Consider the following 230686-nt stretch of genomic DNA (forward strand, 5'->3'; position numbering starts at 1 on the left):
TTTTCATGATGAGTATTACCGTAAATTTGGTAAACCCACCAGGTACTTTTCCCTCTTCAAGCACATTCGTCTGAACTGGAAATATGTTAACGACCCGCTGGGGATGGATTACTACTCCCCTCCCACCGAAAGTATGGGCTTGCTTGCCGGAGATTGCGATGACTATGCTATCCTGATGGCTTCGTCTGTGATGGCCATTGGAGGAGAAGCACGCATTGTTATTTCTCCTAACCATATGTACACTGAGGTAAAAGTTGGAACTGTAGATGATATAGATAAGATAAGTTTTGCGCTCCGAACCTTGTTTCCGGATGAGTTGAACGGGGGTAAGATCCATTTTCATGAAACAGGCGGTGATCTCTGGATAAACTTTGATTATACGGCGCATTATCCTGGCGGCCCTTTCCTGGAGCCTGAGCTGTACAGCGTGATTACGTTTGACAGATAAGCCTAAGCCACACCTGCTTGTGCGGTCTTTTATTTACGAATAAGAACCTTTACTCCATATTCTGGTTTAGATTTAGTAATCTTGCACTTGCTTTTTGCAGGTGTTTTTTGTTTACCGGAAGCACCATATCCCTTTTGACCATTGATATGAAAAACTGGATAATACGTTACAGTTTCTTTTTTATGGGACTCCTGCTGTTTGGTCTCGGAAATGCACTGGCTGTAAAAGTAAAGTACCTGGGCCTGCATCCATGGGAAGTACTCAATGTAGCGTTCTTTCAGAAATTCGGTTTTTCAATCGGCACCTGGAGTGTCATTACCGGTCTCTTCCTGGTGGGGATTTCCTGGTTCATCAGCAAGAAGTATATCAACGTTGGCACCTTCCTGAACGCACTCCTGATCGGCCCATTTATGGATTTCTTTCTCTGGATAGATATTCTTCCGGACCAGACAGGAACCTGGATCGATTACGCTTATTTGCTTGCAGCCATCATTATTGGAGGTACAGCTGGCGGCTTGTATGTGGCTGGCGGTATCGGTGCTGGTCCCCGCGATGGCTTTATGCTAACGATCTCTGACAGAACAGGCTTCTCCATCAGTAAAGCCCGTATTTTGGTGGAGTCGATCGTGCTGGTAATTGGTTGGCTGATGGGAGGCCCTGTAGCGCTGGTCACCTTTTTCTATACCTTACTGTTCAGCCCCATCTTCCAGTTCACACTTAAGCATTTTGTAAAGCTCCGAGACAGGATCTCAACACCTGTATTGCACGAAGAAGTAAAGGTGTGAAGGCTCTCCTTTTACAAGGAGCTTATAATATCCTGCTAAACTTAGTAACTTTAGAAAAATAAAATCAGTTTCTGCAGCTACGGTTTCCACACCACTGCAGACATAATTACAGACACAAACTATGAACACAGAAGTAAGAAACCTGGAGCCTAAAGCGCTTTGGAACAACTTTGCAGACCTCAATGCGGTACCTCGTCCTTCAAAGAAAGAAGAGCGGGTGATCAGCTTCATCAAAGAATTCGGTGAGAGTTTAGGGCTTGAGACTTATGTGGATGAGACCGGCAACGTGATCATTAAAAAACCTGCTACCAAAGGTATGGAGAACCGTCAGACAGTGGCTATCCAAAGCCACCTGGACATGGTGCACCAGAAAAACGCTGACACCAATTTTGATTTCGATACGCAGGGTATTGAAATGTATGTGGACGGTGACTGGGTAAAAGCAAATGGCACTACGCTGGGTGCTGACAACGGTATGGGCGTAGCTTCTATCATGACCTTGCTGGCTTCTAAAGACATTGCGCATCCTGCCATCGAAGCTTTATTTACCATTGATGAAGAAACAGGCATGACTGGCGCCATGGGACTGAAAGGCGGTTTACTGGACGCAAGCATTATGCTGAACCTGGATACGGAAGATGACCGTGAACTGACCATTGGCTGTGCAGGCGGTGTAGATATAACAGCCACAGGCAGATACGAGCAGGAAAGTACTTCTTTTGATGGCACCAAAGGCTACAAATTAGTTGTAAAAGGACTGACTGGCGGCCATTCAGGTATGGATATTTATCTGGGACGTGGTAATGCCAATAAACTAATGAACCGTTTGCTGTTGCAGGCCGTTCAGCAGTTTGGCCTGCAAATCGCTGTAATTGATGGTGGCGGACTTCGTAACGCTATTCCACGTGAATCTTTTGCAGTTGTTGCTGTTCCTCAAGCCGAAGAAGCCAACTTTAAAGCTTTTGTGGAAGATCAGAAGACAATACTGAAGAAGGAATACGCCACTACTGACCCCAACCTGCAGGTAACTCTGGAGGAAACTGCAGCGCCAGCGCAGGTAGCCACAAGGGAGTTTACCGGTCAGTTGTTGCGTGCCATTTATGCATGCCCGAATGGTATTTACCGCATGAGCCCTGAGATTAAGCACCTGGTGCAAACCTCTAACAACCTGGCACGTGTACTGGTAAAAGATGGAGAGTATAGCTTGCTTTGCTTAACAAGAAGTTCTGTAGATACAGAGAAAAAGGATCTTGCTATTGCTATAAAATCAGCACTGGAATTAGCAGGTGCATCTGTTGAGCTCAGCGGGTCCTATCCAGGCTGGATGCCAAAACCGGATGCGACCATCGTTAAGCTGATGAGTGACATTTACCGCTCTAAGTTTAACGAGGAGCCGGATGTAAATGCATGTCATGCAGGCTTGGAATGTGGTATTCTAGGAGCCAATTACCCTGAAATGGAAATGATCTCTTTTGGCCCGAACATTCGCGGAGCTCACTCCCCTGACGAGAAAGTGCAGGTAAGCTCCGTTCAAAAATACTGGGACTTCCTGTTGGAAACGCTACAGCGTGTACCGGAAAAAGTATAGCTTTTATTTTTATCCTAAAAAGCAGCGGCCGCTCAGAAAGTTTCTGAGCGGCCGCTGCTTTTAAAAAGGGTCATTCCTAATAATTATACATCTTCTCATAGTACTCATGCGCCATCCTGTCAGCGTCAAAAGCTGGAATCACATCGTGCATACTTTGTTTCATGATTTCTAACCACCTGTCAGGGTTGTTATAATACGTTGGTACGATTTCCTGCTCCAGAATGCGCATCATGTTCTCGTAGTCGGCATCATCCTGTACGTGATCCGGAAGTGTTACATCCGCTATTGGAATGATAAAGCTATTTTGCCCATGTTTTGAAAATTCCGGAATCCAACCATCCTGTACCGAGAAATTAACGGATCCGTTCATGGCTGCCGTCATGCCACTGGTACCGGAAGCTTCACGTGGCCTGCGCGGTGTATTCAGCCAGATGTCTGATCCTTGTTTTAACTCTCTCGAAAGTTCCAATTCGTAACCGGTAAGAACCGCAACATTATCTCGTTTGTAGGACACCCTTACCAGCTTATTAAAAGTTTGTACTGCCCCTTGGTCAAACGGATAAGGCTTGCCTGCCCAGATAACCTGCACCGGAAAATCAGGGTTGTTAACCAGCCTGAAGAAGCGGTCCATATCCCGAAGCAAAAGGTCAGCGCGTTTATAGGCAGCAAAACGCCTTGCCCACACAATGGTTAATACATCAGACCTGAACAACTTTCCGGTTTGGTTTGCAACCAACTTGAAAAGCTGCTTTTTCATTTCCATTTTGCGCCGCGCCAGTTCTTTATTATCATCCTTCTCAAGAGCATCTTGCATGGTTTTATCCATCCAGTATGGCACGTTCTGCGCATTAGTAATAGATTTTATTTCGCAAACCCCTTCGTTATCATACCACATAGAGCGAGCTACCTCCCCATGCAGCTGCGACACACCATTCGATACTTTTGAAAGCCTGAGTGCAGCCAGGGTATGATTAAACATCAGGGCGTGCATGCCTGTAATGTCACGAGCCTCTTCTAATGGAATAGAATTGAAAAAGCCCATTCTGTCGAGCAGGTGAATATCATGTTCTTCATTACCTGCCTTTTCAGGTGTGTGCGTGGTAAACACCATGTGCTGCCTTACCTGTTCTACATTCCCGAATTTGTTGTACAGGTGAAATGCCAGCGGCAAAGCGTGCCCTTCGTTCATGTGGTAAATATCTGCTCCACCCAGGGCATCCACTACTTTAGCACCCCCAATACCCAGCACGATACTTTGCGCGATGCGGGCCATAGGTTCGGGATCATATAATCTTTGTGTTATTGTCTGTGCCAGATGGTCGTTCTCAGGCACTTCTGTGGTCAGGAAATACATGGGCACGGTACCAAATACCTCAGGCTTCAATACCATTGCCTTTACCATCACGGGGTGGTTATTAATGTCAACCCGCACAGTGATGCCACTATACTCAAGATAGTTATAATATTTTTTCTGGAACAGCACACGCATCGTCTGGTCCTCATTCCGTTCCTGATCATAGTAGCCATACTTCCAAAGCATACCTATTCCGATCATATTCTGGCGCAGGTCAAAGCCACTGCGCATATGAGAACCCGCCAAAAAACCCAGACCACCGGAATATGTTTTTAAAGCCTGGTGGATGGCAAATTCCATACTAAAGTAGGCGACTCTTTTGGTGTACCTTTTATCTATATCGTGAGGGTGTGACCACCTGTTATACTGTGTCATAGGTTATGTTTTTCTTAATCTGCCAATTTGCAGCTTTTATTTTATCACGTCTCTATAAAAAGAGGTATTTATGGTGAACAACAAAAACTATACTACTTAACCGTACTCCTGAGTGCACCTGGTTATTAAGTATAATATAAGAGCTACGCATAGCGTATAAAACTGATACAAATATTGCGCCGATCGATCATTAAAAGGCAAATAGAACGAATATCATACCTGCATAGCTTAAATGTAATACCCTGAAGTTTGATGAAACTCACAGAGCGAAAAGCAAAAAAGGCAACAAAAAAACCTGGCGGTTGCCAGGTTTCAGATAGGTAGGAATGCTTGTAGTAAGGCTTATGAAGCTTTTACGTTAGCTCATGTAAAAGTCTTTTAGTCTTAACTCGTAATGAAAACCAGTCGTAATTGTTGCGGAGCATTTGTAAGTTGCTACCTTCTACAATGCCATTCAGCCCCTTCTCGCTCAGAGCCTGAGCCAGCACATTATCTTCTATCACGAAAGAGTCAACCACCATCCCTTCCTTTACAAAAGAACACTTTAAACCGAGATCCTCATTCTTGTAAACTAACACATTGCTTTTTGTCAAGCCTTCTTTTATTCTATCTAATTCCTTCATAAATGCTATAATTTTACATATATCACGCAAAAATCACGTTTAAAGTTCATATTGTTTTAATATAAAGTGAAAAAAGTAGTAGATGTTGGTGAATGGTAAAAAAATGAGGGTAAATGGTTAACAAAGGTTGATATAACATATAACAACCTTCTTTTAAAAATTTTTAAGCAGCTGCCCGTACTCACGTGCGAGAGCTTCGGGAGGGTAATGCGCATTTAGCCCGCTGGGATTTGGAAGCACCCAAAGCCTTGTTTTGCCAATAAGCTCTGGTTGCGGCCCAATGCTGGCGTTTTTCCGGCCGAAGGCTGTCCGGTATGCCGTAATACCTAACATTGCCAGCACCTTTGGCTCAAATTCAAGCACCTTCTGTACCAGTATTTCACCACCCTCAATAAGTTCTTTTGTACTTACTTCAGCAGCAGTAGCCGTCGCTCTCTCTACAAAATTAGTGATACCACAACCATAGTCCAGTAGCTCTTCCTGTTCGTATGGTTTCAGCAACCTGGGGGTAAAGCCAGCCGCATACAAGGTGGGCCAGAACCTGTTACCAGGCCGCGCAAAGTTGAAACCTGTTGCAGCTGTATAAAGGCTCGGATTGATGCCACAGAACAATACCTGCAGGTTTTCAGCAATCAGATCATTTACCTTCCCGCCTGCAGCTGCGGCTATTTCTTCTTTGGTTGGTTTGTAGAATTTGTTCATTACATCAACAGCAACTATACTTTAAAATGCATTTACGGCTGCTACAAAAAGAGTTAAAAATAAGTGCAAATTTTCTTCTAACCTTCTGCCACTACTAACGTAAAACAAACTTCAGGAATTTTACTATCACTATATAGCGCTCACGCTTGGCTCACTTTCATACATTAAGCTTCACTCAGAATAAGTACCTGGTGCTCTTTAGAAGCAAATTTATTGCAGCAGCCCCGGAACTTTCGGAAAGTACTGCCAGTGTGCGCAAACCTCTTTTCTAAAACGTTAACTAAAGCTATTAGACAGTGTATCAGGCAGACATCTACGCAACCCGCACTTTTCTGAAAGAACTCCTAGAACGCAGCACCAACTTCAAAGCCATGGAATGGCTTGAGAAGAAGCTGGACCTTGCTGCTGCCGGAAACGATAAAGATTTTTACCTGGCGTTCAGCGCAGCGCCACGGTTTGTCGGGAAAGACAAGCTGCAGTACACAGCAGCTGACGCTGAGAAAGCACAACTGATACGGAAAGGCTTTGACCCCAGCCGCTGGACAACAGCACAAACAGCTCGCACCTTACTTGTACTCTCACTTCCGCATGATGATGCAGAGGCGTTTTTGAATAAAATAGAGACCTTATTTAGCACAGCTGATATGGGTGAACTGGTAGCGCTGTATGCTGCACTCCCATTACTCCCCCATCCGGAACTGTTCATAAAGAGGGCCGCAGAAGGGTTCCGTACGAACATGGGAGATGTATTCGAGGCTGTAGCCCTGGATAACCCCTATCCTGCTGATTACATGGAAGATGACGCCTGGAACAACATGGTGCTGAAAACACTGTTCGTGGGCAAACCGATCTTCCGAATCTACGGCATTGAAAAACGCCGCAACGCAAAGTTAGCCCGCATCCTTTCTGACTATGCCCATGAACGCTGGGCTGCTGGCCGCCCTGTTTCCCCGGAACTATGGAGACCAATCGGGCCATTTATAGATGATAACATCCTGAAAGATATTGAAAAGCTGTTCTCGCAGCCAAACGAACTTGAACAGGAGGCTGCCGCTTTGGCCTGTGCCCAGAGCGAATCCACGCCGGCCAAAGAACTGCTGAACGCACACCCACAGCTTAAAGCCCGTGTAGAGAACGGTGAAATTACCTGGAGCCTTATTGGTGAAAAGAATCTATCCCTGAACTAACATCTCAAACATAATCTTACCTATCCTTTTAATCTGAGCTTATGAATACGCATAACCTGATGCTGATCGACCCGCACATCCACATGACTTCCCGTACTACCGATGATTACGAGCGCATGCGCAAAGCAGGCATCGTAGCCATTATTGAACCTGCTTTCTGGCTGGGCCAGCCACGTACAGAAGTCGGTTCGTTTAAGGATTATTTTAGCAGCCTGGTAGGCTGGGAACGTTTCAGAGCAAGCCAGTTCGGTATTAAACACTATTGTACCATCGGATTGAACTCTAAGGAGGCTAACAACGAAGCACTCGCCGAGCAGGTGATGGAATTGCTGCCGCTTTTCGTTTGCAAAGAGGGTGTAGTAGGTGTTGGAGAGATCGGGTATGATGACCAGACAGCTGCAGAAGATAAGTTTTTCCGGGCACAGCTCGACCTGGCAAAAGAAGTAGGCCTTCCGGTGCAGGTGCACACCCCGCACCGCGATAAGAAAGCCGGCACCATTAAAAGTATGGAAGTTTGTCTGGAGCATGGAATAGCCCCGGACATGGTGATCATAGATCACAACAACGAAGAAACAGTAAAAGATGTGCTGGACAGAGGTTTCTGGGCCGCCTTCACGATCTACCCTAATTCGAAGATGGGCAATGAGCGTATGGTAGAAGTTGTGAAGAAGTATGGCTCTGAGCGCATCATCGTAAACAGCTCCGCCGACTGGGGTGTTTCTGATCCGCTTTCTGTTCCAAAAACTGCGTCTCTGATGTTGGAACGCGGCATTGCTATAGAAGATGTACGAAAAACCTGCTATCAGAATGCTTTGGATTCTTTCGGAAAGAGCGGCCAGATGCACGAATCCGACTGGCTGATACCGGCAACTGTAGACCAGCGCGAGAAGTTTTCCGATAACTCTGTTTTAAGAGGAGGCCAGACACCTGTTGTAGGGGAGATCTCTACAGACAGTAAGTTAGAGTCAAACATTGTTCGCTAGGCATGTCTAAACTTGTAGCTTACCTGCAGCTAATGCGCCCTGCAAACATCGTTACCGCTATAGCTGATATCATGCTCGGCTATGCAGCTTCCGGTGCGCTGCTGTCGCTTTCGTTGTGGGACAATGGTTTCAATTCAAATAGTTTATACTTATTGGGCTGGCTGGTGCTGTCTACGATTGGTTTGTATGGCGGGGGCGTCGTGTTTAACGATGTTTTTGATGCCGACCTGGACCGTGTGGAACGCCCTGAACGCCCCATACCAAGTGGTAGAGCCACAGAAACAGGCGCAGCCACACTGGGGAGCTTGCTTTTAGCAGGCGGAATTCTGGCAGCCTGGCAGGTTTCCGGTATCAGTGCCGTAATTGCTTTAACTGTAGCCCTGCTCGCCCTGTTATACGACTGGAAAGGCAAACATCACCCTGTATTTGGCCCAATCAACATGGGTGCATGCCGCGGTGGAAACCTGCTGCTTGGCGTCAGTGCCATTCCAGCTGCACTTTCCAGCCTTTGGTTCATTGCATTTATACCTATCATTTATATTGCAGCCATCACCATGGTGAGTCGTGGTGAAGTACATGGTGGCAACACAACGGCACTGAAGGGTGCTGCCTTGATGTATGCCATTGTGTTTGCCGGGATCATCAGCCTGGCTTTGCTGCCACAGTTCAACCTGCTATACAGCCTGCCGTTCCTGTTGCTTTTTGCTTTTATTATTTTCCCGCCGCTTTTCAGGGCAATGCCTGCCAGAGAGCCCAAGATGATCATAAAAGCAGTAAAAGCCGGCATCCTGGCCCTGATCGTGATGAACGCAAGTATAGCAGCCGGTTTTGCCGGTTGGCAGTACGGACTGATCGTACTGCTTCTTTTGCCAATATCCGTATACATAGCCCGAAATTTTGCAGTTACATGAAATACGCTTTCCGTGTATCGTGCTTTATCTTCCGTAAGATAAACGCATACCTACACTCCTGACCATGATTTACGTACTTACCCATATACACTGTATTACCCACAACCCCTTAAGATGAAGACAATAGAACAGACGTTTCAGGTGCAGTTCAGGTATGGGGTTTACTTTACCGAAAATCTCTTTGCATCAGATAACAACCTGTTAACTGATGTACTGGCTCATAACAACACCGGGGAGCCTCGTAAGGCACTGTTTGTAGTAGACAGTGGCGTAGCGCAGGCACACCCCTCGTTGTTCAGGCTAATTGACTCCTACGCTGCTGCACATGCTGATAAGATAAAACTGGTAACAACGCCTATCCTCATCCCTGGAGGCGAAGAGGCCAAGAATGATCCGGATCTGCTGCAGCAACTATTATCTGCTGTGAATGAGTATGGCATCTGCCGCCATTCCTACCTTATCGCCATTGGTGGCGGTGCTGTGCTGGACCTGGCAGGTTTTGCTGCTGCCATTGCGCATAGGGGCATACGCCTGGTGCGTGTACCCACTACAGTGCTTTCGCAGAATGATTCTGGTGTTGGCGTTAAGAACGGAATAAACGCATTCGGCAAGAAAAACTTCATCGGCACCTTCGCTCCTCCCGTAGCCGTGATCAATGACAGTAACTTCCTGCTTACACTCGAAGACCGCGACTGGCGCTCCGGTATCTCTGAGGCTATAAAAGTTGCTCTGATCAAGGATGCAGTCTTTTATCAGCGCATCAAACAGGATGCGCAAAAGCTGGCAAACCGCGACATAGAGGCCATGCAGGAGCTTATTCATCGTTGTGCCGAACTTCATGTAGAACATATAGGAGGCGCAGACCCCTTCGAATTCGGATCGTCGCGGCCACTGGACTTCGGCCACTGGTCTGCCCATAAACTGGAGCAGATCACTAACTACAGGCTTCGCCATGGCGAGGCTGTATCCATCGGTATTGCGCTGGATGTAGTTTACGCACAACTGGCTGGCATGCTATCCAAAGCAGAATGTAACGATGTGTTGGAACTGCTGCAGGAGCTTGGATTTGATCTTTTCACACCTGAGCTGGCGAAGCAGGAACAATCAGGCCAACTTTCCATACTTAAGGGACTTACTGAGTTCCGGGAGCACCTGGGCGGGCAGTTAACGATCATGCTACTAAACAGGATAGGCACAGGAGTTGAAGTACATGATATTGACTCTTCGTTGATGCAGCAGGCCGTAAATACACTGCAACAAAAACACCAACCCCAGAAGCTTACACAAGTATAACCATTGGTAGGGACCGCTGAAAAATTCAGCCGTTGATTTTTCATCAAATTTGCAAACCATGTACCTGGATAAAGGCTACCATCTTACCTATTGCACCAATATCCATCCCGGCGAAACCTGGGACGAAGTATACCAGAACCTTAAAGAATATCTCCCACCACTTAAAAAAGAACTCTCACCAGATAAACCATTTGGTGTCGGTCTGCGGCTGTCGCATTTGGCTAGCAAGGAGCTATTGAGCCATGATGTGCTGGAAGAATTTAAGCAGTGGCTGAAAGTACAGGAACTCTACGTTTTTACCATGAACGGCTTTCCGTACGGCGGTTTCCATCACCAGGAAGTAAAGGATAATGTACATAAACCCGACTGGACAACAGAAGCACGGTTAGGGTATACTGTCCGGCTGGCTAAAATCCTGGCTGAACTCTTACCCGATGGCATGGAAGGAAGTATCTCCACTTCTCCTCTCTCCTATAAACCATGGTTACTGGAAGCAGATGCCGCAAAGGTAAAATCTGTTTATACCACCAGTACAGAACATCTTATAGAACTGGTGGAGGCGCTACTGGAAATCAAGCAAAAGACGGGCAAAACTATCCACGTTGACCTGGAACCTGAACCTGACGGCTTGCTTGAAAACTCTAAAGAGATAATCAACTATTACCAGGAGTGGCTTTTGCCCATCGGTGTAAAAAAACTACAGGACTCAAAGGACTTTACCAAAGAGGAGGCACAGAAGGCAATCTACAAGCATTTGCAGATATGCTATGATGTCTGCCATTTTGCGCTGGCCTATGAGAAACCTGCCGAGGCTTTTTCCAAGTTACGACATGCAGGAATAAATATCGGAAAGATTCAGCTCAGTGCCGCCCTCAAAACCGAGCTGCCAGAAGATGTGGAAACACGGGCTGAGATTGCTGAAACCATGTCAACGCTTGCTGAGTCTACGTACCTGCACCAGGTGGTAGAACGAAGTGAAGACGGTGAACTGACACATTACCCTGACCTGACATTTGCCTTGCAACATATCCGTAAACCAAACGCGGTAGAATGGCGCACGCACTTCCATGTACCGCTATTTACAAAACAGTACAACGGACTACAATCCACACAGGAGGATGTGGCAGAAGTGCTACGCTTGCTGCAACAGGAGCAGGTAACAAAGCACCTGGAAGTGGAAACTTATACCTGGGAAGTGCTGCCGGAAGAAATAAAAAAAGACCTGTCAACATCCATACAGCGAGAGCTGGAATGGGTTTTAAAAACAATAAACACACAACATGATGCAGAAGACGGTAGTTCTGGACGTAGTAGGCCTCACCCGGTCACTCATCGGTAAAAACACCCCTTTTCTGGCCAAGTGGGCCCCAGAAGCACAGCAAACAAGTATAAAACCCGTACTTCCGGCCGTTACCTGTACCGCACAATCTACTTATATCACCGGCAAATGGCCTTATGAGCATGGCATTGTTGCAAACGGCTGGTATTTCCGTGAAGAGGACGAAGTAAAGCTGTGGCGTCAGTCAAACAAACTGGTGCAGGCACCTAAAGTATGGGACGTAGCCCGTACTGCTGATACGAATTTTACGGTGGCTAATATGGGCTGGTGGTACAACATGAATACCACCGCCGATTATACTTTAACGCCACGCCCTCAGTACCTGGCAGATGGCCGTAAGCTACCCGACTGTTATACCCAACCCGCTGACCTGCGCGATAAGCTACAGGCGAAGCTTGGCACGTTCCCCTTGTTCAACTACTGGGGCCCGAAAACCTCCATCAAATCGAGCAAGTGGATCGCAGATGCAAGCAAGATCACAGATGACCTTTATGATCCTACCCTCACACTCATCTATTTGCCGCATTTAGACTATAACTTGCAGCGTTTCGGCCCCTCGGACCCACGTATTGCCAAAGACCTGCAGGAAATCGATGCAGTAGTCGGTGACCTGATCACTTTCTATGAGGCTAAAGGAGCACAGGTGCTGGTACTATCTGAATACGGTATTTCTGATGTGAATCAGCCCATCCATATCAATCGTGTATTGCGTGAGAACGGCTACATTAACGTGCGCGTAGAGCGTGGAACAGAGCTGCTTGACACAGCTATTAGCGAAGCTTTTGCCGTGGCTGATCACCAGGTGGCGCATGTATACGTGAAAGACGAAGCCAAAATTGCCGATGTCAAAAAGCTGCTACAACAGGTTGATGGCATAGAAGAAGTATTGGCTGGTGATGAACGCCACAAGTATAACCTGCCCCATGAGCGTTGTGGCGAAATAGTAGTTGTTGCAAAGGCCAATGCTTGGTTCACCTACTATTTCTGGTTAGATGATGCCAAAGCTCCGGACTATGCCCGCATGGTAGATATTCATAAAAAGCCTGGCTACGACCCGGTAGAGATGTTCATTGATCCGAAGATAAAATTTCCGCTGCCCCTGGTGGCTGGCAAACTACTTCGTAAGAAACTCGGTTTCCGTACAGTATTGGATATTATTCCGCTGGATGCCTCGCTGATAAAGGGATCACATGGCCGGATACCTGAAGATAAGAATGAGTGGCCGCTGCTACTGACAAAGTATAAAACAGAATTACCCCAGGAAGTGCAGGCAGTGGATGTATTTGATATCATACTTCGGCATCTGCAGGTACCTAAGCCAGAGCCAGTGTTTATTGCTGAAGCATAGTAAATAGAAACGTATTGAAAAAGAGCGAGGCCACTGTCTTTACAGTGGCCTCGCTCTTTTTATACTTTATACTTTTACTCCGCCGGAATGGTAAAGCCGAGATCTGTACTAATCAGGAAGGCCTTTAATCCGTCACTTCTCCAGTATTGCGAAGCACGTAGCTCTATACTTTTCAATTTAGTATCGTGGCTGCTGAAAGGCAAACCGAACTTCGCCACGCCAAACAAAGGCGAATAACGTACCCCTAAACCAACTTTATTACTTGTCAGGTCAGAGAGGTCGTAATCAGAAGTATAGAACTCCTGGCTAAGCGAGTGCTCTTTGAATGGTGCGAAATAATCCGCTGCTGTTTGCGTATGGAACCGATAAAAAGGATAGATGGAGAAGAATGGCCCCAGCTTGAAAGGCAACTCTACCTCCGCTGTACTTCCTACAATGCCCCAGTCATCTACATAAAAACGATAGAACATTCTGGCCGTGAGCAGGTCACTCAGGTAGTAATTAGCACGCAGGCCAACCGGTAACTTCAGGCGGCTATCTGGTAGTTTCTCTACCAGCGGCTCTGCCTGCTCCTCTACATACACCCTGTGGAATGGCGTAGAAAGTAATCCGGTCTGGTACACTAGATCTGCAGAAAGGGAAACCTGCAAACGCCGGTTGATAACTTGTGCCACATTGGCAGAAAAGTTAAACGACTGTCGCTTGTCGGTATCTACCCAGTCTCTACCACGCAGCTCTATCGGGTAAATAATTTTCCATTTATCAAAAAACACCTGGCCGGCAAAGCTCACTTCACGGTTACCGTCAGCCGACTCCTTTGCCCAACTTGCCGCCAATGACACTGAATTGTAATCATACTCATTGGAGCCACCAACCGTAATGCTTTTAGTTACCCGGCTAAGGCTGTTACGCCTACTGAGGCCAACATTAATATGCGTGCGTGTGTCAGAACTAGAGGCAGAAGAAACATTAAAGTCAATGTTATCAGTGGAGGCAGACGAATAAAAGTCCATCCCGAAGTTCACCAGCAGGTTTGTCACCGTATCCATCGGCACATTAACAATGATGGTTGGGGTAACGTCTGTTAACTCTTCCGTACCTATACCACCGGTTACCGGTGAATGGTTACCGTCCTGGGTATAATAACTGGCAAGTATATTTACATCGGCAGGAGGCAGGTCCTGCACGCGCCGGCTATTTCTGGGTACCGAGTTTTGAGCAAATCCACTAAATGAGGCCATGGCAAAGGCAGCCACAAAACCAATACATCTGTATACTAATTGCATCCGCAACCTCCTCCCACTTTTCCTCCGTTAGCACCAGAGGTACCCTCACGGTACGATTCGAAGTTGGTCTCAAAACTCTCCAGTTTGCGGGCACTTAGTTTCATTTCTTCCTCGTTCAGATAAGCTTTCTGAAAAGGTTTTACTGCCTCACAACTGCTCATTATTGCCATTAATGAGCCAGCGGCAAGTAAAATTCTATACTTTTTCATAGTTCAGTAGTACGCTTAATTTTCTGTAGCAGTTCTAGTTGCTCCAGGCTTTTTCTTATTCTTATAAAAGTGCAGGTTCATTCCTTCTGATGTCACGAGTTCATCCTCATCCGTTATCAGCAGGCACTCCACTCCTTTTAGTTGGTTGATCAGGTACAGCCCCTCCTCCTTTCCTAATACAGACACGGCAGTAGCCAGTGCATCAGCCAGTTCCCCGTTCGGGCAGACAATGGTCACGCTTTTTAGGCCAGAGGCTGGTTTACCTGTACGAGGATCAATAATATGTGAATAGCGTTTGCCATCAATCTCGGCAAATTTCTCATAATTACCTGATGTCACCACAGCAGTATTATCAGCGGTAAGCCACGAGAAAACCTTATCCTTCTCCAGTGGGTCGGCAATGCCTACATACCACGACTCGCCATCAGCTTGTTTGCCCCAGGTAACCAGGTCGCCGGCTGCATTCACTACGCCACCTGCAATGCCCATTTCTCGCATTATATCGCGGGCACGGTTAGCGGCATAGCCTTTGCCTATGGCCCCAAATCCGATCTTCATACCGGTCTCCTTCAGAAAAACACTGTGATTGTCCGGGTTAAGGATAATGTTCCTGTAATTTATTTTGGAAACTGAGGCAGCAGTTTGCGCTGGTGTAGGCAGTACTTTCATACTTCCGTCAAACTTCCACACTTTATCAATGGAGGCAAAGGAGATATCGAAGTCTCCACCGGTCATCTTAGAAATACGGTTACTGCGGCTAATGAGATCGAAAAGCTCCTGGTCTACTACCACAGGCTTAATGCCGGCATTACGGTTTATCTCACTGGTCTGTGAAGTTGGTTGCCATTCCGAGATCAGTGCCTCAATTCGTTGAATTTCTTTGATCCCGGCATCTATGGCTTCCCAGGCTTTCTGCTCATCGCGGGTAACAGCGGCTAGTTCAAAACGTGTGCCCATAAGCAGTAGCACCTTCTTATACTGCTGCGGCTCTTTGGTGGGTAATCGCTGTGCCTGCACCTGTAGCAGGCTAACACAGCAAAAGAAAAGCGATAGTAACAGGCTGCGGTGCTTCATGTCCAAAAGTAATAAAAAAAAACCCACTCCGGTGGGAGTGGGTTTGGTATTAATTTTTCTGAAGCTCTTTCAGGTGCTCAACATATTTTTCAGGGCCTCCTGCTTTGTAACCTGTTTTGGCAATAATATTGCCGCTTTCATCGGTTAACACAACCAGCGGGAATAAGCCTTCTTTGTCATACTTTGCAGCTAATTCCTCATTTTGTTTTGTCAGATCTGCTGAAAGCTGGTTCTTTTTCATTCTCGGGAAATCAAGCTCCAGCAGTACCAGGTTATCTTTCGCGTACTGCTTAAACTCCTGCGACTCCCAAACCTCCTTGCGCAACATTATACATGGCTTACACCAGTCAGACCCTGCAAATACCATCAGAATAGGCTTATGTTCAGCCTTTGCCTGGGCAGCAGCGGCCTCATATTTCACTTTCCAGTCATTGCCTTCTGCACTTTGAGCAAAAGCGGCATTCAGGCTCAGTGCCATTCCAAGAACTAGGGTAAAAAGAATTCGCTTGATCATAATCTCATTGTTTAAGGTTCTGCTGCTGCAGCTGCAGCTACCTACCTAAATGCTAAAACGATGCCAGAAAGTTTCTGTGGTAAAAAAAAATCTGACATATCTGAAACAGGAACTTATAGCCCGGATTTACCCAGGAGGTTCCATCTGAACAAATAATGAACGCTAGATGTTGGCCATGGAGCAATACTTTGCACCTCAGATGAAGTAATTTTACAAAACTTTTTGTTAATTGTGTAAGTCTACTAGCTACAACTGCTGTATCTTTGTAGTATTAGTATAGATCAAAACATGAAATTGTACCGCCGTATCATTTTGCTGACCCTCACGCTGCTGGTGCTCGTCTCCTCGACGGGTATGGCCGTAGGCATGCATATTTGCGGTGGAAAGCTACGCGATGTTACTTTCTTTGGAGCAGAGGCAAATTGCCCGATGGCCCAAAAGCAGCAGCAAAAACTGCCGCCGTGTCATTCACCAAAAGAGAAAAAAGCTGACAGCAACACCTGCTGCGAAGATCATCAGCTACAGATAAAAGAGTTGGGTGATGCCTTCAGCCATAAGATCACCACCCTGAGCAAGCTTGAGCAACTTAAGCTTTTTGCAGTTGTGAAGGCTGTTGTGCTGCAGTTTTATACTTCCCATAATACAGAAGCCCCCCGCTACGCGCTATACGAGTCTCCCCCACTGGCCCAAGACATACCGGTGCTGGTACAGTCTTTCCTTCTATAACCTTACAGTATTAGGTGCCACTTTGGTACACTGAACAGCTGCGGCTATACTTTGCCCGCTGTACGTACTACCATACCTTTTTTACATCGGCACTACTCCGCTTAGCCTCACCCTATGTGGCTAATTACTTCTGTTTAGGTTTAGAACATCATTATCATGATCGAGAAATTAATCTCTTTTTCGCTACGAAACCGGGTATTCGTGCTCCTTATATCTGCCATACTTTTTGGCTGGGGGCTTTATTCGGTGCAGACAAATAAGGTAGACGCCATTCCTGACCTGTCGGAGAACCAGGTGATCGTTTTTACAGAGTGGATGGGTCGCAGTCCGCAGATCATAGAGGATCAGGTAACTTACCCGCTGGTAACCAACCTGCAGGGCCTGCCCGAGGTAAAGTATGTGCGCGGCAGCTCCATGTTCGGGATGAGCTTTATTTACATCATTTTTGAAGATGATACGGACATTTACTGGGCCAGGTCACGGGTGCTGGAGCGGCTGAACTCTGTAGGTAATGTGCTGCCCCAGGGCGTAACCCCTTCGTTGGGTCCAGACGGCACAGGTGTGGGCCATGTGCTATGGTATACCCTGGATGCACCGGGAATGGACCTGGGTGAGCAACGGGCCATTCAGGACTGGTATGTTAAGTTTGCGCTGCAGAACGTGGACGGGGTAAGCGAAGTAGCCTCTTTCGGAGGTTTCCAGAAACAGTACCAGGTAACGGTAGACCCAAACAAACTTACTTACTACAACATCACGGTGCCGCAGGTGATACAAGCGGTGCGGGCCAATAACAACGAAGCCGGCGGCCGCAAATTCGAACGCTCTGATATCGGTTATATTATCAAAACCACTGGCTACCTCAAGTCTGCAGAAGAGATCGAAACCATTGCTATTACCACCAACAACACCATTCCGGTGAGAGTACAGGACGTGGCCACCGTGCAAATGACCGGAGAAAGCCGCCTCGGTATTTTTGACCTGAACGGTGCCGGCGAAGCTGTGGGAGGCATAGTGGTGATGCGCTACGGTGAAAATGCAGAGGAAGTGATCTCCAACGTAAAGGAGAAGATGGCCGAAGTTTCGAAAGGCCTGCCGGAAGGTGTGAAATTCAACATCGTTTATGACCGCAGCGGCCTGATCCACGAAAGTATAAACTCAGTTAAAAACACCTTGATCGAGGAAATGATCGTGGCCTCTGTTGTGGTGTTCCTCTTTCTGTTCCACTGGCGCAGCGCCCTTGTTATCATCATTCAGCTGCCGCTTTCTGTTGCTATTGGATTCATCTTGCTGAATGCTTTCGGCATCTCTTCCAACATCATGTCACTCACAGGTATCGCCCTCTCAGTGGGTGTGATAGTGGATGATGCCATTGTGATGGTGGAAAACTCTTACCGGCATCTGGCAGAAGCTTCGAGAGGAAAGAAGTGGATGGAAGAGGAAGTAAACAGATAAGGAAGATTCAGTTATTCAAACTTGAATTCAATGAAATTAGATAAAGAAACCAGACTCCGAATCATCGAAAAGGCCAGTAAGCAGGTAGGCCCCAGCGTGTTCTGGAGTACGATCATTGTGATCACTTCTTTCCTTCCGGTGTTCCTGCTCACCGGTCAGGAAGGCAAACTGTTCAGCCCCCTGGCCTGGACGAAGACCTTTATACTTATAGTGGATGCCATTGTGGCCATCACCCTGACGCCGGTGCTCATCTCCTTCTTTCTGAAAGGGAAGTTTCGGGACGATAACGCCAACCCGATCAACCGAGGTTTGGAGCGGGTGTATGGGCCTGTGCTCAAATGGTGCCTGAAGTGGCGCAAAACAACCATTGGCATTAACGTTGTAGCCTTGCTGGTCGCTATTCCGATGCTTTTCAGTTTAGGTACCGAGTTCATGCCGCCACTGGATGAGGGTTCCATACTTTTCATGCCTGTAACGCTGCCCGATGTTTCTAACGCCGAAGCTAAGCGGATTCTGCAGGTACAGGATAAGATCATCAAGTCGGTCCCGGAAGTGGAGAGTGTACTGGGAAAGGCAGGCCGCGCCAGCACCGCAACAGACAACTCCCCTATCAGTATGATCGAGACCATCATTATGCTGAAACCGCGCTCAGAGTGGCGAGAGGGAATTACGAAACAAGACATCATCCAGGAGCTGGATTCTAAGCTGCAGATACCGGGGGTAGTAAATGGCTGGACGCAGCCTATCATCAACCGCATCAACATGCTGGCAACGGGTATTCGTACCGATGTGGGTGTGAAAGTTTACGGCCAGAACCTGGATTCAGTGTATGCCGTGTCGGAGCGGGTGAAGCAGCAACTAGAGTCTGTTCCGGGTGTGAAAGACCTGTATGTGGAGCCAATCACCGGGGGCAAATACCTGGAGATTGACATCAATCGGGAGGCGCTGGGCCGTTATGGTTTAACAGTGGACGATGTGAACATGACCATCGAATCAGCGCTGGGCGGGGCCAGTATAGGCAATACCATCGAGGGCCGCGAGCGTTTTTCGATCAATGTGCGCCTGGCGCAGGAGTACCGGAACAGCGTGGAACGCATCAAGCGCATTCCACTGCAAACGGCCGCTGCAGGCACCATTCCACTTTCATCTGTGGCAAGTATAAACTTCACTGACGGTCCTCCGATGATAAACTCGGAGAATGCGCAGCTGCGTGGTGCCGTGCTTTTTAACGTGCGTGACCGCGACCTGGGCGGTACGGTAAAGGAAGCCATGGAGAAGATCAATGCTGAGGTTACGGGTATACCCGAAGGTTACTACCTGGAGTGGAGCGGACAGTGGGAGAACCAGGTACGTGCCACGCAAACGCTGCAGGTCATCATTCCACTGGTGCTTGTCATCATCTTTCTGATCTTATACTTCTCTTTCAAATCGCTAAAGGAGGCGCTGCTGAATCTGATCACCATTCCGTTTGCCCTGGTAGGTGGCGTGTTTATCGTGTACTTCTATGGCGTGAATTTATCCGTGGCAGTGGCCGTAGGCTTCATTGCGCTGTTCGGTTTGGCCATAGAAACAGCCATGGTGATGGTGGTGTACCTGAACGAAGCAATGAAGCAACTGGTGGATACCAAAGGAAATTCTTCCGAAACGATCACCAAGCAAGACATCCGCGACTATGTGTTTATGGGTGCGGCCAAGCGCCTTCGTCCGAAGATCATGACCGTATCGGTGGCCCTATTTGGTCTGATACCAGTGTTATGGGCAACCGGCGTAGGTACCGATGTAATGCTGCCCATTGTGCTGCCGATGATCGGTGGTGTGTTTACCTCCTCCATCCACATTCTGCTGGTTACGCCGGTAGTGTTTGAAATGACGAAAGAGTATGAACTGAAGAAACACGGCAAACTGGAAATCTACGATGCAAAACATTAAGATATATATATCGCACTCGTTGATACAATTTATCATTTCCCGTCTCGGAGGGGTTAGGGGTGGATTCCTGACCACTGCAATTTGTCTGCTCTTTGCAACTCCAATTGTGGCGCAGCAACAACCAGTTGCCCTGGACAGTGTGCTGCAAAAAATCCGAAGTAATAACCCGATGCTGCAGCAGTACGACCTGCGTGCCAAAGCGCAGGATGCCTACGCCGAAGGTGCCACCGGTTGGATGGCTCCCATGGTGGGTGCCGGGGTGTTCATGCTGCCTTACCCGGGCCAGAACGTGGAGAGCGACGAGAAAGAGGGGTCATACATGATCTCAGCAGAACAGGCGATTCCGAATCCGGCCAAGCAACGGGCGAAGCAGGCGGTTTATGATTCCAGGGCAGCTATAGAGTTGGCGAAGGCAGAGGTGGCTTATAATGAGCTTCGCTCACAGGCTAAAGTGGCATACTATAACTGGGTAGTGCTGGAGAAGAAGCTGGATGTGCTAAAAGATAACGAGCGCATCATGCAATACATGCTTAAGCTGGCACGTATCCGCTACCCTTACAGCCAGGGCAAGCTAGGCAGTATTTATAAAGCCGAGGCGCGCCTGCACGAGGTGGAGAACATGCTGCTCATGACGCGAAACGAGATCCTGCAACAGAACGTGCAGTTGAACATCCTGATGAACCAGCCCAAAGAGCAGCAGTTCAAAATCGACACGCTGGTACGTATACCGGAGCCGGTACTTCTTGCCGCTGATACCACTTACCTGAACGATTCGCGCAGTGATATCCGCCAGCTCGACAGAACCATTGAAAGTATGCGCCTGGGGGTGGAGCAGGAAAAACTGGAGCGCAAACCGGACTTCCGCCTGCGCTTCGACCACATGACGCCCCGCAACAGCATGATGCCGAACCAGTACACGGCCATGGCCATGGTCTCCATCCCAATCGCCCCCTGGTCCAGCAAAATGTACAAGGCTAACACAAAAGCTATGAACCTGGAGATAGAGGCGATGCAGCGGGAGCGTGAGAATATCATAAATGAGGCGCAGGGAATGGTGCGTACTATGGCGCTGGAGCTAAATGCCAAGCGGGAGCAGGTAGAAAATTACCGCACAAAGATCCTCCCGGCCCTGAAAAAGAACTACGACGTTACGATGCTGGCTTATGAGCAGAACAGCGCCGAGTTACCAGAGGTGATCGATGCCTGGGAAGCACTGAACATGGCCCAGATGGAGTACCTGAACAACCTGCAGGCACTGTATCAGTTGACTGTGGCTTACGAAAAAGAGCTGGAAAGATAAATTTGAATAAATGGCTTCTGAATAACAGGATAAAGTCTTCTTGATGCAGCATTCAATTATTCAAAATTAAAAAGTTAAAAAAATGAAACGATACCTGAACATATTTCTTCTGCTGCTGGCCGTGGCCTTCAGCGCCTGCTCCGAGCAAGCGCATGAGCACGACGGAGAGGAAGCGGCGCAGGAGACCACCTATACCTGCCCCATGCACCCGCAGATCGTGCAGGACGAGCCCGGCACCTGCCCGATCTGTGGCATGGACCTGGTGCCCACCTCCGCACACGGCGAGGACATTGAAATCACGGATGACCTGGCGTTTCTCCTGCAGCCTACCAACGAGACGGTAGTGGCGAACATTAATACTGTTAAACCTGAAAGCAAAGCAGTACCGACCTCTGTTGAAATGGAGGGCCTGATCACCTACGATGAACGTCGCATCTATTCCATTCCCGCCCGCGTGGGGGGCCGCATCGAGAAGCTGTTTATAAAATATAATTACCAGCCGATCCATAAAGGGCAGAAACTGATGGAACTCTACAGTCCTGAACTGTTGACGGCGCAAAAAGAGCTATTATACCTGGTAAGATCTGCACCAGAGGACAAGGCACTGATCGAAGCGGCCAAGCAAAAGTTGCGTCTGTTAGGTGCTACCGATGCCCAGATCAGTCACCTGATCCGCACTGGTGAAGCCAGCTATACTTTCGCCATTTATAGCCCTTATGATGGTTACGCCATTGGCCTGAACACCACGGCTCCTTCGGCCACTCCGAGTTCTACTCCTGTTACAGCACCCAATGCAGGAGGTATGGGTACAGCTAATCCTGGCATGGACCGTTCCAGGGCAGCAACACCTCCGGCAGGCAGTGAGCTGCAACTGCGTGAGGGCATGTATGTCAGCACAGGTCAGCCGCTGCTGCGAGTGGTAAACCCGAACCAGTTGTGGGCAGAGTTTAACATCCCTGCCGGCGAAGTAACCTCCATTGCCAAAGGTGCTCCGGTGCAGATTACTTTTCCGCAGTTGCCAGGCGAAAAGCTGGAAGCACAGGTTGATTTCCTGCAGCCGTTCTACGAAGCCGGTGAGAATTTTGCCAAAGTTCGGGTAAATCTGCCGGGTAAGCAAAAACTGGCGCGTGTAGGGCAGCTGGTGTCAGGAACTGCCACCTATACCACTGCCCGGGCCTTATGGGTGCCCCGCAAAGCCGTGCTGGACATAGGTACTCGTTCAGTTGCTTTTAAGAAAGTAGGTGGCTCCTTTAAACCTGTAGCTATTACCGTCGGCACTATTGCCGGCGATCAGGTGCAGGTAGTAAGCGGACTGGAGCAGACAGATGTGATAGCTGCCAATGCCCAGTTTATGGTGGACAGTGAAAGTTTTGTAAAGATAAATGAGTGATTATGCCAATAAGTGATTGCGTGATTCTTGACTCAATCACTTATCTAAAAGTATAAAAAAATGAAACGATACCTGAACATACTCCTTCTGCTGCTGGTCGTGGCCTTCAGCTCCTGCTCTGAGCAGGCGCATGAGCACGAAGGAAAGGAAGCGGCGCAGAAAACGACCTATACCTGCCCCATGCACCCGCAGATCGTGCAGAATGAGCCCGGCACCTGCCCTATCTGTGGCATGGACCTGGTTCCAGTATCGCAGAGCGGAACCGACAAAGGAGAACTCATGCTGAGCGAAAGCCAGATAGCTTTGGGCAATATCAAAACGAAACGAGTGAAATTTGGCGATGTGAACAGCAACACCATCCTAACCGGCAAACTGGTTCTCGACGAAACACAGACAGATGTGATCAGCAGCCGTGCACAAGGTCGTGTAGAAAAGCTATACATAAAAGAAACAGGTCAAACTGTGCAGAAAGGGCAGCCACTGTATGAGCTGTACTCAGAAGAACTCCTGACCTTACAACGCGAGTACCTCCTGGCTTTGAAACAGAACCAGGAGCTGGGTAAGGAAAATCCACGCTTCGCCTCTTTTCTGGAGGCCGCCAAACAAAAGCTCCTGCTCTTCGGACTGACAGAAGGCCAGATCAGAAACCTGGCAAAGAACGGAGGACTTGATGCGCGTGTTACTTTTGTGGCACCCACTTCAGGGGTTATAACCGATGTGGCCGCTGCCGAAGGGCAGTACGTGGCCGAAGGTTCTGTATTGTACAGGATAGGTAAGCTTGGTAAGATATGGGTAGAGGCAGAACTGTACCCGCAGGAGCTGAACAATGTACAAGCCGGTGACGAGGTACTGGTTTCGGTGCAGGGCTTTACGGAAGATGCTGTCCCAGCCAAAGTCACCTTCATCAGCCCTGAGTACAGGCAGGGCAGCCAGGTAGCCATACTACGCGCAGAGCTTCCTAACAAAGATGACCAGTACCTGCCGGGCATGCAGGCTAATGTGACGCTACCCGGTAAGAATGGTTCGGAACTGGTGCTGCCTAACGATGCGGTGATCCGGGATGAAAGCGGAAGCCATGTGTGGGTGCAAACATGCAAAAATACATTTCAGGCACGCATGGTAAAGATTGGCGATGAAAGTACTGAAAATGTTGCTATTCTTTCCGGTATCAGGGAAAACGATCAGGTGGTTACTTCTGGAGCTTACCTGCTTTACAGCGAATTTGTACTAAAAAAAGGAGCTGATCCTATGGCAGGACATAACCATTGATCTTAAAACGGATCTTAAATGATGGGATAGCTTTTCCTTCATTCAAGATCCAGCTTATACTTTATAATCAAAAATAAAATTCATTCAATAATTCAAAATCAGTTAACATGAAAAAGACGCTTTTTACTGCAGCCGTTGTAGCTGCCTTCACATTTACTGCATGCTCCGGGAACACAACCGAAAACACAGATGCTACCACAGAGAATCATGAAGGGATGAATCATGAGAACATGGAAGGCATGGACCATGACCAGATGACAACTGCTGTAGTAGTTGAAACACCAACATTTGAATCGGTGTCGGAGCCAATGCAAACACAAATTGAGCAATTGGTAGACCAGTATATGAAACTGAAAGATGCTTTAGTAGCCTCTGACGCCAATGCTGCCAAAGCTGCAGCAAATGAAGTATTGACAATTGCCAAAGCAATGCCTGTTGCCACACTTACAACTGATGAGAAAGCCTTTGCCGAAGAGAAAACAGCTGAGGTTGTTAGCAGCGCTGAAAAAATTGCGGCTTCTAACGATATTGCGGCACAGCGTGAAAACCTGGAACCACTCTCTACGTCTGTGTTCTCTATGGCAAAAGCATTTGGTGCAGCAAAAGGTACATTATACTACCAGCACTGCCCTATGGCTCTGAACAACAAAGGTGGCTATTGGCTGAGCTCCAGCGAGGAAATTAAGAACCCATACTTTGGCGAAGCCATGATGGGCTGTGGAAGCACAGAAGAAGTGTATAAAAAGTAAAGTAAAAAAGAACAATAAGGAAAGCGGGCCGCGTATGGTCCGCTTTTTTTTTTGCCCATACCTCCGCTGTTACAATTTTTTTGAATCACCAGACAACCTTTCCTCCCTCCGCTCTATCTACTGGTAAATATTCAGCAATTACTATGGAACATAACCAGTCCCCTATCCCAAAACGCAAGATGTTAGCAGAGGAAATCTTACAGTTCGTCTAAAAAACCAAACAGTACCTTGTTATACAAAGTACTATAAATTACCTTTGTATCATTACCAATTACCACGACACTAAACAAAATAACACTATGAAAAAATTATACCTCTTACTCCCGCTTTTATTACTCTTGTGTAGCACATTGTCCTTCGGACAAGCGGAAGGCATGCTTACCGGCCTGGTTCAGGACGAGAAAAACCAGGCGGCTGGCTTTGTAAACGTTGCTGTATTAGATGCCGCCTCGGCTAAAGTTGTTACCGGAGCGATTGCCGACATGGATGGCCGCTTTATGATCAAAACGCCTGCTGCCGGAAAGTACCTGCTTAAGATTAGTGGCCTAGGTTACGTAGAAATGCAGACGCCGGCCTTTGAGGTAAGCGGACCTGGCATGTCAAAAAACTTCGGCACACTCCAGGTTAAAGCAGATGTAAAAACACTGAGCGAGGTTGAGATACAGACGCTGCGCCCTACTGTTACCACAGAACCGGATAAGATGGTGGTAAGTGTAGAGAACACAGCCATGGCAGAAGGCAATACCGCATACGATGTGCTTACCAGATCACCGGGTATTTGGGTGGATCAGGATGGCAATATCCAACTCAACGGCAAGGGTGGTGTGCAGGTAATGCTGAATGGCCGCCGTTCATACTTATCTGGTAAGGAGTTGCAGAACCTACTACAAAGCATGTCTGCTGAGAACCTTAAGAACCTCGAGCTTATCACAAATCCTTCCTCCCGATACGATGCGGAAGGAGCATCAGGTATCATCAACATCAACCTGAAAAAAGGACAAGATTCAGGTATGAACGGCAGTATATATGGTGGCTATCAGTTCAACAGCCTCAGCACTTATACTTCCGGTACTGAGATCAGCCATAAGAAAGGCAACTGGAACTCCTTCGGAAGCCTTAACCTGAACCGCCGCATGCGCTACCGTGATATGGACATGGACCGCTTGTTTTTGGCAGAGAATGGCTCAAAAACAAAATTCGACCAGATCGGCTACGAGCGAAATGAACGCCTGGAGCCGTCTCTTCGCATGGGCACCGATTATGATCTGAATGAGCGCCACAGCATTGGCGCCATGGCCAACATCATCACAAACTGGAGCAACATGTCCTTTAACACTGAATCCTACTTACGCAACGGAGAGAATAAGTTTATTGACGCCACCAACAAAAACAGTGGTACTTATGCCAACGGATCGTTTAACCTGCATTATTTGGGCAAACTAGATACTACAGGCACTACCCTGTCTGCCGACCTTGATTATGTACACATCAGCAGCGAAGATGAATCTACTTTTACGAATATTTTCTTCACGCTGCCCGCTACAACCCCAGACTCTACGCAGTTGCTCAGCAACAAGAACCCAACCAGTTACGATATTTACTCTGCCAAAATAGATTTTATCAAACAGCTAAGCAAGAAAACAAAGCTTGAACTAGGCGCAAAAGCGAGCCATGTGAAGTCTGATAACGAGTTGCGATTCTTCAAGATGCGTGACGAGACACAAACGTTCGATGACAAGCGCAGCAACCATTTTATCTACACCGAAAATATTTTCGCAGCCTATACCAGCGTCTCTGCCACGCTTAACAACAAATGGAGCTTGCAAGCAGGCCTGCGTGCCGAGCAAACTTTGTCAAATGGAAACTCTATCACCAAAAATCAGCAGACGGATCGCAGCTATCTGAACCTGTTCCCTACCTTGTTCGTGCAGCAGAAAGTGAGCGACAATTACCAGATTGGATATAAGTACAGCCGCCGAATAAGCAGACCCCAGTACAGCGCCTTGAATCCATTCATCTTCTACCTGGATCCTTATACATCTGCACAGGGCAACCCACAGCTAAAACCACAGTACATCAACTCTTTTGAGATGACCCACACGTTTAAGCAGACTTATAACCTAGTACTGGGCTACGCAGTAACGAAAGACTTTATAGGTGAAATGCCAGAGCAGAATCCGGAAACGAACACTACCGTTTTCCAGCAGCGTAATATCGAGGACCTGAAAAGCGCTACTGCCACACTTGTTGCTCCTATAAAAGTTTCGAATAAATGGGAGATCAACAACAACATAACCGGAATGTACCAGGAGTACACCAACATGACCAAAAGTGGCGTGGTAGTGAACGATCAGGTTTCAGTTATCGCTAGTACAAATCATACTGTGTTGCTGCCTCAGGGTTTCCGACTAGAGGCCAACGCGAACTACCAGGGTCCTGTAGTATTTGGTTTATACCACGTAAAGCCGCAATGGTGGATGGATGCTGGTCTGAAGCGTAGTTTTATGGATGATAAGTTAAGCCTTTCCCTGAATGCAAGCGACATCTTTAAGAGCCGTGTACTTAAAATAACAACAGAACTTAACGGAAACGAAAACAACATCGATCAGTACCAGGGCCTGCGAGGTGTACGGGTAAATCTGCGTTACCGCTTTAGCAAAGGCACCAAGTTCCAGTCTAAAACACGCAATACAAACCTTGACGAATTGAACCGAACAGGCGGCAAATAAGCCGGTGAAATATTCTAAAAAAGGGCAGTGGCTATAGTCACTGCCCTTTTTTATGCAAAATTATAGACACTTTACTTGAGGTGAATTACCTTTATGCTTTCAACATCTAAAGCTATGTCGCAATACAATTTAAACTGGATACTGTTTTTGCCTTTTTTGGCCGGAATTGCTGTCTCCACCCAAACAGCTTTGAACGGGCAACTAAGAGTAGCTGTCGGAAGTCCTTTAGTAGCCGCTTTTATTTCTTTTAGTGTAGGTACGCTCGTGCTCGGGTTACTGATACTGGCAACAAAACAGGAATTACCGGCACCCAATCAGCTGGGCGGAATAGAATGGTATAAGTTTATGGGAGGCTTACTGGGTGCTTTCTTTATCACCAGTGTAATTATATCTGTGCAGCGCTTAAGTGTTGCAAACCTGTTAGCAATGGTAGTAGCAGGTCAGCTAATAATTGCGCTTGTTTATGATCATTTCGGAGTACTTGGAATTAAGCAAAGCCCTATTACCCTGACGCGTTTTGCCGGTGCAGTTGCTTTGATCCTTGGGGCCTACCTGATCAACAAAAAGTAATTCAGTTATTATACACCTATTTTATGTGTTGTAATATCAGGGATTGTAAGTAGTCTTGTTATCGGGCCTAACAAGTAGCCAGACTAAAAGCCCTAAAGGCCATGCTAAAAAGGCTACCACTATGGCTACTAACCACCCCGGTTTTCCTCGCTTCACCGCATCGTTATAGGACCAGATTATACTCCAGATATAGATCACCAGCAGTATAAGCCCCAGTATCATTCCAATTATTCCAAGTCCAAGAAAAAAATCTCCAACAGGCTCTTCCATAGTTTTTGCATATCGGTTTATAAAGTACTTTTAACGGCACTTAGCGCAAAGAGGTTGATTATCAAACAAGTGCCGTCACCAGCGGCAAGCATTCCCAAACCTAGAACCTTATAAGTCAGAATCCAGACTTATTCAACTTCATTCGGCGTGTTCCCCACTATCATATCCAGCACCAGCCCGGACCAGGTAAAGTCGTTCGCACCATGTCCCTGGCCGGTAAACGGATCATAGTATTCCCGAAAGCCACTCTGGGTAATAAGCTTTTTTACACTTGTCAATAGTAAATTGGCTTCCTCCTTATACCCCTTGCGAAGCAGGAACCGGTGAATGAACCAATTAAACACCACCCAGGTTGGACCACGCCAAATGTACACCGATTCATCCGGGTTAAAGGCAGCTTCCTGAACAGAAAGCGAAGGTATAGGATAAGGTACATGAAACCCGTTTTTGTGTAGCAAATGGCGTTGCAGAACAGCTTCACTGACTTTGATGGGTATATTGGGCAGAACTACCGGAAAGAAAATGGTTGCCGCGGCAATTCGTAACTGTTCCATTCTATGCCCCGCCAGATCGTAGAAAGCTTCATCCTCGGAGTTGTACATATATTTGAGAATGCTCTCGCAACACTGATCAGATCTCACTTTAAATTCTTCAGCATCCGGATCACCTGTAAGGGAACACAGCTCCGAAAGGGCCTGCAGGTTTTGGGCATATATGGTGTTAAAAGCCACGTCCTTCACAATAAAATTGTCCTGCCGATAGATGCTTTCAAGGTCATAGCCGCACCGGAAGTTGCCCATTTCCAACCACAACACTTTAAGGAACAGACGCCAGTCTCCCTTGCCCCTCTTAAAGCCCAGCACAGGGTCAAAACTAGCTTTCCAATCCATGCCAGATTCATAAGGCGAAATAATAGAAAGCAGCCCCTCTCCTTCAAAATTACGGTTTTGGTGTAGCCAGTTGTAGTATGCCTTTAGTTTCGGCAGCATTTCCCTGACAAAGTCAATATCTTTTGTATGCTGGTAGATCCGTTGAACCGCCTCGGCCACCAGCGGCGGCTGCACCAGTGCCGTCATGTGTGGTTTAGTGAGTCTTAATACTGATGTTGGCTTTAGCTGGAAAAAGTCGGTCAGGCGCGCCGGGAAGGGGTGTTTCCAGTAAATAATGTGCCCAATGAAACCATCTTGTTCCTGTAGCAGGAAAAGGCTGCGGATATGTTTCTTGGCCATGTCATGCTCCCCAAGCGCAGTAAGGACGTGTACATGAAAGCAGGTATCCCAGAAGTACTGAAAAGGATAAGTGCCGGGAGAGGGTTTTGTATAATGGAAGGTATAACGTCCATTATGCCCCTCAACCATGTTATCATAAAGTATCCGGCGTACCTGCTCAGTTATCTGTTCATCTGTGAGTAATGGCTCTGTAATTTTATTTTTACTTGATGTATTCATCCCAGGTGCCATAGTCTTGTGTTTTAGGCCCTAATGGTATGGCAAGTGCTGCAATAGCCAATCCAACCACTACGCCGGTAATACTAAGACCTGTAGGAACGTTCGTTAAAAACCAGGGACCAACTGCCACGGCAAGTCCAAGTAGAATGTTGAGAAAACGGCCAATGCGCATTGGTTCTCCCATACAGATCACAGACACCACTACAACCAGCGAACCTGACAAATGGAAAATATCAGCCACTGTTTCCTGGATACCTACTCCAAAAATTCCCGGGGCACATACCAGGCCTACTCCTAATAACATGGATACAGCTAATGTCCAGGGAAAGCTCATACCCCAGACAGAGGCTGCGAATACTTTGCCCGGTTGCTCTGGCAGGTTGATCAGGTCAGTGGCATACTCCTCTTTTTCACCGCCTCCTATAGTGCCTCCTTTCCAGAACAGTTTCCAGAAACTTTCCCCCTTCTTCATTTTCTTTTTAACGAACTGCAGCATCGCGATCACTTCATCCACTTCCAGCGGAATCATGGGCAGCATAATGGCTGCGGCTAACAGGCAGAAGGTACACCAGGCGCCCACTACCACTGGCTGAGAGATCACCAGGAAGATATGGACCAACCCCAGCGGAATCACCAGAATACCGAAAATTGCTACCATCCAGGGCATGGTGCGCCAGCGGGAAGGACTACCCATCCAACCCATCAGAAATTCAAATGTATACGCTAAGGCTCCCAGTCCCGCATCAGATATCGGTAATGAATGCGACATGCTGGAGTTTAACACCTGTTCCGTCTGGCCGCCAAAAAACGGGTCCCACACCGAATCTATATACCCTAGCTGAAACGCAGCCAAATAACGCGACACTACCCAACCCGCAAAACCGAGTACCATCATGATCCAGCGTTGTGGCCAGCTCGATGGGTTGTACGTCCATCCTGGGGGAACTTTCGGGCCCATTTCCATATACATGATCATGTTAGGCATGCCCGGTATAAGTATGGTTAAGGCTATTATTAAAGCACCTACCATGGTATCATTCAGGTAAGCCACCGCTGTCGGAGACCAGAAAAGCAGTGGAGCCATGGTAAGCCAGATTCCGAGAAAGCAACAGATCCAGAGGCTGATGGGCCTGTTAGGGGTAAGGCCGCGCCAGCCAAAGAAAACCAGAAGTGCACCGGAGATGATATCACTCCACTTCATGAACGAAATGCGCTGTTCCAGCGAAAGCCATACTTCCCTTCCGCCCGAAGGTGCCACAATGCCGATATCGTAATTAAAAGTAAGCGGCGAAAGCATTACCCAGGCACCAAGCAGTATAATGAGCCAGTAGATCCAGAGCGTTTGCATGTGGTGCATGTGCAGCATTTTCTTGCGCTGCTCCGGGTCCATTTTCATTTTACTTTGCCCGTCATCATTTTTCATTTTTTCATGATGTTGCCGTATTTGTTTCTCTGCCATAGGCCTGGTAACGCCACGCATTCCCATACCACCCTCCTGTTTCCCATCATTCATATGCTCTTTATGCTGATCATCTTTCATAGCTGTGTCAGGTATTTTTTGGTTGTTTGGATATACGCAGCTATGAACTGAAGGATAATTTAGTGCTGAATCGCCCCCTGTATCTGTTTTCTGTTTACGCGCACTAACAACAGCCTGCCGGGTACGTATTCTTTCAGAAGTGATAGGTACAGCTAAACCGAAAGAGGAAAACAAACTATGTCGTTAAAAGATACATTCCGAAAAGTCAAAGAAGAAGTTAAGAAGGAAGTGAAGGTGCTTAAGGGAGAGGAAACTAAGAACAAGATTCACTCGCAGGAACATGAATACCCGAATGAAGCCACTGCTATAAAAGAATACGAAAAATCGAAACAGAAACTGTTCGACATTAACCTTTGGTCGCACCTGGAAGGGATCAACTCCACTTTTGAGTTATACGATCAACGTGGCCGCAAAACCGATGCAATAAAACCAGAAGTAGGCTATTTTATCAAGATCATTCTTCCGGGAAGTGGCATAGAAAATTGGGTACAGCTCACGGACATTCATGTGGAGGAAAACCTGGCCGAGTTTACCGTGCACCCCAGCGAGAAACCAGATGAACGCAACGACGGAGAAAAGGTGATCAAGCATTTCTTTATCAAAGAAGCCAGCAGCACATTCAGGGTAGAACGTCGTGGTAAAAAGCTTATCGGGTATGAGATTGGCTTGAACGAAGGCATTAACAACCAGGGAGAGGAAGCCGGTGACCGTGCCCTACTCAATACCCTAACGGCAGAGGGCGGCTGGGCCGGTGTACAGGCTCTACAATGGAATAAATTGGTTTACTATTTTGTGCACCCTGAAGAAGCCAGGTGGCTCGACAATAAATAAGTATTATCAAATAACAGCTTTAAAAGCAGCCACTACAGAAATAGCGGCTGCTTTTTTATGTATAAAGCGTTCCGAGCATCAGCAGCAGCAGCAGCAGCAACCATATGCGACTCACATCGTTGCAAATAATACAGGTATGTATCACCAAGTATATCAAAACTTTACAAAAATATACCTATATAAAAATGTTTAAACAGAGTTTATAACCTTTCACATAAAACTATGAGCAAACAAGTTGGCGACTTTCTTATTGAACGAGTTAAAGAATGGGGCATTAACCGCATCTTCGGCTTTCCGGGTGACGGCATAAACGGCTTGATGGGTGCCTTACGGCGCGCAGAGGACCAAGTGGACTTTATACAGGTTCGTCATGAGGAAATGGCAGCCTTTATGGCCTGTGCACATGCCAAATTCACAGGAGAGGTGGGCATGTGTATTGCCACATCTGGTCCGGGAGCTATTCACCTTTTAAACGGTTTATATGATGCTAAAAAAGACCATCAGCCGGTAGTGGCCATTGTGGGGCAGCAGGCGCGTATGGCCCTGGGCGGTGATTACCAGCAGGAAATTGACCTGATCTCACTTTATAAAGATGTAGCCGGGGAGTATGTGCACATGATAACGGTGCCAGAACAGGCTCGCCAGGTGATAGACCGCGCCATCCGGATCGCCAAAGCCAAACGCTGCGTTACCTGTGTGATCGTACCGAATGATGTGCAGGAACTGGATGCTGTAGAACAGGCGCCACGTAAGCATGGAAGTGTACACACAGGCGTGGGGCACGCCCTCACCAACCAGGTGCCACCTATGGAGGCACTGCAGCAGGCAGCTAACGTGCTGAATGAAGGGAAAAAAGTTTCTATCCTGATAGGTGCCGGAGCCCTGGGAGCAGCCGAAGAAGTAAAACAAGTAGCAGATCTATTAGGAGCAGGCGTGGCGAAAGCACTGCTTGGCAAAGCAGCCCTGGATGACCGGTTGCCATACGTTACCGGCTCCATTGGTTTATTAGGCACTGAGCCCAGTTGGGAAATGATGATTGACTGCGACACCTTTTTAATGATTGGCAGCAGCTTTCCGTACTCTGAATTCCTGCCCAAAGAAGGCGAAGCCCGCGGTGTACAAATTGACATAGATGGCCGTATGCTGAGCCTGCGCTACCCGATGGAAGTAAACCTGTTAGGTGATACCAAAGCAACCTTACAGGCCCTTATCCCACTCCTGAAGCGCAAGGAAGACCGGACCTGGCGTGAGACAATAGAGAAAAATGTGCGTGACTGGTGGGAAGTGATAGAGGCCCGCGCCAAAAACGAAGCAAATCCGATCAACCCGCAACTGGTGTTCTCTGAGCTCTCCCCGCGCCTGCCGGAAAACTGCATCATCACCTCCGACTCTGGCTCCTGCGCCAACTGGTTTGCACGCAACTTAAAAGTGCGGGAAGGTATGATGGCCTCGCTATCTGGTAACCTGGCCACCATGTGCCCCGGCGTACCCTATGCCATTGCCGCCAAATTTGCTTATCCCGAACGTGTAACCATTGCCCTGGTAGGCGACGGCGCCATGCAAATGCTTGGTGTGAACGGGTTGATCACAATTGCCAAATACTGGAAGCGCTGGAGCAACCCGAAACTAGTGATCATGGTGCTCAAGAACCTTGACCTGAACCAGGTAACCTGGGAGCAGCGTGTGATGGTAGGCGACCCTGAATTTACGACCTCACAGGATGTGCCTGATTTCCCTTACGCCCAGTATGCCGAGATGCTTGGCCTGAAAGGGGTGAAAGTAGAAAAGCCTGAAGATATTGGCAGTGGCTGGGATGCAGTGTTAGGAGCAGACAGACCAGCTATTCTGGAAGTGCACACCGATCCGAATGTGCCGACGCTACCGCCGCATATTACTTTTGAGCAGACTGTGAAGTTCAGCAAGATGCTTATCAAAGGTGATCCACACGAGATCGGCATCATCAAACAAACATTTAAAGACCTGGTGGAGGAAGTACTGCCGCACTAACCTGATAAAGCACATGACTAGATAACCTGTTCCTATGCCATCCGCTACAGATGTCATTACGGATTTAAAAACTGCAGCCTATACTGTTCCGACGGATAGCCTGGAATCAGATGGTACGCTGCAGTGGTCTAGCACAACTATGGTGCTGGTTGAAGTAGAAGCGATGGGCACAAAAGGCATCGGCTATACTTACGCCGATGCCTCTCTCACCTATTTTATCCAAAAAACCCTAAAACAGCATGTAGTAGGACAGAACCCGCTGGATATTCCCGGTTTGTGGGAAGCCATGCTGGTGGCAATTCGTAATGAAGGCAGTTGCGGCATGGCTATGATGGCAGCGTCGGCAGTTGATAATGCCCTCTGGGACCTGAAAGCAAAAATCCTGGACCTGCCATTGGCAAAGCTTTTAGGTGCGGCAAAATCAGAAGCGTTACTCTATGGCAGTGGTGGTTTCACCTCCTATACTATCGAAAAGCTGCAGCAGCAGTTAGGCGGATGGGCAGATAAGGGCTTTCAGCATGTAAAAATGAAGATCGGACGCGATGCACAGGCGGACGTGGAGCGGGTAAAAGCGGCCCGTGAAAGTATAGGCGACGACGTGCAACTTTTTGTAGATGCCAATGGGGCATATGATGCTAAAACAGCTATCAAACAAGCGCACAGTTTTGCTGAAGAAGGTGTTACCTGGTTTGAAGAGCCGGTAACCTCTGACGATCTTATTGGTCTATACTTTATCCGGGAACATGTACCGCCAGCTATCCAGGTGGCTGCTGGTGAGTACGGCTACAATATCAGCTATTTTAACCAAATGCTGCAACAGCAGGCCGTAGACGTATTGCAGGCCGATGCCACCCGCTGCGGAGGAATAACAGGATTTTTAAAAGCAGGCTACCTGTGCGAGGCACATCATCTCCCCTTTTCCTTCCATTGTGCGCCTGCCCTGCACCTACACCCCTGCCTGGCCCTCCAAAACTTCTACATCGGGGAATACTTTTACGACCACGCCCGCATCGAGAACATGTTCTTCGATGGAGTACAGCAGCCGCAAAATGGCAGGTTCACACCTGATCTTTCCAGGCCAGGCCTGGGATTGGAGTTCAAGCATCAAGACGCGGCAAAGTATAAGGTTAACTAATCTTTAAGCTATGAAAAGATGATCATCACTGAAAAACATACCCATACACAAGAAGAAATAGATATTGAATCGTTAACAGCTGAGCTAAAATCTTCCATAAATGGGGAGGTCCGTTTCGACGTCGGAAGCCGCGCCACCTACTCCACAGATGCCTCAAATTACCGACAGGTGCCGATTGGGGTGGTACTGCCCAAAACAGAAGAAGATGTAAAGCAGACAGTCGCCATCTGCCACAAGTATAACGTGCCTTTGCTCTCCCGGGGAGGTGGCACCAGCCTGGCCGGGCAGTGCTGCAACGTGGCCGTGGTAATGGACCTTTCGAAGTATTATAACAGGTTGCTGGCGGTTGAGCCTGACAAGAAACTGGCGCGCGTGCAACCAGGCATTGTGCTGGACGAAGTGCGAAACCAGACACAGAAACACTGCCTTACCTTTGGCCCTGACCCTGCCACTCATAACCACTGTACCATTGGTGGCATGATGGGAAACAACTCCTGCGGGGTTCATTCTGTAATGTCCTCGTTGGAAGGGAATGGTGCCCGCACCTCCGACAATATAGAACGCATTAAAATTCTTACCTATGATGGCCTTGTGCTCGATGTTGGGCCGACAAGTGACCAAGAACTGGAGCAAATTATTACCGAAGGTGGGCGTAAAGGGGAAATTTACCGTAAGCTACGCGACCTGCGGGACAGGTACGCTGACCTGATACGGGAGAAGTTTCCGGACATACCAAGACGCGTATCAGGGTATAACCTGGATGAGCTGCTTCCTGAAAAAGGCTTTAACGTAGCCCGGGCGCTGGTTGGCACGGAAGGCACCTGCGTCACCTTTCTGGAGGCCACGCTGCAGCTAATCCATAACCCGAATAATCGTGCCCTGTTAGTACTGGGCTACCCTGACATGCCTACCGCAGGTCATCATGCCCCGGAAATTATGAAACATAAGCCCATTGCCCTGGAGGGGATGGACGAACAACTGATCACCTACATGCGGGAACGGGGCCTGGATATTGACGACCTTTCACTCCTCCCGGATGGGCACGGCTGGTTGATGGCAGAGTTTGGCGGCGATACGCAGGAAGATGCCGATAACAGGGCCAAAGAGGTGATGGACTACCTGAAAAAGCAGGAGGACCCACCCACCATGAGCTTCTTTGATAAAAAGGAGCAGGAGCATAAGCTTTGGGAAGTACGTGAGGCTGGTTTAGGGGCCACTGCCTTTGTATCGTTTATGGATGACACCTGGCCCGGCTGGGAAGACTCGTCGGTACCTCCCGAAAAAGTGGGCGATTACCTGATCGGTCTGAAAAAGCTGTTCGATAAGTACGACTATCATGCCGCTCTTTACGGCCACTTCGGCCAGGGCTGCATTCACTGCCGCATTGATTTCGACCTGTATACCCAACCAGGTATCGAGAAGTATAAACGCTTTACCGAAGAGGCAGCCCATATGGTAGTTGCCTTCGGCGGTTCCCTTTCCGGAGAGCACGGCGACGGCCAGGCACGGGGCGATTTGCTGGAGATCATGTATGGCAAGGAACTGGTGCAGGCTTTCCGTGAATTTAAGGAGATCTGGGACCCAGAATGGAAAATGAATCCGGGAAAGATCGTGGAGCCCTACGACCAGAAAGAAAATCTGCGACTAGGCAGTGATTACAGCCCTTACGAGCCTGAGACACACTTCCAGTTCCCAAACGATGAAGGACGGTTCTCAAGAGCCGTGCTTCGTTGCGTGGGCGTTGGCCAGTGCCGCCGCCATGAGGGCGGCACCATGTGCCCTAGTTATATGGTAACCCATGAGGAGGAGCATGCCACACGAGGCCGTGCCAGATTGCTTTTCGAGATGCTACAAGGCAAGGAACTGGACAGCGGCTGGAAAAGCGAGAGTGTAAAAGAGGCTTTGGACCTGTGCCTTGCCTGCAAAGGATGCAAAGGCGATTGCCCCGTGCATGTGGATATGGCCACCTATAAGTCAGAGTTCCTGTCACACTACTACGAGGGAAGGTTGCGTCCCCGTTCTGCCTACGCCTTTGGCTGGATCTATTGGTGGTCGCGGCTGGCATCCCAAATGCCTGAGCTGGTTAATTTCCTGACGCAGAACCCAATTACCGGAAGTATAGCCAAACTATTGGCGGGTGTATCGCAGAAGCGTCAGATACCAAAATTTGCCGAATACACTTTCAGAGACTGGTACAGTGAGCATCATCAGCATAACAACAACAAACCACGGGTTATACTATGGGCAGATACGTTCAACAACTTCTTTAAACCAGAGACTTTGGTGGCGGGCAAAGAAGTTTTGGAAGCCGCCGGGTTTAACGTGGTAGTGCCGGAGCAAATGCTCTGCTGTGGCCGCCCGCTCTACGACTTCGGCATGCTGAAAACCGCTAAGAAACTTCTTCTGGATATCCTGGAAGCGCTCCGGGAGGATATCAGAAACGGGGTACCTGTGGTAGGTCTGGAACCAAGTTGCACCTCTGTTTTCCGGGACGAGCTTTGTAACCTGTTCCCGAGAGATGAGGATGCAAAGCGCCTGAAAAAGCAGACGTTTACCCTGGCCGAATTCCTGGAGGAGCATGCGCCGGATTTTAAAGTGCCCGAACTGAAGAAAACTGCAGTTGTACATGGTCATTGCCACCACAAGTCCATCATGCGGATGGATAAAGAAGACAAGCTGCTCTGCGATATGAAACTGGACTACCAGGTACTGGACTCCGGTTGCTGCGGTATGGCCGGCTACTTTGGTTATGAAGCCGGCAGGCACTACGAAGTAGGCTTAGCTGCCGGTGAACGTGTATTACTACCCGCCGTTAGAAAAGCAGACAAAGAAACCCTGATCGTGGCTGATGGCTTTAGCTGTCGGGAGCAGATTGAGCAAGGCACGAACCGCAAAGGCATGCATATAGCGCAGGTGCTGCAAATGGCGCTTCGGGAGCAGCAAAGCCAGAACGGCAGCACACAGGATTACCCTGAGAGAAAGTATGTGGATGCCATGCAACTCCAAGCACCGGCCGGGGTAAAGACCAGGCGTATCGCCGCCGCCGCCTGCCTCAGCTTTATCGTTTCGGCAGCTGTACTGGTCATGGATTATGTTAAGGACAGTGAACCACTGCAGTAGGAGCCGCGACTCCTAGGAAAGCCACAAGTTACAAACTTGCGGCATACTGCGCATACTGCTTAAAAGGTGAGCGGCAGCTGAATAACCAAAGCCGCTCACCTTTTATAGCATTCAACTAAACTAAAACCGATTGTTCATTTCCTGAAAAATACGGTCAATTTCCTCCCGCGAAGCTTTCCTGTTTTGATTAGAAGAACCAAAACCTACCTCCTGCTCTCCGTTGGCAATTCCTTGCATGATGGCATCGGCAAACTCATCCAAAGGGGCACCAAACGTATGCAAACCCACGCCACCCAGGTCAGTGTTCACAGCCGGCGGCACGATCTCCACCACTTTTATACTTGTGTTTCGGAGCTGGTGCCGCAGCGACATCGTGAAAGAGTGCATAGCCGCCTTGGTCGCACTGTAGATTGCTGCGAAAGACCCTGGTACAAAGGCCAGCCCCGAAGTAACATTCATGATGTAGGCATCCTGCTGTTGCTTTAGCAAAGGCATGAGCAGAGCGGACAGGTGCATAGGAGCCTCGATGTTGATAGCGATCTCCTGCTGGTGCTCCTCCCACGACTCGCCTATCTCCGAGATGGGCACCCGGCGCTGAATACCGGCGTTGTTGATGAGCACATTCAGCTTTGGAAACACCTGCTCCAGCCACTTGGCCAGTGCCACTCGCTCCGAGGCCCGCGCTACATCGCACACCCGCGTGTGCAGCTGCGGATACTGCTGCTTTGCCTCCTGCAGCTTCTCCTCTCTCCTGCCGCAAATAATCACTTCGCTGCCTGCTTGTAAAAAGCGCTCTGCCAGGGCAAAACCTATACCCGATGCTCCTCCGGTAATCAAAATCGTATTTCCTGCTAAATTCATTTCCTGTATGTTAAAATATCCTCGATTCATACTTATACCACTATCAATTGAAAATTGTGCAATGAAGCTGTTTATTATTTTGTGTGCAACTTGAACCCACCCCTAACCCCTCCGAGGAGGGGAATCTCCAGTAGGTGTATAAAATTGAATGCGCATGAACCAGCTCATAAGGGTATTATTGCTGCGCTTTCAGATACACCACCAGCGCGTGCAGTTCCTCATTCGTGAGCATGCCGCCATAAGCGGGCATATCGCTGCCGCCGTTTACGATCTGAATTTGCAACTGTTGTTCTGTCCAATTACGACCGATGGTGCTGAGTTCCGGACCAGTATGGCCGCCTTCGCCGTGCATCTGGTGGCAGTATTGGCAGCCTTTCTGGTAAAACAGGCTCATGCCGTGCGCCAGCACCGGGTCCTGAGGCTTTGCCTGCACTTCCGCGATAGGTTTTGTCTCAAACTTCGGCGACCACGGTGCCTGGAACCCGATGGTTAGTAAACTGATCATGAACACCACCACACACACTACTGCTACCACGGCCCATGGCCTGCGCTTCGGACTGCGTTCCCCTTTATTGGAGAGCAGCGGCAGCGCGATCAGGGCGGTTATGCCAAGTATAGGCCCGATGAAGATTACCCACGACTCGATCTCGGGCGGCATCAGTGCAAACAGGGCAAAGATAGCCAGCATATACCAGTCAGGCTCAGGCACGGTGTGCACCAGCGAGGGGTCCGGGGGTTGCGTGAGCTCCGGCGGACCGAAAATTACTGCCAGCGCCACAATTGCTAAAATAACCGCAGAGCCGAAAATGGCGTCTCGCCAGGCGGCATCAGGCCAGAAAGGCACGCCTTCCTTCTTTAACAGGTTCTCGTACCACTGCCTGTATGTCTTGGGGTTTACCATACGCCCGGCCTTAGGGGGCTCGGATATGCCGTTGCGCAACACCTGCTGCAAGTGGAAACCCACGAACAGGAAGATCAGGCCGGGAAAAATGAAAACGTGAAACGCGAAGAAACGGCTCAGCGACTGTGCCCCTATGGTATCACCCCCGATCAGCAGTTGCGCCAGCCAGGTACCAATAAACGGCACACGCCCCAGCTGCTCAGCTGCTACCACCGCAGACCATACGCCGTTGGAGTCCCAGCGTAGCAATTGCCCTGTAAAGCCCATCGTAATGGTAAATAGTAGCAGGAAAACGCCGCTGATCCAGCTCATTTCTCGTGGGTATTTATAGGATGCAGTGATGAAAACGCGGATCATGTGTACTCCCACCATCAGGATCATACCCGACGCCCCGAAATAATGGATACCCCGGAGCACCTTGCCCATCGTAGCCTGGTGCGTGATAAACTGTAGCGACTGGTATGCCTCTTCAGAGGAGGGTTGATACAGCAGCGCCAGCCCAATACCGGTTACAACCTGCAATAGGAAACAGAACAAAGTAGCACTGCCAAAGACGTAGCTCCATTTGGCATTCGGCGGTACGGGGTGCTTCAGCACCGGCAGGATCGTGTCGGAGAAACCGGTGCGGTCGTCGAGCCAGCGGCCCATTTTCTTGAGTTTTCCCATAGCTGTTTCAGGCCGTGATATGCGTGATCGGAAGCGGTTCTGTATGGATCTGCACCTGCCCGCGCCTTACTCTAACAGCATACTGTACCATTCTTTTAGGAGGCGGACCAGCGGCAACGGTACCATCTTTATAGTACACACCGCCGTGGCAGGGGCACATGAACAGTTCCGCACTCTGCTCCCAACGCACCGGACAACCTAAATGGGTACAGTTAACAGAGAAAGCAATAAAGTTCTTTTCATCGTCGCGACGCAGCCAGGCAGCGGAGTGTACGGTTACGCCGGCCCACGGCTTCGGGTCAGGGTTATCGTAGGTTACCAGGTTAGTGGAACCGATGGCAAAATCATGCAAGCTACCCACAGTGCGCCATGTTTGCTCAGCTTTGCCAAAAAGAGGTGAAAACAGCGCACCAAGCACGGGTATGCCTGCCGCCGCTGCGGCAACGCCTCCAAGGCCTAAACTTAGTTTCATTAAAAAACGACGGCGGTTTTCAGCGCCTGTTTCTTTTTGCTTCATGTCTTAATAGGTTTATCCAGCCAATTAAGGCGGCAACGATGATGATAAAACCGGCCACGCCAATGATCCAGCCGGCTAAAATGCCCCACCCCAGAAAGATCAGGCCCAATGCCAGGAAGAATGGGTAGTATGTTGGTTTGGGTAGCTCCTGCGGCTGCGCCTTCACCCAGTCTTCTCTTTTTATCTTCTCCTCCTGCTGCTTCATATTTTATTTCTTTTCAGTTTATAGCCGCTGTTCTCCCATTCAGGTTGCTCCTCTTTACTCGATAGCCAGGTAAGAAATAAGTATAAAGAGCCGCTCAGGTAAATAAAGCAGCAGGGCACCCACATGATCAGGCCGGCCATCTGCTGATCTACAGCAGTAGTAATGCCCCAGCCATTGCGAATAGTACTGGCAAATCCATACGGATCAGCAGCCAGGTAATGGTGGTAAATGCCCAGCGGCGCAAACGTAATGAGCAACCCCAAAAGCGAACAGGCGATGCAGGCCGTGAACAAGTATACCACCCCTGCAAGTGGGTTAATTCTATATTTTGGCAACGGCCCCAGTATCGGCCAGGCAAACAAAACTCCGGCAACCAACAAACTAAAAGTATGGAGCAGTGGCAATAGGTTGAATACGGTATGAGAGGCCGGGAAAGCAGCATCGAACACCGCCGGTATATGCCAGAACCACATCACTCCAATGCCACTCAACCACCCCAGCCAGGGCCAGCGCATCATTATTTGTGAGATAGCTTTGAATATCTTCTTTGGCTTTTGGGCCACTTGTTTGGGAAGCCCCAGCACTAACATGGGTGCGCACAGCAATAATATAACAATGTGGCTTATCATATGCGCACTGAACAGGTAGTGCATCGCCAGGAAATGGAGCGGAGAGGTCTGTACCAGCAAAAGCAGTAGCAAAGCTGCAAAGTATAATCCGGCTCCTTTTTGCAGCCTGCCACCTGAAAGCAGGAAGTATAAACCTGCCATAGCAACAAAGATGACTAACATGCCCGGGTTCAGCAACCAGTTATTCCATACTGAACCAGCCGCAGTATTTACGCCGCACAGCGGAATATCTGAGAATGATATGTCGAGCAACACTTGTCTCATAGCAGTAGCCTTGGTAAAACGTACACTACCGTAAACACCACCAGCCACACCACATCCACAAAGTGCCAGTAAATGCCTACCGTGCTTATCACTGAAGAGCCGGGTCTGTCGAAATCACCGGCGGCGGCCAGCTTAAGCACAATGCCAAGTATAATAAGGCCGATGAGTACATGCAGCCCATGAAAACCTGTGATTGTGTAAAAGCTGGTGCCAAAGGTATTTTTGCTGATGGTCAGGTTTTCGTGTAGCAGGCTCCAGTACTCTTTTCCCTGGCCGAGCAGGAACACCACACCCAACACAATGGTAGCGAACAGCCATCGCTTCAGGTGTTTCACCTCTCCTTTTCTATAGTTCTTTTCGGCACGCCAGAAGGTAAAGCTGCTCGAGAAAAGCAGCACAGAGAAAATGCCTGTTGATTTTAAGTTCAGCATCTGCCAGGCCTGGCTGTCGTACCCCGGCTCAAAGGCAAAGTATACAAAGCCGAAGAGCAGCGACAGAAAGAAGATCGCTTCAGTGCCGATTACCAGGTACATCATCAGTTTATTTTCCATGGATCATTTTCTTGTTGCCAGTAAGGATATTCCTGCTTCAGGTCGCGCAGGGGCCGGAAACTTTGCACCGGGGGTACTTCTTCAAAGTTCTGCAGCTTCGGCGGCGAGGTGGTAAGCCACTCCAACGTATAGGCATCCCAGGGATCATCAGGAGCAGGACTACCGCTTTTTATACTTTTATATAGAATATACATCAGGTATAAAATGGAGAAGCCCATGATAAACGCCCCCGCCGTGGAGATCAGGTTCAGGATAGTATAGCCGGGCAGGTCCTGATAGGTATAGACGCGGCGCGGCATGCCCATGGCACCCAAGGCGTGCTGCACCAGAAACGTCAGGTTAAAGCCGATCACGAAGAGCCAGAAAAACCATTTACCCTGCTTCTCCGGGATCATGCGCCCGCTCATTTTCGGAAACCAGTAGAAAAGCCCTGCAAAAAGGCCGAACAAACTGCCTCCTACAAACACATAATGCAGGTGCGCCACTACATAATAGGTATCAGTTAGTTGCCAGTCGATAGGTACTATGGCAAAAGAAACTCCGCTCAGGCCGCCGATGGTGAACTCCACCAGAAACGCGCAGGCAAACAGCATGGCCGTGGTAAAGCGCAGCGAGCCACCCCACATGGTGCCCAGCCAGTTGAAGATCTTCACCCCTGTCGGGATGCCGATGAGCATGCTGCTGGCGGCAAAAAAGCTGTTCACGGTAATGCCAAGGCCGGTGGCAAACATGTGGTGAATCCAGACGCCAAAGGCCAGCAACGCAATGGCAATACCCGAGGCTACCACAAAGGCATAGCCGAAAATGGGCTTACGGGAGAACACCTGGAACACCTCCGACAGCACACCAAAGGCAGGCAGAATGAGAATGTATACTTCCGGGTGGCCAAACAACCAGAACAGGTGCTGCCAGAGCAGCGACGAGCCACCCCCTACGTTATCAAAAAAATGCGCCTGCAACTGCCTGTCGAGTAGCAGCATCGCCAGCGCCGCATTCAGCGACGGAAACGAAGCCAGCACCAGGAAGGAATTGACCAGCACCATCCAAACAAACACCGGCAGCTTCCGCATACTCATACTTGGCACCCGCATCTTCAGGATCGTGACAACCAGGTTTACCGACGTACTTACCGTGCCCGTGCCGGCAAGTAGCAGGCCGATGCAGTAGTAGTCGATGCCGGGACTGGGGGAGTAAGGCCGCTGGTTGAGTGGTGCATAGTTAAACCAGCCGGCATCCGGAGCCCCACCGGCAAAAAAGCTGAAGTATAGAAGCAGTCCGCCTAAAAAGGCGATCCAGAAGCTGAAGGCATTCAGGCGCGGATAGGCCATGTCGTTGGCCCCTATCATCAGCGGCGACAGGTACACCGAAAACCCAAGTATAGCCGGCGTCATTACCAGAAAGATCATGGTGGTGCCGTGCATCGTAAAGATCTGGTTGTAGAGCTCCGGGTCCAGGAAACCATTGCGTGGCAGCGCCAGCTGCGTGCGCATCAGCAGGGCTCCTACCCCTCCCAGCAGCATAAAGAACAGCGCCATCCACAAGTACATGATACCGATCTGCTTGTGGTCTACAGATGATATCCATTGTAGCAGCCCCTGGCTGTCTTCCAGTTCTACGCCTGGCAAGGCAGTTTCAGGTTCCGGTATGTGTAGTTTCCCCATTCTTACTTCAGTCCTGAGATATAGGCCACAAGGGCATTGATAGAATCCTGTTCAAAAATAAAGCGTGGCATATGAGCTCCCGGCTTCACCGCCTGCGGATCAGAAAGCCACGCCCGCAGATTTTCTTCCGTGGTAGGCATCATGCCGGCGAGCATCACAGGTCGACTAGCGAAGTGCGTCAGGTCCGGCCCCGATTGCCCCTGCGCCACCGTACCGCGTATGGCGTGACAGTTGCCGCAGGTGGAGCGGTTAAAGATGGCTTTCCCTTTTTGCGCCAGCGCCGTAGCAGGCTCCTGCGCCGGCTGGTCTTTTTGCAACAGCCACTGCTGGTACTCGTCCCACTCCTGCGCCACCACCCGCACCCGCATCCAGGCATGCTGCGCGCCACAGAACTCACTGCATACGCCTTCGTATACACCCGGCTCTTTTATGTTAAGCCACAGGTGCGTTGTCTTGCCCGGGAACATATCCATTTTCTGCCCCAGCTCCGGTACCCACCAATCGTGGATCACATCGGAAGAGGCAAACTGTAGCAGTATCTTTTTATTCACAGGCAGGTGCACTTCGTTGGCTGTAACGGCCCCAGTTCCTGGATAGCGAGCCTCCCACCACCACTGGTGCCCCGTCACGATCACATCAGGGGTTTGCGAGGCTATTTCAGGATGAACTTCCCGCATGGTATCGACAGTCATAATAAAAAACCCGACCACCATCAAGAAGGGGATCCCGATCATCACGGCCTCTACTTTTTTATTCCCTGCGCTCTGTACCGGTTCTTCGGCCCCAGGTTTTGCCTTGAACTTTATGACTACATAAACTAACAGTGCTACCACTATCAGCAAAATGAATAATGCAGCAATGATGAAGTAGTTTGTTAGGTTTAGCAGCTTGCTCGCCTCAACAGAGGCCGGGTCGAAGATAGAAAGGGATAAAAAAACTGTTGCGTGTATAGTAAAGCCCTTTGTCATGCAATAGTTCTGTTTAATGCTTCACAAACTGGTGAGAAGTTCCTGCTGCTGCTGCTGCTTTGTTATACTTGACGAAAATGTAAAAGTTTACAAAGCCGGGAGCGGTGAGTTTATATGCATGTTTCTGCCCTGGCTATAGGCTTATTAGTCACGGTTCTTAAACAGTTTGTACAGAGATACTACAGACGAAAAATTAATAACCATACCAGTTAAGCAGTAAATACAAATCCTTTTCTGTTTTGTAGCCATATGCACCATATACTGCGCTGCGCCAGCTGCCTGCCCTAACACGATTCCTCCCATTGCTACGTCCAATAGCCTCGACTGCTTCCGGAACCTGGTGGCTGCCATGGCCAGAAACATTGTACCGGCATAGCCACCCAAACTAATCACACCATCCGGCATTCCGAAAAGCACAGCATCCTTCGAAGTGTTCACTTTATGAGTGTCAAAGATTTTAGCAGGTATGTCTGGTAACTTTTTTATGTACCCCATCTGGAAAAGGGAAATCAGGCTGAAATCAACTAAACCAACCGCTGAAAGTGCTGCAATCTCACGCCGCATCTGCGTTGCAGTGGTATCGTCCTTCCTAATTTTATCGATTACTGTAGTTTGTGATGTCATAGGCTTAATGTTTAGCTCTCGTTTACGAGCCGAATTCTAGTGCAGTTATTGATAATGTCATAGTACTCAGACTAGTACCTTAATATCTGGTGGAAAACACTGGTTTCTGCAGCATAGACCGCTGTTAATAACAATCTTTCAGGTGGTGGCGTAACATCAGCAAAGACAGAATCAATATTTGAACGAATGAACTATGGATACAAATAACATGGAGCGTAAAGGAGTTGTCGTTATAACAGGAGCATCAGCAGGTTTAGGCCGTGCCTGCGCCCGGGAGTTTGCAAAGAACGGTTATGATGTTGGCCTGCTGGCCCGAGGAATAGACGGGCTGGAGGGTGCAAAGCATGAAGTACTGCAAATGGGCCGCAAAGCAGTGTATGTGCAGGTAGATGTAGCTGACGCTCAAGCTGTGGATGATGCTGCCACCAAAATTGAAGAAGAGCTCGGGGAGATAGATGTATGGGTAAATAATGCTATGAACAGTGTTTTCAGCCCTATAAAGGAAATGCAACCCGATGAATATAAGCGTGTGACTGAAGTTACTTACCTGGGCCAGGTTTACGGAACGTTGTCAGCTTTAAAGCGCATGCTTCCCAGAGACAAAGGCTCGATCATTTTAGTCGGATCTGCTTTAGCTTACAGGGGCATACCACTACAGTCAGCTTACTGCGGCTCCAAACATGCTATCCAGGGATTCTTTGATTCATTAAGGTCCGAGCTGATGCACGATAAAAGCAAGGTAAAGGTAACTATGGTGCAACTACCGGCCATGAATACCACCCAATTCGGGTTTGTGAAAACACGCCTACCCAACAAGCCAAAGCCTATGGGGAAAATCTATCAACCAGAAGTGGCTGCAAAGGCAATTGTTTTCGCTGCCGAGCATGACCGACGCGAGATTTATGTGGGATACCCAACAGTGCAAGCGATTGTGGGAGATAAGATTGCTCCGGAACTAGGCGATTATATTTTAGCAAAAACAGGTTTTGAGGGGCAGCAAACCAATATACCGGAAGATCCGAACCGAAAAAACAACCTATGGGAGCCAATTCCGGGAGACCATGGCGCTCATGGAACATTTGATGCAGAAGCAACTGATTTTAGCCCTGAGTTCTGGCTAAGCAAAAACAAGAACAAAATATTGACAGGTATTCTGGGCTTGGGTGGCGTATTATTAGGAACTATGGCAGCAAAGCATTTTATGGATGAAGGTGAATAATCTTAAACTCTTCACCCTAAGCAAAGCTCACCGGTATGCATACCGGTGAGCTTTTTTTCTATATTTCATAAATTGTATACTTTGTGGTTGGCATTAGACCAGGAAGTAGAATACCCGTCTTCGTATTTCCAAAAAATAGATTATCTCAGTAACTTTTATACCATGACTACTGAAGTTCACGTGTCTTTTTTCAAACAAACGGCTTCACAATTATATAGAAAACTGAAGTGAGGGATCAAGAGTAAAAAAAATTTATCGATTCCACTTTTTTCATACTAAGTTGGTGTGTAATTTGTATCATCTGTTACAGCATTTAATCACTAACAGCCGAGGGAGGGTAACATCATGGTAAATTCTTCATTATTAATATCATACGGAGTTGATCCTGAAAACAAGTTACTTTACAGTAAATGGATTGCTCCCTTCACCAGCGAACAGTATCGTGCAGGACTTCAGCACCTTGCTGAGGTGATACACAATAACCACATTAAACTTTGGATACATGAAAGCATTGGCATCAACGAAATAGCCAGCCTGGACCAAAAATGGACTACTGAAGTTCTGGCCCTGATTCTTGTACAAAGTACCCTGGAATACCTCGCTATTGTTCGCCCCGATACAAAGGAACAGGTTGTTGTAGCAGGAAACATACTTCGCGAAAAAGCTTACAGGATTTTTGGCAAATCGGTTCGGGTTGAGTTCTTCGATTCTACTGAAGAGGCTAAGGCCTGGCTGATACCTAAACGCCAGTATTATAAATTACCCGCCCTAAGTGATCCTTCACAAAAAATAGACTAGACAAGCGGTTTTTCTGCAAGCAGAAAAACCGCACCCTTTACTGCCTGAACAATTATACAGCTGCTCATAAAGCTAAATCTCAGCCAAGTAAAACCAATAAAGGGATGTAAAATATTTTAGTTCTTTTATTTGCGAACTAAAAGAACTAACTATATCTTTGTGCTGTTCTTAACTAGAACGACAGCTAAAATTTATAATGAATTTAACCGAACAAAAGAAAGCACTTATTGAGAAGATCGGTGTCTTCCATGAGAAAATGGGGATGCAGCCAGCTGCAGGCCGCATTATGGGCTTAATGTTTGTTTCCGATAGACCAGAGCTCACTTTTGATGAGATACGTGAAACACTTAATATTAGCAAGAGTGCGACCAGTACAGCCTTAAATCTGCTTATTGAAACGGGCCCGGTAGAGTACATTACCTTTCCGGGTGACCGAAAACGCTATTTCAAATTAAAGACATCTAACTGGCGCGACTCCCTTACAAAACGCTTCAATAATATCATCAATTTTAAGAGTTTACTTATAGAAGTGTTGGAATCAAGGTCAGAAAAATCATCTGAGTTTAACAGCTGCCTCTCAGAATTTATTGATTTCCTGGAGTACATGCAGCAGGAGTTACCTGTACTGCTTGAGAGATGGGAAAATAGCAGAAAATAAAATTTTTTATAAGATTAGTTCTTTTTATTCAGAACTAAATAGTAATAGATACAAAATTATAAACTACAATACCGTGATTAAAAAGCAAATACTTATTGGCCTGATGGTGTTGCTCATGAAGCCTGTTTTTGCACAGGAGCAGGACGGAAGTACCGTGAAAGAGTTGACGCTACAGGAAAGTATAAACTATGCGCTGGAGCACAACGAGGACATCAAAAAAGCAACTTATGATGAGATGGGCTCCAGGTACCAGATTAACGAAGCCAAAAGTGCCGGATTGCCGCAGGTAAGTGCTACTGGTACATTTGATTACTACCCAAACCTGCCAACTCAGATCCTTCCGGGTGCCATTGTTGGTAAGCCTGGTACTGATGTGCCGGTAAAATTTGGTAAGGATTATAACGTGCAGGGAGGCGTTACACTGCAGCAGTTGCTTTTCAGCCAATCTTATTTTGTTGGTTTGAAAGCGGCAAAAAGTGCAGAAGACTTGTATCGCCTGCGAAAAGAAATGACACAGGAGGAAGTGATCTACAATGTAGGTACTGCCTTTTTTATGGTGCAGCAGACCAAGGAACAGTTTAAGAGTATTGAGGCAAACCTTGATAAACTGGCGCAGCTGGAAAGAATCCTGACCCTGCAGTATAAGAATGACCTGGTGAAAAAAGTGGACGTTACACGCATTCAGGTAAACAGAACAAACCTGGAGAACACAAAGAAAAGCCTGCAAACCGGTTATGAGCAGCAACTGAACATGCTGAAATTCTTTATGGGCATGCCGCTGGAAGAGCAGATCGCTCTTCAGGCTTCTGAGATCAATATGGAAGCGCAAACGCTGTCTGCTAACCTTGAGAATGCGCCAAATGCCAGAACGCAGTACCAGTTACTTGCCAAGCAAAAGGAGTTGAAAGGACTGGAGATACAGGGCATCCGCTCTGGCTACTATCCTACGCTTTCTGCCTATGGCCGCTATGCTTACCAGACACAGCGAAACGAAGGGCAACTGTTTGATTCGGAAACACCATGGTTCAAAACCTCAGTGGTTGGCCTGCAGCTGAACATCCCGATCTTTGATGGCTTTAAGAAAAGCTCGCAGGTAAAACAGCGTGAACTGGAGCTGCAGAAGTATGAAACTGACATTAAAAAGTTTAACAAGAGTGTTATGGTTGAGCTGAATAACGCTATCAGTCAGTTACAGAACAGCCAGAGCGCTATTGCAGCACAGGAAAAGAATGTGGACCTGGCACAGGAAGTATACGATACGACCAACAAGCTTTACAAAGAAGGGATCTCACCCCTGACTGACCTGCTGGACTCTGAAGTAACGCTGCGTGAGGCAAAGACGAACCTGAACAACGAGGTGCTAAAGTATAAGATCGCCCAGTTGAATTATCTGAAAGCCAAAGGAGAACTGGATTCTCTTACTAAATAAGAAATATCAAAATAAGAAATAGATAAAGTATCATGAAGAAGGTTATTTATATCGTTGCTGTACTTGTGGCCCTGGGTGCCATTGGCTTTACACTGATGAACAACAAGAAGGAGATGGCAGCAACGGCAGCTATTGCAGAACGCAGCAGCGAAGCTATCCCGGTTATACTTACAGAAGCTCAAAATAGTAAAATAGATAAGTCATTTACTGCACAAGGTACTTTTACACCTGTGCAGGATCTCACCTTGCTTTCTGAAACACAGGGTCAGGTTGTAAGAATATCCAAGCAGAACGGTGACCATGTAAAAGCTGGTGAGCAACTGGCCCAGGTTGATACACAATTGCTGCAGGCAGAACTGATGCGTGCCCAGGCGAACTATACCAAAAGCAAGCGTGACCTGGAGCGGTTCGAGAATCTTGCTGAAGGTGATGCGATCACAAAAAGACAGCTGGAGGATGCGCGCCTTGGTTTCAGCAACGCGCAAGCTAACCTGATAACGGCTAAAAAGCGTTTGGCTGATGCCAGTATCAAGTCCCCTATCTCCGGGCAGATCAATGAAAAGTTCATCGAAGTAGGCTCATTCCTTAGCCCTGCTACAAAGCTATTCAATATTGTGAACGTGGATAAGCTGAAGCTTAACGTGAAGGTATCGGAACGCGACGTGCTGCTTATCAAGGAAGGTGGCAAAGTAAGGATCAAAGCTGATGCAGTGAGTAACGAAACAATGGAAGGCACTGTTCAGGCCATCGCTGCCAAAGGCGATAATTCCCTTAATTACAATGTGGAGATACAGGTAGCAAACTCTGCTAACAACCCTATCAAAGCCGGCATGTATGCTACTGCTTATTTTGATGTGGATCAGCAGCGTGAGGCACTTCTTCTTTCCCGCGAAGCCATTGTAGGAAGTATACAGAACCCTCAGGTGTATGTGGTGAAAGATGGCCAGGCCATGATCAAAGACATTACAGTTGGTAGTGTGCAGGAAAACCAGGTAGAAGTTACAGGTGGTTTGCAGCCAGGCGAAAAAGTAGTTGCTTCAGGCCAGATCAACTTAAAGAACGGTACCAAAGTTTCTGTGCTTTAAGAAGCACGATCAAAAATTTTAGAGCTGATCTGCAAAATCTGAGATCCGTGAATCAGCTTAACTATCTGAAATAAGGTAAAATGAATATAACGAAAATATCCATACAACGCTCAACGATCGTAGTTGTGGTTTTTGCCATCCTGACTTTACTTGGTCTGGCCAGCTACTTCTCGTTGAACTATGAATTGCTTCCCAAGTTCAGTCCGCCGGTATTAACCGTGTCTACTTTCTACCCGGGCGCATCGCCATCAGAGGTAGAGAACTCGGTTACCAAGGAGATTGAAGATGCCCTCTCCTCTCTGGAGAACGTGAGTGAGATCAAAGGAACCTCGCAGGAAAGCTTCTCTATTATTGTGGTGCAGCTGAAGCAGGGAACAGATGTGGACCAGAGCTTACAGGACGCACAGCGTAAAATAAATGCCATCTTGGGTAAACTCCCTGACGATGCGGATGCACCCTCGCTTGGCAAGTTTGACTTCAGTGACATGCCCATCATGCAATTGGGAGCCACTGCGAATATGTCATCTACAGCGTTCTATGACCTGATCGACAATAAAGTAAAACCAGAGCTTTCGCGTGTGCAGGGTATGGCACAGGTTAAGGTACTTGGCGGCCAGGAACGTGAAATCAAAGTGAATCTGAATGCTGATAAATTGCAGGCATACGGCTTGTCCATCTCTCAGGTACAGCAAAAAATACGCTTCTCCAACCTCGATTTCCCTACTGGTAAAGTAAAGGATGAGAGCGGTCAAACCCTGATCCGCCTGGCAGGCAAGTATGAAAACCTGAAGCAACTGCGTAACCTGGTGCTGAAGGAAGATGCCAATGGCAGCTCCGTAAGGCTTGGTGATGTAGCTGAAGTACAGGATGCTGAAAAAGATACAGAAGTGCTTACCCGTGTAAATGCGATATCCTCTATCGGATTATCTATTCAGAAGCAGTCGGATGCCAATGCTGTGGAAGTAAGTGAGCAAACGCAGAAAGCACTGGCTCAGTTAGAAGAGACATATGCCGCAGAAGGGCTTAAGTTTACGATTGCAAAGGATAGCTCTACTTTTACCATGGAAGCTGCCGATGCCGTGATCCATGACCTTTTCCTGGCTATTTTGCTCGTTGCTGTTGTGATGCTGCTATTCCTGCATTCGCTGCGTAACGCTGTGATCGTGATGATCTCTATCCCGGCTTCGCTTATCGCAACGTTTATTGCCATGAACCTGCTGGGCTACTCGCTTAACCTGATGACGCTTCTGGGCCTGTCACTGGTAGTTGGTATTCTGGTTGATGACGCCATTGTTGTGATCGAGAATATTTACCGCCATATGGAGATGGGCAAAAAGCCTGCCCAGGCAGCTTACGATGGTATCCGCGAAATTTCGGCTACAGTAACATCAATTACACTGGTGATCGTGGTAGTATTCGTGCCGATAGCATTGTCTACAGGCCTGGTGTCGGATATTCTGCGCCAATTCTCTGTTGTGGTAGCTATTTCTACTATCCTGAGCCTTTTCGTAGCCTTTACACTGATTCCGCTGCTGGCAAGCCGTTTCTCTAAACTGGAGCATTTGTCAGACAAGAATATCTTTGGCCGCTTCATCCTGGCTTTTGAGCGTTTCCTTGACCATGTGATCGATGGTTTTACAGCTGCTCTGCAGTGGGCCTTCGGCCATAAAATAGTTGTGCTGGGTGCCACACTTCTGATGCTGGTTGCAACGGTAGCGCTAGTTCCCGCTGGCTTTATTGGTAGTGAGTTCGTGAGTGCCGGTGACAGAGGTGAGTTTATCGTGCAGCTGGAGTTGCCTAAGAACGCTACAGTAGAACAGACAAACTTTGCTACCAGAAAAGTAGAAGAATACCTGCAGCAACACCCGGAAGTTACCAATATTTTCTCCACAGTAGGAACGACTACATCAGCCCAAGCGGGCCAGAACACGGCTTACTTGGCAGAAGTGAATGTGAAGCTGGTGGACGCCACTGAAAGAGCTTTCTCTACAAATGCTTTCTCACGTGAAGTGAAGATTGACCTGGAGGAAACTATACCTGGTGTGAAATTTACCACATTACCGGTAAGTATGGTGGGTGGTGCCAACCAGGCTCCTATCCAGGTAATTCTCTCTGGTCAGGACCTTGATTCTTTAATGGCTTTCTCTGATAAAGTGCTTGCCGAAGTAGAGCAGGTGCAGGGTACTGCCGATGTGAAGAAGTCTGTGGAAGATGGTAACCCTGAGATTGCTGTGTCTGTGGACCGCGATAAGATGGCAAGCCTTGGCTTGTCGCTGGAACAAGTGGGAGCCGGTATGCAAACTGCTTTTAGCGGTAATACCGATGCCAAGTTCCGTGGCCCGGAAAAAGACTATGACATCAATATACGCCTGGATAATTTCGATAGAAAGAATACCAGCGATATCGGTAACATGACATTTACAAACAACAAAGGGCAGCAGATCAGCCTGAGCCAGTTTGCCGATATCAGGCAGTCGTCAGGCCCTTCTAAACTGGAACGTAAAGACCGTGTCAGCTCCGTGTCAATCAACTCGCAGGTAATTGGTAAACCAACCGGTACTGTGGGTGCTGAGATACAGGAAAGACTTGCTAAACTGGATACTCCTAAAGGTGTAACGGTAGCTTACGGTGGTGACCTTAAGAATCAGTCAGAAGGTTTTGGTACGCTTGGTCTTGCTCTGATGGCTTCTATCATATTTGTGTACCTCATCATGGTAGCCCTGTACGACAGCTATGTGTATCCGCTGGTAGTACTGTTCTCTATTCCACTGGCGATCATAGGTGCCTTGCTTGCACTGGCCCTGTCTGCTTCTACGTTGAGCATCTTCTCAATTCTAGGCATCATCATGTTAATTGGTCTGGTGGCGAAGAACGCCATCATGGTGGTGGACTTTACAAACCACCTTAAATCAGAAGGTGTGGAAGTGAAGGAAGCACTTGTTGAAGCCGTAAGAATCCGTTTCCGCCCGATCCTGATGACAACGCTGGCAATGGTGATCGGTATGCTTCCGATTGCCTTGGCAAGTGGCCCGGGTGCAGAGTGGAAGAACGGACTGGCATGGGCCCTGATAGGCGGTCTGAGCAGTTCCATGTTCCTGACGCTAATCGTGGTGCCGGTGATCTACTATATCTTCGACAGGATCCTGGCCAAACTTGGTATGGACAAAAAGACGAAGATCGAGCTGGAAGAGAAGTCGCTGGAAGAACTTGAGCATGAGACATTAGTGCTGGAAGAAGCAAAAATGAATCAGGTTCATGCTTAAAATATAATGTAGCGGGTGTCCGGATGTCATTACGTCTGCACACCCGCTATACTTACCTTGACCTTTATTACCTTTATACTAATTGTATCATGAGTACAGTAGCTGTTTCCACCCAGGCCATCAGGCATGAAGTTATAAGTATTATAAGTTCTTTGAAGAAAATTAACCCCGGCAAGCTGAGTGAGGTTAATGACCTGACTGAGCTGAACTTCGACATACTGGATGTGGTGGATATTATACTTGAAGTAGAGAAGGCTTATAGCATTTATATCCCGGACGATGTGCCGGTTTACACGATAGATGATTTTGTAGACTTCATTTACAAGCAGAATTTAAACCAGGCCTGTTAGGCTGGTTTTGCACCTGCAAAAAAGGGAGGGGGAAACTTAGTTTCTCCCTCCCTTTTTTCTTTATATCTACAAAGCCGGTATTGAACAGCAATACTGGCGTAGCCTCAAGCCTATTCTAAAATAAAAAAACCTTGAGTGCCATACTTTACCGTATACAGCAAAAAAGAACATAAAAACATGCTATACGATAAAGACAGTTATATCTGGAAAACTATTGGGCTTGGTGCCGTGGCAGGCATGAGAGCCATGTCAGCCCCTGCGCTGCTAAGCAATGAACTGAGCAAGATCCCAACTACACGGCTATCACACAGCCCACTTCACTACCTGCAGTCAGGGGCAGTATCAACCGGGCTTAAAGTGATGGCGGCCTCAGAAATGCTTGGTGATAAAATACCCGGAATCCCTGACAGGATCACTATCCCATCCGTGCTTACACGTGCTGCTTCCGGCGCTTTGGTTGGGGCTACTTTATTTACTGCTAACAAAGACAAAACAATGACCGGTGCTGCAGTAGGCGCAGCGGCCGCAGTGGCTGCTACCTATATCAGTTTCTACCTCAGAAAACTGGTCCGGAAACAAACCAGTTTCCCGGATGCTTTTAGTGGCGTAATAGAAGATGCGATAATGCTTGGCAGCGGATTAGCTATAACAAAAAGCTAAAACACGTTACTTATAAAAACAGTAAAGCCACTCATTTGGGAGTGGCTTTACTGTTTTTATAAGGTTATTATTAAGCTCTTGAAAGCTGCTTTAAATGCGACACATGCGATACTACTGCCATGCGCATACCAGGTATATTGTGGTACGGAATGCCAAAATCAGCACAAGCCTGCGCTACAATTTTGCTGAGTGCCGGATAATGAATGTGTGATATCTTTGGGAAAAGGTGATGCTCCACCTGAAAGTTAAGGCCTCCTGAGAACCAGGTAACCAGCTTATTATTCGTTGCGAAATTTGCAGTCGTTTTAAGCTGATGGATAGCCCATTCATCCTCCATTTTATTTGTTGCAACTTCGGCAACCGGGAAGTGCGTCTCACGCACTGTGTGGGCCAACTGAAATACGATGCTCATCACAAAGCCAACTACTACGCCATAAACCAGAAAACCGATTAACCATGGCAGGAAACCTACTGTAATAATAGGTAGTACCGCAAAGAAGATGATATGTGATACTTTGAAAGCCCAGAAGGTAACATGGTCAGAAGCCTTCATCTTTTTAAGTGGCATTGCGCCAACTTTTTTGGTAAAATACTTCTGATAATCCGAGAAAAATACCCAGAAAAAGAAAAGCATGGAATAGGCTGCCCAGAAGTAGAAATGCTGGTAGCGGTGAATTTTTCGTAGTTTCTGCGTTTCGCAAAGTCTCAGGAACGGACCTGCATCCAGGTCATCATCTATACCATCGATGTTGGTGTAAGCGTGGTGGATCACGTTGTGTTTGGTGTTCCACATAAATTCATTTGCACCGAGCACATTGAGGCAAAGGCCGGCCATTTCGTTCAGCTTTTTTATTTTGCTAAAGCTTCCGTGTGAACCGTCATGCACTACATTGAAGCCAATACCTGCGGTAAGGGTACCTAATAAAGCACACTCCAGGATACCCAGCCAGGCTGGAGGCGTAAAGAAAACAAGGTGTATGTAAACAAGCAGAAGGCTGACAGTAAGTATAATTGCTTTGATGTATAGCTTAGAATTACCTGTGGTGGAAATGCCCTCCTCCTGAAAATAATCGTTGATGCGTTTTTTGAGCTCGGCGTGGAAAGAGTCCTTTTGAGACTTAAATTTAGGTGCGGCCATAGTTTATTAATAAAAAATTAGGTGCGTTTGGGAGCGATGATATAAGACCGCGACAAAACTGGTTGTAAAAGTAACATATATTTTAACATAATAGTTTGTTAACCCTCAAGATGCCTGCTTTTCATCTCTAAATCATTCAAAACCGGCATGCTGACGCTCTTATTCCAGAAGCCGTATGGCTTATCTGCTTTCAGAGTGCTGCCTGGTTTACTTCTTTTTATACTTCCAGCAGGTAGAACGGGTATTTATAGCCTTCTTTCTCCAGGATAGGTTTAGAAACATTGTAGACTTTCACTCCTTTCGAGGTCTCACCTTCTAACGTGCCAATGTGCGCGTGTCCGTGAAATGCGGCTACAACTTCTCTCCGATTGATAGGTTCTGCCAACCTGGACGAACCTAGAAACGGGAATATCTGCTCTGGCTCTCCTACAACAGTAGCCTTTATTGGTGAATAATGTAGTAAAACAATTTTTTTCAGGTTTTCGTGTTCATTATCAAGCCTGGATAATGCTCCATCCAGTTTCAGCGCCTCGTCTACAGCTTCCTGCACAAAATCCTTGATCATTTGCTCACCAAACATCCCTAGCATGCCCTTATCAAAGCCGCCACCGAATCCCTTTACACCCGCAAAACCAACATCGCCGATCACAACACAATCACCATCCAGCAAGTGCACGTTTTCTTTCAGCAGGGTTTTCCGGATTCCTTTGTAGTTATCACGTTCATAGTCATGATTACCAAGCACAGCCACTACCGGAATAGAGCAGGCTTTTAATTCATGTGCCAGCACTTCAGCTTCCGAAACGCGGCCAGTATCGGTCAGGTCTCCACAAAGCAACAGTACGTCTGCCTTTTCTGATACCTCTTTAAAATAATCTTCCCACTTTCCTGTATCTGTTTCACGTACGTGTATGTCGCCTACAGCAGCAATTCTTGTTTTCTTGTTTGTGTCTTTTGAAGTTTTTGTCATGCTTTATACAGATCTGATGGTTACTACCTTATAGTCCCATTCGGTAATATCAGTTGCGTATTGCGTCTGGTCAATGAGCGGTCCTCTGCAAATCTTTTCTACTGGCACCGGCATATCATACTGCTCCTGCGCTCTTTTTATTAATTCGTCGAACAGCCATTTCGGTACCAGGTCTCTCTCAGAGGGGTACACAAACTGAAAGGAGAGTATCTGGGACAGCAAAAGATGCCAATGGGTTTCCATGTGTGCCCACAACCATTTCCAATCCAGCTTTTTACCGTACCTCAAGATGATATGGTTTATGTCAGCTCCGTCGAAACGCTCTCTGTTCTGCACATATAATTTTGACCAGATAAGTGCTTCAGCGGGAATCACTCGCAGTTTTATACCTAATAGCTCACTTTTTACGGAACGCTCAAACCAGCCATCGTCCACGGCGCAGTGGTTGCCAGGGTTGTTGAAAATAATATCCATAAAATTTTCCCCTGAAATAGCCTTCGCCAGCCATCTTGCATCTGTTAACTCGGTATCAAACCCATGCGCTTTAAAAGCCTTAAGGATAGTGGGGCAGTCACCTGACCTGCAGAAAACGTCCAGGTCCTTTGTATCACGCATGATGTCAGTATACAGACGTAAGGCAAACCCTCCTCCCACCAGAAAATCAACTTTGCTATCGGCTAATATGGTTAGGGCTTCCCTGTAAAAGTCGTGTGCCTTCTGCTGGTGAATTCCCTCCTGTAATTCTATTACTTTTGCCATTATGTGTCTTATTTAACCAAGAAAGAATAGCCGCAACTAACCCGATCAGAAACCATGTCTGTACATGCCGTTTTTGCACTACTCTAACTAAACTCGAATAGAAACTTTTACTAGATTGTACTACAGTTGGTTGTTAAAAAATACTTTATAAGCAGGAATCGCAGACCACGCAAAGCTTTTAAGACAAGAGCAACAATGAATTAATTGAATTACTTCTGCAAATTTTTCAATGGAGCGGGTGTTGTGTTACAAAGAATGGAACATTGGCAGTGGCTATATTATTCTTGCCATCCCGCACATAGACAAACAGCCTGTAAGCTCCCTCCTTTTCGGGCGTTTTGAGTAGAATCTCGTTGGAAGCTCCTGTTGCATGTAGTTGCCCTGTGATAGGCGCTGGCTCTACCTGTTTACCTGTGTTGCCATCTGCAGCCTCAACTTCTGGCAGTAGTTGCCACTCCAACTGTAAGGAGTCCTGGTCAGGGTCGAAAGTAAAAACCTTGCTTTGGTACGTTTGTTCCGGCTTGAGGTAGATGTGATCAAATGCATACTTTTGATCCAAGGTCACAAAAGCTATGTAGGGCGATCTGTTCTTGCTTTCTCTGCCGGTCCACATCTCCTGCATCACATGCACCAGTTCAGTCTCTTCACCTTTTTTATGGAAGAGAGAGAACCATGTTCCGGTCGTTTCCTGTTTGCTACCCCACAAGAACACGTAAGAGCCGAGGCACTTATCCTGATTATCAAGTACAGATTTCTGGTAACGCTGTTTGGCAAACTCAGCTTTTTCAGAGCTCGTCTGCTCGATAGGGGCCATCCACCAGGTATAGTAAGATTCCCAATAACCTCTCGCTCCGAATTCAGAAACTATGTATGGGCCCGTCCAGTCTGTTTTGGCGATTTCATCACCCAGTGAATTTAAGCCACCAAACGAATTAATGGAAAGAACATCCAACGCAGGGCATCGATCCACGATCAGGTTCACTACTTTGTCAGGCACGTTCATGATAGTGGTGGTGGTCGGGTGGTCGGGGTCTACTTCATGGATCATCTCTGCCACGCCATTCACTGCATCCCAAACTTTCACATTGGAGCCATCGGCATATAATTCGTTGCCAATACCCCACATCAGCAAGGCCGGATGATCCTTAAATTTAACAACGACCTGCTTGAGCTCCTCTAACTGCTCCGCTACCGACTCTTTATCATAATAATTGAAACCTTCTCTTTCACGTGCCATCCAAAGACCAAGGGTAACGGTCAGTCCGTTTTTCTGTGCCTCATCCAGTATTTTCTGTGCATCGTCTGTGTGCCATACCCTGATAGAGTTTCCGCCATACTGTGCAAGGCGGTCATAATAATCATATCCGGCAGCTCCTTTGATAAAGTATGGTTTTCCATTGCGATATAATACAAAGCTGTTGCCTTCTTTAACGATCTCTACCTTCCTATCCCTCCGCACATACTTCTCCTGAACTGGAGTTTTTGTTGAGCAACTCACCCAGATGAAAATCGAAATAAAAAAAATGAAGAGTGCAAAAAAAGAGAAGCGCAATCTGTTATTGAACATATAAATGAATATTTATAACATAATCAATATTGTAAATTTAAATAGCTCCTATTCATAAACCTTTACAAAATGACTAAGTATAGTTACGGAGGCAGATTATATATGTTATTGCATATAAAAGGAATTTACAATGCACAACAGTACAATTTTTGCACTTTGCCAATAGCTACAAAATTAATTTTACCAACGTGTTTTTATTTTCACCCGATCTTAAGAAAGTACACCCAGCTACGCCTCCCGAATTCGCACCTAAAAAAAAGGATGTGCTTACGGTCAGGTTCATGATCGTGCTTGGCCTGATAAGCATGGGGATGTTCTTATATTGGTTTATTGATGAGGACCATGTAGGCTATGCGCCTCTTTTCTGGCTGCTTACAACGGCACTTGGTTTTAAATTACTTCGCACCTTACACGAATGGTACCACTATTATGCTGTAAGTGTACCGCTAAAGCCTACACTTACAAAGAGCTATAAAGTAGACATTCTGACTACCTATTGCCCGGGAGAACCACATAGTATGGTTATTAATACCTTAGAGGCAATACAGCAGATACGCTATCCGCATACTACCTATTTATGTGATGAAGGGGATGACCCTTATCTGAAAGCGCAGTGCCAACGCCTGGGTGTTATTCATGTTACTCGCACTGAGAAAATTAATGCAAAGGCAGGCAATATAAACAATGCCCTGAAACAGGCAACAGGTGATATTTGCCTGATACTGGACCCGGACCACGTACCCCAGCCTGAGTTTCTGGACGAAGTGCTGCCATACTTTGAAGACCCTGCCATCGGATTTGTGCAGGTGGTGCAGGCTTATAGTAACCAGAAGGAAAGTTTAATTGCCTATGGCGCTGCAGAACAAACATATAGCTTTTATGGCCCCATGATGATGGGGATGAACAGCTATGGTACTGTACAGGCTATCGGGGCTAACTGTACTTTCAGGAGAAAAGCGCTCGACAGCATTGGAGGACACGCTGCAGGCCTGGCGGAAGACATGCACACCGCGATGCAGTTGCACGCTAAAGGCTGGAAATCAGTATACGTGCCAAAGATCCTGACCAGGGGACTTGTACCTGCAACGCTGGGTTCTTATTACAAACAACAGATCAAATGGGCCCGGGGTACTTTTGAGTTGCTATTCATGGTGTACCCGAAGCTGTTTAAGAACTTTACGCTGCACCAAAAGATACACTACTTTACGCTTCCCCTTTACTACCTCTTTGGTGTTTTTAACCTGATCGACTTTCTGATACCTATACTGGCACTGATGCTGGCCGAATTTCCCTGGTATGTTTCCCTGGGAGAGTTTCTGGTCATGTTCATGCCTTTCATGTTCATCTCGGTTTGTATCCGGCAGTTTGCACAACGGTGGTACCATGAGAAAAATGAAAAAGGGTTTCATTTGTTTGGAGGTATACTCAGAACAGGCACCTGGTGGATCTTCAGCTTAGGCCTTATCTACTCCATCCTGCGCATAAAAGTGCCCTACATCCCGACACCTAAGGATGATAAACCGAAGAACAACTTCATCCTGAGCTTACCAAACATTTTCGTTTGCCTGCTTTGCATTGGTGCCATCATGTATAGCCAACACATATACGGCAACCTGTACCATAACTTTTATGTGCAGATGATGTCGATTTTTGCGCTTACCAATGTGCTTATACTTGGGCCTGTCGTGGTTATCGGGCAAGAAAGATTTATGGAATGGGTAAGAAGGAATATCATCAATGCCTCCCTTCTAAAACCCATTTTCTCTCCGGTTCGAATGCTTATCTGGCGAACAAGGCACGGGTTCTACGACGGCATCAGGAGCGTCGCAATAATAATGGTGATCCTTGCGTTCATCGTATCAGCCGGTTTTACCTTTGCCAAAGATGAGTTTATCTTATTGCTCTCCGCAGCCCCGGCTAAAGCCACTTTGATCAAGGATAAGGTTTCAAATACCAAATCCTTGTCCATTCATCACTATGATATTTTCCACAACCAGGGACAGTTGCACTAATTAAAATACAGGCTAACCCATACCTGCTGCTTTCGTTTAGATAGTTAGAAGAAATCTTTTATTAACAAAAAACGAAAGCTATGAACAGAAATGAATCCGACCGTTACGGAAGCAATCAAGGCAGCGGTTATCACACACATCGATCAGAAAGATACAGACACCCGGAGAGCAGCAGCAATTATCGCTTCGATGATTACGGATCTCCTAGCCGGGGTGGCTACGGTGACGAAGGTCACAGTGGCACCTGGGGCAACCAGGGAAACGAAATGGGAGGCTCCAGAAATGTAAGTAACCGCGGCATGAGTGGCACTTACAGCACGTCACGTAACTATGGAAATATGGGCAGCTATGGTGGTGCTCAGGGATACGGATCCTCAAGAGGCGGCTATCCTTCTCAAAGCAACTACTCTTCAGATTCTTTCTATCAGTCTGAAAGCGGCATGGGCTCCACAGGCAGCTCCGACAGAAGAAACTATAACCCTTCCGGGCAAAGATCATATGGTTACCAAAGCGACTATGACAGCCACGGGTCAGGTTACAGGCATGACTCAAATCCGGAACTGTACGGCTCTGACGTTTCCAGAAGATTCCAGGGAACTGACCAGGGGAATTACAACTTTGACCGCGACAGGGACAGAGACAGAAATCGGTCAGGTGCCGGCCTGAGCAGTGGCTCCAGCTACAGTGGTAGCTATGGCAGATCGGACAAAGACGATATGAGCCGCAGCAGATTCAGCAGCGACCGCGATAACTACGGAACTTCAAGTTACGGAGGATCAGAAGGCAGTTACATGGGAAGCGGCTACAACAGGACCTCTAATCAGGACTATGACACCGGAAACTATGGCTCCATGGGCTCTTATGACAGGGGCAACACGAGCATGAATTACGGAGAAGCATATGGCCAATCAGGATTTGTAGGAAGCAAGGGCCCTAGTTACCCGAATCAAACGTATGCCCGGGATGCCTATAACAACCGTGTGCAGCACCCTGACAGCGATTATGACTATGATCCGAACCATAGCTTTAACACAAGCAAAGACAAAAACTACATTGCCAGCCGCAATCGTAACCGTAGCGGCTTTGACCGCGACAGAGAAAGAGGCCTTGACCGGTTCTAAAAGCTGATCATCAGATATCCAGAAAAAGGAGGCGTTCCCACCAGGGAACGTCTCCTTTTTTTATTCTTCTTCTTTTATACACACACTGCGCAGGTCGCGCATAGTGCCATAAAACACATTGCAGTCCACCCTTCCTTCAATACCTTCCACTGCACCATTATCGGTATGTTGCCAGAAAGCCAGTTTTGTGTACTGGTTCTTCTCAAGGTTCAGTTTAGGTATTTTATAGTGGGCAATCCAGAGATGGTACCCGTTAAAGTGCCCTGCCAGGTAATCCGTATAAAATTTATAGCTGGTATAAATGATGGGTTTCGTACCGTAGGCATTCTCTACTTTGTCTAGCCAGATTTTCAAGTCCTTGCGGAGTTGCTCTGTTGATTTCTTCCCTTTCACTTCAACGTCAAGCACCGGAGGCAGATCCCCGGGCAACAGCTTTACCTTCGAGATAAAATGACTGGCCTGTTGTTCTGGCTTCAGGTATGGCAGGTAAAAATGGTAAGCGCCCCTGATGATACCGGCAGCTCCTGCACCTTCCCAATTCTGCTCATAGTTCTTATCGTGCAGTGTTACCCCCTCCGTAGCCTTTATAAATGCGAAGGAAACCTGGTTCTCGCGCACTTTTATCCAATCTACTTTCTTTTGGAAATGAGAAACATCAACACCGTACACATTGTGTCCTTCCGGCCACACGGACTTCGGCTTATCTACAAATAGCTCTATGTAGAGCACCAGCAGTACTATTCCAGCTAAAATGCCTATTCCTATCCAGAACTTTTCAGGCATTTCAGTATCTTTCTTTTTCTTTTTACTATTGGGGCGAACCGTGCGCTTCACTATTGTTTTTGTAGCAGCCATCTCTCCTCTACTTTGCAGCTCTATACTTATACTTACCTTAAATGCCCTCTACTTCGCTGATGCCCGAGAGATGCTCTAAACGATCTCCGTTTGTGGTGAGGTAGCCACGCATCAAATCTGCAGTAAGGCAGGAATGCACGGGTAAAACCCCCATCAAATCTCCGACCTGGTACCTGTTAAACATTTCAGTTGAGGTTCGTACAATTCCGTGCTCCTGCGACAGTGAAACAAGGTCAATTCCCTCTAACGGCTCACCCCACCCCGATTTGGTCAGCTCTACTATTCTGCCATAATTTTCGGTGGCATCCTCCTCAAGCAAAACATCTTTCGAAAAGTGCACACTGCCTCCATAGATAATTATCTCATTTCTTTCCGGATGTTTCGCAACTACCGGGCAAGCCATACAAACGGCAATCTCGTCGAAAGCACATGAGCCGATGCGTTGTTGTGTCAGGTCGTAAAACACAAAGTTGCCAGGCCTTATCTCATCTACTCCCCGCAGATCTTCCAGAATGCTGCACGAGGGCGTATCGCCTATTGATAGCTGGAGGTCCGGGAATTGTTTTTTGTAGCGGTCACGGAGCAGGTGAAGCAAATAAACGGTTGTATTATGGATCGTTTGGATCGCATCAGCGTCTGTTTGTTTGTAAGTATGGCCATCGTGTACCACGAATCCCTCAAAACCTAACGTATCAGATGCTTTGATCTTTTCAATAATAGTGTCAATAGCAGCATGGTCATGAGCCATGATACCTGTTCGCCGGTATCCTGTATCAATCTTTAGCCATAGTCTTACAGGATGCTCCAATTCCTTTGCCAAGGCCGCTACTGTTTCTATGTTCACTGCAACCAGGTGCAAATTAATACGCGCAGCAAGCTTGTTGATAGCTTCAATTTCCAGGATGTTGGCAGGAAACGCTACCATGATATCCGTCCATCCGTGCCTGGCAAAATAAGATGCCATCCGCACAGAGGATACCGTTATAGTATTTACACCATGATCCCGAAACCACTCTCCTACCTGTGCTGACTGGTGCGTTTTAAAATGCGGCCGCAGGCGCACATTATTTCGATTTGCCTTCTCCACCATCTTGCTAATGTTGTGTAAGGCCTTCTCTTTATCTAAAACTAAGGTAGGTCTGGTAATTCTCATGCTTAAAAAGCTTGAATTGTGATAAATCCCGTGAAGATAAAAATCTTTAAGCAAACAATCTCAGCTACGCTATCTATTTGGATGCCAAAGGTAAAGAGATAAGCCCTCTTATCCCTGTTTATAGCTAAAATAAGCGATTTTTGACTCGTGGCTATTTATCAATGTCACTTTGGATAATTAACCAATTTTAACTGAGAAGCAGACTGGAACTGCGTGAGGTGATGTTTCAAATTATACTTTTCGGTTTACCTTTGTATAAACACGTTTGCTATTATGAGCTTTCTTTATTTTAAAGCACTGCATATAATTTTTGTTGTCACTTGGTTTGCCGGCCTCTTTTATATCGTGCGCCTGTTTATCTATTTTGCCGAGGCAGCCGAAAAGCCAGAACCTGATAAGTCCATACTTCAGCAGCAGCTTCTGATCATGCAAAAGCGCCTGTGGTTTGGCATTACGTGGCCGTCTGCTATCCTGACGCTCATTTTTGGGACCAGCATTGTTATCAGCCTGCATTTGTATGATCCTTTACCAGGCTGGTTAATCTGGAAACTTACTTTTGTTGCCGGCCTATATGTGTACCATTTCCTGTGTCACCGTATCTTCAAACAGCAGCAGCAGGGTATTCTGAAGTATAGCGCAACACAATTGCGTGTCTGGAACGAAGTGGCCACACTTTTCCTTATTAGTATAGTTTTTCTGGTGGTACTGAAAAGCTCTCTAAGTATGCTATGGGGTATAATTGGCCTTGTTCTTTTCTCAGCCATGCTAATGCTTGCCATCCGAATATACAAGCGCCTGCGAGAAGCCCGGTAAGGCATAAAAATGGGTTTCTGCTAAATTTTGTACCTTTGTATAAAGTAACATTCTATGAATAATATCCCCCTGAAGGCAAACGAGAAAGAATTGATCAAGCTTATCCGCTTTTTCAGCAAGCGTGCTGCGCTTTTGATGGAATCCGGGGAGCTGAGCCAGGAGCATGAGCAGCTTACGAAAGCCTGCCAGAATCTGGAGGACCAGCTGTACAGCCATGCCCAGAACAGGACAATCATACTTGATAAGCGCGAGCGCCTGGAGAAAGTGATTGAAGATAACGCGCAGTGCCCCAAGTGCCAGAAAGCCGACATGCTGAAAAAGAACGGTATCACTACTAATGAGCATGGCTGGAAGTGCAATACCTATCGTTGCCGCCGCTGCAACACCACTTTTACCTGGAACCGCCCAAATAACCCGTGGCACATGGTGGAGTTCCTGGAAATGTATATTCAGGAATTAGAACAGAGCTTGTTACAGGAGCAGAACGAAGAAATAAGGCAACATACAGAGGCCGCCATCCCGCAACTGCAGGAAAGCCTCTACCGGTTGAACCCCGTGCTGCAAACATCAAATGAGGAAGTTGAGGCTTTGGCTGAAAAAGAGCGTGAAATGGACCGCCTCATACATCAGTTTAAAAATTACCTGCTGATAGAAAAAATAAAGCTGGACACATACGAAGAGCCTGAAGAATAATCAGGCTTTTTTATTGGAAACCAGTAACAGCTATACCTTTACCAGCTAAATTCCCTGCACCAGCCAATACCATAAAGCCAGTGTGAGAAAAGAGATTGGGATCCCGAAACCGATCATCATGTTGGCCAGGCGAGGTTTTAAGCCGTATGAAGCTGCAACGATACATGCTGTGATCATGGGTGCCATGGCAGCTTCCATGATAGTTACCTGCACAAGCTGCCCGCTAACGCCAATCAAATGCACGTACAGAATGTATATTAGCAGCGGAGCCAGCAATAACTGATAGGAAAGACCAAGGGCTAAAAAGCCCCAGTGCTTGCTTCTGCGCTCTATGCGGAGCTGTAAGCCCACCGATACAAGCGCCAATGGCGTAACGGTGCTGCCCAAGCGCTGAAATACATCGCTCAGATCAGCTGACAGATGTATGCTGAAAATGTTTAGCAACAGCGCCAGAACGAACGAGAGAAAAGGCGGAAATGTAAATATTTTCCGGGCAATGACTTTTGGATCCGGTTTGCCTTTCGAAAAATAAGCAGCAAGCGCAATACCCAGCGTAGAAAGCACGAAGAAAGACCCGGGTTGATCAACAAGTATAGCTGTTTTTAATCCTTCTTTACCATATAGCGCTTCTATTACCGGAAAACCAATAAAGGAGGTATTACCTAGTCCGGCAGTAAGAATGAGGCAACCGATCAGCTTACGAGACCAGCCTAGCACCTTCCCTAAACTCCAGAAAATCAAAGCTGAACCAGCAAAGCAGATCCAGGCAACTCCTACAGGCAAAAGTACTGCCCGTGTAAGTTGTACTTCAGGTATAAAGTATAGTGCAAGGGCCGGTAGCGAGATGTAGATGATAAACTGGTTCAGCACCAGGGCTGAATTCATAGGGAAGCTCCGTACCCGCTGCAGCAGTACGCCAAGCGCCAGGCATCCGAATAAAAGTATAAAACTGCTCATGTGTGAATTTTTATATCAGGGCGCCGCTGCTTAGACGCAGCCCGCAAAGGTAAGGCTAATAAGTGTAGAATTATGTCGGCAAAATTTCTCCTTTATCTATTTTAAGAATTATAAGCAAAAGGCACTGCAACAAATTGATACTATAGGAAAGAAGAAGTAGACTATAAAAACCACACCCCACACCATTAATATAAAACAATTTATTATTGGCTAAGTATAAATAAAACATTACAGGCACCACTCCACCACCGCCCTAAGCCGACTTTAAACCTATTACCTCTGGCACTACTGACATGAAAGCTTTACAAGTGCTGGATCTGACTCTATTCACCACTACTGCTTTAGCAGTCAAACATCTTCTTCAGTTAAACCTGTCATTTTTCACACACCTACACTTCATGCTATGAAAACAACTCTTCTATGTTCAGTTGCCGCTATCAGGCTTAACCGCCTCAGTAGATGGCTTCTTTGTCTTGTACTCTTAATGTCACTTGCATTACCTGCCTTTTCCCAAGAAGTTGTGTGGGACCGGACGTATGGGGGAGATTACTGGAATGTCCTAGGCGACATGGATAAAACAAGTGATGGGGGCTACATCCTTGGTGGTACCTCTCTATCTGGAGAAAGCGGTGACAAAACTGAAGCTAAACGGGGAGAGGAAGATTTTTGGATAGTAAAAGTAGATGCCGAAGGAAACAAAGAGTGGGATAAGACCTACGGAGGCAGTGCCCGTGAGATGTTTAGCTCCCTGGAACAAACCAGCGACGGAGGGTACATAATTGGTGGTAGTTCCCTTTCCGAAAACAGCGGAGAAAAATCGGGAGAATCACGCGGAGGCTTCGACTATTGGATCATAAAGGTTGATGCACAGGGTAACCTGGAGTGGGAGAAAACGTTTGGCGGCAACAGCTCCGATTTGTTAAGAGAAATTATTCAAACTTCAGACGGAGGATATTTGCTAGGTGGTGCCTCTAGCTCGGGAGTTAGTGGTGAAAAAGGTGGAGCCTCAAGAGGAGAAACCGACTTTTGGGTAATTAAGCTTGATACTGAAGGAAACATAGAATGGGACCGCACCTACGGAGGAAACACAGTAGATTGGTTAACTCAGCTTCAGCAGACCAATGACGGAGGCTATATTTTGGGAGGTTTCTCCGATTCTGATGTTTCTGGTGAAAAGAGTGAACCAAACTGGGGAGACATTGATGATTATAATGTTGGACGAGACTATTGGATAATAAAAATAGACGCTGACGGAAAGAAAGAGTGGGATAAAACTTTTGGTGGACTGTATGAAGATAATCTTTTTGACATTATACAGACACAGGACGGCGGTTATTTGCTTGGTGGATCATCTGGCTCAGGTATAGGAGGTGACAAAAGTGAAGCATTCCGCGGAGGAGAATTTGGTGATTACTGGATAGTAAAAGTAGATGCTGAAGGAAACAAAGAGTGGGACCGCACCTACGGGGGCAGCGATTCAGATGAGTTGATTTCAATTCAACAAACCAGCGACGGAGGCTATGTTTTAGGAGGTTCCTCTTTTTCTGATGCCTCTGGCGAAAAAAGTGAAAACAGAAAAGGTGATACTGATATATGGATTGTAAAAATAAACGCTGAAGGAAACATAGAATGGGACAAGACAATTGGAGGGAACAGTGGAGATGGATTGTCTACTATCAAAGAAGTCTCTTCCGGTGAATATATAATCGCTGGGTCCTCGTCGTCAGGGGTTAGTGGAGACAAAAGTGAGCCTAAGCGCGGAGTTGCTGTTGATTATTGGCTTGTAAAATTAGGGACTGAAACTCCTTGCACCCCTCCCCCCCCCTTCCATCGCCGTGGTACCTACTTCTAAAGTCTACACCGGCGGCAATGCCAGCACCATTTACCTGGGCTACGGCCCTCAAAGCGTGCAACTGGTGGCAAGCGGTGGCGAGCGCTTTGAGTGGAGCCCAGCCACCGGACTGAGCAGCACTACTGCAGCCGCCCCTGTCTTCACCCCCACCAGCGCCGGCACCTACACCTTCACCGTCACGGCCTACAACGGCACCTGCTCCAAGACTGCCTCGGTCACTATCACCGTGATAGATGCACGTTGTGGCAACGGTAAGGTGATGCTCTGTCACAAAAGTAAAACGACCTGCATCTCCCCTTCCGCTGTGGCTGCCCACCTGCGCAACCACTCGGAGGATAAACTCGGCAGCTGTAGCTCTAATAGCATCTCCAAAGGCAAAAGCAAAGAAGCCAAGGCAGTCCTTTCCCTCACCGTTTACCCGAACCCGCTCCATAACAAGGCCAACGTGGAGCTCTCCCTGCCCAAGGATGGTCCTTACCTGCTGGAGCTCCATAGCGCCAACGGCAAAAAAGTGAGTGTTGTGGGAGAAGGCAAAGCCAGGGCAGGTGAACTGGTGCCCCTGGAGCTGAAAGCGGAAAAGCTGCGTGAGGGAATCTACTACCTCCGCCTCACCACTGCAGACGAGGTGAAAACAGTACGACTGGTGCTTAAGAAATAATCAGAGAAATAAAGCATACAACAGGCTATACATAGATTAGTATAGCCTGTTGTTTTTAAGGCCACTGCTCTGTGGGTAAGAGAGGTATTACCCCAGCAGCGAGTTTGTAAACTTGATCTTTATACTTGACTGGAAATTAGCTATTGTATTGAAAGTTTCCTTCAAGGTTACCTTCTCAATTTTAGTTAAACCACTGATGCTTATCAGGTTATCTGGCACTGTTTTATCTTGTATTATCTGAACGGCCTGTCTTTTTAACCGGATGCTCATCAGGTAATAATAGGAGTGTATCAACTCATGGTAATCTGTTTCTGAAAACTCCCCTATTTCTTTTAATGCATGTAAGCGCTCCCCGGTATTGGTCCTGAAAACACGGTTGCTCAGTGCATGTACGCGTACCAGATCAACCAACGGGGTCATGGTTTTCTTTATATCGAATACCTCCTGGCTGCCTTTGGTGAAGGTTTTAATGTTCTTAAAAAAAGTCAGCGGTGGTTCGTATTGCAATGCATTATTAGCCATGTGATACAGGAAGGTTCCAAGCGGTTTCTGCAGCTCCTGGTCCAGATATGCTCTCAACTCATCCATAATACCGTGTTCACCATAGATGTAACGACAGTCGAAGAAAGTGGAGAATTTCATTACTTTTTCAGGGTCCGGCTCTTTCATCCAGCTGCTGTAATTGCGCTTCCAGTGCGACAGTGAGTGCGTCCATTTAGAGTTCTTGGCCATAAACCCGCCTTTGCAGTAGCTAAAACCAATGGCATCCAAGCGTTCAGAAACCTGGTCAGCAAATTTTAGAAAATATGCCCTCACCAACTCCCGCTGCTCATTTGCTTTATCTTCGTAAATAATGGCATTATCCTGGTCTGTATTCAGCGTTTGCTCTTTACGGCCTTCGCTGCCGAGCACCATAAATACGAACTTAGCCGGAGGTGTCCCCATCTCCTCGATCACTCCCTCAATCACTTTCAGAGCGATTGTATCAGAAACAGTTGTAATTACCTGGTTTACGATCTCAGGCTTCACACCCCGGTTCAGAAGTTGATAAACGATCTCCGGCACCTTGTCCCATTTCCGTTTCAGTTCTTCCACGGATTGCGCCAGTTTAACTGACTGAATAAAAACAAAAGGCGACTGTGCCTGCTCGCTGAGCAGTTTATTTCGGCTTATAAAACCCAGGAACTGACCATTTCCCTGAATAAGCAGGTAACGCGTTTTGGTACGGAACATGAGCAGAATAGCTTCATATACATACGCTTGCGTGTCTATGCATACGATCGGATTATCCATCACCTGGTTCACCGGCTCCTGCACACTCACCTGTTTTGCAACAACATTATCCCTGATCGTAATATCGGTGAGATAACCTATGATCTGCTCCTGTTCATCCTGCACAAAAAGACAGCTTACCTTTTTATCGGCCATTATCCTGGCAGCCGCATAAACAGGGGTATCGGCACTGCAGGTAACGAGCTCGCGGTAAACCAAAGATTCGATCTTGCGGGAATATAGTTGGTCCGACGCAATATAATTTTCCTCAAAGGCAGTAGGTCGTTTCACAAAATGTGCATACTCATCGTTGAGCATACGCCGTCCGAATTCAGAGGTAAAGAAGTGGAAGAACTCTTCGTATGCCTGGCATAACTGCTTGAAATCGCGCCTTGGCAGAAAGTACACCACTGTACCTTTTTTGGCGATCACCGAACGTAAGGACTTCTTCCTGTTTAGAAGCACAGAAACACCGCCATAACAGTAGCCCGCCCCATGATGATCTACCACACGCTTGTTCTGCTCGCTGTCGTAAAAGAAAGCCTCATACTCCCCTGCCGCAATCAGATCCACGCCCTTCATCTTGGTCACTTCCTGGTGATAGATGGCTGTATCTTTCGGATACTTTACTTCCTGAAGTAAGTCGGCTACCCCGATCAGCACATCTTCAGGAAGTATATCAAAGGGTTTAACCGTTTTAAGAAAATCTAATTTTTCACGCATAGCAAGTAGATTATCAAAGCGACAAAAGCCAGAAGTGCGAATATGGCGTAGAGATTCGGTTTTGTTTTGAGTTTATGTACATAGCCTTTTGTTATTCGCTTCTGGTTCAGGATAGTTTCTGCAGATATATCGCCTTGTTGCATCAGCTTAAAAAAACAGGCAGCCGTAGCTTCGGCGTCTGCTGCAGCGTCATGCTGGCGTTCCAGGGGCGCCTGGAACAGGCGCTCATAAAGTTCGCCCAGATGCATAAAGTTTTTGGGCTGTGGCAGGAAAAAGTTTGCGGAGGCCTCCATGGTGCAGAATGACGGAAGGTTTAGCAAGGGATTTGGCAAATTTGCCCTGTGAAAACCGACTCCCAGCATGTGGTAATCCAGTTTCATGAAGTGGCCTACAACAAGTGGTTTATACTTTTGCAGATCATGAGCCAGCAGCCTGAATACCTGTTCTCTCGCTTTACCATGCTCTTGAAGAAAATCCTGGGTAATGCCATGAATTCTTTGCGAGGCAGGAGAGATCTCCAGCTCTGGCTCCAGGATATAATGATTTTCTGACTTAACTTTTACACCCTCTCTGGTAAACAAGAACCAGGCAACCTGAACAGAATGAGGCCAGCTTTTATCATCTGAGTAGGGGGCATTCCAATTGACAGGTATCCCTGTTGTTTCAGTATCTATAAATATTATGAACTCGTTCATGCAGCTACCCTGCCCGTGTAAACTATATGAATGAAAGCTTGTGCTAAAGGGCAGCAGGAGCTAAATAACGCCTAAAGCAGGTAAAAGTCCCAGCTGTTATCAGCTGGGACTTCTGTAATTAAATCGGTTTAGCTTTCTCTTTTAACCAGGCAAGTTCATCTGCCGATAAATGCGGCCCTAAATTTTCAACAACCTGCCGGTGATACTCGTTCAGCCACTTTATCTGGTGCTCCTCTAACAACTCCTTTTTCACTGGTGTTGTATCGATCAGTGCCATGGTCAGGTGCTCAAAAGTATAGAATTCACCAAACTCATTTGTTTCGTCCTGTACGGTTAGCACGAGGTTCTCAATCCGGATACCATGCTTACCAGTTCTGTAAATACCCGGCTCCACGGAAGAGATCATACCTAGTTCCAGGTCAACAGGCGTTGGACTAGGGTTTAGTACATGTGGCCCTTCGTGCACGTTCAGGAAGAAACCAACGCCATGCCCCGTTCCATGACCATAGTTGCGGGCATAGTCCCAGAGTGGTTTCCGTGAAATAGCATCAATCTGGTAGCCTTTCGTCCCTTTTGGGTAGCGGGCCGTTGAGCCGTCTATCATACCTTTCAACACCAAAGTATAATCTATCTTCTCTTCGTCTGTAAGGTTTCCAAGTGATACAACCCGCGTAATATCAGTAGTACCCGAAGTATATTGTCCGCCAGAATCTACCAGGAACAAGCCATCAGCGTGAAGTTCTGCGTCGCTTTCAGGAGTTACCCTGTAATGTGGCAATGCACCGTGGGCTTTATACCCTGATATCGTATCAAAGCTTTCGCCAACAAAACCCTCCTGTTCAGCTCTGCATGCCCGTACTTTATCAGACACTGAAAGTTCTGTGATCTTTATTTTACCGATATTTTCCTCCAGCCATTTAAAGAACCGGGTTAAAGCTACGCCATCCTTCACCATCGTTTTGCGGGTATGGGCAATCTCCACTTCATTCTTCACAGCTTTAAAGAAGGTCGTGGGGTTAGTATCCTGCACTACGCGCACCGACTCCGGAAGCACTTTAAACAGGGCATAACAGTTACGCTTCGGATCAATCAGGATATTACTGTCTGATGGCAAAGCCGCAACTGCTTTTTCGATCAGGTCATATGTTTCCAGCTCGACACCTGCCGCTCTCAGTTTTTGCTGATCTTCTGTGTTTAGCTTCGTCGTTTCTATAAAAAGCATTGCCTTATCCTGGCTGATCAAAGCAAAGCTCAGCACAACCGGATTACACTTCACATCCTCACCCCGGATATTAAATAACCAGGCCATGTCATCTAACGAAGAGATCAGGTGAAAATCCGCTCTCTTTTTCTTCATGGCAGCGCGCACCCGCTCCAGTTTACTTACCAGTGACTCACCTACCACCTCTTCTCCTAACAGGAAAGCCGGGGCAGCAGGCAAAGCAGGCCTGTCATTCCAGATCGGATCAAGATAGTCGCGATCGCTGTTCATGGTTATGCCTAGCGGCGATAGTTCCGACTCCAGCAACTGCGCCAGCCCGACAGAAATAAGCTTTGCATCGAAAGCAACAATGGCTCCTTCTGGTAAACGCTCACCAAGCCACCCGATATATTCAGGTGAATGCTGCACCTGCAGTTTCACCAGTTCAAATCCTGTACCTTCCAACTGCTCTTTAGCCTGTACAAAATAACGGGCATCTGTCCATAAGCCGGCAAAATCATCGGTTATAACCAGCGTACCAGCCGACCCTGTAAAGCCTGAGGCAAACTCTATACATTTATATCGGTCTGGAAGGTACTCACTTATATGCGGATCTGCCGAAGGAATGATGTATGCGCTTACGCCCTCTCCCTTCATTTGGCTTCGGATAGCTGCTAATCTTTCTTTATAGGTCATGTGTGTTATTTTTCTGTTTGAGGCAAAATAATTAAAGATGAGGAGAAAACCTTCCGAAGGCCCTAAAGAATTCTACTCTTGCTCCACAAAACCGGCTTATTTTGTTTCATCGCTTTTTGCAATATTCACAATAAATTGCAGACATTTGCAGCATGTTAGTGTTCTCAAAAAGAAGCGCTTAAAAGCATACCATACCCCCTTAAGGACTTACAGAACTAAAGCCACTACAATGGAGCACTTTTCAGACGCTGCTTTGCCACTACACAAGGACGATAACACGCTATACAACCTCGATTATTTGCATAGAATGTCGGGGGGAGACAACAGCTTTATTAATGAAATGATCCGGCTTTTTATAAAGCAGGTACCACTTGACCTTGAGAAACTTAAAGTGGCAGAAGCAGAAAATGACATGGTTGCCGCCAAACAAGTTGCACATAAACTAAAGTCCTCTATCTCAATGGTAGGCGCTGAAAAGATGTTATTGATCTTAAAAAATTTAGAGATAACATTGGCTGAGAGTCAAACTCCGGTGCCCTTGCTTCCTGTTTATTCAGAACTGCTATTTTTATTTAACACTATAAAGGGGGAACTGGAACTGCTTCTTGATTAATGAAGTTAAGAACCCACAGTATGCCTCAAAAAATCACAAAATTCTGGCTATATGAAGATCCTGGTAATTGAGGACGATGAAATGATCCTGCGCGCGCTTGAGTTCAGGCTGAAGAAGGAGAATTATGATGTTGAAGTAGCTCGTACAGGCCGTGAAGCGCTTGAAAAGCTAAAGTTAAACTCATACAACCTGGTGATCACGGATCTGATGCTGCCCTTTGTGATGGGGATGGAGTTGCTTACCTACATCAAATCTATAAATTCTGAGCTTCCTGTTATTGTACTTTCTGCAGCTGATGAGGAAGGTACCGTGTTAGAGGCATTCCAATTAGGAGCAGATGATTTCATATCAAAACCTTTTAGCCCTGGTGAGCTTTCGCTGCGTGTAAAACGCCTGTTAGCACGTCAGACTTTTGCCTGATGAGGTACACTCTTTTTATTTTATTTTCTCTTGTGCTTTCCTGCGTGCTGGCATTACCAGGTAGCGCGTACGCACAATCACCTGCTGTAAATACCGATTCTCTGATGCAGGAGGCACAACAGTACGCCGCTGCAAAAAAGTATACAAAAGCCCGTCAGCTGGCAAGGCAGGTTTTAAACATTGCCCCTGAATATGCGGATGCCTCTTTACTGATAGGCCGGACATATGCCTGGGAATCTGATTATGATTCCGCAAGAGCAGCTCTTATCCCACTTTTGAACTCTCCTGCACTACAAGAGCAAGCTTTCTCTGTTTTAGCTTCAGTGGAGTTATGGGCAGCAAACCCTGGTGCATCCCTAGAATACGCAGAACAGGGACTGGAAAATGCGCCAAATTCAACTTCACTCTCAATCACTAAAGCACTTGCGCTGCGTGATCTCAGAAGGTATAAAGAGGCAATAGCCTTTACGCAGGCTGCTCTTGAAAAATTCCCTTCGAACCCAGACCTGCTAAAACTGAAGGAACAATTAGATGAGCTGAACCGGGGCAACCTTCTAAGCATTGACTATCAATTTACTACGTTTGACCAGGACATACCAAACTGGCAGTTGGCAACTGTACAGTATACCCGTACAACGCCGATCGGGGCTTTTTCCGGTAAAATAAACTATGCAGATCGGTTTGGCACTAGCGGTTTACAGGCCGAAGTGGATGCCTGGCCCCGACTGAACACTAAAACGTATGCTTACATAAATTTCGGTGTTTCTAACAGTAAGCTATTCCCTGATTATAGAGCAGGAGCTGAACTTTACCGTATACTGCCCCACCAGATGGAAGCATCTGTTGGTGCCAGGGCTTTGGCTTATACCAATGAAACTGTGTGGCTGTATACCGGACACATTGGCAAGTACTTTCATAAATACTGGGCTTCGTTCAGGCCTTTTTTCCAGTACCAGCAAGATAACTGGCAGGCAACCGGAATTCTCATGTTTAGGCGATATTTCCGCTATGACGACGAATACGTGACCTTGTCTCTTTCCAAAGGCAGCACCCCATTTGTGCAGGTAGCTTTGCAGGAGATCAATCGCCTTGATGCAAACAAAGTTTCCCTGGATGGGCAATATAGATTGAGTTCTCAGTTCCTGCTGGGGGCAACGCTACAATATGAGCTGGAGAAGTATGCCGAGAACAGCTCGCGCAAACGTTTTACAAGCGGCCTGAAACTTCAATACAAATTCTAACAGTGCCCGGATACAGACATATCGTATTAGTGAGCTTAGGCCAGCCTGATGACAATTTGTTGTATTTTAACCTGACCCTGTCTACGTTATTTTTCTCGCTTGCCATTTTATTGTTCGTGTTCATACTAGTGAGCAGGTTCAGAGATGGAATAAATTATGCGCGCCGGAAAAAAATGGAGGGTGAGATTCAAGATTACCTCTCATCCTATACTTTTGAAGATATTCATTCTGAAGAAGACCTGATTTTGTTCCGGAAGAAGTATGTACTAAAGCCGAAGCCCAGACGCTTTGTCATGGAAAATCTTTTAGCCTTGCATAAGAGCCTGATCGGCGAATCTGCTGAAGCTTTGCAGAACTTATATAAAGCGCTTGGTTTGCACAGTTATTCCAAACAAAAGTTGTATTCCAACACCTGGAGCGAAATTGCCAAAGGTATCGGTGAACTTGCTGAAATGGATATGCATGAGTACAGCGAACTCATCAGGTCCTTTGTGAATCATCCTCACCCGGTGCTTCGCTCTGTTGCACAGGTAGCTTTGCTTAAGCTAAAGAAGGATGGCTTATTTACACTTTTGGATGTGATGCAGGAACCCCTCCTGGACTGGCAGCAAGTACAACTGGCCCGCGCCACCCAACAAGCCCATATGCTGGCCATTCCTGATTTTAAAAAATGGTTAGGAAACCATGAGGAAACGATTGTTATTTTTTGTTTGAGGATGATCGCCTATTACGGACAGCACAATGCACTCGATCAGATCCTTTCCCTGTTACAGAACCCATCATCTATCATTCGCGAAGAAGCAGTGGTAACACTTAGGCATTTGGAAGCCTTCGATGCAGTTCCTGTACTCATCGGTATGTATCCGCACGAAACTATAGAAATCCAGTTGGAGATATTAAAGACACTGCCTGTTATAGGTGGCCACGAGACCATACCATTCTACCGTGACTTACTACAGACAGGTGACAGGAGACTGCAACTTGCAGCAGCTAAGGCCATTTTTATGAGTTCTCGGGATGGTCAGGAAAAACTCAAATCAATGAAGAACAACCATGAGCAAATTTTGCTTTCTGTTTCAGAAGATCTGTTAGATTACAGTGCATGAGAGAGTATCTTGAACATTATATCAGTTTAACGGCTATCTTTTTCAACCACCTGGTCTTGGTTTATGCCATTAGTATAAGCCTGTTTTACCTGGTGCTTGCATCATTATCGGCAAAGGCCATGCGCCGCTATAAGCGCCGGAATAGCTTCGTTGATTACCGTAGCCTTCTTTCATCTCAATTTGCCCCTTCTGTGTCCCTCATTGCTCCTGCTTACAATGAGTCGATGACGATCGTGGATAATGTGCGTTCTCTGCTTGCCTTACATTACAACAACTATGAGGTGATCATTGTGAATGATGGCAGCAAGGACAACACCCTTGACCTGCTGATTGAGGCGTATGAGCTTGAAAAGGTTGAATGGTTACTGCATGAACATGTTGCTGCAAAACCAGTAAGAGGCATTTACAAAGCCAAAAACCCAGCCTACCACAAACTAGTTGTAGTTGATAAAGTTAACGGCGGAAAAGCAGATGCACTTAACGTTGGCATAAATGTTTCCGGTAACAAGTATATCGCCTGTATTGATGTGGATTGCGTTCTGGAGTCGGATTCTTTATTGAAACTGGTGAAGCCCTTTATGGAGGAAAAGAGCCAGGTGATAGCAACAGGTGGCGTTATCAGGATAGCAAACTCCTGCGTTGTAGAAGACGGACGGCTGGTAAAAGTAAAAGTGCCAGACAAATTTATTGCTCGTGTACAGGTGCTGGAGTATTTCAGGGCCTTTTTAATGGGGCGCATGGCCTGGGCTCACATTAACGGACTGCTTCTGATCTCGGGCGCTTTTGGTATGTTTCATAAAGCTACCGTAATAAAGGCCGGCGGCTATAACCACGACACTGTCGGCGAAGATATGGAACTGTTGGTGCGCATGCGCCGCATTATGTACGAGGAAAAGAAACCTTGCAAAGTTGCTTTTATCCCTGACCCGCTTTGCTGGACCGAGGCCCCGCAAACATGGAGTATTTTAAACAAGCAACGAAACCGCTGGACGCGTGGCACGGCTGAAACTTTACTACTGCACCGTAAGATGATACTTAACCCTCGCTACGGTGTATTGGGCATGATCAGTTTGCCAGCCTGGGTACTGTACGAATGGATGGCCCCTCTGATTGAGTTCTTTGGCCTGCTCTTCTTTTTGTGCCTCGCCCTGTTAGGCTTCACGAATTGGGTATACTTCTTCTCCTTCCTGGCATTGGTATATACATTTGCCATTATGATCTCGGTTTTCGCTATCTTTTTTGAAGAACGGTCCTACCAACAGTACAAAAAACCCAAACACATGCTCCGCCTGGTGCTTACCGCTGTGATGGAGCCGGTCTTTTACCATCCTGTTACAGTGTGGTCTGCTGTAAAAGGCAACTACGACTTGCTTACAGGCAAAAAAAGCTGGGGTGAAATGACAAGAGCTGGCTTTGCTCAGAAAAAAAACTGACAGCCCCTTTTATACCTCCTCAAAACCGAACATAGTGTTCAATACTGAACACTATCAATGCCTAATAAACCATTCATTTTAACCTTAATTTATTGACTATCAATTAGTTAACAACCTGGCACTTGTTTTGGATTCTTAGTTCCTGAAATAACAAAATGGCACTATGGATCGAGAACTTTCTACCTCAACAAAAAAAGCCCGCAAAAGACGAACACTTTGGCAGATCTCTTTAGCAGTTGCTGTAGTGGTTATAGCCATAATAGGGTTCAGGAGCCTGATAACACCAAGTATCGACAGAAATGAGCTTCGTACCGCTTTTGTTGAACAGGGCCCTGTAGTTGCTACCATAACAGCATCCGGTATTGTTGTGCCGGAGCATGAACAAGTGATCACCAGCCCAATCCAGGCACGTATCGAGCAGGTACTGTATACTGCAGGCCAGGAGGTGAACCCCGGTGACCAGGTACTATTGCTTGACAGGTCTTACACCCAACTAGCCTACGATAAACTGAAGGATGAACAACAGCTGAATCAGCATAAAAGCGTACAGATGGGGCTTGAACTGGACAAAAAGCTGAACAGCCTGAAGTCGCAGCTCGCAATCAAACGCATGCATGTTAAAAGCCTGCAGGCACGGCTGGAGGATGAGCGTTACCTGTTAAAAATAGGTGGCGGCACTACAGAACAAGTCAAACAGGCAGAACTTAACCTTAGCATAGCTCAACAAGAACTGGCACAGCTGGAACGTGACATTACCAGTGAAAAAGAGCTTTTAAAAGCTGATGAGCAGGAGCTAAAGTTTAAGCTGGCTATGCAGGGCAGGTCAATCGAGGAGCTCGAACGCAAAATGGAGCAGGCAGAGATCCGTGCCACCAGCCCCGGGGTAGTTACCTGGGTTAAAAGCGAAATAGGCAGCAATGTTAACTCCGGCGATGTTATTGCCAAACTGGCTGATCTAAGTAGTTTCAAAATCAAGGCCACCGTATCCGACGCGTATGCAGACCAGCTTCAGGTTGGTAGCGAGGCGACGGTACGCGTGAACGATACAGATCTGAAAGGTACTGTTTCCTCAATAGAACCAACCGTATCAAGTGGCACTGTCGCATTTTACATTGCCCTCGCGAAAGAAGCCCATGAGCTGCTACGCCCGAATCTCCGTGTGGATGTGTATGTGATCACTGCCACCAAGCAACATACACTTCGCGTGAAAAATGGCCCCTACTTTTCCAGTGCTGATAATAACCAGGTATTTGTTGTGCGTGATAATGAAGCCATCAGGATACCTGCACGAATTGGTGTGAGCAATACGGATTTTGTAGAACTGGAGGATGGGATACAGGTTGGTGACGAGTTGATCATATCTTCTATGAAAGATTATGAGCAGATGCGAAAAATCACGCTGAAGTAAAGTTTATACTATCGATACTAACCATATTTCCTTGCAGGATTACAAAGCCTAACATAATAAAACTATGAATTTCCGATCTGTCTACTGTTTGTTGTTTGTGTGTTTTGCACTGTTCTGTCGCCAAAGTATAGCCCAGCCTGCTACAAGGCAACTAAGCCTGCAGGAGGTGATTACTTTGGCACAGGAACAGTCTACGGAGGCAAAGCGGGTCGAAACCAGCCGTGAGAACAGTTACTGGAAGTGGCGCAGCTTCCGTTCAGGTTATCTTCCACAGCTTAGCCTGCAGGGAACCCTGCCTGATTTTAGTCGCACCATTACACCTGTAACACAACCTGATGGTAACATCGAGTTCAGGCCGGTTTCCTATAACAACTCCGATCTGGGCCTTACGCTTAGCCAGGTAATCAGCCCAACTGGAGGACGGGTTTTTGTTACGTCGCTCATGCAGCGTTTTGATGATTTTGATCGCTCACAAACACGATATAACAGTAATCCCGCAATTATCGGCTTGGAACAGCCTCTTTTTGCTTACAACTCCCTCAGTTGGACCAAACGTATAGAACCACTCCTGTTTGAGGAGTCGAAGAAGCAGTTTGTAGAGGACCGGGAACAGATTGCCGTAAGAGCCACTGAATTATACTTTGATCTACTTCTGGCGCAGGTAAACCAAAGTATAGCATCCAAAAACCTGGCTAACAACGATACTTTATACAAGGTAGCCCAGGAAAAGTATCAGCTAGGCCGATTATCAAAAAACGACCTGCTGCAGTTGCGCCTGGCCGTACTGAATGCTGACCTGGCACAGGCACAAGCCGCACTGGATGAGCAGACCGCCGCCCTGGCACTGAATAACTACATCGGAATCAAAGACCAGTACCGCATTAACTTACTCGTTCCTGAGGCCATACCCATGGTGGACATCCTACCTGAATTAGCTCTGACAGAAGCCAAAAAGAACAGGAAAGAAAGTATAAGCTTCAGAAGAAGGCTATTGGAAGCTGAGAGCCAGGTAGCCAAAGCACATGGCGACAATGGCCTGAACGCAAGTCTTTTTGCATCCTTTGGTCTTACTGATCGTGGCGAAACTTTTTCGGATATTTATCGGCAGCCAGACAACCAGCAACGTGCGCGCATCGGTTTTTCAATGCCTATCCTGGACTGGGGCCGTCAACGATCCATTACCAAAGTAGCGGAGCTGAACGCACAACTGGTGGAATACACAGTCAGCCAGGAAGAAACGAATTTTGAGCAGGCTGTTATCACCCAGGTTAACCAGTATAATATGCTCCGGAATCGAATAAAGACTACAGCCGAAGCCGATGCCATTGCCGCAGAACGTTACCAGATCGCCAAAAACACTTACCTGATCGGGCGCATCAGTATTACGGACCTAAACATTGCATCGGCAGAAAAAGACCAGGCCAGGCGTGCTTACATTGCATCATTAAGTGAGTTTTGGGAAGCATTTTACAGCTTGAGGCAACTCACACTTTATGATTTTGAGAAGCAGCTCGCCATTGTAGCAGAAACTCCTTTGACTAAATAGCCAATACCTGATTATTAGAAATAAACATTAATTACCATTTCAAAAGACATACTATTTAAATCTATAAACTATGATCTCACTAGCAAACATCGAAAAGGTCTACCAAACCAAATCCATTGAAACGGTGGCCCTGCAAAACGTAAACCTACATGTGCCGAAAGGAGAGTTTCTGTCGATAATGGGGCCTTCGGGATGCGGTAAATCCACGTTGCTTAACATTATGGGCTTACTGGATGTGCCCTCGGGAGGACTTGTGGAGATAGACGGAAAACCAATCCTGTCTTATAAAGACAAAGAACTAGCCCACATCCGCAACGAGAAGATTGGGTTCGTTTTCCAGAGTTATCACCTGGTAAACGACCTGAGTGTACTGGATAATGTGGAGCTGCCCTTGCTTTACAGAAAAGGAATCTCAGCTTCAGACAGGACCCAAAGAGCTAAAACAGCCCTGGAAAAGGTTGGCCTTAGCGCCCGTACCAAGCACTTCCCGAGTCAACTTTCCGGTGGTCAGCGCCAGCGGGTAGCCATAGCACGTGCGCTGATCGGTGAGCCACAGATCATACTTGCCGATGAGCCAACCGGTAATCTCGATTCTGTTATGGGTGAGGAGATCATGCAGATACTTCTTGACCTGAACCGCCAGGATGGCACTACGATCGTGATGGTGACGCACGATGAGAATATGGCCCAGAAAACAGAACGCCTGGTGCGTTTCTTCGATGGACAGCAGGTTTCTGATGCAAAAGTGTTTGCTAACATCCAGCCCGTATAGCCATGTTGAAAAATTACCTTAAAATTGCCTGGAAGGTGCTCTTGCGACGCAAGTTTTTCACCTTCATCAGCCTCTTCGGCATCAGCTTTACGCTTATGGTGTTAATGGTGGCTACCTCCCTATTTGATCATACTTTCGGGCCGCAGATGCCTGAACGCGACACTGATCGGCTGCTTTTTGTGAACATGTTGCGCGAGGAAATGAAAGAGGGCTACTCAAACAGCGGACCGCCTAGCTACTACTTCCTCGACCGCCATGTACGCACCATGCAAACGCCTGATAAAGTTTCTATTAACTCGATGCCTTTCCAGGTAAACAGTTACGTCAACAACCGCAAGCTGGCATTGGATATAAAGTATACGGACCAGGAGTTCTGGGACATCCTCGACTTCAACTTTCTGGAGGGAAGCGCCTTTAGCCAACAGGATGTAAAGAGTGCCCATCGTGTAGCCGTCATCAACGAGAATACGCGCAAACAGTATTTCGGCGACGCCAAGGCCATTGGAGAATACATTGAAGTGGACCAGGTAAAGTATAAAGTGGTGGGTGTGGTAGAGGATGTGCCCGTGCTGCGCATTCAGTCGTATGCCGACGTGTGGGTACCGGTTACGCTCAAAAGCCAGGACTTTAGCAAGCCAGGCCTGCGAGGTACCTATTTCGCTACAATCAAGGCCCGAAAAGCTGCTGACATACCCCAGATCAAGGCAGAGTATGCTGCTATGATAAAAGAAGTGGAACGCCAGCAAGGGCAGAAAAATATCCGGCTATCCTCTTTCCCGGATACTTTTCTCGAAAGTATCGCACGCGCCTTTTTAGGTGGCGGTAAAGAGCCTGCCATCGGCATTTTGTACAGCATTCTGGCTGGCCTGGCCCTGCTTTTCATGCTGCTGCCCACCATCAACCTGGTCAATATCAACATCAGCCGCATAATGGAGCGTTCTTCAGAGATCGGCGTTCGCAAGGCTTTTGGCGCCACTTCCTCCTCCATTATCGGGCAGTTTATCATTGAGAACATTTTTCTGACGCTGCTGGGAGGCTTGCTTGGGTTTATACTTTCGTCAGGGGTGCTGTGGCTCATCAACGACAGCGGGGTTATTTTGTACGCCGACCTGGGGCTTAACCTTCGCGTTTTTGGGATGAGCCTGCTGCTTTGCCTTGTGTTTGGTTTGATTTCCGGAGTTTTTCCGGCCTATAAAATGTCACGTTTACACGCCGTTGAGGCACTGAAAGGAGGATCGAAATGATACGCCATTTGTTTAAACTGATCTGGAACCGGAAGAAAAGTAACTTCCTTCTGATCACCGAGATATTTTTCTGCTTCCTTGTATTGTTTGGGGTTTTAAGCTTTATCATCTACAACGTTCGCAACTATTCTAAACCTGTGGGCTTTCAGCATGAAAACGTATGGCTCCTGACGATGCGGCCAAACACAGATTCTACTGCTCAGAACAGGCAGCAGTTGGAGCAGGTATTACAGCGTGTCAGGGCATTTCCGGAGGTAAAAAGTGCTGCCCTCACCAGCAGCAACGCCCCCTTTTCCTTCAGCCAGATGATGAACACCCTTTCGTACGGAAACAGGAAAGATGTGCAGGCCAACGAATATGAGGTGCAGGATGATTACAAAGATGTGCTGCAGCTACAAGTGATACAGGGCCGTTGGTTTGGTCCCCAGGACGATGCATCCCATCACGAACCGATCGTGATCAACCGCCTGATGCAGCAGCAACTTTTCGGTGAGGAGGAACCACTGGGTAAACTGGTACCTAAAAACGATTCAGTAAACTACCAGGTAGTGGGCGTTTTAGACCACTACAGGAGCGACAGTGAGTACGCAGCTGAATCTCCGAGCTACTTTAGCCGCATTAACTTGCAAAAGAACAAAAACGAATTTCGCAATGAGCTCCTGATTTCTGTTAAACCGGGCACGGGCACAGAGTTCGAAGAAAAAATGGTACGTCAGCTCTCAGGCATTGGCAAAGATTGGGCCCTGGAAGTATCGACACTTGAAAAAATGCGTCAGAATAAAGAGAAACTGGCCCTGGTGCCCATGATAGTACTGGGGCTCATCTGTGGTTTCCTGATCTTTAATGTGGCGCTGGGCCTGTTCGGGGTGCTATGGTACAACATCAGCCGCCGCAACGGCGAGATCGGGTTACGCCGTGCACTGGGAGCCGCTTCCGGCCAGATCTACTGGCAGTTTTTAGGTGAGGTACTGGTATTAACTACTTTTGGCTTGCTGCTGGGTACATTCTTTGCCGTGCAGTTTCCGCTGCTGCAGGTGTTCCAGGTAGATTCGGAGGTTTACTTTATAGCCTTGACAAGCGCTGCTGCCCTGATTTACCTGCTCACTGCGGTCTGCGCCTTCTACCCAAGCCGGCAAGCGGCATCCATACAGCCAGCCACTGCTCTGCACGAAGAATAACATAAAAAATTACCGTAAATATTTTAACTTTATACTTGATAAAGCTGCTGCTAATCCACCTATCATGATCTTGATTATTGATGACGACATTGCCATACGCGCCTCTCTGAGTCTGTTGCTAAAGCAACATGGGAATAAATCCCAGGAGGCGTCCAACCCGGAAGAGGCACTTGCCCAGGCACAACAATACACTTTCCAGTTGGTGATCATGGACATGAATTTCTCCATTGATACAACAGGTCATGATGGGCTGGGTCTGCTACAGCAGTTCAAGAAACTGCACCCCAGCCTCCCTGTCATACTGATCACAGGATGGGGTTCTATAAACCTGGCCGTGGAAGGCATGCGACTAGGAGCATCTGATTTTATAACAAAACCCTGGAGCAACGACTATCTGTTACAGTCGGTGAGAACAGCCTTAAGCTTGTCTGAACAACCCGTTGAAGCAGAAAGCGCACTCTCACGCAAAAAACTGGATCAGCAGTTTGATTTTGGTCATATAGTTGGTCAGGACCCACAGTTGCTGCACATCCTGAAAAGGATTGGGCAGATAGCTCCAACCGATGCCTCTGTGCTGATTGAAGGGGAAAGCGGCACTGGCAAGGAGTTAATTGCGGAAGCAGTGCACCGGAACAGCCACAGGAAATCTCAACCCTTTGTAAAAGTTAACCTTGGGGGCATCTCCTCTTCCCTTTTTGAAAGTGAGATGTTTGGCCACAAGCGCGGCGCTTTCACTGACGCGAAAGCTGATCGTATCGGCCGCTTCGAGATGGCAAATAAAGGCACTATTTTCCTGGATGAAATAGGCGAACTGGATATGAGCAGCCAGGTTAAACTGCTGCGGGTACTCCAGGACCGAACCTATGAAATGCTGGGAGACAGCCGCACACGTAAATTAGATATCCGGGTTGTTTGCGCCACTAACAAAGATCTGGCACAACTAGTGGAGGAGGGCAAGTTTCGGGAAGATCTTTACTACAGAATAAACCTGATCAAAGTAAAGCTTCCGGCGCTGCGGGAGCGGGAGGAAGACATCCCGCTGCTTGTTCAGTTCTTTGTTGATAATTTAAAACACACCTACCAACAGCCCCAGTTAAAAGTGAGCCAGCGCGCTTTGCAGTGGTTAAAAGACCTGCCCCTGGCAGGAAATATTCGGGAACTGAAAAACCTGGTGGAGCGAACCGTTTTAGTAGCTGAGCGCGATGTGCTGGAAGCTGAAGATTTTAAGGCACAGGCACAACAGGGGCCATCAAAACCTGGTGACAAGGCCTTACCTGCCGTAGGCACCATGACACTTGATGAAATAGAAGCGTCCATGATCAAAAAATCAATGGCCTTTTACCAGAACAATATTAGCAAAGTTGCCAAAGCTTTGGGACTGAGTCGTGCCGCCCTATACCGCCGACTCGATAAATTCAACATCCCTTATGAAACTGCGGAGTAAGTTCATACTTTTCGCCGTTTTTCTGCATACCCTGCTAGTTGTGCTGGCATGGTTTGTACTGCAACAAAACAAGTACCTGTTCCTGGGCATGGAGCTCCTGATCCTGTGTTCTGTTTTTGTTACTTTTCAACTATACAGCTCTTTTTTCAGGCCGCTTAAACTAATCAGAGCAGGTATAGAGTCCATCAGAGACAAAGATTTTTCTACTAAATTCATGGCTGTCGGCCAGGAGGACCTCGATGACCTGGTGAATGTGTATAATCGCATGATCGATCAGCTACGTCAGGAGCGGGTGTCGCAGGTAGAGAAGCACCTCCTTCTAGAAAAGCTCATCCAGGCCTCCCCTGCTGGCATTATGTTACTCGGTTTTGACAACCAGGTTGAGAGTGTAAACCCAGCAGCAGAGAAGTTCCTGGGTAAGCCCCAAAGTCAGCTGGTGGGTTTACACATTAATTTCCTGCCAGAGGACTGGGCAGAGCAATTAAGGAGTTTACGCACCGGGCATTCTGTTACGTTTCGCATTAACGGCACCTGGACCTACCGCTGCCACAGAGCACAGTTTTTAGACAGGGGGTTCCAGCATTATTTCATCCTGATCGAAGAATTAACAGAAGCTATACTTCAAAACGAACGGCAAGCCTATGAAAAAGTGATCAGGGTAATGTCGCATGAAGTAAATAATACCACGGGCGCTATTAACTCTATACTTGGCTCGCTTCAATATTATGCCCCACAGCTGAATAATGAAGATCAGGAAGATTTTGAGCATGTGCTGCAGGTGGCCAGCGACCGCAACACGAACCTTAGCCGGTTCATGGCTAACTTTGCTGAAGTTGTAAAGCTGCCGCAGCCTAAAAAGGCTATTGCTGATGTGCACGCCTTACTTTTCGACCTCCACAGACTTTTAAAACCTGAGTTGGAGAACCGCGATATCCGACTGAACTGGAACCTCGACAATGAACCGCTCTTAGTGGAACTGGATCAAAGCCAGATGGAGCAGGTGTTATTAAATATCTTAAAAAATGCTGTAGAGGCAATCGGCAGGAATGGTGATATTCTGGTTGTTACGCATGCACTTCCTCCACAGATCATCATCCAGGATAGCGGAGAGGGAATTTCTCCTCACGTCCGGTCACATCTTTTTACGCCATTCTTTACCTCAAAAAAGAACGGACAAGGAATTGGACTTACAATGGTGCGCGATATTCTGGTGAATCATGGCTTCTCCTTCTCTCTGTCTTCCACCGATGGCCCCACACGGTTCATTATAAATCTTTCCTCATAATTAGATTTACTAATGCCTCAGTTGCTGCTTAACTACCAGCTCAATACATTAAGTATAACTAATTCAACATATGAAGCTTATTTCAAGCAATTTCATATAACTATACCAATATAACGCTAAATATTAAAAAGAATGTAACCCCATTCGCCATTTTTCCGTACCGCTTCTGCGGTTACTTTAGATATTTTCTCTACATTGTATCTACAGTTAGTAGATACATTATTATGGAATACAATATTATTGTTGCGCCAAACCTTGAAGTTTTGGCAACAGAGGTAGCTGGTTTTATACCAATGGGTTGGAAATTGAAAGGTGGTATTGTGGAGCATTTAAATGGTTTTGCTCAGCAGTTAATACGCCATCCAGGAGATTTGAAACGTCTTCAGCGCAGGCAGGAACCCTCAAAACAAAATAAACAGAGGCGTACAAGATGGATTGAGTAGCTGACCACTAGTTATCAACCAAAGGAGGGCCATTTCAGTAGCAACTTTTGATGAAGATGCTTTTGAAATGGCTTTTTTATGTCCTCTAAATATGCCCCTCTCTTTCTCTATTACTTATATTCTTTTCTTTTCTGCCAGCGCCATCAGACCCGTTCAGCGCACCTTTCTTGTGAAGGGATTACTACTAAAACTCTACATGTAAGCACTATTCAAGTATATAATATTAATTTATCATAATATTCTAAGGAATAAGAATCTTTTTTTCCTATCCTAAGTATACATTGCTGAACCAATTTATATGCACCCGTGTGGGATGGGTTTCCTATACATCGTCCGCACGGCTGGCTTACAAATAGCCTTCATCAATCATCCTTAAAAATCATATATGAGAAAGATTCTATGCTATCTCCTTCTTTCTATTGCTATTACCTCCTGTATATCAAAGAAAGAGTTGGTTTATATGCAGAATGAAAAATTTAAAGAAAATACACCTACGCTTTTTAAAACTTCTTACCAAGAGTACCAGTTGCAACCAAACGACGTGCTGTCAATCAAGGTATTGAGTGTGCAGCCTGAGTTAACGGAGCAATTTAACATCATCAACCCAAACAACGCTTTTGGTATTTCTGGTCCGAGCAGTTTGTATCTGAGCGGATACTCCATTGATAAAGAGGGAAATATCAGGTTACCAATTTTGGGTGAGGTAAAAGTTACAGGCCTGACTCCAAACCAGGCAGAAGAGCGAATCCAACGTGACCTGGACAGGTACATTAATGACGCGACTGTAGTCCTGAAGCTTATTAGTTTTAAAATCAGCGTGTTAGGAGAAGTTCGTAATCCGGGTTATTTCTATGTATACAACGAACAGGCAAACCTGCTGGAAGGCCTGGCAATGGCAGGAGATCTGGCACAAGGGGCTAGTCGTGAAAATGTAAAATTAATAAGACAGACACCCCAGGGTTCTGAGGTGATCCTGCTTGACCTAAAGGACCCGAACCTCGTACAATCTCAGTACTACTTCCTAAAGCCAAACGACGTGCTCTACGTAGAGCCACGAAAAACACAAATAAAACGAGACAACCTGGTGGTTGTCAGTGCAATATTAGGTGTAATATCAACAGCGGCTTTGTTATTAAATTTTGTTAAGTAAACCAATGAAGAAGCCAAATAAAGAACATGAAATTGACCTGAAAAGCTGGTTATTCAAGTTTAGATCAAGATGGTACTTATTTGCGGCATTCACTTTTATTGCTTTGGCCGCAGCATATGTCTATGTAAAGAGCTCTCAGAGTATCTACTTATTTCACTCTACTATTTTATTAGGAGATCAGGAAACCGGTTCTAAAAAGGCCCAGGAACTTCTGGAGATCCTGCATGTGCAGAACAAAGGCATTAAAGTGGAAGATGAGATCGGGCTTATAAAGTCTGCCGACATGATTAAAGCTGCCCTGCACAAACTGGACTTTTCTACTTCATACTTCATTGTACCTGATCATTGGCTAAATACTGGCTTCGACATTATTGTACAAGAACAATATGAGAACACGCCATACATTGTAAAGCTCGATAGCGCAGGCACACAATTAGTTGACATTGCTTTTAAAGTTAACATCCTCAACGACAAGGAATATGAACTGACAGTGGAGGGTGAAAATGTACCTCGTTACAACTTTCAGAAGCATGAGGTGCTGGGGTATGTACCAGAAATTTCCTTTAAAAAGGTGTTGAAGTTTGGTGAGCCTTATGCCGATAATAACATGCACTTCACTATAGTTCGTGCACAGGATACAAACATAGCAAAACCAGCTAAAAAGCTGTATTTCGTCCTAAATAGCATCGACAGCCAGGTAAGTCAGCGATTGGCTTCCCTGCATATCGAACCAATTGAGCGGGAGTCGAGAGTATTAGAGCTAAGTTCAAAAGGTACTATCCCGGACAAGGAGATTCTCTTCCTTAATACGCTCATGCAAACCTATGTAGACCGTGACCTGGAAGAGAAGAACCAGAATGGTCGCAAAACGCTGGCCTTTATTGATAGCCAGATCGCTACCCTTACAGACTCCCTGGCGCAAAGTAAACAAGCCTTGTCAACTTTCAGGTCAGCAAATAAGATTTCGAATATTGATGTGCAATCAAACAGTGCTTATGAGCGGTTACAGCAGTTGGAGATAGAAAAGGCTAAGTTAAATACGGACAAGCAGTACTATGCTACTATCCTGTCCGAAATTAAAGATAATGAAGGTTTTACAGAAGCTGTTTCCCCTGCCGTGGCAGGAGTGCAAAACCCTATTCTGTCTAACCTGTTTATGGAGCTCTCTACGCTAAACAACCAGAAGGCCGGTTACAAAGCAAGTGCTACCCAGATCAACCCGATGTTGAAAGAAGTAGACGGTAAAATTGCCAGTGTTAGAAAAGCCATTATCGCTAACCTTGAGAACATGGTGTCTTCAGCTGATATCTCCATCCGCGATGTAGACAAGCGCATTGGAGCACTGGAGGCTACACTGGCAAAGCAACCGGAAAATGAGCGCCGCTTGGCAGACCTGAAAAGCCAGGCTGCTTTTGTAGATAAGAAGTATGATTTCTTACAGGAAAAACGCGCTGAAGCCGCTATCTCACTAGCCACCAATACAACAGATAAAAAGATTGTAGATAAAGCTTCGTTCTGGGGGAATGGCCCTGTAAATGCAGCACCCCGCATTATTTATATGCTGGCGTTGGTTATCGGCTTGATAATACCTGCTGCCTACATCGTGTTGCTTGAGAACGTGGATAACACAATCCAGGGCAAAAATGATATCAGTTCAATCACAAATATCCCTTTCCTGGGTGTGATCGCGCATGGTACCAAATCGGATAAGCTAGCTGTAAAAAACAACCCTAAATCTGCTATTGCAGAGTCTTTCAGGTCGATCCGGATCAACCTGCAATACCTGCTGGCCGAGACTGATTTTAAGGTGATCGGGGTGACATCCTCTATTTCTGGTGAAGGCAAAACATTCTGTTCTGTTAACCTGAGCAATGAACTGGCACTTTCTGGCAAGCGAACTGTATTGATAGAATCTGATATGCGCAAGCCAACTTTCAGCAAATACTTTAACGTGAGCGAAGAAGTTGGACTGTCATCCTACCTGGGTCATAACCTGCCCCTGGTGGACGTGATACAGAAAACAGAACATGAGAACCTGGATATAATTCCGTGTGGCCCTATTCCGGATAATGCAATCCATCTACTGGAACAGCCACGTATGCAGCAGCTTATACAGGAGCTTAAAAAGACTTATGACTACGTAGTTATTGATACACCACCAATCGGTTTTGTTTCTGAATACTTCATTTTAATGAAGCACATGGACACCAACCTTTATGTTGTGAAGCATAAGTATACCAACAAAGACCTGCTTAACCAGATAAATGAACTGCACGCTTCTAAAAAGATCAAGAACATATACATTGTGATCAACGATCTTAACTACGACAAAACCTACGAGTATGGGTACAAGCGTAAGGCAAGCTACTACTATGTCTAGGCTGTAGTCAAAGCACTCATACATCAAAACCAATAGCACCCCTTCGATTTTAGAAGGGGTGCATTTAGTACAATATAATAAGCAGTTTTAATGAGCAAGGGCTTAGCATCGAAAGCTTTTAGTGGATTAAAGTGGACTTCAGCCTCCACTGTAGCCAATGTGGTTATGCAAATTGGCTATACATCAATTATGGCAAGGCTCCTGGAGCCCGAAGCATTCGGTTTGGTAAGTTTATCGACGGTTATACTTGGTTTTGGCAACTACTTTGCGAATATGGGCCTTAGCCAGGCTATTATCCAAAAAGAGATCCTTACTAAAGAAAATATCAGGGCAGCATTCACAACAGCTGTCTGCCTGGGGGTAATTTTCACCATAATCACCTGGTTTATAGCGCCTGCCGCTGCCCTCTTTTTTGATAATACTGAGGTGGTTCCCATTGTCCGCATCATGGCTGTTTCTTTTATGCTCAATGGGCTGTCTTCTACAGCTGTAAGCCTGTTACAACGCGAAATGCGTTTCAAAGCTCTCGGAATTGTAGAAACGATATCCTATGTTGTGTCCTATCTGGGCGTTGGAGTAGTATGCGCCTACATGGGGCTTGGCTTCTGGAGCTTGGTCTACGCCACTCTTACACAGGTAGCCTTAACGGCCCTAGGGTCTTATATCATGGTGCGGCATTCAGTTTTCCCGGTATTTTCATGGGAAGCTTATAAACCACTTTTCAACTACGGAAGTAAAATGTCCTTCCTGGGCATACTTGAATACATTTACTCGCAATTGCATATCATATTAGTGGGTAAAGTACTAGGTATGCATAAGCTGGGGATCTATACCAGGGCAAATATGCTGGTACACCTGCCTATGTATAACATAACACGTACCTTATCAAAGGTAATCTTTCCTTCATTCAGCAAATTGCAGAACGAGATGCAAAAGCTTGGAAAAGTTTACCTTTCCAGCATTACGTTACTGGCCTCCATCCTGATACCTGTTTGCCTGGGTATTCTGGTAGCGGCCCCTGAACTAGTGTATGTACTTCTGGGCAAGCAGTGGAGCGAATCCATTCCTGTACTGCAGGTGCTGAGTTTAGCGATCCCCATAGGTTTCATTACCATGTTCTCAGGTATAGTATGTGATGCTAAAGCAGAGTTAAACCTGAAAATGACAATTACGGTCATTTATATAGTTGTGCTTATCGGTTTGTTTATGCTATTGAAGCAATATGGCATTGTCGGGTTTGCTCTCGCTGTTTTCTTCGGTGAGATAATTCGCATGGCCCTTTATCAGTATGCCATGAAACGCATTCTGAGCCTTAAAATCAGCAGCCAGCTTCGTTGTTATATTCCCGGGGTAGTTAATGGTTTGGTGATCGCCGCGGTTGTCTACCTGCTGAGCACCTTTTTACGTGATACAGAATTGCCAATGGCAGTTATCCTGGCATGCCAGATCGTTGCTAGCGGGATATTGTTTTTAATACTTACCCTCCTGTTCCCGCATAAGGTGCTCCGCGCCGAAATAGGGTTAGTGCTAAATAAGATTGGTTTAAAAGCCGACTCATCCAGCTATTATGGCAGGATGATCTACAGGTACAAGAAAAATTTAGTTGAAGAGCCTGAAGGGGTTTAGAGAAGTATGAAAGAGACTCTTACAATTGGAATATCCGGACCTATTAACTTGCAGCTGCTTAACTGGCAGTACAAGAATGAGGACCTGCCGGAAACAAATGAATTCCCGCTTACATCGCACCTAATAAATGCATTGCTTAAGCGTGGCTACAACGTTATTGGCTATACTAATTCTAATACCATCGCAGAGCCACTGGTACTACAGGATGGTAACCTTACAGTGTGCATCGGCAGAACCAAGCCACAGCCCGGACGCAGAATTTTTAAGTTTGAGCGTGAGGAGCTAAAAATGCTGATGCTGAACAATCCGGCGGATGTTATTTACGGTTTCTGGAGCTATGAATACTCTTGGGCGGCCCTGGACAGCGGGATTCCTACCATTGTGAGCGTACATGATATTGCAAGACGTATACTTCTGACACAGCCTGATATCTTTCGCTTTGTTCGCTGGCTAATGAATTTTGTAGTAGTTCATAAAGCAAGCCACCTGGCCCCAAATTCCAGTTACACTTATAAGCAACTCTCTAGGTCGGACCAGAAAAAGGCATTGATCATCAATAACTTTTACGCTTCTGATTTTGAAAAAAGCATTCCTAAAACCACACATCGTGAAAATTGCATTGTTTCAGTTTGCATGGGCTTCACGAAGCGAAAAGGGGTGCCAGTCTCGCTGCAGGCGTTTGCGCTATTGCGAGAGAAATACCCTGACCTTGAGTATAGGTTAATTGGCGTAGGCATGGAACAAGGTGGCGAGGCACACCAATATGCAGCGCAGCATAATATGACAGCAGGAGTAAAATTTATGGGCAGCTTGCCCATCGATCAGGTCCTGCAGCAGGTGGCACAGGCGAAAGTATTGGTACATGCCTCTGTCGAAGAGTCTTTTGGCATGGCCGTGCTAGAAGCAATGGTTATGGGTACTCCGGTGGTAGGTGGCGACAAAAGCGGCTTTATACCTCAGTTGCTCGATAACGGTAAAGCAGGCCTGCTATGCGATATTTCTTCTCCTGAAGCCATTGCCGATACCACTGACCGCCTTTTGTCAGATAATGCATTTGCACAGGAGATAGCTACAAAGGCAGCTGAGTTTGCGAAAACAAATTTCTCAGAAGATGTCGTAATAGAGCAGTTTCTGGAGTATGTAAGAAGCCTGCTCCACAAGAACAAAATACACAAAGGAATAGAAGAAGTAGCACGTGAGGTGGCATAACCTTGGTCGTATAAATTTTAGTTTATCAAATAAAGCATGAAGCTTAACTACAGCATCTTGTTCGCAGCACCTATTTTCCTCATCATGATCATGGATACCATGTTCCTGGAGATGATGGCGCCTAATAACGAGGCAGCTCAAGGTAGCTATTTATCTATTCTGGTTAAGCTATCAGCCATGATCTCGATGGGGTACAGCTTGTATAACATCAAGTATATGTCACCGTTTTTACGAGTAATGTTTGTGCTTACCCTACTATATGTTGTCGGAATGGTGTTTGAGAGTCTCCTGAAATACAATACCCCGATGATCTACCCACATGTATTTCAAAAAATCTTCTTCTTCTTCTACATCTACTTTATCTATACTTTTTACAAGAAGAACGAGTATCTCAATTTGCAGCATGTTGTCTGGTTTATACTAATAGGCTTTCTGCTAAACGTGGTGCTTATCCATCCGGATTCCCTCAGCTTGTCGGCGTTCACGAATCACGAGCGCGGGGTATACGCCACTTCTATCTACATGCTGGTTATCCCGTTTTTGTATTTCATGAGCAAATACCTGTTCAAGGGAGGCCTGTTTACTATGATAATGGCGTTCTTCGTGCTTTTCCTGATCATCTTCTTCCAGCACCGAACAGTATGGATATCAACTGCTTTTATACTCTCCGTGTACATACTGCTGGTAAATTTCAAATCAAAAACGAAAGTCAATTTTAAGAAACTGATTCCCCTGTTCTTAGTGATAGGGCTATTAGGAATTATCAGCAGTGCCTTTATTTTCTCTATCCATCCTGAAATTATAGAGAAGTTCCAGGAGAGTGTTTCCGATATAGAAAACTATGACAAACAGGGCACAGGAGGCTGGCGCTATCAACAGCTTACCTCATACCTGCCATTCGTACAGGATAATTTTGTCTGGGGTATGCGCTTTGAGGGTTTTGAGCTCCCGATCCAGTTTTACCGCGACGACATAGATCAACCTGTTTTTGAAGGAGGAAATGGCCATCACTTTCACAGTTTCTACCTGGATGTACTTTTTTACATCGGATTTGTGGGGCTGATGCTCTTCTGGCTTGTGAAATTTTATGGTATAGGTAAAGTCTTCAAAAAGAAATACCTGAACCAGGAGCAGATCGTGCTCATGGCCTTTATCAGTAGCGGCTTTGTTTTTGGTTTGTCATATGTTTTGCCATACTTCTTTTATGCCATACTTGGCCTCACACTGGCCTACCTGGACTCAGACGATGATGAGCAAAAGACGTTTTTGCAGGATTTTGCAAAACGCCGAAACGAACGAATTGCCAGTAAGCGCCTGCAACTAAAAAGCAGTAAACTACTGGTAACATCTTCTCAAGAATAGCAGTATTATAATACTGCAAAACCCTTATATAGTATGCGTACTACTGACCCTAATGAAACTCTGCACACTCCGGTGCTGCTGATCATATTTAACAGACCCGACACCACAAAAAAAGTCCTTGACCGCATCCGGCAGGTAAAGCCAAAAAAGCTTTATGTAGCAGCGGATGGTCCGCGGGCACATGTTGCCTCTGATGCCGAGAGATGCGCCGAAACACGACGCATTGTAGAGCTGGTTGACTGGGACTGCGAGGTGAAGACTCTTTTTCAGGAAAAGAACCTTGGCTGTGGGGTGGCTCCTGCTAAGTCCATTTCCTGGCTCTTTGAAAATGAAGAAACCGGCATTATCCTGGAAGATGACTGCGTACCATCAAAAAGTTTTTTCTGGTTTTGCCAGGAAATGCTCGAGCGGTACAAACACGACACCCGCGTGATGCACATAAGTGGCAACAACTACCTGGATGGCTGGCGCCGTGATAACGACTATTCCTATTACTTTTCTGATAAAGTAAACAGCTGGGGCTGGGCTACCTGGCGCCGTGCCTGGCAGCTATATGACTTCAACATTACGAATTACCCGGAACTGAAGCAGAAAGGTTATCTGAGCGGACTATTCCTTAATAAGCTGGAAGAAACTTATCGCCTAAGCAAACTTGAAGAAACCTATACAAACATTGAAAAAGGTGATGTGTGGGACTATCAGTGGGAGTTTACAGTTTACAGTAACTCAGGTCTTTGTATTGTGCCGGAGGTAAACCTGGTCCGGAATATCGGCTTCGGGGAAGATGCTACCCACACATTCAATTTACACGATAAAAAAGCGCAGGTACACGAGCAGGAAATAGCATTCCCGCTCCGTCACCCCAAATTTGTGATCCGCGATGTTGAGTCAGACCGACGAAACTTTAACAAGATGATGCGGGACAAAGCAAGCGCAAAACTGAAAGCCATTTTCAGTTTTAGCCTATAATTACAACCCTATGAAGTTACTTTTATCAGCATACGCCTGTGAACCTAACCGGGGAACTGAGTTAGGCAATGGATGGAACTGGGCTATAAACACGGCTAAGCTTGGGCATGAGGTGTGGTGCCTTACAACTGTAGAGGGCAAAGCCAGTATTGAAGCGGAAGTAGATAAACTTGCCATGCCTAATCTGCACATTGTATTTGTGGAGCTACCAGCATGGATCGACAAAGCATTTGAGTATCACCTGGGCTTTTACCCCCATTACCTTTATTGGCAGCAACGTGCTTACCAGAAGGCCAAAGAGCTTGACAAGGAAATAGATTTTGACCTGGTGCATCATGTGACTATCGGAAGTCTGCAACTCGGAACAGCCCTGTGGCGCCTGAATAAGCCTTTGATTTTCGGTCCGGCGGGTGGTGGACAGGAAGCCCCTAAAGCTTTCAAAAAGTATTTCTACCGGTGGTGGAAGACGGAAGTACTCCGGTCCTGGATCAGTAAGCTCTTACTTCTTGTGAACCCGGATGTAAAACAAACGATGCGTCGGGCCTCACTGGTACTCACAACGAACCAGGATACTTTTGAAATGGCAAAGAAACTTGGCACCTTAAATCCGCAATTATTTTTGGACACCAGCTTGCCAGAAGACTTTTATCCTGCAGTTTATCCTGAACGGACACCTGGCAAAGAGTTTAAAATACTCTGGGTTGGTCGTCTGTTTGCACGCAAGGGTTTGCCCCTTGTTCTGGAAGCACTCAGCCATGTGAGGTCGGATATCCCTTTTAAATTAACCATACTGGGTAACGGCCACATGCACGACATGGTGCCACAATTAATTGATGCATATAAGCTAAAGGATAAAGTTGAATGGAAAGGTCAGGTGCCCTGGGAGGAGGTGAAACGCGCATATTCAGAAAGCGACCTGTTTATGTTCTGTAGCTTGCGCGATTCGTCCGCAGCTCAGTTTCTGGAAGCGATGGCCTATGGTTTACCTGTACTCACACTAGACTTGCATGGCGGAAAAAACCTGGTACCAGACAACGCTGGCATAAAGGTACCCGTAACAACACCTGAGCAAACCGTTCAGACACTGGCCAGGTCTGTAGAGAAATTATATGATAACCCAACTATACGCGTACAAATGGGGAAAGAAGGATATAACTTCTCAAAGTCTCAGACGTGGCCACTAAAAACGAAACACATCGATGAGTTTTATGCTAAATACAGGTTATCAAAATCCGTAGAACTCACTGAACAATACTAGCCCTTAATTGAAATGATACATATAGTTATTCCCGTTTTTAACAGAAAACACTACACCCGCGAATGTTTACTTTCGCTTCGCAAACAGACAAATACTAATTTTAGTGTTATTGTAGTAGATGATGGTTCTACAGATGGTACAGCTGCTATGCTTCAGGAAGAATTTCCGGAAGTTAAGATACTGTACGGAGACGGAGGTCTCTTCTGGACTGCCAGCGTGAATATGGGTATTAAACATGCCCTGCAGCATGGGGCAGAATACGTGATGACCCTGAATAATGATTTGGAAGCCGCCCCTGACTTTATTGAAAATACATATAAATGGATGAAGGAAAAGCCCGAGGCTATACTGGGAGCACTGGAAATGGATGCTGCTACCCGTGAGCCTGCTTTTGGCGGCGAGATCATAGACTTTAAACTAAACAAAGTAAAGTATCTCCTGCAGGAACTCCCAAAAGAGCAACAGATCGGTATCCATAAAGTATCGCAATTACCGGGACGGGGACTTCTTGTCCCGCGTGCCGTTTTTGAGAGTATAGGCCTCCTGGATCAGGATAACTTCCCTCATTACGTAGCTGATTATGATTTTACGCATACAGCGCTTCGTAATGGCTTTGAGTTGTACTGTAATTACGATGCCAAGCTTTATACTTATCCTGAAGAAAGCGGGGAGCGTAAAAACAGGCAAAACAAAACCATAAAGAACTTTTACAATCACCTGTTCGACATAAAGGGCGGTGGCAATCTGCGCGACTTCACACGTTTTACATTAAAAAACTGCCCAGGCCCCTATGTACCTTTTTACTTAGCTAATGGCTATGCGCGGCGCATATTTGGCTATATGTTAAAATGATCTGTAACACAAGTTCGACCAGAATTGTACTTTTTACTTTACTCCACCCTTCAATGAAGCAAGGGCTGTTGGTACTTTTGTGCCTGGCTACTTTCCTGTTAGCAGGTTATTCATTGCTAAATGTGCTGCCGCTCTCACCGCACACTGCCCAACAAGGATTCAGTGGCCCTTTGGTCATTACAGAGGGTGGTACTTATACGGGTAAATGGGAATCAAAAGATTCTGAAGTTCCCGCCATTGAGATAAGAACGCGTGAGCAGGTCATTATTGAGAACTCAGTAATAAGGAGTGCGGGTCCTCTTATCCGTGCGTTAGGCTATTCCGCAGACATAACCATACGCAACACAAGTGGTTATGGCATCACCCCTACTCCTTACAACGACTACAAAAAGCCAAGGAGGTTTTTAGGTGTAGATGGTTTCAGTAACATAGTGGTGGAGAACTGCTACATGGAGAATACAGCCGGTATTTACATTGGTCAGCGATACGAGGGCAACGGCTCACCAAGTAACACCATCAAAATCCGGTATAACGAAGTAAAAAATATAGACGGACGAATTTATGCTGGTATAGCTATTGCTCAGTTCGTTCAGTTTAACTTTCGTAATGAGGTACCCTACGCAGAAATTGCCTGGAACCAAATAATCAATGAACCGGACAAATCAGCAGTAGAAGATAACATCAACATCTATAATTCCCGAGGCACACCTGATTCCCCCATCCTAATTCACAATAACTATATTCAGGGCGCATTCCCGGTACCTTCTATTGCCAGCAATTACTCTGGCGGTGGCATTCTTACGGATTCACCGGGTACAGACTCCACCATGTCCACGGCACATCTGAAGGTGTTTGACAACCAATTGGTCGGGCTGGGGAATTATTGCCTGGGAATAGCTGGTGGCAATCATATTGAGATGTTTAATAACAGAGCTATCGTTTCGGCCAGGTTTCCCGACAATACTTTTTTTAACTGCTGGTCAGGAGGCATTTGGGCGAAGGATTACTATAAACTAAATTCCACGTTCGCTAATCAGATGCATCATAATACGCTCGCCACTGTTGGCCAAACAGGTACTTGGCGCAACGAGATTATGGACAGCACTTTCCTGGCTGCAGCGACCTTCTCGAATATTATACTTCCGGGAGAAGTGACACTCGCCATGGAAAGAGAAGAATACCAGCGATGGCTTCAGAAACTAGCTTCAAAAGAAATAAATATCGGGCTTCTACCTAAAAGTTCGGAACAAACCTTCTAAATCACCTACTCCCAGTAAAAAAACTCCTCGCTTGACACTACAATAAATACAATATAGCTACTTCTATGCAAATATCTATATATATGATTATTTAGCAATTATCTCACTCATCGTATAACATTTTTTTGAAAATCGCTCTTTAAAGCCAAACCCCATAATACCCTTTTATTAATATATTTTAGCAATTTTATCACAACAAAACAATATAATTTTATTAATACCAGCAACCTTTTTAAAAATTATACGTTAGGCCAAAACCTCCCTTAAAGCTACCAAACAGCCTTTTTCCCTTCCTCGAATAGTATAAATTATCTATGATTATATAATTTTTTTCAGTTTTTTAACTGCAATTATTAGCATTTATAAACTTTAAGTACATATATTTGCAACAACTTATATATTAATGATTTAGCCACACATTCTAAAAGAAAGCATTTGAGATTAAGAGCTTAGTAGTTTTGAGGATACGCCAAAGGAATCAAAACAACGACACAAAAGGCTCAACTATTAAAATAATTTAACTTTTCAACTTTTAGCCAAAGAAGATGAATTTACTAACCTCTTATGTAAATAAGAGAGCTGGACAGGTATTTATTGCCTTGATGCTCACCTTCATTGTGTGTGTTTTACCATCCCAAAAAACCTTCGCACAAACTTACAGCGGTCCTCTGGTAATCACCAAAGGCGGAACCTACACCGGCAACTGGGAGTCTCGGGACTCAGAAGTGGCTGCCGTTGAGATCCGCACCAACGAACCGGTAGTGATCCTGAACGCTAACATCCGCGGTGCAGGTCCCCTAATCCGCTCTCTTGGTAACTCAGCTGACATCACTGTACGCCACACCCGCGGCTACGGCCTTACTCCTACCCCCTGGAAAGACTATAAGAAAGCTCGTCGCTTCCTGGGCGTAGACGTGTTCCGTAATATAGTGGTGGAGAACTGCTACATGGAAAACACAGCCGGTATTTACATCGGCCAGCGTTACGAGGGTAACGGTTCTACGAGCAACACCATCAAAATCCGCTTTAACATTGCCAAGAACATCGACGGTCGTGTATATGGAGGCAAGACCTTTGCACAGTTCGTGCAGTTCAACTTCCGAAATGCTGCTCCTCACGTGGAGGTAGCCTGGAACCAGGTCACCAACGATGCGGGTAATTCTGCTGTGGAAGATAACATCAACATCTATAACTCCCGCGGCACGTCCAGCGCTCCTATACGTATACATGATAACTTTATCTTCGGAGCATACCCAATCCCGCACACGGCCACTCAGTACTCAGGTGGCGGTATCATCACCGACGGAGACGGGGACGCCACAAGCTGCCCAGCCTACATAGAGGCCTACGGCAACCAGTTGGTTAACCTCGGAAACTACTCTATGGGCATCGCTGGAGGTAATAACATTCGCTACCACCACAACCGGGCCGTGAACGCAGCCACCTTTAAAGATGGCTCCCGCTTCAGCATGTACACCTCCGGACTGTGGAGCAAAGACTACTATAACAAAAACACCACCTATGCCAACTCCGTTGACAACAACACAGTCGGCATCACAGCCTGGGGTTATAATAATGAAAGAAACGATGTATCGGTGGCCGAAAACGCGTCCTTTACAAACAACACTTTCTTACCGGGCAGCGCTGTTGCTGTTGTAACTGAAGCTGCTGAACTAACGCTCTGGACTCAAAAGTTAACTCAGAATGGAATAGTATTAGGTCCGAATGGCACTACTGCTTCAATATTGCCAACAACGACTACTGAGCCTGCTCCAACTGCAGATACTACTCCTTCTACTATTACTAACCCAGGCTCTGGCAAGATCACCCGCGAGTTCTGGGCAGGCGTTGCCGGAGAAGGTATCTCTGACATCCCGTTGACCAAGACTCCGACCAGCACTACTGAGCTGACTCTTTTTGAGGCTCCAAGCAATGTAGGCGACAACTATGGCCAGCGCATCCGTGGCTACGTGACAGCGCCTGAAAACGGCCAGTACACCTTCTGGATCGCCGGCGACAACAGTGCCGAGCTTTTCCTGAGCACGTCTGAAGATCCGGCCAAAAAAGTAAGGCTGGCCTCTGTGAACGGCTGGACCAACCCACGCGAGTGGACCAAGTACAGCACACAGCAGTCGGTGAAAGTGACCCTGGCTGCCGGCAAGCGCTACTACATCGAAGCCCTGATGAAAGAGGGTGCCGGTGGCGACAACCTGGCCGTAGCCTGGCAGCTGCCAAGCGGCGCCAAGGAAGCGCCGATCGCCGGAAAGCATTTGTCTCAGCTGGGAAGCACTGCTACCACCACCACTACTGAGCCTGCACCAACTGCTCCGACTACCACAACTACTGTAGCGGCCACTGGCAAGATCACCCGTGAGTTCTGGGCAGGCGTTGCCGGAGAAGGTATCTCTGACATCCCGTTGACCAAGGCTCCGACCAGCACTACTGAGCTGACTCTTTTTGAGGCTCCAAGCAATGTAGGCGACAACTATGGCCAGCGCATCCGTGGCTACGTGACAGCGCCTGAAAACGGCCAGTACACCTTCTGGATCGCCGGCGACAACAGTGCCGAGCTTTTCCTGAGCACGTCTGAAGATCCGGCTAAAAAAGTAAGGCTGGCCTCTGTGAACGGCTGGACCAACCCACGCGAGTGGACCAAGTACAGCACACAGCAGTCGGTGAAAGTGACCCTGGCTGCCGGCAAGCGCTACTACATCGAAGCCCTGATGAAAGAGGGTGCCGGTGGCGACAACCTGGCCGTAGCCTGGCAGCTGCCAAGCGGCGCCAAGGAAGCGCCGATCGCCGGAAAGCATTTGTCTCAGCTGGGAAGCACTGCTACCACCACCACTACTGAGCCTGCACCAACTGCTCCGACTACCACAACTACTGTAGCGGCCACTGGCAAGATCACCCGTGAGTTCTGGGCAGGCGTTGCCGGAGAAGGTATCTCTGACATCCCGTTGACCAAGGCTCCGACCAGCACTACTGAGCTGACTCTTTTTGAGGCTCCAAGCAATGTAGGCGACAACTATGGCCAGCGCATCCGTGGCTACGTGACAGCGCCTGAAAACGGCCAGTACACCTTCTGGATCGCCGGCGACAACAGTGCCGAGCTTTTCCTGAGCACGTCTGAAGATCCGGCTAAAAAAGTAAGGCTGGCCTCTGTGAACGGCTGGACCAACCCACGCGAGTGGACCAAGTACAGCACGCAGCAGTCGGTGAAAGTGACCCTGGCTGCCGGCAAGCGCTACTACATCGAAGCCCTGATGAAAGAGGGTGCCGGTGGCGACAACCTGGCCGTAGCCTGGCAGCTGCCAAGCGGCGCCAAGGAAGCGCCGATCGCCGGAAAGCATTTGTCTCCTATTTCAACTGATATCACTGGTATCTCAGCTTTATCAGCTTCGGAAACCACTGACGCAGAGCTATACTTTGAAGGCACTACAGCATACCCAAATCCTTTTAAGGATATGATTACCCTGGACTTTAACAATCAGGATGTACAACTTCAGAAAGTGGTATTACTTGACCAGACGGGAAGAGTAGTTTACGAAGAGAAAGGTAGCCTGGAGCTGATCAACTCTACTCTGGAACTTAACCTGTCCGGTGTAAACTTAAAGGGTGGTTTGTATATACTGAAGTATACTGATAGCCATGGCGATAGTAAAAGCATTAAAGTGATTAAAGAATAGAATTCAATAATCTATAATTATCTATAAAAGAAAAGGGCCTGTAAGTTACAGGCCCTTTTCTTTTATAGATAATTATGGCATTTAATTAACAATAACTTTTCGGCTAATTTTCCTTTCAGAAGAAAATAAAAGCAGGTTATACAAACCAGATGGGAGCTTTCCTCTAAATGATAAACTCCTCACAATTGATCCGTTCGGGCCTGCTTTGGCAGATTGTACTGCCACGGTTTTACCTGTAACATCTATTAGCCTAAGTTCCGTGTCTTCACCTGGAGTAAGCCCAGAAACCTCGATGTTTATTTGCTGACCGGGATTTGGGTTCGGGAATACGTTAAAGGTACCATCAAATGATTTGTTATCAGTAAGACCCAATGCTGACTGACCACAGTAAGTACCGTTTCCACTATTATAACGCGTTCTAATCTTATCTCCTGAAATGGCACGGTTGTATACCTTAACTTCATCCAGCTCTCCTGCATAATAGAAACCGCCAGAACGATTCAGGTAACCAATATTGATGCTGGCATTATCCACAAAATTTCCGGTATACTGTACCTGTACTTCCTGGATAAGCTCCCCATCAACATACAGTCTGTTCATGTTAGTACTTCCGTTCCGAACTGCCACAATATTATGCCAAACTCCATCGTTCAGCACTGGTCCTGTACCACCAATCTCTGCACCAGCATGATTTTCATCTTTCAAAGAGAATACTGCTTGTCTTTGTTCGTTGAGGCCAATCCACCAGTGTACACCGGCATCCGTAGCTGCAGCATCACGCCCGATAATTACCATATTGCCAGCTGCTTTGGTGTCGGTTTTTAGCCAGAGTCCTATGCTAAAGCTACTATTCCCACTCCAGTTAAAGTTTGATATATCAGTAATTTCGAGTGCATTATTTAAGCCATTAAAACGCTGTGCTCCCTCAAATAACCCGGCATCGACCGGTTGAGGACAATTTGTACAAGTTGCATCAGAAGCAGAAGCCACATCTTTGTAACTATTTCCGCCTTTTTCATCAAGCTCATAGTAATTTACCAGTCCGGGTAAACAATCAGACAGGTTTGCAGTAGACTGCCCGCCATTTCCAACTACTATAGTTACCGTTTCAGATTCCGAAGAATGCCCCTCTGCATCAGTGGCTATGGCTTTGATAGTATAAGTACCTGCTGCAACGTTCTGCCAGGTATAGCTAAAAGGAGCCGTCTCAATAGAAGCGATTAGCGCAGAGCCATTGAAGTATTCTACTTTTGACCACGGACGCGTGGTATCAGAAAACTTCACGTCAAGGTTTACCGGTACGCCTTCATCAAAGGTGCTGTTGTTAGCTGGAGATGTAAGTGCCACAGCAGCTACTGTCTGTCCAGCGCAATTTGGGTAAATATCGACATAATCAGAGGTTGATAAGCCTCCTGAATCAGTTACTTTTAGGTTAAACCTGTAAAAGTATGTATCCCCATCACAACCCACTGCGGCAATGGTAGCAGAACCTACATGGTCGTTTATAGCTGGCTCCGGGTGTGAATGGGTGTTATGATGTAATGCTACCACCCATTCATAGGTCAGCTTTTCATCCGTGTCTTCTCCATCTGTTACATCCGCACGAAGTTCATAGGTACTTTGCTGGTTCATGGGGTATTTAGTACCCGCAGCAGGACTTACTATATGCACGACAGGTGGTGTATTGTTCAGTCTTATTTCAAGTTTCGAAGTTGACGTCAGGCCTCCGGCATCTGTTACCGTTAGGACAACATTATAAGATGTTGGTCCGGTAGCTGTAAAGGTATGCGTTGGGTTTGCTGTTGTTACATTAGCAGAGCCATCACCAAAATTCCAGGAGTAACTTAGGGCCGCCCCTTCCGGATCGGTTGACTTGCTGCCATTGAAGCTAACAGTTAATGGGCTCTGACCATACATTTTATCAGCCTCTGCTACTGCTTGAGGAGGTACGTTGCCGTTGTAAAAAGAAACTTTCTTTATCTGAGCTCCATAGTTGATGTAGTATAATTCTCCAGTCGCAGGATTTTGAGCAAATGCTGTTACAGTTGCTCCGTCATCAATAAAACTTTTAATAGCAGTTGGTTTATTGTTGCTGTCAAACTTCAGCACTTTTATCCATCCGGCGCCATAGTCGCCGAAGAAGTAAGAATTACGATATTCCGCCGGCATACTATCGCCTGTGTACCATATCCCGCCTGTGGATGAGCTACCATAAAAAGGTTCACCGGTCACAGGTGAGCCGGGAGCCCCTACATTAACTACTGCGGCATTTTCTCCATTAAAAGTACCGGTTCTGGTTATCGGAACAGGTGGTGTAGGATCGGTTACAGCGGCATTTGCCCAGTCTATAGCTGGTCTGGTATGCACAAACGTGTGAATATCGCTTGGGATAGGTGTATTCCAGTCACAGTAGTTGCCAAAATACGGCGCCTCTGTTGCCTTTGGCTGCAGGATCAGTTCGTTAAAGTAAAAGTACTCTCTGTCACAGCTGCCTGTGCCGTACAAGGGGTTCTTCAGGTTTGGAGTTGGCAAACCAGTATTATAGTAATACTGCTGCGGCTCCAGCCCTTCATACAACGGCCATCCGAAGTTAAGCCCGGATTCTGAAGCGACATTAATTTCTTCCCAGTCCTGCCAGCCTACATCCCCTATGTATAACGTACCCGGATGTGTGGCGCTTCCTGTGCCTGGGCGTAAAGTAAATCGGAAAGGATTTCGCAAACCCAGTTCCCACACCCTTGATTCGGCTGCGCGGGGCTTGGCAGAATCATAGTATGGGTTTGATGGCAGGCCATTTCCTGTTGCAGGGTCTATTCGCAATATCTTTCCGTTAAGCGAATTGATTTGCTGAGCACGCAAAGCACCCACATTATTTATGTCTGCCAATATTCCATCCTGAAGCCCCTGCTCCACATAGTTATCGGTAACATCACCCGGCTTCCAACCGGTATCTTTCCCGTTCGCCGTAGCTCCGTCGCCAGCTGAAACCAACAAAGAGCCATCTTCACCAAACACCAGTGACCCTACTCCATGCGATACATAAAGTATAGGTATACCCGTTGAAACACTTTCTCCGAGCAGAATCTTTCTGCTTGACATGTCTGTGCTAAGGCCACCTTCTCTAACTTTATAGCGGGTAACACGGCCAATGGTAGCATTATTATATTCGTTGGCAGTTGGGCTATAGCTACCTGTGCCATAGTTGAGGAGATAATGTCGATCTACAACATATAATAGGTAGATGTATCCGTTGCTTTTGAAATCAGGATCGAGGGCGAAGCCCAGTAAGCCGTGGTCGCCCCAGTTACCTACTTCTTCACTTATATCCAGTAGCGGAGTAGGCAATTTCACACCATTCTCTACTATCCATACTTTACCAGCCTTTTCCCAAACATACATCCTGCTTCCATCATCAGAAAAAGTAAGGCCAACTGCAGCATCCCATTGTCCACCTATCTGCTCTTCAACAACCCCATCAGGTTGTGCAAATACAGAGGGACTCCCCAGTAAAAAACCAAGGAAAATAAGAAGCTTGAATGATAAAGAAAATTCAGATTTAAATAAGAATGGTACGGTGAGTTTTCTTACTAACTTAAAAAGTGGAGAAAGGGTAGCTCTACTTTTGTAAAGATCAGTCATATTATATTTTTTTAGGTAGTACAATCAATCAGGCTAAAGGCACCATTAGGTGACTCAAAGACTTAAGCCAGAAGTGATCTGGTTCAATAGCCTATTACTATATGTCATATTTTAAATGCTACAGTATCTTTACGCAGCTATATGGCTATAGTTCTATGAATAAATTATCAAAAAATATAATATTACCAATAATAATAAATAGTTTGCTGGCGTAGTTAATACAATAAAAAAGCAGAAAAACACGCTGCATTACTTCGCAATCACTAATTTTCTACTAAATGTTTTACGGCTACTGGTAACGGATATACTATAAATGCCTGATCGGAAATTGTCTGTTATAGGGATAGTAAATTGCAGATTCCCACTTGAGTCAACTGTTAACTCCTGTTTTGTAAGAACTTGGCCTGAGAGATCAGAAATATAAACCATTACCTGCTCATCTATTTCCATTTTTGTAATTTCAACAGATACTTCATTTTGAAGCGTGGCTGGATTCGGATATACTATAAATGTTGAAGCATTGAGCTTTCTATCCTCCACCTCAATTATTTTAGAGTAGTTAAAAGACCCATTGACATTATTCACTTTCAGGCGGTAATAAGATTTTTCGGGTATGGGTGCAGTATCAGTGAACTCATAGTCCACCTGTATGTTACTGTTTCCGGTTGCACTAACTTCTCCTACCTTTTCAAAGTTTTCTCCGTCAGCAGACCGTTCCACATCAAAGTTCTTACAATCTACCTCAACAGCTGTTGCCCATTTTAGCAACAAACTTTCCTCAACATACTTTCCTGAAAAACTGATCAACTCAGTTAAGGCATTAAAAACTAACTGGTACCGTTCCCTGATCTCTTCCGGTGTAAGCACGCGGCCAAACAGCTTTACTTCGTCCAGGTCTCCTTCATAGTGATAACCTCCTCCATCATACAAATAACCAATGTTTACAGGCGTTCGACTGGCAAAACCGTTCTGATAGGTATAACTTCCTGATGCTCTTACCTCACCGTCTACGTAAAGCACGGTTCTCCCTGAGCTTCCGTCGCGTACGGCTACGACCTGATGCCACTTCCCATCATTTATCACTGGTCCGCTTCCCCCCACAAAAATACCCTGCCAGGAGATATCCAGCAGGTTAAACCCAGCTTGACCTGAACCATCAACACCAACCCACCAGTGCACTTCAGAATCCTTCCCATCACGCCCGATCAGCACCCTGTTTCCTGCAGTGCTCGCTGACGTTCGCATCCATAGCTCTATACTAAAACTATCTTTCGCTTTCCAGTCAAAGTTGTAGCTCTTGGCTACATTCAGGCCATCATCTTTACCATCAAAATGCTGGCCACCTGAAACTGCTCCATGCACAGGGGCAGGCCTCGTAGCCTGTTCAGCACTGGCCAGGTAGGGAGTATAATAATCCTTGAAATCGTTTCCGCTGGTTTCCTGCAGATTCCAATGGTGTATCAGCCCTGCCTTTTCTCCGTCACTCTGCTTTACCTCCACTTTAAAAGATTGGGTAGCCTCCCCTACGCTGTTGGCAGCTTTCACACGAACGTCAAACGTTCCGGTTGATGCTGGCGTCCAATCAATTTCACCAGACGAAGCATTGACTGACATGCCTGCAGGAGCAGCCACCAAGGTATAAGTGGCAGCCGGAGTACCGGTTGCATTAACATCATAGATATAAGACTGGCCGACTACTCCAAATGTAATGGGCTCAGAAACTATCACAGGCTTCACTTGCTGAGGGCCACAATAGTTGCCTGCTCCATTGTTATACCTGGATCGCATTTCATTTTCTTCAAGTGCCCTGCTATAAACCATCACCTCATCCAACTTACCATTAAAGCGGTATTTGCTGTCTAAGTCTAAATGTGCAATGGTTACCGGAGCTGCACTTTCAAAATTATCAGTGTAGTCAGCCTCGAAATTTCCAACGGTAAAACCGTCTACGTACAACTTATTCCGTCTTAATCTGCCATCACGTACAAAAGCAATATGGTGCCATTTCCCGTCGTTCACCTTTACAGGATTGTTACCTACACCATCGCCGCCTGTAATGATACCATTCCGATTACGATCATAAAGTTCAAATACGGCGTAGCCTTTAGCGTCAACACCGATCCACCACATCATCCGGGATTCAACGCCTACCCTACCCATCATCACCCTGTTTGTAGAGGAACTGCCTGACACCTGCATCCACAGCTCGATCGTAAAATCGCTATTGGGGCCCCATTCAAAATTATTAATTGAAGTGATCTTCAGCCCATCGTCATTTCCATCAAATTGCTGTGCACCACCAAATAAACCCTCTGCAGGTGCAGGACAGTTATCACAGGTGGCTAAGGTAGAAGAAACATAGTCTTTGTAGGAGTTGCCAGCAGTAGCTTCATCCATACCGAAATAATGGACAAGCCCTGTAGGGCAATTAGCCTGAGCGCTAGCAAGCGTAACAGATGAGAAAAACAGTAAGAGAGCTATCAGAAAGAATTTAACATTACCTGTAACTGTATTGATAGAACTGTTAAAGATAGAGGAACCTCTTTCTTCAGCCTTTCCAACAATCGAGTTATAGCTTGAAGAACAGTATATAGTTGTCATAGGCGGAAAGGTCTAGTAAAGAGCTACAGCATACAGAAAGTACAATTCTGTTATTATGCCTGCTTTTTGTTAATCGCGGTAAGGACCAGAATTCATTGGGGTTGGCATCTAAAAGGAAGAGCTGGTAAGACCTTACCTTAAACATGCCATTTTTAATTTATTAGGAACTCTTTATATTACGACTTTACAACGCATTGGTTTTATACAAAAAACCGAAACTATTGAATTATAGCTAATTACCTCGTTGTTTCTCTGATTTCGTATTTTTAGAGTTAACCACTTGACAGCTTTTTAGCTAGCAGGTCATTATTAACTACCAGATCATACCTTGTTTATTCTGTTTTGCCTTTTTAAATGAAATAAGGTTATAGCTGATGGTCAATTCATTGGTGGCCTTACGAATTGTTTGGGACTCCTGTACAGGTGATTCATAAGTATAACCAAATGAGAGTTGATCCAGGCGTATTCCAGCTGCCATATTGTATGCCTGATCAATCCGGTATCCACCACCTACCCAGAAAGTGTTGTTGTAAATGGCTTTTACCTGCGCTTCTGCACTGCCATGATTCTGTTTGTCGTATTGATAAATCCCATTTAGGGCAAAGCCTAACTGATCTGATATACCTGCACGATAACCAGCTTGTGCCACATGCCGCCTGTTATACAAGCCACTCAAGAAGTCATCTCCTGATGTGATAAACTTCCCTTCTGTTACATCCTGCATCGCGTATCCGAGGTAGAAGTTATAGGAAGACAGCGCCAGACCCAGGTTAAGATCAACTTTGCTGATCGCGTTGCTGTGGCCAAGTACATCTCTGTATTTCGGATCATTTTCCTGGTCCACTGTTAAGCTGTTACCATCAAGCTTGTTGGAATTATAGGTAAGGGCAGTGCCCCACCGCAGGTTTAGTTTTTCTGACAGCCTGATACCTGCGCCATAACTTAAAAATAACTGCGTCTCACGGGATGGACCGAACTGATCATGAAGTATAGCCAACCCCAGGGAGTGCTTTGGATTTAATGATTGCTGATAATCTTTTGCTTCTCTGTTACTGACATTAAACCCCCTACTTTTATTTCCAATCTGCTGCATATCCAGTTCAGCAGAAGCAAATATGGTTTTTGGCGCATCTTCAAAACCAGTCCACTGATTGCGGTAAAAGGTTTTCAGAACAGAACCATTAAAACCTGTAAGTGATGGGTTATAGTAATGTTGATACTGAGAGAAATTTGCTATTTGCTTTCTGCTCTGAGCTTTTGCCTGGCAAACCATCAGAATCATAAAAAGCGCCAGTATAAGTTTCTTCATCTTTAATTATTTTAGTACTGTAACGACCCCTTTCTGTACCAGTCCTATCTCTTTAACCTGAATGATATAAAAATAAGCCCCCTGCTTTACTTGTCCGTCCTTGCCTTGGCCGTTCCATCCTTCCTCCGGATCTGTAGTATGGAATAATCTGTTCCCGGCTCTATCAAAAACCTCTACCTCCACTTCATTAAAATATTTTAGCTCCGGAATCTTCCAGGTATCGTTTATACCATCGCCATCCGGTGAAAAGGCATTAACGAGCTCTACTTTTTTGAAGCCCAGGTACAGCGATTTTTGTAGCGTAAAATTGGCTTCGATCTTATTCTGATAAGGGTCTGTGCTTCTTACACGTATCGTAAAATCTGATGTGCCGGAAAGCCCTTGGTTTGACTTCAGATAAAGTTCATTGTTAATTATTTCGAACAGATCGTTGTGGGTATCCCCTGCTCCGCTCACTAAGGCATAGGTAAAATCAGCATCATCCAGGTCGGTGGTTGAGAAACTACCAATCGGTTCCTCCGGCTGAAGATCCGGTTTAAATGTTGCAGAGCTAAAGTGAATTGCTGTAGGAGGTTTGTTAGGAGCTACCTCCACAGTAATTGAAGCGGCAATATTATTCGTGTTGGTAGAATTTGTGGGTAGTTCCAAATGACCTGTCAATACATACTGGCCAGGCTTATTCCCATTATACTTGCCCTCTTCCCAAACGATTTTGAGCTCCTCCTCCTCACCGTTTGCATAAGTCACTTGTGCCTTGTCCGGTAAATTAAGCTGCGTAAACTTGGTTTTAAAAGGCACTTTCATAACATCAAATGAATGCACTGCCACAACATTTCTTGTGATCTTCTGTGCTTCATCTTTTACTTCTGCGCCTTTATTGCCAGCGTCATCCACTAAATAAAAAACAACTGTTATCGTACCATCACTTAAATGAGATAGGTCCAGATCAGAAACAGTGAACGTTGTGTTGGCAACTGTTGCACTACCAGTTACTTCTTCAGCCCCATTGCTGCTGCTTATCTTAAAAGTATAAGTTGCCCCTTTCTCAGCCCCTGTAACCTCAAAAGAAACTTGTTTGTGATTCCTTACATCTATCTGATCTACAGTGAAGGAAACAGCATAACCAGCAGGCGCCACGGCATCGTAACGTATTTCCAGTATATTGGAGGCAGTATTTCCGTTTCCGGCAACATCATGCACCCTATCAGCTGGCATACTTACTTTCACCTGCCCTTCACTTGCCGGCCTGATAAGCACTGTATATTCACTTGGACTAACCTGTGATAAATCCTCTGCTGTTGCATTAGTGAGCACTATGTCTGCCATGTCAAAATCTTCAATGCCTTCGCTGATCTTGAATGTTACCGTAAAAGGTGCGTTCGTTATACCAGCTGCATCAGCGCTGAGAGTAACAGCAGGACGACCCGCATCATAATCAACATGAAGGGAGTTGGACGCAGTGTTCCCGTTTTCCGCAGGATCGTGCACCATGTTTGCAGCTATACTAACCTCTACTTCACCGCTTGCTGCAGGGGTGATCAGTACAGTATAGGATGTATTCCCTGTTTTGTTTAGTTGCGAGGCGGCTCCATTTTTCACCGTAATATCTGCAAGCTCTAAATCGGCAACAGCTTCTGTAAGGTTGATGTTAACAGTAAATGGTTTGTTAAGCGGATTGGCTGCGGAGGTACTCAAGGTAATGTCCGGCCTTTTTGTATCATACAACCGCTTAAGTTCAGCAGATGCTGTATTTCCGTTAGCAGCCTCATCAAAAGCTACATCAGCGGCAACCCTTACACTAACCTCACCGTCTGTTTCCGGATTTATCAGCGCTGTATAAGTTGTGGCACTTTGAGCCGAGAAATTGTTGGCTGCTCCATTACCCACGCTAATATCTGCAACTGTAAAACCAGTAACGGCTTCGCTAAAAGTAAATGTTACTGTAAAAGCCTTATTTATAGTAGCCGGTGCGTCAGAAGCAAGTACTATTTCAGCCCCCGTGGCATCGTAAATTAATGCTATACTTTCTGAAGCTGCATTCTGGTTTCCGGCAAGGTCAGTTACTTTGCCTCCTGGTAGACTGATGGCAACCGTGCCATCAGCAGCCGGTGTTACTTTTACCTCATACGTAGCGTCACTTATCAATTTTAACCCACTTAGGCTGCCGTTTGTAACCTTAAAATCTGAGATATCCAATCCAAAAACTTCCTCTGTAAAAATCACCCTTACCATAAAAGCGCCACTCACCGGACTTTCACTATCAGCTGAAAGTGTCGCGGCAGGTGCCGTAAGATCAATCTTTACTATAAAATCAGCACTGGAAACACTGGTGTTGCCAGCTGCGTCTGTTGCTTTGGCTGTGAAATGATAGGTACCTTCTGCAAGCGTGGCCGAACCAAAATCATAGGTCCAGGTTCCTGCGGCTGTCGCTTTTACACGCCCTATTTCTTTGCCTAAACTAAAGACAGTTACTTCTGTACCACCCTCTGCTTCACCTGTTAACTTGATAGATTTTGCGTTAGTCACACCATCATCTGCCACTGGCCCTCTATCTTCTGAAACATAGGATATGACCGGCGCATCCGGGGCTTTGGTATCTATAACCCAACTATAAGTAGCCGGAGATAAATCTGCGTTGCCCGCTGCATCTACTGCCTTTACTTTTAACTCATTATTGCTATCTGACAGTCCGGAGAGTTGGAAGGGATTTGTGACAACCTTAAAGGCGGCACCATTTATACTTGCCTGATAGGTTACATTAGCTTCAGAGCTTGAAAAATTAAAAACAGCATCTGTGGTTCCGGAAACCGCAGGTGGGCCGGAGGTGATGGTTGTTTCAGGTGCCTTTGTGTCAATAGAAAAACCTCTGCTAGCGCTGGCACTACTGGTATTGCCGGCGGCATCAGTTGCTTTGGCTGAAATCTGGTGACTTCCTTCGGCAAGGGCAACAGCTGGCACTAAGCTCCAGGCCCCGTTAGCAGCGGCAGTAGTAATACCAAGTTGCGTGTTGCCCTCAGATACTGATACTGTAGCGCCTGCTTCTGCAGTTCCGCTTATCGTTGGTTTGTTGTTATTTAAAAGTACATTTTCTGTTGGAACCTGTACTAATGGAGCCGCAGGTGCTTTAGTATCCACAAGCCAGGTATAGGCTGCAGGTGTAGGATCCACATTCCCTGCTTTATCTATTGCCCGCACTTGGAGTGTATGATTTCCTTCTGACAAGCCGCTTATAGTATAAGGGTTGCTTGAAAAAATAAACGGAGCTCCATCCAGGCTTACCTGGTAAAGCACCCCTGGCTCATTACTTGTAAAGCTGAACGAGGCGGAAACACTGTTTGACTGAGCATCAGGTTTTGAAGTAATTGTAGTTTCGGGAGCCTGCGTATCCTGTGCCTGTGGCTGTGTGTTCAGTAGTTTATCAAGTTCAGCAAACCAGATTGGGGCCATCTTATTGTACCCAGCCAGTGTAGGGTGCATCGGGTCTGCCATCTCACCCCCATGGTCCTCAAACTGATAAATAATACCCGCATCAGCCATGTCAACTAAAATTAACCTGTCTCCGTTGCTGATGCGCTGATTGGCAAGGGCTTCAATTTTGCTGTTATAGATGTTTATGATATCATTCTTGGTCCCCGAATCCCCTTTATAACAGAAGTCTGGGGTACAAACCGTTTGGATAATTTTAGCCAGTATCACTGTTACTTCTTTCCCGGTTTTCTGCTCATACTTGTCTATCTCATCCAGGATCAACTTCATGTTATCTATAGAGATCTGAGAATTATCCACGCCCTCATTACTGATGTCGTTGGTGCCTAAGTGCAGCAGGATAATATCTGGTGAGAAAACTTCCAGGTAGTTCGCCGTGTAATCTAAGCCCATGTGCTTTTTATCATACCATCGCTCATAAGAGCCGTATCTAAGCAGCGAAACAATGTCTTCGTTACGTGCGGCACCCAGTCCTGCATGATCCACATCTGTCACGTAGGCGCTTCCCGACTGCTCGCCCCCCACAAAATCATAGTGTCCTTTTGAGGATGAGCCATTAAGAAGCTGTTCTAATTTAGATCTGTAAGAAGCTTTCTGATCTGTAGCCATGGTGCTACTGCCGCCCTCGGTATTGGAATCACCGAGGGGCATAATGTTAAACACCTTACTTTGTGCATGTGTGGTTGCACTTGCTATAGCACTATAAGGTGATTGTACCCCTGAACCAAGGGCTTTTATACGGTAGTAAATTTTTTGATTATAATAGAGGCCGGTATGCCTGAAGGTAGTTTCTGAAGATCCAAAAGTTTTTAGCGGGATAAAAGTAGCATCATCCCCTGAAGTTGACATTTCCAGTACATAACCTGTCGCGCTACTTACCTGCGACCAACGAACTGAAATAGCGCCAACTAAAGATGGCTGGGCTTGCAGCGTGGGAGCTGCCAATGCCAGGGAAATTAGGGGTGCCGCAACATGATTGGACATGGAAAAAGCACCGCCAGGTAAAGCGATAAACAATATAACAGCAAAAGGGCGAAGTAGCCAGTGCTTGTAAAACTCGGGCATACGTAAGGGTTAGGTATCTTATGGTTACGAACCCCCTCTCTAACGATATTAATATATTAAAGTTTTAACAAATAAATCAGCAAACCCCTGATAATGCAATTTAAACATTATACTTCCTATTTATAGTCCGACACTTTTACGTATAATCATACTATTGCGAAGTTTCTATATTGTTTAAAAAAAATATTTGGCGAAATGCCCAACCTTTTTACCCAATTTCTATATAAATGAATAATAACGGGGGATCCTACTTCTGATCACTGCTCCGATTAGAAGGCAAAAGAAGAGATAACCCGTACCGACACGTTCTGCACCATCAGTTTAAGCACCCTTAACAGATCTCATATGTTATTTAACTCTACTGAATTCTTCATATTCTTCCCGGTAGTAGTTACCCTCTACTTTTTAACCCCGCACAACAGAAGATGGATCATACTTCTTCTGGCAAGTTATTACTTCTACATGTCCTGGAAGCCTGCATACACCATTATCCTGGTGGCTTCTACTGCTGTAGACTACCTGTGCGGACGTGCCATGGACAAGTACAGTGATGAAGAAAAGGATAAGCGGAAACCATACCTGTACATCAGCTTAATAGCTAACCTTTCGGTTCTACTGCTTTTCAAATATTATAACTTCTTTAATGAGAGTGCACACGAAGCTGCCTTGGCCTTAGGTGTACCGTATGCCATGCCTGCCTTTGAGCTACTACTGCCCATGGGTATCTCCTTCTATACCTTCCAGACCATGAGCTATAGTATAGATGTGTATCATGGGCGTATAAAAGCTGAAAAGCATCTGGGGATCTTTGCACTTTTCATTTCTTTTTTCCCTCAACTTGTAGCAGGGCCTATCGAGCGTGCCGGAAACTTGCTGGGGCAGCTACACAAGAGTCATGACTTTAACTACAACCGTGTTGTGGCTGGCTTACGTCGCATGGCCTGGGGTCTTTTTAAAAAAATAGTTATCGCTGACAACCTGGCTGTACTGGTAAACCAGGTATATAACAATCCTACAGATTTTGAAGGTATTTCCTTTGCCATTGCTACAGTATTCTTTGCGTTCCAGATTTACTGCGACTTTTCAGGCTATTCTGATATAGCTATCGGCGCGGCTCAAGTAATGGGCTTCAGGTTGATGGAAAACTTCAGAAGCCCCTATTTTTCTAAATCGATTTCTGAATTTTGGGGCCGTTGGCATATTTCACTTTCTACCTGGTTCCGCGACTACCTTTACATTCCGTTAGGTGGTAACCGGGTGGTAAAATGGCGTTGGTACTACAACCTGTTCCTCACCTTTCTGGTAAGCGGACTTTGGCATGGTGCCAACTGGACGTTTGTGATCTGGGGTGCCCTGCATGGGTTTTACCTCGTATTCGCGATAGTAACCGCTAAGCAACGCGATGTCTTCGCACGCAAAATTGGCCTGACTGATCATCCTACACTTTATAAATGGGCACAGGTATTAAGTGTTTTTATACTTGTTTGCTTCTCCTGGGTGTTTTTTAGAGCTAACAGCTTAGCAGACGCACTTTATATAATCGGACACATGGTAAGCAGCACAGGCAACGTGCAACAGCTGTTCGCCCTGGATATAGAACATGCTGTGTTCATGGATCAGGGTGCAAAAATATTCGTTGTGTCCGTATTGTCCATTATTCTGATGGAAACAGTGCACCTTATCCAGCGTAATGGCAGTGTTTCACAACTTATCCTGCAGCGCCCCGCCTGGATAAGATGGAGCGTATATTACCTGGCTATATTAGCAGTGCTGCTGTTCGGGCAATTTGGTAATCAAGAGTTTATTTACTTCCAGTTTTAAGATATGAAGGTTATAAAAAACAAAGGTGTGATGAGGCTGCTGAGGAAACTAACCTTACTTGCACTCCCTTTCTTGGTTTGGCCACTTGTTGAAGTATTTGTTCTACCAATGAATTTCTTCACTTTCAGAATCTGGGAAACTATATCCGTGAATAAGATGCGTGTAATGTCCGGGCCTTTTTACCCCAACATACATATGCAGATGGAAGAAGAAGGAGAACTGGCACCCCATACTCCTTTTGCTCGGAAAAGAGTGGTAGAATGGTACACAGATGAATACGGATATCGTAACCGCGACACCAAGTGCGAGGTACTTTTGATTGGTGATTCCAATATAACTGGTGCAAAGCTGTCGCAGGAAGAAACACTTGCTGAGGTACTGGAGAGGAAGATAAAAAAGGATGTGTATTCGTTTGCGCCTGCTACTGTAAATCGTTTTCTGGCTACCGATCGCTTTCAGCAAGAGCCCCCGGAACTGGTGATCGTATCAAGCATTGAAAGGCGTATACCTGAACTCCCGGCAGTAGGTGAAAATGGTATAAACTCCCGGATCCGGAACATGACCGGCAACATCATAAACTCCTCAGGCTTTTTAACATGGCTGGCAGTTACAGCTGATCGTATTTCAAAGCTGGGCCTATACCACAAAACACTCGCCACAATAGACAGAAAGCTGGCAAACAGACAGTACATCAATTACAATAATGAGTTCTTTATAGAAGGTGAAATCGCTAACCGTACGTTTAGTGAGCAGGAAGTACAGCAGATCGCCGATGTGCTGGAGGGGTATAAGCTCGCACTGCAGGAGCGCGGAATTAAGTTCCTGTTTTTACCTATCCCCAACAAAGAGAACATTTATTATAAGATGCTCCCTTCCAAAAAGAAACCTGACTTTTTACCAAGGCTAATGGCTGAGTTGCGTAAGAGAGATGTCGCGGTAGTTGATATGCAAACAAACTTTGAACAATTGCACCAGGAAAATAATGTCGCACTATATCCGGTAGATGATGCTCACTGGAACAACGTTGCTGTAGAAGTAGCTGCTAACCTTGTAACACAACGGGTACAGGGCCAGACACAGGAATCAGATAAAAATGAAAGTTTTTTTGTGAACTACGCCGATCAAAAGCGTATAAGCAAATAGTTATTTCAAAATATAGGTATATCTCAAATTTAAACTACACCCATGCATATAAAATCCTTTTATCAGAAGGGAATTAACCGGACTAAAAAGATATTAGGTCGGCTGATTCCATTTAATTCCCGCCTAAAACCCGGCGGGGTCTGTAATATAAACATCGAGGAGCCGCTTAAGAATAACCCCCGTGAGATCACAGTTCACCACGTGTACCCCCACTACGAAACAAAGTTAAACATATCGGAAGGGCTTTATCATGCTTGTTCTGACTACTGGAAACCTAAGCGCCAGGTATGCACCAACTACATGGTGGTGGAAGCCCCCAATGGCAGGGTTTATACTGATAATGAAAGTAGTGTTGCCGTAGTCTCTTGCTATAACCGCGTAATAGAAAACGTATCGCTCAGCCTGGTTAGCGGCAAAGTAACAGAGCCTAATTTTAATAACATATTTGAACAACGCTTCTTTACTGTACCTGAGAAATATGAAGGCACGGTGTTCTCTTTACTTACTGGCGGAGCCGGGGTAAATAACATTGGCCATTGGTTTTTAGATGTACTACCGCGCCTACACCTGCTTAAAAAGAGCGGCTTATATGAGCAGGTTGATTGGTTCCTGGTACCCAGCTTACGCTATGATTTCCAGGTTGAAACGCTGGAGCTGCTTGGAATACCTGCAGATAAGCTGATTGCAGGAGACAAGCACCCACATATAGTAGCAGATCGCATCATTGCATCTACGGCACCGCGTGGTAGTCATACGCTCGTACCAAACTGGCTTTGTGATTACATCCAGGACTCGTTCCTGGCAGCTAATGAGGATACAAGCGAGGTGATTACCCCTGAGTCACCTTACATATATGTAAGCCGTTGCGACTCCAACATCAGGAATGTGTTGAACGAGAAGGAGTTATTGAAAGCCCTTGAACCATATGGTTTCAGAACTGTTGTGTCGAGCCAGCTAAGCATTAAAGAAAAGATAAGATTGTTCTCTCAGGCAAAAGTAGTATTGGGAGCTACCGGAGCAGGACTGATCAGCATGTTCTTCTGTAAGCCAGGCACTAAGATGATTGAGATATTTAATGAAGGCTTTGTGATAGAACCATTCTATGATATTGCCACTAAAATCGGGCTCGATTATGAATACATCATCTGCAAAAGCAACAGAAAGGTAAAGAATGCCAGCCAGGGGCAGCGTGAGCACCTGAACGTAGAAATTGACAAAGTTTTGACTATTTTAGAAAAAACATCTAACCGGAAAACAAGCACATCAAAACAAGCCGAAGTGGCATAAATCCTAAGCACAAAAATTAGAGGAGTCCTGCTTTTACGGCTAGTCCGGGAGAAGCAGGACTCTTTTTTTGCCTGACTGCATCTTCATAAATTTTTATCAATTGACGGTAATTTACCTCAGCTGTAAACGCTTGTTCATAGGTAAACCTGGCATTGTGTGAGAGCTCCGTGGCAATAGCATTATCCTGTTGCAGCAACTGTACCTGCTCCTGTAGTTGAGCTGGCTGCTGAGGTGTGTAGTGCAGGCCGTTGTACATATGTTGCACCAGGTGTGCAGCACCTCCAATTTTAGCGGCAATAACAGGCGTTCCGGTAGCAAAAGCCTCTACAATGGTCATACCGAAAGTCTCCAGCCATTCAGAAGAAAAGATAAGCGCTTTAGCTTTTTTTAAGATACTCATTGCTACTTCACGCTTCTGAAAACCCAGGTATTCAACAGTATCCGGATGTGCAGCTGCATATTGCTGCACCTGTTCCCTTAAAGGTCCGTCGCCAATAATTTTGAGCTTAAAGTTTTGAAGCTGATGCGCTTTAAGTAGTGTGTCTATACCTTTCTCGGGCGTAAGTCGGCCAATGTACAGGAAGTAGTCATCCCGTTCCTCTTCCCCAAGTCCTGGATCTGCTGTAAAGTTTGGCTTCACAGCTACCTGTTCCTGCCTCAGATTTAACGAAGAATCTTTAAAAAGATCTGCAGCCCCCGGCGTTAGCGCGATATACTTGTCTACCTTATTGCGCCAGGTTCCTATAACTTTATGTATACCGGTTGTTAGTACAACGGAGGCCGTTTGAAAAGCAGAGTTTCTGTAGACACCTTTTAGTATGGGTTTCAGCGGGAACACCTTCTGTACGTTCTCCATCTGCAACTCTCCATCATAATGTAGTAAGGCACTGGGGCAGATCAGGCGGTAGTTATGCAGTGTCATAACCACAGGAACCTTATAGGTATGGCATATATAAAAAACGGCTGGTGATACCAGCGGAAAGAAATTGTGGACATGCACCACATCCGGCTGAAAGGTCTTTATACTTTCTTCTATCCTTCTGGCGCTGCTCCAGTTATACGCCACGCCAAAAGCGGCTCCAAGCTTTTCTGAGATTGTATTTACTTCTTTATTTGACAACGCAAGTTTTTGCACTTCATGCCCGTGTTCTTCCAGTAAAGCTGCCTCTGCAAAAAAGACCGTGTCTTCTCCGCCTACTTCTTTGTAATGATTATGTATGATCAGTATGCGCATGTAAGGGTGATTCAGGTAAGTTTTCGGATAGCAGTACGTAGATCTTCAGATGTACCCACATCCAGGCAGTTCCCGCTGTGGAAGCATACGCTTTGCACTACTAAACCGTTCTGTATAGCTGCTTGTACGACCTCTCCGACACTCACTTCTCTTTCAGTCTTGCTCTCCTGCATTTGCTGGTATTCCTGTTCCAGGTAGCGGTGCATAAACTGCGTAAAACGCGGTGACCAACACGCCATAGCCCAGCCATACTTCAATTCAGGTTTTACTGTTTTCGGATAAACGTGCTTTACCTGGCCATCCTGCTCCAGTTCCAGCATATCCCATTTACTGGTGTCATGCACAGCAAAAGCTCCCAGCACCACATCTGCTCTTGTTTGCACCTGACGCTGCAGCAGTTTCCCGAATGCATCCTTGGGCTCTATCAAGATATCCGGAAACCCAAAAAGGACCGTTTTATCATTTACAAAAGCATTTGCCTGATCCAAAGAATAAGGAGCACCATAAGGGCGCTTCATAATGAGGTAAGCCAGGTGTAACTGCAGTTGGCTTCCATCTCCAAAGTAAGCAGGAATATCCCATTTGCCTTTGCGAAGTATAAAATATACTTGCCGGGCACCTGCTTTCTGCATTTGTTCTAAAAGATAAGCAGATACTACCTTAGGCCGGAGCTGCTGCCCCTCATCTTGCGTTTCAAAGCCTACGGGAAAAAGCTCTTTGCTACAAGGCAAAGGCTGTAGCCTGCTCGCAGAACCGGCAGCGGGTATCAGGCCAACTACAGTAGGTGTTATCATATTAAAAAAACAATGCGCACCGCAACGATTAAAGGTGCGGTGCGCATCATTGCTTGCAGTTAAAACTTATTAGATTGAAGATGCTGTTTCGAGCTGCGACAACAATTTCTCTCTTGAAGAAGAATCTGAATCAGCAAAATACTGCTTCTGCTCCTCGCGTAATGCATCAACTAATCTACCTTCCGGAAGTACAACGTCATCATAGGTCAACACCTGATCTTTCGGAATATCTCTTTTTAGGACACAGCCCTCTGCAACACCCAAAGGCAGCAGGTTCTGTGAATTTGAAGTATCAGCGTTCTCACATAAACCGTAGGTCATGTAATGTCCGATGCCATCCACTACCTGACCAGCTTTCAGATCAGTTTTGGCTGTAGCCACTACTTCTACGTAAGGTTTGCCGATTGGTGTAAGTGCAGCATCGTTAAACAGCACCGCACGTGCCACCGTGTTAGGCACTTCGAAGTGACACAAATGGTATGGTGTATAGAAGAGATACAATGGTCCTTCGCCAAGCTTATACAGGTTGAGGTAATGCTGTTGCGTAGGATGATCATGTGTACCAAGTATAAAAACGCCTGGTCCCGGCTCTGCTCCTACTATGTAATCCACAATACCCGGCCCTTCTGTTAGCTCATCCAATGGGTACAGGCTTTGTACAACATCCTTCAGCGGCGTTCCGCTTGGCACGGTTGGCCCATGCATACCGCGTTTGCCAACGCGCATGCCAGTGCCATTTGCCACAATTGCCTGCTCAAAAGAAATTTTACTGCCATCAGCAAATGAAGTTACCATGGCTGGGTTCTGTCCCCATTTCTTGGCAAATCCTTCCTGAGTAGTGGGGTTACGATAAGGGTCATGCAAGCCTTTGATATTACCACACAGTACCGGCTTCACTCCCAGACCTTTAACAAACCGGTATAGGTTCATCTCTACGCCAGGCTGGTCACCATCGGCATTTGTGAATACCACCCCTGCCTTGTCAGCATACACTTTCAGAATAGGCCCTACTGTACCATCTACTTCAGCATTCATCATAATAATGTGCTTGCCGTTTTTGATAGCGCGTAAGGCTACATTGGTGCCAAATTCCACAGCACCAGTCACTTCGATCACAGCATCAATGCCTTCAGCCTCACAAAGCAACATAGCGTTATCCGTAACGCTGAACTTGCCCTGGCGTATGTTCTCCTCAAGCTGCGACACGTCGCTCACTTCCTGCACATCCAGCACATCGGCATCAGTATAAGCTTGTTTTGCTTTTTCTAATTTCCGGTTTGAGATGGCAACCAATTCCATCCCCTGCACATACTTGCATATCTGCAGCGCAATGCCTCTACCCATAAAGCCTGCACCCACCATGGCAACCCTTACAGGGTTATTGTCGGCGTGACGCTTGGCAAGGGCTGTATCTACTATTATCATGTTCTTATTTAAAATTTAGGTGTTAAAGAGAAAAAAGCTACCGACATATATATCAGCAGCTTCCTTTTTATACTTGCGACAATGCCTTCTCGAAGTCTGGGTGTGCCTGATCCTTATCAGAGATCACAACCGGCTCAATTGGCCATTGGATGTTAAAGGCAGGATCATTCCATCGGATACCTTTCTCAGCACCCGGTGTATAGAATTCGGTTACCTGGTAGGTTACATCAGTGTTATCTTCTAACGTGATAAAACCGTGCGCAAATCCCTCTGGCACAAACAGCATTCTATAATTGTCAGCGGTAAGTTCTACCCCGATCCACTGTTTATATGTTTCAGATTCCTCACGCATATCGATGATCACATCATAAATAGCCCCTCTGGTACAGCGAACCAGTTTCGACTCTTCGTTTGGAGCCAACTGCATATGCATTCCGCGTAAAGTACCTTTCTTTTTATTGTAAGACACATTAGTTTGTCTCACATCATTGCTCAGGCCATGCTTCTCAAACTCATCCTGGCAGAAAGAACGGCCAAAAAAACCACGTTCATCCTCCAGGCGCTTTACATCAATGATAAAAGCACCTTTTAATTTTGTTTCTGTAAATATCATGCTGATTTTATGCTGTTTGTAATTCAGATTGCTTTGACTTCATTTTATTTGTCTGATGCTCCCATTCCAACTGCTCATTCATCTTACCGTGTTCCTGCAGACTAGTCAGAACTTTAAGGCGCATTAGCAGTGAATTTCTGAAATCACCATCTTTAAACTCCATCTCTATCAGTCCGTCACGTAGCTCCATAATAGCTTCTTTCAAGCTGTATTGTGGCTGGTGGTCTGGAGCAAGCTTCTTGTACAGGTCAAAGTTTACACGGTATGAGCGCTTGTCCGGTGCAGCGTTTTTGTTGACTGTAACTACAGTGCCTGGAATGACATCTGCAACAGCCTCCGCAAGTTCGTTTACCTGATAGTTCCACTGGTTAGCGCCAGTGTTCACAGCCAGGAAGTCACCACCATTAGATGGTTCACGCGTTACGGCCCATTCTATTGCCCGCGCCATATCTTTTACATGTATAAGTGGACGCCATGGGGTGCCGTCGCTAAGAATATTGATCTTTCCGGTAGCCACAGCTCCGGCTACAAAGTCGTTCAGTACCAGGTCAAGGCGAAGGCGTTCACTCATACCGCATGCCGTTGCAAAGCGGAGGCAGGTAATTGTAAAACCGTGGCCTGCCAAAGGCATCAGCTCTTTCTCGGTAGCTACCTTAGAACGGGCATAAGCAGTAAGTGGGTTTAGAGTAGAATCCTCAGTTTTGGCACTATCTTCGGCAGCGCCATACATGCTGCAACTAGATGCAAAAACAAAGTTTTTTACACCAGCCTCCTTGGCCAACTGAGCAATTTTCACGCTGGATCTATAATTTACATCCATTGTTATATCTTCATATCGCGTACCCATCGGGTCGTTTGATATAGCTGCCAGGTGTACTACAGCGTCAATACCCTGCAACACTTCAGCAGAGATGTTTCGGACATCGCCGAACAGCTGCTTATCCAGTTTGCTCTCAGGCAAAACAAGGGAATTTGTTAAACATGATGCAAAGTAGGCCATATCATAGCCTATAAGAGTAGCTTCTGGATATGTTTTGCGCAACTGGCTTACTACGCCAGGGCCTACATATCCCATATTACCGGTTATTAATATTTGCATGACAAAAGAGTATTAAAGTTAAAGGATTGTGATCTATGATTAGTTTACTGCCTTAGAAAGCATTTTGCGCCATACGTTCCATGGTGCTTCGCCATTTTGCCACAGGTCTTCCAACACATGCTTGTCTCGTAGCGTGTCCATGGGCTGCCAGAAACCAGTATGCTTATAAGCCGAAAGCTCTCCTTCTTCTGCTAATCTTTCAAGTGGATCCCGCTCCCAAATAGTATTGTCATCTTCGATATAGTCCAGTACATTCGGTTCAAGTACAAAGAAGCCACCATTAATCCATGGCATATCTCCTCCTTTTGGTTTCTCTTTAAACTGATTGATCTTGGTAACGCCCGAAGAAAGGTTAAAGGCACCGAAACGCCCTGGTTGCTGTACAGCTGTTAGGGTTGCCAATGTACCCTGCTCTTTGTGAAATCTGATGGATTCAGAAACGTCCACATCGCTCACACCATCACCATAAGTAAGGCAGAATGTTTCATCTCCGATATAGTCCTTAACACGCTTTAAGCGGCCGCCAGTCATAGTCCCTTCACCTGTATCCACAAGGGTTACTTTCCATGACTCTGTATTATTCTGGTGTACTTCCATGCTGTTTGTGCGCATATCAAAAGTTACATCAGAATTATAAAGGCAATAGTTAGCAAAATATTCTTTTATGATATGGCCTTTGTAGCCGCAGCAGATAACAAATTCATTAATATTATGATGTGAATAGATCTTCATGATGTGCCACAGGATCGGCTTTCCGCCAATTTCAACCATTGGCTTGGGGCGAACCCCGCTTTCTTCACTTATTCTTGTTCCAAAGCCGCCTGCAAGTATAACTGCTTTCATCTTTATAAGGGTTTTATTAGGGTTGATGTATAAACATTAACTGATATGTTAATTGTACTGCTTTTATCAGTTATTTTGTACAATACGTTAATCGCTATATTTCGATGTTTCTTGTTTCTCTTTTTTACTAAATTTTTATTATTGCCTCTGCACTCTTTGTTTACCTTCCTAAGCACCACATGCTTTTAAGCACATATCTATCAACAGATTAGGCTAACAAGCCTAAGCCATACTAAAAGCAGAGGGGAAATAATTAAATTTAGAACGGTGGGATAAATTGTATGTGGCTGAAGTAGCCTTGAACGAAGCATTAATAATGTTGCTGATAATGTACTGGTGAAATGTTACCAGCCGTTTATTCTGATAGCTGCAATGTCTCTGTACGCTGCTTAAAAAGGGATCTGAGTGTCAGGTAAACGAACATGCTATTGGTGATCAGGTAACGTTTCCAAAGCCGGCGCGGCTCCTGCCACAGCCTGTAGGTCCATTCCAGGGATAAGTTTCTGGCCCATTCCGGTAAACGTTTCTCAAGGTCGGCATAGGTCATGTAGGCCTGCCCTACTCCTAACATACAAGCGTTAACTCTGTCTTTGTGATCAGCCATCCAGCGTTCCTGCTTCGGACATCCTAGTGCAACAAAAACTAAGTCCGGGTTAGCTTGGTTAATATTATCTACAATGGCAGCATCTTCTGCCTCCGATAACTTTCGGAAAGGAGGTGAATAAGAACCTGCTATATTTAGTTCTGGCAAATCCTTTCTTGCTTTCGTCACTACTGCTTCCAATACCTGGTCTGTGGAGCCATAGAAGTAAACCGATTTACCACGTGCCGCAGCCTCTTGCAGAAGCCTTGGAAGTACATCCATACCGGCAACTCTATCCTGCTCTTCCCCATAGATCATTTTCATCAGTTTGGAAAGCGGGCCTCCGTCAGGAGTTACCACATCTGCATTATTCAATAAAGTATTGAACTCTTGGTTCTGATATGCTTCTACCAGCATGTGCGCATTTGCAAAACACACATAAGAGGAAGCTTTGTTTTCAGTTAACCAGAAAATATGGTTTATAAAGTCGTTGAATGTGCCAGCCGAGATCAGCGACGTTAATAGTCTGCGTTTTCGTTTTAAGGGTGGTTCGGCTGTAGTAGGCTTATTTATAATTGTATTACTAGTATGCATTCTTCTCACCTTTAATCATATTCCATACTGTCAGGAATATTATTTTCATATCCATCATAAAGCTCCAGTTTTCAATGTATTGTACATCATACTCTACGCGCTTTTCCATTAATCTTAACTCTTTTGTCTCACCTCTGTAGCCACTAACCTGCGCATATCCTGTAATACCAGGAGTTACGAAATGGCGTGATTTATACTTTGAAATCACTTTAGAATAATGGTCAAGCTGTGACACTAGGTTTGGTCTAGGTCCGACAACAGACATATCTCCGAATAGTACGTTAAAGAACTGCGGCAGTTCATCTAAACTTGTCTTTCTCAGGAAGGCTCCTATCCTGGTAATACGAGGGTCATTCTTTGAAGCTTGCAATTCTGTGTTGTTGTTCACGCGCATTGTCCGGAATTTGTAGCATACGAACAATCTGTTTTTCTTACCAGGTCTGAGCTGCTTGAAGAATATTGGTCCTTTTGATTCAATCCTGATTGCAAGAGCAATTAGCGGCATTAACCACGGGAAGATCAATAGTGTTACACCCAATGAGAAGACAATATCAAAAACACGCTTCACTACCCTGTTAGATGCAATCTCAAGGGGTTCTTTACGTATGCTTAACATTGGCACATTGTGGTAGAAGTACATATTCATGTCTCTCTCAACAATGGCACTGAAATCAGGAACTATACGGAAGTACACAAAGTTATCTTCAGCAAATTCAGCCAGTTCATCCACTTGCTCCTTATCCGTTAACGGGAGAGTATAATAGATCTCATCTATGCTGTTTTGCAGGCAGTACTCTTTCAGGTCGGCAAGGCCGCCCCGCACCTGGCTGTAATAAGGACTTAACTTATCAACTTTATCATCGAAAAAGCCCATGAATTTAGTACCCAGGTTATCGTTTGCGTTCAGGGTCTGGTGCAATGCCGTTGCGGCAGAACCAGCACCTACAATAACGTAGCGTGTGTGGGCCATGTCAGATTTAGTAAAATATCCTGAAACCTGCTCCATCACCAGTCGGCTAATGCCGATCAGTAGGGCCGTAGAAAGGTACGTGTAAAGTAATAGTAAGCGGGATAGTTGCTCTAAGTTAAAGATCACAATGCAACTAGCCAGCAGAAATGCATGCAGGATAAATGCATTGATCATATTTGCCATCTTCTTATCGAAGGAGAAAAGACCATCTATCCTGAAGATAAAGTTAGAAAAGCCTGATACAATCCACCAAACCAGTGCAAACAGCACAAAGAAAACGCTGTACTGATAATCAAATTCAAGATTACCATACCGGAACAGGTTTGAAAGCTTAAAGGCAAATGTGATTAGGGTGATATCCAGAATCAACAAAAATACTCTGTTGAAACTATAGTAGTGTCGATATTTATTCATGGTATAAATGCGTAGTTATTTTCTCATAAACTAAAAGAACTTGTTTGTTTCACTGCTTTCCCTCTTTCTTCAATTTCCACTGTGAACAAGGCCTAAGTTTAATTCGTCTTATGGATCAATGAACACTAACCTAAAAAAAGTTAAATACTGTAGTTTTAATTAATGCGATATTGCTTTAGCCTAATTATATTTTTTCCATTGGCGGCAACACATTAAATTACGTCTGAAGCTTTCGAAGGTTTATGATTTTATTGATATTAATTAAAAAAACTTGATTTTATAATATTAGAAAATACACATACTTATATATTCATATAGTTACTTATAGCCTATTTCACTAATATTAAATACAACAAAACCTCAATTTAAAGCTAATTAATGCAATAATAACACTTTGCACTATACTGACCATTTATACTTACACATAATCAATGATGATAATATAAATTAAAATATATTTCAATATTTGTGTTAATCGGATCTGTAATCAATATGTATCCAGCACTTATTTTTATACAATTACAGTACCCTCATTTACTTATCATTTAACAAAAAATAAATAAATAAGATATAGCAGTTTGATTTATATATAAAAATTAATTATTGAAATAGTTATACTAAAGCAAGATGTTACAGCATGAACTTTTAGAGATAAAAAAGCTAAAACAGCTGTCACCGCTAACCTCATAATACTGAATTACAACCAGTTACATGGTTTCTAGCTAATACTTTCAGAAAAGCTTTTACAACTAAAACCTTATCCAACAAATAATATCCTGTGTTAGCCCCAAAGGAAGGGCTCAATACTGGATACTAGGGTGCAGAATGTCCTGAAAAGAGCATCCGCAGTTCCAGTGTCTCTTGTGTTTAAAGGCAGGGATCGTGAGCAAGTTGGGAGGCTCCTGCATGGCGAAGGTGTCAATCTTTTGATATTAGACTTACTGAATAAAAAATGTATGCAGGTTTTTGGAGTGGCTGTAGCACAGTTGGAGAGAAGGAAGTAGTAATAAACAAAAACTAAGCTGCTGAATAGGCAGATATGTTAACGTGCCACTTAGTCTTTTAGCTTTATAAAGCTACATGGAAACTTGTTTACACAGCGTATAACACTCAAAAGCCAGGCTACCTTCTGGCAACCTGGCTTTTGAGTGTTATGGAGTATACCTTAGCTGACTAGCTCTGCTTTGAAGCCTGCCTTTTCAACAATATTCTTTATTGTTTGTGCTTCCACTGAATCCGTTTTGACTTCAAGTATTTTATCAGGGTTCTGGGTATCAACATGCCATTCCTCTACTCCCTGCAGTTTGCTCAGGTGCGGTGTTACAGCTTTTACACAGCTTCCACAATTAATCGTTGTTTTAAATTTATACGTCTTCATAAGTTATTGCTTTTTTATATTTAACATAATTAACACACTTTAAATTTATATGTTCTTTGCCCTAAGTCGCAAGCTGTTTGTTACTACCGATACAGAACTTAACGCCATTGCAGCACCCGCAATCATAGGATTCAATAAAAATCCTGTGAAAGGGTAAAGCAGGCCTGCTGCTACAGGTATACAGATCAGGTTATAAAAAAATGCCCAAAATAGGTTCTGCCTGATTGTCCGGACAGTAGCACGGGATAAATTTACGGCCTTAGCAACCTGTGTTAAATCCGAACGCATAAGGGTAATCCCTGCCACATCCATTGCAATATCCGTTCCCTGCCCCATAGCTATACTTACGTCGGCTGTAGCCATTGCCTGGGCATCATTAATGCCATCCCCTACCATGGCTACTACTTTACCTCTAGTTTGCAACTCTTTAACAAAATTCGCTTTATCAGTCGGAAGTAACTCTGCCTGAAAATGCTCCACTCCTACTTGCCTGGCTACTGCAGCCGCTGTTTGTTTGTTATCACCTGTTAGCATATAGATTTCAAGCCCTGCCTCTAACATCGCTTTAATACCTTCAGCAGCAGAAGACTTCACTGGGTCGCTCACAGCAAAAACAGCAAGCACCTCTGTGGCATCAGAAAAGTAAATAACGGTTTTTGCGTTTTCCTGTAACTGCCTGGCAGCCTGAGTCAAGTCATCTGTTTGTTTAATACCATGTTGGTTCAATAATTTCGCATTGCCTGCATAGTACCGTTGACCTTTAAAATCAGCTTCTATACCCAGCCCTGTAAGGCTGTTGAAATGATCGGGTTGTATGGCATTTTTACCCTGCTCTTTGTAGAAAGTATAAATAGCCTGTGCAATTGGGTGCTCTGACTGCGCTTCCATGGAGAAAAAAAGCTGTTCAAGTTCCTCTTGTTCTGCAACAGATCCAGCCCAAATCACATCAGTTATAGATGGCTTACCAATGGTAATAGTACCTGTTTTGTCAAGTATAACAGCTTTCAACTTGTGGGCATGCTCCAGGCTTTCAGCATCCTTAATAAGAATTCCTAGTTCCGCGCCACGGCCTACTCCTACCATTATAGCTGTTGGCGTAGCCAGTCCCAGGGCACAGGGGCAGGCGATCACGAGCACCGAAATAGTGGAAAGCAGTGCTTCTGTTAGATAGGCCTCTCCACCAATAAAGTACCAGGCGGCAAAGGTTAGAATAGCAATTCCCAGAACTACCGGCACAAAAATACCTGCGATCTTATCCACTAGTTTCTGAACGGGGGCTTTACTTCCCTGTGCTTCCTGCACCAGCTTTATAATATGCGCCAGCATTGTCTCGCCACCTGTTTTACGGGCAATTAACTGCAAGCTTCCTTTTTGGTTAATGGTACCTGCATATAATACATCCCCCGGTTGTTTATGCACCGGCAATGGCTCTCCGCTTAGCATACTCTCGTTAACGTATGTGGTTCCGGCAACCACTTCTCCATCCACTGGTACCTTATCTCCTGGCAGCAGCACAACCCTGTCGCCCACTTTTACCTCCTCTATTTTGATCTCCAGCTCTGTTCCATCCCTTAAAATTCTAACGGTCTTAGGCTGTAAACCCATTAACTTCTTGATCGCGGAAGAACTTCTGTCCTTAGCTCCTTCTTCCAGGTATTTACCCAGTAATATAAAAGCGATTATCACTGCAACTGCCTCATAATAGACATGGGGCATCAAACCGCGCTTCAGAAAGAATTCAGGGTATACTGTATTAAAAACACTGAAAGCAAAGGCTATACCTGTACTGAGGGCCACCAGTGTATCCATATTAGCACGAAGGTGCTTTGCCTGAGCCCATGCACCCACAAAAAACCGTTGCCCTGCCCAAAGCAGTACCGGTGTTGTAAGAGCCAGCATAAACCAATTGCCCCAGGCAAAGGTGTCATGAAAGAACATGCCCATGATGAAAACCGGAACAGCCAGCAAACCGGCTACAATCGTTCTTTTTCTCAAAGCAGACAATGTAGCCGCCTGTCGCTCTTCCAGTTCTTCCTGCGTCTTATGTTCTGTAAGTATATCGAAGCCTATTTCCTGCACAGTACTTCGGAGTTGAGCAGGACTTGTAACACGTGGTGTATAAGCTACCTGCACCGTTTTACCGGCAAAATTCACGCTTGCATCCACAACTCCATCTGTTGCCTTAAGCATACTTTCTATGCTGTTGGCGCAGGAAGCACAGGTCATTCCCTCTACCGGGAATGTATCTTTTACAACATTTTTATCTTTTTCAGTCGCCATAGTTTTATTTTCTGCTAACATTACAAAGGTAATTATAAGCCCTTCCTATTCTGTTACAGAATTTTGAGCAATGCTTACATCATTTGGTAAGAGGCCTCTTTACAGGTATCAAATCAAAACATTGAATGAACAGGTGCGAAAACCTAATCAGGGAATTCCATAAAATTTAATTTACTTTTAATCTTGAAATAGCTAACTTCGTTTAATAATCCTGCATCCAACCTATTCTGAGACCTGACCAACCATCAGACTTTTCCAATAAAGAGCTGCTTTTATAACTTCGCTCATTATTTATACGCCACCTGTTTCTTACATGAAAACAGATAACAAACCACAGCCACACAGACAGGTAGTTAACTACCTTGGGTTCTCTTTTGCCATCTTCGTGATCATACTCCTCCTTGTATGCGCACGTTTATATCCTTCTGTTTCAAATGCAAGTGTGTTTTATCTCCCTCTCGCTGCAGCCTCCATCGGCGCTGTGGTTATGTGCTGGAAAGTTATTAAACACATGCAACAAGAAAACCAGGCGCTGAACAGGGAGATTATCAAAAGAGAAAAGTTGCAAAAGGAGCTGCTTGAGAATAAAGACAGGTACCTGGCAGTATTTGATAACAACCCGCTCCCGCTTTTGATCTTTGACCATCATACTTTAAATATTTTAGATGTAAATAAAGCTGCTGTGGAGGAGTATGGTTATTCGCTGGCGGAGTTTAAGCAGTTAAGCATACCTGATATCAAACCAGAGCAGGAACGGCTTAAGCTTATGAACATGCTTAAGTCACTGGACCCGGATGAGGTGGTGACAACCTATGATTCACGACACATGCGAAAAGACGGCAGTATTTTCGAAGTGGTGGTAAAAACTCATGCCTTGCCCCTGAACAACAACATGCAGCCACTAATGGCGGTTGTTATGAATACGCAGGAACAGACACAGGCACTAGAAAAGCTCAAACAACGGGAAGAGCAACTGCGGGAAGTAAGTTCCAGTATCCCGGGAGCTGTCTTTCAGTTTCATGTGGATCAGGAGGGCAAGTTTAACTTTCCTTTCATGAGCCAGGGTGTTTTAGAAATTTATGGTATTACCCAACAAGAGCTGTACCAGGATCCCTACATAATTTTTGAGCAAATACACCCCGAGGACAAGGAAATAGTATTCCGTTCAATCGAAGATTCAGTAAAATCAGTGACACCCTGGAACATTGAATCAAGGCTTTGGAACCCACTGCAGAATAAATGGAAATGGGTGCGGGGCCATAGCTTACCAACCGTAAAAGAAGATGGAACGCTATTGTATAACGGTACGCTGATAGATATTACCCTCCAGAAAGAGGCGCAGGAAAGTGTTGTCAGGAACGAGGCAAATTTACAAGCTCTGCTGAATAGCTCTCCTCAGTCTATTTTCCTGCTGGATGAAAATTTATGTATTGTATCTTTTAATAAAGTTGCTGCGCAGGATGTTAAACGCTTTTTATTACAAGAGCTTAAAGAAGGACAATCTATCCTCAATTTTATAGAAGCTGATCAGCAAGCTGAACTAATACAAGATCATGCACTTGCCATGCAGGGTAAGGAGGTAGTTTTTGAAACAGGTTGTAGCAACAGTTGGCATGAAATAGCTTTGAGACCGGCTGTTAGTAAGGATAACAAAGTTCTGGCAGTTGCATTAAGTATACATAACATTACAGAACAGCGCAATGCAGTTGAGGCAATCAAGCGTAGCGAAGCACAACTAAAAAGAGCTCAGGAACTGGCTAACATCGGGAGTTGGGAATATAATGTAGAAAAAAAGTCGCTTTCTGTTTCAAAATCACTTTTAAAAATTTATGAAATGGAAGTGGATCACGAAAGCCTGACTTTTAATTCATTTCTAAAATATTTTTATCCGGAAGATGCTGATTTTGTACAGCAGAAGCTACAAAATGCGCTGGCAGCTAAAGTGGATGTGACCTTTGAGCACAGGACACTTACCAAAAACGAAAATATAAAATATTTGTACTCCGTTGCAGAAATCATCTGTAATGCAGAGGGGGCACCAATTCGTATTTCCGGTGCATCGCAAGATATAACAGAGCTCAAATATAAAGAACAGGAGGCGACTGCTGCCAAAGTGAGGTTTCAAACAACCTTAGAAAATATTCCTGAAGTTATTTTTTCTTCTGATGCCCAGTTTAACCTGCAATACATAAGTCCCCAAATATCCGAATTAACAGGTTACCACGAAAAAGATCTTGTAGGGGATGCAAAGTTGTGGGCTAAAGTTGTACATCCGGATGATTTGAGCCATGTTAGAAACCATATTTTACCCGCTATTCTAGATGGCAAAAAGGTTCAACATGAAACCCGGCTGGTAACAAAGGAAGGCGTGATCAAATGGTTCATGTTCCGCCAGTCTCCTTTGTATGACAGCAAAGGCAATATAGTGAGAGTAGACAGTTCAGCTGCAGATATTACAGAACGAAAAGTTGCTGAAGGACGGCGAGCATTGTTAACAGAACAGTTACAGAATCAAAATGAGCACTTACAACAATTCGCTTATATTGTATCCCATCACCTTCGATCCCCTATTGCCAACATACTTGGCTTAACTAATATTTTTAAGAGAGACGAACATCTATCCGAATTTAATGAGCGTGTCCTTCATAATTTAAATAGATCCGCACAGCTTCTTGATGCTACGATCCGGGATATGAATGATATTTTGACGATCCGTGGTCAGATTACCAACACATTTGAAGTCCTTCACTTTCAGGAAATCTTAGCAAATATTGTGGATGGGCTATCTCAGGACATTTATAGCAAAAATGCTGTAATAACCTCCAATTTTGATGAGGCACCCACTGTTAATGCAATCAGGAGCTTTGTGAACAGCATACTATATAACCTTATTATAAACGCCATAAAGTTCAGTTCTCCTGAAAGGCAACTCCGCATAAATATTTCTACTTCAATAAAAAACAGTTATACTTGTCTAACTGTAAAAGACAATGGTCTTGGAATTGACCTTGACAAACAAAAAAGGAAGATATTTGGGCTTTATAAGAAATTTCATCCTCACATAGAAGGAAAGGGACTAGGACTGCACCTGGTTAAAACACAAGCTGAACTTTTAGGAGGAAAGGTTAAAGTAGAAAGCCAGGTAAACGTTGGTACCGTTTTTAAAGTATTTTTCAAAAATAGTGTAGTAGATGAGCATATTAAAAACAGTTTTACTGATAGATGACGATCTAATTAACAACTTCGTGTGTGAAAACATCATTTCAAGTGAAGGATTTGCGCAGGAGGTTATAAGTTTTGAATGGGCAGAAGAAGCATTAAAGTTTCTTCAGCAGAAAGCCGAATTAGAACCTAACCAGTTTCCGGAACTGATCTTCCTGGATATAAATATGCCAGGTATGGATGGATGGGTGTTTTTAGAGGAGTACAAGAAGTTACCTAAAGAATCAACGAGCAACTGTAGTTTATTTATGCTCTCTTCCGCCGTGGATAGGAAGGATATTATTTGTGCCAAAAGCCATTCAGAGGTAAAAGAGTTTTTCTCAAAGCCCCTGTCACCGGAAACACTTGCTATTATTAAGGAGGAGTACTTAAACGTTTAACACCCTGCACAGCTGGGGACCAGTTGGCATACAGGTTGAACATGTATAAGGTACGACTTGCTCTATTATAATACCATAAAAACCAGGAGGGGCTCAATGTTGAGCCCCTCCTGGTTTTTATCAAAACTATAGTTGTTACCTACGACTATAGTCTGCGTCGTCTGGCTTTTCTTTATCCTTACCAAATGGCTGATCGCCACGGCGAACGCCCGCTACATCATCGTCCATACCAGTATCGCTTCCTTCATATTCGAAGCCTGGTCCTTGTGCAAATGACTCAGTGCTTTTTGGGTTTTTTCCACCGTAACCGCTCACTTCATCACCCTCAATCTTCAGGTTTTTCAGTTTGTCCTTCTGACCTCTCCTTTCGGTTTCACCATTTGGGCCAATATTTCGTTTGGCCGATGGGTCAGGGTGATTCCCCATAGTCATTCGTTCATTAAAGTCACTGTTAACATTATCCGGACTATCAGGTGTCGTTTGCTTATATTCGTTGTCAGTATGTTCGTTTTCTTTATTTTCTCGCTTATTTCGCATGGTTCATTAATTTATGTTTCTGTATAGTATACGCTCACCCATTCCACATGTTCAGGGCAAGCCATATACATTTAACATAATATTCTAACTAATGTTTATTAGTTAGAATCATTCAGGCTCCAATCATAAGTATAATAACTGACCTTATAATTTTCAGGCAGAGGAGTACTCCTGAACTTGTTTATATAGGCCGTCACAGCAGGCGCTTCCGCAAGAAAGTCCGGCTCATACCATTTAAATATCTCGGATATTAAAACTGTTTTTTCTCTTTGGTTTATTCTTATAAAGTGCGGATTCCGGAGCGTTTGCCTGGCCTGTTGCTGCAATTGCAACTCCACCTGCTGTGGCGTATAAGCTTCATTCAGTAAGGGTGGGCATGAACTTGCTGCACAAACAAGGGCAAAATGGATCCTGGCATCATTATAGGGTATCAACAACTTTTTCTTCTCCAGTTCATTCAGTGTGAGCCGCTCTCCTGCCACCTTAAACTGCTGCTTATCAAAAAAGCCATTCACATCCATCACCGACTTTAAAGGGTAATGCGCCAGCACCTGCTGCAAAACAAGCAGATTATAGGCATTCAGGTAAAATGCTTTCTTTTCAGATTTCGAAGCTTTATTTAGGTCATAGCTACCTATTTGTTGCACAAGCCGATCTAAAGTAGCCTTGTCTTTCTGCAGCTCCTTATAATTTACCAATCCATTTTTCACATATTTTTTTAGTAACCCGGATGCAGTATTGTAAAAATTATTTTCCTGTACAGCAACAGGCACCGAAGCAGCAAAGGAAGGCAAAGCCAGCACTGGTATCGTAGTGGTTAAACTAAAAAAAAGTAGTAGTATGAATGGCAAATACTTGTTCATGAGATATGTTATAGTTTAATTACGCAAAGCGCCAATTTGTATGTAACAAGAACGATACCGTTATGTTATCTTTGCCGCAACAGGTTATTTTTGGCACTACTGTTGCGATTATATTGTTAGCTTGAAATAAATTTAAAATTGCATATGAAACTCTCGAAGATATACGACCCCAGGGAAATGAATTCTTACCAGTTTGTTGCTACAACCGGACTAATCATGACACTTGTGGCCAACCTTATCCTGATCCTGTTAAACAAAACAGTTGAAAACTTTACGACGCTGTACTTATGCTGGGCTGTGTTCTTTACTGGCGGTACTGTTGCGAATTTTGTAAGCAAACCCGAAGAAGATCATCACCATTAAAACCAGCACCGGTAGTTTTTGCTACTCGCTCTTTTTATTTCTTTCCCGCCTCATTTGCGTTATAAGTTCATCGTAGCCTTTCCTTTTTTGCAGCGGCTCAAAAAGATCATCTTCTGTGATGAGTTCATAACGGGTCATGCCTCGTTTCACAGCTTCCTCTAAACTCTTAAGGGCTTGTTTATACTTTCGCTGCTTGCTATATATTTTGGCTAAGTAGAAATAAGGTTCCGGACTATCAGCTCTTACCACACCCGCTATCTGCAGGTATTGTAGTGCCTGGTCCAGTTGCTCCATACGCCAGGCCTGTTCAAAACTTTCTACTGCTGCAATCCAGATGTAGCTTTTTATTCTTTCATACAACAGGCTACCCTCCTGAGCATCCAACCGGAGGGCTCGTTTCTGAATATCCTTAAGTTCGTTCTGCCACCACTTCGGAGAGTCGTAACGGTTGCTCAAATTCACTGTATCACTTACTGAAATAGCTGGTGTTATACTACTAAGCGCCTGGCTATATTTTTTCCATAATTCCCCTTCTAAAGCTTCTATTTCCCTGCGTTTAGTTAAGGCTTGCTTTACCTCTGCGCTTTTTTCCAGATTTTGCACCTCGCCCTGCAAGGTTGTTACATCAGTCAGGCCAACAACTGAATTATAAAGCTGTTTTACAAGGAAATACCTTTCAGCAGGATTCTTCTCTTCCGCAATCTTTTCCTTTACCTGGTTTATATACTCTGCTACAAACGCCGGTTTCTGTGGAATAAGGTTATGACGCATTGCCTGAAGCTCAAGCCATGCCACACCCTGCGCCACTAATGTACTGTCCGGCCACTGATGCCCACCATCAAATGTGATCAGCAACTCGTTTCCTGGCTGCTTTTCCAATTCATTATATAAAACATGTAGCTCATAGTAGTTCGCGTCTTTGTCTCCTACTATCCCTGCAAAATCAAAGGCAGGGTTGGCAGGCCCGCCAATCACCTGCGGAAAGCCAGCGCCACAAGCAATAACACCCACTATCTCCCGGGTCTTTAGCGCCATGTAAACAGCAGCCCGGGCTCCACCCGAGAATCCACTACTATACTTTCTCATTTCATTTATAGAAAAGCGCCGATGCGTATCTTCAGCCATTGCCGCCATTGCATCTTCAACATAGCTCCAGTCCCCATTTCTGGAATTATTAGACGCAACTACGATATACCCATATTTCTCGGCAGCATACCTGAATTTTGAGGCAGCGAGTGCTCCACGGGCAGCAGGATCAAAAATATAGATGATTGGCCACTGCTCAGAAGGCTCGTAAGTAGTTGGCAAGTATAAGGCATAACTTTGTGAGGTATCAGTTATAGTTTGAACCCGCTGTATTAGCTTACCCGTTTCCAGCCTCTGCGCAATGCAAGAATGACTATTCATACTTAAACAGGTACTCATAACCAGGCTTAACAATAACAGATAGTGGGTTTTCATGGACTTTTTATGATACAAGCTCAGGCAAAATAACCTTTCGTGTATATACGATATCAAGCATAGTTAGCCTGAGCTAAAGCTGTTCAGCCTTTGCTCAAGCTGTTATGCTAGTTCCTGTACAGACATCAGTCACCAATTTGGTTAAAAACAGTTCGAACAAAGACAAGCCCATCCGGCTTGAGGATAACTTTACCTTAGCTCAAAAAAAAAGAGCTGCAACCCATAAGTTTTGCAGCTCTTTGTTTGATAGAAAAAACCCAGCGACGTTCAGCCTTCAGGTTATTAGAATGTATAGCCTACAGAAGCCTTTATAACCCTGTTGAATGTATCGAAGTTGTTATTTGCATCTACAGAAGTAAGGCCGTAGTCGTAGCCGGCACTGATGTTAAAGCCATTTACAAAACGATACCCCACACCGCCGGAAATAGCCACGTCCAACTCTCTGAAACCGCTTTTCATGTCCCATTCCCGGTTTAAGGCATTGATGCCAAATGCGCCGGCCTCAGCTTGAATTTTATTAGATAGCAGGTAGGATACCTGTGGTCCGCCAAAAATATTAAACCCTTCGCCAATGTATACCTTAGCCAGTACAGGAACATCAATATAGTCAGCCTTATTTGTAAGGGTTACCCCGGCATTTAAAAATTCTACCCCTTCCATTGGTATTTTGCCTGTCAGCTTCATACCTTTTTGGGAGTATTGCAGGCCTGGTTCAATCTCAAAACCTGGTGCCACAGGTATAGTCAGGTAACCGCCTACATGAAATCCTTCGCGCATTTGTCTGCTTACAGAGCCATTGGTAAACTCCATCAGATCCTGTACACTGTTTACAGTTTCCCCCTGCCACTCGGCTAAGTTAGCTCCTGCTCTGATGCCAAAGCGGATAGGCTGTTGCTGTGCATTTACTTTGGTGGCTACCAGCCCTAATACAACAGCTATAAGTAAAAATATCTTCTTCATGGTCGTAATCTTTTTCCTGTCCTTTAATTCTTTTCAAAGCTGCGCTGCTTGCAGTGGACATTCGAAAAACCGTGCCAAAAGAAAAGTTCCATCCTATAAAAAGATGCCACATAAATTTACCTTATTGATTTACAGCACCTTATAATTTTTCAAGTATAAACTACCTAAATAATACTTATAACGGAGCTTCCTTAGAGCACTTCAAAATTCTTACCTTTACATTTAATTGAACTCCACAAACATGAATGAGAGAACACAGGTACGCCTGAAGCAGTTGGCAGTACACAGAGTAGGTAATAAGGCAAAAGAAGAAGGAGTGGTTGTAGCGAAAGAACTGGTTGACCTGCGGGATGAGCAACTTTCGGATCATCTTCTCAAATATTTCCTTTCGCCATTCAAGCAGGAAGAATTTTTCAGGTTCACACACACCTCAGACATTGCCCTGAATGAAATGTTTGCCTACGCGGCACTCATATTTACAGAGCCATCTAAGTTTCATGAGTATTCCATACACATTCTTAATCATCTGTATGAGCAGTCAGATCATCCTAAAGTAAAAAGTGGAGAACTGTATGTAGTGCATTTCTCTGGCTGCTTAATGGAAGATGATATTGTTGAGGCTGTAGGAATATTTAAATCTGAGAATAAAGATACTTTCCTGACCTTCCAGGATGAAGACGATGACCTGAACGTGAATTACCACTCAGGGGTAAACCTGAAGGGGGTTGACAAGGGCTGCATGATCTTTAACATAGAAGCAGAAGATGGCTTCAGAGTTAAGTTAGTAGACGCCAACAGCACCGATGCAGTATTCTGGAGGGAGGACTTCCTGAATGTATCGGAACTGAAGGATACCAATTTTAATACCAAAACAGCCCTTAACCTTTGTAAGGATTTTTCGGAAGAGGTATTTGCCAAAACAGAAAGTAAAAAAGCACAGGTTGATTTTATTAGCAGGTCGGTAGACTACTTTTCAAAGAGCGAGACATTTGACCTGGAAGAGTTTACCAGTAGTGTGATAGATGAGCCGGAGACAAAAGAGCGTTTTAAGAACTACAGCCAGGCTTTTGCTGAAGAACGGGACATTGAGGGCTTCACTGACTTTGCTATTAACAAGAATACAGTCCGTAACATGAAACGCAAGTTCAGGAACTTCATAAAGCTTGATACCCAGATCGAGATCAAGTTTAGTGGCTATAACCCGGAGCAAAGTGAACAGTATGTTGAACGGGGCTTTGACCAGGAACGCGGGATGCACTTCTATAAAGTATACTTCCACAGCGAGAGTTAACGTTAACCATAAGCTAGAACCTAAATCCCATTACTAATAAAATTTCTTTTATAGCAAAAACAGGAACGATTGTTGCCCTGCTCTGTTTGAAGAAAGAAAATTTACGAAATGAAAAGAATTACCTTAGCCATATTTTTTACATTTGCCACTTGTGCTGCCTTCGCACAAGGCACCGCTACTCAAAAAGCTCCTGTTAACCAGGCCTCAGGCGAAAAAACAATTGAAGAACGTGCCAGTGAGATCACCGCAAGTATGGCAAGCCATTTGCGACTAAGCCCAGATCAAACTAAAAAGCTAATGGCACTTAACCTGCGTTGTATGATCAGTGCCGAAGAAGCAAAGGATAAGTATAAAGCCGAGCCTCGCGAAATGGTAAGGCAAATGGATATTATCAATCAGACAAGGTTATCACAGATCAAAGATATTCTTACTCCGTACCAGTTTCAGCAATACCAGCAGCGCCGTGAGGAGAAAATGGGTGTTCCTAAAGAAGCCCAGAGCAACCCTGCCTCCAGGCAACAGGGCTCACGCTACCAACAGGAACAGAGTTACTAAAAGCTACATAAACTTATGTAGCTTCTAAAATATTTGAAGGCTGTTTCAGTAAACGTTCGGGCTTCTCCTCTTCTCTTGTTTCCAAAGCTAAAGCCTGTTCCTGATTCCGGCGCTGGTAGTCCGTCACTATTGCTCCGGGTGGTTTAAAAAGTATCTGAAACATCTCTTTCCCGGACCTGGCATGTTTCAGATCCCTCCAGATATCTACCCACTCATGAAATACTAAGTATAAAGGGTTGAAGGAAGTCAATGGCTTGGTAAGCCCATATACCGGTCGTTCTTCTTCCGGCTGAAATGTACCGAACAGCCTGTCCCAGACAATAAAGGTTGACCCGTAATTCTTATCAATATATTTAGGGTTTGAGCCATGGTGCACCCTGTGGTGAGAAGGTGTAACCATGATATACTCAATTGGGGCTGGCAGTTTTTTTACAAGCTCTGTGTGCACAAAAAACTGGTACAGCACCGCCAGTTGGTGGCAAATGAAAAAGGTAAATGGATCCAGACCTATAAATGGTACCGGCAGGAAAAAGACAAACTTGATGTGCTGCGTCCAACCCGTTCTGAAGGAAACAGAGAAATTCATCTTCTGAGAAGAATGGTGCGTAACATGCGTCGCCCACCAAAACCGCTGTTCATGGGATATTCTATGTGCCCAGTAGCGGCAAAAATCAACAGCAATAAAACAAAGTATAAATCCCCACCACACCCGCGGTACAGACCACGGCACCAGATTATAAACGACCATAGCTACAGCAAACAGCCATACCTTTATGGCGCCACTTAACAGGGTGTTAACCCCACCTATGGTAAGCGCAGCCATAAAGTCTTTTTTATGGTAATAGTCGCGTTTTTTGTAAATACCTACCCCCCACTCTATCAATACAGAAACAATTATGATGGGTATGGCATAATGCATGATCGTCAGGTCATCGATCCCTCTCAGTTCTTCTAATGTGATCTGCTCCTTGGTCATAAATTTCAATAGCCTTTCAGTATAGCCATTTCAACGGGCATCCCTTTAAAGAGTTAGCTCCATGGCGTAATACAAGGTCAAATGCTTAAGCAACAATGGGGAAAAAGCTTATCCGAAAGCGTGTAGACCTACTCTGGAACAGAAATTAGTATTTGCCAAAAGTAAGAGTTTTATACCTTTGTATAAAAACTACTGAAAATGCGCATCAGGAAAACAATTAAATTGACATTACCATCCAAAGGTTCCAGGTTTACAGCTTTAAACCAGTTTGTGAAAGCAGCTGAGCAAGAGGGTTGGACAGAACAGGAAATTCAATATGTGATAGACGAAGTGGTTGAAGCCAAAGACGACAAAGAGGGACTGGAGATTCTGAAAGACTATAGTATGTGATCAGCAGGAGCCTGTACCTGGAGTTACTCCTGCTACACATCAGGCATTTACTTGCGGCTGCAGGTTAAGTTCATCCTGGTGCTGTTGAAGCACTTCTATAATAAAAGCAATATGCTCTTTTAGATCAACTTCAAACAATTCAGCCCCTTTCCGCACCTCTTCCCTATCAACTGACGCAGCAAAGCTTTTCTGGCCTAGCTTCTTGATAACAGATTTTAACTCTAAACCCTCTAACCGCTGTGGCCTCACCTGTGCACAGGCTACAATAAAACCTGTAATCTCATCACAGGCGATCAGGGCTTTATCCAGCAGGGTATCATAACTAACACCCCATTTTGTATAATGAGCAGAGATGGCATGCGCTATTTCCGTTTCTCCGCGTTCTAGGAGCAGCTTTACAATTACGTTCGGGTGTTGTTCCGGGTATGCCTGGTAATCGGCATCGTGCAGTAAACCTGCAATGCTCCATTTTAATGTGTCTTCCTGTAACTTGCTAGCATATGCCTCCATTACCAGTTGCACTGTGCGTGCATGGCGCAAAAGGCTTTCGCTCGTGGTCATGCTTGTTAATATGTCCTGTGCTTCCTGGCGCGTCATTGTTATGGGATGTTTGTACCCTCTAAACTATCGATTTTACTAGTTTTATCAAATAGTGCTGTTGCTATCAATAGGCGTATCGGATGGCTTTTCGGGAGGTTCGCTTTGCTTTAGCAATGTCTGAAGCTCGTGCCGCAGACTTTTAATTTCAAGGTGCAGGGCTTTTACCTGTTTAACTCCTACCACTTCAGCATCTTCCGATCCGGCGTCTCTATCGATAAAGAAAGTGGCCAGTGAAGCTGTAAAGTACCCAAACACTGCAAAGCCGTAAAGTGCCAGCAGTAAACACAGTACCCTGCCTTCGGGTGTAACCGGAAAATAATCACTGCCAATGGAAATGAGAAGCATCAGTGTCCACCAGAGTGCATCCCCATAAGTTTTTATGCCATACTGCCCCTCAAAAGCATACATTCCTGCCGCCCCTGCTATCGAAACAACCAGGGTAAGCGCCAGCACATATCCAAAGGCCCGGCGCTGCATTGCCTTGCCAAGGCTGCGCATACCCCGGTTAATGGAGCCTACAACTTTCAAGAGCCTGAGTCCACGTGCAGCCCTGACAGTTCCTATTACCCGGAAGACCCGTGAAATGCGCAGAAGTCGTAAAGCTGGGACAAACAGGGAAATACTGGTAAGCACATTATTTCGCAAAAACAGTAACTTGTGTGGCGCCAGTACGAACCTAAGTATAAAATCTAAAATAAAGATTACCCAGATAACCGTACTGAACAATTGCAGGACATCCCCAAGCCCCCAAATAAGCTCCACCACCAGCAACACCAACCAGATAAAGCCCAGTATGATAAGAGGAGTCTCCAGCGCGTTCTGCACCCTGTCCAACAACTCATACCGTACTCTGACCAGTTGTCTCTTCTCTGCTTTCTTTCGTAAATTTTTATCACCCATAGGCGCTATACAAATTCGTTGGGTTAAACAATGGTATGTCTTTACCCATTATCTGCATAGGTTACGGTAGCAGTTGTAGTTCGTTTAACAGGGAGAACTGAAGCTAGTCCAGTTTGGCTATCTGAACATTTTTCCAATAACCCATTATGTGATCTTTTTTACCAACCAACAGATCTATCTGCTTGTGGATGCGCCGGTTCATAAGATCCCGCACAATGTACAATCCGTCCAGTTCATCGGAAATGCCAGTTACCCAGAGAGAATCTCCGAAACTGATGTCTCCGCCCCACTTGGTGTGCAGATCACGCGAAACAGCGATCCAACGGTGTTTTTTAGGGTCTCTTTTGTTTATATGGGAGCCGTCTGCCGTGATATAAGGTGTGGAATCGGTTTGATTTGGCTCTGGGTGGTAAATAGAGGCTGATACGGTCAGCGTTCTGGTTGAGGCAGGTAACTCTAAGGTTGTGGAGGTCTCCTCTGTTGGAGGCCAATCGAGAACTTTTTCTTCGATTTTCGGTGCGGGGGATTCAGCCTTCAAGAAGGAAAACTCCTCTACCATCGCTGCAATTATAGTGAGCATGGCAACTAGTAATTTTATCCTTAACATAAGCGGTCCATTTCGTGAAACATCGATTTTGTAACAATAACACGCTTAAACGACGGTTCTCTATAATGGTTTTACTATGTTGAAAGAAATATATAAAATCGCGTTATTTAATTAATTTTATATACATTATTATTTTATCAATATTGAAGTATAAGTATGATAAGCGTTTGCTACAGAAGAAATCACAAAAAAAGTTTACCTTTTGATTTTTCTAAATTCCAGTGCTATTTCTATCAAGCTCTTACATAGATCAGTACAGGGAACTGGCACCGTTCATCGAAGCCTATAGCACTATTAATTCTAATCTAGCAGTTGGTGAAAACCAAATCCTAAGATCAATCAAAACATGGTGGTGGTTTATAGCGGAAAGTGACGCGTCTGTATTGAAATAACCGGGTATTCCATTGGTGGAGAGCCCGGTTGAGAAGTTAAAAGTCGTATTTTTAGCTGCTTTAGCTATACGTGGTAGTCTACCCTGCCTTTAATAGATCAGAGCTGAACGCAATTTTGGGCTAGTAGGATATTATTAGAGAAGAAATGCTGTGTTTTCAGCTTTTTGCTTTTATAAATTTTTCGTAGATAATGTACCCTATAAAAGCTGCCAAACTCACCGCCGATACCCATATAAGACCGGTTTTCAAGCGATCGTTGTCTTCACCGAGCCAAGCCAATAAGATAGTGAGGGGAACAATACCTGCCAACGTAGCACCTAAAAATTTTAAGTAATTCATTTTGGCCAGGCCCGCAACAAAGCTTATCGCATCGTTTGACAGAAAGGGGGAAACACGGGCTATCACAACTGCCCACAAGCCATACTTATCAACAAATTTATTTATTTTTTCCTGCGATGATCTGCCAATCAGCTTTGTAACGCCTGCCTCACCTAATCCCCTGCCAAGAAAATAACCTACTGTAGAGGCAACAACCACAGCACCTATGGCAATCAAGGAACCCCAGAAATAACCGTACGCAATTATTGCTACCAGCATCAGGGCCACTACGTTCACTACCAAAAGGAACATTTGTGCTATCATTGCCAAGACAATGAAAAATGGTCCCCAGAAGCCAAACTGGCTTACCCAGACAGAGATCCGTTGTTTGTCGCCACTGGTCAGAACATCCCACCCTTTGTTTAACTCTTCCTGAAAGCCTGGAAAAATAAAATATGAAGCGACCAGCCCCCCAATTAAGATGCCGGTGATGATAAGAGGCCATTTACTTTGTTTTATTTCAGATTCCTCCTGCAGTGTTTCATCGTAACTATGTACTCTTTCGTGTTCTTCTTTATGCGCATTTTTATTCTTCAAAGTCATATTTGTCATTTCTCGTCCATCTATTAGACGAAACAGGCGCCTTCTTGGTTAAGGCAGCGGCCTGGCCTGTGACTGTATTGAAGGTATACTGATAACTCTTTTTATCGCGCACCTGGTGCACCTGATAGCTGACATGAAAATGATTGTAAAGTGAACCCATGGTATTGCTCACATGCAACTGCACCACACCAGGAGGCACATATTCAGCTCTCCTTTTGCGTATCAGGCTTTCCCCGTAAACAAGGGCCGCAACTAATCCGGCTGCGAAACCAGCTATGTGCCCTTCCCATGATACCTTCTCCTCTGTTGGCAATAAACCATAAAATAAACCGCTATAAAGAAACAGTATTGCCAGCGATACGGCCATAGCCCCCCGGTTCTGGTTCAGGAAGCCATTAAAAAGCAAAAAACCTGCTAACCCATACACAACTCCACTGGCTCCTATATGAAATGCCGGACGGCCAATAAACCAGGTGAGCAGGCCACTCAGCACATACACCAACAGCATGACCCGAACTGCCACTTTGCTATGCAGAAAAAATATAAACCCGGAGAGTAAAACAAGTGGGAAAGAATTGGAAAGCAAGTGAAGCAGGTCGCCATGGATCAGGGGACTGGTTATAACCCCTATCAACCCGAAGAAATGGCGGGGCTGAATACCAAGCCATACGAGATCGGCCCCGGTCACGTAACTTAAAAGGAAGATCAGCCATAACAAAGCGACAAATAGCGTACCTGGCAAAAAACTGTAAGCAAACAGGTTATTCTCTTCCTGCAATGTATGGTTAGTGAATTTTGAAAGCTGCTCAGGCATAGGTTTTAATGCTACCTTAAGGGTGTGTGTTTACTTAAATATATGGAAAACGGACAAAAGCAGCCAGAAAAACTTCACCACTGCCCACACATTTAACGTACTCACTATGCAGCAGTAGGTACTAGCTTTATAAGATTGATCCACCAGCAGCATTGAGTAGAAAGGATTAACAGCTGGATTAACTGCTGACGATACATAAATACCATGTTTTTCACTACAATTTACCCTTTGCAATTCTGTATCAGAAAGCTGAAGTTTTTCTTCCTTCCCCTGGTTCTGGTGCTGCTCTCTTCCTGTGAAGGTTCTGTATCGCAGCGGCAGGCTCGTGCCGGAAACAAAGCAGAGTTTTTCCCTATAGAACGAACCCCTTATATAAGACCTGCATCTCCTATCACTGCCCTGGAAGAAAGACCCAGCTTTTGGGTTGACTCCGTATTTAATACACTTAGTCCTGAGGAGCGCATTGCTCAACTGATCGTAATAGAAGCTTTTTCGAACAGAGGTCCTGCTTACGAGGCAGATGTAATGCGGCTGATCAAAAAGTATAAGGTGGGAGGAATCATCTTTTTTCAGGGCGGCCCTGTGAGGCAGGCAAAACTAACCAATCGGTACCAGGCCGCCTCCAAGGTACCGCTCCTCATTGCCATGGATGCCGAAACAGGTGTGGGCATGCGTCTTGACAGCACAGTGCAATACCCTTTTCAGCAGATGCTAGGTGCCATTGCCGATAATGGTATGATTTATAGTATGGGCGCTCAGGTAGCCGCTGAGTTCAGGCGCCTCGGAATGCATGTAAACTTTGCACCGGTAGCAGATATTAACAACAACCCACATAACCCGATCATCAGTTACCGTTCGTTTGGTGAGAACCGCCTGGATGTAACCGGCAAAAGTCTGGCCTATATGCGGGGTATGCAGGAAAACGGGATCCTGGCTGTTGCAAAACATTTTCCGGGCCACGGCGACACCAATGTCGACTCGCATTACGATCTGCCAGTAATCCCTTTTAACCGTACCCGCCTAGACTCACTGGAGCTTTACCCGTTTCAGGAGCTGATAAGGCATGGTGTTGGTGGTGTGATGGTGGCACATATACATATACCCACGTTAGATTCTACTAAAAACGTACCAGCCACCCTTTCAGAACCCATTGTTACAGACCTGCTCAAAAATGAGCTGGAATTTAACGGATTAGTTTTTACTGATGCGATGGTAATGAAGGGAGTTACCAAATATTTTAAACCTGGAGAAGCCGAAGTAAAAGCTCTGATTGCCGGGAATGATGTTCTGGAAAGGCTTAAAAATGTGCCCAAAGCAATCAGTTCTATTAAACAAGCCATTGCCAGGGGCGAGCTCTCACAGCAGGAAATTGACAGAAGGTGTAAACGTGTGCTGACCATTAAACAGTGGTTGGGACTAAACAAGTACAAGGCCATCAAACTTGATCATTTGTATGAGGACCTTAACACATCCTTAGCAGATAGCACCAACCGTGCGCTCGCTGAAGCAGCCTTAACGCTACTGGTAAACCGGAAGAGGATGATCCCTGTAAGGCAAGGGCGTCATGTTACTGTTGCTACAGTTTCTATTGGTGCAAAAAAACCAACCACCTTTCAAAAACTAGTGAACAAGCAGGTTACAGCCACTAACTATGTTATCTCGCGGAAAGCTGGCAAAAAGGAGACCAAGGCACTCTGGAAGAAATTAAAAAAGTATGATATAATCGTGGTGGCGCTCTATGGTCCGAGCATCAGGCCTAGTAATAACCTGGGGTATAGCAAGGAAACAAAAGAGTTGGTAAAAAAGCTGGCCAATTCTAAAAAAGCAGCTGTTACCCTATTCGACAACGCTTATACAATTAACCAGTTCCCGGATATTGAAAACAGCAGGGCATTGCTACTTGCGTATCAGCCGCATTATCATGCACAGGAAGCCGCTGTAAAATTGCTCTTTGGGCAGTTGCCCTCACGCGGCATGTTGCCTGTAACCGTAAACAAGCATTTTAAGTATGGTGATGGCATAAATAAGGACAAATCATTTATTACAGGACCTAAAAGCATCCTGTAACAATTGATTCCGTAAGAAGAGCATGAAAAACAATCTTGCTAAGCAAGTATCATAACAATGAAGATTTTAACTAAGGTTACACAATGTGCCTCCGTGCTTTGCATTTGCTACCTGCTAAGTAGCTGCGAAGGCCGACGGGAGGTAGAGAACACCGAAGAAGTTACGGTTGTGACTAAAGATGAGCCCGATACGGCCCGGCTTGTACGATCTGGTAAAACAGCAGAAGAGCAGCTCGAGGAATTTAGAGCATGGCTGAATGAACAAACAGAAAAAGGAGACACTGCCATAAAAAAAGAATGGCCCAAAGTGCAGGACGAGCTTAGGCGCCGCAATGCCCAACTGGAACAGAATTTTGATAGTCTCTCTGATAAGTCGCAGGAGGAATACCGCCGCCTGCAAGCGCGTTATGAACGTTGGGAAAACCAACAGGAAAGACGGCAGCAACAGCCACTTGATCCTAAAAAGCTAAGCGAGTGGCAGTCTCTGCTGCTACGTGAATACAGTAATATCAATAAGATTGAAGCCAATAACATACGGGAGGCTTATCTTACATTTATGGGAGTGGTACGCACCAAACGTCGCAACTGGACACAAGACGATTGGGACTATGTTGATCATATTTACAGCCAGTTAAACCAACGTCGTCGCCAGATCGAGAATCAGATAACTACAGGCGATAATTTAAAGATACGCTCATTGCAGGCTGAATACCTTGCGCTGGAAGGAAGTGCTGATACCCAAAGCTTGTTGCGCAGCACTGACAAAGACAGATAAGCGTCAATTATCCAAACTGAGCTTGCCGCTTAAAGGCAAATGTTTAAACCCACGCCACCCTCTTTATGTTGAGGGTAGCGTGGGTTTAGCTTTACATAGGTATTAAACCTGTTTCAACGCTGAGTAACTCACTGCTGTTTTTTTAGCCTCACCCATTGTTGTGCAATAATTGTTTTAGCATCAGGCGTTTGCAACTGTCCCAGTTCCTGGGCAGACAACCGAATGATCTCTATGTGCTCGTGCTCATGGTCATTTCCTCCTCCATCGGACTGCTGATCTGATACTTCGGCATAATATAGCATAACACGTTCTGTTGTGCCACCCGGTGAGGAGTAGAAGGTGTAGACATGCTCCAGGTTATCTACCCGGTATCCGGTCTCCTCTTCAATCTCACGCTTAATACTTTGTTCCGGCTGCTCGCCTTTATCCACCATACCGGCAACCACCTCGATCAACTCCGATTCAGAGCCGACCCTGAACTGCTTTGCCAGGATATACTCCTCTTGCTTTGTGTCGTACACCAGGGCGGCTACGGCATCTCCACGGTCAAACTGCTCACGGGTAAATGTCTTCCCCTCCTGCTCAACGGTTAATTTATAGATCTTAAAATAGCCATCATAGGCTGTTTCTCTGTTTTTGATTTTCATAAAATTGTCATCTGCCTTAGCTACTTATTGCAAGCAAATATAAAAGTATAATTTTCTAGAACTCATTATTCCTGTAGGCAGCTTTATCTGTCCTGTCTGTCAGGGCAGATTCTGAAAGTATAGATTTACTTTCGTACCCTTTTGCCCTATTTTCACCAATTCCTCCTTCGCCTGGTAAGCCTCTGTTTATCAGACCAAATAAATTGGTCATAAACCCAGGGGAAATCCCATGCAGTAAGGATCCGAACTTTGCAGGCAAGGTAGTAGTAACTTCCGCATCACCATACCGCAAAGCATCTAATATATCCTTGGCTGTAGCCTCTGCACTCATTGATGTAAGCAGGCTGGAGTCTAAGAGCTTAAAAAGGGCATATTCTTTTTTGTTTTGGCCTTTCATGATGGCATGCCGCGGGCTACCTGTCCTGATAAGCCCTGGGGTTGCCGTTGTGATCGTGATATTATATTTTTTGAGTTCAGCCCGCAGCCCTTCAGATAAACCCACTAACGCAAACTTACTGGCACTGTAAGGCACCAGGTGCGGCACGCTTATCTTACCCCCTATAGAGGCAATGTTTAGGATGCGGCCCTCTCGTCGTGCTTTCATGGCTGGCAAAACGGCCAGGGTAGTATAAAGCGGGCCCCAGAAATGGGTACTCATAGCTTCTTCAAACTCCCGGATATTCATTTCTGTAACAGGGCCTGCATGGATCACCCCTGCATTGTTGATCAATACATCAATAGGCCCGTACTCGTTCTGCACGTTGGTGATCATATCGTTCACCTCCTGCTCAATAGTTACGTCGCATTTCTGCACCAACACGCTGGCCCCCTTACCGGCCAGTTCCATGCGGGCATCTTCCAGTTCTATCTCATCACGTGAGCAAAGAACCAGCTGTGCTCCTTCCTCTGCTAATTGCCGTGCCATCACCAGGCCAAGGCCTCGTGAACCACCGGTAATTAAAACAATTTTACCAAGAAAATCATAAGAAGATAATTTCCGCGTAACTGCTCTGGCAGTCAGCAAGGCACCGGCACCTGCGGCCAACCACCAAAGCTTTGTTTTATCGTTTGCTTTCATAACAGCGAGTATAAACTATTCGCTTTTCCTCTACGGCGGCAAACAAGTGTGGTTAATTAAAACAAGGTCTGTGCTTCTGCCTAATACTTTTTGGAGAAAATCTTGTTCTTGATGATTGGGGTATAAATGACCTTTAACGATGCAACAGCATAATGATCTGTACCGCTGGTTTCTGTTGCGATATTATCCAGGTAATTCGTTAGAGTGACCTGATACATCATTTCCGGGGCAATACTGAACTCATCAGAAAACCGGAAGCGGAGGCCACCCCCAAATGGTATCACAGCCGAAATAGCAGGGTATTTGCGGGCAGGGTCATAGGTAACCTGCGAATCGTTCAGATCGCCTTCTCCCGGAAATGAAGTTGGTGTATAGTACACAAAACCAGCCCCACCTCTAACATAAGGCACCACAAAACGCTTGCGAGACGACCTGTAGTTGCCGGACCCGGCGTAGCTATCGAGTAGGTTTAGCACTACTGTACCGGTCACTTCTACCACCTCAGACTGAAAAGTAACATTTAATGGACGATTAGGGTCTTTCTCTGTCGCGCCAAGCCTTACATAGCCTAAGTTAGCTCCAAAAGCAAAGTATGGAGACAGCTTGTACAATGCTCCTACGCTAACAGCAGGTCCAAAATTATTACATTCCGGTAAACCGCAGATACTACTTTTAACAGCTGCCATACCAACACCTCCAACTATTACAATACCCTTTTCTGCCGTGTTGCTACGCCCTACCCTCTCCAAAAAAGAAGATTGAGCACTAACAGCAGTTGGTAGTGTAAAAATCAGAAAAAAAAGAATGATGAAACAGTATCGAAACCTGTTCATGCAGAAAGATTATTTTACGATTAAACAAGCAAGACGAGCAATCCAACACCTCCTCCTTATCTTAACTCTGAATAGTATGATTTATTGGAAGACGAGCAAAAGATATTGTCCTGAAATTGCACCAAAGCAAATTAATCGTATTTACGGCTGGAAGTATAAAAGGATGGAGTAAAGACTATATTTAAGATAATATATTTTATGAAATTACGCTACAGAAGCCCTAAACCATACTTAAACCAAAAAATCCCTGCAGCAAACCAGCTGCAGGGATTTTTCTTTTACCACTACCAGAATAGTAATGTATTGTGGGTGTTCTGTCTTGTGATCTTACTTCACCGGGGATATACTTTCTAAGTTAGTGTCAGCTATTTTTACAAAATCCAACACCAGTGCGGCTGCATCCGGATAGAATGCCTGGTTAATATTTTCGAAGTCATCAGATGGTTTGTGGTAATGGGGATGATCTTCCACACCAAAATACACAAATGGAATTTTACGTTTATGGAACTGGTAATGGTCTGACTGGTTTGTCCAGTCATCATGGCCTTGTTCCGGCTTATCGTGGCCTAAAATTAACCTTGCATTAGGTCTTGCCTTTACAGTTAATAAATATGCTTTTAACTGTGGGTAATGATAGGTGCCACTGGCAAATAATTCTCCTTTATCATTGATGCTCAGCATATCCATGTTCACATTCAGGGCTATCTGCTCAAGCGGAACAGGAGGTTGTTTCAGAAATGCATCAGCACCCTGCAAACCAAGTTCTTCCCCATCCAGAGCAACAAAGATCAACGTATGCACAGGAGGGTTCTCTTTGAAGTAGGAAGCGGCAGCCAGCAAAGCTCCTACTCCGGAAGCGTTATCGTCGGCACCGTTATATATCTCACCATTACGCCGGCCCACATGGTCGTAGTGGGCGGTTATTACAATGGCTTTACCTGATTTGCCAGGAATATAACCTATCAAATTTGTAGCCTGCTCTACTACTACCCCTTTGTTCTGTAAGCGGAAATGCTGCTTATAGTTAGCATTATAAGGCTGCAACCCGATCGTCTTAAATCGTTGAATAATATACTCTTGTGCCATCTCATTCCCTTTAGTTCCACTAAGCCTGCCTTCCAGCGAGTCGGCAGATAACACTTTGATATCTGTAAGCAACTGCGCGTTACCAACAGATTGCCCTTGTGCGGCACCCAGGAAAGGAAGTACTAGTAAACCGGCAACAACAAGAATATTTTTCATAAGATAATTTAAGTACGAAGGTAGTATAAGCAACTAAGTGATGCTACCTTTTAGGCCATGGGACCCAGCTTTTCTGGCGGTTTTGCTCTTTTTTTCGTTGTGAACTTTTCACGGGGTGTCTTTCCATCTCCTGCGCAAAATTATCTTTATATTCGATCACATCCCCTTTAGGAATCCAGCCACTACGCATATAGGTTTTTACAGCACTAGCTAAGACGTCTAACTCTGTACTGCATATCATGTCGTATTCCATGTTCTTAGTCATTGTTATAGTATTAAATAGTTAAAATCAACTGCCTAAACTATTACAAGGAGCGTGCCACTACGACAGCGATAGTCAAAAGTTACAATGTTATGCAAAATAAAACTAAATAAATAAAGCCAGGTAAGTTACCTGGCTTTATTTATTTCTTAATGCTGATAAAAGCGGGAAGTTCAAAAGGACCTACAGACGTTTGAATAGTAGGTTTTATTTGCAGCGTTACATGAGGTTTATCACCCTCCTTGTTTAAAACTGTTGCTAGTTTTAATAGCTTTTTTAAGCTAGCGCCGCCATTTTCTTCTGAAAAAGCCAATGGAGAGCTTAATGTAAGTAGGTTTAGCCCCTGCTTTAGTTCCACAGGTTCATTCACAATGCCACTTAATGCTTTTTCTTCATCAAGCAGTAATTGCCATTTCATCTGCGTTACAGTCATGGTTCTATCTTCATTGCCTTCACCTAACTCTACATTTAAACCCAGTGTGGATGTTGCATTCAGTTTATTCTCCGAAAAAGCGGAGAAAAGCACTGCTGCATCGCTGAATGAAAAGTCTTCCGCTCTTTTTTTATTCAACAAGTCTATGCCATTAACTTTAATCTGGTCTATTTGCTTCAGGCTGTATTCCGCTTCTTTAAAGGCTTCCAGGTCATCTTTTGTTTTGCATGCAAAGCCTGTCATCAATAGCAACAGCAGGAGAAAATAGTTACTTGATTTTCTGATCATATTATTCTTTTATCAATTTACCAGATCCTGAAACACTAACATCTGTCTCTGGGTTTCCTTTATAGAAAACACGGCCGCTCCCGCTTATATTAACGGTTAACTCGTCAGAGGCTCTGACTTGGGCGCGACCGGATCCGGAAACTGCTACTTTAGTTGTATTTGTTTTAAAATCAAATGCATGATGATTACCGGAACCTGAAATATCAATGGTTTGCTCTTCGGCATTTCCGGAAAGTTCAATTGTACCGGAGCCGCTGATGCGAGACTCCAGTTTGTCTGCCTCAATTTTACCTTTGATATCTCCTGAACCGGAAACTCCTACAGTAAAATCTCTTGCCCGGAATTTATCCTCCAGCGAAATATAACCTGATCCGTTTACCTCAGCAGATGTTAACTGAGGTACTGTAATGTATACTTCTACAGTCTCATGATTACGCAAACAACGATCAAACCCTATCTCCCAAACCCCACCAGACACATTCGTCTCGAGTTCATTTAAAATATTTGCCTGCCCTTTAACCTCGATGTGCTGCTTTGGTCCTCGCTCAATATATACATGGGTGTCCCCTTTTACCTTCACGCCTTCAAATTCGGGCACACGCAATGTCCGTGATTCGACATCACCTTCTCCTTTTAAGCAAATTCCTGAATCATCGCAGGCACCTAAGATACTTGTCAGAAGTAACAACAGGGGGAGCTTTAGAACTTTCATAGTTTACTTTAATTGCTTAGAATATTTATCCTAAGCAATATATAAAATGTAACAGACAAGCCCTAAAACAAAATTAAACCAGGTATCCTATGCGCTGTCCTCGCTTATTAACAAGTTCACCTCGTTCCGAAACAAACACAGGCTGCAGATAATCGCTCTCAAAATAATAAGGGAAATCGGGGTCGTTGGTTTTAACAAGTTTTCCGATCACTTTAACCGTACCGTCAACTACATGAACCAAATGCAGTTTGTTAGTCAGGTAAAACTCATCGTTCGGGGCATTAGAAAAAAACACCCGCGTAAGTATAAAGCGACTATCAGCGTTATTGGCAGTAGCTTGCTGAACTGGCCGCTGCCTTGTTTGTGCCTGCCGCTGTTGTGTCGGCTGGGTTCTGGCAATTGCATTCTGGTTTGGCTGCGGAGCCCTTGCACTGGCCAGCAGCTGTTCGTTAGCACTTCGCCATCCTTTACTAACAGCTTCTAAGCGGTAGTTCCGCCCGGGATGTGTGGAAGAGGTTCGCTCCTCCGACAGCAAATTTATGGCTGCCTGGGCATCTGCCATGCTTGCGCCCATTTTACGCAAAACAAAACCAGAGAATTCATCAGCTTCCAGTTCATCGTAAGGATTACTGCCCCTTCCAGAAAGCGTATGTCCATTGAGGTGGTGCCCTATTTCGTGGGCAATAATACTAACCCCCGCCCAGTCGGTATGCACGGCATTATTTATCTCAGCCAGGAACTGCTCGTTGTAAAGTATATAGCGTTTGCCATTATAAACAACAGCCGCAGCATTATCTATATTGGCTGCCCTTAGCTCAAAGCGCGGCTTCAACCCTATTACGTTAATGATCTCCTGCACAATATCGCGTGTACCTGTAGTAGTGGCAGCCCTTGTTGAGGCAGAAGAAACAGGTGCAGCACTGGCTGTCGCTCCAAGCAACAATACCAGCATAAGACTTAAAGTGGCAGTAATATTCTTAAAATATAGCATAACAGGAAAGTAAAGGTTAAAGAGCCTATCCTAAAAACGAAAAAGCTACAGCACATCGTATTAATAGCAAGTTCTTTGCCAGAAATAACATTACTTCCTATATATTAATATGTAAAGTATAAAAGAGTTTTAACCGGACTTCTCTTCATACTAAAGGATACTAAAGGGCCAGTTGTTTGAAGATATAATTATTATGCCTATATTAAGTCAAACACCAACACTATTGCTATGCCTTTCAAAGGAACGAAGCAAATCATCTACTTCAACACCCCTGAACTCTGTATATTCGAAGTTCCTTCGTTGTACCTTATTGTCATTCAGGCTAACGGCGAAGTACCAACCCATATTTATAGGGAAGGCTTAAGCATGGCTGCAGAAGTTACTATCGAAAAGTGCCTGCATTTCTGGCTGATAAATAACAAAGTACAAGGCATCATTTCACCTGCTGATCAAATCTGGACAAATGAAGTAATTGCCCCACAACTTGCTCATCATTCCTGTATTAAAAAAATGGCCTTCATCAGGCCTATGGATATGCTCTCATTGATCATTTTAGAAAATATCATGGACCAGGCAAGGGATATTGTACCCTTCGAAATGCAATTTTTTGACCATATCAGCAATGTGATCAATTGGTTTCAGGACACCTCTGCTACCCACTTACAATAAGCAATTTCCTGCCAATGTGATTTAAATGCAAAAGCGGCAAACTGCTTCCCTAGCAGTTGCCGCTTCACATTAATAAACTAAACTAAACTTTAAAATACCAAATTCTTCTACATCACATCCGGAAGCACGTTTCTGCGCTTGAAATGTGTTTTGCTGGTACTTATCGACTTTTTATCAAGCCTTAGTTTCTTCTCCAACAAAGGAGCCTCTTCACTTCGGGTTAAGGGAGTGAAGGCCAAGCCAACAGCAACTAAAATCAGGATAATCAAACGAAATTTCATAGCTCATTTTTTACATAGCAAATATACTATATTTTTTATAACCCAAGCATATTAAACATCATTTTTTAACAGAATAATCAATATTTATACTCATAATATACTTCAATGCCTTACCTACCACAATTCTTTCATAACACGCCGCAATAAAAACGATACCCAGCTCAACAAAACAAAAAGTGCCCTGACTCTTTAGAATCAGGGCACTTTTAAAGTATTAGGCAGCTGTAGAGCTTATTTAAACATACCTTTTAATTTGGCCAGCTTCGCCTGGAAATCATCCATTGGCTCTTCTTCTTTCTTGCTGTTGCCGCCTTTGTTGCTACGATTACCACTTCCTGCTGGTTTGGCAGCATTGGGGTCACCTTTCATACTTAATGAGATACGCTTGCGGCTCTCATCTACTTCCATAACCGTTACCTCTACCTTTTGTCCAACCTTAACCACGTCATGTGGGTTGCTAATAAAGCGGTCAGATAAGTGGCTTACGTGTACCAGTCCATCCTGATGAACACCAACATCCACAAAAGCACCGAAGGCTGTGATGTTAGTAACAATACCCGGAAGTTTCATACCGGCACGCAGGTCTCTGATCTCATTTACCCCTTCTGTAAAGCTAAATGCTTCAAATGTCTGACGCGGGTCGCGGCCTGGCTTGGCAAGCTCACTAACAATATCCTGAAGCGTAGGCAATCCAACGGTATCGGTTACGTAATTTTTCAGGTTGATCTGCTTGCGCAGCTCCTCCTTCTGCATCAGGTCCTGCACGGTTACCCCCAGATCTTTGGCCATCTGCTCTACGATCTGGTAACTTTCCGGGTGCACAGCTGATGCATCTAATGGGTTTTTCGCATCGCGAATGCGAAGAAAACCTGCTGCCTGCTCAAATGCTTTGTCCCCTAAACGTGCTACCTTCTTTAGTTCTGTCCTGGTTTTAAAAGGTCCGTTCTGGTTTCTGTACTCTACAATATTCTGAGCCAGGGCTGGTCCTAAACCTGAAACATAAGTCAGCAACTGCTTGCTGGCCGTGTTTACTTCCACACCCACTGCATTCACGCAGCTCATCACCACATCATCCAAAGAGTGCTTCAGAGCAGACTGATCCACATCGTGCTGGTACTGGCCTACACCGATACTTTTAGGGTCTATCTTCACAAGTTCGGCCAGCGGGTCCATCAGGCGGCGGCCAATTGACACGGCACCACGAACTGTTACATCCTGATCAGGAAATTCTTCACGGGCAACATCAGACGCAGAGTATATGGAAGCACCACTCTCATTTACCATCACCACCATTACAGAAGCCGGCAGTTTCAGGCTTTTAACAAAAGACTCTGTTTCACGGCTGGCTGTACCGTTACCAATAGCAATTGCCTCTACTTCGAAGCGGGTTACCATATAGCGTACTGCCTGCGCTGCCTCCTGCTCTTTGTGCTGCCCCGTATGCGGATAAATTGTCTCGTTGTGCAGCAACTTACCTTGCTTATCCAACACTACAGACTTTACACCTGTTCTGAATCCTGGGTCCAGTGCCAGCACTGTTTTCTGGCCAAGTGGCGAAGAAAGTAACAGCTGGCGCAGGTTATCGGCGAATACACGAATCGCTTCTTCATCAGCACGTTTTTTAGAGCTCAGACGCACTTCCGTTTCCATGCTCAATTTCAGCATACGCTTGTAACAATCTTTGGCAGCCAACTTCACCTGCTCCGAAGCAGCGTTGTTGCCTTGCACAAACATCTGCTCCAATTTTGCCAGGGCCAGCTCCTCATCAGGCTGTGCTGTCAGCATCAATACCATCTCTGTTTCGCCGCGGCGCATAGCCAGAATACGGTGTGATGGCGCTTTCTCAATCGGTTCTTCCCACTCAAAGTAATCTTTGAATTTCTGTCCTTCTTCTTCCTTGCCCATCATCACACGGCTCTTGAACACACCCTGTTTCTCAAAGATCTGGCGCATGGTGGCACGGGCCTCCGCATTCTCGTTCATCCACTCCGCCATAATATCGCGGGCACCGGCGAGTGCTTCAGCCGTATCTTTTACTTCTTTCTCTTCAGATATGAAATTAGCAGCTTCTGCTTCTACATCGAAACTATTCTGCGCAAAGATCTTTTCTGCCAGGGGCTCCAGGCCTTTCTCACGGGCAATAGTAGCCTTCGTGCGGCGCTTGGGCTTGTACGGCAGGTAAATATCCTCCAGAGCAGCCATTGTTTCGGCACCCATTATCTGCTCCTCCAGCTCCGGGGTCAGCTTTTCCTGATCACGAATTGACTTCAGGATACTTTCCCGGCGCTTATCCAGTTCACGTAACTGCTCTACTCTGTCGCGGATAGCAGCGATCTGCACTTCGTCCAGCGAGCCGGTAACTTCTTTCCGGTAACGGGAAATAAAAGGTACTGTCGCCCCCTCGTCCAACAGCTTAGCCGTAGCCTCAACTTGCTTGATAGTGATAGACAGCTCGGAGGCAATCTTTAAAAGATGTTCTAAATTAGGTTCCATATATTGATGTAAGACAATAATCAGATTTGTGAAGTTACAGGCTCTTACTTAGCAGTCGCCGGTGTTTTGCTTCATTGCCCCGCGGGTACCTGCGCCTCTGATCTTTATTTATATAAGTTCGTTTCTGGTTTTAAGGAACGTCAAATTTAAGGGATATTGCCTTAACCTGAAACAAGTTTTAAAGCTAAATCCGCTGCTAGTAAGCCAGCCAATAAACCCTTTTCGGGCTATCCGGTCATTTTTTGTACCTTTGCACTCCTCGCATCACCCATTATATTTTAGCATACCCTATGGAGACTGCCAAGAACCTCACCCAACTCAATCACTGGACCTACGATCTGCTCCTGGGCATTGGAGTACCCCAACATGCTGCAGCATTTATAAATATGCTGCTCCTGCTTACCCTCTTAATGTGCCTGGTTGTGGTAGCCGATTATTTCTCTAAAAGGCTTCTGGTAGGCGCGGTGAATAAGTTTGCTAGCAAAACAAAATCGCAGTTCGATGATTACCTGATAAAAAACAAAGTGATCAAATACCTGGCCCAGGTGGTTCCGGTCATCATCTTTATAAAGGCCATTCCTGTTGTTTTTGCGCATTACCCGGGGTGGGTCAATGCACTCAAGACTTTTGCTGATGTTTACATCGTCCTCCTTTCTATCTGGACGACCCGTTCCTTTCTGCGCACCTGTAAAGATTACATGAAAACTACAGAGCTCTTCCGGGATAAGCCAGTGGAGAGTTTTTTACAGGTGGTAAGCATTTTTTTATACTTCGTTGGTGGGCTACTGGTCTTCTCTTTGCTCACCGGTAAAGATGTGTGGGCCTTCCTCACAGCCATGGGTGCGGCTTCGGCTATACTTTTACTCGTGTTCAAAGATACCATACTTGGCTTTGTGGCAAGCATACAGGTGTCTACCAACAACATGGTGCGCATCGGCGACTGGATCACAATGGAAAAGTATGGTGCGGACGGAGATGTGATCGAAATAAACCTGACGACGGTGAAAGTGCAAAACTTCGATATGACCATCACCACCATTCCAACCTATTACCTCATTTCTGACTCATTCAAGAACTGGCGTGGGATGCAGAACTCCGGAGGCCGACGCATCAAACGCTCAATCCTCATCAAAATCTCCAGCATCCGTTACCTGAACCCGGATGATATAGAGAAACTTAGCAAGATCGGCCTGATTAGTGAGTACCTTCAGATGCGTTCGCAGGAGATAAATGACTATAACTCGCAACGCCAGATTGATAAGAGCCTGCTGATAAATGGCCGCAGCCTGACCAATGTCGGGGTGTTCAGGAGATATATTGATGCCTATATTGCCCAGCACGAGTTCACGCACAAAGAAATGACCATGATGGTGCGCCAACTTGAGCCAACCACTACAGGCATGCCCATTGAGCTGTATGTATTCACGAACGATGTACGTTGGGACAAGTATGAGCTGATCATGGCAGATATTTTCGACCACCTACTGGCAGCTGTTCACTACTTTGACCTGGAAGTATTCGAGCATCCGGCAGCAGATGATATGCGCAACCTGTTCTCCAGATCCGGTAATGTGCCGACGAGTTTTTTTGCTTCAGTAGAGACAATGCAGAATTAGATGCTAAAAAAAGCATGCTGTACTGCAAAGAAGAAAAACAGTAAGTTACCAGCTTTTCTGCTGATCTGTTTTCTGTTGCTCGGTCAGAGCTGCATCATTCAGAAATTAGACCGAACACCATACCAGGAGTCTGATTACTACCAGGAAACAAATGAACAAATTAACCGGTTACCTACTGCTTCTGCTCAGGGTGACACACTACAGGTTGGCTGGGCAAAGGTAAACATCACTCCCCCGGTTGGCACTCCTCTGGCAGGCTACGGCAAACGGCGTGGCATGAAATACACTTCGGTGCATGACTCCGTTTGGGTGCGTACTTTTGCTTTCAACAACGGAATAAACCAGGTATATTATGTGTCGCTGGATATGCTGATCGCCCCGATGAGCGTATCTGCTGAGCTAGAGAGACAATATGTACAGCTTGGTATAAAACCGGAGCAGGTGTACTTATCCGCTACCCACACCCACACCAGTTTCGGGGGATGGGGTAAAAAGGTAGCGGGGCGTATTATGGCTGGCAAGTATAAAAAGGAGGTAGTAAAGCAAACGGCGCAGTATATCCTTCAAAGTATAGCACTTGCAAAAGCGAACCAGCAGCAGACAAGGGTTGGCTACGGCACAGCAAACGGAGCAGCTTTTGTAAAAAACCGGCTAACAGGCTCAGAAACTGCGCGCGACACAACCATACGTTTTCTAAAATTTGAAAGGGAGAACGGTGAGCAAGCTATTCTCTGTACCTTTTCAGCACACCCTACCATACTTCCTTCCATGCAGCCCGTCCTTTCCGGGGATTACCCGAATGTGCTTGTGCAGGAACTGGAGAAAGCGTACGCCTTTGCAGTATTCTCAGCGGGTGCTGTCGGCAGCCATTCAAGTATCTACGACGGGGAAAATTTTGAAAGTGTACAACATGTTGGCCGTAGCTTAGCCGGCATTATACTTGCAAAAGCACCACAAGTACATACAAACTATACTTTAGAGCTCACAGCAAGTCGTCTTCCTCTTTACTTGCCTGAACCACAGTGGCGCATCGGAAACAACAGACGCTTTGCACCAGGTTTATTTTATGCCTTTTTTGGGAAGTATAACACCTACATCAACACCTTGCAAGTGGGGAGCACACTACTTGTTGGCGTACCTGCTGACTTCTCGGGGGAGTTAATGCCGGCACTGGAAGAACAAGCACATCAGTATCAGTCCGACCTTATTTTAACCGGCTTCAACGGGAGTTACCTCGGCTATGTGATCCCGGACAAGCATTATCAACTAAAGAAGTATGAAGCCAGGGCAATGAATTTTTATGGCCCTTTCAGTGGCAGTTATCTGACACATACCCTGCGCCAGATCCTGAAACAGCAACTTCAGTAGCACAACCTTTTCCTGTACAATATAGTTACGCCTCAGTCAATTTCCTTTAAAATAGAAGAATACAATTTACTTATTTAACAATAACACTACACCCTATAACTTTCTTGCAATAGTTATAAACATTATTTAAGAAAAGTATGTTTAAATAAATAGCGACAAACTCCTTAGTGGTTGCTATGTATACAATTTAAAACAGAAAGTAATGGAAGCATTATTAATAAATATACCAAACATTTTTCTCTTTACGTTTGCTGGCTTATACCTGATGCTGCTCCTGTTCATGCTCGTCTGGGTGTATCATGATGCAGAGCTTAGAGGTGTGAATGGCTGGTTGCTAATGGCTATCACATTCTTCTCTGGTACGATCAGTGGTATTTTAGCCTGGCTAATATTCAGACCAAAGCTCAAGCCACAGCCAATACCGGTTAAGAAATAAATTTTTTATAATTTTTATACTGAGCAGCTGCTATTCTAAGAATGGCAGCTGCTTTTATTTTACAGCTATCTTTATCTTTACAGCAGATTTTAAAGCAGCACTCCCATGAAAAAGCTCCTCCTGTTTTTCTGCTTGTGTATAAGCACCGGCACTATAGCGCAGCAAGTAAAATATAGAAATCTGGTTTTAGAAGGAGGAGGTATTTGGGGCGTAGCTTATGGAGGCGCTTTAAAAGAGCTGGACTCCTTACAGGTGCTGCCCCACATACAACGGGTAGCCGGAACTTCCGCAGGTGCCATTCAAGCCGCATTGCTGTCAGTTGGCTATACTCCTGCTGAGTTAACTGAGATTACGTTCAACACACCTATTGAACAATTTAACGATGGTCGGTTTATCTTCTTTGGAGGCACCAACCGCTTATTTAAGCAATATGGGTGGTACCGTGGCGATAAACTAACTGACTGGATCGGGAGACTGATTCAGGCAAAAACAGGTGATTCTGATATTACCTTTGCTGAGTTGCACCAGTTAGCAGGCAAAGGCAATTACAGAGATCTGTACGTAACAGGCACCAACCTCACGGATCAGTGTGTCATGGTTTTCTCACACGAAACTTCACCACAGATGCAGGTTAAACATGCCGTGCGTATCTCCATGTCAATACCACTCTATTACCGGGCTGTTCTCCTCGATCAGGAGGGCAACGTTGTTACAAAACCCCGTAAGGGGCAGCAACTGGATGTGTTAGTTGATGGGGGTATACTTGCTAACTACCCTATCAACCTGTTCGACGACATAAAGTATGTAGCTGGTGCTGCTGTTGTGGCTGCTGATTTTAATGCGCAGGGGTTATTTTATAATCCGGAAACACTGGGCCTGCGTTTGGACCGCGACGAACAGATTCAATATGATCGGGAACAAGCAGGTCTGGCTCCATTTCCGATTACCAGGTTCAGTGACTACATGGGTGCATTTTATACCTTAGTAGAGGAAAGCCTGAACCGGCAGCAACTTACTCCCCAGGATTGGTCCCGTACAATTTCAATCAGTACAAAAGGCCTTGGACAGCGGGTCCGGAAGTTAAATGAAACCGAAAAGAGCATTTTGCTCAACAGTGGTAAAGCAGGGGTACAGGCATTTATGAATAGAAAGTAATACCTGTAAAAAAGGGTGCAAAAGCTTTCATTCCCCTGTAACTTGAGTCATTTATGCCACTCAAATACAATCTTATACCTGATTCTATTGGCAATTACTGTAAAACTGCCTTACCTTTGCGCATGCCAGAAAAAATTCTCATCCTCGATTTCGGCTCCCAATACACCCAGCTAATTGCCAGAAGGGTACGTGAGCTAAACGTATATTGCGAGATATACCCCTACAACAACGTTCCTGCCCTTACAGAAGATGTGAAGGGTGTGATTCTTTCAGGTAGCCCATGCTCCGTTCGCGACCAGGAACACCCAACCATCGATCTGAACCAGTACTTAGGCAAACTGCCTGTGCTCGGAATCTGCTATGGCGCACAGCTTATAGCTTATAAGCATGGTGGGGATGTAATGCCATCCACTATAAGGGAGTATGGTCGTGCCCGCCTAAGCGAGTTACATAACCATGATCGCTTGTTAAAAGAACTTACACTAGGATCGGTTGTATGGATGTCGCATGGTGATACTATCAAAGACACTCCGGAGAACTTCGAAATAATTGCCAGTACCGAAAGTGTACGGGTGGCTGCTTATAAATTGCGCGACCAGGAAACGTATGGTATTCAGTTTCATCCGGAAGTAACGCATTCTGATGAAGGTAAAACGTTACTGCGTAACTTTGTCGTGCATATCTGTGAATGTCAGCAGGACTGGACCTCAGAACAGTTCATTGATGCTACAGTGGCTGACCTGCAACAACAGCTCGGCGATGATAAAGTGGTACTTGGCTTATCGGGCGGTGTTGACTCCAGCGTGGCTGCCATGCTGATTCACCAGGCGATCGGTAAAAACCTGTACTGTATTTTTGTAGATAACGGCCTGCTGCGCAAAGATGAGTTTGCACAGGTGCTTGATTCGTACAAGCACATGGGGCTGAACGTGAAGGGCGTTGATGCAAAAGACCAGTTCTACACCGCACTTGCCGGTTTAACAGATCCTGAACAAAAGCGTAAAGCCATTGGTCGTGTGTTCATTGAAGTTTTTGACCAGGAGTCGCATAAGATTGAGGATGTGAAGTGGCTGGCACAAGGCACCATCTATCCTGATGTGATTGAGTCTATGAGTGTAAAAGGACCTTCTGCCACCATTAAGTCGCACCACAATGTAGGCGGATTGCCAGACTTCATGAAATTGAAAGTAGTTGAGCCGCTAAAGGCGCTATTTAAAGATGAAGTACGTTTAGTAGGTAAGGCACTTAAAATAGATGACAATATTCTGGGCAGGCACCCTTTCCCGGGCCCTGGTCTGGCAATCAGGATACTGGGTGATGTAACTCCTCAGAAGGTGCAGATTTTGCAGCAGGTGGATCATATCTTTATCAGTAACCTTAAGAAAGATGGCCTGTATGATGAAGTATGGCAGGCTGGAGCTATCTTAACCCCAGTGCAATCTGTGGGCGTGATGGGTGATGAACGCACCTATGAAAATGTGGTTGCCCTGCGTGCCGTTACCAGTGTAGATGGCATGACAGCTGATTGGAGCCGCTTGCCTTACGAGTTCCTGGCAGATGTATCAAACGAGATCATCAATAAGGTAAAGGGTGTTAACCGCGTTGTGTATGACATCAGCTCCAAGCCACCCGCAACTATTGAATGGGAATAATTTTTGATCAACATATCTGAGACAAAGGATGAAAGACTTTCTGGTAACGGTACCGTCTTCTGTCCTTTGTCTTTTGTTCGTATAAAATGTAATGTATGAAAGGAAGCTTCTGGAAGAACGCAACAGTATTGGTGTTAGCAACCCTGTTGACATTGCCCCTGCGTGCGCAAACGCAGGACCCTGCTGTAACTTATAACAATGGGAAAGTATTGCTGCAACAGCAACGGTACGACTTGGCAATGCGGGAGCTTTTGCCCCTCACAAACTCATTGTCTGAGAGCCTTTATGCGCCGGAAGCATCTTACCTATATGCCTTAGCTGCATTAAAGAGCCACAAGTTGAAAGAGGCGTATGATATGCTGCTTTCTCTTGAGAACCAGCACCCTAAATGGGGTGGTCTGAGCGATGCTGACTATTTATTGGCAAATGTTCTGTTTGAGCAAGGCGAGTACGAACGTGCCCTAAGTAAGCTACAGGAGCTTGAAGGAAGCGAAGTGTCCGGTGATGCTGAAAGCCTGAAACGCTACTACCTGGTGCAGTTAAACAACAGGGTAGCATACGAACAGCTGTTCCAGCGTTTCCCGAATGATAAAACCTTAGCACAGATCTATGCTGATAAACTGCTGAGCGGCTGGTATCGCCCACAGGACAAAAGAACGCTGGAAAATATTGTAGCACGCTTTAACCTGGACCGTAGCCGCTACCTGAGTAAGGATGCTTTAAGCAACAAAGGATATAAAGTAGCCCTCCTCCTGCCTTTCCAGTTGAACCAGGACATGCAACAAACAGCCAGAAAAAGCCAGTTTGTAACAGACATGTATGCGGGCATGCAACTTGCCCAGGATTCGCTTCAAAAGCAGGGTGTTGCCATTAATCTGTTTACCTATGATACCAGCGCTGACACCATGAGCGTGAAGCGAGTGCTGGACATGCCCGAGCTAAAGCAGATGGACCTTGTAATTGGTCCAATCTATAAGTCCACAGCCAAGGTAGCGGCAAGGTTTGCGGCACAAAATAATATCAACGTAATAAACCCGCTGTCGCAGGATATAGATATGGTGCAGGGTAACAGCAATGCCTTCCTGTTTGAATCGTCTGTAGCCACTCAGGCCAGGCAGGCTGCTAATTATGCTTACCAAAATTTTTCACCGAAAACAGCGATCATTTTATTTGAGAACACAAAGGAAGACACGACTTTTGCCTATTACTACCGTCAGCAGTTTCAAAAGCTGGGAGGCAAGGTTAAGAACTACAAAAAAATAAATTCAGCACAAACTACTGCTACAGCAGCTACCTTTAACGGTCTTAACCTGCAGGATGTAGGGCATATGGCTGTGTTTTCTGACAGGATGACCACGGCAGCTAATGCAACCAGCCTTTTACAGGGCAAAGCTCCTAAATTACCGCTGGTCACTTATGACAAATGGCTGGATATTAACCAGATCACATTACGACAGCTCGATGACCTGGAAGTATACTTCATCAGCCCCAAGTATGTTAATAAGCAAAACCCTGCTTATGAGTCATTCCGCAGGAAATATATCAGCAAGTATAACATTCCGCCTTCGGTTTATGCCTATGCAGGCTTTGAAATGCTTTATTATTTCGGAAACCAGTTGCAAAATTACGGACCGCAGTTTAATCAGCAGCTTGCAGAGAGCGGCATCAGACCGGGTATACTTTACCCTGGGGTAGGATATGCAGACCCTGGCTCGCGGAACCAGATACGCCAGGATAATCAGTATGTGCCTATCACAAAACTGGATAACCTGCAACTAAGCATTGTTAACCCGGTTTATTAATCAGACAACAACAGACCTACAAAACTTATGATAAAAGCACCAGTAAGCAATGAGCTTTTCCAACGCGCGCAGCATAGTATCCCTGGCGGAGTAAATTCTCCGGTTCGGGCTTTCAGAGCAGTTGGGGGCAATCCAAGATTTATGGTATCGGCCAAGGGCCCTTATATGTTTGATGAAGATGGCAACCGCTATATCGACTTTATCAATTCCTGGGGACCGATGATCCTGGGGCATGCCGCAGAAGTGATACAGGAAGCAGTACAGAAAGCCATCCCTCATTCCCTTTCCTTCGGAGCTCCGACACGCAAAGAGATTGAGATAGCGGAGCTGATCGTTAGCATGGTACCAAGCATTGAGAAAGTGCGTATGGTGAACTCCGGCACGGAAGCAACGATGTCTGCCATACGTGTAGCCCGTGGCTTTACCGGCCGTGACAAGATCATCAAATTTGAAGGTTGTTACCATGGCCACGGAGATTCTTTCCTGATTTCGGCAGGTAGCGGCGCCATCACACTTGGTGTGCCGGACAGCCCTGGCGTAACAAAAGGAACCGCTAACGATACCTTAACTGCCCCTTACAATAACCTGGATGCTGTTTATACACTTGTTGAGGCAAACAAAGGCCAGATAGCCGCCATCATACTTGAGCCGGTTGCCGGCAATATGGGGCTCGTTACACCTGCAGAAGGTTTTTTGCAGGGGCTTCGGGAGTTGTGCGACAGAGAAGGCATCATCCTGATCTTTGATGAGGTAATGACCGGTTTCCGTCTGGCTCCAGGTGGAGCCCAGGAACTTTACGGTGTAACACCGGACATGAGTACGCTGGGTAAAATCATTGGCGGCGGTATGCCTGTTGGCGCTTATGGCGGCAAGAAAGAGATCATGGAATATGTAGCTCCTGCAGGTCCTGTTTACCAGGCAGGTACCTTATCAGGTAATCCGATAGCAATGTCGGCAGGTATGGCAATGCTTCATTACCTGAACGACCACCCGGAAGTTTACACACAGCTTAAAAATACTACTGAAAGATTGGTAAGTGGTATGCGCCAGAACATGCAGCAGCTTGGTATGAATTATACAATTAACCAGGTAGGCTCTATGTTCAGCATCTTCTTTACACAGCAGCAGGTGACTGATTTTGAGAGTGCCAAAACATCTGATACTGCCTTTTTCGGACGCTACTTCAATGGTATGCTCAACAGGGGCATCTACCTGGCTCCTTCGCAATACGAAGCGCTGTTTGTATCTACAGCTATTTCTGATGAGCAGATCGAACAGTATCTGCAGGCAAACCTCGAATCGTTAAAAGAAGCACAGGAAGCCTAAGCTTTTAGCTTTAAAACATCTGGAAAAGGGCAGTTCTCATCAGAACTGCCCTTTTTTGATGCTCTAAGGCATGCCTCATATTTTAAAATATCTGGTAACTTGGCACATTTAGCCTTATTGCTTACTTTTATAGTCGCATATTCCCACCAACATGATATTAACAGATAAGCAGATTTTAGAGGAGATTGAAAAAGGTACTATACTTGTAGAGCCTTTTAACCGTGAATGCCTGGGCACCAACTCATATGATGTACATTTGGGCCGTTACCTGGCTAATTACAAAGATGAAATCCTGGATGCACGCAAGCATAACGAGATTGACGTGTTTGAGATTCCGGAGGAGGGCTATGTGCTACAACCGGGTAAATTATACCTGGGTGTAACAAAGGAATATACAGAAACGCACGCACACGTGCCTTTCCTGGAAGGCAAATCAAGCGTTGGCAGACTAGGTATTGATATTCATGCTACAGCGGGTAAGGGCGATGTTGGTTTCTGTAATACCTGGACCCTGGAAATATCCGTTTCACAGCCCGTACGTATTTATCATGGCATGCCCATTGGCCAACTTATCTACTTTGAAGTAAAGGGCGGCATTGAAAATTATTATAACACCAAGCAAAATGCGAAGTATAACAATCGCACCATTACTCCGGTAGAATCCATGATGTGGATGAACGACTGGTAGTTATTTCCAGTTCTCGCTGTAACGATCTTCAAATCTCATAAAAAAGCCGGTTTATTTACGTAAATCGGCTTTTTGGCATAATATCTGCACTATATATGATGTAAATAATTAGAGCGTATTTCGGAATCATTTAATTTTTGGAATCGTTGTAATATGTACAGGAACAGATAGAACGAACTTAAAACTATAAAAAGAAAAAGATTATGAGAAAGCTACTGGCAATGATATGTATGATGTTTGGAAGTGTTTGTGCGGTTAATGCAAGTGGTACAGCTAAGACAAGCGGTAAAAAAGCAACGAAACTTGACAAGAAAATTGCCCTTGTAGCTGAAAAAAGAGCTGACCATTTATCGGATGTAATGATCCGTGATTTAGCTCTTAACAATTACCAGTCTCGTAAAATGCGCGAAATAAACCAGGATGTGGTTGCACAAAAGATGGCCATAGAGGCTGAATTTGCGGGTAACCAGGAACTGATTAACCAAAAATGCAAAGAGGTTTGCGCAGAAAGAGACCGTCAGCTTGAGAACGTACTGAGCACAAGACAATATAATGAGTACTTTGGCGATCGTAAGGTTTACGATCAAACAGAACAGGAGTTTATGGCTACGTTATCAGATCAGAACGAAAGTAACCAAATAGCTTCATCTGATGTTGCATCTGCAACAAATGCTGTAAGTATAAAATAAACCAGCGTATATAACGCTTCACCGATAAAAGCAGAGGCCGCCTGAATTCAGGCGGCCTCTGCTTTTATCGGTGAAGCTCAAAATGGCTTATAAAGCACCTTTGTCCTTCTGTTTTTCCTCCTCCATGTGCTTCATCAGCTCTTCACATAGATCACGCATTTTCTTGGCCATTACGTTATCGCTGGTAGCTGTTGCTACACTCTGTGCCATAGCACCAATGGTATCGATGTAAAAGTATTTCATCTCATCTACAGGCATATCCTTCGTCCAAAGGTCGATCTTCATGGTGCCTGCTTCATCACGATCCCATAACGAAATATTAATTGCTTTGGCAAAATGGATCTTTTCGCCTGCATCGGTTGCTCGCCAGCTGATAGCTTCAGGTACTCTGTTTTCGTCTAACGCAATGCTAAAATATATTTCTGACTTTTTCATTTTCTAAGTTCTTAAACTTTATACTGTCTGTTTCTCGTAATATGGTTTGATACATATATAGGCACAAAGTTACGCGATGCGCTACGGAATAAAAACTCTCTTACTTATTTTTACCCTGAGCTTCCTTATTGGTTGCTCCAGGCTACCCCTATCATCAAACAAAGGCAAGCTAACAACCATCGCTTTTTATAATACCGAAAAGCTTTTCGATCCAACCAACGACCCTGCCACTAATGACGATGCCTTTACACCAGAGGGAGCCATGAAATGGACAACAGAAAAGTATGACCGGAAAATACAGCACATTGCGAAAGCCATTTCCAGAATTGGTAGTGCAGATGGCCCTGCTATCATCGGCTTAAGTGAAGTGGAAAACAAGAAAGTACTGAATGATTTGGTTAATTCAGCGCCACTAAAAAAGCAAAAGTATAACATAGTTCATTATGAAACAGCTGATGAACAGGGCCTGGATGTAGCCCTACTATACAACCCCAAACAATTTAAGCTGATCAGTGCACAGCCACTCAAAATCGATTACGGACGTGGTAATTATGCATCGCGCGATATTTTAAAAGTAACCGGAAATCTACTTGGTCAGCCTGTCACCTTGTTTGTAAACCATTGGCCTGCAAGAGAACGTACCCGAAGAGGCCTACAGGACGACAGAAGGCTTAGAGCAGCAGCAGCTACACTGCGTAAGGAGATAGTTGCCTTACAAACTTCAAACAAGGATGCGAAGATCATAGTAATGGGAGACTTTGATGCAGAGCCCCGAACTAATGTCATGCAACAGGTTCTAAAAGCATCCGGAAGACCTAACCCCTACTATACTGACGAACTCTTTAATACCTTTTTTATGCATTATGTAAACGGCCTTGGCAGCTATTACAGCCGGGGCGATTTCAAGATGCTAGACCAGATCCTGATTTCAAAATCATTGATTGATGGGGAAGGATTGGAATATGTCAGGGGTTCCGCTAAGATCCATGACCCGGAAGAACTTAAATTCCTGTATGGCAAGTATAAAAATACGCCTCTAAGCACGTTCTCCGGCACTACTTACTTTGGTGGGTACAGCGATCATTTTCCTATTTACATTAAGGTGCGTAAGGTAAAAAAGTAGCCTAATAACCTGCATAAAAACAAAAAGGTGAGCCAGTTGGCTCACCTTTTTGTTTTAGGAGAAATATATGCTCCTTATACGTAGTTGTTCAACATAACCGGCATTACCAGCATCAGAACATTCTCATTATCTTCGTTTACGATCGGCATTAACAAACCTGCTCTGTTTGGAGTAGACAATTCAAACGTGATCTCATCAGAATCAAGGTTATTGAGCATCTCCATTAAAAACTTGGCGTTAAAACCGATCTCCATGTCCTCTCCTTCATACTGGCAAGAAAGACGCTCATTGGCTTCATTAGAGAAGTCAAGATCTTCTGCGGAAACCTGCATTTCAGAGCCAGTCAGTTTCAGACGTATCTGGTGAGTAGTCTTGTTTGAGTAAATAGAGATACGCTTCACAGAGCTTAACAGGTCTTGGCGATCAATTACCAGTTTGTTCGGGTTCTGAACAGGAATTACGTTCTCATAATCCGGATAGCGCTCATCGATCAGGCGACAGATCATACGGATATTGTCAAAGCTAAAGAAAGCGTTAGACTGGTTGAATTCCATGCGCACGGCAGTTGCCTCTGTAGGCAAGGTAGACTTCAGTAGTGTGAAGGCCTTACGCGGAATGATCAGAGACGCTTCCTGGCTTGTTGAAATATCGGTACGGCGATAGCGCAGTAAACGGTGTCCGTCAGTAGCTACAAACGTCACGTTATCACTGCGAAGCTGCACGAAAATACCCGTCATTGCCGGACGAAGCTCATCGTTACTAACTGCAAATATTGTTTTATTTATCGCTCTTGCCAGTACGTTAGATGGAATATCGATAGCGTTACCACCTTGTACTATCGGCACGCGAGGGAAGTCAGTGGCATTTTCGCCAGACAACTTATAACGGCCATTAGAAGAACTGATCTCAATGGTATAGGTCTCCTCATCAATGGTGAAAGTCACCGGCTGATCCGGAAGGTTTTTCAGTGTCTCCAGTAAGATCTTGGCAGGAGCAGCGATACGGCCATTCTCCTTCGCTTCCACGTGCAGCTCTGTGATCATGGATGTCTCCAGGTCACTGGCTGTGATGGTCAGCGTGCTGTCCTTGATCTCGAATAAAAAGTTCTCTAGGATTGGAACTACCGGGTTATTGGTAACCACTCCGTTTATACTGGATAACTGCTTCAGAAGAGCAGATGAAGAGACGATAAATTTCATTATTCTACCTATAATGTTATTTGGACAAAGTTATAAATATTTCGCATTTATGCTACCACTTTGCCAAGTCCTTTTTCGTGATATACTGGCTTATAGCGCAATAAAATTAAAAACGCTCATACTTCCGCTTGCGCAGGTAATAGCGCGTTAACCCAAACAGCACAAGCAGGACGATTGGCGCTACCAGGTTGAGCAACTGCCAGAATGTTTTCTCTTCCCGAACACGTACCTTGTCAAGTGGCCGCAACTGAATTTCTTTGCTGCGTACGTTTATCAAACCTTCCGCATCTAATAAATAATGCACAGTATTCAACGCTAATTCTTTGTTAGCGAAGGTAATGTTGTTAAAACGATCAAAGCCAAGCTCATAGGCCTGTCCTGTACGTGGGTTAACCTCGTTACGGACCAGATCTCCATCCGAGAAAACAGCGATCTTTGACTCTACCCCCTGCTCCTTTACCTGCGTATTCTGCACACCTTCTGGCGCCCGGCGGTTTCTGAACAGGGAAGTAAACTTACCCTCCAGAAGATAACCTACCGGCAATTCTCCGGCCTGGTACTGCTCCGGCTTCACCTCCATACGTGCTTCTTCCAAAGTTAGTGGTACCGGAGGCTGTAAAATCCTGGAATATTTAGAACTAAAAACCAAAGGGGTCTTTCTGATGCCGTCTGCTTTTACCGTATCGATCGTTCCAACAAATTTTGTATAAACCGCATCCAGATTACGGGTGATCGGGTGCTTGGCAAAATTGTTGAGCAATGGATAAAACCGCCAATTGATCATTTCGGTCTGTGGTTTATCACCCATATAACCTGTAACAACCGGAATAAAACCTGAATTCAGGTCCATGATAATGGTCGGGTTCAGGCGTACACCATACCGGAACAGCATGTCGTCCAGGTTCAGGTTGTAAGGCACCGCAAACATGCCCCCCGCTCCTATACTATCCATATTCGCATTCAGGGCATCTATAAAAAATACAGCCTTCCCACCGTTCATTATAAACTGGTCGATCTTGTACTTATCTGCCTCGGTAAATGCTTTGGTTGGCTTTGCTACCACAATCAGGTCTAAGCCTTCCAGGCTGGGTATCTGTGACAGCTCACCCCGTGCTACCCGGTAATATTCCTGCAAAGAGCCCAGTAGGTCGGTTACCTGCTGCATTTCCAGTTCTCCCTGTCCGGTTATGTAGCCTATTATTTTATTTCCGTGGAAAGCCAGTTTGCGTATAGCTGAAGCCAATTCATACTCCACTCCCTCCACTGATTGATTCAATCTTTCATCGGGTGAGGCTGCCAGGTTTCCTTTCAAAAGGTTGATAGCGGCCTCCTTGCCTTTATACTTTACAATAGCTCCCGGAAAAACCAGGCGCTCTACTTGCTTGCCTTCTTCGGTGGCGCGCAGGTTAGTTGGAATGATACCCTTCTGTGCTAAGGTGGTTATAAATTCCGTCCGCTGTTTTTCATCTCCGATCTCATTCGGGTCAATTAAGTTATAGCGGATGTTGCCTCCGGAATATATCCTGAATTCATCGAATGTTTCTTTTACAGCTTGTTGCAGCCTCCTGAAACCTGCCGGAAAATCACCTTTCAGGTACACGTCCACCACCACTTCATCCGGCAGTTCCTGCAGCATTTGCTTGGTTACAGGCGCAATGGTGTATCGTTTATCTTCCGTTAAGTCGAGGCGGAAAAACGAATCGGCTGCTACAAAGTTCAGAAGTATAATTCCGGCTACCCAGCCAAAGAACTTAAGGATGTCGGCTCTTCGCCTGTTTTTGTTTTGCTCTACTACCATTTTCTGCTCCTTAAAACAAGTTTAGTGGCCAGGATCATAATGGCGATCACACTGATAAAATAAAGCACATCCCGCGAGTCTATCAAACCTTTGCTGATGGCTGCATAATGATAAGAAATACCTAACTGGCTGATCAGGTAATTATAGCTACCCCACACCGGAATAGAAGCAATAGAATCGAAACCAGTATAAATGATGAAGCACATAAAAACCGCCACCACAAAGGAGATGATCTGATTACTTGAGATGGAGGAGGCAAAAACACCAATAGCAGCAAACACACCCGCCAGAAAGATCAACCCCAGGTAAGAGCCAACCACAGCAGCAGAATCTACATTTCCCTGCGGGTTACCTAATTCATACACAGAATAATAGTAGAGCAGTGACGGCAACAAGGCAAATAAAGCCAGCAGCAGGGCCGCAAAGTATTTACCCAGTATAAGTTCGAGGTCGGCTATGGGCTTGGTCAGCAGCAGCTCGATGGTGCCCTCCCGTTTCTCCTCTGCAAACGTACGCATGGTAATAGCAGGAATCAGAAACAGGAACACCCAGGGAGCCATGTTAAACAGTGTCTGCATATCCGCAAAACCGTACTCCAGTACGCTGCTCTCCGGGAATACCCACATGAACATGCCAATTGCCACCAGGAACACTGCGATCACAATATAGGCTATCAGCGAGTTTAGAAAGCCGTTGAATTCTTTTTTAAGTATAGCGAGCATTATTTCTAATTATGAATGCTGAATTATGAATTTTTGAATTCGAGTTGAAAGCTCAGTTTTGATTCATAATTTCTAATTCTTAATTCTTTGTCAGCTGTTGGAATATTTGTTCGAGTGAGTTCTCTTCCTGGCGGAGGCCTACTAATGGCCACTTGCGCTCAGCAGCAATCCTGAAAACGTTAGAGCGGATATCGGCTTCTTTACTGGAGATGATGCGATACGAATTGGCCTGTGCAGGTTCTGCACGCAATACGCCGGCTATACTTTGCAGCACATCTAATTCTATCGGTTGTTCGAACTCAACCAGTGTTACTTTCTCGTTCTTGCCTCCAGCCTGCAGGCTTGCCACATCACTGTCAGCAACAAGTTTGCCACGGTTGATAATCACCACCCTGTCACAAATAGCAGTTACCTCCTGCATGATGTGAGTTGAGAAAATAACGGTTTTATCCTGGCCTATCTGCTTAATGAGTGTGCGAATCTCTACGATCTGATTCGGATCAAGGCCAGTTGTTGGCTCATCCAGTATCAGCACCTGCGGATCATGCACTAAGGCCTGTGCTAAACCAACCCTTTGGCGGTAGCCTTTCGAAAGCGCCCCGATCTTCTTGCCCTGCTCCAGGGTAAGGCCGCATAGGTCTACCATTTCTTTTACACGTCCTCTTGCCAGCTTGCCTTTTAAGCTATATACCGAGGCTACGAACTCCAGGTACTCATGCACATACATGTCCAGGTAAAGTGGATTATGTTCCGGCAAATAGCCCACGTTTCGACGCACGGCCATTGGCTCCTGCACCACATCGTGGCCGTTAACCAAAACAGTTCCGGAGCTAGGCGGCAAATAGCAGGTAGCGATCTTCATGGTAGTGGATTTACCGGCACCGTTTGGCCCCAGGAAACCAAGTATCTGCCCCTGCTCTACCGTAAACGAAATATCATCCACAGCCCGCTGTGTGCCAAAGATCTTGGTAAGGTTCTTTACTTCAACAGACATTTTATAACTGCTTAACGGCTAATGAACGATGGAAAAGTTTAAGATTGGGCACTTTACAACAGTGAATATTCTCATGCTTTATTATTTGCCCCAAAGCTACGAAAGCCGCGCCATACTTGTATTATTTCTGCTGCTTCCCTTTTGGCATTAATGGGCGAACCTCAATGTCCACATGGTGGTAATTCGGATGGGACTCCAAAGCATGCAGTATAGTGGAGGCAATATCTTCAGGACGCATCATATTTTCATTTACTGTTACGCTCTCTATGTTATCAAAGAAATTAGTTTGCACAGAGCCCGGATAAATGCAAGTTACTTTTACACCATAGTTGCGGACTTCTTTGTAAAGTGAGTGTGAGATACCACGCACTGCGTGCTTTGTGCCGCAGTAACCAGACATCTGCTCAATGCCTGTAGTGCCTGCAATGGAAGAAATATTTATGATATGCCCTTCTTCCAGCTCCTTCATGCCCGGCAATACCAAGCGGGTACAGTAGAAGATCCCGTTCACATTTGTTTCAAACATTGTGTGCCAGTCGTCCAGGCTCATGTCTTCCAGCAGCCCTGCCACGCCCAGTCCTGCATTGTTGATCAATATCTGAACATGTGTGCCGAGGTGAGAAATGGTCTGATCGAATGCGCGCTGTACTGATTCGTTATAGCGCACATCACACTCAAAGAAGTGAAAATTTTCATGCTCCAGTTCCGGTGCTGTCCGTCCCCAACCTGCAACTTTAGCCCCTTTATCCAGCAAAACCTTAACTGTTGCCAGACCTATACCTTTGCTTACTCCGGTTACTACCGCTACTTTGCCTGCTAAATTCATAGTTTCTTTATTTAATTTTATAGCTCAACCCTAAACGCAATACACGCATGTATGCTTTTGGGTGTGCTTTCGGGTTTGCATCCACGTAATTTTGCATATAGTTTGTAAGGCCATGTGCGTAACTACTTGTAAGGCCAAATCTTTTGTAGTATACTGTTGCTCCTACCCTTGGTCGTACGTCAACTTTTGGCGTGCTCAACTCAAACTTTGAGACTACCTCCTCCCCATTTGCATAAGTAGCTTTGGCACGCTCTACTGCATATAAACCTATGACCACATCAATACCAAGTATTAAGTCCATATTGAATACGCCGAGTTCAATGCTGCAAAAAAGCTAAGGATGATTAGTAAAAAAGTTGCTCTCATAAAGTATAAAGTATAACCTTGGTTAGCAAAATAATACCACACCTACCGTTAGTGAATAGCACTCCTGCACACATCCAAAATTATCAAATATCCCCTAATTGTGGTCTGATCAGCATTTCTTCCACTACGCTGTTCTCTGATAAAATATAGGCGTTGTAAATTGCCATAGCCACGTCTTCGGCTTTAATAAAGCGCTCAGGCGGCAGGTCCACTCCTTCCCAGCTGGCTGTTAAAGTAGCCCCCGGAAGTATGGCCGTTACCCGCACGTTATGCTCTTTTGTTTCCTCACGCAAGACCTTTGTCATGCCATACAGGGCATATTTTGAAATACAATACGACCCTCCATTGATATAAGGCGTTATACTTGCCGTAGAGCACAGGTTAAAAATATGCCCAGATCGTCTTTTTATCATATCACCTATAATAGCCCTGGTCAGGTAGTAGGCGCTATAAAGGTTAGTATTTATCATAAAAGGGAGCGACTCTTCATCTTCTTCGGTCAGTTTACCAGGTACAAACAAGCCGCTGTTATTTACCAGAATATCAACTTTAACACTAAGATTGGCCACATAATCTGTAAAGGTCTTTAAAGATTTCCTGTCACTTAGATCTGCTTCATGGAAAAGCACTTTAGAGAATGTATATTTTTGTTCTATGTCCAGTTTCAACTTCTTCAGATCCTTTTCGTTTCTGGAACAGGTGATAATATGAAATCCTTCTTTGGCAAACTGTTCTATTACGGCTCTGCCGATTCCCTTTGTACCACCAGTAACCAAAATATATCGTTGCATAAGTATGTATCGTTTTATATGATTTCCAATTTTAAACGTAATATAGTTATTATTACCCTATTTTTGTTTAAAAACACGCTTTAAACCAGCATCAGAACCCTATATGTTGCAACACTTCGGAAAGTACCTACTCTTCATGTCAAACCTATTTAGTCGTGGAGAGTCGCCCAGGATCATTTTTAACAGAACGATCGATGAGGCTATACTTATAGGTATTAACTCAATTTTTATAGTAGCTATTGTCTCTACGTTTATCGGAGCAGTAACCTGCGTGCAGGTATCCTATAACCTGAACAACGCCTTCATACCACGCTCTACCATCGGTTTTATGGTTCGTGAAATGACGATACTTGAACTTGCCCCTACCATTACTTCCATTGTTCTGGCAGGTAAGGTAGGCTCCAGCATAGCGGGTGGTTTGGGAACAATGCAGATCACAGAACAAGTAGACGCACTGGAAGTGATGGGAATCAACTCAGCCTCTTACTTGGTGCTTCCAAAAATATTTGCTGCACTGCTGGTTTTCCCGATGCTTGTTGTCCTGTCAATGTTTCTTTCAATTGCTGGTGGCTATATTGCCGGCACTGTTACCGGAGCCTTAACAGCGCAGGAATATATAACCGGTATTCGTGAAGATTTTATTTCGTACAATGTTTTTTTCGCACTGATAAAATCCATTGTATTCGCATACCTGATCTCATCTATTTCTTCTTATAGGGGTTATTACACGTCAGGGGGTGCTTTGGAGGTAGGTGCTGCCAGTACTACAGCTGTAACTAACAGCGTAATAGCCGTGTTGATTGCTGACTTTATATGTGCTCAGCTGTTGCTTTGAGCAGAACGGTCAGGAAATTTTCATAGCAAATTGAGTAGCATAAAATAGACTTTAATGATAGAGATACATAATATACACAAATCTTTTAACGGGAAAAAGGTGCTTGATGGCATCAGCGGAGTGTTTGAGACCGGCAAGACCAACCTGTTGCTGGGCGCCAGCGGAACAGGCAAAAGCGTGCTTCTCAAGTGCATCGTGGGCCTGGTAAAGCCTGACCTTGGCAGTGTGACCTTCGACGGCACCTATTTTACAAACAACAAACTGGATATCCGTCAGGAGATCAGACGTAAGATCGGAATGCTTTTCCAGGGATCTGCCTTGTTCGACTCCATGAACGTGGAGCAGAATGTAGAATTCCCTTTGAAAATGCTGGCCAAGATGCCTAAGGATGAACGCCTGGACAGGGTAAATTTCTGCCTGAAGCGGGTGGGCCTTGAAAACTCAAACAACAAAATGCCTTCCGAATTGAGCGGTGGTATGAAAAAACGTGTTGGTATTGCGCGCGCCATTGCGCCAAACGCCACTTACCTGTTCTGCGATGAACCAAACTCGGGACTAGACCCACTTACAGCCATCAAGATTGATGAACTGATAAAAGAGATAACCGAAGAGTATAACATCACCACAATTGTGGTTACCCACGACATGAATTCAGTTATCGAGATCGGTGATAAGATCATGTTCCTTTACGAAGGGAAGAAACTTTGGGAAGGAACCCGGGATGACATCCTCGACTCAAATGTGAAAGAGCTGAATGAGTTTATTTTTGCAAATCGCCTGATGCGGGATGCCAAGAAGATTGAAGAGGAAGAAGAACAACACAAGCAACATCCACAGACATAAAAAAGCGAAAGCGGCTCCCTCAGATATCGAAGGAGCCGCTTTCGTTTAAAAAATAACTATAGTCTGGTTAATTTAAACCGAATAGCATACCCGATACCGTTGCCGTCATCATACAAGCCAGCGAAGCACCTAACAAGGCCAGGAAACCCAGTTTTGATAAATTACCCTGCTGCGAGGGCGCCATACTTCCGATACCCCCTATCTGAATGGCAATAGAGCTGAAGTTAGAAAAACCACATAGCGCGTAAGTAGACATGATCAGCGCCTTCGGACTTAATAGGTTAGCATTCTTCATTTCAGCAAGGTCCAGGTAAGCCACGAACTCATTAATAGCGGTTTTCTGACCTAACAAACTACCCACTAACAAAGTATCCTGCCAGGGAACTCCCATTATAAAGGCAAATACTCTAAAGATCTGGCCAAGTATATACTGCAGTGAAAAACCAGAGAAACGGCCATCCGTGCTGGCGATTACCCATTCGTTCAGGCCTGTCATGTCGCCAACCAAGTCAGTTAACAGGTAGTTAACGAGTGCAATAACAGCGATAAAAGCTAGTAGCATACCTCCAACGTTTGCAGCCAGCCTCAGGCCATCTGCAGCACCGCGGGATAAAGCATCCACCAGGTTCACACCTAGCTGCTCATCATTCACTTCCAGTTCTGTGTGGATCTTTTCTGGTTCCGTTTCGGGCACCAGGATCTTAGCAAGTACAATCCCCGCCGGAGCGTTCATGATAGAAGCGGTGAGTAAGTGTGCCGCAAAGATTGCTTTCTGTGCCGGATCATCTCCACCCAGAAACGCTACATAAGCAGCTAATACACCACCTGCCAGGGTCGCCATACCACCAGTCATCAAGCACATCAGCTCAGAACGCGTCATGCGGGCGATAAACGGACGAACAAGCAGCGGAGCCTCAGTCTGCCCCAGGAATATATTGCCTGCAGCAGATAAGCTCTCAGCGCCTGATAAACGCATCCCTTTAGACATTACCCAGGCAATACCGTAAACGATCTTCTGAAGTACGCCCAGGTAGTATAAGCCTGCTGATACCGTAGAAAAGAAGATAATGGTTGGCAACACTGAGAAAGCGAAGATAAAACCTAAGCCTGCATTTTGTGAAGGGTTTGCCAGGTTACCGAACAGGAACTGTGCACCGGCTTGTGAAAAGTCAAGGAATGTTACGAAGCCGCGGCTAACAGCGGCAAAACCATCTGCCACCAAAGGCACCTGGGTGACCAGCACACCAAACAAAAGTTGTAAAAAGACACCAAAGCCTACCAGCTTCCAGTCAATACGTTTTTTATTTTTTGAAAAAAGAAATGCAATTGCCAACAGGACAATAAGACCGATGACACCTCTAAAAATATCGTACATGGTTCAGGACAAAATTTGCCAAAAGTAACCCTATTATCTAATAAAACAAAAAGTCCTGCACCGTTATGGTACAGGACTTTTTTGAAGTAAGTTCGATGTTAAATCAGTTTCGCTTATTCAATTCGTCACGAATTTTTGCTGCTCGTTCGTAGTCCTCTTTTTCAAGGGCTTCATTGAGAAGTTTATTAAGCTCATCTACAGATGTTTGACTCAGAGACTCCTTGGAACTTGGCGTAGAAGATGAAGATGTAGAACTGCTTTTCACAGTCATTTCATCACTTTCTTCTTCCTCATCCTCCAGATCGCTCAAAATAATTCCTGCTTCCGACAGCACACTTTCTACTGTATAGATCGGCACCCCGAATCGTAATCCTATCGCGATGGCGTCTGAAGGGCGTGAATCCAGTTCGAATTCAGTAGTGCCATTCGTACACATGATCTTGGAGTAGAATACTCCTTCTTTGAGATCAGAAATCAATATTTCTGTGACCCTAACATCCATTTGCTCGGCAAATGATTTAAAAAGGTCGTGGGTTAGCGGCCGGTTCGGGTTTATCTTTTCGATTTGGATAGCGATGGATTGTGCCTCAAACATGCCGATAATGATCGGCAGCCTTCTGTTTCCATCTCTTTCCCCGAGCACAAGTGCAAACGATCCTGTCTGCGACTGGCTGGACGAAAGTCCAAGTATCTCTAACTGAATTTTCTTCACAGTATCTTCTACGTCTATTTGTCTAAAGCTTTTGCAGCTTCAATTAATTTAGGAACAACATCAAAAGCGTCTCCAACTATGCCATAATCAGCAGCTTTGAAGAAGGGTGCTTCCGGATCCTTATTAATAACGACAATAACTTTAGAAGAGTTAACCCCTGCCAGGTGCTGAATTGCACCAGATATACCAATTGCTATATAAAGGTTCGGACTAACAGTTATACCTGTCTGGCCAACGTGCTCATGGTGAGGTCTCCAATCCATGTCTGAAACCGGTTTAGAACAGGCAGTTGCAGCACCAAGTGCTTTTGCCAGATCCTCTACCAGGTGCCAGTTCTCCGGACCTTTCAGACCACGACCGCCAGATACAACAACTTCAGCTTCAGGCAAAAGTACACCGTCAGTTTCCTGCATCACAGTTTCCTTCGGAGCAGCAGCAAAGTCAGCTTCCGTAAGATCAGCTGATAGCTTCTCTACACTTGCGGAGCCACCTTCGTGAGCAACCTCGATCGAATTTTTCTTAACAGCGATGATTTTAACATCAGCAGTAAGTTCTACATCGGCAAATGCTTTACCGGAGAACACACCACGTGTAACCACAAAGTTGCTTCCGTTGATAGTTGGTAAAGCAGTAACGTTTGTTGCAAGTGAGCCATTCAGGCGCACTGCCAGTTTAGACCCTACAGCCGCGCCAATGTTTGTGTTGGAGAATACCAGCACTTTCGCGCTTTCCTGCTGTGCCGCTTTCGCGATCACTTTCACATACGCATCGGCAACAAATTGATTCAGGCGTTCATCGGCATCATATAATACCTTGCTGATTCCCTGCTCACCTAATCTGGCAAGTGCATCTTCGTGAACTTCACCAATAGCTACGGCAGTGGCTGATGTGCCTAATTGCTTTGCTACCTGGCTTCCGTAGGATGCCGCCTCCAGTGAGGACTTTTTGATCTCTCCGTTCAGACCTTCTACAAATACTAATACAGACATAGTTATAGTACTTTAGCTTCGTTTCTCAATAATGTAATCAATTCTCCTGCATTCTCAGGATCAATCAGTTTCACGCCACCTTTTTTCTCCGGCTTGCTGAAAGAGTCGATGCTGGTTTTTGCTTCTGCTCCAACAGGCTCTTTCACCGTTAATGGCTTTGTGCGTGCTGTCATGATGCCACGCATGTTTGGGATACGCGGCTCAGACATTGGCTGCTGTGCGCTGGCCACAAATGGCAGCTTCACTTCTACGACCTCTTTACCTCCCTCTATTTCACGCTCTAAACGGGCTGTGCTGTCATCGATCATGTCCAGTTTAAAGGCCGGTGTGATACTCGGCATACCCAGTATCTCGCCCACCATGTTGTGCACCTGGAAACCGTTATAATCAATTGACTCTTTACCCATCAGGATCATATCGTAGTTATTCTCTTTCGCTACGGCAGCAATCTGCTGGGCAACAAAGAAAGCATCTTTCGGAAATGCGTTTACTCGTATGGCATCATCTGCACCAATGGCAAGCGCCTTGCGGATGTTTGGCTCAGTATCGGCCTCTCCTACGTTCAAAACTGTAACTGTACCACCCTTTGCTTCTTTCAGCTCAATGGCTCTGGTCAGTGCATATTCATCCCATGGGTTGATAACAAACTGAACGCCGTTCTTGTCGAACTCTTTGTTATCTCCCGTAAAGTTGATCTTTGAAGTAGTATCGGGAACGTTACTGATGCAAACTAATATTTTCATGGTTAGAAATGTTAGCTTATTAAAAGTTAAATTTGTGCGAAGTTAGTTAAAATATAGCCAATTCGAAATGTCTCAAAATAGATTAGAACAACTTTTCAAGTTCCTGGAAGAAGACCCAAATGACGCCTTCACCCTGTACGCTATCGCTACAGAATATCGTAACTCTGATAAGCAGAAAGCAATGGAATACTATGAAAAACTGCTAGCCGAACATGAGAACTACGTCGGTACGTATTACCACGCAGCCAAACTATACGAAGAGTTTGGACAGAACGATGTAGCAGAGCGCATTTATAAAAAAGGAATGCAGATTAGCCGTCAGGAGGGCAACATGCACGCTTTCTCAGAACTGCAACAGGCCTACAATAAAATGATGGGCCTTGACTATGAGGATGACTAGTATTCCTCATCTGCCTGCATCAAAAATAGTATGCATGCAGCATATTTACAAGTACTACTTATAAAACTCTTCGCAGCTTATTTTGTTGCAGTTAATTTGAATTGTCCAAATAAGGCTACATCACTGCTTGAGCTCAATTATCATCTCGGGCAGCATGTGTGTTTCTTTTATTCCTAAACCGAATCACACATGCTGCCCGAGATGATGCAAAATATGGTAGCTAAGTATTAGGTTATTTTGAAGCAAACGACTTCTTGATACCCCATCACGAGAGCGTCAAAACCAGATCATCTGTGTTTACAAGTGCTCCTTCTGCTAAATGAATAGCTGATACCTGTGTGTCTTCCGGCGCTGTGATGGTTGTTTCCATTTTCATGGCTTCTATTATGAACAAGGGCGCATTCTTCTTGATGGGCTGCTCCTTTTCCACAAGTATCTTCGACAGCAGCCCCTGAAGGGGTGCCCCAACCTGTTTCGGATTTGCCTTGTCTATTTTCTGGTGTTGGATGCGCTCCACCTTCACCGACGTATCCCGAACTTCGATATTGCGTGTCTGCCCGTTCAGTTTAAAGAATACTGTCCGCATTCCGTCTTCGTCAACAGGCCCCATAGAGTGGTATTTGATCACGATGGATTTACCTCGCGCAATATCTATGATTGCTTCCTCACCATGTTGCATACCATAGAAGAAGAGGCGCGTCGGTATTTTAGAAACATCGCTATAAAGCTCATAATGTTTGTGGTACGCTTCGTAAACTTTTGGGTAAAGCTGGTAAGATAAAAAGTCTGTGAAACTGGTCTCTTTCCCGAACCTCTCCTGGAAAGCAGCAAATTCCTTATCAAAGTCAACTGGTTCCAGATGCTTGTTTGGCCGGTCTGTGAAAGGTTTCTCGTCTTTCAGTACGATCTCCTGAAGACGTTTAGGGAACCCGCCCACAGGTTGCCCAAGGTCGCCCCGGAAGAAAGACTGCACAGATTCAGGAAACGACACCTGCTCACCACGTTCCAGCACATCTACTGTCGTAAGATCGTTAGACACCAGGTATAATGCCATGTCTCCAACTACTTTAGAGCTTGGTGTAACCTTTACCACATCTCCAAACAGCTGATTTACTTCCGCATAAGTTTCCTTTATCAATTCCCACTTATCACCTAAACCCAACGCATTGGCCTGAGGGCGTAAGTTAGAGTATTGCCCTCCCGGAATCTCGTGACGGTATACTTCGGCAGTTCCAGCTTTTAAGCCCGACTCAAACGGGTAGTAATATTCCCGAACCGTTTCCCAGTAATTTGAGTGGCGGTTAAGGCTTTTCTGGTCAAACTCACGGTGACGCTCCTGCCCCCGCATCATTTCCACAATGGAGTTAAAGTTCGGCTGCGAAGTGAGCCCGGACATAGATCCCAAGGCAACATCCACCACGTCTACGCCAGCCTCAATGGCTTTCAGGTAAGTCGCTGACTGAATCGAAGCGGTATCGTGGGTATGTAAATGAATCGGGATTTTAACGGTATCACGCAGGGCAGTGATCAGTTCTGTTGCAGCATAAGGCTTTAACAAACCTGCCATGTCTTTAACAGCTAATATATGGGCTCCTGCATCTTCCAGCTGCTTGGCTAACTGCAGGTAGTACTTGAGTGTATACTTTGTCTTTTCCGGGTTCAGTATATCTCCTGTGTAGCAGATAGACCCTTCCGCGAGGCCCTTGGTACGCTTCCGCACGAAATTGATGCATGGCTCCATGCTCTTCATCCAGTTCAGGGAGTCGAAAATGCGAAAAACGTCCACACCTGTCTCCCAGGATTTCTCCACAAAAGCTTCGATCAGGTTATCGGGATAAGCTTTGTAACCTACTCCGTTAGAGCCCCGGAGAAGCATTTGCAGCAATATGTTTGGTACGGCTTTTCGTATCTCTGCCAGTCGGCTCCACGGGTCTTCGTGCAGAAAACGCAGACATACATCAAAAGTAGCCCCACCCCATACTTCCATGCTAAACGTTTGTGGGTGGTCTTTTGCGTAACCTTCTGCTATCTTCAGCATATCAAATGTACGCATGCGCGTCGCCAGCAAAGACTGGTGCGCATCCCTGAAAGTAGTATCGGTGTAATGTATCAGCGGGTCTTTTCGTAACCACTTAGAGAACTCCTCCGGCCCTAACTCTGTAAGCAGGTCTTTTGTGCCTTTTTGGTATGGTTGCTGCAGGTTGCTGCCAAAAAAATCAGGCTTCCGGAGTACTTTGTCCTTATCCGGATTTTTAACATCCGGATTACCATTCACTATCACATCGCCCAAAAAGGAAAGCATTTTAGTGGCCCTGTCCCGGCGGTGTTTGAAAATAAACAGTTCCGGGTGGGTCTTGATAAAGTCGACGGTATATTCACCAGAAATAAACTCCGGGTGATTAATGATATTCTGCAGGAACTGTATGTTCTGCTTCACGCCCCTGATGCGGAATTCATCCAGGGTACGGGACATTTTCATGGCGGCATGGCGCAGCGTTGGTGCATGGGCCGATACTTTTACCAACAGCGAATCAAAGAAAGGACTGATCTTAGCACCCTGGTACACACTGCCCTGGTCCAGACGGATACCGAAACCACCGGCACTACGGTAAGCGATCACTGTTCCATAGTCAGGCTTAAAGTCGTTTTCCGGATCTTCTGTTGTGATACGACATTGAATTGCAACTCCGTTGGCTCTTACTTTGTGGTTTGGCCCCAGCAGCACTTCTTCGTTATCTAATGTATACCCGTCAGCAATAAATATCTGGGTTTTTATCAGGTCTATCCCGGTTATCATCTCTGTAACCGTGTGCTCTACCTGGATGCGGGGATTCACTTCAATAAAGAAGATGTTATTTGTATGCGGTTCAACCAGAAACTCCACCGTGCCCACGTTATTGTAGTTAACGGCTTTGCATATCTTAATTGCATAGTCATACAGTTTCTGCCGCACGTTTTCATCCAGACTGATGGCCGGCGCTACTTCCACCACTTTCTGAAACCTGCGCTGTACGGAACAATCCCTCTCAAACAAGTGCGTAATGTTGCCGTAATTATCGGCCACGATCTGCACTTCAATATGCTTAGGGTTTTCCACGTACTTCTCCAGGAAAACGGTATCATCGCCGAAAGCCTTTTGCGCCTCGTTCTTAGCCTCAAAAAAACCTCGTTCCAACTGATCGTCATCCCGTATCACACGCATACCACGACCTCCTCCTCCTGCAGCAGCCTTCAGCATAAGTGGATAGCCAACGCGGTGCGCTTCTTCCAAAGCGGTCTCAAAGGTATTCAGATCCAGATCGTTACTCTGTATTATAGGCACTTCGCAGCTAACAGCTACCTTTTTGGCAGCTATCTTATCGCCAAGTGAAGCCATTACCTTTGGCTTCGGACCAATGAATATGATGTCGTTATCGGCACACTTTTGCGAGAAATGCTGGTTCTCTGATAGAAATCCATATCCTGGATGAATAGCGTCTACCCCATTTTCCTTTGCGATCTGAATTATGCCGTCAATATCCAGGTAAGGCTGCAGGGGTTGATTGTCCTTGCCGACCTGGTAGGCTTCATCTGCCTTGTAGCGGTGCAGGGAATAGCGGTCTTCATAGGTGTAGATGGCAACTGTTCGGATGTTTAGCTCAGAACAGGCACGTAATACGCGTATTGCGATCTCGCCACGGTTCGCGACAAGTACTTTTTTTATGTTCATAGAAGGTGAGATGAGATATGAGTTTTAACCATTGATGCTTTCGTGGATCCCTGGCCAGACAACAGGATACTTTTACAGGTTGGCCCTACTATTTATAAGCCTACCCTAGTTCGTATTCAGCAACTGCCCAGACAGCAAATAATACCTGTTTTTACTCCAGAAGGTTATAATTCAATTTTACCTATACTACTGTTATTTAACCACTCTACAATTCTACCCCTAAAATAAACTAAATGAGCAGCCAGCATTTTTGCAGTTTAAGGAAGAACAAATAGCCGAAATGCAGGTTAAAAGGTAAAACCAGAAACTCATGACACGCAACAACAAAAACATTCTCATCATAGGCGGGACCTCAGGCATTGGACTGGAAACAGCGCGTCAACTCAAGCAAAATGGGGCTAATGTGATCACAGCATCCCGGAAAAATTCTGAAGAGGCAGAAAGTCTGGGCCTTCCGCACATTGCTTTAGATGTCCTGCAGTTTGATAATACTTTTACAGGTCAGCTTCCGGAAGTTTTGCATGGGTTGGTGTATTGCCCTGGCAGTATCAAATTGAAACCCTTTGAACGATTGCAGGCAGAAGATTTCAGGAACGACTTTGAGTTAAATGTTTTAGGTGCGGTGCAGGTGTTAAAGGCTGTTATACCTATGCTTAAAAAAGCGGAAGGGGCCAGTGTTGTACTCTTCAGTACTGTGGCAGCACAGCTGGGTATGCCATACCACGCCTCTATAGCCACGGCAAAAGCGGCTGTTCAGGGCCTGACTGTTGCGCTGGCAGCGGAATATGCCAGTACACATATCCGATTCAATGCTGTGGCACCCTCCTTAACAGATACACCACTTGCTTCGTCACTTTTAAGCACACCAGAAAAAACAGAAGCGGCCGGCAAGCGTCACCCCTTGGGCAGAGTTGGGCGTCCGGAAGACATGGCAGCTGCCGCTACTTTCTTGTTATCAGAAGAATCGGGATGGATGACAGGCCAGGTACTACACGTTGATGGCGGCATGAGTACTGTAAAGCTTCTCTAAGGCTACTAAAAACTTATTACTATACTTACCCAAACAACATAACACATTTATAATGCTCCTTTTCTGGTTTCGCCGTGACCTGCGGCTACATGATAATGCTGGTTTCTACCATGCCCTGACCAGTGGCAAGAAAGTATTGCCACTTTTTATTTTTGATACCGATATTTTAGCTTACCTCGAAGATAAAGCGGATGCGCGCATTACATTTATACATGACTCCGTTACCGAGATGCACCAGAAGCTGCAAGCGCTTGGAAGCACTTTGCTAGTAAAGTTTGGAAAGCCTGTTGAAGTTATTGAGCAATTAACAAAGGAGTATGATTTAGATGGGATCTATACGAATCGAGATTATGAGCCATACGCAAGGGAACGTGATAAGCAGATATATGAGAAAATGCAGGCACTGGGGTTGGCATATACCTCCTTCAAGGACCAGGTGATCTTTGAACGCAATGAGATCATGACACAGGGAGATACTCCTTACAAAGTATACACGCCCTATAAAAACACCTGGCTTAAAGCTTTTAAAAATTCCATGGCTGAGCCATGTGAAAGTGAAAAACACTTTGACCAGCTTTACCAACACAAAAAAACACAGGTACTTTCATTCAAAGAGATCGGCTTTAAAAAATCAGACCTTCAGGTACCAAAACCCGACCTTTCTGCTGCCACCCTAAAGCGATATGATGAAACCCGAAACCTGCCGGCGCTAGACGCAACCAGCCATCTTAGTCCACACTTGCGCTTTGGCACAACAAGTATAAGGGAAGCTGTAAAATTGGCTTTAAAGCATAACGGCACATGGTTGCAGGAGCTTATATGGCGGGAGTTTTTCATGCAGTTGCTTTTTCATTATCCAGCGTCGGCCAAAGACAGTTTTTACCCAAAGTTCAGGCAAATAGAATGGCGAAACGACGAAGCTGAATTTAAGCGCTGGTGCGAAGGCAAAACCGGCTTTCCACTTGTGGATGCAGGCATGCGTGAATTGAACGAAACAGGCTTTATGCACAACCGGGTACGTATGGTTGTTGCTAGTTTCCTGATCAAAGATCTGCTGATAGACTGGCGCTGGGGAGAAGCTTACTTTGCTGAAAAGCTACTGGATTATGAAATGTCCAGTAACGTGGGCAACTGGCAATGGGCCGCAGGAACAGGGGCAGATGCACAACCATACTTCCGCGTATTTAACCCCGACAGCCAGATCAAAAAGTTTGACAAAGATCATGTTTACATCAAGCGATGGGTACCTGAGTTCGGTACCACAGCCTATCCTAAGCCAATGGTAGATCACAATGAAGCGCGCGAGAGGGCCATAACTGCCTATAAAAAATCTATTGCTGTAATTGGCTAGCTAATTGTGTTTGCAGAATTCCGGGTACTACTTCCCAAATCCTGTGTATCTTTGGCACGATGCTCCGACGAATTATACTTATACTTGGTTTCCCGGTTCTTTGCTTGCCTACTGTTAGTAAAGCACAACAAATTTTGCCCGATACAACGGAGACCACTATAACTCAGGTTAACAAAAAAAAATTGTTTGCCTTAAGCAGCACCTTTGCTGTAGGGTACTCTGCGCTGATGATCTCATTGAATCAAGCCTGGTACTCGAAAGAAGAACGCACAGACTTTCACTTCTTTAACGATAACAGTGAATGGAAGCAGATGGATAAAGCGGGGCATTACTGGGGAGCTTTCCATGAAAGCAGAGCAGGTATCGACATGCTTCGCTGGGCGGGAGTGCCTGACAAAAAAGCTATACTTTATGGTGGCCTGCTTGGTGCAGTACTACAAACTCCAATCGAAGTTTTTGATGGATATCAAGGAAATTATGGTGCATCCGTTGGTGACCTTATCGCTAACGCTACAGGCTCTGCTACGGTAATTGCTCAGGAGTTGGCCTGGAATGAGATCCGGATCATGCCAAAGTATTCTTTCCATACAACACCTTACGCTGATATGCGTCCTAACGTGCTTGGCAGCAACTTAAGCGAGAAGGCACTAAAAGATTACAATGGGCAAACCTATTGGTTTTCAGTAAATGTAGGCGCTTTTTTACCAGAGTCAACGAAATACCCTAAATGGCTTAATGTAGCTGTAGGTTACGGGGCACAGGAGATGGTCTATAACAGCGCCAGTGGCAACCAGGCTTTAGGCCTGGACGCACACCGCCAGTTTTATATAAGCCCGGACCTGAACCTGATGCACTTTAAAGGACGCAGCAAAGTATGGAATACGGCATTGTATGTGCTAAGCATTGTTAAAGTACCTGCTCCAGCCCTGGAATACAACCGGAAAGACGGATTGAAACTACACCCCTTATACTTTTAAGGCTTTTCGCCCTAACCCTCGTATCTTTACTAATAAATCAAGTTGCTGAAGCAGGCATGGTAAATTGCTACAGGGATAAAGTCATCTAAATAAAATTTGCATGAATGTAGGAGACAGAGTGCGTTTAATGTCCGGACGAGAGGAAGGCATCATTACCCGCATACTAGAAAACAATATAGTTGAAGTTGCCATTGATAACGATTTTACCATACCCGTGGCACGACGCGAAGTAGTGGTAATTGCGCCTGAAGAAGCTAAGTTCTTAAAACAGGATGATACATCAATCCAGCCATCAAAACGGCAGGAGCCTGTTGCCCCTGTGTTGGCGGCGCAGGGAATTTACCTGGCACTTGCACACCAATCAGAAGAACTGCTGGCTGTAACTATGGTAAACAATACGGACTTTGATGTGCTGTTTACATCTGGCGAAGACCGCGACAACAAATACCGCGGATTGCAGAACGATAAATTAGCTCCCAAAACAACCCGCGTTATTACCCATTATCATCTGAAAGATTTTGAAAAATGGCCCAGCCTGCTGATCCAGTTCATACAGCACCGCAATGGCAGTGCCACCCTTTTTGAACCTGTAACGAAGCGGGTACAGTTCAGGGCTAACTCATTTTACAAGAGCAAGAAAATGGCCCCCGTGCTTAACAAAGAAGCCTACCTGTTTCAGCTGGATCAGAAGCCTGTTGCCGTTAACACCGATAAAATTGCCGAGCAGCTTATCAATGCCACCACACAGCATGAGAGCTTTAAGTTACAGGCACCGGAACATGAGATCGACCTGCACATCGAAAAACTAATTGAAGACCATACAGGCATGAGCAACAGTGCCATTCTGAAGCTGCAGCTGGAGAAGTTCCAGGATGCTTTAGACAGGGCAATGGCTGCTAACATGCATGAAATCGTATTTATACACGGGGCCGGAAACGGAATTCTTCGGAAAGAGATACAGAAAGCATTAAGCCGCACACCAGGGATCAAATACTTTGAAGACGCCAAAAAGGAGAAATTTGGCTATGGAGCTACGTTGGTTAAATTGAAGTAGCCAAGGTTCCGTAAATCTTAGATCCTGATTGAATTTTGGGTGACAATAAATTGTTACCTTTACTGCATAAAAATTAACAGCAAGCCGTCTTATCGCCGTCCTGAGTGATCAGGAGGGAGGAAAGTCCGGGCAACGCAGAGCATCCTACTTCCTAACGGGAAGGGTCTTTTCGGGCAACTGAAAAGATACAGCCAGTGCCACAGAAAATAACCGCCGGCAGCAATGCAGGTAAGGGTGAAAAGGTGCGGTAAGAGCGCACCAGCGGCTGGGTGACCAGTCCGGCTGGGTAAACCTTAGGAGTTGAAAGACCAAATAGGCTGGCAGCGCCCTGCTTCGGTGGGGCTAAGGGCTGCTCGTCCGATGTCAGTGGGTAGGTCGATGGAGCCTGCGCGTGAGTACAGGCCTAGATAAATGATAAGACGCACACTTATAGTGTAGCGACAGAACCCGGCTTATAGGCTTGCTGTTAACTTTTATACCCTCTCCTTTTCATTAAGTAGTCTGTCTAAAAGCGAAGATTCCAAATTCGGAACTCGTTTCCGTCTTCCTTATCTTTGCAGCTCAATTCCGAATTTGCAATATGTTGGATTTAACTTTATACGACCCGTTTGAGAACATGCAGTTTACAGATACAAACTGTTTCTTATGCGGCACTCATATTACAAACGAACATCGTACTCCTGTTTTTGGAGAATGGCTTCAGCACAAGTATAACCTTCAGAATAAGGAGCTTCTGCTTCTCGATAAAAGCGTTACCACATTCGGCCAACTTACGATACCCTGCTGCGACCGCTGCCATACGCATTATGTTTTGCCACTTGAGGCAGAAATAGCTGAAGCAGCTGATAAGGGCATGGCAGGTTTACAGGCCCTGGATCGTCAAAAGCTTTTCCAGTGGATTGGTAAAATGTATTACGGCACGTTGGTTAATGAACTGATCAAGGAAGCTGATCCTCTTGTAATGCCTGAATATGCGGTTAGCGAGGACCCTAAAATGCTGGGTAAATTCAGGTCTTTCTTCCAGGTGCTGCAGTCGATGCGCGTACCCATGGTATTTGCCGATTTCTTACCTTGTTCTCTTATATTTCTGGAGGTAGATCCGGCGGAGGATGACCTTCCTTTTGAATATCAGGATGAATTAACTACCATGGCTTTCAGCGTTAAACTTGGTTCTGTGGCCATTATCTGTACACTTTTAGATAATGGGATCATTGGAAAAGCATTAGGTAGATTGACTCAGGCAACCGAGGGAAAGAAGTTACATCCTGTACAATTGGCAGAATTTAAGGCTCGCGCTTTTTATGCTGCTTACATTTTCAATGTTGTGCCTGAATACTTCATCCGTCCACAAAAACCTGAAGACCATCACCTGGTACTGGACACGCTGATTGATGATGTTACCAATGAGATATTTAATCCGTGGGAGATGACAGCCTATTCCCATATGCTGGAAGAGATGCTAAAACCATGGGGGATCAGGGAACATGAAATACTAGAAGCGCCTAATAAGCCTATAAGTTATTTACTCACCGAGGATAACACATTTAAGTCTATGCAAAGCTTTACCAGATAGCTTAATATAGACGCAAACCTATCATACAGCAGCGGCGGCCAAAAGATTGGCCGCCGCTGCTGTATGATAGGTTCTAAACTTATTCTATAATAAAGCTTACATCCACGGTAGCGCTTATGACCAGTTCACCCGCTGAAATTGAGGGCCCACCTTCGCTGTCATAAGCCACTGATTCCATCATCGCAGCTTTATACATCGGTCTGGGACCTCCTCCCCCAGACATGGTATTGTTAATCGCATACACACGGCCAAGTTTAGCCCCAAGCTCCGAAGTTAAAGACGTTGCCTGCTGTTTTGCATTTTCCACGGCCTTTTTACGCGCTTCTACCTGGTACTTCTCTATATCGGCCACCTGAAAATTAATACCATCTATACGGTTAGCGCCTACTTGGTATAGTCCTGAAATAATTTCATCATACTTATTCAGTTTTTTCACAACAACAGTCATGGTTTTCATGGCCATATAAAAATCAGGAGAAGTTTTCCCGTATTCTCCTCCACTATACACCGGACGAAGTGTTACATAAGAAGTCTGAATATCTCTGGCATCCACACCCTGCTTCTTGAGGTAATTGATAATAGCGGCTGCTTTTTTGTCTGTTTCTGTCCTTGCTGCCTCTAATGTTTTTTCACGTGTCTCAACACCCAGGTTCACCACCACCTCAGTAGGTTTTACTTTTACTTCTCCTACACCCGTTACATTCACCAATGGAGGCATTACCTGCTGCTGCTGCGCCTGCACCTGAACAGCCCCTATTAAAAGAGCCAGCAGGAAAATCAATTTCATTTTTTTCATAATTCAATAGTTTTAGTTTAGATCTTTCATTGAACAAATATGTATAGCGTTTGACTATATATTAAACTTATCAAATGTTGTACCATTCCTACAGGCTGATTAAAAATGTATAAAAAAAGAACCCTGGCATCACAACCAGGGTTCTTTTTTTATTCTACGAATAGAGCTTACTTACCCTTGTTCATAGTTGTATGATTCGTCATCTTGTGTATAACGCGCAAGTAAAACCGCACCAATAGTTAACGCACCAGCTGCCAGAATTAACTGTGTGGTCGTGAACCGCTTTGTAGCTTTCAATATAATATTCCCCACATCCTGCATCAGTTCAGGAAGCTTCTCGTGTCGCCCCTGAAAAACATGCATCGCAGACTCTACTGTTCTTGACATGTCGTGTGGTTGCAAAACCTGCAGCACGTTCTCATCACTTTTATTTTGCTGATTCTTATTGTTGCTGTTGTTACTATTGCTGTTGTTTTTATTGTCGTTGTTGCTATTACTGTTGTTATTGTTTTCCATAGTTCTTTGTTTTTTCTTAGTGTTAGAACGATAATATTTATACGGGGCAATAGAAGTAAAAGGTCCAAATCAGGACATCGACCTGCCGCCATGTTGTACGACAAGTTCTGTCATACGTTGCTGCAGCGAATCTGCACTTAACATCATACTTGCCGGGAAACCAACCTTTAACTCATCGATATCCAGGGTCTCCTCTTCAGGGTCATACTTATATTTACCCGAAACTCCCTTCTCGTTGAAGCTACCGCTGTTTGACTGTAAAGAAAGTCCCATTTGCTGTAAACGGCCTTTCAACTGGTTAAAAGCTTCTGGCTTAACGCCAGTATATACTAATCTCCTGCTCATTTTTATACCTTCTATTATTTAAAATATACTGAATAGTGTAACGCAAGAAGCTTCTTATGGTTGAAATATGCAACAAAGCACATATCTAAAAATTATTTCCCATTGATAGTCAATGCCTTTTGCCAAAGTGCTGAAAAAATAAAACCCTGCCTATTGCAGATAAAAAAACAGCTAGTATATTTGCACCACAATTAGACAGAACGGCCCGTTCGTCTAGGGGTTAGGACGCCAGATTTTCATTCTGGTAACAGGGGTTCGATTCCCCTACGGGCTACATAGCAACCCATCAAAACCCGCTTATTTTAGCAAATAAGCGGGTTTTTTGCTTTCAGAGTAACAGAAAAGTAACAAAATGTTTCTCTAAGTCTATTACACTCCCCTTGTACAACTTATCTTACCTTTCCCTTCATTGGATTTATACCAGACGCTCAGAAGATTAAATTCCTTGATCAACTGTAACATTCAAGATGATTACAGGTTTCTGTTTCTAAAACCAAGGAAGATGTTAGGGCCTGGTATTACCTAAGATCCATAGGTTTTTAACGCTTTATAAATCTTTAAAAACTCGTCTCATTTTTCACAAACCTTTGGATTTGTGAGACGAAAAGTTGAGAAAAATATAGTGCCTCGCCCTGAAAAAGTTGACAGTTTACTTTGCTATTCCTTTCTGTACTTAACTGTCAGCCCTTTAAAATTATTATACTGGGCATGTTAATACAGCAACATATAAATAATTGTCGTTGTCTAGATTTTTACCAAATTTATATCCTATTTTAACCACAGAGGATAGATTAGAGCGTAAAGTAGCAAACATTGAAAATTTGGGAAACTGACTTTTAAAGGCAAAACTAATAGAGTTCTTCCAGTACCAACATTCAGTTGAGATAGGTTGCAACTTTGAGCGCACGAACCGGTCTAATCAACAATGAGTCACCCTGACAAGAACAATTTAGCTGATCGGCTCTTAGTAACAGCCGTTTTGAGAGGCGATCGCAATGCTTTTGGTTTGCTCATCAAGCAAACAGAGGGATTGGTTGCACAAATGACCTTTAAGATGATTAGCAGCCCCGGCGATCGCAAGGATATTGCCCAGGATGTCTATTTGAAAGTTTTCAAAAACCTGCCTGGCTTTAAATTCAACTCCAAATTGTCTACCTGGGTCGGCCAGATTGCTTACAATACCTGTCTTCATTACTTAGAGAAAAAGAAACTGGTACTCTCAGGGGATTTCAGAAAAGACGGAGAAATGTTTGAAGACAATATCAGCGAAGATCCTAAAGATGGTACAGAAGAAATACTATTCGGCAAAGAACTGGCTGCCATTATGCACTCAGAGATAGACCGGCTCAAGCCGCTTTACAGAACGCTGGTATCCTTATATCACCAGGAAGAACTGAGCTATGCGGAGATCGCCGAAATTACTTCCCTACCGGAGGGTACCGTTAAAAACTACATCTTCAGGGCCAGAAAGACGCTGAAAGAAAATATTTTATCAAAATATAAAAGGCAAGAGTTATGATAACAGCACATCTGACCGAAACAGAGATACAACTTTATGTTGCTGAGCCGAAAGAAATTCCTGAAGAATTGAAAGCTCATGTACAGGGTTGCCCAGTTTGCCAGTCGAAAGTTGATAACTATGCGCTCCTCTTTAGAAGCATTCACAATGCTCCTAAACCCGCTTTTGATTTTGACCTTTCAGCACTGGTCATGGAACAATTACCTGTACCCAAAAGCACCTTTCCCTGGGCCGCCATACTGATTTCCATACTCTCCTTTTCGCTCGTAGCTGTATCAGCGGTATTCTTCTGGTCTTCTATGATTGAAGTGGTTAAAAGTATATCAGGCATCTTGCTTGCAATCGCAGCTACCGGAGCATCGGTGATTCTCGTTTTCCAAGGATTTGAAATGCTAAAAGAACATCAGAAACGGATGAATACTTTACTAACCCAAAAAACATTGCAACTTTAATAAAGGCGGCCGGTCTCATCAGGTATAAACATCCAGAAAAAAAGACATGAAAAAGATATTCACCTCAATTTTACTAGTAACGCTAACTTTAGGTGCTCAGGCGCAAAGCCAATCTTCCCCGCTTAACGACAAGGCATCTTTCGAGGAGTTCGTTCGCAATGTGGTGATCCTTCTGATGATCTATATCGTTACAAGCTTCATCCTTACCATGATCAAGCTTTTTCTGGATAGTAGGCTTAAACGTAAAATCGTTGAAACAGGCACTTCAGAAGTGGTTGTGGCCGAGTTGATGGCTACCAGAAAAGACCAGAACAAAAACAGTCTTAAGTGGTTCTGCGCTCTCTGTGGTATCGCTTCCGGTCTGGGTGTCATTGGCTATTTCCATCTGACAGACATCTACGCCCTTATGGTTATAGCCTTTTGTTTAGCGTTGGGCTTCCTGGCTCATTTCTTCCTGATTAGTCGCCTAAGTAAGTAATACCAGTCTTTTTCTTCATTGAAATCATAGCACTTTATGGGCAGGGAATTGCTATGCCCTGTTCTGAATAAAGATTAAAAGTTAATCCCTTTCTCTTCATAAACTAACCACCATACTTATGATTAAATTTGTAATGGCCTTTTTGACCATAGGGCTCTGCTTTGCCTTAAATTTTGTAAATGCCCAAGCACTAAGCGGCAAAATAACCGGAAGAGTTACGGACGAAAACGGCCATCCAGCCGATGGCGTCGTCGTTTCTCTTAGCCGAAGCACTGATTCGGTAGCTGTAAAATACGAGCTGGTAAATACCGATGGCAGCTTTAACTTTACAGGCATTAAAGTAGGATCTTACCAGATCTTCATCTCCTGCATTGGTAAGCTGCCCTACAAGAGTGATCAAATTGAAATTGATGCGAAGCATCTGCATATTCAAATGACAGCTATCACTATACTTCCGGCCTCAAAAGCATTGCAGGAAGTGGTAATCACATCGAAAAAGTCCTTTTTAGAGCAACAGATAGACCGAACCGTAGTGAATGTGGATGCTCAGATCAGTACTGCAGGGACAACAGCACTGGAAGTATTAGAAAAAGCACCTGGGGTAAATATTAGCCAGGGGGGTGCGATCAGCCTGCACGGGAAAACAGGCGTATCGATTTACATCGATGATAAACCAACCTACCTCTCGGGCAGTGATTTGGAAAACTACCTTCGCTCAATGCCTTCATCCATGCTATCCCAAATCGAGCTGATGACGAATCCACCGGCCAAATATGATGCGGCAGGCACTGCCGGTATAATCAATATCAAAACTAAAAAGACCAGGGACAAAGGCTTTAACATGGGCATGAATCTTGGCTTACGCCAAAGCCGGTACACCACGTCCAACAACAGCCTGGATTTCAATTACCGTAGAGACAAGGTGAATATGTTTGGTACCTTTGCTTACACCCTAAGTAACAGTTTTAACGATATAGACATCAACCGCCAGTATTTTTACAATAACGGAAAACCATCCGGTGCCTTTAGCCAGAACTCCTATATCCAAAGAAAAAGTAATGCCTACAATGCAAAATTGGGGATGGACATCTATTCATCCGAAAAAACTACTATCGGTATTTTGTTCAATGGCCTGATCCGTACTCCTGAAAACCGGAACAATAGCAAGGGGCAATTGCTAAGTGCAGCGGGTCAGCTTGATTCTTCAGTAATATCACAAAACTATGAACAGGGGAAATTCAGGAATGGCAGCGCCAATGTAAATTATAAGCATACCTTCGAAAAAGACGGGCCGGAAATCACTGCCAACCTGGATTACCTGGCATTCGCTACGGATAATAACCAGTTGTTCCTTAATCAAAACTATAACACGTCGGGTATAAACGTATCAAAGGAAGAGCTCAAGGGCAGCCTGCCTGCAACAATTCAAATTTATTCTGCCAAAGTAGACTACAGTCAGCCACTAACCAAAAGCTGGAAGCTGGAGTCAGGTGCAAAGAGTAGTTATACGAACACCGATAACCAGGCAAACTACTTTAATATTAATGAAAACAACGCGATCCCTGACTATAATAAGACGAATCATTTCCTATACAAAGAAGCCATCAACGCAGGTTACCTGAACCTGAACAAAGACTTTAGTCGTCTAAGTGTTCAGGCCGGATTTCGCCTGGAGAATACAGATTCCCGAGGGCACCAGCTGGGGAATGGTCAGAAACCGGATTCAGCCTTTAACCGCAATTACACCAGTTTATTTCCAACCTTGTATCTCCTCTATAAACTGGATATACTGGGTGATCACCAGCTAAAACTGACCTATGGACGCCGTATTGAGCGACCCTACTATCAGGATCTGAACCCTTTTATTTTACCGCTGGATAAATACACTTTTTACCTCGGTAACCCATACCTTCTGCCTTCTTATTCCGGAAACTATGAGTTTGGTTATATGTATAAAGATAGGATCGCTGTGACCCTAAATTACATTGATATTCGCGATCGGGTTACCGAGACCATTGAGATTCGTAATGGCTCTTATTACGACCGACCAGGAAACATAGGCAGGACTAAGCTATACGATCTAAATATAGATGCAGGGTTTGAGCCCACTGCATGGTTTTCGTTGCAATTAAGTGGTGATATATGGCAGATTCGCCAGAAAAGTGACTTTTACACCGGGACCTTGAATAACCACAGTACCAACTTCTCTGGGCAGGCCATGTTGCAATTTAAGCTTAATAAAGGGTGGAGCATGCAGACGGATGGTAAATATCAGAGCAAACAGACTGACGCTCAGTTTGAAATTGCTGCTAGAGGGCGATTGAACGTAGCTTTTTCAAAGGTCCTTTCACCAGCGGCAACACTTAAACTCAGTATCAATGACTTATTATATACTAACATTAACAAAGGTTCAATTGGTAATCTCTACCAGACAAGTGCCGGCTTCCGTACATTAAGTGATTCACGCGCTGCACTGCTGACCTTTAGTATGCGCTTAGGAAAGTCTGTTGCCGGTCAGCGTAAACATGACCAGACCGGGGCTGGTGAGGAAAACAGCAGAGTAAAAGATTAGTTTCTTTTATGGGCAAAGAAAAATTCTATATGTTTTAAGTGGCAAAGCTTCTGTTAAGAATTATTCAGTGTAATAGAACAATATTTACATGTCAATACAGAGACAGCAAACATACATCGGAAAGGAAATTAGTTATTTAAAACCATCCGAAGAACGGCTTTAGGTGCCGCAGATAATGCTGCTATTGTTTTGTTATGTCGCTTCAGAACAGGTTAAATTTGCTTCTAAAGATGCCAAATCCCTGTGGAAATGGTTCGATAATTCTATCCTTTGGTTCTACATAGTAAATAAGCCGCTCCACGTCAAATGGAGGGGCTTTTTTCCATTGATATTTATCCCATTCGGTTAAATTAACTATTACTGAATTTACTAAAGCGCAACTCTTCTCATTCGGCGGCTTTAGCTTTCTACAAGTGACTATAGCTCAAACTCCTTCACCTTCGCGTCCGGCACAAAAAACCTCTTCGGGTCAAAGTCCTCCAAAAGCTTCCCTTCGGCTACTTTGTTGACCCAGTCTTTGTTGGCAAGTGCGGCCTTGCCGAGTGTAACCACATCCACCTCCCCGCTCTGCAGCATCTCCTCAGCTTGCTCGGGTGTGTTCAGGTTTCCGTTCACCACCACCGGCAGCTCCCTATATTTCTTAGCCAGGGCGGCAGGTGAGGGACCTCCTTCCTTGAAAGCCGGCTGGTCGGCATGGTACTCTGTCACGTGGATGAAGTCGAGACCCGCTTTGCCCAAGGCAGTAAATATAGTACGGGCATCCTCCTCGCCGCCAGACCACTTGTGCGCGTAGTCGTTAACCTTACCTTGGGAGATTCTTATTCCTACCAGGAAGCCATTGCCTACTGCCTTACGGCAAGCCTGCGCTGTCTCCACGAGTAGTCTCACTCTGTTCTCCGTGTTGCCGCCGTACTCGTCCTGCCGTTGATTGGTATAGTCTGTGAGAAACTGATCAAGGATGTAGCCGTTAGCCCCGTGGATCTCAATACCGTCAAACCCCGCGTCCTTTGCATTCTTTGCCGCCTGCGCAAATCCGTTTACCACATCAGCAATATCATCTTTGCTCATTTCCCTCGGAATAGAAAAAGCACCCTCACCACCATAAAACCCCAGCTTTTCTCCTTTAGGCTGAACAGCGGATGGGCCGATGTTTTCTTCCGCGTGGATGTTGCCTTGGGACAAGGCTCCGGCATGCATCAATTGGCAGATGATCTTTGCTCCTGCCTCATGCACACTTTGAATGATACCATTCCATCCTGCTATCTGCTCTTCGTTGGCTATCCCCGGCTGGTTCAAATACCCCTGGCTAAACTTTTCGTCAGGGTAAGTGCCCTCAGTTATTAAGAGTGCGAAGCCGCCCTTGGCATAACGGGTATAGTACTTCACCATCGTCTCATTGGGCACCCCGTTACTTTCTGCCGACGTTCTCGTCATGGGGGCGAGGCCGATGCGGTTCCTGAGCTTTAGGTTCCCCAGTCTCCCCTCTGAAAACAACAAAGGATATTTTCGTTTCTCTGTTTCCTGGTTACTCATCTATAAGTTTCTTTTAATTAGATTATCGCCACACCTGCCTTAAAGAAAGCAAACTGTGCCATATTTATTAAGAAGTTATATGCAAACAGCTTTAAAAGGTTCTGGAAAACAAGGAATCAGGAAGGGTCAAAAGTCTGTCAGACAGTAAAACTTCAGACTCCTAGTCACGTTTCATGTTAAGAAAACAAAGCGTGTACCTATGGACCTTAAAAATAAGAAAGTGCTGATCACCGGCGGCAGTGCCGGAATAGGAAAATCTATCATTCAGGAGTTGGTGCAACGGGGGGTGCGGGACTTTGCCGTGGTAGGCAGAAGGAAAGAGGCGCTAGACGCGCTGAAGTCAGAGTTCTCCAGCGCTAACTTTCTCACCATTCAGGGCAATATGGCCAAAGTAGAAGACCTCGATAAAGCTATCTCTACAGTATCAGAGGCCTGGGGCGAGTTGGACATCCTTATCAACAACGCCGGGGTGGTAAGCGCCGGCCTGTTATCCGACCTGAGTGACGAGGACATCATCAACCAGATCAACATCAACGTGACAGGCCTGATACTGCTGACAAAGAAGGCCCTGCCGCTGCTGATGAAGAGCAAGGAAGGCGCCATCATGAACTTGTCCTCGGGCTACGGGTACATCGCCATGCCGTTCTACAGCGTGTACGCCGCCACGAAGGCGGCCGTGGGCCAGTTCTCTGACGCCATGCGGAGAGAGCTGCACCAGTACCCGATCCACGTGATGACCGTCTACCCTTCGGCCACTGACACAGCCATGATGAAAACTGCATTAGTGGAACAGATGGACACACCCGAGGAAGTGGCCAAGGCTTCTGTGGATGGCCTGCTAAACAGGGAGATCAACGTTATACTAGGCGGAAAAGAGCGTGAGGAGCAGATAAAAACCAATTTCCTGGAGCCAGAAAAGATCGATGCCTTTGCCGCCGCCAACTATGAAGCACTGCGGGAGAGAACAAAGCAACATCGTTCTATGTGACTGGCTGCCTGCGTTAAACGAAACACGCTCTTCCTTTGTAGATGAAGATCGCCACCTACAACGTCAACGGAATCAATGCCCGCTTGCCTGTGCTCCTCGATTGGCTGAAACGTTCGGCTCCGGATGTAGCGTGCCTGCAGGAGCTGAAAGCGCCTCAGGAGAAGTTTCCGGAAAAAGAGTCACAGGACACCACTGATTAGATAAGGCAATGTGATGAAAAATATAACAGGGATTTTGTTCAGCGGGACAGACAGATCCGCTATTCTTCCACTTGCAGATAACCATTCAAAATCGCCAAATCTCTGTAGAAATGGTTCGATAATTCCATCCTACGGGCCATAGTACAAAAGCCGCTCTCCATATAATGTGGAGCGGCTTTTTTGGTTCGATAACTATCCCCTTCGGTAGACTTATCGAACTTTTCAGTAATCTGGAAGCAACAGCTCACAAACTAATAGAACTTGTTATGCTTCACTATCTCTCTCAAACTCCCGATTGAAAGAGATAGTGAATATAAGCTTCTGTCTACAATGAACACTTAAGTATCATTTAAGATATTTTAGCACCTCAAAATGTATTAAAAAGTAGAGTTGCTATATTAGTCTTCGCTTTTGGGCATCCTATCTGTTTCGTCTTCATTTGCAGATAAACTCCTTTTAACTTTTTTCGAAGCGCTTTTAAGGGCCTCCTGATGCTCTTTCCTTTCCTTAAACTCTTTCTGGCGCTGCTTCTTTTGTTGGTCTCTTGCTCTAGTACTCATGCCCTAAGTTTATTTCCTTCCAATTCTAATCCCTATATTAATCTTATTTATACGCTTCGACAAAAAGAAACTACATGCTGCAGTAGGGATAATAAAATGGAGTTTCTTAATTGGGATATAGGTAACCCGAAACTTGTGATGAAAGGAGATACCTAATTCAATAAGTTATTCTTCAGTTATGGTAATACTGGCTACTATAGCCTCCAAATCCTTGTGGAAATGGTTCGATAATTCTATCCTTCAGTCTAAAAAAAGCCTCTCAGCAGCAAATGAGGGGCTTTTTATTTCACTTCATACGCTAAAGCAGCCTCTCTCCTACTACTTAGCATCATAAAGCCCCTGTTAAATAGAGACAATTGTGAACAGACCATGGCAAGTCCTGTGCCTTCAGCTAGCGTACTTATTTAAATTAATCCTAAACGTAACTAATAAGCCGCGAAGACTTTAAGCTATTATGTACTAGATGTTAGGTCATAGCCTAGACTTCATCGTACCTTTGCCCATCAAATTACAAACAGTTTTCTATAGATTGTGCAGAGAATTTCGAATAGCGAATGAAGATTATCTTTATAGTACCCCCACAAGTTCAATTACTCGACATAACTGGTCCTGCTCATATTTTCTACGAGGCCAAAGTGCTACGTGCTGAAATTGAACTTTGCTTTGCCTCGATTGATGATTCAGCTGAAATAGAAAGCGCTGCGGGTTTATTTTTATCGAAATTGACGCCGTTCAAATCATTTTCTTTGAGCAAAGAAGATTATATCTTCATCCCAGGCATAGATTCCTCACTGTTTTCAAACGCTGTTTTCCTGGAGTCAAGCCAGGACTTCTTTCAGTGGTTAAGGGTACAGTTTGCAGCAGGTGCAAACATATGTTCTGTCTGTACAGGAGCATTCCTGCTGGCAGAGGCTGGTCTGTTGAACAATAAATCCTGTACGACGCATTGGAATTATTTCTCCCGGTTTGCCACTAAATTCCCCGAGGCAGAGCTGAAGCGAAACCGCCTGTTTGTAGAAGACAGAGGTGTCTTTACCAGTGCTGGGGTAAGCTCTGGAATCGACCTTTCCCTGTTTATACTGGAAAGGTTGTATGGCCAGCGATTTGCCTTTGAAATAGCAAGAATAACGGTGGTTTATCTTAGGAGGGGCAGTGATGATCCCCAGTTAAGCGTCTTCTTGCAGTATAAAAACCACCTGGAAGACAGGATCTATACGGCCCAGCAATACATCTTTGAGCACGCTTCCGAAAAACTGCCAGTCGAAACCATTGCAGCCCATGTCCACATGAGCCCCCGAAATCTGACGCGCCTTTTCAAGAAAACAACCGGCGTAACGATCGGCGCCTATCTGGAGAAAATAAGGATTGAAAAGGCGGAGCATTTGCTAAGTGCTGGCCATAAACTGGGCTACGTGTCAGCACAATGCGGTTTCAGCAGTGAGAGTCAATTACGAAAGTCTTTGAAGAGTCCTCGACCAATCTAATCTTTTCTTCTCCTGGATACATTTTGTCCGTATTCAGGTCCTTCTTGTCCTTCCATGGCTTTTTCTTAAGCGGTAGCTTTGCCAATAAAAAAGCGCTTATATGAAAAAGACCGCCCTTCTATTCTTATTGTTACTTACCTGTATCCCCCTTCATGCTCAAGATGATCCGCGCCTTCGGGGTTTGGAAAGGCAAATAAGCAGAATTCTGGAAGCCACCAATACCCCAGGCTGTGCTATTGCCATAGTGGAAGGCGAGGAAGTGCTTTATACTCAAGGCTTTGGCTACAGGGATTATGAGAACAAAGTCAAGGCAGATGCCAACACCTTGTTTTCTATTGGTTCCACCACCAAAGCATTCACCGCTGCGTTGGTGGGCCAACTTCGGGAAAAAGGGCTGCTCACTTTTGAGGAAAGCCCTTCAAAGTACGTCCCGACGTTAAAATTCTATAACGAGCAATTGAACAGCGGCGTCCTCATTCACGACTTGCTGAGTATGCGGACCGGGCTGGCTCTCCATGACAAGGCCTGGTCAGGCAACCCAGTAAGCGACAGAGACAGTTTGCTGAGAAGGATAGAGTATCTCGAACCAGCCGCTCCGTTGAGGACAAAGTGGAACTACAGCAACTTTTCATACTTTATCCTGGGTGCAATAACAGAAAAACTTACCAGCAAAACCTGGGAGGAAAACGTAACAAACGCACTGTTCAAGCCTTTGGAAATGCATAACTCCACCTTTGGCGTAGAGGGTTTAAAGGAAAAAGCGAATGTGTCTTTTGGTTATAACTCCAGCAGCAACAAGGTAGAAAAAGTTGCCTACTATGACCTTGCGGCCATGAGTCCGGCCGGAGGCATAAACAGCAATGCCCATGACATGGGTAACTGGTTGCTGACCTGGCTTAATATGGGGAAGTATAAAGGACAGCAAATTCTGCCGGAACAATATGTCAAGGAGGCCATAAGCCCGCAGGCAGTGATGCCAAGAGGGTATTTGCCTGATGAAGAATTTCCGGGTATGTACTCGGCAAACTATGGCTACGGCTGGATTATTTCAGACTACAAAGGGCATTACCGGGTAGAGCATGGTGGCAGTGTAGATGGCTTCAGGACAAGTGTCGCATTCTTCCCTAATGAGAAAATAGGGATCGTAGTTCTTACAAATCAAACCGATTACGAACCAGCTTTATTGATTAGAAATACCCTAGTGGATAAGCTGCTGGAAGTAAAAAAGACAGATTGGGTTGGTCTTTATTTAAAAAATCAGGAACCTGGACAACATATGTCAAAAACACCGGCAACTCGAACAGAAATTGCATCAGTACCGGCAATTTCATCGCAACAACTTAAAGAGTTTGCTGGCAGTTATATAAATCCAGGATACGGGAAAATAAGAATATTTTGGGAAGAAGACTCTCTGTACACCTACTTTAGGAGGAAAAAATTAAAAGTCGCACCTACATCTACTGATCAGGATATTTTTCAAGCCACGACTACAGTTTATCCTTACAGGACGGCTATGCCACCTCTGCAGTTTAAGAAAGACAGGGAAGGCAGAATCAGCTCCTTATCTATCCAATTCGAATCTGAGTTATCAGCCATAGAGTTTATAAGAGAGTAATCCCTAGAGCGGCTATTGTAGAATAGGTTACTTATAAATATATCCCCCCTGGTAGTAATTATATAATCATTCATTCCGTTGAGCCACAGCACCCTTATAACAAAAAGTAGTTTCACCTTCTTCTTTTACTAACAGCATTTGTGGAGTCTCTCTTATCCACTGCCATCTGTCTCATTTCCCTTGCGCACACTCAGCAAAACAAAATCACTGCCTCAGGCAACCTTGTCAGCATGTATAGCATCTGCTCAATGTTAACCTGCTGCAATGTCTCTATTTCCTGCTTGTTAAATTCACCTTTACCTAACGAACTAAAACTATGATGCTCAACAGAATTTTCTTGGTACTTTTTTTATTGGCAAACATGGCGTTTGCCCAGGCACAGCAAACACAGATGATTAGCGTCGGGGATCACTCCCTGGAGATGATACAGGCAGGAGCCGGCGACTATACCATCATCTTTGAGTCAGGCTTTGGCTCGGACTATAAAGTATGGGGCAACGTCGCTTCAGAAGTGATGTCTACCAATCAAGTCCTGCTGTATTCCAGGGCCGGAACGGGTAAGTCTGAGCCAAACCCCAGGCCGCAAACCCTGGCGGCAGCGGTGCAGGATTTAAGCACACTCATCGAGCAGGCAAACCTGAAGCCGCCGTTTATTTTGGTCGGCCACTCGTACGGGGCCTTTATCATCCGGGCCTATGCGGCGGCGCACCCGGAGCAGGTGAAAGGATTGGTCTTTGTCGATCCGGCACATGAGAAAATGCTGCAGGAGCTCAAGAAAGTAAATCCTATGAAAGCAGCAAAAGATGTGGAACTGCAAAACGGCTTTGTGCCGGATAGATTCAAGCAGGAAAACGAGCTGATCAACCATATCTTTGAAGCAGGCACCCTTCCAGCTGTCGGGAAACTGCCGCAGGTGCCGGCAGTGGTGCTCACCTCGGTGCAGCAAAGAGCAAATCCGGAGTTGTTTCTCCACGAACCGGAAGGCGTGGCAGTATGGCGCAACCTGCACGCCGCGTTCTTCAGCCAGTTCACCAGCGGCGCGCATGTGGTAACAGCTGCCAGCGGCCACAATATCCACCGCGAGGAGCCTGAACTGGTGATCCAGGCAATCAACCAGGTGGTGCAAGCGGCCAAAAAGGAAAAGAGCCTGCAAGAGCACCAAGCCAAAATAACGGCCTTAGAAACTGCCTTTGCGCAGGCAGCTGCGTACCTGAAACAGCGAAAAGAGCCAAAAGCCCAGGCTATTGTTTTCGATGGACTGAAGGCATCAGGATTTGATGAGCGCACCATCAATACCATTGCCTACCAGCAGCTCAAGAATCCGGCTACCATGGCAGTATCCCTGCTGGTGTTCAAGTATAATACCCTCACCTATGCCGCCTCTGCCAATGCCTTCGACAGTTACGGCGAGGCCTTGATGCAGCAGGGAAAGCTAAAGCAGGCTGAAGAGCAGTTTACCAAAGCCATTGAACTGGCCACGGCTGCCAAGGATGCTTCTTTGCTTAAAACCAGCAAAAGCAATCTGGAAAAACTTAGCCAACTGAAAAAGACTAGATAGTGTATGCTTAACAAGCAACAGGGCGGCAATTTTTTTTTCTTAAGAGCAGATGCTACCTCAGCTGCAAACTAAAACCAAGGGAGCTTTTACATTTTATTACCTGGCGACCAATACTCTCCTAAAGAAGTCAAATCTCGGTGGAAATGGTTCGATAATTCCATCCTTTGGTCTACAGAGTAAACAGCAAAAAGCGGCTTAAACTACAGTTAAAGCCGCTTTTTCTTTTCCAGAGTAACAAAAAAGTAACAAAAAGTAATTTACAACCCGTTGCTCATACGTTACAGTCTTCTTTTCCAACCTTTTCGATTTTGCATTATAAGATGTGTTTCCTTATTGCATAAGGATCGCAGCATATCTATTTTACTTCCTTCTTCCACCTAGCCTGATAAATGTACTGTCTGCCTACCAGGGACCGCACTACCCCAGACTGATTAGGGGAGTCGCCGAAGCCTTAGTCTATATGGCCATGGCTTCCCTCTCCAAGGCGAACTAGAAGGGCTACTTTATCTTGTTCAGCCTCTCCCTAAGACCCTCCGCCTTCTGGTAGTATGTAAAAGTATATCTAAAACTGCCTTACTTGACTCCTCCAATCAAAGGTAGCAGGAACGACAATAGCAGATTCACTGTGCTATATTGATTTTCAATTGTCTCAAACTATCGGCATCTCAAATAAATATTCATTGCCTTTGGGATCATTTAATTTTATCCGGAGCGTAGCTTTGATCTCTAAACCGTTGAGTAATATTTCTAATGTTTTAAGTGTCATATTTGTTGTTTCCCCTCCTGCCTCCATTTTTGATACCCAACTTTGTGGTTTTCCAAAAGTTCCTGCCACCTGCGCCTGAGACATTTGCTTTATATTTCGTATTTGCCTTAGCAGGTCTCCAATATCCTTTGACAAGAGTAGCTCGTTTTTCTTTTCTTTCATAAGTCTATTTATACATTAAACATTTTCATAATTAGTGGCACTTACAAGTTGCCTAATTATGCTTCCCTTGCGTTACTATGATGATGGCGATAAACATTCTAGGTTGTAGTTTCAACTTTGTATGAGCAGTAATCTATTCTCACAAGTTGCTGTGGAAGAGGGTAAAGACGCGATAAAATATTAAGCAACTATAAAGTACTACCGATCCCCTGCCCCGATCTTACATTCTCTTATGGTGTTGCAGGTTTAGCAACAACTATTTCAGATGTTCCTTAGGAAGATCTGAAATAGTTATTTCTTACCTCATCCCTGAACAGCCCATATTTTATACAGTTAATGATAAACTGCTCCGCATCCTTCCACACGATATTTCTGTTCGCAGGCAGCTTGCCTAGGTAAATTTTTCCATTCTTAAGCAGGGTATGATCTCTCTTCTTAATATAATCTATAACAACAGAGTTTCTTAGCCTGCCTTTTTTACCTGCGGTTATTGTACCATCATGCCACAGCTCAATAGAATCAGCCGTTCGAACAACATACTTATCAAGGTCCATCTGGAGTGAATTATGGCTCTTCTCGAAATCATCAACTGCCACGATCAAGGTGGTATGACCGTTTGAGTTCGGGAACTTTGGGTTTTCATCCCCGAAAACTTTACCCATGATTCCTAAGCTGATGATTTGATTCTGTCCCTGATGATCTCTTATCAAAAAATACCTGTAATCTCCGGTCCACCCCCCACCGGCGGCGTTGCCAAATGTTGTGTACCGGTAGCCATCCTCCAAAATCTCAAACCAAGGTGTGGAAATAGGTAACTCCATAGCATCATTCAGGTCATATAACAGGCCGGCCAAATTCAGTAGATAGCCATGGTTTATGACTGGAGAACCCTTGCCAAGCCATCCAAAAAAAGCTGCTTGTTCTTTGTTCTTTTCACTCAGAACATTTTCGAATTTTGGTCTCTTATAGTCATAAACGGAAGGCTCATCATTCAAAGGTAGTAGCACACTGCTATGCATCTGCTCATAAGTAGGAAAGCCTTTAACAAGGTTGAACTTCTCTTCACTAAGATTAAATTGAAAAGCCGCTGTCTCAACGCCATTAGTGAGAAATATCCATTGTACCTTTAGAACACTATCATAACCAAGGGCCTGACTCAGTACCCTTTCTGTTATTGGGACGCCAGGAGCCTTACATTCTACAAGAAATAATGGGATGTTATATTTGTTCTCCTCACAGTAGTGATAACCAAGAATATCAGTTCTCCCTATAGCCCCTTTAACATAATAGGAAAGTGGTACTTCTGTATCAAGCTTGTCTTTCGGAAACCTGATATAGTTTATCAGAAAATACAAAAACTTTACCCTGACTTCTTCCTCGGGCGTTGCGATTAGAAGCTTATTCCGAATAGGATCCAAAAATGCTCTACAGTTATTCCTTGTATACTCTTTCAAGGTGTAGTCAGCTAACTTGAATGTCATTTAGATATACTTTTAATTGTAGATGAGATAAGTTAAGGCTACTGATTGACGTACGACTCCTTGTGCAGCCGGAGCCAAGACGAACACCTATTATCTTATATTTTTCAGCAACAAATTATTGTTATACCAATATATAATAATAAAGATTCAATAATATTTAGCTGTTTTACTTTATCAGGCTCTTTTGTGATTACGCCCAAAGAATCATTTGTAAATCTTATTGAAGCTGTCCCCATGGAAGTAAAAAGTTTCCAACAAAAGGGAGTTGATTGTTTAAAAATGGTTAGGAAATAATATAGTAATACCATCAATCGGTCTACAGAGTACAAATAAAAAGCGGCTCAAACTGTAGTTTAAGCCGCTTTTTATTCCCAAAATAACAGTAAAAATTATCCTTGTTACTTTTTCCTGCTTTATGCTGATATGCTTTAAATCTTGTTAATTTATCTACTCTAACAAGTATAATTACAAGCAGTGATAGCAGGTTAAAAGCTACCAAATGCTAACTTTTCCGCTATCCTTCGTGTACCTGGCTGGGAATAGATTATAGGTGAGGGTAACCTCGCTGGTGTTGAGCCTGATGGATCCGGCCTCTCCAGTCGGTACCTCGTAGGCGTAGCCGACCTTGAGCTGATTCAGCCGCACACCGGCGCTGGCCGAGAAGGCAAGGTCGTGGCGGTAGCCCGCCCCCAGCCAGAGCCTGTTCTGGTAAACACCCTTCAGCTGCCCCTCCACAAGCGACTCCAGCCTGGCATCGTATTGGTACACCGCATGCGCCACCAGCCCAAGCTCATCGGTCACCGCGCGGCGGTAGCCGCCCTGCACTACGTGCTTGCGAGTGTACATGTCTTGAAGAAATTCATCCCCACCGGAGAGAATCTCCCCCTTCACTACGTCCTGCATGGCATAGCCCACGTAGAAGTCCTCCCCTGTAAAGGTAAGGCCCAGGTTCAGGTCCAGCTTGCTGTTGCGACTGCGCTGCCCCATCGCGTCCCTGTACTGCGGGTCGTTCTCCTGGTCCACCGTCAGCCTGCTGCCGTCCAGGCTCTGGGAGCTGTAAGTGGCGGCCGTGCCCCAGCGCAGGCTGAGTCCCTCCGACAGGCGCACCCTGGAGGAGTAAGAGAGGAACACTTGGCTCTCGGTGAAGGGGCCGAACCTATCGTGCAGCACAGAGAGGCCCAACGCGTGCCTTGCCCCCAGCCCCTGCTCACGCTGAAGGCCGTTGCTTCTCAAATCGTCCAGGTCCAGCTCCGCGGAGGCGAAGACTGTCCTTGGTGCGCCCTCGATGCTTCCCCACTGGTTGCGGTAGAAGGTCTTTGCCACCGAGCCCTCATAGCCCGTCAGCGCGGGATTGTAGTACTGCTGGAACAGCGGGAAATGGGCGATGTACTTTCTCGTCTGGGCCTGCGCCCCCCAAGCGGCCAAAACCAATGCTACTGCTACTATGTATCTTTTCATCTCGATTACTTCTTAAGAATTGTCACAACACCTTTCCTTACCATGCCTGTGTCTTTCACCTGCACGATGAAGACATAAGCCCCCTGGCGCACCTGCCCGTTCATGTCCTTGCCATCCCAGCCCTGCTCAGGGTTGGTCGTGTGGAACACGCGAACCCCGGAGCGGTCAAACACCTCCACTTCCACTTCGTTGTAGAAGCGAAGCTCCGGGATAAACCAGGTGTCGTTGATGCCGTCGCCATCCGGTGAGAAGGCATTGACGATCTTCAGCTGGGCCTCTGGCTTAGAGTAGTTCTCCTTGGAGAGGGTAAAGCTCTTCTCGATCGTGTTCTGGTAAGGGTCCGTGCTTCTAACCCTGAAGGTGAACTGCGTCTGGCCGGAGAGGCCGTTGTTCGACTTCAGGTGCACCTTGTCCCCCACTACCTCAAACAGGCTGTTGTGGGTGTCCCCGCTGCCGCTCACCAGCGTGTAGACGAACTGGTTGTCATCTGGGTCCGTGGTCGTCAGGGTACCGATTACTTCCTCAGCCTTTGCCTCCGGCTTGAAGGTGGTCGCGCTGAAGTGAAGGGCCGTCGGCACTTTGTTCGGCTGCACCTCCACTGTTACCTTGGCAGTTCTACCATTAAGGTTCGTTGTGCCTGAGGCAAGTATCAACTGGCCAGTTAGCTCATAAGAACCAGCAACGAAGCCATCGTAAGTACCTTGTGCCCAAGTGACGCTCAACAGCTGCTTCTCATTGTTGGTGTAGGTCACCTCCACGGTTGCAGGAAGCGGCACATTGGCGTAAGCCGTTCTGATCGGAACTTTGATGGTGGCCAGCTGCGCAACAGAGGCAACATCAGGCCTAACAGTTACCTGTTGCGTGGCCGTGGCTTTGTTGCCCGATGCGTCTGTCACTGTCCAGGTCACCGTGGTGGTGCCTGCTGGGAACTCAGCCGGCGCATCGTTTGCTACGTCAGCCACTCCGCAGTTGTCGGCAGTTACCGGCGTGCCCAGAGCTACGCCTGAAGCAGTACCCTTGCCGGCGTCTACGTTCGCCACTACTGCCGCTGGGGCCGTGATGGCAGGGGCGAGCTTATCGACTACCGTGATTGTCGCTGTGGCAGTTGATTGGTTGCCGCTTGCATCCTCAACTGTCAAGGTAACTGTGTTTGCGCCTATGTTGCTGCATTCGAAGCTCATCTTGTCAAGCGACAAAGAAGCGATACCGCAGTTATCCGTGGAGCCGTTGTTTACCTGTGCGGCAATGATCGAGGCGTTGCCTGTAGCATCCAGCTCAACCGTCAGGTCTTTAGCAAGGGCCACTGGTACCGCGCTGTCCTCTACTGTCACGGTTGCAGTAGTTGTAGACTTGTTGCCGCTTGCATCCTCTACTGTCAATGTAATGGTGTTGGCTCCCACATCCGAGCAACCGAAGGAGGATTTGTCCAGGGTCATGGATGCTATGCCGCAGTTGTCTGACGAGCCGTTATTCACGTCGTCGGCAGTGATAACTGCAGAGCCATTGGCATCAAGCTGAATCATGACATTCTTTGCTGCTGCGACAGGCATCGTTTTGTCCTCAACTGTCACCGTGGCTGTGGCCGTTGAGCTGTTACCGCTTGCGTCCGTCACCGTGAGCGTCACTAGGTTAGCGCCTACGTTGCTGCAATCAAAGCTTGTCTTGTCAAGCATGAGTGTGGCAACGCTGCAGTTATCGGCTGAGCCGTTGTTTACCTGCTCCGGCGTAATGGAGGCCGTGCCGCTTGCAGCGTCAAGGCTTACGGTGATGTCCTGAGCCAAAGCAACCGGTACAGTTTCGTCTTTGATTGTGACGATGGCCGTAGCGGAAGCTGCATTGCCATTGATGTCTGTCACGGTAAGTTTCACCTCATTGTCACCAACGTTAGAGCAGTCAAACGAAGTCTTATCAAGCGATACAGTTGCAATGCCGCAATTGTCAGCAGAACCGTTGTTCACGTCGCTTGTCGATATGCTAACCGTTCCGTTCGCACCGAGATTAACGGTGATGTATTTAGCTATAGCCGTTGGTGCAGTCTTATCCTCTACCGTTACAATGGCTGTGGCCGTAGATACATTTCCATTGTTATCAGTCACTGTAAGGGTTACTGGGTTCGCTCCCACATTGCTGCAGGTAAAGCTGGTCTTGTCCAGGGCGATGGACCTGATACCGCAGGCGTCAGAGCTTCCGTTGTTTATGTCCGCTGCAGTGATTGTTGCGTTGCCCATTGCATCCAAAGCAATTGTTATGTTTTTGGCAGCCGCAACTGGTGCTGTGTTGTCTATCACAGTCACTGTTGCTGTCGCACTTGCCGAATTGCCGTTGTTGTCGGTCACGGTCAGGGTAACGGTGTTGTCTCCGATATTGGAGCAGTCTAAACTTACCTTGTCCAAGGCCATTTGCTTCAGGCCGCACGCATCCGAGCTGCCATTGTTTACCTGATCCGGCGTGATCGTTACTGTACCAGCCGCACTTAAGCTCACGGTGATATTCTGCACAACTGCCACCGGAACAGTTGTGTCTTCTACTGTCACGGTTGCTGTCGCTGTGGATGTATTCCCATTGTTGTCGGTAACAGTCAGGGTTACTAGGTTGGTGCCCACATTAGAACAGTCGAAGTTCGTCTTGTCCAGAGCCAATGAGGCAATACCGCAGGCATCCGTAGAGCCATTGTCTATATCAGCGGCAGTAACTACAGCATTACCGCTGGCATTAAGCTGCACAGTGATGTCCCTGGCTTTCGCCACCGGAGCCGTCTTGTCTTCCACCGTTACAGTGGCTGTACTGCTCTGCCTGTTGCCGCTTGCGTCCGTCACCGTCAGCGTTACAGAGTTGGCTCCCATATTTGCGCAATTGAAAGTAGTCTTATCCAAGGTAACAGTTGCGATGCCGCAGTTGTCCGTGGAGCCATTGTTCACCATCGCCGGTGTGATCGTGGCTGCACCTGAAGCGTCCAGCGCGACTGTGATGTTCCTGGTGATCACCGTTGGCTTCTGCGCATCGGTAACGGTCACGTCAAAGCTATTGGTGGAGGTGTTACCCGCCGCGTCTCTTGCTACGAAGGTGTTGGTGGTAGTGCCCACCGGGAACAAAGAGCCTGAGGCAAGACCTGCTGTCTGCTCAAGGGCCACGGTGCCGCAGTTGTCCGTAGCCGTTGGCGAGGCATATGTAGCCACTGCCCCGCATGCATCCAAATCATTGTTCTTTGTGATCGGCGCTACACTTGCCAGTACTGGCGCAGTGACATCCTTCACCTCTACCTGCTGTGTCTGCGCAGCGGTGTTGCCGTTTCCATCGCTGTAGGTCCAGTTGATGGTGAAAACTCCTTGTGAAGCATAGGTCAGCGGATCAGTGGTGGAAGCGGTAACGTCTCCGGCAACATTGTCTGTGGCCCTAGGAGGTGTTACCGTGACAGCACACTCACCCGTTGCTTTCGGCAGGCTTGCCACTGCTGGCACCGGTGCCTCCGCGTCCTTCACTGTCACCAGTTGCGTGGCTGTGGCTGTGTTGCCTGCACCGTCCGTTACCGTCCAGGTAACGGTGGTGTTACCGAGCGGGAAAATAGACGGAGCACTGTTGGTCACCTGGGCCACCGAACAGTTGTCTGCTGTCACCGGCGTGCCAAGGGTCACATTAGAGGCGGTGGCCTTCCCGGCATCTGTGTTTACAGTAACTGCGGCAGGGGCCGTAATGGTTGGGTTCTGTGCATCTGTTACCGTTATCTTTTGCGAGCAGGTGCTCACGTTGCCGCTCTTGTCCGTCACGGTCCAGGTAACTTGCGTGACGCCCACAGGGTAAGTGCCGCTGGCGTCATCCGTGCCGTTGAAGCTGTTCACTACCGTTGCGATTCCGCAGTTATCGGACATGGTTGGCTTTGCAACTGTCACGACAGCCGTGCAGGAGCCTGCGTCTGCTGGCAGGGCCATGTCGCCTGTACATGTTACCACAGGCAGCACGGCATCCTCTGAAGCAAGGGTGGCTGCATTGGAGACTGCGTCCGGCTCGCTGCCGCCTTTCACCACCACCCGGTACTGCCTGTTGTGCAGGCCGGCGGTGCTGGAGATGGCAAGCTCTGCCGTGGTGGCCCCGCTGTACACGCCGCCGTCTGCTATGTCTAGCCAAGCGGTGGTATATTCCTGCCACTGGTAAGAAACAGCATCGTTGGCCGTAACAGAGAAAGAAGTGCTACTGCCCGGGCAGACGCTCACATCAGCTGGGTGTGCCATGATGGAAGGCGCAGGCACCGCCCGCTCTATGGTGAGCGTGTAGGTTTTGGTGGAGCCGTCCTGCGCGGTCACCTTCACTTCTACCGTATTCGCACCAATGGCAAGATTTACCGTGGAGGCGTTTCGGCTTGCGGCAACTGTGCCGTTCACTGTCACGGTGGCGGTGCCATCAGCTACCGTTGGGGTAATGGCAACAGAGGCAGTAGCATTGCTCACGGAGACGCTGTAAGCTACCGTTCCCCCATCGAAAGCAGGGAAAAGCGTGCCAGCACTGAGTGTAAGAGAAGTAAGATTGTTATTGGTTGATGCGGCGGCACGCTCCACTGTAACGCTATAGGTCTTCTGCGTCCCGTCTTCTGCCGTCACCAGCACAGTGATGGTATTAGCCCCGACTGTCAAAGGAACACTCACTGCACTTCCGCTCGTGGCGCTGCTGCCGTTCACCTGCACGGTGGCCTTGGCGTCCGCCACAGTAGGTGTGATCTTAACAGAGGCAACAGGGTAGACAACTGAAGCCGAATAAGCGGTAGTGCCGCTGACAAATACAGGCGTCAGCGTACCCAGGTCAACTGCCAACGAGGAAAGATCAGCGTTTGAAGAGGCTAGAGGAACAAATCTCATTACTGAGGCTCTATATCCTTCAGCTTCGTCCTGAAATGCTACGTAAGGTGTGTTACCTTTACCTATCGCCAAAGAAATACTACTTGCTGCCCCTGCGGTGAGCCCAGCTGATCCGACTTGTTCCCAGCTCGTACCGTTATACTTCATCACCGACACCTTTCCGGTCTTTGCTTCATCACGATAAGCGATAAAGGGAACCCCACTAGAATCAAGTTTTAAGGAAAGTTCATAAGCTACGCTATTTGCAAATCCAACAGGCCCTACTAACGCCCAATTCTTTCCATCAAATTTCTTTACTGTGATAGCATAACCACCATCCCTATATGCTACATAAGGCATACCATTAGCATCAATATCCATAATTACATTGTGCACGTAACTTAGCGAGAATCCAGCTGAGCCGACTAGTTCCCAGCTCGTACCGTTGTACCTCATCACCGACACCTTTCCATTCTTTGCCTCATCCCTATATGCTACATAAGGCATACCATTAGTATCAACTGACAATGAAGTGTAAGAGACATTAGGCGTTGAAAAACCTGCTACTCCCACAACTTTCCAACTTGTCCCGTCAAATTTCATAACAGTAGCTCCATAGCTAACAGCTCCATCACGAAAAGCTAAAAATGGAACTCCACTCGCGTCTATAGCTAAAGAATTGAAAGTTGCCGAACCAGTCGAAAATCCTTCTGTACCAATTGGAGACCAATTGGTACCATCAAACTTCATTACCGTAGCCTTAAAGTTGTTGTTGTAATCACGGTAAGCTACATAAGGCAAACCGCTTGCATCCAAAGCTAGAGAGACATAATCAACTTGACCTGCTGAAAAACCTGTACTACCTACTTCTATCCAATTTGTACCATTGAATTTCATTACCGATACTTTGCCAGCTTTACTCTCATCCCTATAGGCCACATAAAACACACCATTATCATCGATGGCAGAAGAAGTAAATTTTACTCCACCTTCTGAGAAACCTCTGACTCCGGTAACAGTCCAAGCACGGGTATTATCAAAGGCTGGCACATTCACTGTTAATGTAGCCGCAGTAGTATATGAAACTGTACCATTGCTAACTAACACACGGTATTTGTACCCATTCATTGAAATAGGTGCATTAGCTATATCCAGATTGGCTGAAGTGGCTCCACTGTATCCCAGACTGTTACTCACATTGCTAAAGGTGGCTCCCCCATCTTTACTTACCTGCCACTGGTAAGTGAATGCCCCATCTCCAGTAGCCTCTACCGTAAAACTAATACTCTCCCCACCAGTGATTGTTTTGCTTAATGGCTGTGATGTGATAGTTGGTGCCCCTGCAACTTTCATTACTGTAACCCTGTTTCCTTTTGACTTATCTACATAAGCCACATAAGGAGTACCATTTGCATCTAAAGCAAGAGAGGTATAACCAGCTCCACCTTCAGACAGTTTGCCATAAATATTCCAGTAGCTGGTCCCGTATCTTAACATATAAGCATCTTGATCGAGCCACCCATCTTGATATGCGACATATATTGCACCTTTATACAAATTGATTGATGTGTATATCCCTTCTGCAGATGAGGAGCCTATTTTATCCCAGCCATTACCATTTGACTTTTTAATCAAAATTTTACCACCATCCGCCTGATCACGATATGCTACATAAGGAATACCATTTAAGACTGCTAACGAGATATGTGAAGAGGTACTCGCTGATGCATAAATTGAAAATGTACCTCCGAAGGGACCGTTTTTGTTTACAGTTTCCCAGTTAGTTCCATTAAACTTGCTTACATAGCCTCGGGTCCAATTAAATCCACTTGCATAAGCTACATAAGGAATATCATTTGTGTCTAGGGCCAAAGAAATATAGGTTGTTTGGCTCATATCACCATTCATTGTTGTGAAGCCGGGATAGCCTACAACATCCCATGTGCTACCATTGAACTTCATCACCGTAGCTCTGCTTTCATGGACGAAATCCGTATAAGCAACTAAAGGTATGCCCTTACTGTCTAAAGCAAGAGACGTATATTGTGCACCACCAGCTGATATACCTGCAGAGCCAACATATTCCCATTCGCTTCCATTATAAGACATAACACTTACACTACCGTTGTATCCAGAAGTGTAAGCTAAATAGGGCTTGCCATTTTTATCTACAGCCAGCGATATATTCCAAGCTTCTCCCAAACTAAAGCCAGCTGCACCTACTGTTACCCACGCAGTGCCATCATACTTCATGACAGTAGCTCTGTTACTATTCCCCCCATCCCTATAAGCTACATAAGGAGTACCATTCGGGTCTAGTGCTATAGAAGTATGGGTAGCACTTCCTGCAGAGAATCCTGCTGTACCAACTGGCATCCATCTACCACTTGTCTGCCCCCAGCTCTGACCCAGTGACAGGTAAAAAAGAATCAATAATAAGGAGACACATTTAGCGACCCTAAATGGTAATAACTTTTTACCAAAGAAAATTAGAGAATTAGCAGAACCAGTTATTGTGGACTTCCTACTGAAAGAACACAACGATTCCTTACAACTTCTCCTTGAAGTACTAGTGTAAATTTGTTTCATGAAGAATTAAAAAAATGGAAAGACTGATAAGTTTGATGAGTTTAACATTGAAGTTGTTTCTCTTGAAGGATGACTTTATACAGCACAATGAGACATAAAACCATCTCCAATAAAATTCCCGCAATATATTAAATTATTTCAATATTTATATGTTTATATTATGATATTATAAGACTTTCATGGCAACTAAACAGGAAGGGACAGTGATAATAATTTAGCAGCAAAAAGTGTAACTGGCACGTTAAAACTCAGCTAATTATTAACTAAACACAACTGAAGATTAGCTCATGAAATATGTTATCTGTTATAATGTTTGGTGTTGACCTAATTTTATTAAATAGAAGAGATTTACTTTCAGCACCTTAAGCGGTTTACTGAAAAAGAGATTACCATGCTTGAAAAGAAAAACACATCACTGCTACAATATCAGAGAAAGATACCATCCCCGAGAATGGGTTTTATAGACTTCTTGATACTGAAGTTGGCTATGAAGTGAAAGATGGGGAGCTGATGATGGAATGCTATTTATATAAAGTAATGCAACACGATGGCAGCAAAATAGAGTATGGTGGCAACAGAATCAAAGGGATAGTTAGTGGTAGTCCAGTTTGGGTACGGTAAACCTGATCTTGACGGTATTTACAAAAAAGGTTGGTTCAGTAAAACTAAAGTTGTTGATGGGCGAATTATATGATAGTTTATACCTATAGATGTAGGCTTTAAATGTCTCTACTTGAAAGCTGCAGCACTTGTGTTTGTGTTAAAACAAACTCCCTTGCTCCGGAGCTGGCTCCAGTACTTCAGGCGAATCATGGGCCGGAGAGTTAACAAGCGAAGACACAGGATAGAACTTCATCTCCTCGCTCGGATAAGGCTTGAGCAAAGACAACAGATGTTCATTTGCTTGTTCACCAGAGAGCCACAGCTCCTCTTCTTGCGGATGCAGCAGCACCGGCATGCGGTCATGGATCGGCCGCATGAGCTCATTTGCCTCCGTGGTGATTATGGTGAAAGAGTCCACCACCTCCCCAGTCTCCGGGTCAGTCCACTCGTCCCAAAGCCCTGCGAACGAGAACAGCGCTTCGCTTTTAAGGAGGAAACGGTAAGGCACCTTGCCATCCCCTGTCTTGCGCCACTCATAGAACCCGTCAGCTGGTACCAGACAGCGCCTGCGACTTATCAACCCACGAAAGCTAGGTTTCTCCAGCAGCGTTTCCGCCCGCGCGTTGATCGGCTTGTTTGTTTGGCTTCTGTCGTTGGCCCAATTAGGAAGCAATCCCCACGAGAACAGCTGCAGTTTCTCCGGCTCATCTGCGGTTACAACCGGTAACGACTGTGACGGGGCCGCGTTGTAGCGTGCGGGCGCTTGGTACTCTTCCAGCAGCCTCGCCACCTTACTGGCCTTGTTGTTCTTGTCCTTGACGCTGACCGCCACCGAGTATCTGCCGCACATATGTTATTTTGTTTTGTTACTTTTTGTAACACCTATTTCTGTTTCCGCTATTTAGTAGGTCGAGATCTTTAAAGCTACGCTTTCCCCGTCTTCGTGGAAGCTTACGGTGTACCAGCTGTAGCCGGGATCATCGTGCGAGTAGGAGGCGGAAAAACCCGCCGCTTTTACCTTTCCGGCCAGCACTGTTCCGCTGAAATCCGGCGCGGCATTGTCCTTCATGAACTCAGGATTCGAGGTGACTTGAGTCAGCAGCTTCTGGTACTCCGCCTTCGGAAGCCGGACCAGGCAGTGTGCGTCAAACTCATTCTCAAAGCCCATCCCCTGCACCGTTTCATCTTTCGCCAGAAAGCTGGCCGATGCCGGGAAAAGGGTGCGCGTGTGATCCTCAAACTCCGCTCTGTAGAAGGCTTCATCCAGCGTATTGGTGTTACCCTTTGTTACGCTTTGAAACGCGCCGGCCATGAAGACCACGCCTGCTCCCACTACCGTAATGCCAAAGGACACCACGCCGCCGGCTACGGCCTTCAGCCACTGCTTTTTTGAAAGCAAGTGAACAACGGACGCAAAGACCAGCACACCGGCGGCGAGCGCCAGGTAAACTGGGTATGTACTGTGATTGCCGCTCACCTCAAAGACAACCACAAACAGGACGGTCCAAAAGTAGATAAGAAGCAGCGCCCACCATTTATCCAGTAGCCTCATAGAGAAAGTTCTTCAGATTGTTTCCTCATTTGTAACCTGCAACTGCGGCCAATTCTATAAGCAGCACAGCGTAACACAAGGTTACGCCAACAGGGCGTGTAGTTAATGTCTTTAAATATAGTGAAAGTTAATTATAACCGCGGCTCTTTTGTGCCCGCCGTTACAACTTGTAACATACTCTCAGCAGCTGATTTCCCTTCCCGCCTGCACCTGGCAGAAAGCAAAAACAGGATGCCGGGGGGGAGCATCCTGTCTGTTACTGTTCTCTTACCGCTTTTTTCCTCGGGAGCGGACCGGGTGCAAGTGCAAGGTATAGCACCACACCCAATACGACCACCCCTACCAAGAGCAGGATCCAAAGCAGGCCGGATGACCTGCCTGCGTCTGTTGCGGCAGGACCCAGCTCCAGGTCAGCTGCCGTCAGTTCAAATTCGAATGTCTCCATAGGTTAACTGCGCTTGAGGATGGTTACTAATGTTTTACCCCTGTCCGCGTAGGACCAGGCGAAGCGGCCCGTGCAGTGGTAGACCTTGCCGTCTACTTTCTCGCCGGATAAAAAGAAGCCGGCATGGTAGCCCCTGTCTCGCATCAGCTGCACGGGGATGGGCTCAGCGCCATAGGCGGCGTGAAGCTCTTCCAGCACCCCCTCATTGTGCAGGACCTTTTGTAGCAGCGTGACGAAAGGCTCCTGTTCCCATACGGCTTCCCTCTCCTCCCTTGCCTGCTGCTGCAGGTCCTCGAGCTTGCTTGTCACCTCAACCAGGCGTTCCTGCAGCACATGCGTGTCTGTGCCAAACAGGGTGGTGGTGAGCAGGTAAGAAACGTACTGCGACATGCTCATTTCCAGTCCGGCTGCCCCTTTTCGCAGTTGCGCATCGGTGAAGCAATCGACGCGGCCGGCAACGGGCATGGTGCGTTCTGCTTTCTTTTTCATGATGGCTTTACGTTAGATGGATCAAAGGTGCGCCAGTTGGTTGCCTCCGGCTCAAACACCACCACGTTGCACATGCCCAGGATGCGGTCCAGGGTCCGCTCGCCGTAGGTGCCCAGGATTTCTTCACTGCGGTAGTTCGTGGTAAAGTAAGTGAGGATGTTCTGGTAAGTGTACAGCTTGTAGCGCTCCTCGATCACTTCGGTCATGAACATGATCTCCGGTCCACCATAGTGCCGTGCCGGGCGCTCTGAGAGTATGTCATCGTAGAGCACCGGCACCAGGTCCTTGCCCCGGAGTCGCACCTGGGCAAGGCTTTTGATGATGCCAGACCCGAACTGCTCAAACTCATGCAGCAAAGCCTGCACGTGCCTGACAGCAAAGGACTTGTCCACGCCGGCCCTGTTCAGGCAAATACGCAGCAGGTGAAAGAAATGGGTCTTGCCCTGTCCCGGTAATCCAGTGACCAACAGGCCCTTGCTCGGCTTCATGCCATAGCGCCTGAGCGCCACCGGGTCCTGGGTGAAGTTGGCGCATATCCGGAGCAAAGGCTCCAGGTTATGCGCATCCACGTAAAACTCCTCGGACCAGTTAAAAAGGTGCTTCTCCCGCCGTTCCCTCTCATGCTGCAGCCTGACGTTTTGGAGCAGCTGCTCAGCTGTCATGTCCAGAGGACGATTAGAACTGGGTTCCTTCGTACTTCCTGATCTCAAGGTGCTTAAAAGGTCTTTTCCTTGCGCTATAAGGGCTATTGATTGCATCTATTCTGTTTTGTTTTTGGTTAAAAATATGAGACATGGTAATCCACTTTTCGACGGCGGCGAGCAGACTCCTCATCTTGGCGCTGCCCATCACCCAGCCATTGGCCGAGTAGTTGACATAGAACTTCCTGGACTCCTCCACCAGGTCTAGCCCCGCGGTGAGTGTGTCGGGCAGCTCCTGCATGCAGGCCCTTACCTGCTCAACGGAGGGCGTAGCCCCATTTGAAAATGAAAATGAATTATTTTTAACAGACGGGTGAGCGCCCCCGCTCCATTCTGTTCCGCCATTCCTGTTGTCATTACTTATGTCATTCTTATATATAAGGAGTGACCCAGTCTCCGGGTGACGCGTTTGTCCATGGGACGGGACAGGCGTGTCTGGGGCCTGTCCTTCATTTGTCCCTACCAGGGGCAGTAAATGGATCTCCCGGCGGTCAAACATTTCGCGGTTGACCACCGTCCGTACATAGCCCAGCATCTCCAGCTTCTTGAGCCAGCGGGAGATGCTCTTGGTGCTCTTGTCGAACAGCGCGGCGAAGTGCGCGTTCTTGGCCCAGCAGTGGTTCTTGCTTCCGCACAGGGCCACCAGCTCCCCGTAGAACATCTTCTCGGCCGCGTTCAGGAGCCTGTTGAAGCGCACTTGGTGCGGGATTACCGCTTTGTTGTGGGGCTTGTGCACAGTTACCATGACCTGCCCCCTTTCCCCTTGTAGGCAGTAGCCGTGCGTGCGATCTCGTCAGCGGTGCGTTGTTCGTTGCGCAGCATGAAAGCCACCACGTCCTCTTTCAGGAAGTAATTCTTCTTGCCCTCGGGCTTGTAGAATTTGATCTTGCGCTGGCTGGTCAGGCGGTAGAGATGGTCCTCTGACACATCCAGCATGTAGGCAGTCTCCCGTGCGTTTAAGACTTGCTTGGCCTCTATGGCCTAGGACTGGTAAATATTGTGGAGCAGCTCTGTCTGCAACTCCATGCCTTGTTTGGTGAAGGCTACCTGTTCGTCCTGCTTCGCTGCGAGGCGGTCGAACAACTCTGTAAGGTTTACTTTTTCCATAACTGTTTTTGTTTGGAGTTGTGAAAGTAAATAAGCCTTACCCAAAAGAAAATGTCCGACGTTTCAGCGTCGGACATAGCAAACAAATAAGATTAAGAATGTGGGTAAATTCTTAGTTGTCAACAAAAATCAGCGCTCTTAAAACCGTTGATCTAGTAACTATTTAATCTTTAGAACATTCTTTACCACATCATCCAGCTTGTAGGACCAAGATGGTAAAGAATTACTACTTTCTTTGTAAAGGCAGGCTCTATAACGCGCGTCAACGAGCATGCCATGGGTAACGTGTTTTAAGCTGCCCTTCAAATCAACATAGGCAAAGCTAGAAACTAGTCTTTCGTATAGCCACGGAATGACTAGAGTATCAAGCGCCAAAGCTTCTTTTTGTTTTGCAGCCTGAAGCATCTGTGCTGGTGCTTCGAGCAATGATTCTTGTAGTAACCTTTCTGACAGATAAATCAGGCTAGGCAGGCCACGTTGCATCCACACCACTTTAACAGGGGCTCTGTTAGAAGTGAACAGCAGGAAAAAGTGTTCAGGGGAAGTCTGGGAATAGATAAAGCCTAACTTTTTCAATTCAGTAAAGAGAGCGTCCAACTGCCTGCGTTTTAAAGAGCTTTCTTTCCATTGAAGTGTGGGCGCCAAGTCCCCTGAGGACATCCAACTGTCGAATCCCTGCTGCAGTAACCCGATAAGCTCATCCAAAAAAACTCTGATCTTTACCGGCTCTTTCTCTACCTGAAGGTAATTCCATATATCCCTGGGACTCATGATGAATTCAGCGGCTTCTTCTTCAGATCTTACGTTAAGGTACTTCTTAATTAGCTCCTGCTCTATTACTTCACTTGTAAGTCGAAGTCTTATATCCTGAAGTATTCCTTTACATCGAAGTAGAGCTTTATGAGCTTTTTGATAAGCTGCTGTTAATTGTACATAGAAGCTGTGTTCATCTACCGCTTCATAAACTAACTGTTTATGTAGTAAAGCAACATCTTCTAACCCTAAAGTGTATCCTTCCCGAAGAACCCTCGAAGCCCAGTCCTGCACGCGCTCAGCAACTGCTGTAGGATACTGCCGCAGGATATTGTCGTTCAGATGCTCAACTGATTCATCCATACTCAAGCTGTAGAATGTGTTTTAATTAGAAGTTTATCACAGGCAGATTCTCCACCGCCTTTTCTTTCAGGGAATCCACGAGCCTGACGTACTTTTGGGTCTCCACCAAACTGGAGTGCCCCAGCAGACCCGACACAGAGCGTATGTCTGCCCCGGAAAGCAAGAGATTCGTACCGAAAGAGTGGCGGGCACAGTGCCAGGTGACCTTCTTGTTCAGCTTCGCCTTGTCTGCCCACTTCTGCAGGTGCTTGGCACAGGTGGTATTAGAGGGCAAGTTGAACACCGGTTGGCGACGGTTCCTGTCTTCCTCTGCCCTGGTTCTTTTCTTTGCTGCAGATTTGTCTGCATCAGCTTCTTTCGGCTTTGGCCGCTCCCCCAGTAAATGAAGCGCCGTTTTGTTCAGGTTAACCACCACGTCTTTGCTGGTTTTCTGCTGCTTGAGGCGCATCACGTTTTCGGCAATGGAAGACCAGTCCAAATCCTTCACGTCACAGAAGCGAAGCCCTGTCACGCAACTAAACAGAAAAGCGCGTTTAACCTCCGACAGATAACACTCCTCATTAGCCAGCTTCTGGATCTCCTCCATCGTGAGCACCTCCTTCTCAATCCCCGCCGTGTGGCGGTTCTCCACCTCCTCTGCTGGGTTCTGCCCAATAAGCCCCTCCTTCATGGCCTCTTTGAGGACTTTCCGGAATTTCTTGAAGTAGTTGTAGGGTGTGGAGCCCGAGCAGTGCTGCTCCAGGTACAGGCGGAAACGGGAGCACACCCGCACGGTCACCTCACTGAAGGGAAAGATCGGCGGGTTACCGACAAACTTCTTGAACTGCGAGGCCATGGCTTTGATCACGCGGGCGTCTTTCTTGGGGTACAGCTCCGTGTACTCATCCAAGAAAGCAAGGAAGTTCGCCTTTCGCTGCACAGACGCCTTCACGATGAGCGTGTTCTTGGAGAGCTGCAGTTCCCGCTCCGAGCGAATGCGCTCTGCCAGCAGCTGGTTGTCTTTGTTGGCTGTCCGCTCCTCCGGCGTTTTGGGGCTGGCTGTCAGGTGAAGTCCCAGGAAATCGTACTTTCGCTTTCCGTTCTCGTTATAGTCTAGGTAGAAGGACTCGCCGCCGGACGGGAGCAGGCGGGCACGTAGTTTTACAAGCTTGCCTTTCACGACCACACGGGTCTGGGGCACCTTAGCTGGAGCTGCTTGGATAGAGGGTGTTGCCATGGGTTTCGTTGGATTATTTTGATTCTTTTTTGCAGACCATCAAACGTACCAAAAGCAAATGAGAGTAACAAAAAAGTAACAAAATATATTTTGTTACGGCTATACTTAGCCAAATCCTGCATGACAAAAGTGTCTAAAACGGCTGTAAAAGCGGTTTTATATGTTCTTGGTTGGCAAGAGTCAGGGGCTGGGTTGCCCTACGGGCTACTGAAAGGGAAAAGCTGATTTCACAATCACTTTTCCCTTTTTCTTTTGCCTCCAAAAACTGCTGCACGAGGCTGGAAAGGTCGAAAAAGCAATCTGCATTTTAAGTTCGATAACTATCATTTCCCCATCATAATACACACCCTCGGAAACAACATCGCCTGTAGCTGCATTCTACCCTGCACATTTACCTAGACCTAAATAGAAAGACTATATACTATCCAAACATCTGGTTTTTGAAACAACCGGAGGCATGATATGCAATAGGAAGTTTTCCCAGATTTGCCTCAGATACGGGCATCTACTCCTAAAACCATAAAAAGAGAATTGTAAGGCTTCCCATCCTGCAATTCATGCTTTTCACCCACATATATAATAACGCGTGATACGTTACATGACGAAGATTATGCTATGTAATACATGTTTCAGTTTATCCATATTAATCATTGCTTCATTGCTTAAAGAGTTACTTAGTAACCCCTGCCTATACATTCCCATAGCATAAGTATAGAATGAATATCATAAAATAGCCTGATCAATATCAGGCTATTGGACTTTACCAAAATTTATGGTTTGCGTATATTTGTACAAGTGAAACAGCTTACAGCCATATTACTCCTTTTAGTGTATACATGCACGGGCAATGTTCTAGAACAGTTGCAGAAGGCTCCATTGCTGGGTGAGCATTTCCGAGAACATCAGGCACTTGAGAAGGACATTACTGTTTTAGAGTTTCTTGTGATCCATTATTTCAGTGGTAAAGTAAAAGATGCAGACTATGAACGTGATATGCAGTTGCCTTTTAAAACAACTGATTTTTTAGCCACGGCCAGTGCACAGGTCTTTATGCCAGCCTACTTTCCGGACCTAAAGTTTGCCCGGCCTCAATTACCACCCACTTTTACTGTCGTCGAGAACGACAGCTCTTTACCTTCACAATTCCTTTTTACGATTTGGCAACCGCCAAAGTATTGTTAATTTCTCTTATACCCACCTACCGTCAAATTTGATGGGTAAGGCTGCTATGCTTACTTCTTTAAATAAACGAAGTTAGTACCGGCAATCACAATAAAATCACGTAAAACATAAGAATAAGCAATGAATCATTTACATATTCATTTGCTGCTGCCTTATATCCTGTCTGTTAAGTGCATAACAGGCAGAAGCGTAAGGTCTCATTTAGAGCAAAAGCAGCGCTATGAAAGATCAATTGGCATTCCTGCAACTACAGCTATTCTCTACCGCCTTATCCATCAACCAAATCCGGATAAGGCTCCTACCCTTTTACGTCCCTTGCTGTTATACAAGTGTACAGCAGAGCAACCAAATGCTCCACAGCCTGCACATCTGCATTATCTCAAAAGCAAAATAAAAAAATAAGAAAGG

The 230686-nt window shown here is 45.7% G+C and carries 192 protein-coding genes, 1 tRNA gene, 1 other RNA gene and 2 pseudogenes (1 of these 196 cut by a window edge); 100 read left to right on the top strand and 96 right to left on the bottom strand.

Annotation, left to right across the window (positions count from 1 at the left end; translation table 11 throughout):
* The 3 genes from ACSX1A_RS08880 to ACSX1A_RS08890 all read left to right on the top strand — a co-directional run.
* Window positions 1-448 carry the 3' portion of a transglutaminase gene (locus ACSX1A_RS08880; protein ID WP_439883273.1) on the top strand. Its footprint begins 446 nt before the window's first position, so the window shows 448 of its 894 coding nt (coding positions 447-894); its start codon lies off the left edge, out of view; it ends in the stop codon at window positions 446-448.
* 146 nt (window positions 449-594) lie between these two features.
* Window positions 595-1233 carry a YczE/YyaS/YitT family protein gene (locus ACSX1A_RS08885; RefSeq protein ID WP_439883274.1) on the top strand — a complete coding sequence of 213 codons (639 nt, stop codon included), beginning with the start codon at window positions 595-597 and terminating at the stop codon, window positions 1231-1233.
* Between the two features lie 121 nt (window positions 1234-1354).
* Window positions 1355-2821, top strand: a complete 1467-nt coding sequence (locus tag ACSX1A_RS08890; protein ID WP_439883275.1) for an aminoacyl-histidine dipeptidase — start codon at window positions 1355-1357, stop codon at window positions 2819-2821.
* 76 nt (window positions 2822-2897) lie between these two features.
* Here ACSX1A_RS08890 and glgP read toward each other — a convergent pair whose 3' ends face one another.
* The 3 genes from glgP to mug form a co-directional block, all read right to left on the bottom strand.
* A complete protein-coding gene (gene glgP, locus ACSX1A_RS08895) occupies window positions 2898-4550 on the bottom strand; it encodes an alpha-glucan family phosphorylase (protein WP_439883276.1) in 1653 nt (550 codons plus the stop codon).
* Window positions 4551-4903: 353 nt separating this feature from the next.
* Window positions 4904-5173 (bottom strand): hypothetical protein, encoded by a 270-nt coding sequence (locus ACSX1A_RS08900; protein ID WP_439883277.1) that lies wholly within the window; start codon window positions 5171-5173, stop codon window positions 4904-4906.
* Window positions 5174-5326: 153 nt separating this feature from the next.
* The gene (mug, locus tag ACSX1A_RS08905) at window positions 5327-5875 is read right to left on the bottom strand and encodes a G/U mismatch-specific DNA glycosylase (RefSeq protein ID WP_439883278.1); all 549 of its coding nucleotides are present in this window, start codon (window positions 5873-5875) and stop codon (window positions 5327-5329) included.
* Between the two features lie 296 nt (window positions 5876-6171).
* Here mug and ACSX1A_RS08910 point away from each other — a divergent pair, with 296 nt between their 5' ends.
* The 6 genes from ACSX1A_RS08910 (at window position 6172) to ACSX1A_RS08935 (ending at window position 12936) form a co-directional block, all read left to right on the top strand.
* The gene (locus ACSX1A_RS08910) at window positions 6172-7062 is read left to right on the top strand and encodes an EboA domain-containing protein (RefSeq protein WP_439883279.1); all 891 of its coding nucleotides are present in this window, start codon (window positions 6172-6174) and stop codon (window positions 7060-7062) included.
* 41 nt (window positions 7063-7103) lie between these two features.
* Window positions 7104-8045: a TatD family hydrolase gene (locus ACSX1A_RS08915; protein WP_439883280.1), complete on the top strand. Its 942-nt coding sequence runs from the start codon at window positions 7104-7106 to the stop codon at window positions 8043-8045.
* Between the two features lie 2 nt (window positions 8046-8047).
* Entirely contained in the window at window positions 8048-8956 is a 909-nt protein-coding gene (gene eboC, locus ACSX1A_RS08920) for a UbiA-like protein EboC (RefSeq protein ID WP_439883281.1), read from the top strand.
* A 114-nt stretch (window positions 8957-9070) separates the two neighbouring features.
* On the top strand, window positions 9071-10249 hold the full coding sequence (locus ACSX1A_RS08925; RefSeq protein WP_439883282.1) for a 3-dehydroquinate synthase: 1179 nt from the start codon (window positions 9071-9073) through the stop codon (window positions 10247-10249).
* A gap of 58 nt (window positions 10250-10307) precedes the next feature.
* Window positions 10308-11588 (top strand): metabolite traffic protein EboE, encoded by a 1281-nt coding sequence (gene eboE / locus ACSX1A_RS08930; RefSeq protein WP_439883283.1) that lies wholly within the window; start codon window positions 10308-10310, stop codon window positions 11586-11588.
* Entirely contained in the window at window positions 11533-12936 is a 1404-nt protein-coding gene (locus ACSX1A_RS08935) for an alkaline phosphatase family protein (RefSeq protein ID WP_439883545.1), read from the top strand. The genes eboE and ACSX1A_RS08935 overlap by 56 nt, the downstream gene beginning before the upstream one ends.
* A 74-nt stretch (window positions 12937-13010) precedes the next feature.
* Here ACSX1A_RS08935 and ACSX1A_RS08940 read toward each other — a convergent pair whose 3' ends face one another.
* Genes ACSX1A_RS08940 through ACSX1A_RS08955 form a run of 4 tightly spaced genes read right to left on the bottom strand, consistent with a single transcriptional unit; the run spans window position 13011 to window position 16019 of the window.
* Window positions 13011-14222 carry a DUF3570 domain-containing protein gene (locus ACSX1A_RS08940; protein ID WP_439883284.1) on the bottom strand — a complete coding sequence of 404 codons (1212 nt, stop codon included), beginning with the start codon at window positions 14220-14222 and terminating at the stop codon, window positions 13011-13013.
* A complete protein-coding gene (locus tag ACSX1A_RS08945; protein ID WP_439883285.1) occupies window positions 14213-14431 on the bottom strand; it encodes a DUF4266 domain-containing protein in 219 nt (72 codons plus the stop codon). The genes ACSX1A_RS08940 and ACSX1A_RS08945 overlap by 10 nt, the downstream gene beginning before the upstream one ends.
* A gap of 15 nt (window positions 14432-14446) precedes the next feature.
* Window positions 14447-15505: an FAD:protein FMN transferase gene (locus tag ACSX1A_RS08950; RefSeq protein ID WP_439883286.1), complete on the bottom strand. Its 1059-nt coding sequence runs from the start codon at window positions 15503-15505 to the stop codon at window positions 14447-14449.
* Window positions 15506-15554: 49 nt separating this feature from the next.
* Window positions 15555-16019, bottom strand: a complete 465-nt coding sequence (locus tag ACSX1A_RS08955; protein ID WP_439883287.1) for a thioredoxin family protein — start codon at window positions 16017-16019, stop codon at window positions 15555-15557.
* A 288-nt stretch (window positions 16020-16307) separates the two neighbouring features.
* Between ACSX1A_RS08955 and ACSX1A_RS08960 the strand changes: the two genes are divergently transcribed.
* From ACSX1A_RS08960 to ACSX1A_RS08995, 8 genes and pseudogenes are all read left to right on the top strand, one after another.
* Window positions 16308-16745, top strand: coding sequence for an HYC_CC_PP family protein (locus ACSX1A_RS08960; RefSeq protein WP_439883288.1), 438 nt, complete (start codon window positions 16308-16310; stop codon window positions 16743-16745).
* Between the two features lie 156 nt (window positions 16746-16901).
* Window positions 16902-20126 (top strand): annotated as a pseudogene (locus tag ACSX1A_RS08965) (efflux RND transporter permease subunit).
* Window positions 20113-21426 (top strand): TolC family protein, encoded by a 1314-nt coding sequence (locus ACSX1A_RS08970; RefSeq protein WP_439883289.1) that lies wholly within the window; start codon window positions 20113-20115, stop codon window positions 21424-21426. Before ACSX1A_RS08965 ends, ACSX1A_RS08970 begins: the two are co-directional and overlap by 14 nt.
* 82 nt (window positions 21427-21508) lie before the next feature.
* On the top strand, window positions 21509-22816 hold the full coding sequence (locus ACSX1A_RS08975; protein ID WP_439883290.1) for an efflux RND transporter periplasmic adaptor subunit: 1308 nt from the start codon (window positions 21509-21511) through the stop codon (window positions 22814-22816).
* A 60-nt stretch (window positions 22817-22876) separates the two neighbouring features.
* Complete coding sequence (locus ACSX1A_RS08980; protein WP_439883291.1) at window positions 22877-24085, top strand: efflux RND transporter periplasmic adaptor subunit; 1209 nt, start codon at window positions 22877-22879, stop codon at window positions 24083-24085.
* Window positions 24086-24192: 107 nt separating this feature from the next.
* A complete protein-coding gene (locus tag ACSX1A_RS08985) occupies window positions 24193-24834 on the top strand; it encodes a DUF3347 domain-containing protein (protein ID WP_439883292.1) in 642 nt (213 codons plus the stop codon).
* Window positions 24835-25133: 299 nt separating this feature from the next.
* Window positions 25134-27563, top strand: coding sequence for an outer membrane beta-barrel protein (locus tag ACSX1A_RS08990; RefSeq protein ID WP_439883293.1), 2430 nt, complete (start codon window positions 25134-25136; stop codon window positions 27561-27563).
* Between the two features lie 114 nt (window positions 27564-27677).
* Window positions 27678-28133 (top strand): DMT family transporter, encoded by a 456-nt coding sequence (locus ACSX1A_RS08995; protein WP_439883294.1) that lies wholly within the window; start codon window positions 27678-27680, stop codon window positions 28131-28133.
* 36 nt (window positions 28134-28169) lie between these two features.
* On the opposite strand, the gene ACSX1A_RS09000 is transcribed toward ACSX1A_RS08995, so the two are convergent.
* The 3 genes from ACSX1A_RS09000 to ACSX1A_RS09010 form a co-directional block, all read right to left on the bottom strand.
* Entirely contained in the window at window positions 28170-28403 is a 234-nt protein-coding gene (locus ACSX1A_RS09000; RefSeq protein ID WP_439883295.1) for a hypothetical protein, read from the bottom strand.
* 128 nt (window positions 28404-28531) lie between these two features.
* Complete coding sequence (locus ACSX1A_RS09005; RefSeq protein ID WP_439883296.1) at window positions 28532-29863, bottom strand: amylo-alpha-1,6-glucosidase; 1332 nt, start codon at window positions 29861-29863, stop codon at window positions 28532-28534.
* Window positions 29835-31391: a vitamin K epoxide reductase family protein gene (locus ACSX1A_RS09010; RefSeq protein WP_439883297.1), complete on the bottom strand. Its 1557-nt coding sequence runs from the start codon at window positions 31389-31391 to the stop codon at window positions 29835-29837. Before ACSX1A_RS09010 ends, ACSX1A_RS09005 begins: the two co-directional genes overlap by 29 nt.
* Before the next feature lie 177 nt (window positions 31392-31568).
* On the opposite strand from ACSX1A_RS09010, the gene ACSX1A_RS09015 reads away from it, so the two are divergent.
* From ACSX1A_RS09015 to ACSX1A_RS09030, 4 genes are all read left to right on the top strand, one after another.
* Window positions 31569-32222 carry a hypothetical protein gene (locus ACSX1A_RS09015; RefSeq protein WP_439883298.1) on the top strand — a complete coding sequence of 218 codons (654 nt, stop codon included), beginning with the start codon at window positions 31569-31571 and terminating at the stop codon, window positions 32220-32222.
* Between the two features lie 222 nt (window positions 32223-32444).
* The gene (locus ACSX1A_RS09020; protein WP_439883299.1) at window positions 32445-34229 is read left to right on the top strand and encodes a thiamine pyrophosphate-requiring protein; all 1785 of its coding nucleotides are present in this window, start codon (window positions 32445-32447) and stop codon (window positions 34227-34229) included.
* 34 nt (window positions 34230-34263) lie between these two features.
* Window positions 34264-35364 (top strand): enolase C-terminal domain-like protein, encoded by a 1101-nt coding sequence (locus ACSX1A_RS09025; RefSeq protein WP_439883300.1) that lies wholly within the window; start codon window positions 34264-34266, stop codon window positions 35362-35364.
* Window positions 35365-35382: 18 nt separating this feature from the next.
* Window positions 35383-38484 carry an FAD-binding and (Fe-S)-binding domain-containing protein gene (locus ACSX1A_RS09030; RefSeq protein ID WP_439883301.1) on the top strand — a complete coding sequence of 1034 codons (3102 nt, stop codon included), beginning with the start codon at window positions 35383-35385 and terminating at the stop codon, window positions 38482-38484.
* 120 nt (window positions 38485-38604) lie between these two features.
* Here ACSX1A_RS09030 and ACSX1A_RS09035 read toward each other — a convergent pair whose 3' ends face one another.
* The 9 genes from ACSX1A_RS09035 to ACSX1A_RS09075 form a co-directional block, all read right to left on the bottom strand.
* Complete coding sequence (locus ACSX1A_RS09035; protein WP_439883302.1) at window positions 38605-39345, bottom strand: SDR family oxidoreductase; 741 nt, start codon at window positions 39343-39345, stop codon at window positions 38605-38607.
* A 175-nt stretch (window positions 39346-39520) separates the two neighbouring features.
* Window positions 39521-40843, bottom strand: coding sequence for a cytochrome b N-terminal domain-containing protein (locus tag ACSX1A_RS09040; RefSeq protein WP_439883303.1), 1323 nt, complete (start codon window positions 40841-40843; stop codon window positions 39521-39523).
* A 76-nt stretch (window positions 40844-40919) separates the two neighbouring features.
* Window positions 40920-41429, bottom strand: coding sequence for a ubiquinol-cytochrome c reductase iron-sulfur subunit (locus ACSX1A_RS09045; protein ID WP_439883304.1), 510 nt, complete (start codon window positions 41427-41429; stop codon window positions 40920-40922).
* Window positions 41404-41634 (bottom strand): cytochrome c oxidase subunit 4, encoded by a 231-nt coding sequence (locus tag ACSX1A_RS09050; RefSeq protein ID WP_439883305.1) that lies wholly within the window; start codon window positions 41632-41634, stop codon window positions 41404-41406. Before ACSX1A_RS09050 ends, ACSX1A_RS09045 begins: the two co-directional genes overlap by 26 nt.
* A complete protein-coding gene (locus ACSX1A_RS09055; protein WP_439883306.1) occupies window positions 41631-42527 on the bottom strand; it encodes a cytochrome c oxidase assembly protein in 897 nt (298 codons plus the stop codon). The genes ACSX1A_RS09050 and ACSX1A_RS09055 overlap by 4 nt, the downstream gene beginning before the upstream one ends.
* Entirely contained in the window at window positions 42524-43078 is a 555-nt protein-coding gene (locus tag ACSX1A_RS09060; protein WP_439883307.1) for a cytochrome c oxidase subunit 3, read from the bottom strand. Before ACSX1A_RS09060 ends, ACSX1A_RS09055 begins: the two co-directional genes overlap by 4 nt.
* Window positions 43063-44739 (bottom strand): cytochrome c oxidase subunit I, encoded by a 1677-nt coding sequence (gene ctaD, locus ACSX1A_RS09065; protein ID WP_439883308.1) that lies wholly within the window; start codon window positions 44737-44739, stop codon window positions 43063-43065. Before ctaD ends, ACSX1A_RS09060 begins: the two co-directional genes overlap by 16 nt.
* 2 nt (window positions 44740-44741) lie before the next feature.
* On the bottom strand, window positions 44742-45707 hold the full coding sequence (gene coxB / locus ACSX1A_RS09070) for a cytochrome c oxidase subunit II (RefSeq protein ID WP_439883309.1): 966 nt from the start codon (window positions 45705-45707) through the stop codon (window positions 44742-44744).
* A gap of 144 nt (window positions 45708-45851) precedes the next feature.
* On the bottom strand, window positions 45852-46331 hold the full coding sequence (locus ACSX1A_RS09075; RefSeq protein ID WP_439883310.1) for a vitamin K epoxide reductase family protein: 480 nt from the start codon (window positions 46329-46331) through the stop codon (window positions 45852-45854).
* A gap of 193 nt (window positions 46332-46524) precedes the next feature.
* Here ACSX1A_RS09075 and ACSX1A_RS09080 point away from each other — a divergent pair, with 193 nt between their 5' ends.
* The 8 genes from ACSX1A_RS09080 (at window position 46525) to ACSX1A_RS09115 (ending at window position 55793) form a co-directional block, all read left to right on the top strand.
* Entirely contained in the window at window positions 46525-47550 is a 1026-nt protein-coding gene (locus tag ACSX1A_RS09080; RefSeq protein WP_439883311.1) for an SDR family oxidoreductase, read from the top strand.
* A 345-nt stretch (window positions 47551-47895) separates the two neighbouring features.
* On the top strand, window positions 47896-48348 hold the full coding sequence (locus tag ACSX1A_RS09085) for a hypothetical protein (RefSeq protein ID WP_439883312.1): 453 nt from the start codon (window positions 47896-47898) through the stop codon (window positions 48346-48348).
* Window positions 48349-48544: 196 nt separating this feature from the next.
* On the top strand, window positions 48545-49006 hold the full coding sequence (locus ACSX1A_RS09090; protein WP_439883313.1) for a GbsR/MarR family transcriptional regulator: 462 nt from the start codon (window positions 48545-48547) through the stop codon (window positions 49004-49006).
* Between the two features lie 73 nt (window positions 49007-49079).
* Window positions 49080-50435: a TolC family protein gene (locus ACSX1A_RS09095; RefSeq protein ID WP_439883314.1), complete on the top strand. Its 1356-nt coding sequence runs from the start codon at window positions 49080-49082 to the stop codon at window positions 50433-50435.
* A gap of 32 nt (window positions 50436-50467) precedes the next feature.
* The gene (locus tag ACSX1A_RS09100; RefSeq protein ID WP_439883315.1) at window positions 50468-51520 is read left to right on the top strand and encodes an efflux RND transporter periplasmic adaptor subunit; all 1053 of its coding nucleotides are present in this window, start codon (window positions 50468-50470) and stop codon (window positions 51518-51520) included.
* Between the two features lie 80 nt (window positions 51521-51600).
* Window positions 51601-54783 carry an efflux RND transporter permease subunit gene (locus ACSX1A_RS09105; protein ID WP_439883316.1) on the top strand — a complete coding sequence of 1061 codons (3183 nt, stop codon included), beginning with the start codon at window positions 51601-51603 and terminating at the stop codon, window positions 54781-54783.
* 23 nt (window positions 54784-54806) lie between these two features.
* The gene (locus tag ACSX1A_RS09110) at window positions 54807-55133 is read left to right on the top strand and encodes an acyl carrier protein (protein WP_439883317.1); all 327 of its coding nucleotides are present in this window, start codon (window positions 54807-54809) and stop codon (window positions 55131-55133) included.
* A 177-nt stretch (window positions 55134-55310) separates the two neighbouring features.
* Window positions 55311-55793 carry a DUF4126 family protein gene (locus ACSX1A_RS09115; protein WP_439883318.1) on the top strand — a complete coding sequence of 161 codons (483 nt, stop codon included), beginning with the start codon at window positions 55311-55313 and terminating at the stop codon, window positions 55791-55793.
* Window positions 55794-55863: 70 nt separating this feature from the next.
* Here the strand turns inward: ACSX1A_RS09115 and ACSX1A_RS09120 are convergent, their stop codons facing one another.
* The 4 genes from ACSX1A_RS09120 to ACSX1A_RS09135 all read right to left on the bottom strand — a co-directional run bounded on the left by ACSX1A_RS09120 (window position 55864) and on the right by ACSX1A_RS09135 (window position 60227).
* A complete protein-coding gene (locus ACSX1A_RS09120) occupies window positions 55864-56931 on the bottom strand; it encodes a fatty acid desaturase family protein (RefSeq protein ID WP_439883319.1) in 1068 nt (355 codons plus the stop codon).
* Window positions 56932-57148: 217 nt separating this feature from the next.
* Window positions 57149-57901, bottom strand: a complete 753-nt coding sequence (locus tag ACSX1A_RS09125) for a metallophosphoesterase family protein (protein ID WP_439883320.1) — start codon at window positions 57899-57901, stop codon at window positions 57149-57151.
* Window positions 57902-57904: 3 nt separating this feature from the next.
* Window positions 57905-58660 (bottom strand): nucleotidyltransferase, encoded by a 756-nt coding sequence (locus tag ACSX1A_RS09130; RefSeq protein ID WP_439883321.1) that lies wholly within the window; start codon window positions 58658-58660, stop codon window positions 57905-57907.
* 226 nt (window positions 58661-58886) lie between these two features.
* On the bottom strand, window positions 58887-60227 hold the full coding sequence (locus tag ACSX1A_RS09135) for a glycoside hydrolase family 2 TIM barrel-domain containing protein (RefSeq protein WP_439883322.1): 1341 nt from the start codon (window positions 60225-60227) through the stop codon (window positions 58887-58889).
* Window positions 60228-60415: 188 nt separating this feature from the next.
* Here ACSX1A_RS09135 and ACSX1A_RS09140 point away from each other — a divergent pair, with 188 nt between their 5' ends.
* Both ACSX1A_RS09140 and ACSX1A_RS09145 read left to right on the top strand, forming a co-directional pair.
* The gene (locus ACSX1A_RS09140) at window positions 60416-62239 is read left to right on the top strand and encodes a glycosyltransferase (protein ID WP_439883323.1); all 1824 of its coding nucleotides are present in this window, start codon (window positions 60416-60418) and stop codon (window positions 62237-62239) included.
* Window positions 62240-62319: 80 nt separating this feature from the next.
* Complete coding sequence (locus ACSX1A_RS09145) at window positions 62320-63360, top strand: hypothetical protein (RefSeq protein WP_439883324.1); 1041 nt, start codon at window positions 62320-62322, stop codon at window positions 63358-63360.
* A gap of 60 nt (window positions 63361-63420) precedes the next feature.
* Here ACSX1A_RS09145 and ACSX1A_RS09150 read toward each other — a convergent pair whose 3' ends face one another.
* Together ACSX1A_RS09150 and ACSX1A_RS09155 are read right to left on the bottom strand one after the other, a co-directional pair.
* On the bottom strand, window positions 63421-64215 hold the full coding sequence (locus tag ACSX1A_RS09150) for a glycoside hydrolase family 25 protein (RefSeq protein ID WP_439883325.1): 795 nt from the start codon (window positions 64213-64215) through the stop codon (window positions 63421-63423).
* A 37-nt stretch (window positions 64216-64252) separates the two neighbouring features.
* Complete coding sequence (locus ACSX1A_RS09155) at window positions 64253-65368, bottom strand: alanine racemase (RefSeq protein ID WP_439883326.1); 1116 nt, start codon at window positions 65366-65368, stop codon at window positions 64253-64255.
* A 273-nt stretch (window positions 65369-65641) separates the two neighbouring features.
* On the opposite strand from ACSX1A_RS09155, the gene ACSX1A_RS09160 reads away from it, so the two are divergent.
* Entirely contained in the window at window positions 65642-66181 is a 540-nt protein-coding gene (locus tag ACSX1A_RS09160; protein WP_439883327.1) for a CopD family protein, read from the top strand.
* A 54-nt stretch (window positions 66182-66235) separates the two neighbouring features.
* Complete coding sequence (locus ACSX1A_RS09165; RefSeq protein WP_439883328.1) at window positions 66236-66874, top strand: hypothetical protein; 639 nt, start codon at window positions 66236-66238, stop codon at window positions 66872-66874.
* 45 nt (window positions 66875-66919) lie between these two features.
* On the opposite strand, the gene ACSX1A_RS09170 is transcribed toward ACSX1A_RS09165, so the two are convergent.
* A complete protein-coding gene (locus ACSX1A_RS09170) occupies window positions 66920-67831 on the bottom strand; it encodes an AEC family transporter (protein WP_439883329.1) in 912 nt (303 codons plus the stop codon).
* A gap of 484 nt (window positions 67832-68315) precedes the next feature.
* Here ACSX1A_RS09170 and ACSX1A_RS09175 point away from each other — a divergent pair, with 484 nt between their 5' ends.
* Both ACSX1A_RS09175 and ACSX1A_RS09180 read left to right on the top strand, forming a co-directional pair.
* Complete coding sequence (locus tag ACSX1A_RS09175; RefSeq protein WP_439883330.1) at window positions 68316-69683, top strand: hypothetical protein; 1368 nt, start codon at window positions 68316-68318, stop codon at window positions 69681-69683.
* The gene (locus tag ACSX1A_RS09180) at window positions 69667-70341 is read left to right on the top strand and encodes a T9SS type A sorting domain-containing protein (protein WP_439883331.1); all 675 of its coding nucleotides are present in this window, start codon (window positions 69667-69669) and stop codon (window positions 70339-70341) included. Before ACSX1A_RS09175 ends, ACSX1A_RS09180 begins: the two co-directional genes overlap by 17 nt.
* Window positions 70342-70428: 87 nt before the next feature.
* On the opposite strand, the gene ACSX1A_RS09185 is transcribed toward ACSX1A_RS09180, so the two are convergent.
* The 3 genes from ACSX1A_RS09185 to ACSX1A_RS09195 form a co-directional block, all read right to left on the bottom strand.
* Window positions 70429-72336, bottom strand: a complete 1908-nt coding sequence (locus ACSX1A_RS09185) for a DUF294 nucleotidyltransferase-like domain-containing protein (RefSeq protein ID WP_439883332.1) — start codon at window positions 72334-72336, stop codon at window positions 70429-70431.
* Window positions 72321-73031, bottom strand: a complete 711-nt coding sequence (locus tag ACSX1A_RS09190; protein ID WP_439883333.1) for a 3'-5' exonuclease — start codon at window positions 73029-73031, stop codon at window positions 72321-72323. Before ACSX1A_RS09190 ends, ACSX1A_RS09185 begins: the two co-directional genes overlap by 16 nt.
* Window positions 73032-73149: 118 nt before the next feature.
* Complete coding sequence (locus ACSX1A_RS09195; protein WP_439883334.1) at window positions 73150-74928, bottom strand: aminopeptidase P family protein; 1779 nt, start codon at window positions 74926-74928, stop codon at window positions 73150-73152.
* 229 nt (window positions 74929-75157) lie between these two features.
* On the opposite strand from ACSX1A_RS09195, the gene ACSX1A_RS09200 reads away from it, so the two are divergent.
* From ACSX1A_RS09200 to ACSX1A_RS09310, 23 genes are all read left to right on the top strand, one after another.
* Complete coding sequence (locus ACSX1A_RS09200) at window positions 75158-75541, top strand: Hpt domain-containing protein (protein WP_439883335.1); 384 nt, start codon at window positions 75158-75160, stop codon at window positions 75539-75541.
* A gap of 51 nt (window positions 75542-75592) precedes the next feature.
* Entirely contained in the window at window positions 75593-75961 is a 369-nt protein-coding gene (locus tag ACSX1A_RS09205; protein WP_439883336.1) for a response regulator transcription factor, read from the top strand.
* Window positions 75961-77202, top strand: a complete 1242-nt coding sequence (locus ACSX1A_RS09210; RefSeq protein ID WP_439883337.1) for a YaiO family outer membrane beta-barrel protein — start codon at window positions 75961-75963, stop codon at window positions 77200-77202. The genes ACSX1A_RS09205 and ACSX1A_RS09210 overlap by 1 nt, the downstream gene beginning before the upstream one ends.
* A gap of 2 nt (window positions 77203-77204) precedes the next feature.
* Window positions 77205-78308: a HEAT repeat domain-containing protein gene (locus ACSX1A_RS09215; RefSeq protein WP_439883338.1), complete on the top strand. Its 1104-nt coding sequence runs from the start codon at window positions 77205-77207 to the stop codon at window positions 78306-78308.
* Window positions 78305-79741 (top strand): glycosyltransferase family 2 protein, encoded by a 1437-nt coding sequence (locus ACSX1A_RS09220; RefSeq protein ID WP_439883339.1) that lies wholly within the window; start codon window positions 78305-78307, stop codon window positions 79739-79741. The genes ACSX1A_RS09215 and ACSX1A_RS09220 overlap by 4 nt, the downstream gene beginning before the upstream one ends.
* Window positions 79742-79904: 163 nt before the next feature.
* Window positions 79905-81149 (top strand): efflux RND transporter periplasmic adaptor subunit, encoded by a 1245-nt coding sequence (locus ACSX1A_RS09225; RefSeq protein ID WP_439883340.1) that lies wholly within the window; start codon window positions 79905-79907, stop codon window positions 81147-81149.
* Window positions 81150-81213: 64 nt separating this feature from the next.
* Window positions 81214-82695: a TolC family protein gene (locus tag ACSX1A_RS09230; protein ID WP_439883341.1), complete on the top strand. Its 1482-nt coding sequence runs from the start codon at window positions 81214-81216 to the stop codon at window positions 82693-82695.
* A gap of 70 nt (window positions 82696-82765) precedes the next feature.
* Window positions 82766-83467 carry an ABC transporter ATP-binding protein gene (locus ACSX1A_RS09235; RefSeq protein ID WP_439883342.1) on the top strand — a complete coding sequence of 234 codons (702 nt, stop codon included), beginning with the start codon at window positions 82766-82768 and terminating at the stop codon, window positions 83465-83467.
* Between the two features lie 2 nt (window positions 83468-83469).
* The gene (locus ACSX1A_RS09240; protein WP_439883343.1) at window positions 83470-84711 is read left to right on the top strand and encodes an ABC transporter permease; all 1242 of its coding nucleotides are present in this window, start codon (window positions 83470-83472) and stop codon (window positions 84709-84711) included.
* Window positions 84708-85889, top strand: a complete 1182-nt coding sequence (locus ACSX1A_RS09245; RefSeq protein ID WP_439883344.1) for an ABC transporter permease — start codon at window positions 84708-84710, stop codon at window positions 85887-85889. Before ACSX1A_RS09240 ends, ACSX1A_RS09245 begins: the two co-directional genes overlap by 4 nt.
* A 64-nt stretch (window positions 85890-85953) precedes the next feature.
* A complete protein-coding gene (locus ACSX1A_RS09250; protein ID WP_439883345.1) occupies window positions 85954-87333 on the top strand; it encodes a sigma-54-dependent transcriptional regulator in 1380 nt (459 codons plus the stop codon).
* Complete coding sequence (locus tag ACSX1A_RS09255; protein WP_439883346.1) at window positions 87317-88618, top strand: sensor histidine kinase; 1302 nt, start codon at window positions 87317-87319, stop codon at window positions 88616-88618. Before ACSX1A_RS09250 ends, ACSX1A_RS09255 begins: the two co-directional genes overlap by 17 nt.
* Window positions 88619-88842: 224 nt before the next feature.
* Window positions 88843-89061, top strand: coding sequence for a hypothetical protein (locus ACSX1A_RS09260; RefSeq protein WP_439883347.1), 219 nt, complete (start codon window positions 88843-88845; stop codon window positions 89059-89061).
* A gap of 385 nt (window positions 89062-89446) precedes the next feature.
* On the top strand, window positions 89447-90211 hold the full coding sequence (locus ACSX1A_RS09265) for a polysaccharide biosynthesis/export family protein (RefSeq protein ID WP_439883348.1): 765 nt from the start codon (window positions 89447-89449) through the stop codon (window positions 90209-90211).
* Window positions 90212-90215: 4 nt separating this feature from the next.
* Window positions 90216-92591, top strand: a complete 2376-nt coding sequence (locus ACSX1A_RS09270) for a polysaccharide biosynthesis tyrosine autokinase (protein ID WP_439883349.1) — start codon at window positions 90216-90218, stop codon at window positions 92589-92591.
* A gap of 90 nt (window positions 92592-92681) precedes the next feature.
* Complete coding sequence (locus tag ACSX1A_RS09275) at window positions 92682-94217, top strand: lipopolysaccharide biosynthesis protein (RefSeq protein WP_439883350.1); 1536 nt, start codon at window positions 92682-92684, stop codon at window positions 94215-94217.
* Between the two features lie 6 nt (window positions 94218-94223).
* Window positions 94224-95426 carry a glycosyltransferase family 4 protein gene (locus tag ACSX1A_RS09280; protein WP_439883351.1) on the top strand — a complete coding sequence of 401 codons (1203 nt, stop codon included), beginning with the start codon at window positions 94224-94226 and terminating at the stop codon, window positions 95424-95426.
* A 36-nt stretch (window positions 95427-95462) separates the two neighbouring features.
* Window positions 95463-96788, top strand: a complete 1326-nt coding sequence (locus ACSX1A_RS09285; RefSeq protein ID WP_439883352.1) for an O-antigen ligase family protein — start codon at window positions 95463-95465, stop codon at window positions 96786-96788.
* Window positions 96789-96821: 33 nt separating this feature from the next.
* Complete coding sequence (locus ACSX1A_RS09290) at window positions 96822-97757, top strand: nucleotide-diphospho-sugar transferase (protein ID WP_439883353.1); 936 nt, start codon at window positions 96822-96824, stop codon at window positions 97755-97757.
* Window positions 97758-97767: 10 nt separating this feature from the next.
* A complete protein-coding gene (locus ACSX1A_RS09295) occupies window positions 97768-99015 on the top strand; it encodes a glycosyltransferase family 4 protein (RefSeq protein WP_439883354.1) in 1248 nt (415 codons plus the stop codon).
* Between the two features lie 12 nt (window positions 99016-99027).
* On the top strand, window positions 99028-99867 hold the full coding sequence (locus ACSX1A_RS09300; protein WP_439883355.1) for a glycosyltransferase family 2 protein: 840 nt from the start codon (window positions 99028-99030) through the stop codon (window positions 99865-99867).
* Between the two features lie 53 nt (window positions 99868-99920).
* Complete coding sequence (locus tag ACSX1A_RS09305) at window positions 99921-101126, top strand: glycosyl hydrolase (protein ID WP_439883356.1); 1206 nt, start codon at window positions 99921-99923, stop codon at window positions 101124-101126.
* A gap of 545 nt (window positions 101127-101671) precedes the next feature.
* The gene (locus ACSX1A_RS09310) at window positions 101672-104812 is read left to right on the top strand and encodes a PA14 domain-containing protein (protein WP_439883357.1); all 3141 of its coding nucleotides are present in this window, start codon (window positions 101672-101674) and stop codon (window positions 104810-104812) included.
* Window positions 104813-104893: 81 nt separating this feature from the next.
* Here the strand turns inward: ACSX1A_RS09310 and ACSX1A_RS09315 are convergent, their stop codons facing one another.
* From ACSX1A_RS09315 to ACSX1A_RS09330, 4 genes are all read right to left on the bottom strand, one after another.
* Window positions 104894-108451, bottom strand: coding sequence for a PQQ-dependent sugar dehydrogenase (locus ACSX1A_RS09315; protein WP_439883358.1), 3558 nt, complete (start codon window positions 108449-108451; stop codon window positions 104894-104896).
* A gap of 249 nt (window positions 108452-108700) precedes the next feature.
* Window positions 108701-111052 carry a LamG-like jellyroll fold domain-containing protein gene (locus tag ACSX1A_RS09320; protein WP_439883359.1) on the bottom strand — a complete coding sequence of 784 codons (2352 nt, stop codon included), beginning with the start codon at window positions 111050-111052 and terminating at the stop codon, window positions 108701-108703.
* Between the two features lie 313 nt (window positions 111053-111365).
* Complete coding sequence (locus ACSX1A_RS09325) at window positions 111366-112361, bottom strand: PorP/SprF family type IX secretion system membrane protein (RefSeq protein ID WP_439883360.1); 996 nt, start codon at window positions 112359-112361, stop codon at window positions 111366-111368.
* Window positions 112362-112367: 6 nt separating this feature from the next.
* Window positions 112368-116912 carry an Ig-like domain-containing protein gene (locus ACSX1A_RS09330; RefSeq protein ID WP_439883361.1) on the bottom strand — a complete coding sequence of 1515 codons (4545 nt, stop codon included), beginning with the start codon at window positions 116910-116912 and terminating at the stop codon, window positions 112368-112370.
* 345 nt (window positions 116913-117257) lie between these two features.
* Between ACSX1A_RS09330 and ACSX1A_RS09335 the strand changes: the two genes are divergently transcribed.
* The 3 genes from ACSX1A_RS09335 to ACSX1A_RS09345 are packed head-to-tail and all read left to right on the top strand — an operon-like array spanning window position 117258 to window position 121163.
* Complete coding sequence (locus ACSX1A_RS09335) at window positions 117258-118733, top strand: MBOAT family O-acyltransferase (RefSeq protein WP_439883362.1); 1476 nt, start codon at window positions 117258-117260, stop codon at window positions 118731-118733.
* A 3-nt stretch (window positions 118734-118736) separates the two neighbouring features.
* On the top strand, window positions 118737-119876 hold the full coding sequence (locus ACSX1A_RS09340) for an alginate O-acetyltransferase AlgX-related protein (protein WP_439883363.1): 1140 nt from the start codon (window positions 118737-118739) through the stop codon (window positions 119874-119876).
* A 42-nt stretch (window positions 119877-119918) separates the two neighbouring features.
* Complete coding sequence (locus ACSX1A_RS09345; RefSeq protein WP_439883364.1) at window positions 119919-121163, top strand: glycosyltransferase family 61 protein; 1245 nt, start codon at window positions 119919-119921, stop codon at window positions 121161-121163.
* Window positions 121164-121179: 16 nt separating this feature from the next.
* On the opposite strand, the gene ACSX1A_RS09350 is transcribed toward ACSX1A_RS09345, so the two are convergent.
* The 10 genes from ACSX1A_RS09350 to ACSX1A_RS09395 all read right to left on the bottom strand — a co-directional run bounded on the left by ACSX1A_RS09350 (window position 121180) and on the right by ACSX1A_RS09395 (window position 133390).
* On the bottom strand, window positions 121180-122397 hold the full coding sequence (locus ACSX1A_RS09350; RefSeq protein WP_439883365.1) for a glycosyltransferase family 4 protein: 1218 nt from the start codon (window positions 122395-122397) through the stop codon (window positions 121180-121182).
* Between the two features lie 11 nt (window positions 122398-122408).
* Window positions 122409-123191, bottom strand: coding sequence for a nucleotidyltransferase family protein (locus ACSX1A_RS09355; protein WP_439883366.1), 783 nt, complete (start codon window positions 123189-123191; stop codon window positions 122409-122411).
* Window positions 123192-123260: 69 nt separating this feature from the next.
* Window positions 123261-124616, bottom strand: coding sequence for an NAD(P)H-dependent oxidoreductase (locus ACSX1A_RS09360; RefSeq protein WP_439883367.1), 1356 nt, complete (start codon window positions 124614-124616; stop codon window positions 123261-123263).
* A 67-nt stretch (window positions 124617-124683) separates the two neighbouring features.
* Window positions 124684-125229 (bottom strand): dTDP-4-dehydrorhamnose 3,5-epimerase, encoded by a 546-nt coding sequence (gene rfbC / locus ACSX1A_RS09365; protein WP_439883368.1) that lies wholly within the window; start codon window positions 125227-125229, stop codon window positions 124684-124686.
* Between the two features lie 7 nt (window positions 125230-125236).
* On the bottom strand, window positions 125237-126328 hold the full coding sequence (locus tag ACSX1A_RS09370; RefSeq protein WP_439883369.1) for an NAD-dependent epimerase/dehydratase family protein: 1092 nt from the start codon (window positions 126326-126328) through the stop codon (window positions 125237-125239).
* Between the two features lie 39 nt (window positions 126329-126367).
* Window positions 126368-127171 carry a glucose-1-phosphate cytidylyltransferase gene (gene rfbF, locus ACSX1A_RS09375; protein ID WP_439883370.1) on the bottom strand — a complete coding sequence of 268 codons (804 nt, stop codon included), beginning with the start codon at window positions 127169-127171 and terminating at the stop codon, window positions 126368-126370.
* Window positions 127172-127526: 355 nt separating this feature from the next.
* Entirely contained in the window at window positions 127527-128348 is an 822-nt protein-coding gene (locus tag ACSX1A_RS09380; RefSeq protein ID WP_439883371.1) for a WecB/TagA/CpsF family glycosyltransferase, read from the bottom strand.
* A complete protein-coding gene (locus tag ACSX1A_RS09385; RefSeq protein WP_439883372.1) occupies window positions 128338-129732 on the bottom strand; it encodes an undecaprenyl-phosphate glucose phosphotransferase in 1395 nt (464 codons plus the stop codon). Before ACSX1A_RS09385 ends, ACSX1A_RS09380 begins: the two co-directional genes overlap by 11 nt.
* 1165 nt (window positions 129733-130897) lie before the next feature.
* On the bottom strand, window positions 130898-131110 hold the full coding sequence (locus ACSX1A_RS09390) for a heavy-metal-associated domain-containing protein (protein ID WP_439883373.1): 213 nt from the start codon (window positions 131108-131110) through the stop codon (window positions 130898-130900).
* A gap of 45 nt (window positions 131111-131155) precedes the next feature.
* Window positions 131156-133390, bottom strand: a complete 2235-nt coding sequence (locus ACSX1A_RS09395) for a heavy metal translocating P-type ATPase (protein WP_439883374.1) — start codon at window positions 133388-133390, stop codon at window positions 131156-131158.
* A 313-nt stretch (window positions 133391-133703) separates the two neighbouring features.
* Here ACSX1A_RS09395 and ACSX1A_RS09400 point away from each other — a divergent pair, with 313 nt between their 5' ends.
* On the top strand, window positions 133704-136616 hold the full coding sequence (locus ACSX1A_RS09400; protein WP_439883375.1) for a PAS domain S-box protein: 2913 nt from the start codon (window positions 133704-133706) through the stop codon (window positions 136614-136616).
* Window positions 136582-136992, top strand: a complete 411-nt coding sequence (locus ACSX1A_RS09405) for a response regulator (RefSeq protein ID WP_439883376.1) — start codon at window positions 136582-136584, stop codon at window positions 136990-136992. Before ACSX1A_RS09400 ends, ACSX1A_RS09405 begins: the two co-directional genes overlap by 35 nt.
* Window positions 136993-137127: 135 nt before the next feature.
* On the opposite strand, the gene ACSX1A_RS09410 is transcribed toward ACSX1A_RS09405, so the two are convergent.
* The gene (locus ACSX1A_RS09410; protein WP_439883377.1) at window positions 137128-137529 is read right to left on the bottom strand and encodes a hypothetical protein; all 402 of its coding nucleotides are present in this window, start codon (window positions 137527-137529) and stop codon (window positions 137128-137130) included.
* Between the two features lie 98 nt (window positions 137530-137627).
* Window positions 137628-138392 carry a DUF547 domain-containing protein gene (locus tag ACSX1A_RS09415; RefSeq protein ID WP_439883378.1) on the bottom strand — a complete coding sequence of 255 codons (765 nt, stop codon included), beginning with the start codon at window positions 138390-138392 and terminating at the stop codon, window positions 137628-137630.
* A gap of 144 nt (window positions 138393-138536) precedes the next feature.
* Between ACSX1A_RS09415 and ACSX1A_RS09420 the strand changes: the two genes are divergently transcribed.
* The gene (locus ACSX1A_RS09420) at window positions 138537-138755 is read left to right on the top strand and encodes a hypothetical protein (protein WP_439883379.1); all 219 of its coding nucleotides are present in this window, start codon (window positions 138537-138539) and stop codon (window positions 138753-138755) included.
* Window positions 138756-138776: 21 nt separating this feature from the next.
* Here the strand turns inward: ACSX1A_RS09420 and ACSX1A_RS09425 are convergent, their stop codons facing one another.
* Window positions 138777-140162, bottom strand: a complete 1386-nt coding sequence (locus tag ACSX1A_RS09425) for a TPR end-of-group domain-containing protein (protein ID WP_439883380.1) — start codon at window positions 140160-140162, stop codon at window positions 138777-138779.
* Between the two features lie 336 nt (window positions 140163-140498).
* Window positions 140499-141176, bottom strand: a complete 678-nt coding sequence (locus ACSX1A_RS09430) for a porin family protein (RefSeq protein WP_439883381.1) — start codon at window positions 141174-141176, stop codon at window positions 140499-140501.
* A 241-nt stretch (window positions 141177-141417) separates the two neighbouring features.
* On the opposite strand from ACSX1A_RS09430, the gene ACSX1A_RS09435 reads away from it, so the two are divergent.
* Window positions 141418-142467, top strand: coding sequence for a nucleoid-associated protein (locus tag ACSX1A_RS09435; protein WP_439883382.1), 1050 nt, complete (start codon window positions 141418-141420; stop codon window positions 142465-142467).
* Between the two features lie 108 nt (window positions 142468-142575).
* The gene (locus ACSX1A_RS09440) at window positions 142576-143022 is read left to right on the top strand and encodes a hypothetical protein (RefSeq protein WP_439883383.1); all 447 of its coding nucleotides are present in this window, start codon (window positions 142576-142578) and stop codon (window positions 143020-143022) included.
* Window positions 143023-143035: 13 nt separating this feature from the next.
* Here the strand turns inward: ACSX1A_RS09440 and ACSX1A_RS09445 are convergent, their stop codons facing one another.
* Complete coding sequence (locus ACSX1A_RS09445; protein WP_439883384.1) at window positions 143036-143998, bottom strand: sterol desaturase family protein; 963 nt, start codon at window positions 143996-143998, stop codon at window positions 143036-143038.
* Window positions 143999-144196: 198 nt separating this feature from the next.
* Here ACSX1A_RS09445 and ACSX1A_RS09450 point away from each other — a divergent pair, with 198 nt between their 5' ends.
* A complete protein-coding gene (locus ACSX1A_RS09450; RefSeq protein ID WP_439883385.1) occupies window positions 144197-144388 on the top strand; it encodes a hypothetical protein in 192 nt (63 codons plus the stop codon).
* 39 nt (window positions 144389-144427) lie between these two features.
* On the opposite strand, the gene ACSX1A_RS09455 is transcribed toward ACSX1A_RS09450, so the two are convergent.
* The 5 genes from ACSX1A_RS09455 to ACSX1A_RS09475 form a co-directional block, all read right to left on the bottom strand.
* Window positions 144428-144985: an HD domain-containing protein gene (locus tag ACSX1A_RS09455; RefSeq protein ID WP_439883386.1), complete on the bottom strand. Its 558-nt coding sequence runs from the start codon at window positions 144983-144985 to the stop codon at window positions 144428-144430.
* 48 nt (window positions 144986-145033) lie between these two features.
* On the bottom strand, window positions 145034-145888 hold the full coding sequence (locus ACSX1A_RS09460; protein ID WP_439883387.1) for a potassium channel family protein: 855 nt from the start codon (window positions 145886-145888) through the stop codon (window positions 145034-145036).
* Window positions 145889-145991: 103 nt separating this feature from the next.
* Window positions 145992-146468, bottom strand: a complete 477-nt coding sequence (locus ACSX1A_RS09465; RefSeq protein WP_439883388.1) for a hypothetical protein — start codon at window positions 146466-146468, stop codon at window positions 145992-145994.
* A gap of 575 nt (window positions 146469-147043) precedes the next feature.
* Window positions 147044-147802: a TVP38/TMEM64 family protein gene (locus ACSX1A_RS09470; protein ID WP_439883389.1), complete on the bottom strand. Its 759-nt coding sequence runs from the start codon at window positions 147800-147802 to the stop codon at window positions 147044-147046.
* A complete protein-coding gene (locus tag ACSX1A_RS09475) occupies window positions 147792-148622 on the bottom strand; it encodes a rhomboid family intramembrane serine protease (protein WP_439883390.1) in 831 nt (276 codons plus the stop codon). Before ACSX1A_RS09475 ends, ACSX1A_RS09470 begins: the two co-directional genes overlap by 11 nt.
* A 204-nt stretch (window positions 148623-148826) precedes the next feature.
* Here ACSX1A_RS09475 and ACSX1A_RS09480 point away from each other — a divergent pair, with 204 nt between their 5' ends.
* Together ACSX1A_RS09480 and ACSX1A_RS09485 are read left to right on the top strand one after the other, a co-directional pair.
* The gene (locus tag ACSX1A_RS09480) at window positions 148827-150689 is read left to right on the top strand and encodes a glycoside hydrolase family 3 N-terminal domain-containing protein (protein ID WP_439883391.1); all 1863 of its coding nucleotides are present in this window, start codon (window positions 148827-148829) and stop codon (window positions 150687-150689) included.
* A 57-nt stretch (window positions 150690-150746) separates the two neighbouring features.
* The gene (locus tag ACSX1A_RS09485; RefSeq protein WP_439883392.1) at window positions 150747-151463 is read left to right on the top strand and encodes a hypothetical protein; all 717 of its coding nucleotides are present in this window, start codon (window positions 150747-150749) and stop codon (window positions 151461-151463) included.
* A 128-nt stretch (window positions 151464-151591) separates the two neighbouring features.
* Here the strand turns inward: ACSX1A_RS09485 and ACSX1A_RS09490 are convergent, their stop codons facing one another.
* The 8 genes from ACSX1A_RS09490 to ACSX1A_RS09525 form a co-directional block, all read right to left on the bottom strand.
* Complete coding sequence (locus ACSX1A_RS09490) at window positions 151592-152110, bottom strand: NUDIX domain-containing protein (protein WP_439883393.1); 519 nt, start codon at window positions 152108-152110, stop codon at window positions 151592-151594.
* Window positions 152111-152165: 55 nt separating this feature from the next.
* Entirely contained in the window at window positions 152166-153188 is a 1023-nt protein-coding gene (locus ACSX1A_RS09495; protein WP_439883394.1) for an SDR family NAD(P)-dependent oxidoreductase, read from the bottom strand.
* 80 nt (window positions 153189-153268) lie between these two features.
* A complete protein-coding gene (locus tag ACSX1A_RS09500; RefSeq protein ID WP_439883395.1) occupies window positions 153269-154021 on the bottom strand; it encodes an outer membrane beta-barrel protein in 753 nt (250 codons plus the stop codon).
* A gap of 327 nt (window positions 154022-154348) precedes the next feature.
* Window positions 154349-155263 (bottom strand): M28 family peptidase, encoded by a 915-nt coding sequence (locus tag ACSX1A_RS09505; protein ID WP_439883396.1) that lies wholly within the window; start codon window positions 155261-155263, stop codon window positions 154349-154351.
* Window positions 155264-155306: 43 nt separating this feature from the next.
* Window positions 155307-155528 carry a hypothetical protein gene (locus ACSX1A_RS09510; RefSeq protein ID WP_439883397.1) on the bottom strand — a complete coding sequence of 74 codons (222 nt, stop codon included), beginning with the start codon at window positions 155526-155528 and terminating at the stop codon, window positions 155307-155309.
* Between the two features lie 139 nt (window positions 155529-155667).
* Window positions 155668-156246: a hypothetical protein gene (locus ACSX1A_RS09515; protein WP_439883398.1), complete on the bottom strand. Its 579-nt coding sequence runs from the start codon at window positions 156244-156246 to the stop codon at window positions 155668-155670.
* 1 nt (window position 156247) lies between these two features.
* Entirely contained in the window at window positions 156248-156958 is a 711-nt protein-coding gene (locus ACSX1A_RS09520) for a head GIN domain-containing protein (RefSeq protein ID WP_439883399.1), read from the bottom strand.
* Window positions 156959-157031: 73 nt separating this feature from the next.
* On the bottom strand, window positions 157032-157949 hold the full coding sequence (locus ACSX1A_RS09525; protein WP_439883400.1) for a membrane-binding protein: 918 nt from the start codon (window positions 157947-157949) through the stop codon (window positions 157032-157034).
* Between the two features lie 228 nt (window positions 157950-158177).
* Between ACSX1A_RS09525 and ACSX1A_RS09530 the strand changes: the two genes are divergently transcribed.
* Window positions 158178-158618, top strand: coding sequence for a hypothetical protein (locus ACSX1A_RS09530; protein ID WP_439883401.1), 441 nt, complete (start codon window positions 158178-158180; stop codon window positions 158616-158618).
* Between the two features lie 107 nt (window positions 158619-158725).
* Here ACSX1A_RS09530 and ACSX1A_RS09535 read toward each other — a convergent pair whose 3' ends face one another.
* Window positions 158726-158899, bottom strand: a complete 174-nt coding sequence (locus tag ACSX1A_RS09535) for a hypothetical protein (RefSeq protein ID WP_439883402.1) — start codon at window positions 158897-158899, stop codon at window positions 158726-158728.
* A 231-nt stretch (window positions 158900-159130) separates the two neighbouring features.
* Window positions 159131-161392, bottom strand: coding sequence for a Tex family protein (locus tag ACSX1A_RS09540; RefSeq protein WP_439883403.1), 2262 nt, complete (start codon window positions 161390-161392; stop codon window positions 159131-159133).
* Between the two features lie 290 nt (window positions 161393-161682).
* Here ACSX1A_RS09540 and ACSX1A_RS09545 point away from each other — a divergent pair, with 290 nt between their 5' ends.
* From ACSX1A_RS09545 to ACSX1A_RS09585, 9 genes are all read left to right on the top strand, one after another.
* A complete protein-coding gene (locus ACSX1A_RS09545; RefSeq protein ID WP_439883404.1) occupies window positions 161683-163008 on the top strand; it encodes a mechanosensitive ion channel family protein in 1326 nt (441 codons plus the stop codon).
* A complete protein-coding gene (locus ACSX1A_RS09550; RefSeq protein WP_439883405.1) occupies window positions 163009-164376 on the top strand; it encodes a neutral/alkaline non-lysosomal ceramidase N-terminal domain-containing protein in 1368 nt (455 codons plus the stop codon). It begins immediately after the preceding gene.
* 202 nt (window positions 164377-164578) lie between these two features.
* Window positions 164579-164812, top strand: a complete 234-nt coding sequence (locus ACSX1A_RS09555; protein ID WP_439883406.1) for a hypothetical protein — start codon at window positions 164579-164581, stop codon at window positions 164810-164812.
* A 105-nt stretch (window positions 164813-164917) separates the two neighbouring features.
* Complete coding sequence (locus ACSX1A_RS09560; protein ID WP_439883407.1) at window positions 164918-165967, top strand: patatin-like phospholipase family protein; 1050 nt, start codon at window positions 164918-164920, stop codon at window positions 165965-165967.
* A gap of 122 nt (window positions 165968-166089) precedes the next feature.
* Window positions 166090-167619, top strand: a complete 1530-nt coding sequence (gene guaA, locus ACSX1A_RS09565) for a glutamine-hydrolyzing GMP synthase (RefSeq protein ID WP_439883408.1) — start codon at window positions 166090-166092, stop codon at window positions 167617-167619.
* Window positions 167620-167714: 95 nt separating this feature from the next.
* Window positions 167715-169421 (top strand): ABC transporter substrate-binding protein, encoded by a 1707-nt coding sequence (locus ACSX1A_RS09570; protein ID WP_439883409.1) that lies wholly within the window; start codon window positions 167715-167717, stop codon window positions 169419-169421.
* Window positions 169422-169448: 27 nt separating this feature from the next.
* Complete coding sequence (gene hemL, locus ACSX1A_RS09575) at window positions 169449-170747, top strand: glutamate-1-semialdehyde 2,1-aminomutase (RefSeq protein ID WP_439883410.1); 1299 nt, start codon at window positions 169449-169451, stop codon at window positions 170745-170747.
* A 151-nt stretch (window positions 170748-170898) separates the two neighbouring features.
* Window positions 170899-171435 carry a dCTP deaminase gene (dcd, locus tag ACSX1A_RS09580; protein WP_439883411.1) on the top strand — a complete coding sequence of 179 codons (537 nt, stop codon included), beginning with the start codon at window positions 170899-170901 and terminating at the stop codon, window positions 171433-171435.
* Between the two features lie 203 nt (window positions 171436-171638).
* Window positions 171639-172124 (top strand): hypothetical protein, encoded by a 486-nt coding sequence (locus ACSX1A_RS09585; protein WP_439883412.1) that lies wholly within the window; start codon window positions 171639-171641, stop codon window positions 172122-172124.
* An 87-nt stretch (window positions 172125-172211) separates the two neighbouring features.
* Here the strand turns inward: ACSX1A_RS09585 and gldC are convergent, their stop codons facing one another.
* Entirely contained in the window at window positions 172212-172559 is a 348-nt protein-coding gene (gene gldC, locus ACSX1A_RS09590; RefSeq protein WP_439883413.1) for a gliding motility protein GldC, read from the bottom strand.
* Window positions 172560-172635: 76 nt separating this feature from the next.
* On the opposite strand from gldC, the gene ACSX1A_RS09595 reads away from it, so the two are divergent.
* Window positions 172636-173682: an endonuclease/exonuclease/phosphatase family protein gene (locus ACSX1A_RS09595; RefSeq protein WP_439883414.1), complete on the top strand. Its 1047-nt coding sequence runs from the start codon at window positions 172636-172638 to the stop codon at window positions 173680-173682.
* 74 nt (window positions 173683-173756) lie between these two features.
* Here the strand turns inward: ACSX1A_RS09595 and dnaN are convergent, their stop codons facing one another.
* From dnaN to ACSX1A_RS09630, 7 genes are all read right to left on the bottom strand, one after another.
* Entirely contained in the window at window positions 173757-174881 is a 1125-nt protein-coding gene (dnaN, locus tag ACSX1A_RS09600; RefSeq protein ID WP_439883415.1) for a DNA polymerase III subunit beta, read from the bottom strand.
* 106 nt (window positions 174882-174987) lie between these two features.
* Window positions 174988-176679: a gliding motility-associated ABC transporter substrate-binding protein GldG gene (gene gldG / locus ACSX1A_RS09605; protein ID WP_439883416.1), complete on the bottom strand. Its 1692-nt coding sequence runs from the start codon at window positions 176677-176679 to the stop codon at window positions 174988-174990.
* On the bottom strand, window positions 176673-177401 hold the full coding sequence (gene gldF, locus ACSX1A_RS09610; protein WP_439883417.1) for a gliding motility-associated ABC transporter permease subunit GldF: 729 nt from the start codon (window positions 177399-177401) through the stop codon (window positions 176673-176675). The genes gldG and gldF overlap by 7 nt, the downstream gene beginning before the upstream one ends.
* A gap of 79 nt (window positions 177402-177480) precedes the next feature.
* Window positions 177481-178395: a gliding motility-associated ABC transporter ATP-binding subunit GldA gene (gldA, locus tag ACSX1A_RS09615; RefSeq protein WP_439883418.1), complete on the bottom strand. Its 915-nt coding sequence runs from the start codon at window positions 178393-178395 to the stop codon at window positions 177481-177483.
* 121 nt (window positions 178396-178516) lie between these two features.
* Window positions 178517-179221 (bottom strand): SDR family oxidoreductase, encoded by a 705-nt coding sequence (locus ACSX1A_RS09620; protein ID WP_439883419.1) that lies wholly within the window; start codon window positions 179219-179221, stop codon window positions 178517-178519.
* A 7-nt stretch (window positions 179222-179228) separates the two neighbouring features.
* A complete protein-coding gene (locus ACSX1A_RS09625; RefSeq protein WP_439883420.1) occupies window positions 179229-179522 on the bottom strand; it encodes a hypothetical protein in 294 nt (97 codons plus the stop codon).
* Window positions 179523-179670: 148 nt separating this feature from the next.
* On the bottom strand, window positions 179671-180378 hold the full coding sequence (locus tag ACSX1A_RS09630; RefSeq protein ID WP_439883421.1) for an SDR family oxidoreductase: 708 nt from the start codon (window positions 180376-180378) through the stop codon (window positions 179671-179673).
* A 103-nt stretch (window positions 180379-180481) separates the two neighbouring features.
* Between ACSX1A_RS09630 and ACSX1A_RS09635 the strand changes: the two genes are divergently transcribed.
* Both ACSX1A_RS09635 and ACSX1A_RS09640 read left to right on the top strand, forming a co-directional pair.
* Window positions 180482-181213, top strand: coding sequence for an MlaE family ABC transporter permease (locus ACSX1A_RS09635; RefSeq protein ID WP_439883422.1), 732 nt, complete (start codon window positions 180482-180484; stop codon window positions 181211-181213).
* Between the two features lie 54 nt (window positions 181214-181267).
* Window positions 181268-182056, top strand: a complete 789-nt coding sequence (locus tag ACSX1A_RS09640; RefSeq protein ID WP_439883423.1) for an ABC transporter ATP-binding protein — start codon at window positions 181268-181270, stop codon at window positions 182054-182056.
* A gap of 67 nt (window positions 182057-182123) precedes the next feature.
* Here ACSX1A_RS09640 and ACSX1A_RS09645 read toward each other — a convergent pair whose 3' ends face one another.
* The 4 genes from ACSX1A_RS09645 to ACSX1A_RS09660 form a co-directional block, all read right to left on the bottom strand.
* Entirely contained in the window at window positions 182124-183431 is a 1308-nt protein-coding gene (locus ACSX1A_RS09645; protein ID WP_439883424.1) for a NupC/NupG family nucleoside CNT transporter, read from the bottom strand.
* Window positions 183432-183534: 103 nt separating this feature from the next.
* Complete coding sequence (locus ACSX1A_RS09650) at window positions 183535-184143, bottom strand: bifunctional nuclease domain-containing protein (protein ID WP_439883425.1); 609 nt, start codon at window positions 184141-184143, stop codon at window positions 183535-183537.
* A gap of 14 nt (window positions 184144-184157) precedes the next feature.
* Window positions 184158-185132 carry an electron transfer flavoprotein subunit alpha/FixB family protein gene (locus tag ACSX1A_RS09655; protein WP_439883426.1) on the bottom strand — a complete coding sequence of 325 codons (975 nt, stop codon included), beginning with the start codon at window positions 185130-185132 and terminating at the stop codon, window positions 184158-184160.
* A gap of 2 nt (window positions 185133-185134) precedes the next feature.
* Window positions 185135-185875, bottom strand: coding sequence for an electron transfer flavoprotein subunit beta/FixA family protein (locus ACSX1A_RS09660; RefSeq protein WP_439883427.1), 741 nt, complete (start codon window positions 185873-185875; stop codon window positions 185135-185137).
* Between the two features lie 67 nt (window positions 185876-185942).
* Between ACSX1A_RS09660 and ACSX1A_RS09665 the strand changes: the two genes are divergently transcribed.
* Entirely contained in the window at window positions 185943-186275 is a 333-nt protein-coding gene (locus tag ACSX1A_RS09665) for a tetratricopeptide repeat protein (protein ID WP_439883428.1), read from the top strand.
* Between the two features lie 265 nt (window positions 186276-186540).
* On the opposite strand, the gene ACSX1A_RS09670 is transcribed toward ACSX1A_RS09665, so the two are convergent.
* Entirely contained in the window at window positions 186541-189984 is a 3444-nt protein-coding gene (locus ACSX1A_RS09670) for a pyruvate carboxylase (RefSeq protein ID WP_439883429.1), read from the bottom strand.
* A 310-nt stretch (window positions 189985-190294) separates the two neighbouring features.
* Here ACSX1A_RS09670 and ACSX1A_RS09675 point away from each other — a divergent pair, with 310 nt between their 5' ends.
* From ACSX1A_RS09675 to ACSX1A_RS09700, 6 genes are all read left to right on the top strand, one after another.
* Window positions 190295-191014, top strand: coding sequence for an SDR family NAD(P)-dependent oxidoreductase (locus ACSX1A_RS09675; protein WP_439883430.1), 720 nt, complete (start codon window positions 190295-190297; stop codon window positions 191012-191014).
* A gap of 52 nt (window positions 191015-191066) precedes the next feature.
* Window positions 191067-192365, top strand: coding sequence for a cryptochrome/photolyase family protein (locus ACSX1A_RS09680; protein WP_439883431.1), 1299 nt, complete (start codon window positions 191067-191069; stop codon window positions 192363-192365).
* A gap of 59 nt (window positions 192366-192424) precedes the next feature.
* Entirely contained in the window at window positions 192425-193342 is a 918-nt protein-coding gene (locus ACSX1A_RS09685) for a DUF2279 domain-containing protein (RefSeq protein WP_439883432.1), read from the top strand.
* Window positions 193343-193442: 100 nt separating this feature from the next.
* Window positions 193443-194396: a DUF2027 domain-containing protein gene (locus ACSX1A_RS09690; protein WP_439883433.1), complete on the top strand. Its 954-nt coding sequence runs from the start codon at window positions 193443-193445 to the stop codon at window positions 194394-194396.
* A gap of 76 nt (window positions 194397-194472) precedes the next feature.
* An RNA gene (gene rnpB, locus ACSX1A_RS09695) (RNase P RNA component class A) lies at window positions 194473-194867 on the top strand.
* Window positions 194868-194976: 109 nt separating this feature from the next.
* Window positions 194977-195969: a hypothetical protein gene (locus tag ACSX1A_RS09700; protein WP_439883434.1), complete on the top strand. Its 993-nt coding sequence runs from the start codon at window positions 194977-194979 to the stop codon at window positions 195967-195969.
* Between the two features lie 79 nt (window positions 195970-196048).
* Here the strand turns inward: ACSX1A_RS09700 and ACSX1A_RS09705 are convergent, their stop codons facing one another.
* The 3 genes from ACSX1A_RS09705 to ACSX1A_RS09715 all read right to left on the bottom strand — a co-directional run bounded on the left by ACSX1A_RS09705 (window position 196049) and on the right by ACSX1A_RS09715 (window position 197626).
* The gene (locus ACSX1A_RS09705; protein ID WP_439883435.1) at window positions 196049-196765 is read right to left on the bottom strand and encodes an SIMPL domain-containing protein; all 717 of its coding nucleotides are present in this window, start codon (window positions 196763-196765) and stop codon (window positions 196049-196051) included.
* A 171-nt stretch (window positions 196766-196936) separates the two neighbouring features.
* Entirely contained in the window at window positions 196937-197281 is a 345-nt protein-coding gene (locus tag ACSX1A_RS09710; protein ID WP_439883436.1) for a hypothetical protein, read from the bottom strand.
* Window positions 197282-197350: 69 nt separating this feature from the next.
* Window positions 197351-197626: a hypothetical protein gene (locus ACSX1A_RS09715; RefSeq protein WP_439883437.1), complete on the bottom strand. Its 276-nt coding sequence runs from the start codon at window positions 197624-197626 to the stop codon at window positions 197351-197353.
* A 202-nt stretch (window positions 197627-197828) separates the two neighbouring features.
* On the opposite strand from ACSX1A_RS09715, the gene ACSX1A_RS09720 reads away from it, so the two are divergent.
* The 5 genes from ACSX1A_RS09720 (at window position 197829) to ACSX1A_RS09740 (ending at window position 202647) form a co-directional block, all read left to right on the top strand.
* Window positions 197829-197900, top strand: a tRNA-Glu gene (locus tag ACSX1A_RS09720).
* Between the two features lie 651 nt (window positions 197901-198551).
* Window positions 198552-199145, top strand: a complete 594-nt coding sequence (locus ACSX1A_RS09725) for an RNA polymerase sigma factor (protein ID WP_439883438.1) — start codon at window positions 198552-198554, stop codon at window positions 199143-199145.
* Entirely contained in the window at window positions 199142-199597 is a 456-nt protein-coding gene (locus tag ACSX1A_RS09730) for a hypothetical protein (RefSeq protein ID WP_439883439.1), read from the top strand. The genes ACSX1A_RS09725 and ACSX1A_RS09730 overlap by 4 nt, the downstream gene beginning before the upstream one ends.
* A 46-nt stretch (window positions 199598-199643) precedes the next feature.
* Window positions 199644-200075, top strand: a complete 432-nt coding sequence (locus ACSX1A_RS09735; RefSeq protein WP_439883440.1) for a hypothetical protein — start codon at window positions 199644-199646, stop codon at window positions 200073-200075.
* A gap of 118 nt (window positions 200076-200193) precedes the next feature.
* Complete coding sequence (locus ACSX1A_RS09740) at window positions 200194-202647, top strand: outer membrane beta-barrel protein (protein ID WP_439883441.1); 2454 nt, start codon at window positions 200194-200196, stop codon at window positions 202645-202647.
* 417 nt (window positions 202648-203064) lie between these two features.
* Here the strand turns inward: ACSX1A_RS09740 and ACSX1A_RS09745 are convergent, their stop codons facing one another.
* The gene (locus ACSX1A_RS09745) at window positions 203065-204180 is read right to left on the bottom strand and encodes an NADH:flavin oxidoreductase (RefSeq protein WP_439883442.1); all 1116 of its coding nucleotides are present in this window, start codon (window positions 204178-204180) and stop codon (window positions 203065-203067) included.
* A gap of 199 nt (window positions 204181-204379) precedes the next feature.
* Here ACSX1A_RS09745 and ACSX1A_RS09750 point away from each other — a divergent pair, with 199 nt between their 5' ends.
* Together ACSX1A_RS09750 and ACSX1A_RS09755 are read left to right on the top strand one after the other, a co-directional pair.
* Window positions 204380-205168: an SDR family NAD(P)-dependent oxidoreductase gene (locus ACSX1A_RS09750; RefSeq protein ID WP_439883443.1), complete on the top strand. Its 789-nt coding sequence runs from the start codon at window positions 204380-204382 to the stop codon at window positions 205166-205168.
* A 41-nt stretch (window positions 205169-205209) separates the two neighbouring features.
* Entirely contained in the window at window positions 205210-205368 is a 159-nt protein-coding gene (locus ACSX1A_RS09755) for an endonuclease/exonuclease/phosphatase family protein (protein ID WP_439883444.1), read from the top strand.
* A gap of 398 nt (window positions 205369-205766) precedes the next feature.
* Here the strand turns inward: ACSX1A_RS09755 and ACSX1A_RS09760 are convergent, their stop codons facing one another.
* The gene (locus ACSX1A_RS09760) at window positions 205767-205928 is read right to left on the bottom strand and encodes a hypothetical protein (protein ID WP_439883445.1); all 162 of its coding nucleotides are present in this window, start codon (window positions 205926-205928) and stop codon (window positions 205767-205769) included.
* A gap of 554 nt (window positions 205929-206482) precedes the next feature.
* Here ACSX1A_RS09760 and ACSX1A_RS09765 point away from each other — a divergent pair.
* The 3 genes from ACSX1A_RS09765 (at window position 206483) to ACSX1A_RS09775 (ending at window position 210585) form a co-directional block, all read left to right on the top strand.
* Window positions 206483-207412 carry a GlxA family transcriptional regulator gene (locus ACSX1A_RS09765; RefSeq protein WP_439883446.1) on the top strand — a complete coding sequence of 310 codons (930 nt, stop codon included), beginning with the start codon at window positions 206483-206485 and terminating at the stop codon, window positions 207410-207412.
* Window positions 207413-207512: 100 nt separating this feature from the next.
* Window positions 207513-209027, top strand: coding sequence for a serine hydrolase (locus tag ACSX1A_RS09770; protein ID WP_439883447.1), 1515 nt, complete (start codon window positions 207513-207515; stop codon window positions 209025-209027).
* Window positions 209028-209343: 316 nt separating this feature from the next.
* Window positions 209344-210585, top strand: coding sequence for an alpha/beta fold hydrolase (locus ACSX1A_RS09775; protein WP_439883448.1), 1242 nt, complete (start codon window positions 209344-209346; stop codon window positions 210583-210585).
* A gap of 649 nt (window positions 210586-211234) precedes the next feature.
* Here ACSX1A_RS09775 and ACSX1A_RS09780 read toward each other — a convergent pair.
* The 15 genes and pseudogenes from ACSX1A_RS09780 to ACSX1A_RS09850 form a co-directional block, all read right to left on the bottom strand.
* On the bottom strand, window positions 211235-211513 hold the full coding sequence (locus ACSX1A_RS09780) for a helix-turn-helix domain-containing protein (protein WP_439883449.1): 279 nt from the start codon (window positions 211511-211513) through the stop codon (window positions 211235-211237).
* Between the two features lie 272 nt (window positions 211514-211785).
* The gene (locus tag ACSX1A_RS09785) at window positions 211786-212967 is read right to left on the bottom strand and encodes a type I restriction enzyme HsdR N-terminal domain-containing protein (RefSeq protein WP_439883450.1); all 1182 of its coding nucleotides are present in this window, start codon (window positions 212965-212967) and stop codon (window positions 211786-211788) included.
* Between the two features lie 519 nt (window positions 212968-213486).
* A complete protein-coding gene (locus ACSX1A_RS09790) occupies window positions 213487-214452 on the bottom strand; it encodes a PorP/SprF family type IX secretion system membrane protein (RefSeq protein ID WP_439883451.1) in 966 nt (321 codons plus the stop codon).
* A gap of 5 nt (window positions 214453-214457) precedes the next feature.
* The gene (locus ACSX1A_RS09795; RefSeq protein ID WP_439883452.1) at window positions 214458-221711 is read right to left on the bottom strand and encodes an HYR domain-containing protein; all 7254 of its coding nucleotides are present in this window, start codon (window positions 221709-221711) and stop codon (window positions 214458-214460) included.
* A 916-nt stretch (window positions 221712-222627) separates the two neighbouring features.
* A complete protein-coding gene (locus tag ACSX1A_RS09800) occupies window positions 222628-223320 on the bottom strand; it encodes an SOS response-associated peptidase (protein WP_439883453.1) in 693 nt (230 codons plus the stop codon).
* 51 nt (window positions 223321-223371) lie between these two features.
* Window positions 223372-224022 carry a hypothetical protein gene (locus ACSX1A_RS09805; protein WP_439883454.1) on the bottom strand — a complete coding sequence of 217 codons (651 nt, stop codon included), beginning with the start codon at window positions 224020-224022 and terminating at the stop codon, window positions 223372-223374.
* A gap of 256 nt (window positions 224023-224278) precedes the next feature.
* The gene (locus ACSX1A_RS09810; protein ID WP_439883455.1) at window positions 224279-224467 is read right to left on the bottom strand and encodes a hypothetical protein; all 189 of its coding nucleotides are present in this window, start codon (window positions 224465-224467) and stop codon (window positions 224279-224281) included.
* A gap of 3 nt (window positions 224468-224470) precedes the next feature.
* Window positions 224471-224956, bottom strand: coding sequence for a hypothetical protein (locus tag ACSX1A_RS09815; protein ID WP_439883456.1), 486 nt, complete (start codon window positions 224954-224956; stop codon window positions 224471-224473).
* A complete protein-coding gene (locus ACSX1A_RS09820) occupies window positions 224953-225666 on the bottom strand; it encodes a hypothetical protein (protein ID WP_439883457.1) in 714 nt (237 codons plus the stop codon). The genes ACSX1A_RS09815 and ACSX1A_RS09820 overlap by 4 nt, the downstream gene beginning before the upstream one ends.
* Window positions 225632-226171 (bottom strand): hypothetical protein, encoded by a 540-nt coding sequence (locus ACSX1A_RS09825; RefSeq protein WP_439883579.1) that lies wholly within the window; start codon window positions 226169-226171, stop codon window positions 225632-225634. The genes ACSX1A_RS09820 and ACSX1A_RS09825 overlap by 35 nt, the downstream gene beginning before the upstream one ends.
* 18 nt (window positions 226172-226189) lie before the next feature.
* A pseudogene (locus ACSX1A_RS09830) lies at window positions 226190-226402 on the bottom strand (helix-turn-helix domain-containing protein); the annotation flags it as partial.
* Complete coding sequence (locus tag ACSX1A_RS09835) at window positions 226396-226635, bottom strand: helix-turn-helix domain-containing protein (RefSeq protein ID WP_439883546.1); 240 nt, start codon at window positions 226633-226635, stop codon at window positions 226396-226398. The pseudogene ACSX1A_RS09830 and the gene ACSX1A_RS09835, both read right to left, overlap by 7 nt.
* 3 nt (window positions 226636-226638) lie before the next feature.
* Entirely contained in the window at window positions 226639-226764 is a 126-nt protein-coding gene (locus ACSX1A_RS09840; protein ID WP_439883458.1) for a hypothetical protein, read from the bottom strand.
* A gap of 159 nt (window positions 226765-226923) precedes the next feature.
* Window positions 226924-227880 (bottom strand): hypothetical protein, encoded by a 957-nt coding sequence (locus ACSX1A_RS09845; RefSeq protein ID WP_439883459.1) that lies wholly within the window; start codon window positions 227878-227880, stop codon window positions 226924-226926.
* A 25-nt stretch (window positions 227881-227905) separates the two neighbouring features.
* On the bottom strand, window positions 227906-229096 hold the full coding sequence (locus tag ACSX1A_RS09850; RefSeq protein ID WP_439883460.1) for a site-specific integrase: 1191 nt from the start codon (window positions 229094-229096) through the stop codon (window positions 227906-227908).
* A gap of 795 nt (window positions 229097-229891) precedes the next feature.
* Between ACSX1A_RS09850 and ACSX1A_RS09855 the strand changes: the two genes are divergently transcribed.
* A complete protein-coding gene (locus tag ACSX1A_RS09855) occupies window positions 229892-230278 on the top strand; it encodes a hypothetical protein (RefSeq protein ID WP_439883461.1) in 387 nt (128 codons plus the stop codon).
* Window positions 230279-230686: the final 408 nt, after the last annotated feature.

Origin of the sequence: Pontibacter sp. MBLB2868, assembly GCF_051904785.1 — a bacterium.
Lineage (GTDB): Bacteria > Bacteroidota > Bacteroidia > Cytophagales > Hymenobacteraceae > Pontibacter.

What these genes read in the sequence shown, in the direction of transcription:
- ACSX1A_RS09145 (WP_439883324.1), top strand. Translation starts at nt 62,320, where the DNA reads ATGAACAGAAATGAATCCGACCGTTACGGAAGCAATCAAGGCAGCGGT.
- ACSX1A_RS09000 (WP_439883295.1), bottom strand. Translation starts at nt 28,403, where the DNA reads ATGGAAGAGCCTGTTGGAGATTTTTTTCTTGGACTTGGAATAATTGGA.
- mug (WP_439883278.1), bottom strand. Translation starts at nt 5,875, where the DNA reads ATGAACAAATTCTACAAACCAACCAAAGAAGAAATAGCCGCAGCTGCA.
- ACSX1A_RS09320 (WP_439883359.1), bottom strand. Translation starts at nt 111,052, where the DNA reads ATGACAACTATATACTGTTCTTCAAGCTATAACTCGATTGTTGGAAAG.
- ACSX1A_RS09340 (WP_439883363.1), top strand. Translation starts at nt 118,737, where the DNA reads ATGAAGGTTATAAAAAACAAAGGTGTGATGAGGCTGCTGAGGAAACTA.
- ACSX1A_RS09850 (WP_439883460.1), bottom strand. Translation starts at nt 229,096, where the DNA reads ATGGCAACACCCTCTATCCAAGCAGCTCCAGCTAAGGTGCCCCAGACC.
- gldG (WP_439883416.1), bottom strand. Translation starts at nt 176,679, where the DNA reads ATGGTAGTAGAGCAAAACAAAAACAGGCGAAGAGCCGACATCCTTAAG.
- ACSX1A_RS09300 (WP_439883355.1), top strand. Translation starts at nt 99,028, where the DNA reads ATGATACATATAGTTATTCCCGTTTTTAACAGAAAACACTACACCCGC.
- ACSX1A_RS09595 (WP_439883414.1), top strand. Translation starts at nt 172,636, where the DNA reads ATGCGCTACGGAATAAAAACTCTCTTACTTATTTTTACCCTGAGCTTC.
- ACSX1A_RS09745 (WP_439883442.1), bottom strand. Translation starts at nt 204,180, where the DNA reads ATGAGTAACCAGGAAACAGAGAAACGAAAATATCCTTTGTTGTTTTCA.
- ACSX1A_RS09730 (WP_439883439.1), top strand. Translation starts at nt 199,142, where the DNA reads ATGATAACAGCACATCTGACCGAAACAGAGATACAACTTTATGTTGCT.
- ACSX1A_RS09115 (WP_439883318.1), top strand. Translation starts at nt 55,311, where the DNA reads ATGCTATACGATAAAGACAGTTATATCTGGAAAACTATTGGGCTTGGT.
- ACSX1A_RS09705 (WP_439883435.1), bottom strand. Translation starts at nt 196,765, where the DNA reads ATGAAAAAAATGAAATTGATTTTCCTGCTGGCTCTTTTAATAGGGGCT.
- ACSX1A_RS09125 (WP_439883320.1), bottom strand. Translation starts at nt 57,901, where the DNA reads ATGACAAAAACTTCAAAAGACACAAACAAGAAAACAAGAATTGCTGCT.
- ACSX1A_RS09335 (WP_439883362.1), top strand. Translation starts at nt 117,258, where the DNA reads ATGTTATTTAACTCTACTGAATTCTTCATATTCTTCCCGGTAGTAGTT.
- ACSX1A_RS09665 (WP_439883428.1), top strand. Translation starts at nt 185,943, where the DNA reads ATGTCTCAAAATAGATTAGAACAACTTTTCAAGTTCCTGGAAGAAGAC.
- ACSX1A_RS09275 (WP_439883350.1), top strand. Translation starts at nt 92,682, where the DNA reads ATGAGCAAGGGCTTAGCATCGAAAGCTTTTAGTGGATTAAAGTGGACT.
- ACSX1A_RS09245 (WP_439883344.1), top strand. Translation starts at nt 84,708, where the DNA reads ATGATACGCCATTTGTTTAAACTGATCTGGAACCGGAAGAAAAGTAAC.
- ACSX1A_RS09810 (WP_439883455.1), bottom strand. Translation starts at nt 224,467, where the DNA reads ATGGAGACATTCGAATTTGAACTGACGGCAGCTGACCTGGAGCTGGGT.
- ACSX1A_RS09445 (WP_439883384.1), bottom strand. Translation starts at nt 143,998, where the DNA reads ATGACCAAGGAGCAGATCACATTAGAAGAACTGAGAGGGATCGATGAC.
- ACSX1A_RS09325 (WP_439883360.1), bottom strand. Translation starts at nt 112,361, where the DNA reads ATGAAGAAACTTATACTGGCGCTTTTTATGATTCTGATGGTTTGCCAG.
- ACSX1A_RS09330 (WP_439883361.1), bottom strand. Translation starts at nt 116,912, where the DNA reads ATGCCCGAGTTTTACAAGCACTGGCTACTTCGCCCTTTTGCTGTTATA.
- ACSX1A_RS09075 (WP_439883310.1), bottom strand. Translation starts at nt 46,331, where the DNA reads ATGACATCACAAACTACAGTAATCGATAAAATTAGGAAGGACGATACC.
- ACSX1A_RS09710 (WP_439883436.1), bottom strand. Translation starts at nt 197,281, where the DNA reads ATGGAAAACAATAACAACAGTAATAGCAACAACGACAATAAAAACAAC.
- ACSX1A_RS09285 (WP_439883352.1), top strand. Translation starts at nt 95,463, where the DNA reads ATGAAGCTTAACTACAGCATCTTGTTCGCAGCACCTATTTTCCTCATC.
- ACSX1A_RS09280 (WP_439883351.1), top strand. Translation starts at nt 94,224, where the DNA reads ATGAAAGAGACTCTTACAATTGGAATATCCGGACCTATTAACTTGCAG.
- ACSX1A_RS09260 (WP_439883347.1), top strand. Translation starts at nt 88,843, where the DNA reads ATGGAATACAATATTATTGTTGCGCCAAACCTTGAAGTTTTGGCAACA.
- ACSX1A_RS09100 (WP_439883315.1), top strand. Translation starts at nt 50,468, where the DNA reads ATGAAGAAGGTTATTTATATCGTTGCTGTACTTGTGGCCCTGGGTGCC.
- ACSX1A_RS09110 (WP_439883317.1), top strand. Translation starts at nt 54,807, where the DNA reads ATGTCATTACGTCTGCACACCCGCTATACTTACCTTGACCTTTATTAC.
- ACSX1A_RS09715 (WP_439883437.1), bottom strand. Translation starts at nt 197,626, where the DNA reads ATGAGCAGGAGATTAGTATATACTGGCGTTAAGCCAGAAGCTTTTAAC.
- ACSX1A_RS09315 (WP_439883358.1), bottom strand. Translation starts at nt 108,451, where the DNA reads ATGACTGATCTTTACAAAAGTAGAGCTACCCTTTCTCCACTTTTTAAG.
- ACSX1A_RS09165 (WP_439883328.1), top strand. Translation starts at nt 66,236, where the DNA reads ATGAATAATATCCCCCTGAAGGCAAACGAGAAAGAATTGATCAAGCTT.
- ACSX1A_RS09015 (WP_439883298.1), top strand. Translation starts at nt 31,569, where the DNA reads ATGTCGTTAAAAGATACATTCCGAAAAGTCAAAGAAGAAGTTAAGAAG.
- ACSX1A_RS09120 (WP_439883319.1), bottom strand. Translation starts at nt 56,931, where the DNA reads ATGGCCGCACCTAAATTTAAGTCTCAAAAGGACTCTTTCCACGCCGAG.
- ACSX1A_RS09790 (WP_439883451.1), bottom strand. Translation starts at nt 214,452, where the DNA reads ATGAAAAGATACATAGTAGCAGTAGCATTGGTTTTGGCCGCTTGGGGG.
- ACSX1A_RS09765 (WP_439883446.1), top strand. Translation starts at nt 206,483, where the DNA reads ATGAAGATTATCTTTATAGTACCCCCACAAGTTCAATTACTCGACATA.
- ACSX1A_RS09050 (WP_439883305.1), bottom strand. Translation starts at nt 41,634, where the DNA reads ATGAAGCAGCAGGAGGAGAAGATAAAAAGAGAAGACTGGGTGAAGGCG.
- ACSX1A_RS09210 (WP_439883337.1), top strand. Translation starts at nt 75,961, where the DNA reads ATGAGGTACACTCTTTTTATTTTATTTTCTCTTGTGCTTTCCTGCGTG.
- ACSX1A_RS09680 (WP_439883431.1), top strand. Translation starts at nt 191,067, where the DNA reads ATGCTCCTTTTCTGGTTTCGCCGTGACCTGCGGCTACATGATAATGCT.
- ACSX1A_RS08885 (WP_439883274.1), top strand. Translation starts at nt 595, where the DNA reads ATGAAAAACTGGATAATACGTTACAGTTTCTTTTTTATGGGACTCCTG.
- hemL (WP_439883410.1), top strand. Translation starts at nt 169,449, where the DNA reads ATGATAAAAGCACCAGTAAGCAATGAGCTTTTCCAACGCGCGCAGCAT.
- ACSX1A_RS09570 (WP_439883409.1), top strand. Translation starts at nt 167,715, where the DNA reads ATGAAAGGAAGCTTCTGGAAGAACGCAACAGTATTGGTGTTAGCAACC.
- ACSX1A_RS09440 (WP_439883383.1), top strand. Translation starts at nt 142,576, where the DNA reads ATGAAAAGAATTACCTTAGCCATATTTTTTACATTTGCCACTTGTGCT.
- glgP (WP_439883276.1), bottom strand. Translation starts at nt 4,550, where the DNA reads ATGACACAGTATAACAGGTGGTCACACCCTCACGATATAGATAAAAGG.
- ACSX1A_RS09775 (WP_439883448.1), top strand. Translation starts at nt 209,344, where the DNA reads ATGATGCTCAACAGAATTTTCTTGGTACTTTTTTTATTGGCAAACATG.
- ACSX1A_RS09760 (WP_439883445.1), bottom strand. Translation starts at nt 205,928, where the DNA reads ATGAGTACTAGAGCAAGAGACCAACAAAAGAAGCAGCGCCAGAAAGAG.
- ACSX1A_RS08900 (WP_439883277.1), bottom strand. Translation starts at nt 5,173, where the DNA reads ATGAAGGAATTAGATAGAATAAAAGAAGGCTTGACAAAAAGCAATGTG.
- ctaD (WP_439883308.1), bottom strand. Translation starts at nt 44,739, where the DNA reads ATGGGGAAACTACACATACCGGAACCTGAAACTGCCTTGCCAGGCGTA.
- ACSX1A_RS09345 (WP_439883364.1), top strand. Translation starts at nt 119,919, where the DNA reads ATGCATATAAAATCCTTTTATCAGAAGGGAATTAACCGGACTAAAAAG.
- ACSX1A_RS09240 (WP_439883343.1), top strand. Translation starts at nt 83,470, where the DNA reads ATGTTGAAAAATTACCTTAAAATTGCCTGGAAGGTGCTCTTGCGACGC.
- ACSX1A_RS09535 (WP_439883402.1), bottom strand. Translation starts at nt 158,899, where the DNA reads ATGAAATTTCGTTTGATTATCCTGATTTTAGTTGCTGTTGGCTTGGCC.
- ACSX1A_RS08925 (WP_439883282.1), top strand. Translation starts at nt 9,071, where the DNA reads ATGAAGACAATAGAACAGACGTTTCAGGTGCAGTTCAGGTATGGGGTT.
- ACSX1A_RS09430 (WP_439883381.1), bottom strand. Translation starts at nt 141,176, where the DNA reads ATGAAGAAGATATTTTTACTTATAGCTGTTGTATTAGGGCTGGTAGCC.
- ACSX1A_RS09455 (WP_439883386.1), bottom strand. Translation starts at nt 144,985, where the DNA reads ATGACGCGCCAGGAAGCACAGGACATATTAACAAGCATGACCACGAGC.
- dcd (WP_439883411.1), top strand. Translation starts at nt 170,899, where the DNA reads ATGATATTAACAGATAAGCAGATTTTAGAGGAGATTGAAAAAGGTACT.
- ACSX1A_RS09370 (WP_439883369.1), bottom strand. Translation starts at nt 126,328, where the DNA reads ATGCAAATATTAATAACCGGTAATATGGGATATGTAGGCCCTGGCGTA.
- ACSX1A_RS09295 (WP_439883354.1), top strand. Translation starts at nt 97,768, where the DNA reads ATGAAGTTACTTTTATCAGCATACGCCTGTGAACCTAACCGGGGAACT.
- ACSX1A_RS09450 (WP_439883385.1), top strand. Translation starts at nt 144,197, where the DNA reads ATGCGCATCAGGAAAACAATTAAATTGACATTACCATCCAAAGGTTCC.
- ACSX1A_RS09255 (WP_439883346.1), top strand. Translation starts at nt 87,317, where the DNA reads ATGAAACTGCGGAGTAAGTTCATACTTTTCGCCGTTTTTCTGCATACC.
- ACSX1A_RS09415 (WP_439883378.1), bottom strand. Translation starts at nt 138,392, where the DNA reads ATGAACAAGTATTTGCCATTCATACTACTACTTTTTTTTAGTTTAACC.
- ACSX1A_RS09515 (WP_439883398.1), bottom strand. Translation starts at nt 156,246, where the DNA reads ATGATCAGAAAATCAAGTAACTATTTTCTCCTGCTGTTGCTATTGATG.
- ACSX1A_RS09490 (WP_439883393.1), bottom strand. Translation starts at nt 152,110, where the DNA reads ATGAAAATCAAAAACAGAGAAACAGCCTATGATGGCTATTTTAAGATC.
- ACSX1A_RS09305 (WP_439883356.1), top strand. Translation starts at nt 99,921, where the DNA reads ATGAAGCAAGGGCTGTTGGTACTTTTGTGCCTGGCTACTTTCCTGTTA.
- ACSX1A_RS09425 (WP_439883380.1), bottom strand. Translation starts at nt 140,162, where the DNA reads ATGAATAGTCATTCTTGCATTGCGCAGAGGCTGGAAACGGGTAAGCTA.
- ACSX1A_RS09495 (WP_439883394.1), bottom strand. Translation starts at nt 153,188, where the DNA reads ATGAAAGCAAACGATAAAACAAAGCTTTGGTGGTTGGCCGCAGGTGCC.
- ACSX1A_RS09840 (WP_439883458.1), bottom strand. Translation starts at nt 226,764, where the DNA reads ATGGAAAAAGTAAACCTTACAGAGTTGTTCGACCGCCTCGCAGCGAAG.
- ACSX1A_RS09410 (WP_439883377.1), bottom strand. Translation starts at nt 137,529, where the DNA reads ATGCGAAATAAGCGAGAAAATAAAGAAAACGAACATACTGACAACGAA.
- gldA (WP_439883418.1), bottom strand. Translation starts at nt 178,395, where the DNA reads ATGTCTGTTGAAGTAAAGAACCTTACCAAGATCTTTGGCACACAGCGG.
- ACSX1A_RS09620 (WP_439883419.1), bottom strand. Translation starts at nt 179,221, where the DNA reads ATGAATTTAGCAGGCAAAGTAGCGGTAGTAACCGGAGTAAGCAAAGGT.
- ACSX1A_RS08975 (WP_439883290.1), top strand. Translation starts at nt 21,509, where the DNA reads ATGAAACGATACCTGAACATATTTCTTCTGCTGCTGGCCGTGGCCTTC.
- ACSX1A_RS09020 (WP_439883299.1), top strand. Translation starts at nt 32,445, where the DNA reads ATGAGCAAACAAGTTGGCGACTTTCTTATTGAACGAGTTAAAGAATGG.
- ACSX1A_RS09755 (WP_439883444.1), top strand. Translation starts at nt 205,210, where the DNA reads ATGAAGATCGCCACCTACAACGTCAACGGAATCAATGCCCGCTTGCCT.
- ACSX1A_RS08960 (WP_439883288.1), top strand. Translation starts at nt 16,308, where the DNA reads ATGAAATTGTACCGCCGTATCATTTTGCTGACCCTCACGCTGCTGGTG.
- ACSX1A_RS09550 (WP_439883405.1), top strand. Translation starts at nt 163,009, where the DNA reads ATGCTAAAAAAAGCATGCTGTACTGCAAAGAAGAAAAACAGTAAGTTA.
- ACSX1A_RS09195 (WP_439883334.1), bottom strand. Translation starts at nt 74,928, where the DNA reads ATGACCTATAAAGAAAGATTAGCAGCTATCCGAAGCCAAATGAAGGGA.
- ACSX1A_RS09045 (WP_439883304.1), bottom strand. Translation starts at nt 41,429, where the DNA reads ATGAAGCAAAAAGAAACAGGCGCTGAAAACCGCCGTCGTTTTTTAATG.
- ACSX1A_RS09400 (WP_439883375.1), top strand. Translation starts at nt 133,704, where the DNA reads ATGAAAACAGATAACAAACCACAGCCACACAGACAGGTAGTTAACTAC.
- ACSX1A_RS09780 (WP_439883449.1), bottom strand. Translation starts at nt 211,513, where the DNA reads ATGAAAGAAAAGAAAAACGAGCTACTCTTGTCAAAGGATATTGGAGAC.
- ACSX1A_RS08955 (WP_439883287.1), bottom strand. Translation starts at nt 16,019, where the DNA reads ATGATCAAGCGAATTCTTTTTACCCTAGTTCTTGGAATGGCACTGAGC.
- ACSX1A_RS09390 (WP_439883373.1), bottom strand. Translation starts at nt 131,110, where the DNA reads ATGAAGACGTATAAATTTAAAACAACGATTAATTGTGGAAGCTGTGTA.
- ACSX1A_RS09540 (WP_439883403.1), bottom strand. Translation starts at nt 161,392, where the DNA reads ATGGAACCTAATTTAGAACATCTTTTAAAGATTGCCTCCGAGCTGTCT.
- ACSX1A_RS09640 (WP_439883423.1), top strand. Translation starts at nt 181,268, where the DNA reads ATGATAGAGATACATAATATACACAAATCTTTTAACGGGAAAAAGGTG.
- ACSX1A_RS09635 (WP_439883422.1), top strand. Translation starts at nt 180,482, where the DNA reads ATGTTGCAACACTTCGGAAAGTACCTACTCTTCATGTCAAACCTATTT.
- ACSX1A_RS09800 (WP_439883453.1), bottom strand. Translation starts at nt 223,320, where the DNA reads ATGTGCGGCAGATACTCGGTGGCGGTCAGCGTCAAGGACAAGAACAAC.
- ACSX1A_RS09010 (WP_439883297.1), bottom strand. Translation starts at nt 31,391, where the DNA reads ATGAAAGATGATCAGCATAAAGAGCATATGAATGATGGGAAACAGGAG.
- ACSX1A_RS09175 (WP_439883330.1), top strand. Translation starts at nt 68,316, where the DNA reads ATGTCACTTGCATTACCTGCCTTTTCCCAAGAAGTTGTGTGGGACCGG.
- ACSX1A_RS09655 (WP_439883426.1), bottom strand. Translation starts at nt 185,132, where the DNA reads ATGTCTGTATTAGTATTTGTAGAAGGTCTGAACGGAGAGATCAAAAAG.
- ACSX1A_RS09520 (WP_439883399.1), bottom strand. Translation starts at nt 156,958, where the DNA reads ATGAAAGTTCTAAAGCTCCCCCTGTTGTTACTTCTGACAAGTATCTTA.
- ACSX1A_RS09555 (WP_439883406.1), top strand. Translation starts at nt 164,579, where the DNA reads ATGGAAGCATTATTAATAAATATACCAAACATTTTTCTCTTTACGTTT.
- ACSX1A_RS09625 (WP_439883420.1), bottom strand. Translation starts at nt 179,522, where the DNA reads ATGGACTTAATACTTGGTATTGATGTGGTCATAGGTTTATATGCAGTA.
- ACSX1A_RS09585 (WP_439883412.1), top strand. Translation starts at nt 171,639, where the DNA reads ATGAGAAAGCTACTGGCAATGATATGTATGATGTTTGGAAGTGTTTGT.
- ACSX1A_RS09770 (WP_439883447.1), top strand. Translation starts at nt 207,513, where the DNA reads ATGAAAAAGACCGCCCTTCTATTCTTATTGTTACTTACCTGTATCCCC.
- ACSX1A_RS09645 (WP_439883424.1), bottom strand. Translation starts at nt 183,431, where the DNA reads ATGTACGATATTTTTAGAGGTGTCATCGGTCTTATTGTCCTGTTGGCA.
- ACSX1A_RS09670 (WP_439883429.1), bottom strand. Translation starts at nt 189,984, where the DNA reads ATGAACATAAAAAAAGTACTTGTCGCGAACCGTGGCGAGATCGCAATA.
- ACSX1A_RS09250 (WP_439883345.1), top strand. Translation starts at nt 85,954, where the DNA reads ATGATCTTGATTATTGATGACGACATTGCCATACGCGCCTCTCTGAGT.
- ACSX1A_RS09105 (WP_439883316.1), top strand. Translation starts at nt 51,601, where the DNA reads ATGAATATAACGAAAATATCCATACAACGCTCAACGATCGTAGTTGTG.
- guaA (WP_439883408.1), top strand. Translation starts at nt 166,090, where the DNA reads ATGCCAGAAAAAATTCTCATCCTCGATTTCGGCTCCCAATACACCCAG.
- ACSX1A_RS08935 (WP_439883545.1), top strand. Translation starts at nt 11,533, where the DNA reads ATGCAGAAGACGGTAGTTCTGGACGTAGTAGGCCTCACCCGGTCACTC.
- ACSX1A_RS09545 (WP_439883404.1), top strand. Translation starts at nt 161,683, where the DNA reads ATGGAGACTGCCAAGAACCTCACCCAACTCAATCACTGGACCTACGAT.
- ACSX1A_RS08890 (WP_439883275.1), top strand. Translation starts at nt 1,355, where the DNA reads ATGAACACAGAAGTAAGAAACCTGGAGCCTAAAGCGCTTTGGAACAAC.
- ACSX1A_RS09845 (WP_439883459.1), bottom strand. Translation starts at nt 227,880, where the DNA reads ATGGATGAATCAGTTGAGCATCTGAACGACAATATCCTGCGGCAGTAT.
- rfbF (WP_439883370.1), bottom strand. Translation starts at nt 127,171, where the DNA reads ATGAAAGCAGTTATACTTGCAGGCGGCTTTGGAACAAGAATAAGTGAA.
- ACSX1A_RS09035 (WP_439883302.1), bottom strand. Translation starts at nt 39,345, where the DNA reads ATGAATTTAGCAGGAAATACGATTTTGATTACCGGAGGAGCATCGGGT.
- ACSX1A_RS09475 (WP_439883390.1), bottom strand. Translation starts at nt 148,622, where the DNA reads ATGCCTGAGCAGCTTTCAAAATTCACTAACCATACATTGCAGGAAGAG.
- ACSX1A_RS09815 (WP_439883456.1), bottom strand. Translation starts at nt 224,956, where the DNA reads ATGAAAAAGAAAGCAGAACGCACCATGCCCGTTGCCGGCCGCGTCGAT.
- ACSX1A_RS09290 (WP_439883353.1), top strand. Translation starts at nt 96,822, where the DNA reads ATGCGTACTACTGACCCTAATGAAACTCTGCACACTCCGGTGCTGCTG.
- eboC (WP_439883281.1), top strand. Translation starts at nt 8,048, where the DNA reads ATGTCTAAACTTGTAGCTTACCTGCAGCTAATGCGCCCTGCAAACATC.
- ACSX1A_RS09155 (WP_439883326.1), bottom strand. Translation starts at nt 65,368, where the DNA reads ATGAGAATTACCAGACCTACCTTAGTTTTAGATAAAGAGAAGGCCTTA.
- ACSX1A_RS09750 (WP_439883443.1), top strand. Translation starts at nt 204,380, where the DNA reads ATGGACCTTAAAAATAAGAAAGTGCTGATCACCGGCGGCAGTGCCGGA.
- ACSX1A_RS09080 (WP_439883311.1), top strand. Translation starts at nt 46,525, where the DNA reads ATGGATACAAATAACATGGAGCGTAAAGGAGTTGTCGTTATAACAGGA.
- ACSX1A_RS09385 (WP_439883372.1), bottom strand. Translation starts at nt 129,732, where the DNA reads ATGAATAAATATCGACACTACTATAGTTTCAACAGAGTATTTTTGTTG.
- ACSX1A_RS09085 (WP_439883312.1), top strand. Translation starts at nt 47,896, where the DNA reads ATGGTAAATTCTTCATTATTAATATCATACGGAGTTGATCCTGAAAAC.
- ACSX1A_RS09205 (WP_439883336.1), top strand. Translation starts at nt 75,593, where the DNA reads ATGAAGATCCTGGTAATTGAGGACGATGAAATGATCCTGCGCGCGCTT.
- ACSX1A_RS09235 (WP_439883342.1), top strand. Translation starts at nt 82,766, where the DNA reads ATGATCTCACTAGCAAACATCGAAAAGGTCTACCAAACCAAATCCATT.
- ACSX1A_RS09690 (WP_439883433.1), top strand. Translation starts at nt 193,443, where the DNA reads ATGAATGTAGGAGACAGAGTGCGTTTAATGTCCGGACGAGAGGAAGGC.
- ACSX1A_RS09135 (WP_439883322.1), bottom strand. Translation starts at nt 60,227, where the DNA reads ATGTTCAATAACAGATTGCGCTTCTCTTTTTTTGCACTCTTCATTTTT.
- ACSX1A_RS09405 (WP_439883376.1), top strand. Translation starts at nt 136,582, where the DNA reads ATGAGCATATTAAAAACAGTTTTACTGATAGATGACGATCTAATTAAC.
- ACSX1A_RS09055 (WP_439883306.1), bottom strand. Translation starts at nt 42,527, where the DNA reads ATGAGACAAGTGTTGCTCGACATATCATTCTCAGATATTCCGCTGTGC.
- ACSX1A_RS09435 (WP_439883382.1), top strand. Translation starts at nt 141,418, where the DNA reads ATGAATGAGAGAACACAGGTACGCCTGAAGCAGTTGGCAGTACACAGA.
- ACSX1A_RS09090 (WP_439883313.1), top strand. Translation starts at nt 48,545, where the DNA reads ATGAATTTAACCGAACAAAAGAAAGCACTTATTGAGAAGATCGGTGTC.
- ACSX1A_RS09200 (WP_439883335.1), top strand. Translation starts at nt 75,158, where the DNA reads ATGGAGCACTTTTCAGACGCTGCTTTGCCACTACACAAGGACGATAAC.
- eboE (WP_439883283.1), top strand. Translation starts at nt 10,308, where the DNA reads ATGTACCTGGATAAAGGCTACCATCTTACCTATTGCACCAATATCCAT.
- ACSX1A_RS08970 (WP_439883289.1), top strand. Translation starts at nt 20,113, where the DNA reads ATGCAAAACATTAAGATATATATATCGCACTCGTTGATACAATTTATC.
- ACSX1A_RS08985 (WP_439883292.1), top strand. Translation starts at nt 24,193, where the DNA reads ATGAAAAAGACGCTTTTTACTGCAGCCGTTGTAGCTGCCTTCACATTT.
- ACSX1A_RS09735 (WP_439883440.1), top strand. Translation starts at nt 199,644, where the DNA reads ATGAAAAAGATATTCACCTCAATTTTACTAGTAACGCTAACTTTAGGT.
- ACSX1A_RS09310 (WP_439883357.1), top strand. Translation starts at nt 101,672, where the DNA reads ATGAATTTACTAACCTCTTATGTAAATAAGAGAGCTGGACAGGTATTT.
- ACSX1A_RS09460 (WP_439883387.1), bottom strand. Translation starts at nt 145,888, where the DNA reads ATGGGTGATAAAAATTTACGAAAGAAAGCAGAGAAGAGACAACTGGTC.
- ACSX1A_RS09350 (WP_439883365.1), bottom strand. Translation starts at nt 122,397, where the DNA reads ATGCGCATACTGATCATACATAATCATTACAAAGAAGTAGGCGGAGAA.
- ACSX1A_RS09170 (WP_439883329.1), bottom strand. Translation starts at nt 67,831, where the DNA reads ATGAGCAGTTTTATACTTTTATTCGGATGCCTGGCGCTTGGCGTACTG.
- ACSX1A_RS09150 (WP_439883325.1), bottom strand. Translation starts at nt 64,215, where the DNA reads ATGGCTGCTACAAAAACAATAGTGAAGCGCACGGTTCGCCCCAATAGT.
- ACSX1A_RS09480 (WP_439883391.1), top strand. Translation starts at nt 148,827, where the DNA reads ATGTTTTTCACTACAATTTACCCTTTGCAATTCTGTATCAGAAAGCTG.
- ACSX1A_RS09230 (WP_439883341.1), top strand. Translation starts at nt 81,214, where the DNA reads ATGAATTTCCGATCTGTCTACTGTTTGTTGTTTGTGTGTTTTGCACTG.
- ACSX1A_RS09725 (WP_439883438.1), top strand. Translation starts at nt 198,552, where the DNA reads ATGAGTCACCCTGACAAGAACAATTTAGCTGATCGGCTCTTAGTAACA.
- ACSX1A_RS09395 (WP_439883374.1), bottom strand. Translation starts at nt 133,390, where the DNA reads ATGGCGACTGAAAAAGATAAAAATGTTGTAAAAGATACATTCCCGGTA.
- gldC (WP_439883413.1), bottom strand. Translation starts at nt 172,559, where the DNA reads ATGAAAAAGTCAGAAATATATTTTAGCATTGCGTTAGACGAAAACAGA.
- ACSX1A_RS09030 (WP_439883301.1), top strand. Translation starts at nt 35,383, where the DNA reads ATGATCATCACTGAAAAACATACCCATACACAAGAAGAAATAGATATT.
- ACSX1A_RS09360 (WP_439883367.1), bottom strand. Translation starts at nt 124,616, where the DNA reads ATGATAATAGTAGATACAGCCCTTGCCAAGCGTCACGCCGACAATAAC.
- ACSX1A_RS09630 (WP_439883421.1), bottom strand. Translation starts at nt 180,378, where the DNA reads ATGCAACGATATATTTTGGTTACTGGTGGTACAAAGGGAATCGGCAGA.
- gldF (WP_439883417.1), bottom strand. Translation starts at nt 177,401, where the DNA reads ATGCTCGCTATACTTAAAAAAGAATTCAACGGCTTTCTAAACTCGCTG.
- ACSX1A_RS09225 (WP_439883340.1), top strand. Translation starts at nt 79,905, where the DNA reads ATGGATCGAGAACTTTCTACCTCAACAAAAAAAGCCCGCAAAAGACGA.
- ACSX1A_RS08990 (WP_439883293.1), top strand. Translation starts at nt 25,134, where the DNA reads ATGAAAAAATTATACCTCTTACTCCCGCTTTTATTACTCTTGTGTAGC.
- ACSX1A_RS09505 (WP_439883396.1), bottom strand. Translation starts at nt 155,263, where the DNA reads ATGAAAAATATTCTTGTTGTTGCCGGTTTACTAGTACTTCCTTTCCTG.
- ACSX1A_RS09185 (WP_439883332.1), bottom strand. Translation starts at nt 72,336, where the DNA reads ATGCGTGAAAAATTAGATTTTCTTAAAACGGTTAAACCCTTTGATATA.
- ACSX1A_RS09380 (WP_439883371.1), bottom strand. Translation starts at nt 128,348, where the DNA reads ATGCATACTAGTAATACAATTATAAATAAGCCTACTACAGCCGAACCA.
- coxB (WP_439883309.1), bottom strand. Translation starts at nt 45,707, where the DNA reads ATGACAAAGGGCTTTACTATACACGCAACAGTTTTTTTATCCCTTTCT.
- ACSX1A_RS09525 (WP_439883400.1), bottom strand. Translation starts at nt 157,949, where the DNA reads ATGCTATATTTTAAGAATATTACTGCCACTTTAAGTCTTATGCTGGTA.
- ACSX1A_RS08995 (WP_439883294.1), top strand. Translation starts at nt 27,678, where the DNA reads ATGTCGCAATACAATTTAAACTGGATACTGTTTTTGCCTTTTTTGGCC.
- ACSX1A_RS08915 (WP_439883280.1), top strand. Translation starts at nt 7,104, where the DNA reads ATGAATACGCATAACCTGATGCTGATCGACCCGCACATCCACATGACT.
- ACSX1A_RS09130 (WP_439883321.1), bottom strand. Translation starts at nt 58,660, where the DNA reads ATGGCAAAAGTAATAGAATTACAGGAGGGAATTCACCAGCAGAAGGCA.
- ACSX1A_RS08950 (WP_439883286.1), bottom strand. Translation starts at nt 15,505, where the DNA reads ATGAAGCACCGCAGCCTGTTACTATCGCTTTTCTTTTGCTGTGTTAGC.
- ACSX1A_RS09660 (WP_439883427.1), bottom strand. Translation starts at nt 185,875, where the DNA reads ATGAAAATATTAGTTTGCATCAGTAACGTTCCCGATACTACTTCAAAG.
- ACSX1A_RS08945 (WP_439883285.1), bottom strand. Translation starts at nt 14,431, where the DNA reads ATGAAAAAGTATAGAATTTTACTTGCCGCTGGCTCATTAATGGCAATA.
- ACSX1A_RS09190 (WP_439883333.1), bottom strand. Translation starts at nt 73,031, where the DNA reads ATGAACGAGTTCATAATATTTATAGATACTGAAACAACAGGGATACCT.
- ACSX1A_RS09465 (WP_439883388.1), bottom strand. Translation starts at nt 146,468, where the DNA reads ATGCTCACTATAATTGCAGCGATGGTAGAGGAGTTTTCCTTCTTGAAG.
- ACSX1A_RS09265 (WP_439883348.1), top strand. Translation starts at nt 89,447, where the DNA reads ATGAGAAAGATTCTATGCTATCTCCTTCTTTCTATTGCTATTACCTCC.
- ACSX1A_RS09420 (WP_439883379.1), top strand. Translation starts at nt 138,537, where the DNA reads ATGAAACTCTCGAAGATATACGACCCCAGGGAAATGAATTCTTACCAG.
- ACSX1A_RS09060 (WP_439883307.1), bottom strand. Translation starts at nt 43,078, where the DNA reads ATGGAAAATAAACTGATGATGTACCTGGTAATCGGCACTGAAGCGATC.
- ACSX1A_RS09270 (WP_439883349.1), top strand. Translation starts at nt 90,216, where the DNA reads ATGAAGAAGCCAAATAAAGAACATGAAATTGACCTGAAAAGCTGGTTA.
- ACSX1A_RS09675 (WP_439883430.1), top strand. Translation starts at nt 190,295, where the DNA reads ATGACACGCAACAACAAAAACATTCTCATCATAGGCGGGACCTCAGGC.
- ACSX1A_RS09685 (WP_439883432.1), top strand. Translation starts at nt 192,425, where the DNA reads ATGCTCCGACGAATTATACTTATACTTGGTTTCCCGGTTCTTTGCTTG.
- ACSX1A_RS09355 (WP_439883366.1), bottom strand. Translation starts at nt 123,191, where the DNA reads ATGATAACACCTACTGTAGTTGGCCTGATACCCGCTGCCGGTTCTGCG.
- ACSX1A_RS09510 (WP_439883397.1), bottom strand. Translation starts at nt 155,528, where the DNA reads ATGACTAAGAACATGGAATACGACATGATATGCAGTACAGAGTTAGAC.
- rfbC (WP_439883368.1), bottom strand. Translation starts at nt 125,229, where the DNA reads ATGATATTTACAGAAACAAAATTAAAAGGTGCTTTTATCATTGATGTA.
- ACSX1A_RS09025 (WP_439883300.1), top strand. Translation starts at nt 34,264, where the DNA reads ATGCCATCCGCTACAGATGTCATTACGGATTTAAAAACTGCAGCCTAT.
- ACSX1A_RS09805 (WP_439883454.1), bottom strand. Translation starts at nt 224,022, where the DNA reads ATGAGGCTACTGGATAAATGGTGGGCGCTGCTTCTTATCTACTTTTGG.
- ACSX1A_RS09560 (WP_439883407.1), top strand. Translation starts at nt 164,918, where the DNA reads ATGAAAAAGCTCCTCCTGTTTTTCTGCTTGTGTATAAGCACCGGCACT.
- ACSX1A_RS09485 (WP_439883392.1), top strand. Translation starts at nt 150,747, where the DNA reads ATGAAGATTTTAACTAAGGTTACACAATGTGCCTCCGTGCTTTGCATT.
- ACSX1A_RS08980 (WP_439883291.1), top strand. Translation starts at nt 22,877, where the DNA reads ATGAAACGATACCTGAACATACTCCTTCTGCTGCTGGTCGTGGCCTTC.
- ACSX1A_RS09740 (WP_439883441.1), top strand. Translation starts at nt 200,194, where the DNA reads ATGATTAAATTTGTAATGGCCTTTTTGACCATAGGGCTCTGCTTTGCC.
- ACSX1A_RS09005 (WP_439883296.1), bottom strand. Translation starts at nt 29,863, where the DNA reads ATGGCACCTGGGATGAATACATCAAGTAAAAATAAAATTACAGAGCCA.
- ACSX1A_RS09530 (WP_439883401.1), top strand. Translation starts at nt 158,178, where the DNA reads ATGCCTTTCAAAGGAACGAAGCAAATCATCTACTTCAACACCCCTGAA.
- ACSX1A_RS09500 (WP_439883395.1), bottom strand. Translation starts at nt 154,021, where the DNA reads ATGAACAGGTTTCGATACTGTTTCATCATTCTTTTTTTTCTGATTTTT.
- ACSX1A_RS09220 (WP_439883339.1), top strand. Translation starts at nt 78,305, where the DNA reads ATGAGAGAGTATCTTGAACATTATATCAGTTTAACGGCTATCTTTTTC.
- ACSX1A_RS08940 (WP_439883284.1), bottom strand. Translation starts at nt 14,222, where the DNA reads ATGCAATTAGTATACAGATGTATTGGTTTTGTGGCTGCCTTTGCCATG.
- ACSX1A_RS09160 (WP_439883327.1), top strand. Translation starts at nt 65,642, where the DNA reads ATGAGCTTTCTTTATTTTAAAGCACTGCATATAATTTTTGTTGTCACT.
- ACSX1A_RS09700 (WP_439883434.1), top strand. Translation starts at nt 194,977, where the DNA reads ATGTTGGATTTAACTTTATACGACCCGTTTGAGAACATGCAGTTTACA.
- dnaN (WP_439883415.1), bottom strand. Translation starts at nt 174,881, where the DNA reads ATGAAATTTATCGTCTCTTCATCTGCTCTTCTGAAGCAGTTATCCAGT.